The 225089-nt window shown below is 66.7% G+C and carries 219 protein-coding genes, 8 tRNA genes, 2 pseudogenes and 2 riboswitches (2 of these 231 running past the window's edge); of the genes and pseudogenes, 112 read left to right on the top strand and 117 right to left on the bottom strand.

The window, feature by feature from the left end; genetic code table 11:
• From BAMB_RS04500 to BAMB_RS04485, 4 genes are all read left to right on the top strand, one after another.
• A protein-coding gene (locus tag BAMB_RS04500; RefSeq protein WP_011656243.1) for an adenosine deaminase crosses the window boundary here: on the top strand, nt 1-645 show its 3' portion. 381 nt of this gene lie to the left of the window's left edge; 645 of the gene's 1026 nt are visible here — the last part of the coding sequence; its start codon lies off the left edge, out of view; the stop codon is at nt 643-645.
• Between the two features lie 27 nt (nt 646-672).
• Nucleotides 673-1056: a hypothetical protein gene (locus BAMB_RS04495; RefSeq protein WP_041491110.1), complete on the top strand. Its 384-nt coding sequence runs from the start codon at nt 673-675 to the stop codon at nt 1054-1056.
• Complete coding sequence (gene guaD / locus BAMB_RS04490) at nt 1053-2369, top strand: guanine deaminase (protein ID WP_011656241.1); 1317 nt, start codon at nt 1053-1055, stop codon at nt 2367-2369. The genes BAMB_RS04495 and guaD overlap by 4 nt, the downstream gene beginning before the upstream one ends.
• A gap of 102 nt (nt 2370-2471) precedes the next feature.
• A riboswitch (yybP-ykoY riboswitch) is annotated at nt 2472-2651 on the top strand.
• A gap of 40 nt (nt 2652-2691) precedes the next feature.
• Nucleotides 2692-3264, top strand: coding sequence for a TMEM165/GDT1 family protein (locus BAMB_RS04485; protein WP_041489770.1), 573 nt, complete (start codon nt 2692-2694; stop codon nt 3262-3264).
• A gap of 72 nt (nt 3265-3336) precedes the next feature.
• Here the strand turns inward: BAMB_RS04485 and BAMB_RS04480 are convergent, their stop codons facing one another.
• Complete coding sequence (locus BAMB_RS04480; protein WP_011656239.1) at nt 3337-4038, bottom strand: DUF4136 domain-containing protein; 702 nt, start codon at nt 4036-4038, stop codon at nt 3337-3339.
• A 187-nt stretch (nt 4039-4225) separates the two neighbouring features.
• On the opposite strand from BAMB_RS04480, the gene pepN reads away from it, so the two are divergent.
• From pepN to BAMB_RS04445, 7 genes are all read left to right on the top strand, one after another.
• Entirely contained in the window at nt 4226-6919 is a 2694-nt protein-coding gene (pepN, locus tag BAMB_RS04475) for an aminopeptidase N (protein WP_011656238.1), read from the top strand.
• 288 nt (nt 6920-7207) lie between these two features.
• Nucleotides 7208-8227, top strand: coding sequence for a class 1 fructose-bisphosphatase (locus BAMB_RS04470; RefSeq protein ID WP_006753216.1), 1020 nt, complete (start codon nt 7208-7210; stop codon nt 8225-8227).
• 208 nt (nt 8228-8435) lie between these two features.
• Nucleotides 8436-8511, top strand: a tRNA-Thr gene (locus BAMB_RS04465).
• A gap of 188 nt (nt 8512-8699) precedes the next feature.
• Nucleotides 8700-9509, top strand: a complete 810-nt coding sequence (locus BAMB_RS04460) for a helix-turn-helix transcriptional regulator (protein ID WP_011656237.1) — start codon at nt 8700-8702, stop codon at nt 9507-9509.
• A gap of 174 nt (nt 9510-9683) precedes the next feature.
• Nucleotides 9684-11429: an FAD-dependent oxidoreductase gene (locus BAMB_RS04455; protein WP_011656236.1), complete on the top strand. Its 1746-nt coding sequence runs from the start codon at nt 9684-9686 to the stop codon at nt 11427-11429.
• Nucleotides 11426-11638 (top strand): hypothetical protein, encoded by a 213-nt coding sequence (locus BAMB_RS04450; protein WP_011656235.1) that lies wholly within the window; start codon nt 11426-11428, stop codon nt 11636-11638. The genes BAMB_RS04455 and BAMB_RS04450 overlap by 4 nt, the downstream gene beginning before the upstream one ends.
• Before the next feature lie 261 nt (nt 11639-11899).
• Nucleotides 11900-12154 (top strand): GlsB/YeaQ/YmgE family stress response membrane protein, encoded by a 255-nt coding sequence (locus BAMB_RS04445; RefSeq protein WP_011656234.1) that lies wholly within the window; start codon nt 11900-11902, stop codon nt 12152-12154.
• 82 nt (nt 12155-12236) lie between these two features.
• On the opposite strand, the gene BAMB_RS04440 is transcribed toward BAMB_RS04445, so the two are convergent.
• The 4 genes from BAMB_RS04440 to BAMB_RS04425 all read right to left on the bottom strand — a co-directional run bounded on the left by BAMB_RS04440 (nt 12237) and on the right by BAMB_RS04425 (nt 16834).
• Nucleotides 12237-12719 (bottom strand): TlpA disulfide reductase family protein, encoded by a 483-nt coding sequence (locus BAMB_RS04440; RefSeq protein WP_011656233.1) that lies wholly within the window; start codon nt 12717-12719, stop codon nt 12237-12239.
• On the bottom strand, nt 12716-13975 hold the full coding sequence (locus BAMB_RS04435) for a sialidase family protein (RefSeq protein ID WP_011656232.1): 1260 nt from the start codon (nt 13973-13975) through the stop codon (nt 12716-12718). Before BAMB_RS04435 ends, BAMB_RS04440 begins: the two co-directional genes overlap by 4 nt.
• Nucleotides 13963-16317, bottom strand: coding sequence for a TonB-dependent receptor (locus tag BAMB_RS04430; RefSeq protein ID WP_011656231.1), 2355 nt, complete (start codon nt 16315-16317; stop codon nt 13963-13965). Before BAMB_RS04430 ends, BAMB_RS04435 begins: the two co-directional genes overlap by 13 nt.
• Before the next feature lie 127 nt (nt 16318-16444).
• Entirely contained in the window at nt 16445-16834 is a 390-nt protein-coding gene (locus tag BAMB_RS04425) for a DUF2946 domain-containing protein (RefSeq protein WP_041491109.1), read from the bottom strand.
• 197 nt (nt 16835-17031) lie between these two features.
• Between BAMB_RS04425 and BAMB_RS35155 the strand changes: the two genes are divergently transcribed.
• Nucleotides 17032-17178 (top strand): hypothetical protein, encoded by a 147-nt coding sequence (locus BAMB_RS35155; protein ID WP_011656229.1) that lies wholly within the window; start codon nt 17032-17034, stop codon nt 17176-17178.
• Between the two features lie 220 nt (nt 17179-17398).
• Nucleotides 17399-17992, top strand: coding sequence for a chorismate mutase (locus BAMB_RS04415; RefSeq protein ID WP_011656228.1), 594 nt, complete (start codon nt 17399-17401; stop codon nt 17990-17992).
• Nucleotides 17993-18028: 36 nt separating this feature from the next.
• On the opposite strand, the gene BAMB_RS04410 is transcribed toward BAMB_RS04415, so the two are convergent.
• Nucleotides 18029-19156, bottom strand: a complete 1128-nt coding sequence (locus BAMB_RS04410) for an exonuclease domain-containing protein (protein ID WP_011656227.1) — start codon at nt 19154-19156, stop codon at nt 18029-18031.
• 162 nt (nt 19157-19318) lie between these two features.
• Nucleotides 19319-19522 carry a cold-shock protein gene (locus BAMB_RS04405; RefSeq protein ID WP_006750857.1) on the bottom strand — a complete coding sequence of 68 codons (204 nt, stop codon included), beginning with the start codon at nt 19520-19522 and terminating at the stop codon, nt 19319-19321.
• 390 nt (nt 19523-19912) lie between these two features.
• Here BAMB_RS04405 and BAMB_RS04400 point away from each other — a divergent pair, with 390 nt between their 5' ends.
• Nucleotides 19913-20176 carry a hypothetical protein gene (locus tag BAMB_RS04400; RefSeq protein WP_011656226.1) on the top strand — a complete coding sequence of 88 codons (264 nt, stop codon included), beginning with the start codon at nt 19913-19915 and terminating at the stop codon, nt 20174-20176.
• Between the two features lie 507 nt (nt 20177-20683).
• On the top strand, nt 20684-21826 hold the full coding sequence (locus tag BAMB_RS04395; protein WP_011656225.1) for a porin: 1143 nt from the start codon (nt 20684-20686) through the stop codon (nt 21824-21826).
• 102 nt (nt 21827-21928) lie between these two features.
• Here BAMB_RS04395 and greB read toward each other — a convergent pair whose 3' ends face one another.
• Nucleotides 21929-22492, bottom strand: a complete 564-nt coding sequence (gene greB, locus BAMB_RS04390) for a transcription elongation factor GreB (RefSeq protein ID WP_006750853.1) — start codon at nt 22490-22492, stop codon at nt 21929-21931.
• 130 nt (nt 22493-22622) lie between these two features.
• Here greB and BAMB_RS04385 point away from each other — a divergent pair.
• From BAMB_RS04385 to BAMB_RS04375, 3 genes are all read left to right on the top strand, one after another.
• Nucleotides 22623-22699: transfer RNA gene (locus tag BAMB_RS04385), tRNA-Arg, on the top strand.
• Nucleotides 22700-22765: 66 nt separating this feature from the next.
• A tRNA-Arg gene (locus BAMB_RS04380) sits at nt 22766-22842 on the top strand.
• A 61-nt stretch (nt 22843-22903) separates the two neighbouring features.
• Nucleotides 22904-22980: transfer RNA gene (locus BAMB_RS04375), tRNA-Arg, on the top strand.
• A gap of 196 nt (nt 22981-23176) precedes the next feature.
• On the opposite strand, the gene BAMB_RS04370 is transcribed toward BAMB_RS04375, so the two are convergent.
• From BAMB_RS04370 to BAMB_RS04355, 4 genes are all read right to left on the bottom strand, one after another.
• Nucleotides 23177-25543 (bottom strand): RelA/SpoT family protein, encoded by a 2367-nt coding sequence (locus BAMB_RS04370; RefSeq protein ID WP_011656224.1) that lies wholly within the window; start codon nt 25541-25543, stop codon nt 23177-23179.
• Nucleotides 25544-25606: 63 nt separating this feature from the next.
• The gene (gene rpoZ, locus BAMB_RS04365) at nt 25607-25810 is read right to left on the bottom strand and encodes a DNA-directed RNA polymerase subunit omega (protein WP_006750851.1); all 204 of its coding nucleotides are present in this window, start codon (nt 25808-25810) and stop codon (nt 25607-25609) included.
• A gap of 58 nt (nt 25811-25868) precedes the next feature.
• Entirely contained in the window at nt 25869-26552 is a 684-nt protein-coding gene (gene gmk / locus BAMB_RS04360) for a guanylate kinase (protein ID WP_006750850.1), read from the bottom strand.
• Nucleotides 26553-26633: 81 nt separating this feature from the next.
• On the bottom strand, nt 26634-27557 hold the full coding sequence (locus BAMB_RS04355; protein ID WP_011656223.1) for a YicC/YloC family endoribonuclease: 924 nt from the start codon (nt 27555-27557) through the stop codon (nt 26634-26636).
• Between the two features lie 174 nt (nt 27558-27731).
• Here BAMB_RS04355 and rph point away from each other — a divergent pair, with 174 nt between their 5' ends.
• The 9 genes from rph to BAMB_RS04310 all read left to right on the top strand — a co-directional run bounded on the left by rph (nt 27732) and on the right by BAMB_RS04310 (nt 34125).
• Nucleotides 27732-28472 carry a ribonuclease PH gene (gene rph / locus BAMB_RS04350; RefSeq protein WP_011656222.1) on the top strand — a complete coding sequence of 247 codons (741 nt, stop codon included), beginning with the start codon at nt 27732-27734 and terminating at the stop codon, nt 28470-28472.
• On the top strand, nt 28465-29094 hold the full coding sequence (gene rdgB / locus BAMB_RS04345) for an RdgB/HAM1 family non-canonical purine NTP pyrophosphatase (RefSeq protein ID WP_011656221.1): 630 nt from the start codon (nt 28465-28467) through the stop codon (nt 29092-29094). The genes rph and rdgB overlap by 8 nt, the downstream gene beginning before the upstream one ends.
• Nucleotides 29095-29128: 34 nt before the next feature.
• On the top strand, nt 29129-30343 hold the full coding sequence (gene hemW / locus BAMB_RS04340; RefSeq protein WP_011656220.1) for a radical SAM family heme chaperone HemW: 1215 nt from the start codon (nt 29129-29131) through the stop codon (nt 30341-30343).
• A 42-nt stretch (nt 30344-30385) separates the two neighbouring features.
• A tRNA-Ser gene (locus BAMB_RS04335) sits at nt 30386-30473 on the top strand.
• A 158-nt stretch (nt 30474-30631) separates the two neighbouring features.
• Nucleotides 30632-31033 carry a hypothetical protein gene (locus BAMB_RS04330; protein ID WP_011656219.1) on the top strand — a complete coding sequence of 134 codons (402 nt, stop codon included), beginning with the start codon at nt 30632-30634 and terminating at the stop codon, nt 31031-31033.
• Nucleotides 31034-31190: 157 nt separating this feature from the next.
• On the top strand, nt 31191-31484 hold the full coding sequence (locus tag BAMB_RS04325) for a hypothetical protein (RefSeq protein WP_011656218.1): 294 nt from the start codon (nt 31191-31193) through the stop codon (nt 31482-31484).
• Between the two features lie 243 nt (nt 31485-31727).
• The gene (locus BAMB_RS04320) at nt 31728-32216 is read left to right on the top strand and encodes a TonB family protein (RefSeq protein WP_041491108.1); all 489 of its coding nucleotides are present in this window, start codon (nt 31728-31730) and stop codon (nt 32214-32216) included.
• A gap of 311 nt (nt 32217-32527) precedes the next feature.
• The gene (locus BAMB_RS04315) at nt 32528-33841 is read left to right on the top strand and encodes an MFS transporter (RefSeq protein WP_011656216.1); all 1314 of its coding nucleotides are present in this window, start codon (nt 32528-32530) and stop codon (nt 33839-33841) included.
• Between the two features lie 104 nt (nt 33842-33945).
• Nucleotides 33946-34125: a hypothetical protein gene (locus tag BAMB_RS04310; RefSeq protein ID WP_006750841.1), complete on the top strand. Its 180-nt coding sequence runs from the start codon at nt 33946-33948 to the stop codon at nt 34123-34125.
• Nucleotides 34126-34173: 48 nt separating this feature from the next.
• Here the strand turns inward: BAMB_RS04310 and waaC (BAMB_RS04305) are convergent, their stop codons facing one another.
• Nucleotides 34174-35172: a lipopolysaccharide heptosyltransferase I gene (gene waaC, locus BAMB_RS04305; RefSeq protein ID WP_011656215.1), complete on the bottom strand. Its 999-nt coding sequence runs from the start codon at nt 35170-35172 to the stop codon at nt 34174-34176.
• Nucleotides 35173-35342: 170 nt separating this feature from the next.
• On the opposite strand from waaC (BAMB_RS04305), the gene BAMB_RS04300 reads away from it, so the two are divergent.
• On the top strand, nt 35343-36908 hold the full coding sequence (locus BAMB_RS04300) for a chloride channel protein (protein ID WP_011656214.1): 1566 nt from the start codon (nt 35343-35345) through the stop codon (nt 36906-36908).
• 116 nt (nt 36909-37024) lie between these two features.
• Here the strand turns inward: BAMB_RS04300 and BAMB_RS04290 are convergent, their stop codons facing one another.
• The 5 genes from BAMB_RS04290 to BAMB_RS04270 form a co-directional block, all read right to left on the bottom strand.
• Nucleotides 37025-37426: a YXWGXW repeat-containing protein gene (locus tag BAMB_RS04290; RefSeq protein WP_011656213.1), complete on the bottom strand. Its 402-nt coding sequence runs from the start codon at nt 37424-37426 to the stop codon at nt 37025-37027.
• Nucleotides 37427-37594: 168 nt separating this feature from the next.
• Nucleotides 37595-37849 (bottom strand): cell division topological specificity factor MinE, encoded by a 255-nt coding sequence (minE, locus tag BAMB_RS04285; RefSeq protein ID WP_006750836.1) that lies wholly within the window; start codon nt 37847-37849, stop codon nt 37595-37597.
• A 12-nt stretch (nt 37850-37861) separates the two neighbouring features.
• The gene (gene minD, locus BAMB_RS04280) at nt 37862-38677 is read right to left on the bottom strand and encodes a septum site-determining protein MinD (protein ID WP_011656212.1); all 816 of its coding nucleotides are present in this window, start codon (nt 38675-38677) and stop codon (nt 37862-37864) included.
• Nucleotides 38678-38736: 59 nt separating this feature from the next.
• Nucleotides 38737-39501, bottom strand: a complete 765-nt coding sequence (gene minC / locus BAMB_RS04275) for a septum site-determining protein MinC (RefSeq protein WP_011656211.1) — start codon at nt 39499-39501, stop codon at nt 38737-38739.
• A 156-nt stretch (nt 39502-39657) separates the two neighbouring features.
• On the bottom strand, nt 39658-40173 hold the full coding sequence (locus BAMB_RS04270) for a GNAT family N-acetyltransferase (RefSeq protein ID WP_011656210.1): 516 nt from the start codon (nt 40171-40173) through the stop codon (nt 39658-39660).
• Nucleotides 40174-40847: 674 nt separating this feature from the next.
• Between BAMB_RS04270 and BAMB_RS04265 the strand changes: the two genes are divergently transcribed.
• A complete protein-coding gene (locus BAMB_RS04265) occupies nt 40848-42008 on the top strand; it encodes an alkane 1-monooxygenase (RefSeq protein WP_011656209.1) in 1161 nt (386 codons plus the stop codon).
• Between the two features lie 36 nt (nt 42009-42044).
• On the opposite strand, the pseudogene BAMB_RS04260 reads toward BAMB_RS04265, so the two are convergent.
• The 3 genes and pseudogenes from BAMB_RS04260 to serS form a co-directional block, all read right to left on the bottom strand.
• Nucleotides 42045-42269, bottom strand: a pseudogene (locus BAMB_RS04260) (methyl-accepting chemotaxis sensory transducer); the annotation flags it as partial.
• Nucleotides 42270-42353: 84 nt separating this feature from the next.
• Nucleotides 42354-42444, bottom strand: a tRNA-Ser gene (locus BAMB_RS04255).
• Nucleotides 42445-42558: 114 nt separating this feature from the next.
• Nucleotides 42559-43860 carry a serine--tRNA ligase gene (gene serS / locus BAMB_RS04250; RefSeq protein ID WP_011656207.1) on the bottom strand — a complete coding sequence of 434 codons (1302 nt, stop codon included), beginning with the start codon at nt 43858-43860 and terminating at the stop codon, nt 42559-42561.
• Nucleotides 43861-44121: 261 nt separating this feature from the next.
• Here serS and BAMB_RS04245 point away from each other — a divergent pair, with 261 nt between their 5' ends.
• Nucleotides 44122-44388: a DUF2164 domain-containing protein gene (locus BAMB_RS04245; RefSeq protein ID WP_006750829.1), complete on the top strand. Its 267-nt coding sequence runs from the start codon at nt 44122-44124 to the stop codon at nt 44386-44388.
• 37 nt (nt 44389-44425) lie between these two features.
• Here the strand turns inward: BAMB_RS04245 and BAMB_RS04240 are convergent, their stop codons facing one another.
• The 3 genes from BAMB_RS04240 to BAMB_RS04230 form a co-directional block, all read right to left on the bottom strand.
• On the bottom strand, nt 44426-45736 hold the full coding sequence (locus BAMB_RS04240; protein WP_011656205.1) for a replication-associated recombination protein A: 1311 nt from the start codon (nt 45734-45736) through the stop codon (nt 44426-44428).
• A 266-nt stretch (nt 45737-46002) separates the two neighbouring features.
• Nucleotides 46003-46692: an outer membrane lipoprotein chaperone LolA gene (lolA, locus tag BAMB_RS04235; protein ID WP_011656204.1), complete on the bottom strand. Its 690-nt coding sequence runs from the start codon at nt 46690-46692 to the stop codon at nt 46003-46005.
• Nucleotides 46693-46738: 46 nt separating this feature from the next.
• Nucleotides 46739-49048, bottom strand: a complete 2310-nt coding sequence (locus BAMB_RS04230) for a DNA translocase FtsK (protein ID WP_011656203.1) — start codon at nt 49046-49048, stop codon at nt 46739-46741.
• A 301-nt stretch (nt 49049-49349) separates the two neighbouring features.
• Between BAMB_RS04230 and trxB the strand changes: the two genes are divergently transcribed.
• From trxB to BAMB_RS04215, 3 genes are all read left to right on the top strand, one after another.
• Entirely contained in the window at nt 49350-50312 is a 963-nt protein-coding gene (gene trxB, locus BAMB_RS04225; protein WP_041491107.1) for a thioredoxin-disulfide reductase, read from the top strand.
• A 136-nt stretch (nt 50313-50448) separates the two neighbouring features.
• Nucleotides 50449-51228 carry a Smr/MutS family protein gene (locus BAMB_RS04220; protein WP_011656201.1) on the top strand — a complete coding sequence of 260 codons (780 nt, stop codon included), beginning with the start codon at nt 50449-50451 and terminating at the stop codon, nt 51226-51228.
• Nucleotides 51215-51838 (top strand): trimeric intracellular cation channel family protein, encoded by a 624-nt coding sequence (locus tag BAMB_RS04215; protein WP_006750823.1) that lies wholly within the window; start codon nt 51215-51217, stop codon nt 51836-51838. The genes BAMB_RS04220 and BAMB_RS04215 overlap by 14 nt, the downstream gene beginning before the upstream one ends.
• Nucleotides 51839-51928: 90 nt before the next feature.
• Here the strand turns inward: BAMB_RS04215 and BAMB_RS04210 are convergent, their stop codons facing one another.
• The 4 genes from BAMB_RS04210 to BAMB_RS04195 form a co-directional block, all read right to left on the bottom strand.
• On the bottom strand, nt 51929-53044 hold the full coding sequence (locus BAMB_RS04210) for an ABC transporter ATP-binding protein (protein WP_006750822.1): 1116 nt from the start codon (nt 53042-53044) through the stop codon (nt 51929-51931).
• Nucleotides 53045-53156: 112 nt separating this feature from the next.
• Entirely contained in the window at nt 53157-54014 is an 858-nt protein-coding gene (locus tag BAMB_RS04205) for a carbohydrate ABC transporter permease (protein WP_006750821.1), read from the bottom strand.
• Nucleotides 54004-54942, bottom strand: coding sequence for a carbohydrate ABC transporter permease (locus tag BAMB_RS04200; protein ID WP_011656200.1), 939 nt, complete (start codon nt 54940-54942; stop codon nt 54004-54006). The genes BAMB_RS04205 and BAMB_RS04200 overlap by 11 nt, the downstream gene beginning before the upstream one ends.
• Nucleotides 54943-55080: 138 nt before the next feature.
• Nucleotides 55081-56328, bottom strand: a complete 1248-nt coding sequence (locus tag BAMB_RS04195; RefSeq protein ID WP_011656199.1) for an ABC transporter substrate-binding protein — start codon at nt 56326-56328, stop codon at nt 55081-55083.
• A 429-nt stretch (nt 56329-56757) separates the two neighbouring features.
• Between BAMB_RS04195 and zwf the strand changes: the two genes are divergently transcribed.
• The 3 genes from zwf to BAMB_RS04180 all read left to right on the top strand — a co-directional run bounded on the left by zwf (nt 56758) and on the right by BAMB_RS04180 (nt 60901).
• On the top strand, nt 56758-58227 hold the full coding sequence (zwf, locus tag BAMB_RS04190; RefSeq protein WP_011656198.1) for a glucose-6-phosphate dehydrogenase: 1470 nt from the start codon (nt 56758-56760) through the stop codon (nt 58225-58227).
• An 87-nt stretch (nt 58228-58314) separates the two neighbouring features.
• Nucleotides 58315-58995 carry a 6-phosphogluconolactonase gene (pgl, locus tag BAMB_RS04185; RefSeq protein WP_011656197.1) on the top strand — a complete coding sequence of 227 codons (681 nt, stop codon included), beginning with the start codon at nt 58315-58317 and terminating at the stop codon, nt 58993-58995.
• A complete protein-coding gene (locus tag BAMB_RS04180; protein ID WP_011656196.1) occupies nt 58973-60901 on the top strand; it encodes a bifunctional transcriptional regulator/glucokinase in 1929 nt (642 codons plus the stop codon). Before pgl ends, BAMB_RS04180 begins: the two co-directional genes overlap by 23 nt.
• Before the next feature lie 107 nt (nt 60902-61008).
• Here the strand turns inward: BAMB_RS04180 and BAMB_RS04175 are convergent, their stop codons facing one another.
• Complete coding sequence (locus BAMB_RS04175) at nt 61009-62226, bottom strand: Bcr/CflA family multidrug efflux MFS transporter (RefSeq protein WP_041491106.1); 1218 nt, start codon at nt 62224-62226, stop codon at nt 61009-61011.
• Between the two features lie 247 nt (nt 62227-62473).
• On the opposite strand from BAMB_RS04175, the gene BAMB_RS04170 reads away from it, so the two are divergent.
• From BAMB_RS04170 to BAMB_RS04130, 9 genes are all read left to right on the top strand, one after another.
• Nucleotides 62474-62926, top strand: coding sequence for a hypothetical protein (locus BAMB_RS04170; RefSeq protein WP_011656194.1), 453 nt, complete (start codon nt 62474-62476; stop codon nt 62924-62926).
• 190 nt (nt 62927-63116) lie between these two features.
• Complete coding sequence (gene hemL / locus BAMB_RS04165) at nt 63117-64400, top strand: glutamate-1-semialdehyde 2,1-aminomutase (RefSeq protein ID WP_011656193.1); 1284 nt, start codon at nt 63117-63119, stop codon at nt 64398-64400.
• A gap of 12 nt (nt 64401-64412) precedes the next feature.
• Nucleotides 64413-65534 carry a bifunctional diaminohydroxyphosphoribosylaminopyrimidine deaminase/5-amino-6-(5-phosphoribosylamino)uracil reductase RibD gene (ribD, locus tag BAMB_RS04160; protein ID WP_011656192.1) on the top strand — a complete coding sequence of 374 codons (1122 nt, stop codon included), beginning with the start codon at nt 64413-64415 and terminating at the stop codon, nt 65532-65534.
• A gap of 14 nt (nt 65535-65548) precedes the next feature.
• The gene (locus BAMB_RS04155; RefSeq protein WP_011656191.1) at nt 65549-66178 is read left to right on the top strand and encodes a riboflavin synthase; all 630 of its coding nucleotides are present in this window, start codon (nt 65549-65551) and stop codon (nt 66176-66178) included.
• A gap of 182 nt (nt 66179-66360) precedes the next feature.
• Complete coding sequence (locus BAMB_RS04150; RefSeq protein ID WP_011656190.1) at nt 66361-66879, top strand: DUF1993 domain-containing protein; 519 nt, start codon at nt 66361-66363, stop codon at nt 66877-66879.
• 187 nt (nt 66880-67066) lie between these two features.
• Entirely contained in the window at nt 67067-68209 is a 1143-nt protein-coding gene (ribBA, locus tag BAMB_RS04145) for a bifunctional 3,4-dihydroxy-2-butanone-4-phosphate synthase/GTP cyclohydrolase II (RefSeq protein WP_011656189.1), read from the top strand.
• A gap of 52 nt (nt 68210-68261) precedes the next feature.
• Entirely contained in the window at nt 68262-68777 is a 516-nt protein-coding gene (ribH, locus tag BAMB_RS04140; protein WP_006754953.1) for a 6,7-dimethyl-8-ribityllumazine synthase, read from the top strand.
• A complete protein-coding gene (gene nusB / locus BAMB_RS04135; RefSeq protein WP_006754954.1) occupies nt 68774-69211 on the top strand; it encodes a transcription antitermination factor NusB in 438 nt (145 codons plus the stop codon). The genes ribH and nusB overlap by 4 nt, the downstream gene beginning before the upstream one ends.
• A gap of 70 nt (nt 69212-69281) precedes the next feature.
• Complete coding sequence (locus BAMB_RS04130; RefSeq protein ID WP_011656188.1) at nt 69282-70478, top strand: pyridoxal phosphate-dependent aminotransferase; 1197 nt, start codon at nt 69282-69284, stop codon at nt 70476-70478.
• 101 nt (nt 70479-70579) lie between these two features.
• Here BAMB_RS04130 and BAMB_RS34835 read toward each other — a convergent pair.
• Nucleotides 70580-71940, bottom strand: a protein-coding gene (locus BAMB_RS34835; protein ID WP_085963142.1) for an IS3 family transposase whose coding sequence is annotated in 2 segments (ribosomal slippage) — nt 70580-71478 and nt 71478-71940 — 1362 coding nt in all. Because the reading frame shifts where the segments join, the coding sequence is not laid out codon by codon here.
• Between the two features lie 94 nt (nt 71941-72034).
• Entirely contained in the window at nt 72035-73153 is a 1119-nt protein-coding gene (locus tag BAMB_RS04115) for a transglycosylase SLT domain-containing protein (RefSeq protein ID WP_011656185.1), read from the bottom strand.
• A gap of 596 nt (nt 73154-73749) precedes the next feature.
• Here BAMB_RS04115 and BAMB_RS04110 point away from each other — a divergent pair.
• Nucleotides 73750-75306: a UbiD family decarboxylase gene (locus tag BAMB_RS04110; RefSeq protein ID WP_011656184.1), complete on the top strand. Its 1557-nt coding sequence runs from the start codon at nt 73750-73752 to the stop codon at nt 75304-75306.
• A 34-nt stretch (nt 75307-75340) separates the two neighbouring features.
• Nucleotides 75341-76012: a LysE family translocator gene (locus BAMB_RS04105; RefSeq protein ID WP_011656183.1), complete on the top strand. Its 672-nt coding sequence runs from the start codon at nt 75341-75343 to the stop codon at nt 76010-76012.
• Nucleotides 76013-76115: 103 nt separating this feature from the next.
• Here the strand turns inward: BAMB_RS04105 and BAMB_RS04100 are convergent, their stop codons facing one another.
• The gene (locus tag BAMB_RS04100; RefSeq protein ID WP_041491105.1) at nt 76116-76406 is read right to left on the bottom strand and encodes a hypothetical protein; all 291 of its coding nucleotides are present in this window, start codon (nt 76404-76406) and stop codon (nt 76116-76118) included.
• 511 nt (nt 76407-76917) lie between these two features.
• Between BAMB_RS04100 and BAMB_RS04095 the strand changes: the two genes are divergently transcribed.
• Nucleotides 76918-77847 carry a Rossmann-like and DUF2520 domain-containing protein gene (locus BAMB_RS04095; RefSeq protein ID WP_011656181.1) on the top strand — a complete coding sequence of 310 codons (930 nt, stop codon included), beginning with the start codon at nt 76918-76920 and terminating at the stop codon, nt 77845-77847.
• Between the two features lie 76 nt (nt 77848-77923).
• A complete protein-coding gene (locus tag BAMB_RS04090) occupies nt 77924-78487 on the top strand; it encodes a YggT family protein (RefSeq protein ID WP_011656180.1) in 564 nt (187 codons plus the stop codon).
• Nucleotides 78488-78497: 10 nt separating this feature from the next.
• Here BAMB_RS04090 and BAMB_RS04085 read toward each other — a convergent pair whose 3' ends face one another.
• Together BAMB_RS04085 and crcB are read right to left on the bottom strand one after the other, a co-directional pair.
• Nucleotides 78498-78848 carry a DUF190 domain-containing protein gene (locus BAMB_RS04085; protein ID WP_011656179.1) on the bottom strand — a complete coding sequence of 117 codons (351 nt, stop codon included), beginning with the start codon at nt 78846-78848 and terminating at the stop codon, nt 78498-78500.
• A 24-nt stretch (nt 78849-78872) separates the two neighbouring features.
• Nucleotides 78873-79259: a fluoride efflux transporter CrcB gene (gene crcB, locus BAMB_RS04080; protein ID WP_041491104.1), complete on the bottom strand. Its 387-nt coding sequence runs from the start codon at nt 79257-79259 to the stop codon at nt 78873-78875.
• Between the two features lie 25 nt (nt 79260-79284).
• On the opposite strand from crcB, the gene BAMB_RS04075 reads away from it, so the two are divergent.
• Both BAMB_RS04075 and BAMB_RS04070 read left to right on the top strand, forming a co-directional pair.
• A complete protein-coding gene (locus BAMB_RS04075) occupies nt 79285-79509 on the top strand; it encodes a hypothetical protein (RefSeq protein WP_041491103.1) in 225 nt (74 codons plus the stop codon).
• Nucleotides 79510-79669: 160 nt separating this feature from the next.
• Entirely contained in the window at nt 79670-80881 is a 1212-nt protein-coding gene (locus BAMB_RS04070) for a S53 family peptidase (RefSeq protein ID WP_011656177.1), read from the top strand.
• 34 nt (nt 80882-80915) lie between these two features.
• Here BAMB_RS04070 and BAMB_RS04065 read toward each other — a convergent pair whose 3' ends face one another.
• Both BAMB_RS04065 and BAMB_RS04060 read right to left on the bottom strand, forming a co-directional pair.
• Entirely contained in the window at nt 80916-81809 is an 894-nt protein-coding gene (locus BAMB_RS04065) for an SIR2 family NAD-dependent protein deacylase (protein WP_041491102.1), read from the bottom strand.
• A gap of 79 nt (nt 81810-81888) precedes the next feature.
• Nucleotides 81889-82494 (bottom strand): NUDIX domain-containing protein, encoded by a 606-nt coding sequence (locus BAMB_RS04060; RefSeq protein ID WP_011656175.1) that lies wholly within the window; start codon nt 82492-82494, stop codon nt 81889-81891.
• An 81-nt stretch (nt 82495-82575) separates the two neighbouring features.
• On the opposite strand from BAMB_RS04060, the gene BAMB_RS04055 reads away from it, so the two are divergent.
• Nucleotides 82576-83331 carry a DeoR/GlpR family DNA-binding transcription regulator gene (locus tag BAMB_RS04055; RefSeq protein WP_011656174.1) on the top strand — a complete coding sequence of 252 codons (756 nt, stop codon included), beginning with the start codon at nt 82576-82578 and terminating at the stop codon, nt 83329-83331.
• A gap of 4 nt (nt 83332-83335) precedes the next feature.
• Here BAMB_RS04055 and BAMB_RS04050 read toward each other — a convergent pair whose 3' ends face one another.
• Nucleotides 83336-84496, bottom strand: a complete 1161-nt coding sequence (locus tag BAMB_RS04050) for an enolase C-terminal domain-like protein (RefSeq protein WP_011656173.1) — start codon at nt 84494-84496, stop codon at nt 83336-83338.
• A 476-nt stretch (nt 84497-84972) separates the two neighbouring features.
• Between BAMB_RS04050 and BAMB_RS36155 the strand changes: the two genes are divergently transcribed.
• From BAMB_RS36155 to BAMB_RS35795, 4 genes are all read left to right on the top strand, one after another.
• On the top strand, nt 84973-85257 hold the full coding sequence (locus BAMB_RS36155) for a hypothetical protein (protein ID WP_011656171.1): 285 nt from the start codon (nt 84973-84975) through the stop codon (nt 85255-85257).
• A 291-nt stretch (nt 85258-85548) separates the two neighbouring features.
• Nucleotides 85549-85761, top strand: a complete 213-nt coding sequence (gene rpsU, locus BAMB_RS04040) for a 30S ribosomal protein S21 (RefSeq protein ID WP_011656170.1) — start codon at nt 85549-85551, stop codon at nt 85759-85761.
• A gap of 9 nt (nt 85762-85770) precedes the next feature.
• Entirely contained in the window at nt 85771-85977 is a 207-nt protein-coding gene (locus tag BAMB_RS04035; RefSeq protein ID WP_041491101.1) for a hypothetical protein, read from the top strand.
• Nucleotides 85978-86051: 74 nt separating this feature from the next.
• Complete coding sequence (locus BAMB_RS35795; RefSeq protein WP_338084269.1) at nt 86052-86216, top strand: helix-turn-helix domain-containing protein; 165 nt, start codon at nt 86052-86054, stop codon at nt 86214-86216.
• Between the two features lie 129 nt (nt 86217-86345).
• On the opposite strand, the gene BAMB_RS04025 is transcribed toward BAMB_RS35795, so the two are convergent.
• On the bottom strand, nt 86346-86690 hold the full coding sequence (locus BAMB_RS04025; RefSeq protein ID WP_011656169.1) for a cupin domain-containing protein: 345 nt from the start codon (nt 86688-86690) through the stop codon (nt 86346-86348).
• 291 nt (nt 86691-86981) lie between these two features.
• Here BAMB_RS04025 and BAMB_RS04020 point away from each other — a divergent pair.
• Both BAMB_RS04020 and trmB read left to right on the top strand, forming a co-directional pair.
• Nucleotides 86982-87056: transfer RNA gene (locus tag BAMB_RS04020), tRNA-Gly, on the top strand.
• Nucleotides 87057-87189: 133 nt separating this feature from the next.
• A complete protein-coding gene (gene trmB, locus BAMB_RS04015) occupies nt 87190-87957 on the top strand; it encodes a tRNA (guanosine(46)-N7)-methyltransferase TrmB (RefSeq protein WP_011656168.1) in 768 nt (255 codons plus the stop codon).
• A gap of 115 nt (nt 87958-88072) precedes the next feature.
• Here the strand turns inward: trmB and BAMB_RS04010 are convergent, their stop codons facing one another.
• The 3 genes from BAMB_RS04010 to BAMB_RS04000 form a co-directional block, all read right to left on the bottom strand.
• The gene (locus BAMB_RS04010; RefSeq protein WP_011656167.1) at nt 88073-88903 is read right to left on the bottom strand and encodes an undecaprenyl-diphosphate phosphatase; all 831 of its coding nucleotides are present in this window, start codon (nt 88901-88903) and stop codon (nt 88073-88075) included.
• 80 nt (nt 88904-88983) lie between these two features.
• Entirely contained in the window at nt 88984-89577 is a 594-nt protein-coding gene (locus BAMB_RS04005; protein WP_011656166.1) for a DUF1439 domain-containing protein, read from the bottom strand.
• Between the two features lie 134 nt (nt 89578-89711).
• Entirely contained in the window at nt 89712-90029 is a 318-nt protein-coding gene (locus tag BAMB_RS04000) for a YkgJ family cysteine cluster protein (RefSeq protein WP_011656165.1), read from the bottom strand.
• Between the two features lie 171 nt (nt 90030-90200).
• Between BAMB_RS04000 and hemN the strand changes: the two genes are divergently transcribed.
• The 16 genes from hemN to ureG all read left to right on the top strand — a co-directional run bounded on the left by hemN (nt 90201) and on the right by ureG (nt 104872).
• Nucleotides 90201-91592, top strand: a complete 1392-nt coding sequence (gene hemN, locus BAMB_RS03995) for an oxygen-independent coproporphyrinogen III oxidase (RefSeq protein ID WP_011656164.1) — start codon at nt 90201-90203, stop codon at nt 91590-91592.
• Nucleotides 91593-91664: 72 nt separating this feature from the next.
• Nucleotides 91665-91922: a hypothetical protein gene (locus BAMB_RS03990; RefSeq protein ID WP_006752100.1), complete on the top strand. Its 258-nt coding sequence runs from the start codon at nt 91665-91667 to the stop codon at nt 91920-91922.
• Nucleotides 91923-92026: 104 nt separating this feature from the next.
• A complete protein-coding gene (locus BAMB_RS03985; RefSeq protein ID WP_011656163.1) occupies nt 92027-92683 on the top strand; it encodes a protein-L-isoaspartate O-methyltransferase family protein in 657 nt (218 codons plus the stop codon).
• Nucleotides 92684-92694: 11 nt separating this feature from the next.
• The gene (locus tag BAMB_RS03980; protein WP_006752102.1) at nt 92695-93018 is read left to right on the top strand and encodes a rhodanese-like domain-containing protein; all 324 of its coding nucleotides are present in this window, start codon (nt 92695-92697) and stop codon (nt 93016-93018) included.
• Nucleotides 93019-93408: 390 nt separating this feature from the next.
• Nucleotides 93409-94716: an urea ABC transporter substrate-binding protein gene (gene urtA / locus BAMB_RS03975; protein ID WP_011656162.1), complete on the top strand. Its 1308-nt coding sequence runs from the start codon at nt 93409-93411 to the stop codon at nt 94714-94716.
• Between the two features lie 141 nt (nt 94717-94857).
• The gene (gene urtB, locus BAMB_RS03970) at nt 94858-96477 is read left to right on the top strand and encodes an urea ABC transporter permease subunit UrtB (protein WP_011656161.1); all 1620 of its coding nucleotides are present in this window, start codon (nt 94858-94860) and stop codon (nt 96475-96477) included.
• 1 nt (nt 96478) lies between these two features.
• Nucleotides 96479-97663 (top strand): urea ABC transporter permease subunit UrtC, encoded by a 1185-nt coding sequence (gene urtC, locus BAMB_RS03965; protein ID WP_011656160.1) that lies wholly within the window; start codon nt 96479-96481, stop codon nt 97661-97663.
• On the top strand, nt 97660-98517 hold the full coding sequence (gene urtD, locus BAMB_RS03960) for an urea ABC transporter ATP-binding protein UrtD (RefSeq protein WP_006752106.1): 858 nt from the start codon (nt 97660-97662) through the stop codon (nt 98515-98517). The genes urtC and urtD overlap by 4 nt, the downstream gene beginning before the upstream one ends.
• A gap of 4 nt (nt 98518-98521) precedes the next feature.
• Entirely contained in the window at nt 98522-99214 is a 693-nt protein-coding gene (gene urtE, locus BAMB_RS03955; RefSeq protein ID WP_011656159.1) for an urea ABC transporter ATP-binding subunit UrtE, read from the top strand.
• A gap of 228 nt (nt 99215-99442) precedes the next feature.
• The gene (locus BAMB_RS03950) at nt 99443-100318 is read left to right on the top strand and encodes an urease accessory protein UreD (protein WP_011656158.1); all 876 of its coding nucleotides are present in this window, start codon (nt 99443-99445) and stop codon (nt 100316-100318) included.
• 240 nt (nt 100319-100558) lie between these two features.
• Complete coding sequence (ureA, locus tag BAMB_RS03945; RefSeq protein ID WP_006406310.1) at nt 100559-100861, top strand: urease subunit gamma; 303 nt, start codon at nt 100559-100561, stop codon at nt 100859-100861.
• A gap of 14 nt (nt 100862-100875) precedes the next feature.
• Nucleotides 100876-101181 (top strand): urease subunit beta, encoded by a 306-nt coding sequence (locus tag BAMB_RS03940; RefSeq protein ID WP_006752109.1) that lies wholly within the window; start codon nt 100876-100878, stop codon nt 101179-101181.
• 29 nt (nt 101182-101210) lie between these two features.
• Nucleotides 101211-102917 carry an urease subunit alpha gene (gene ureC, locus BAMB_RS03935; protein ID WP_011656157.1) on the top strand — a complete coding sequence of 569 codons (1707 nt, stop codon included), beginning with the start codon at nt 101211-101213 and terminating at the stop codon, nt 102915-102917.
• A 17-nt stretch (nt 102918-102934) separates the two neighbouring features.
• Entirely contained in the window at nt 102935-103543 is a 609-nt protein-coding gene (ureE, locus tag BAMB_RS03930) for an urease accessory protein UreE (protein ID WP_011656156.1), read from the top strand.
• Nucleotides 103530-104210 (top strand): urease accessory protein UreF, encoded by a 681-nt coding sequence (locus BAMB_RS03925; RefSeq protein ID WP_011656155.1) that lies wholly within the window; start codon nt 103530-103532, stop codon nt 104208-104210. The genes ureE and BAMB_RS03925 overlap by 14 nt, the downstream gene beginning before the upstream one ends.
• 14 nt (nt 104211-104224) lie before the next feature.
• On the top strand, nt 104225-104872 hold the full coding sequence (gene ureG, locus BAMB_RS03920) for an urease accessory protein UreG (protein WP_011656154.1): 648 nt from the start codon (nt 104225-104227) through the stop codon (nt 104870-104872).
• Nucleotides 104873-104932: 60 nt separating this feature from the next.
• Here the strand turns inward: ureG and waaA are convergent, their stop codons facing one another.
• The 4 genes from waaA to BAMB_RS03900 all read right to left on the bottom strand — a co-directional run bounded on the left by waaA (nt 104933) and on the right by BAMB_RS03900 (nt 109848).
• A complete protein-coding gene (gene waaA, locus BAMB_RS03915; protein ID WP_011656153.1) occupies nt 104933-106300 on the bottom strand; it encodes a lipid IV(A) 3-deoxy-D-manno-octulosonic acid transferase in 1368 nt (455 codons plus the stop codon).
• A gap of 37 nt (nt 106301-106337) precedes the next feature.
• On the bottom strand, nt 106338-107222 hold the full coding sequence (gene kdoO, locus BAMB_RS03910; RefSeq protein ID WP_011656152.1) for a Kdo hydroxylase KdoO: 885 nt from the start codon (nt 107220-107222) through the stop codon (nt 106338-106340).
• Between the two features lie 61 nt (nt 107223-107283).
• Complete coding sequence (gene waaC, locus BAMB_RS03905) at nt 107284-108279, bottom strand: lipopolysaccharide heptosyltransferase I (RefSeq protein WP_011656151.1); 996 nt, start codon at nt 108277-108279, stop codon at nt 107284-107286.
• Nucleotides 108280-108453: 174 nt separating this feature from the next.
• The gene (locus BAMB_RS03900; protein ID WP_012363244.1) at nt 108454-109848 is read right to left on the bottom strand and encodes a phosphomannomutase/phosphoglucomutase; all 1395 of its coding nucleotides are present in this window, start codon (nt 109846-109848) and stop codon (nt 108454-108456) included.
• Nucleotides 109849-110090: 242 nt separating this feature from the next.
• Between BAMB_RS03900 and BAMB_RS03895 the strand changes: the two genes are divergently transcribed.
• The 5 genes from BAMB_RS03895 (at nt 110091) to BAMB_RS03875 (ending at nt 115537) form a co-directional block, all read left to right on the top strand.
• Nucleotides 110091-111347: a lipopolysaccharide biosynthesis protein gene (locus BAMB_RS03895; RefSeq protein ID WP_011656149.1), complete on the top strand. Its 1257-nt coding sequence runs from the start codon at nt 110091-110093 to the stop codon at nt 111345-111347.
• A complete protein-coding gene (locus BAMB_RS03890) occupies nt 111344-112168 on the top strand; it encodes a glycosyltransferase (protein WP_006751077.1) in 825 nt (274 codons plus the stop codon). The genes BAMB_RS03895 and BAMB_RS03890 overlap by 4 nt, the downstream gene beginning before the upstream one ends.
• A 61-nt stretch (nt 112169-112229) precedes the next feature.
• Complete coding sequence (locus BAMB_RS03885) at nt 112230-113366, top strand: glycosyltransferase family 4 protein (RefSeq protein WP_011656148.1); 1137 nt, start codon at nt 112230-112232, stop codon at nt 113364-113366.
• Nucleotides 113367-113380: 14 nt separating this feature from the next.
• Entirely contained in the window at nt 113381-114403 is a 1023-nt protein-coding gene (galE, locus tag BAMB_RS03880; RefSeq protein ID WP_011656147.1) for a UDP-glucose 4-epimerase GalE, read from the top strand.
• A 27-nt stretch (nt 114404-114430) separates the two neighbouring features.
• Nucleotides 114431-115537 (top strand): MraY family glycosyltransferase, encoded by a 1107-nt coding sequence (locus tag BAMB_RS03875; RefSeq protein WP_011656146.1) that lies wholly within the window; start codon nt 114431-114433, stop codon nt 115535-115537.
• A 64-nt stretch (nt 115538-115601) separates the two neighbouring features.
• Here BAMB_RS03875 and BAMB_RS03870 read toward each other — a convergent pair whose 3' ends face one another.
• From BAMB_RS03870 to BAMB_RS03765, 22 genes are all read right to left on the bottom strand, one after another.
• A complete protein-coding gene (locus BAMB_RS03870; RefSeq protein WP_041491327.1) occupies nt 115602-117926 on the bottom strand; it encodes a protease pro-enzyme activation domain-containing protein in 2325 nt (774 codons plus the stop codon).
• Nucleotides 117927-118533: 607 nt separating this feature from the next.
• Complete coding sequence (locus tag BAMB_RS03865; protein ID WP_011656144.1) at nt 118534-120426, bottom strand: polysaccharide biosynthesis protein; 1893 nt, start codon at nt 120424-120426, stop codon at nt 118534-118536.
• A gap of 12 nt (nt 120427-120438) precedes the next feature.
• Nucleotides 120439-121455, bottom strand: coding sequence for an MraY family glycosyltransferase (locus BAMB_RS03860; protein WP_011656143.1), 1017 nt, complete (start codon nt 121453-121455; stop codon nt 120439-120441).
• Between the two features lie 5 nt (nt 121456-121460).
• Nucleotides 121461-122426: a UDP-glucose 4-epimerase family protein gene (locus BAMB_RS03855; protein WP_041491100.1), complete on the bottom strand. Its 966-nt coding sequence runs from the start codon at nt 122424-122426 to the stop codon at nt 121461-121463.
• Entirely contained in the window at nt 122423-123679 is a 1257-nt protein-coding gene (locus BAMB_RS03850; protein ID WP_227739455.1) for a glycosyltransferase, read from the bottom strand. The genes BAMB_RS03855 and BAMB_RS03850 overlap by 4 nt, the downstream gene beginning before the upstream one ends.
• 8 nt (nt 123680-123687) lie before the next feature.
• The gene (locus BAMB_RS03845; protein ID WP_041491099.1) at nt 123688-124764 is read right to left on the bottom strand and encodes a glycosyltransferase family 4 protein; all 1077 of its coding nucleotides are present in this window, start codon (nt 124762-124764) and stop codon (nt 123688-123690) included.
• A 246-nt stretch (nt 124765-125010) separates the two neighbouring features.
• Nucleotides 125011-125928, bottom strand: coding sequence for an NAD-dependent epimerase/dehydratase family protein (locus BAMB_RS03840; RefSeq protein ID WP_011656139.1), 918 nt, complete (start codon nt 125926-125928; stop codon nt 125011-125013).
• Nucleotides 125906-126946 (bottom strand): GDP-mannose 4,6-dehydratase, encoded by a 1041-nt coding sequence (gmd, locus tag BAMB_RS03835; RefSeq protein WP_011656138.1) that lies wholly within the window; start codon nt 126944-126946, stop codon nt 125906-125908. The genes BAMB_RS03840 and gmd overlap by 23 nt, the downstream gene beginning before the upstream one ends.
• A gap of 12 nt (nt 126947-126958) precedes the next feature.
• The gene (locus BAMB_RS03830) at nt 126959-130684 is read right to left on the bottom strand and encodes a glycosyltransferase (RefSeq protein ID WP_011656137.1); all 3726 of its coding nucleotides are present in this window, start codon (nt 130682-130684) and stop codon (nt 126959-126961) included.
• Entirely contained in the window at nt 130684-132012 is a 1329-nt protein-coding gene (locus tag BAMB_RS33355; protein ID WP_011656136.1) for a methyltransferase domain-containing protein, read from the bottom strand. Before BAMB_RS33355 ends, BAMB_RS03830 begins: the two co-directional genes overlap by 1 nt.
• On the bottom strand, nt 132012-132260 hold the full coding sequence (locus BAMB_RS03815; protein ID WP_011656135.1) for a hypothetical protein: 249 nt from the start codon (nt 132258-132260) through the stop codon (nt 132012-132014). Before BAMB_RS03815 ends, BAMB_RS33355 begins: the two co-directional genes overlap by 1 nt.
• A gap of 69 nt (nt 132261-132329) precedes the next feature.
• Nucleotides 132330-133775 carry a mannose-1-phosphate guanylyltransferase/mannose-6-phosphate isomerase gene (locus tag BAMB_RS03810; protein ID WP_011656134.1) on the bottom strand — a complete coding sequence of 482 codons (1446 nt, stop codon included), beginning with the start codon at nt 133773-133775 and terminating at the stop codon, nt 132330-132332.
• A gap of 217 nt (nt 133776-133992) precedes the next feature.
• Nucleotides 133993-134889: a dTDP-4-dehydrorhamnose reductase gene (rfbD, locus tag BAMB_RS03805; protein ID WP_011656133.1), complete on the bottom strand. Its 897-nt coding sequence runs from the start codon at nt 134887-134889 to the stop codon at nt 133993-133995.
• Nucleotides 134886-135437 (bottom strand): dTDP-4-dehydrorhamnose 3,5-epimerase, encoded by a 552-nt coding sequence (gene rfbC / locus BAMB_RS03800; RefSeq protein WP_011656132.1) that lies wholly within the window; start codon nt 135435-135437, stop codon nt 134886-134888. Before rfbC ends, rfbD begins: the two co-directional genes overlap by 4 nt.
• Nucleotides 135422-136315 (bottom strand): glucose-1-phosphate thymidylyltransferase RfbA, encoded by an 894-nt coding sequence (gene rfbA / locus BAMB_RS03795; protein WP_011656131.1) that lies wholly within the window; start codon nt 136313-136315, stop codon nt 135422-135424. The genes rfbC and rfbA overlap by 16 nt, the downstream gene beginning before the upstream one ends.
• 11 nt (nt 136316-136326) lie before the next feature.
• Nucleotides 136327-137388: a dTDP-glucose 4,6-dehydratase gene (rfbB, locus tag BAMB_RS03790; RefSeq protein ID WP_011656130.1), complete on the bottom strand. Its 1062-nt coding sequence runs from the start codon at nt 137386-137388 to the stop codon at nt 136327-136329.
• 815 nt (nt 137389-138203) lie between these two features.
• Nucleotides 138204-138977 (bottom strand): sulfotransferase domain-containing protein, encoded by a 774-nt coding sequence (locus BAMB_RS35150; RefSeq protein WP_158380523.1) that lies wholly within the window; start codon nt 138975-138977, stop codon nt 138204-138206.
• A 469-nt stretch (nt 138978-139446) separates the two neighbouring features.
• On the bottom strand, nt 139447-141702 hold the full coding sequence (locus BAMB_RS03785) for a glycosyltransferase (RefSeq protein WP_227739456.1): 2256 nt from the start codon (nt 141700-141702) through the stop codon (nt 139447-139449).
• Nucleotides 141645-142988: an FkbM family methyltransferase gene (locus BAMB_RS03780; protein WP_011656127.1), complete on the bottom strand. Its 1344-nt coding sequence runs from the start codon at nt 142986-142988 to the stop codon at nt 141645-141647. Before BAMB_RS03780 ends, BAMB_RS03785 begins: the two co-directional genes overlap by 58 nt.
• A gap of 86 nt (nt 142989-143074) precedes the next feature.
• The gene (locus BAMB_RS03775; protein ID WP_198488753.1) at nt 143075-144103 is read right to left on the bottom strand and encodes a GDP-L-fucose synthase family protein; all 1029 of its coding nucleotides are present in this window, start codon (nt 144101-144103) and stop codon (nt 143075-143077) included.
• A gap of 1073 nt (nt 144104-145176) precedes the next feature.
• Nucleotides 145177-145926 carry an ABC transporter ATP-binding protein gene (locus tag BAMB_RS03770; protein ID WP_011656124.1) on the bottom strand — a complete coding sequence of 250 codons (750 nt, stop codon included), beginning with the start codon at nt 145924-145926 and terminating at the stop codon, nt 145177-145179.
• A 10-nt stretch (nt 145927-145936) separates the two neighbouring features.
• Nucleotides 145937-146719 (bottom strand): ABC transporter permease, encoded by a 783-nt coding sequence (locus tag BAMB_RS03765; protein ID WP_011656123.1) that lies wholly within the window; start codon nt 146717-146719, stop codon nt 145937-145939.
• A gap of 460 nt (nt 146720-147179) precedes the next feature.
• Here BAMB_RS03765 and BAMB_RS03760 point away from each other — a divergent pair, with 460 nt between their 5' ends.
• Nucleotides 147180-148019 carry a symmetrical bis(5'-nucleosyl)-tetraphosphatase gene (locus BAMB_RS03760; protein WP_011656122.1) on the top strand — a complete coding sequence of 280 codons (840 nt, stop codon included), beginning with the start codon at nt 147180-147182 and terminating at the stop codon, nt 148017-148019.
• Between the two features lie 31 nt (nt 148020-148050).
• Here the strand turns inward: BAMB_RS03760 and BAMB_RS03755 are convergent, their stop codons facing one another.
• The 8 genes from BAMB_RS03755 to BAMB_RS03720 all read right to left on the bottom strand — a co-directional run bounded on the left by BAMB_RS03755 (nt 148051) and on the right by BAMB_RS03720 (nt 154704).
• Nucleotides 148051-148908 (bottom strand): lysophospholipid acyltransferase family protein, encoded by an 858-nt coding sequence (locus BAMB_RS03755; protein WP_011656121.1) that lies wholly within the window; start codon nt 148906-148908, stop codon nt 148051-148053.
• A gap of 19 nt (nt 148909-148927) precedes the next feature.
• The gene (locus BAMB_RS03750) at nt 148928-150214 is read right to left on the bottom strand and encodes a dihydroorotase (RefSeq protein WP_011656120.1); all 1287 of its coding nucleotides are present in this window, start codon (nt 150212-150214) and stop codon (nt 148928-148930) included.
• Between the two features lie 61 nt (nt 150215-150275).
• Nucleotides 150276-151307: an aspartate carbamoyltransferase catalytic subunit gene (locus tag BAMB_RS03745; protein WP_006751103.1), complete on the bottom strand. Its 1032-nt coding sequence runs from the start codon at nt 151305-151307 to the stop codon at nt 150276-150278.
• 74 nt (nt 151308-151381) lie between these two features.
• Nucleotides 151382-151897: a bifunctional pyr operon transcriptional regulator/uracil phosphoribosyltransferase PyrR gene (gene pyrR, locus BAMB_RS03740; protein WP_011656119.1), complete on the bottom strand. Its 516-nt coding sequence runs from the start codon at nt 151895-151897 to the stop codon at nt 151382-151384.
• Nucleotides 151884-152333, bottom strand: coding sequence for a Holliday junction resolvase RuvX (gene ruvX / locus BAMB_RS03735; RefSeq protein ID WP_011656118.1), 450 nt, complete (start codon nt 152331-152333; stop codon nt 151884-151886). Before ruvX ends, pyrR begins: the two co-directional genes overlap by 14 nt.
• Entirely contained in the window at nt 152330-152908 is a 579-nt protein-coding gene (locus tag BAMB_RS03730; protein ID WP_006751106.1) for a YqgE/AlgH family protein, read from the bottom strand. Before BAMB_RS03730 ends, ruvX begins: the two co-directional genes overlap by 4 nt.
• Nucleotides 152909-153090: 182 nt before the next feature.
• On the bottom strand, nt 153091-154428 hold the full coding sequence (locus BAMB_RS03725) for a FimL-related protein (RefSeq protein WP_011656117.1): 1338 nt from the start codon (nt 154426-154428) through the stop codon (nt 153091-153093).
• 105 nt (nt 154429-154533) lie between these two features.
• Nucleotides 154534-154704 (bottom strand): rubredoxin, encoded by a 171-nt coding sequence (locus BAMB_RS03720; RefSeq protein WP_004186709.1) that lies wholly within the window; start codon nt 154702-154704, stop codon nt 154534-154536.
• A gap of 256 nt (nt 154705-154960) precedes the next feature.
• Between BAMB_RS03720 and BAMB_RS03715 the strand changes: the two genes are divergently transcribed.
• Entirely contained in the window at nt 154961-155827 is an 867-nt protein-coding gene (locus BAMB_RS03715; RefSeq protein ID WP_011656116.1) for a hydroxymethylpyrimidine/phosphomethylpyrimidine kinase, read from the top strand.
• Nucleotides 155828-155997: 170 nt separating this feature from the next.
• Here the strand turns inward: BAMB_RS03715 and groL are convergent, their stop codons facing one another.
• From groL to BAMB_RS03665, 10 genes are all read right to left on the bottom strand, one after another.
• Nucleotides 155998-157638, bottom strand: coding sequence for a chaperonin GroEL (groL, locus tag BAMB_RS03710; RefSeq protein ID WP_006759587.1), 1641 nt, complete (start codon nt 157636-157638; stop codon nt 155998-156000).
• 46 nt (nt 157639-157684) lie between these two features.
• Nucleotides 157685-157978, bottom strand: coding sequence for a co-chaperone GroES (gene groES, locus BAMB_RS03705; protein ID WP_004186661.1), 294 nt, complete (start codon nt 157976-157978; stop codon nt 157685-157687).
• Between the two features lie 372 nt (nt 157979-158350).
• On the bottom strand, nt 158351-158860 hold the full coding sequence (locus BAMB_RS03700) for an SRPBCC family protein (protein ID WP_011656115.1): 510 nt from the start codon (nt 158858-158860) through the stop codon (nt 158351-158353).
• A 44-nt stretch (nt 158861-158904) separates the two neighbouring features.
• Complete coding sequence (locus BAMB_RS03695; RefSeq protein ID WP_011656114.1) at nt 158905-159537, bottom strand: LolA family protein; 633 nt, start codon at nt 159535-159537, stop codon at nt 158905-158907.
• Nucleotides 159534-159956 (bottom strand): quinol oxidase, encoded by a 423-nt coding sequence (locus tag BAMB_RS03690; protein WP_011656113.1) that lies wholly within the window; start codon nt 159954-159956, stop codon nt 159534-159536. The genes BAMB_RS03695 and BAMB_RS03690 overlap by 4 nt, the downstream gene beginning before the upstream one ends.
• A gap of 28 nt (nt 159957-159984) precedes the next feature.
• A complete protein-coding gene (locus BAMB_RS03685; RefSeq protein WP_041491096.1) occupies nt 159985-160767 on the bottom strand; it encodes an anti-sigma factor family protein in 783 nt (260 codons plus the stop codon).
• Entirely contained in the window at nt 160767-161282 is a 516-nt protein-coding gene (locus BAMB_RS03680; protein ID WP_011656111.1) for a sigma-70 family RNA polymerase sigma factor, read from the bottom strand. Before BAMB_RS03680 ends, BAMB_RS03685 begins: the two co-directional genes overlap by 1 nt.
• A 43-nt stretch (nt 161283-161325) precedes the next feature.
• Complete coding sequence (locus BAMB_RS03675; protein ID WP_041491095.1) at nt 161326-161685, bottom strand: COG4315 family predicted lipoprotein; 360 nt, start codon at nt 161683-161685, stop codon at nt 161326-161328.
• Between the two features lie 271 nt (nt 161686-161956).
• Complete coding sequence (locus BAMB_RS03670; RefSeq protein WP_011656109.1) at nt 161957-163201, bottom strand: NAD(P)/FAD-dependent oxidoreductase; 1245 nt, start codon at nt 163199-163201, stop codon at nt 161957-161959.
• 67 nt (nt 163202-163268) lie between these two features.
• Nucleotides 163269-164048 (bottom strand): ABC transporter substrate-binding protein, encoded by a 780-nt coding sequence (locus BAMB_RS03665; RefSeq protein ID WP_011656108.1) that lies wholly within the window; start codon nt 164046-164048, stop codon nt 163269-163271.
• 380 nt (nt 164049-164428) lie between these two features.
• On the opposite strand from BAMB_RS03665, the gene BAMB_RS03660 reads away from it, so the two are divergent.
• The 4 genes from BAMB_RS03660 (at nt 164429) to BAMB_RS03645 (ending at nt 168145) form a co-directional block, all read left to right on the top strand.
• Nucleotides 164429-165391, top strand: coding sequence for an ornithine cyclodeaminase family protein (locus tag BAMB_RS03660; RefSeq protein WP_011656107.1), 963 nt, complete (start codon nt 164429-164431; stop codon nt 165389-165391).
• Nucleotides 165388-166182 carry a helix-turn-helix transcriptional regulator gene (locus tag BAMB_RS03655; protein WP_011656106.1) on the top strand — a complete coding sequence of 265 codons (795 nt, stop codon included), beginning with the start codon at nt 165388-165390 and terminating at the stop codon, nt 166180-166182. The genes BAMB_RS03660 and BAMB_RS03655 overlap by 4 nt, the downstream gene beginning before the upstream one ends.
• Nucleotides 166183-166275: 93 nt before the next feature.
• Nucleotides 166276-167010 carry a DsbA family oxidoreductase gene (locus BAMB_RS03650; protein ID WP_011656105.1) on the top strand — a complete coding sequence of 245 codons (735 nt, stop codon included), beginning with the start codon at nt 166276-166278 and terminating at the stop codon, nt 167008-167010.
• A gap of 346 nt (nt 167011-167356) precedes the next feature.
• The gene (locus BAMB_RS03645) at nt 167357-168145 is read left to right on the top strand and encodes a sulfite exporter TauE/SafE family protein (protein WP_011656104.1); all 789 of its coding nucleotides are present in this window, start codon (nt 167357-167359) and stop codon (nt 168143-168145) included.
• 217 nt (nt 168146-168362) lie between these two features.
• Here the strand turns inward: BAMB_RS03645 and BAMB_RS03640 are convergent, their stop codons facing one another.
• Nucleotides 168363-170450, bottom strand: coding sequence for a D-(-)-3-hydroxybutyrate oligomer hydrolase (locus BAMB_RS03640; protein WP_011656103.1), 2088 nt, complete (start codon nt 170448-170450; stop codon nt 168363-168365).
• A gap of 248 nt (nt 170451-170698) precedes the next feature.
• Nucleotides 170699-171064 (bottom strand): BON domain-containing protein, encoded by a 366-nt coding sequence (locus BAMB_RS03635; protein ID WP_006759602.1) that lies wholly within the window; start codon nt 171062-171064, stop codon nt 170699-170701.
• A gap of 464 nt (nt 171065-171528) precedes the next feature.
• Here BAMB_RS03635 and BAMB_RS03630 point away from each other — a divergent pair, with 464 nt between their 5' ends.
• The 3 genes from BAMB_RS03630 to BAMB_RS03620 all read left to right on the top strand — a co-directional run bounded on the left by BAMB_RS03630 (nt 171529) and on the right by BAMB_RS03620 (nt 174747).
• Nucleotides 171529-173001 carry a TAXI family TRAP transporter solute-binding subunit gene (locus tag BAMB_RS03630; RefSeq protein ID WP_011656102.1) on the top strand — a complete coding sequence of 491 codons (1473 nt, stop codon included), beginning with the start codon at nt 171529-171531 and terminating at the stop codon, nt 172999-173001.
• Between the two features lie 91 nt (nt 173002-173092).
• On the top strand, nt 173093-173731 hold the full coding sequence (locus BAMB_RS03625; protein WP_006752404.1) for a 2-hydroxychromene-2-carboxylate isomerase: 639 nt from the start codon (nt 173093-173095) through the stop codon (nt 173729-173731).
• Nucleotides 173732-173799: 68 nt separating this feature from the next.
• Nucleotides 173800-174747, top strand: a complete 948-nt coding sequence (locus tag BAMB_RS03620; RefSeq protein WP_011656101.1) for a LysR family transcriptional regulator — start codon at nt 173800-173802, stop codon at nt 174745-174747.
• A 42-nt stretch (nt 174748-174789) separates the two neighbouring features.
• Here BAMB_RS03620 and BAMB_RS03615 read toward each other — a convergent pair whose 3' ends face one another.
• The 4 genes from BAMB_RS03615 to xdhA all read right to left on the bottom strand — a co-directional run bounded on the left by BAMB_RS03615 (nt 174790) and on the right by xdhA (nt 179979).
• Nucleotides 174790-175191 (bottom strand): polyketide cyclase, encoded by a 402-nt coding sequence (locus BAMB_RS03615; RefSeq protein WP_011656100.1) that lies wholly within the window; start codon nt 175189-175191, stop codon nt 174790-174792.
• Nucleotides 175192-175287: 96 nt separating this feature from the next.
• Nucleotides 175288-175950: a xanthine dehydrogenase accessory protein XdhC gene (gene xdhC / locus BAMB_RS03610; protein ID WP_011656099.1), complete on the bottom strand. Its 663-nt coding sequence runs from the start codon at nt 175948-175950 to the stop codon at nt 175288-175290.
• A gap of 84 nt (nt 175951-176034) precedes the next feature.
• Entirely contained in the window at nt 176035-178398 is a 2364-nt protein-coding gene (xdhB, locus tag BAMB_RS03605; RefSeq protein ID WP_011656098.1) for a xanthine dehydrogenase molybdopterin binding subunit, read from the bottom strand.
• Between the two features lie 18 nt (nt 178399-178416).
• Nucleotides 178417-179979 (bottom strand): xanthine dehydrogenase small subunit, encoded by a 1563-nt coding sequence (xdhA, locus tag BAMB_RS03600; protein ID WP_011656097.1) that lies wholly within the window; start codon nt 179977-179979, stop codon nt 178417-178419.
• A gap of 348 nt (nt 179980-180327) precedes the next feature.
• On the opposite strand from xdhA, the gene BAMB_RS03595 reads away from it, so the two are divergent.
• Nucleotides 180328-181542, top strand: coding sequence for an MFS transporter (locus BAMB_RS03595; protein ID WP_011656096.1), 1215 nt, complete (start codon nt 180328-180330; stop codon nt 181540-181542).
• Between the two features lie 333 nt (nt 181543-181875).
• Here BAMB_RS03595 and BAMB_RS03590 read toward each other — a convergent pair whose 3' ends face one another.
• Entirely contained in the window at nt 181876-182772 is an 897-nt protein-coding gene (locus tag BAMB_RS03590) for a DMT family transporter (protein ID WP_011656095.1), read from the bottom strand.
• A 133-nt stretch (nt 182773-182905) separates the two neighbouring features.
• Between BAMB_RS03590 and BAMB_RS03585 the strand changes: the two genes are divergently transcribed.
• Complete coding sequence (locus tag BAMB_RS03585) at nt 182906-183841, top strand: helix-turn-helix domain-containing protein (RefSeq protein ID WP_011656094.1); 936 nt, start codon at nt 182906-182908, stop codon at nt 183839-183841.
• Nucleotides 183842-183899: 58 nt separating this feature from the next.
• Here the strand turns inward: BAMB_RS03585 and BAMB_RS03580 are convergent, their stop codons facing one another.
• Entirely contained in the window at nt 183900-185111 is a 1212-nt protein-coding gene (locus tag BAMB_RS03580) for a pyridoxal-phosphate-dependent aminotransferase family protein (protein ID WP_011656093.1), read from the bottom strand.
• A 164-nt stretch (nt 185112-185275) separates the two neighbouring features.
• On the opposite strand from BAMB_RS03580, the gene BAMB_RS35145 reads away from it, so the two are divergent.
• From BAMB_RS35145 to BAMB_RS03560, 5 genes are all read left to right on the top strand, one after another.
• Nucleotides 185276-185572: a hypothetical protein gene (locus tag BAMB_RS35145; RefSeq protein WP_158380524.1), complete on the top strand. Its 297-nt coding sequence runs from the start codon at nt 185276-185278 to the stop codon at nt 185570-185572.
• A gap of 294 nt (nt 185573-185866) precedes the next feature.
• A complete protein-coding gene (locus BAMB_RS03575) occupies nt 185867-186853 on the top strand; it encodes a LysR family transcriptional regulator (protein WP_011656092.1) in 987 nt (328 codons plus the stop codon).
• A 30-nt stretch (nt 186854-186883) separates the two neighbouring features.
• On the top strand, nt 186884-187882 hold the full coding sequence (locus tag BAMB_RS03570) for a 2-hydroxyacid dehydrogenase (protein WP_011656091.1): 999 nt from the start codon (nt 186884-186886) through the stop codon (nt 187880-187882).
• Between the two features lie 124 nt (nt 187883-188006).
• Nucleotides 188007-188756 carry a 5,6-dimethylbenzimidazole synthase gene (gene bluB, locus BAMB_RS03565; protein WP_011656090.1) on the top strand — a complete coding sequence of 250 codons (750 nt, stop codon included), beginning with the start codon at nt 188007-188009 and terminating at the stop codon, nt 188754-188756.
• 219 nt (nt 188757-188975) lie between these two features.
• A complete protein-coding gene (locus tag BAMB_RS03560; protein WP_011656089.1) occupies nt 188976-190136 on the top strand; it encodes an MFS transporter in 1161 nt (386 codons plus the stop codon).
• Nucleotides 190137-190275: 139 nt separating this feature from the next.
• Here the strand turns inward: BAMB_RS03560 and fahA are convergent, their stop codons facing one another.
• Genes fahA through BAMB_RS03535 form a run of 5 tightly spaced genes read right to left on the bottom strand, consistent with a single transcriptional unit; the run spans nt 190276 to nt 196238 of the window.
• Nucleotides 190276-191580: a fumarylacetoacetase gene (fahA, locus tag BAMB_RS03555; RefSeq protein WP_011656088.1), complete on the bottom strand. Its 1305-nt coding sequence runs from the start codon at nt 191578-191580 to the stop codon at nt 190276-190278.
• Nucleotides 191577-192911, bottom strand: a complete 1335-nt coding sequence (gene hmgA, locus BAMB_RS03550) for a homogentisate 1,2-dioxygenase (protein ID WP_011656087.1) — start codon at nt 192909-192911, stop codon at nt 191577-191579. The genes fahA and hmgA overlap by 4 nt, the downstream gene beginning before the upstream one ends.
• A 15-nt stretch (nt 192912-192926) precedes the next feature.
• Complete coding sequence (locus tag BAMB_RS03545) at nt 192927-194288, bottom strand: MFS transporter (RefSeq protein ID WP_011656086.1); 1362 nt, start codon at nt 194286-194288, stop codon at nt 192927-192929.
• On the bottom strand, nt 194285-194515 hold the full coding sequence (locus BAMB_RS03540; RefSeq protein WP_006760629.1) for a DUF2783 domain-containing protein: 231 nt from the start codon (nt 194513-194515) through the stop codon (nt 194285-194287). Before BAMB_RS03540 ends, BAMB_RS03545 begins: the two co-directional genes overlap by 4 nt.
• 46 nt (nt 194516-194561) lie before the next feature.
• Nucleotides 194562-196238, bottom strand: coding sequence for an FAD-dependent oxidoreductase (locus tag BAMB_RS03535; protein WP_041491094.1), 1677 nt, complete (start codon nt 196236-196238; stop codon nt 194562-194564).
• 385 nt (nt 196239-196623) lie between these two features.
• Between BAMB_RS03535 and BAMB_RS03530 the strand changes: the two genes are divergently transcribed.
• Nucleotides 196624-197427: an EAL domain-containing protein gene (locus BAMB_RS03530; protein WP_012363186.1), complete on the top strand. Its 804-nt coding sequence runs from the start codon at nt 196624-196626 to the stop codon at nt 197425-197427.
• Between the two features lie 176 nt (nt 197428-197603).
• Here the strand turns inward: BAMB_RS03530 and BAMB_RS03525 are convergent, their stop codons facing one another.
• The gene (locus BAMB_RS03525; RefSeq protein ID WP_011656083.1) at nt 197604-198014 is read right to left on the bottom strand and encodes a GFA family protein; all 411 of its coding nucleotides are present in this window, start codon (nt 198012-198014) and stop codon (nt 197604-197606) included.
• Between the two features lie 125 nt (nt 198015-198139).
• Nucleotides 198140-198931, bottom strand: coding sequence for an IclR family transcriptional regulator (locus BAMB_RS03520; protein WP_011656082.1), 792 nt, complete (start codon nt 198929-198931; stop codon nt 198140-198142).
• A 212-nt stretch (nt 198932-199143) separates the two neighbouring features.
• Here BAMB_RS03520 and BAMB_RS03515 point away from each other — a divergent pair, with 212 nt between their 5' ends.
• A complete protein-coding gene (locus tag BAMB_RS03515) occupies nt 199144-200331 on the top strand; it encodes an acyl-CoA dehydrogenase (RefSeq protein ID WP_011656081.1) in 1188 nt (395 codons plus the stop codon).
• A 122-nt stretch (nt 200332-200453) separates the two neighbouring features.
• Here the strand turns inward: BAMB_RS03515 and BAMB_RS03510 are convergent, their stop codons facing one another.
• On the bottom strand, nt 200454-201092 hold the full coding sequence (locus BAMB_RS03510) for a peroxiredoxin (protein ID WP_011656080.1): 639 nt from the start codon (nt 201090-201092) through the stop codon (nt 200454-200456).
• Between the two features lie 315 nt (nt 201093-201407).
• Between BAMB_RS03510 and BAMB_RS03505 the strand changes: the two genes are divergently transcribed.
• The 3 genes from BAMB_RS03505 (at nt 201408) to BAMB_RS03495 (ending at nt 202710) form a co-directional block, all read left to right on the top strand.
• Nucleotides 201408-201710, top strand: a complete 303-nt coding sequence (locus BAMB_RS03505; RefSeq protein ID WP_006754606.1) for an ElaB/YgaM/YqjD family protein — start codon at nt 201408-201410, stop codon at nt 201708-201710.
• A gap of 123 nt (nt 201711-201833) precedes the next feature.
• Nucleotides 201834-202223, top strand: a complete 390-nt coding sequence (locus tag BAMB_RS03500) for a phage holin family protein (RefSeq protein ID WP_011656079.1) — start codon at nt 201834-201836, stop codon at nt 202221-202223.
• 43 nt (nt 202224-202266) lie between these two features.
• Nucleotides 202267-202710, top strand: a complete 444-nt coding sequence (locus tag BAMB_RS03495) for a DUF3318 domain-containing protein (protein ID WP_011656078.1) — start codon at nt 202267-202269, stop codon at nt 202708-202710.
• Nucleotides 202711-202812: 102 nt separating this feature from the next.
• Here BAMB_RS03495 and BAMB_RS03490 read toward each other — a convergent pair whose 3' ends face one another.
• The 7 genes from BAMB_RS03490 to glyA all read right to left on the bottom strand — a co-directional run bounded on the left by BAMB_RS03490 (nt 202813) and on the right by glyA (nt 207603).
• On the bottom strand, nt 202813-203268 hold the full coding sequence (locus BAMB_RS03490; protein ID WP_011656077.1) for a type IV pilin protein: 456 nt from the start codon (nt 203266-203268) through the stop codon (nt 202813-202815).
• A complete protein-coding gene (locus tag BAMB_RS03485; RefSeq protein ID WP_011656076.1) occupies nt 203265-203813 on the bottom strand; it encodes a pilus assembly protein in 549 nt (182 codons plus the stop codon). The genes BAMB_RS03490 and BAMB_RS03485 overlap by 4 nt, the downstream gene beginning before the upstream one ends.
• 106 nt (nt 203814-203919) lie before the next feature.
• On the bottom strand, nt 203920-204759 hold the full coding sequence (locus BAMB_RS03480; protein ID WP_011656075.1) for a type IV pillus assembly protein: 840 nt from the start codon (nt 204757-204759) through the stop codon (nt 203920-203922).
• Nucleotides 204743-205159 (bottom strand): hypothetical protein, encoded by a 417-nt coding sequence (locus BAMB_RS03475; protein ID WP_011656074.1) that lies wholly within the window; start codon nt 205157-205159, stop codon nt 204743-204745. The genes BAMB_RS03480 and BAMB_RS03475 overlap by 17 nt, the downstream gene beginning before the upstream one ends.
• Nucleotides 205156-205716, bottom strand: coding sequence for a GspH/FimT family pseudopilin (locus BAMB_RS03470; RefSeq protein ID WP_011656073.1), 561 nt, complete (start codon nt 205714-205716; stop codon nt 205156-205158). Before BAMB_RS03470 ends, BAMB_RS03475 begins: the two co-directional genes overlap by 4 nt.
• A gap of 153 nt (nt 205717-205869) precedes the next feature.
• A complete protein-coding gene (gene nrdR, locus BAMB_RS03465; protein WP_006754597.1) occupies nt 205870-206349 on the bottom strand; it encodes a transcriptional regulator NrdR in 480 nt (159 codons plus the stop codon).
• Nucleotides 206350-206355: 6 nt separating this feature from the next.
• Complete coding sequence (gene glyA / locus BAMB_RS03460; protein ID WP_041491093.1) at nt 206356-207603, bottom strand: serine hydroxymethyltransferase; 1248 nt, start codon at nt 207601-207603, stop codon at nt 206356-206358.
• A gap of 137 nt (nt 207604-207740) precedes the next feature.
• A riboswitch (ZMP/ZTP riboswitch) is annotated at nt 207741-207841 on the bottom strand.
• A 180-nt stretch (nt 207842-208021) separates the two neighbouring features.
• Between glyA and BAMB_RS03455 the strand changes: the two genes are divergently transcribed.
• The 9 genes from BAMB_RS03455 to BAMB_RS03415 all read left to right on the top strand — a co-directional run bounded on the left by BAMB_RS03455 (nt 208022) and on the right by BAMB_RS03415 (nt 214594).
• On the top strand, nt 208022-208768 hold the full coding sequence (locus BAMB_RS03455; protein ID WP_011656071.1) for an SDR family NAD(P)-dependent oxidoreductase: 747 nt from the start codon (nt 208022-208024) through the stop codon (nt 208766-208768).
• A gap of 108 nt (nt 208769-208876) precedes the next feature.
• On the top strand, nt 208877-209362 hold the full coding sequence (ybgC, locus tag BAMB_RS03450; RefSeq protein ID WP_011656070.1) for a tol-pal system-associated acyl-CoA thioesterase: 486 nt from the start codon (nt 208877-208879) through the stop codon (nt 209360-209362).
• 144 nt (nt 209363-209506) lie between these two features.
• Entirely contained in the window at nt 209507-210184 is a 678-nt protein-coding gene (tolQ, locus tag BAMB_RS03445) for a protein TolQ (RefSeq protein WP_006753266.1), read from the top strand.
• A 10-nt stretch (nt 210185-210194) separates the two neighbouring features.
• Complete coding sequence (gene tolR / locus BAMB_RS03440) at nt 210195-210644, top strand: protein TolR (RefSeq protein ID WP_006753267.1); 450 nt, start codon at nt 210195-210197, stop codon at nt 210642-210644.
• Nucleotides 210641-211708, top strand: coding sequence for a cell envelope integrity protein TolA (tolA, locus tag BAMB_RS03435; protein ID WP_011656068.1), 1068 nt, complete (start codon nt 210641-210643; stop codon nt 211706-211708). The genes tolR and tolA overlap by 4 nt, the downstream gene beginning before the upstream one ends.
• A gap of 108 nt (nt 211709-211816) precedes the next feature.
• Nucleotides 211817-213112, top strand: coding sequence for a Tol-Pal system beta propeller repeat protein TolB (gene tolB / locus BAMB_RS03430; protein WP_011656067.1), 1296 nt, complete (start codon nt 211817-211819; stop codon nt 213110-213112).
• 17 nt (nt 213113-213129) lie between these two features.
• A complete protein-coding gene (gene pal, locus BAMB_RS03425) occupies nt 213130-213639 on the top strand; it encodes a peptidoglycan-associated lipoprotein Pal (RefSeq protein ID WP_011656066.1) in 510 nt (169 codons plus the stop codon).
• A gap of 19 nt (nt 213640-213658) precedes the next feature.
• Nucleotides 213659-214408: a tol-pal system protein YbgF gene (ybgF, locus tag BAMB_RS03420; RefSeq protein WP_011656065.1), complete on the top strand. Its 750-nt coding sequence runs from the start codon at nt 213659-213661 to the stop codon at nt 214406-214408.
• A 109-nt stretch (nt 214409-214517) separates the two neighbouring features.
• Nucleotides 214518-214594 (top strand) — tRNA-Lys (locus BAMB_RS03415).
• Nucleotides 214595-214754: 160 nt separating this feature from the next.
• Here BAMB_RS03415 and BAMB_RS03410 read toward each other — a convergent pair.
• From BAMB_RS03410 to BAMB_RS03375, 8 genes are all read right to left on the bottom strand, one after another.
• The gene (locus tag BAMB_RS03410; RefSeq protein WP_011656064.1) at nt 214755-215702 is read right to left on the bottom strand and encodes a fatty acid desaturase family protein; all 948 of its coding nucleotides are present in this window, start codon (nt 215700-215702) and stop codon (nt 214755-214757) included.
• A complete protein-coding gene (locus tag BAMB_RS03405; RefSeq protein WP_011656063.1) occupies nt 215699-216316 on the bottom strand; it encodes a phosphatase PAP2 family protein in 618 nt (205 codons plus the stop codon). The genes BAMB_RS03410 and BAMB_RS03405 overlap by 4 nt, the downstream gene beginning before the upstream one ends.
• The gene (locus BAMB_RS03400) at nt 216313-217470 is read right to left on the bottom strand and encodes a glycosyltransferase family protein (protein WP_011656062.1); all 1158 of its coding nucleotides are present in this window, start codon (nt 217468-217470) and stop codon (nt 216313-216315) included. Before BAMB_RS03400 ends, BAMB_RS03405 begins: the two co-directional genes overlap by 4 nt.
• On the bottom strand, nt 217467-218216 hold the full coding sequence (locus BAMB_RS03395) for a ferritin family protein (RefSeq protein WP_011656061.1): 750 nt from the start codon (nt 218214-218216) through the stop codon (nt 217467-217469). Before BAMB_RS03395 ends, BAMB_RS03400 begins: the two co-directional genes overlap by 4 nt.
• On the bottom strand, nt 218213-219229 hold the full coding sequence (locus tag BAMB_RS03390) for a hypothetical protein (RefSeq protein WP_041491092.1): 1017 nt from the start codon (nt 219227-219229) through the stop codon (nt 218213-218215). The genes BAMB_RS03395 and BAMB_RS03390 overlap by 4 nt, the downstream gene beginning before the upstream one ends.
• Nucleotides 219230-219292: 63 nt before the next feature.
• The gene (locus BAMB_RS03385) at nt 219293-220357 is read right to left on the bottom strand and encodes a glycosyltransferase family 2 protein (protein ID WP_045554944.1); all 1065 of its coding nucleotides are present in this window, start codon (nt 220355-220357) and stop codon (nt 219293-219295) included.
• Between the two features lie 139 nt (nt 220358-220496).
• A complete protein-coding gene (gene yiaA / locus BAMB_RS03380) occupies nt 220497-220940 on the bottom strand; it encodes an inner membrane protein YiaA (protein ID WP_011656058.1) in 444 nt (147 codons plus the stop codon).
• 104 nt (nt 220941-221044) lie between these two features.
• Nucleotides 221045-221995 carry a cupin domain-containing protein gene (locus BAMB_RS03375; protein WP_011656057.1) on the bottom strand — a complete coding sequence of 317 codons (951 nt, stop codon included), beginning with the start codon at nt 221993-221995 and terminating at the stop codon, nt 221045-221047.
• 130 nt (nt 221996-222125) lie between these two features.
• Between BAMB_RS03375 and BAMB_RS03370 the strand changes: the two genes are divergently transcribed.
• The 3 genes from BAMB_RS03370 (at nt 222126) to cysC (ending at nt 224760) form a co-directional block, all read left to right on the top strand.
• Nucleotides 222126-222455 carry a carboxymuconolactone decarboxylase family protein gene (locus tag BAMB_RS03370; RefSeq protein WP_006484989.1) on the top strand — a complete coding sequence of 110 codons (330 nt, stop codon included), beginning with the start codon at nt 222126-222128 and terminating at the stop codon, nt 222453-222455.
• A 157-nt stretch (nt 222456-222612) separates the two neighbouring features.
• Nucleotides 222613-223446 carry a class II glutamine amidotransferase gene (locus BAMB_RS03365; RefSeq protein WP_011656056.1) on the top strand — a complete coding sequence of 278 codons (834 nt, stop codon included), beginning with the start codon at nt 222613-222615 and terminating at the stop codon, nt 223444-223446.
• A gap of 738 nt (nt 223447-224184) precedes the next feature.
• The gene (cysC, locus tag BAMB_RS03360) at nt 224185-224760 is read left to right on the top strand and encodes an adenylyl-sulfate kinase (RefSeq protein ID WP_265332657.1); all 576 of its coding nucleotides are present in this window, start codon (nt 224185-224187) and stop codon (nt 224758-224760) included.
• Nucleotides 224761-224835: 75 nt separating this feature from the next.
• Here cysC and BAMB_RS03355 read toward each other — a convergent pair.
• Nucleotides 224836-225089: pseudogene (locus BAMB_RS03355) on the bottom strand (N-acetyltransferase) (its annotated part continues 127 nt past the right edge of the window); the annotation flags it as partial.

Genomic DNA, 225089 nt, shown 5'->3' with positions numbered 1-225089 from the left:
GAGCCACGCGGGCTGTCGAGCAAGCTGATCCTGTGTTTCCTGCGCCACCTGTCCGAAGACGACGCGCTCGCGACGTTCGAATCCGCGCGGCCGCTGTTCGAACGCTATCGCCGCCGGCTGATCGGCGTCGGCCTCGACTCGTCCGAGCTCGGCCATCCGCCGGCGAAGTTCGCGCGCGTGTTCGAGAAGGCGCGTGCGCTCGGGCTGAAGCTCGTCGCGCATGCGGGCGAGGAAGGCCCGCCCGCCTACATCCACGAAGCGCTCGACGTGCTGAAGGTCGACCGGATCGACCACGGCGTGCGCAGCATCGAGGATGCGGCGCTCGTCGAACGCCTCGCGCGCACGCGCGTGGCGCTGACCGTGTGCCCGCTGTCGAACCTGAAGCTGTGCGTGTTCGACGACATGGCGAAGCACACGCTGAAGTCGCTCCTCGATCGCGGCGTCGCGGTGACGATCAACTCCGACGATCCGGCCTACTTCGGCGGCTACGTCAACGACAACTACTTCGCGACGGTCGACGGGCTGCAGCTGACGGACGCCGAAGTGCATACCGTGATCCGCAACGGCTTCGAGGCATCGTTCGTCGACGCGGCAGCGCGCGACGCGCTGATCGCGCGTCTCGATTCGTACTGGCAGGCTGCGTGACGGCCGGCATCGAGGTTCGCTAGACAGATGAAACAGCGCGACGACATCCGCTTCGCGACGACTGGTTCGGCCCAGCGCCGCGCCGGCCGCATGCGTGCGCGGCACCTGCACACCGGCATCGCGCCCGTCGCGCGCGCGGCGACGGCGTTGCGCATCGTCGTGCACCGAAGCCTGTCGTTGCGGCGCGTCATGCCGCTCGCCGCTGCGCCCATCGCGATCGTGGCGCCGTCCGCCGGCAACCGCGTGATGGCGGCCGCGACGCTCGCGTGCGCACGCGCAGTCCGCGGTGCGCCCGCGTTCTCGCGCCGCCGCATCGCGCATGCACGGGCCGCGCCCTTCAAGCCGTCGCCCGCGCGGCACCGACCGTTTTCTTCTGTTCGCCTTACCTTGATGCAGGACCATTCGTCATGACGCAAACCGCTTTCCGTTCCCAGCTGCTGACCTTCAACGGCGACCCGGCGCAGTCGAGCCAGGCCGCGAACCACGAGACCGACGGCCTGCTGATCGTCGACGACGGCAAGGTCGTCGCGGCCGGCCCGTATGCGCGGCTCGCCCCGACGCTCGCGCGCGATGCGGTCGTCCACGACCTGCGCGACAAGCTGATCGTGCCCGGCTTCATCGACACGCACATCCACTATCCGCAGACGGACATGATCGCGTCACCGGCACCCGGCCTGCTGCCGTGGCTCGACAAGTACACGTTCCCGACCGAGCGCAAGTTCGGCGATCCTGAGCATGCGCGCGAGGTCGCCGACTTCTTCGTCGACGAACTGCTCGCGTGCGGCACGACGAGCGCGCTCGTCTACTGCACCGTGCACAAGCAGTCGGCCGACGCGCTGTTCGCGGCGAGCGCTGCCCGCGACGTGCGGATGATCGCGGGCAAGGTGCTGATGGACCGCAACTGCCCCGAGTTCCTGCGCGACACCGCGCAATCGGGCTATGACGACAGCGCCGAGCTGATCGGCCGCTGGCACGGCAACGGCCGCCAGCTGTACGCGCTCACGCCGCGCTTCGCGCCGACGTCCACCGAGGCGCAGCTCGAGGCGTGCAGCGAACTGGCGCGCCGCCATCCGGACGTGTTCGTGCAGAGCCATGTCGCAGAAAACGTCGATGAAGTGAAATGGGTCGCGGAGCTGTTCCCCGGCCACCGCAGCTATCTCGACATCTACGATCGCTACGGGCTGCTGCGTCCGCGCGCGGTGTACGGCCACTGCATCCACCTCGACGACGAGGACCGCCGCCGGATGGCCCAGACGCGCACCGTCGTCGCGCACTGCCCGACGTCGAACTTCTTTCTCGGCAGCGGACTGTTCGACTTCGACAAGGCCGGCGAATACGGCGTGCCGGTCACGCTCGCGACCGACGTCGGCGGCGGTACGTCGTTCTCGATGCTGCAGACCATGAACGAGGCGCACAAGGTCGCGCGGCTGTCGGGCCACCACCTGAGCGCGACGCGGATGTTCTGGCTCGCGACGGCCGGCGCCGCGCACGCGCTCGATCTCGCCGACACGGTCGGCACGCTCGCGCCGCGCACCGAAGCCGACTTCATCGTGCTCGACCCGCAGGCCACGCCGCTGCTCGCGCGCCGCACGAAGCGCGCGGATTCGCTCGAGGAACTGCTGTTCGCGTTCGCGCTGCTCGGCGACGATCGCGCCGTGTACCGCACGTACGCGGCCGGCCGGCTCGTGCACGAGCGCGGTGCCGCACGCCGCGCCGCCGCTTGACGCGCGCGCGTTTGCCCGCTTCCTCCCCCGCTCCGGCGTGCGTCACGGCGCATCCCGGAGCCGCCGGATTCGCTCCGCCCGCCGCACGCGCCGTGCTAGAATCCGGCCCTCATTGGGGAGTAGCCGCTCCGCTCGATGTCCCGCGCTTCCGGCGCGCATCGTGACGGAGGCGTCCGTCAACAGACTTGGCCATTCATTCGGCCATGGCGGACGCAGCCACCGAGGCCTGGCGAGACCGATGGTTCACTGCGCGCCGCATCAGGGCCCGGCGCGCGGTGGATCGTCGCTCGCACGCACAACATCGGCCCGTGGAACCCCATACGTGTCTCAAGCCTTCCTGATCTCCACCGGCGCCGTCGCCCTCGCTGAAATCGGCGACAAGACCCAACTGCTGTCCCTCGTGCTGGCCGCGCGTTATCGCAAGCCGGTGCCGATCATTCTCGGCGTGCTCGTCGCGACGCTCGTGAACCATGGCTTTGCCGGTGCGTTCGGCGAGTGGCTCGGCATACTCGTCACGCCGTCGATCATGCGCTGGGCGCTCGCGTTCTCGTTCATCGCGATGGGGTTGTGGATCCTGGTGCCGGACAAGCTCGATGCCGACGAAGCCAATGCGACCCGCTCGCGGCTCGGCGTGTTCGGCGCGACGCTCGTCGCGTTCTTCCTCGCGGAAATGGGTGACAAGACGCAGATCGCGACGGTCGCGCTCGCCGCGCGCTTCCAGGATTACATCGGCGTGGTGGCCGGCACGACCTTCGGGATGATGCTGGCGAACGTGCCCGCGATCCTGCTGGGCGACCGTTTCGCGCACCGGCTGCCGACGAAGCTGGTGCACGGCATCGCGGCCGTGCTGTTCGTCGTGCTGGGCGTGCTGGCGTTGCTGGGCGTCGGGTTCTGACGCATACGACGCACACCACGCACGCAGGTAGGCGGCGCGACCGGGCGGCCGCGCCGGTGTCGAGATTGCGCGTTACTTCGCGACCGCCGCACCCGAGGCCGGCACGGCCGGCACCGCACGCTCGTTGGCGGCTGGCGCCGCGGGCCCGCCGCGCTTGTCGACCGGCAGCCGCACCGTGCGGATCGCGCCGTTCGCCAACGGGAAATCGGCGAGCGCGCTGCGCGCGAGGAACGGCATCGCATACAGCAGCGCACCGTTGTCGCCGGTGGTGCGCGCGGTCACGTTGTAGACCTCCTTGCCGGTCGCGCGCTCGGTGATCCGGATGCCGAGCGTGTAGTCGAACACCTGATAGGTCTGCGCGACATAACCGGCCGGCATCGGCCCCCAGGGCCCCCACGGGCCCCACGGCCCGCCCCGCCAGTACGGCCCCGGCCCCATGAACCACGGGTCGTAGTAGACCGGCTGCGGCACCGTCACCAGATCGCTGCCGACCCCGTAGGTCAGCCCGACCAGATAGCGCGCCTGCGCGGCCGGCACCGGCCGGAATGCGTACGCGGACAACTCGTTCGCGACGATCGGCTCGTAGGTCGACTGCTCGATGCTGTGCTTCTGCGCATCGGTGCGCGTGAAGGCGTAAGTGCGTGTCGCGTCGCTGCCGCTCCAGTCGGAGAAGGCCGTGACCTGCGTCGTCACGTAGCTGGTGCAGCCCGTCAGCAGCGCCACGCACAGCACCGCCGCCCACCCCGCACCGCGTTGAATCCATTCGCGTTTCATGTCGATCCTCGTCGATCCGTCATCCGTCCGTCGCACCGCGCGAACCGCACGGGATGCCGATAATACGCGGACTCCCCGAACCGGTAAAAAGTTCGCTGCGGCGCGCGGCCGCAAGCCTTTGTACAATGGCCCGATTCGCCCGGTCCGCGCTGCGGGTCCGATCCCCACCCCTCCGATCTCGACGACCATGTCCGACAACGCCTCCTCCACCGTGATCCGCCGCGCCGACTACACGCCGCCGGCCTTCCTCATCGATTCCGTCGCACTCGAGTTCGATCTCGCGCCGGCCCGCACGATCGTCAGGAATACGATGCGCGTGCGCCGCAATCCGGACGCGGCGCCCACCCCGCATCTGGAGCTGATGGGCGAAGCGCTCGAATTCCTCGGCGCGCGGCTCGGCGGCGCGCCGTACGGTGCGGTGCGTGCGCACGACCACGGGCTGACCGTCGAAAACGTGCCCGACGCGTTCGAGCTCACGCTCGAGAGCGCGTGCGCGCCGGACCAGAACACGACGCTGTCCGGCCTGTACGTATCGAGCGGCAACTTCTTCACGCAGTGCGAGGCCGAAGGCTTTCGCCGCATCACCTACTTCCTCGACCGCCCCGACGTGATGGCGTCGTACACCGTCACGCTGCGCGCCGACAAGGCCGCCTATCCGGTGCTGCTGTCGAACGGCAACCTGGTCGATTCGGGCGAGCTGCCCGACGGCCGCCACTTCGCGAAATGGGAAGATCCGTTCCGCAAGCCGAGCTACCTGTTCGCGCTCGTCGCGGGCAAGCTCGTCGCGATCGAGGAGAAGATCACGTCCGGCTCCGGCAAGGAAAAGCTGCTGCAGGTGTGGGTCGAACCGGCCGATCTCGACAAGACCCGTCACGCGATGGATTCGCTGATCCATTCGATCCGCTGGGACGAGAAGCGCTTCGGTCTCGAGCTCGATCTCGACCGCTTCATGATCGTCGCGGTCGGCGACTTCAACATGGGCGCGATGGAGAACAAGGGGCTCAACATCTTCAACACGAAGTACGTGCTGGCGAACCCCGAGACCGCGACCGACACCGACTTCGCGAACATCGAGTCGGTGGTCGGCCACGAGTACTTCCACAACTGGACCGGCAACCGCGTGACCTGCCGCGACTGGTTCCAGCTGAGCCTGAAGGAAGGCCTGACGGTGTTCCGCGATCAGGAATTCTCGGCCGACATGGCAGCGGGCGACGACGTCGCATCGGCGGCCCGCGCGGTCAAGCGCATCGAGGACGTGCGCGTGCTGCGCCAGTTGCAGTTCGCCGAGGACGCGGGCCCGATGGCGCATCCGGTGCGTCCGGAAAGCTACGTCGAGATCAACAACTTCTACACGATGACCGTCTACGAGAAAGGCTCGGAAGTCGTGCGGATGTACCAGACGCTGTTCGGCCGCGACGGGTTCCGCAAGGGGATGGACCTGTACTTCCAGCGCCACGACGGTCACGCGGTGACGTGCGACGATTTCCGTCACGCGATGGCCGACGCGAACGGGCGCGATCTCGCGCAGTTCGAGCGCTGGTACAGCCAGGCCGGCACGCCGCGCGTGTCGGTGCGTACCGCGTACGACGCGGCCGCACGCCGCTACACGGTCACGCTTTCGCAGGGCTACGGCGACGCGTCGCCGGCGGCGCGCGACACGCAACAGGGGCCGCTGCTGATCCCGTTCGCGATCGGCCTGATCGGCCGCGACGGCCGCGACCTGCCGCTGCGCGTCGACGGCGAAGCCGCCGCGTCGGGCACGACGCGCGTGCTCGAGTTCACCGACACCGAACAGACCTTCACGTTCGTCGACGTGCCGGAACAGCCGCTGCCGTCGCTGCTGCGCAATTTCTCCGCGCCGGTGATCGTCGAGTACGACTACAGCGACGACGATCTCGCGTTCCTGCTCGCGCACGACAGCGACCCGTTCAACCGCTGGGAAGCCGGCCAGCGCCTCGCGACGCGCGCGCTGCTGACGCTCGCCGCGCGCGCCGCCGCGAACCAGCCGCTCACGCTCGGCGAGAACTTCGTCGCCGCGTTCCGCCGCGTGCTGACCGATGAAAACCTGTCGCCCGCGTTCCGCGAACTCGCACTGACGCTGCCGTCGGAAACCTATCTCGCCGACCAGATGGCGGAATCCGATCCGGCCGCCGTGCATCGCGCCCGCCAGTTCGTGCGCCGCCAGCTCGCGACCGCGCTGCGCGCCGAGTGGCTCGCCGCGTACGAGCAGCACCAGACGCCCGGCGCGTACGAGCCGACGCCCGAAGCGTCCGGCCGCCGGGCGCTGAAGAACCTCGCGCTCGCGTATCTCGCCGAACTCGAGGATCCGGCCGACGCCGTGCGCATCGCGACCGCGCAGTACGACGCCGCGAACAACATGACCGATCGCGCGGCCGCGCTCGGCGCGCTGCTGTCCGCCGCGGCCTCGGGCGCGAACGACGCGGCCACGCATGCGCTCGACGACTTCTACCGTCGCTTCGAGAAGGAAGCGCTCGTGATCGACAAGTGGTTCGCGATGCAGGCCGCGCAACGCGGCACGTCCGCCCAGCCGACGCTCGCGAAAGTCCGCAAGCTGATGGCCCACCCCGCGTTCAACCTGAAGAATCCGAACCGCGCACGCTCGCTGATCTTCAGCTTCTGCGCGGCGAACCCGGCGCAATTCCACGCGGCGGACGGTTCGGGCTACGCGTTCTGGGCCGAACAGGTGCTCGCGCTGGACGCGATCAATCCGCAAGTCGCCGCGCGCCTCGCCCGCTCGCTCGAACTGTGGCGCCGCTTCACGCCGGCGCTGCGCGACCGGATGCGCGAAGCGCTCGAGCAGGTCGCGGCCGGCGCCAAATCGCGCGACGTGCGCGAGATCGTCGAGAAGGCGCTCGCGTAACGGCACGTACGCGATTCGCGTCGCGCTCCCGCGCGCAGAAGCCGGCGCCGCTCCGTTGCGGCGCCGGCTTTTTTATCGGCTGAAGGTTCGCGGGGTCGGAGCCGGAGAGCACGTTCGACCGGCCGGCAGTGGCGCCGCCGCAGGGCCGATCCGCCGCGCCGCACACGCGGGAACCCGCCCGAATCGCCCATCCGGCCATGTAACCGGACGAAAAAAGCCGGCGGCGCGGGAGGCGCGGCGGGTAAAATTGCGGGCATTCAAGGATTCTTTGGCCTTTCGGAGTCAGTCATGTCCATTGCCCGCCGCACCACGCTGTCGAAGTTCCTGATCGAACAGCAACGCGAGACCAACAACCTCCCCGCCGACCTGCGTCTGCTGATCGAAGTCGTCGCACGCGCGTGCAAGGCGATCAGCTACAACGTGTCGAAGGGCGCGCTCGGCGAAGCGCTCGGCACCGCCGGCAGCGAGAACGTGCAGGGCGAAGTGCAGAAGAAGCTCGACATCCTGTCGAACGAGATCCTGCTCGACGCGAACGAATGGGGCGGCAACCTCGCCGCGATGGCGTCGGAGGAGATGGAAACGTTCTTCCCGATCCCCGCGAACTACCCGCGCGGCGAATACCTGCTCGTGTTCGATCCGCTCGACGGCTCGTCGAACATCGACGTGAACGTGTCGATCGGCACGATCTTCTCGGTGCTGCGCTGCCCGGACGGCAAGCAGGCCACCGAGGAATCGTTCCTGCAGCCGGGCACGGAGCAGGTCGCGGCCGGCTACGCGGTGTACGGCCCGCAAACGGTGTTCGTGCTGACGACCGGCAACGGCGTGAACTGCTTCACGCTCGACCGCGAAGTCGGTTCGTGGGTGCTCACGCAAAGCAACATGCAGATCCCGGCCGATACGCGCGAATACGCGATCAACGCGTCGAACGCGCGCCACTGGTACGAACCGGTCCAGCGCTATGTCGACGAACTGAACGCCGGCAAGGACGGCCCGCGCGGCGACAACTTCAACATGCGCTGGATCGCATCGATGGTGGCCGACGTGCACCGGATCCTGAACCGCGGCGGCATCTTCATGTACCCGGCCGACAAGCGCACGCCCGATCGCCCGGGCAAGCTGCGCCTGATGTATGAAGCGAACCCGATGTCGTTCATCGTCGAACAGGCGGGCGGCGCCGCGACGACGGGCACGCAGCGCATCATGGAAGTGCAGCCGACCGGCCTGCACCAGCGCGTGCCGGTCTTCCTCGGTTCGAAGAACGAAGTCGAGCGCGTAACCGGCTATCACGCCGAAGGCGAAGGCAAATAAATTTGCATCGCAGCTCTGGACGAAGGGGCGAGACGTCAGTACAATCGCGCCTTCGCGATGTGGCCCTGACAGGCTGCGTCGCAGTGAAGTGAAAGCGGGAAGTCCGCCGGATCGATGGTTTCGCGAAGCAGCGGCAGCAAGCTGAAAAAAATTCGCAAAACCTATTGCCAAGATCTCGGATTTGACCATATAATTTCATTTCTCTGCTGCCGGTGTAGCTCAGTTGGTAGAGCAGCGCATTCGTAATGCGAAGGTCGTAGGTTCGACTCCTATCTCCGGCACCAAGACATAAAGGCCTGACAAGCATCGCTTGTCAGGCCTTTTCTCTTTTTCAGCCGCGTTTTTTCGGGCCGCGTTTCCGATACACGAAATCGTGCGCCCGCCCCGTCTTTCCGCTTGCGGGCATCCCCCGACTCCCACCCCGCGCACCGCCGATTACAATCGCCGGATCACCCCGCCCTCCCCCTGCATCATGCGCACCTGGCGTCTCGAGCGACCGAACCTCAGCGGGCAACTGGACGTGTCCCGCGCGACCGGTCTCGTCGCCGCGATCGGCGGCAGCGAGCCGAACGCGTTCGCCGCGGAAATCCTGAAGCTGTTCGACGATGCGCTGTCCGTCACGCAGTGCACGATCTTCGCGTACGAGTTCGGCAACCGGCCGCGCACCGTGTCGGTCGCCGATCATCGCGGCCGCCGCTACCTGCGCGATGTCGCCGACACCTACGCGCGACATTTCTATGCGCTCGACGGCAACCAGACGATCGTCTCGGCCGCCGGTCGCGGCCCGCACCGCCGCGACGTGCTGCTGCATCAGCAGGCCGGCGACGAGATCGGTCACGACGCGTATCGCGCGGCCTGCTACCGCGGCCCCGACGTATCCGATCGCCTCGCGCTGCTGATGCAGCCGAACGACTCGACCTGGTTGTCGATCAACCTGTATCGCGCGCATCGCAGCGGCGCATTCCAGCCGCGCGAGATCGCGGCCATCGAAACGCTCGCACCGCTGATCGCGCAGGCGGCGCAACATCATTACGCGCTCGCGGGCTCGACGCAGATCGGCATCCCGCAACTGATGCTCGCGCGGCTGCGCGGCGCCTGTCCGGCGTTGTCCAAGCGCGAACTCGACGTGCTGCGCGGTGTGCTCGAAGGCCTGAGCGCGCGGGAAATCGGCGACACGATCGGCGTGAAGGCGTCGAGCGTCGTCACCTACCAGAAGCGCGCGTACCGGCGTCTCGGCATCTCGAGCCAGCGCCAGCTGTTTGCGCTGTGCCTGCAACCGTGAACGGCGCGCGCCGATCCTGAACGCGTCGGGGTAAATCCCGACCCACCGCCAGCCGTTCGCCGTACCCGGAATGGGGACAACGGTGGCCGGCGCGGCTTCCATACTGCATCGACCCGCCGCACGCGTCTCGTCATCGCGCGTGGGTGGCCGATCACTGCAACCTGGAAGCCAACGATGGGCATCGAACTCAAGCCATATCCGTTCGTCGCCGCGCGTCATCCGGCGCACCTGCCGACCTGCCGCGACGGTGTCGATACGCAGCGGCACCGCGTCGCGATCGTCGGCGGCGGGCCGGTGGGCCTCGCCGTCGCACTCGGCCTCGCCAATCACGGCATCCGCAGCGTGCTGCTCGAAGCCGACGACTCGGTCTGTCACGGCAGCCGCGCGATCTGCATCTCGCGACGCAGCCTCGAGATCATCGAGCGGCTCGGCGCGCTCGACGACTTCCTGCGCGTCGGACTGCCGTGGAGCGGCGGGCGCAGTTTCCATCGTCGCGACGAAGTGCTGCATTTCACGATGCCGCAGGACGAGAACCAGAAGCTGCCGCCGATGGTGAACCTCGCGCAGTATCACATCGAACAGTTTCTGCTCGATGCCGCGCTGCGCCGCCCCGAGCTCATCGAGATCCGCTGGCAGGCGAAGGTCGCGGGCGTCACACGGCACCCGGACGGCGTGCGTGTCGACATCGACACGCCGCTCGGCGGCTACGCGCTCGATGCCGACTGGATCGTCGCGAGCGACGGCGGGCGCAGCACGATGCGCGATGCGCTCGGCCTGTCGCTTCAGGGCACAAGCTACGAAGGCCGCTACGTGATCGTCGACATCGCGCTCGACAGCGACCGGCCGACCGAACGGCTCGCGTATTTCGACCCGCCGTCGAACCCCGGCTCGACGGTGCTCGTCCACAAGCAGCCCGACAACGTGTGGCGCATCGACTACCAGCTGCGCGACGATGAGGATCCCGAATCGGCCGTGAAGCCCGAGAACGTGATCCCGCGCGTGCAGAACCTGCTGGACATGATGGGTGAACGCGGCGCGTGGTCGCCGATCTGGATCACGATCTACAAGGCGAACGCGCTGACGCTCGAACGCTACCGGCACGGCCGCGTGCTGTTCTGCGGCGACGCCGCCCACCTCGTGCCGATCTTCGGCGTGCGCGGCGCGAATTCGGGCATCGACGACGCCGACAATGTCGCGTGGAAACTGGCGTACGTGATTCGCGGTCTCGCGTCGGACGCACTGCTCGACAGCTATTCGGACGAGCGGGTGTTCGCGACGCACGAGAACCTGCGCTACGGCACCAAGAGCACCGAGTTCATGGCGCCGCCGTCGTTCGCATTCGACCTGATGCGCAAGGCCGTGCTGACACTGGCTGTGCGGCATCCGGCGTTGCGTTCGCTGATCAATCCGCGCCAGACGACGGCCATCGCCTACACGGCGTCGCCGCTCAACGCGGACGAGCGTGATGCGTTTGCGGCCGGGCCGGCGCCCGGCACGGTGCTCGCGGAATGTCCGCTGATGCTGCCGGCGTCCCGCGACATCGGCAATGCCGGTGGCGCACGCCGCGGCCATCTGACCGATCTCGTCGGCCCATGCTTCACGGCGTTGCGCTTCACGCGCGACGGTGCTCTCGATCCGTCGTTCACCGAACTCGAGCGGCGCCTGCACGACGCCCAAATACCGTTCGCGCTGATGACGCTCGCGCGGCACGCGGCACCGCAACATCCGGGATGCGGCGGCTACGATGCGGACGACCGGTTGTTCGAGCTGTACGGTGCGCGCGACGGCACCGTCTACCTCGTGCGTCCGGACGGACACGTGCTCGGCCGCTGGCACGACGCACGCCCCGCCGACCTGAGCGCAGCACTCGAGCGTGCGCTTCATCCGCGCACGTCGGCCGATCTTCAGGAGAACGCATGATGACCGACACCGAACGCGACATCCTCTACACCGACCTGTGCCGCGCGATGACTCGCATCGGCGAAACCGAGGCCCCGCTCTTCCTCGCCCGCTTCGCGCTGCTGGCAATCGAGACGATCGGCGATACGGCGACCGTCACCCGCCTGATTGCAGATGCCGGCGACGGCCTGCCCGATACGGGCGTACCGGCGCCATTGCACACGCCATGACGCAAGACACGCCGCCGGGCAGACATCGCCACTCCTTACGAATTCATTTCGCCGCGCATCGTTTGCGCACCCGTCGCGCCGTAGGCAGACGAATCCCCTGGAAAAACCCGTTAAGGGTGCATAACATTACTTAACGATTCCGACCCGTCTATCGCGTTACATTGCGTGGGCGGCGCGGCGGGTCGCATGCCGCCTTCCTGCAGCTTGCGGCGAAACAGCCGACGTCCGGTCATTTCGACTCAATACAAGGAGAGGATCACCATGACTCATGGCTTGATTATGTGGCTCATCATCGGCGCGATCGCCGGCTGGCTGGCAGGCCTGCTCGTCAAGGGCGGCGGGTTCGGCCTGATCGTCGACATCATCGTCGGTATCGTCGGCGCGGTGATCGGCGGCTGGCTGGCCACGATGCTCGGTATCGGCATCGGCAGCGGATTCATCGGCTCGGTGATCGTCGCTGTCATCGGCGCCGTGATCCTGCTGTTCGTGATCCGGCTATTCAGGCGCGCGGCCTGACGATCTTCTCGCGCGCCTTGGGGGGCGCGCGTTCGTTTTCGCATCGAAGCGGCGCGCGACATCCCGCGCGCCGCCTGCCGTTTCAGCGGCGCTTGCCGCGCTGCGACCAGCCGTCGAGCACGTCGGTCGTCAGCAATCCGCTGCGCGCTTCGCGTGCGCCATCGCGACCGATCCACACGGTACGCGGCATTTCTCCCCGCCATCCCGCATCGAGCGCCGCCCGCAGACGCTCGGGCATCGGCTCCGCGTTCGCATACTGCGCGACCTGCGGCGGCAGGTTCATTTGCGCGAGCGCCTGGGCGATCGCGGCGCCGTTGTCGTCATAAGCGTCCATCGCGACCATCGCGAGCTGCACGTCCGGATGCCGGCGCTGCCACGCGACGAGATGCGCGGCGTTCTCGCGGCAGTATCCGCAATCGAGCGACCAGATCTCGACCGCGAGCGGCCGTTCGTGCGCCGTCGCATACAACTTCGCGACCTCGGCCGCGCGCAGCGGCTGAAGCTCGCCGGCCCACGCCGGCAGGCTCGCGAGCACGGCGCCGATCAATACCATCAGCCGTTTCATTGCGCGCCCTCCACGGGAATCAGCCGGTAGCCGTCGTTACGCGTACGCCACGACAGGTAGATGCGCCCCGTGTCGTCGAGCAGTTGCGGATTGTCGCTCGCGCCCGACGTCGACGCGATCACGCGCGGCGCCGACCAGTGCTCGCCGCGATCGTCGGAGCGACGCAGCTTGATCTGCATCGTGTCGCCGTCGAACGCCTTCCATGCGAGCCAGACGACGTCGCCGTGCGCGACGAGCGCCGCATGCGATGCCTGCTCGGCCGGCACCGCCGGATTCGCGCCGAATGCCCACGGCGTGCCGCGCGGCTGGCCGTCGGCGCCGATGCGCGAGTAGAACACGTCGGCGCGGCCCTCGACGACGCCGAACCACGCGATATGACGCGTCCCATCGGGCGTGATCGCAAGTGCCGGCCCGTGCTCCGGGCAGGCCGCGACATGCCAGTTCGAGAACGTCGCGCGCACCGGCACGACGGGCTCCGACGCCGACACGGGCAGCACCGCGAGCGCATGATCGCGGATCTGTCCGGGGAATACGTTGCGCCACACGCCTTCGATGTGTCCGGCCGGATCGATCGCCATCGCGATGCGGCAGCATTCGCACGTATGGTCGGTCACCTTGCGCTCGGGCTCGAACGACGCGCCGCCGTCGCGCGACACCGCGTAGTACACGGCCGCGCCTTCGTACGCCTGCCCCGCCGCCTTCGCCGCGACGAGATCGCGCTTGTCGATCCACGCGATCGCGATGTTGCCGGCCGGATCGACGGCCATCATGTCGAAGCGGTGCGTGATCGCCTGCCGGTCGCGATGCACGGTGACGGGCACGCTCCAGGTCGCCCCGCCGTCGAGCGAGCGCGAGAAGCGCACCATGCCGGTGTACGGCGCATCGAGCGGCATCGACCACGACACGTACACCGCGCGGCCGTCGGGGCTCGTTGCGATCTTCGGTCGATTCTCCGCGCTCGTGTAGATCGGCTCGGGCATCGCGTTGACGGTCACGGGCGTGGACAGCGTGCGGCCCGCGTCGTCCGAATGCGCGACGACGACGTGCGCGCCTTCGACCCATGCGACCCACAGGCGGTGCCGCGCGTCGAACGCGGCGCCGGTCGCGAGCGGCTGCTTCTGTTGCGCCGGCGCGGCCTGCATGCTCATGTGCGCGGCATGCGGATCGGCAGCTTTCGGGGCGTCGTGCGCGCCGGCGGGCGACAGCGCCGCAAGCCACAGCGCGCAGCCTACCGCGAACGATTTCACAGTGACCATTTCAGTTCTCCAAAGAAAGTGCGACCCGGATACGGGTGGAACACGTAGTAGCGGCGGTCCGTCAGGTTGTCGATGCCGACCGATGCGGTCCAGTGACGGTCGAACCGGTAGCGCGCCTTCAGGTCGACGACCGTGAAACTGCTCGTGCCGCCGTACACGTCCGGATTCACGTCGCTGTTGTCCAGCGTGTTGAACTGGCGACCGGAGTACCGGACGCCGACGCTCGCGAGCCAGTGCTCGTCGAAGCGGTACGACGCGAGCAGGTTCGCGCGCATGCGCGGGATGCGCGGAAAGCGCGAGCCGACGTACGCGGGATTCGCGGTGTCGGCCAAGATCTGCGCATTGCTGGCCGACACATTCGCGTCGATGTCGAGCCCGCGCAGCCCGACGTTGCGGCCGCTGAATCCGAGTTCGACGCCGCGCACGCGCACGCGATCGACGTTCGAGATGTTGGTGACGGTCGACGCGCCCGACACCGTCGTCTGGCTGTAGATCGAATCGCGCAGGTCGCTCTGGAACACGCTCGCGCGCACGACGCCGACGCCCACGTCGCGCTCGGCCGTGAAGTCCCAGTCGATCGCCTTTTCCGGCCGCAGGCCCGGGTTGTTGTTGACGATCGCGTTGTTCGAGATCGTGCCCTGGAACAGCTCGCCGACCGTCGGGAAGCGCGTGCCCGTCGCGAACGACACCCGGAAGCGCCACACGTCCGTCGCGTCCCACTGCAGCGCGACTTTCGGCGACAGCGCATTCGCGCCGCGGTCCGCGTAACCGACCGTGCCGCCCGCGTTGCCGAGCGCGCCGCCGTATGCATCCCAGCGCTCGTAGCGCAGGCCGAGGGTCGCGAGCCAACCGGGCGCGAAACGCCACGCGTCCTGCGCGAACAGCGCCTGCGTGCGCGTATCGCCCTGGTAGACGCTCGCGAGCGAGGTGGTCGGCCCGGCCAGCCAGTCGGCCGTGTTGTACGTGACGTTGCGCAGGAAATAGTTGTCGTAGTGATAGCCGAACGTGAACGTGTGGCCCTTCACTTCCGGCGCCTCGGCCTTCAGGTCGAGCGTGCGCCAGCCCGTGCCGTCGCCCTGGAACAGCGTGCCCGCCCCGCCCTGCGCGGTCGATGCCGCGCGCAGCACGTCGCGCGACACGTCGTAGGCGGACACCACGCCCGACAGCCGCCAGCCCGAATCGAGCCGGCCGTTCAGGCCGAGCGCGTACAGCCAGTTCTCCTGGTCGCCGCGCTGCGGCGCGAACGCGCTCGGCGCGACGGTCATGTTCCGGCCGCCGATCGATACGTTGCCGCCGTAGACGGGATTGCCGGCCGCGTCGCGCAGGAAGGTTTCGCCGTGCTGCCGGTAATGGTTCTCCCAGTGCCCGAGCGTGAGCGTCGCGTCGACGTGGTCCGTAAACGCATAGCCCATGCGGACCGTCTCGTTGAGCTGCTCGGTCCGCTCGATGTTCTGCGCGCCGACGATCGTGCGCGGCTTGCCGTTGGGTCCGATGTCGGTGGCCGCGCCTGTGACGGGCACCGCGGCGCCGAGCTTCGGGTTGTACGCGGAATTGGGGCTTGCATACTGCATCGGCTGACCGTCGTTCTCCAGCCGGTCGAGCGACAGCGAGAACCAGAATTTGCCGATCCGGTTCGCGATCCGCGCGGTCTGGTGGTTGCCGCCGAAGCTGTCCGCCAGCCCGTAGCCGTCGTGATAGCGCTGCGTGAAGAACTGCGTCGACAGCGACGCCTCGAGTTTGTCGGGCCGCCGCGTGGTCAGCAGCACGGTCGAGCCGATCGCGTTGCCGGGGTACAGCGCGGAAAAGGGGCCATACAGCACGTCGACGCGCTCGACATCGTCGGGCGCGATCAGCGACCAGCGCGGCGGGTACGCATAGCTCGAGCCGAGCAGGTTCGACAGCAGCAGGCCATCGGCATACACGAGCCCGCGCGCACTCTGCAGTTCGTTGAAGTCGCGGCCGGCGAACACGCTGTTGCGGTCGCCGATGTAGCGCTTGCGAACCATCAGGTTCGGCGCGTACTTCAGCGCGTCCTCGGTCGTGACGTTGGTGTGCGCATCGATCTGCTCGCGCGTGATCGACTCGACGACGGCCGGCGTATCCGGATCGACGGGTTGCCGCCGGGCGGTGACGCTGACCTCGGTCAGCGTGTCGCCCGGCGGCGCGGGCACGACCGCGGCAACCGGTGCGGCACGGCCGGCCGGGTTGCCCGCGCCGCCGGGCACCGGCTCGGCGGATGCGCGATCGATCGCAGCCGCCTGTGCGGCAGGCCACGCAAAAGCGGCCGCGCACGCGAGCGCGAGCCGACCGCGCGACGGCCGCGCGGCGAAGGTGAACGACATGGATGAATTCCTGAAAACGTGACCGGGAGCCGCCGGACGCGCGCCGACGCGCCGCGCGCCTACGGCGCGGCGCGCGGACCGGGCCGCGGGCGGCACGCGCGCCACCGGGGCGCGCGAACGATGTCAATCAGATCGGGACGTTTTCAGGCGGACCGCGCGGCTGCGCGAGGCGGATGCCCTTGCGGGGAAAATCGGGAACGGCCGGGGCGGCCGCCCGGTACGCGAACGCGCGTACGAAACCCGGCAACGCGGGCAGGCTCGCGCCGAGCGCGACGTTCGCCGCGAAGCCGGGACAGTACACGCAGTGCGGCACGCCGGCATGGTCGAACGACGCTGCGCCGAGATCGTCGCCGGACTGCGCGAGGATGACCTGGCGAGCGCCTGCCGCGCTGCACAGCTCGAGCGTGAGTTCGCCGGAACCGCTCGACGCGACGCGCGCGTAGCCGATAACGGGCGACAGTACGTTCAGTACTAGCGCCAGCCATACGAGGCCGATCCATCGCGTCGTCCGTTTCATCGCGGTCCAGGAAAAAGTGCGCGCAAGTATAGCAAGCACCCGCCGGTTGCCGATTGAGCCGGATGCAATAGTCGGCATCGCACGGCGCGCCGCAGCGCATGTGCCGTTAATACAACAGAGACAAAATCTAACGATTCGCCGCTGGCACAAATCCAAGCGCGAGGTTGATAATTATTGGACCTGCTGGAGAAACGACCATGGACGAAAGACCAACTCGCACGCCCCCGCCCGAGCAAGTGATGAGCCCGGATCCGGAACCCGTCGGCGTGGAATTCCTCGCCGAATTGCCCGATCACGTCCGGGCATTCTTCGACGAGCAGCACAAGCTGTACTCGCCGAAGTGAACCTGCGTCCGGTTCTGTAACCGCCGCGTGTCGATCGAGACCATGCGGTTCATCGCTGCGTTTTCGGCGCAGATCGCTTCGCACCCGGGCTGCAACGGCCTGACGGTGCCGGGTCAGCGCTTCCGCTGATTCTTCTGTCGCGTCGTTTCGCCGCGCGACTGTCTTCGTCTATCCTTCTGGTTTTCCACCTCCGGCCCGCCCGGCTCTCCGGATCGTTCCGATGAAACAAGCCATTCGTGCCAGCGTCGCTGTCGCCGCGCTCGGCGTCGCCCTTCTTTCGTCACCGCCCGTCGCGTTCGCCGACGGCGACGACACCGCGCTCACCAACCTCGTCGCGCTCGCGTCGCAGCGGATCGCGCTTGCCGAACCCGTCGCACGCTGGAAATGGGCGAACCACAAGGCGATCGAGGACCAGCCGCGCGAAGCCGCACTGCTCGCATCGGTGGAGAAGCGCGCCGCACAGTCGGGCGTGGATCCGGCGTTCGCCCGGACGTTCTTCGAGGATCAGATCGCCGCGAGCAAGGACGTGCAGAACGCGCTCTTTGCCACCTGGCGCGCGACGCGGCCGCCCGAAGGCACGCCGCCCGACCTCGCGACCAGCACGCGGCCGGCGCTCGACCAGCTCACGCAAAAGATGCTGGCCGGCCTCGGACGAATCGCGCCGCTGCGCGACGCGCCCGATTGCCAGGCGCGGCTTGCCCGCAGCATCGCGAACTGGAAGACGCTCACCCGCTACGACGCGAGCCGCTCGCAGGCGCTCGACACCGCGCTGTCGCACGTGTGCTCGGCCGGCGGCGCCAGCGCGATCGGCTGACGACGCGCGGCCACCGCGCGCGGCGGCACGCGGCGCTCAGTCGGCTGGCGTGAGCGCCGCGAGCGGAATCAGTTGCAGGCCGCGCGCGAGATGAGTCTGCAGCAGGCGATGGGTATGGGGTTCGTACGCACCGTCCAGGCCGTCGGCCGCGAGCCGCATGGCCGCGTCGAGTGATTCGGCCGCCCCGAGATAGCGCCACCCGTCGATCACGTGAAACAGGCGGCGCTCGTCGCCGGCTTCGAATGCGACCGCGCCGTCGAACGGCCAGCCCGCGTTGCCCGCACGGGCTTTGTCGGCCGCGGGACGCCGGTTGTGCGACGGACGCAGGCGGGCGATCCACTGCGCTTCGGCGAGCATCGCGCCCAGCTCGTTGCCGGTTTCCCGCCATTCGACCCGCCGCACCTGCTGCGCGAGCCGCATCTCCTTCGACGAGCGCCGCTCGCCGGTCAGCAACGCGCGCAAGCGCTGCCGCACCCGCACACTGCGCCCGACGTAAAGGGCTTCGTCGCCCTCCCCGAATAGCGCGTACACGCCGCATCCGGCGGGCGCGGTATCAAGCCACGCTTCGGTCATGCCGCCCGCGAGACGGAAATGGCGCGTCGTACGCGCAATCTGGTCGCGCAGACGCTCGAGCGGCACGATCTCGTGCAACTGCCGCCAGAACTGCCAAAGGAGATCGGCATCCGCGAGCGCCCGGTGGCGGGCCGCGGGGACGAGGCCATGCCGCTCGATCAAAGCGTCGAGTCCGTGGCGCGCCTCGCGCGGAAACAGCGCGCGCGACAGCCGCACCGTACACAGCACGTCCGGATTGAACGCGATGCCGGCACGTTCGAATTCGGCGCGGAGGAAGCCGCGGTCGAAGCTCGCGTTGTGCGCGACGAACAGCTTGCCGTCGAGCCGCTCGAACAGCGTGGGCGCGAGCGACGCGAACGACGGCGCGTCGCGCACCATGTCGTCCGAAATGCCGGTCAGTTGCTGGATGAACGGCGGAATCGACTGTCCCGGGTTGACCAGCGTCGTCCACGTCGACACACCGAGCGGGCCGATTTCGACCACGCCGATTTCGGTGATGCGGTGCTCGGCGGACGAGCCGCCGGTGGTTTCAAGGTCGACGAAGACGAGCGGCTGCTCGCAGGCGGGATCGGACGGACAGGAATCGGACATGAAAAATGCAGGGAAACGGTGCTTTCGTGAGTATGCACCGGCATGCACGTTCAGGACCAGTCCGAACCGGAAACGATTCGCCGGCGGCCGGTTTTCATGCCCCAAAAAAACAAAAAGCCCCCGCGATGCGGGGGCCGGACGTGATCGGCAGTGCGTGGCGCGTCAGACCGCCTGGATATTCGCTGCCTGCTTGCCTTTCGGCCCGAGTTTCACCTCAAAGGAAACGCGCTGGTTTTCCTTCAGCGTTTTGAAGCCGTCCATCCGGATTTCGGAAAAGTGCGCAAACAAATCTTCGCCGCCATTGTCTGACGTAATAAAGCCGAAACCTTTAGCATCGTTAAACCATTTTACGATACCGGTATCCATACTTTCTTCCCCACTCGTTTAGATCAAAAAAGCTACTGATATAGCCGCCTCCCGAAATCCCGCAACGGCGCGCCGATACCCACCCCCAGCGCTCCGCCCGGGGACGGAGTGCTCACTTTATAAATTGGACAATCCGGGTGCGTCAAGAAAATTTTTGAGGCGTTCTTTATCAAAAAGACGTCAATACCACTGGAATCGGTACACCATCCTCTTTTATTAATTGATTTGCATCAAAAACCTGTCAATATTACCGGGATCTGATCCCCAATAATCAATACAGTGAAAAACCTACCGAGAAAAAACGGGTCGGTAAAATCCTCGGGTTTTTTCGGGTTGCGAAAAGCGGGGGACGTTGCGATGCTGGTGCCAAGCAATGGAAGGAGAAGGGTCATGTGGCTGGATGGAATCAAGCGCTTCGCGAGCCGGCTCGCACGCGCACGCCGCAAGTCCCGCGCGCTGGCCGAGCCTCGTGAAGCGCCGTGCGATACCGAGTTCGATCCGAACTGGCACGGCGATCATTGGCAGAACCTGCTGGCGTCGCCGCTGGACGCTCGTCACTACGTGATGGAAGACTGGACTTATACGCCGCCGCAGGGCGAAGCCGAGGATCCGCCGCCGGCTGCCAAGCGCAAGCGACGCTCGTACATGCAGTAAGGCCAGCAGGGATCGGGAAGACCGGGCAAAAAAAAGCGCGACTGGGAAGTCGCGCCGACAAAGGTTTGGAGATCTTTTCCGTCAACGAAAAAGTCTGCTTCGGAAAGCAGAGATCGCAGTATAGCGAGAGAACATCCTTTCATTATCCATGCTCCACACAAACCTCTATTGCCGATGTGTCAATAATCGCGCTAGGCCTACCCTCGTCTGCCACTGAAGGCCTGTCGCGACCGCGCAACGCCTGGTACGCAGTCCTGAGTAGTATTTCCGCCCGCTGCGCCGCAGCAAGGTCTTGCTGGACGCGGCTCTCCGCGCATGCACCCATTTTTGCGCGATTCAAAATACAGTATTGCAGGAAGCGGTTTTCCTCCGCAGCGAGGCCGCTCCGTACACTGCAAATGGTTTTCCGACGAGGGTGCCGCGCCCACGCGCACGGCGTCGCCGACCGGTGACGCCGCCGATGCCCACAGCAGGTTCGATCGACATCATCCTGTTTGGAGACAGATCATGAAAAAGACCCTGATCGTCGCCGCATTGGCGGGCGTGGCTGCCAGCGCCGCCCATGCGCAAAGCAGCGTCACGTTGTACGGCCTGATCGATGCAGGCATCACCTACACGAACAACCAGCACGGTCACAGCGCGTGGCAGGAAACGAGCGGCTCGATCAACGGCAGTCGCTGGGGCCTGCGCGGCACCGAGGATCTCGGCGGCGGCCTGAAGGCGATCTTCACGCTGGAAAACGGCTTCGGCATCAACAACGGCTCACTGAAGCAGAACGGCCGCGAGTTCGGTCGACAGGCGTTCGTCGGGCTCGCGCACAACAGCTTCGGCTCGCTCACGCTCGGCCGCCAGTACGACAGCGTCGTCGACTACCTCGGCCCGCTGTCGCTAACCGGCACCCAGTACGGCGGCACGCAGTTCGCGCATCCGTTCGACAACGACAACCTGAACAACTCGTTCCGGATCAACAACTCGGTCAAGTACCAGAGCGCGAACTACGGCGGCCTGAAGTTCGGCGGGCTGTACGGCTTTTCGAATTCCACCGGTTTCGCGAACAATCGCGCGTACAGCGTCGGCGCGTCGTACAGCTACATGGGTTTCAACGTCGCGGCCGCGTACCTGCAGCTCAACAACAACATCAACGCGCTGGCGCTCGCGGCGAGCGACCCCGGCGCGGTGGCCGGCGACTGGACCTTCGCGGCCAGCCGGCAGCGCACCTGGGGCGCAGGCCTGAACTACACGTTCGGTCCCGCGACGGCCGGCTTCGTGTTCACGCAGACGCGCCTGACCAATTCGGCCGGGATCAGCGCCGGGCAGTCCGGCGTGTCGACCGGCATCCCGCTCACCGGCGGCACACGCTTCAACAATTACGAGGTGAATGGCCGTTACGCGCTGACGCCGGCGTTCTCGCTCGCCGGCTCGTACACGTACACCGACAGCCGTCTCGACGGCCAGACGCCGAGCTGGCATCAGTTCAACCTGCAGGCCGACTATGCGTTGTCGAAGCGCACGGACCTGTACCTGCAGAGCGAATATCAGCGGGTCAATACCAATGGGCTGGCGATCGGCGCGAACATCAACGGACTCGGCGCCGCGTCGTCGACGAACAAGCAGATCGCCGTCACGGCCGGCATGCGCCACCGCTTCTGAGCGATACGATCGGCGTAGGCCGTGCGGCCAAGACCGTCATGACGAAGCGCCCCACCCGGGGCGCTTGTTCGTTTCAGCGCGGCGTTTCGCGGATGCGTCGCTTCACGCGTTGCCCGGTGCCGGATAGCGAACGTCGAGCACGTCGATCGGCTGCGGACCGGCCGGGGTCATCAGCGTGACGGTATCGCCGATCTTCGCCTTGATGAGCGCCCGCGCGACCGGCGAGATCCAGCTGACGCAACCGTGATCGAGATCGACCTCGTCGATCCCGACGATCGTGATGGTGTGGTCCTCGCCGTCCGGCGTCGCGTAGTCGACGGTCGCGCCGAAGAACACCTGGTCGACGTTCTCCTGCCGGCTCGCATCGACGACTTCGGCGAGATCGAGCCGCTTCGTCAGGAAGCGAATCCGGCGGTCGATCTCGCGCAACCGCCGCTTGCCGTAGATGTAGTCGCCGTTCTCCGAGCGGTCGCCGTTCGACGCGGCCCACGACACGAGGCGCACGACCTCGGGACGCTCGACGTCGATCAGGTTCAGGAGTTCGTCCCTGAGCCGCTTGTGGCCGGCCGGCGTGATGTAGTTCTTGGTGCCCGCCGGGATCGCGGGCTGACTCGGGTCGAGATCGTCGTCGTCACCGTCCGACTCTTTGACAAACGCCTTGTTCATGATGCGGATTCAAAACCTGGATGATCGATGCTTCAAGGGTACACGAACGCGGCCGCGCAAGATCGTGCGACATATTTTGCGAAGAAGGCTTCCCTTTTTATACGACTCTGCTATACTTCCGCTTCTGCGTGCGGCTGTAGCTCAGTTGGATAGAGTACTTGGCTACGAACCAAGGGGTCGTGGGTTCGAATCCTGCCAGCCGCGCCACCTTTTCGAGGGCCTTCCGAACCGAAGGCCCTTTCAGTTCAAAGTAGTAGTATTTTGTTTTTGCGTGCGGCTGTAGCTCAGTTGGATAGAGTACTTGGCTACGAACCAAGGGGTCGTGGGTTCGAATCCTGCCAGCCGCGCCACCTTTTTGGGGGCCTTCCCATCGCAGAAGGTTCCGACAGTTGAAGTAGTACCGCTTTGCGTGCGGCTGTAGCTCAGTTGGATAGAGTACTTGGCTACGAACCAAGGGGTCGTGGGTTCGAATCCTGCCAGCCGCGCCATCTTAGAAGGGCCTTCCTCCGGGAAGGCCCTTTTTCTTTGCCCCCCTCCCCTCTCGGCTTCTTCCCGGCGATCGCCGCTCCCTCTCGACACTTGAGCCGGGCCACCACCGCACCACGCCACGCCACCTCGCCCGCGTCACCAATGAAAACGGCGGCCCGTGGCCGCCGTCATATCCTGCTCAGGCAACGCGTCGCGTCAGTAATCCTGCCGTTCGCGCTCGATGCGCATGCCGCCGTCGTGACGCGCATGCACGCTGTCGTCGGTCGAGCGCTCGCGCATGATCCGCATCACGTCCGGATTGGTCCGCACGCGCCGCATCACGTTCGCCAGGTGCACGCGATCGCTGACCTGGATCACGAAGCGCAGCACCGTCGATTCGTGCGTCAGATCCTCGTCCATGGCGATATGGACGATGTTCGCGTCGGCCGACGTGATGTCCGCCGCCACGCGCGCGAAGATGCCCTTCGTGTTCTTCACGAGCGCCTTCACTGCCACGTCGAACAGGCGGCCCGGCTGCGGTGCCCACTCGACGTCGATCCAGCGGCCCGGATCGCGGCGATGGATGCGCTGCGCGACACGGCAATCGGTCGTATGAATCGCCATCCCGAGGCCGATGCCGATATAGCCCATGATCGCATCGCCCGGGATCGGCCGGCAGCATGCCGACAGCTGCACGGACATCCCTTCGGTGCCGGTAATGACGACCGGCGGCGCATTGTGCGCGGGATGCCGCTCGGACTTCGGCAGATCGTCGTCCGCATCGCGGCCGCTCGTCAGCACCTCGATGCGCTTGGCCATCACCGCGGCGACGCGGCGGCCGAGGCCGATGTCCGCGAAGATTTCCTGGCGGCTCTTGTTGCCCGTCCACTGCACGAGCTTCTCCCACACTTCCGGCGCCACGTCGGCCAGCGCAAGCCCGTAACCCTTCAGGCTTTGATCGACGAGCCGCTCGCCGAGCTGCACCGACTCGTTCAGGCGCATCGTCTTCAGATAGTGACGAATCGCCGAGCGCGCCTTGCCGGTGCGCACGAAACCGAGCCACGCGGGGTTCGGCTTCGAATACGGCGCGGTGATCACCTCGACGATGTCGCCGCTCTTCAGCTCGGTACGCAGCGGCAGCAGCTCGTTGTTGATCTTCACGGCCACGCACTGGTTGCCGAGATCGCTGTGGATCGAATACGCGAAATCGAGCGCCGTCGCGCCGCGCGGCAGCGCCATGATCTTCGACTTCGGCGTGAACACGTAGACCGCATCCGGGAACAGGTCGATCTTCACGTGCTCGAGGAATTCGCTCGAATCACCGGCTTCGCTCTGAATGTCGAGCAGCGACTTCAGCCACTGGTGCGCGCGCTTCTGCACGTCGTTCAGATCGGCGCCACCGTTCTTGTACAGCCAGTGCGCGGCCACGCCAGCCTCGGCGATCTCGTGCATCTTGCGCGTGCGCACCTGGAACTCGATCGGCGCGCCGAACGGGCCGACGAGCGTCGTGTGCAGCGACTGATAGCCGTTGATCTTCGGGATCGCGATGTAGTCCTTGAACTTGCCGGGCACGGGCTTGTACAGCGCGTGCAGCGCGCCGATGCACGTGTAGCAGTCGAGCGGGCTATCGACGACGACGCGAAAGCCGTACACGTCGAGCACCTGCGAGAACGACAGCTGCTTGTCGCGCATCTTGCGGTAGATGCTGTAGATCGTCTTTTCGCGGCCGGTGATCTCGGCGTCGATCTTCGCGTCGGTCATCGCGCGCTGCGCGGACTCGAGGATCTTGCTGATCACTTCGCGGCGGTTGCCGCGCGCGGCCTTCACGGCCTTCTCGAGCGTCGCGTAGCGATGCGGGTTGAAATTCGCGAAGCTCATGTCCTGCAGCTCGCGATACGTGTTGTTCAACCCGAGGCGGTGCGCGATCGGCGCATAGATGTCGAGCGTCTCGCGGGCGACGCGGCGGCGCTTTTCCATCGGCACCGCGCCGAGCGTGCGCATGTTGTGCAGACGGTCGGCGAGCTTGACGAGGATGACGCGCACGTCGCGTGCCATCGCGAGCAGCATCTTGCGGAAGTTTTCCGCCTGCGCTTCCTCGCGGCTGCGGAACTCCATCTTGTCGAGCTTCGACAGGCCGTCGACCAGTTCGGCGACCTTCGGGCCGAAACGTTCGGCCAGCTCGCTCTTGGTCACGCCCTGGTCTTCCATCACGTCGTGCAGCAGCGCGGCCATCACGGCTTGCGCGTCGAGCTTCCAGCCGGCGCAGATTTCCGCGACGGCGACAGGATGGGTGATGTAGGGTTCGCCGCTCTGGCGATATTGACCGAGGTGGGCTTCGTCGCTGAAGTGGAACGCCGCCTTGACCTCTTTGATTTCGTCCGGAGGGAGATACTCGGCAAGCGCGGCCGTCAGTTTCGCGATCGAAACGACGCCGTGCTTGCGCGGCTGCTCCGGCGTGGCGGTCGGCCCGAACAGATGCCGGAAGGACTGTTCGAGGACCGCGTCGATGTACTGGCGCGCAGGCGACCGGGCCGTGGCTTCGGTGGTCGAATCCGCGGAGGCGGACGATGGGGTGGTGCTCATATTCGCCTCCAGGTCGAGTCGTTGCGCGCGTGGATTACATGGCTGGAACGGGCCGGATGCGCGTTACACCGGCACCTTCTTCAACATCTCGACGCCGACGAGACCGGAAGCGATCTCGCGCAGCGCGACGACGGTCGGCTTGTCGCGGCTTTCGATCTTCGGCGTATGGCCTTGCGCGAGCTGCCGCGCGCGGTAGGTGGCGGCGAGCGCCAGTTCGAAGCGGTTGGGGATTTGCTTCAGGCAGTCTTCGACAGTAATGCGAGCCATGTTGGTAATTCCTTCTGAATATAGTCCTTATTCTACCTTATGTCCCTCTACCCTCGCGTCATTCCGCGTGGGGCAGATGGATGCCGAGCTCGATGAACAGCTCCGTGTGTCGCGCGTACTGCGAAGCAAAGCGCAGGCGCGTTGCCGTGACGATGCATTCGAGCTCGGCCAGCGCACGATCGAAATTCTCGTTGATCACGACGTATTCCGCCTCGGATGCGTGCGCCATCTCGCTGCCCGCGGCGAGCAGGCGTCGCGTGATCACGTTCGGCTCGTCCTGCCCGCGCTTCTTCAGGCGCTCCTCGAGCGCATCGAGCGACGGCGGCAGAATGAAGATGCCGACCGCGTTGCGGAACTGCTTCTTCACCTGCTGCGCGCCCTGCCAGTCGATCTCGAGCAGCACGTCGTGGCCGTTCATCATCTGCTCTTCGATCCAGACGCGCGACGTGCCGTAGTAGTTGCCGTGCACTTCCGCGCTCTCGAGGAATTCGTGCGCGGCGTGGCGCGCGCGGAAATCCTCGACGGTCGTGAAGTGGTAGTGCTGGCCGTCCTGCTCGCCCGGGCGCGGCTTGCGGGTCGTGTACGAAATCGACAGACAGATGTCGCTGTCCTTCGACAGCAGCGCGTTCACGAGCGTCGACTTGCCGGCGCCCGACGGTGCGATGACCATGAACAGGTTGCCGGGATAGACGCCGCCGTGCAGCGCATGCGACGCGTGGCCGTCGCGGGTGAATTCGGTCATGTCAGCCTCCGCCGTGCCGCCCCGATAACACTCGCCGCCCCGTCGAGGGACAGCAAACGTAGTGACGGTTGTTTCATCTCTTTACTCCAGGTTTTGCACTTGCTCGCGCATCTGCTCGATCAACAGCTTGAGCGCCATCGATGCGTCGGCCAGTTCCTTCGCCGCCGCCTTCGAGCCGAGCGTGTTTGCTTCGCGATTCAGTTCCTGCATCATGAAGTCGAGACGCTTGCCGACGCGGCCGCCCTTCTCGATCACGTGACGCGTTTCGTTCAGGTGCGCGGTAAGTCGCGACAGCTCTTCCGCGATGTCGATCCGGATGCCGTACATCGTCACTTCCTGACGAATGCGTTCCGCGGCTTCCTCGCGCGTGACGATCGCTGCGCTGCCTTCGGGTGCCGCGAGGCCGAGCGCTTCCTGCAGCCGCTCGACGATCTTCTGCTGATGCTTCGCGATCAGCTCCGGCACCAGCGGCGTGATGCGCGCGACGATCGCTTCCATTTCGGTGACGTTCGACAGCAGCATCGTCGCCAGCTGCGCGCCTTCGCGCGAACGCACGACGACGAGCTCGCCGATCGCTTCCTTGCCGCACGCGAGCACGGCCTCGCGGATCGCATCCGCCGACACGCCGCTCTCGGCGAGCACGCCGGGCCAGCGCAGGATCTCGCCCGCGCGCAGGCGGCCGACACCCGGGAACGCGTCGAGCACCGAGCGTTCGAGCTCGGCGAGCTGGCCGAGCGCCGACTGGTTCAGCGCGCCCGCGCCGATGCTCTGCTCGCCGCGCTGCAGGTTGATGCGCACGTCGACCTTGCCGCGCGACAGCTTGTTCATCAGCATTTCGCGCAGCGCGGATTCGCACGCGCGCACGTCGTCCGGCATGCGGAAATTCAGGTCGAGGAAGCGCGAGTTCACGGTGCGCAGTTCGACCGACACGCTGGTGCCGCCGTTGCCGGTGGCCGTCGCCAGTTCGCGCGTCGCGCTCGCATAGCCCGTCATGCTGTAGATCATGGTTCGTCTCGCCGTCTGGGTGCCCTTGCGGGCGGGAATAAGTCGAGGCGCCCGGCGCATTGCAAGGCGCGGGGCGGGAAGCGCGCATTATCCCATTTTTGCACCCTACCCCGCCGGGCAACGCTGCCGTTCGGCGCTAAAATCGGGGTTTCCTCTCCCGTCCACGATTCCCCCATGACGTCTTCCCTGTCCCGCCCGAGCGGCCGTCGCGCCGACGAACTGCGCAAGGTCGCCCTCACGCGCCACTACACGAAACACGCCGAAGGCTCGGTCCTGGTCGAATTCGGCGACACCAAGGTGATCTGCACCGCGAGCGTCGCCGAACGCGTGCCCGAATTCCTGCGCGATCGCGGCCAGGGCTGGCTGACGGCCGAATACGGGATGCTGCCGCGTGCGACGCACACGCGCAGCGACCGTGAAGCCGCACGCGGCAAGCAGACCGGCCGTACGCAGGAAATTCAGCGCCTGATCGGCCGCGCGCTGCGCGCGGTGTTCGATCTCGAGGCGCTGGGCCCGCGCACGATCCACATCGACTGCGACGTGATCCAGGCCGACGGCGGCACGCGCACGGCGAGCATCACCGGTGCGTTCGTCGCCGCGCACGACGCCGTGTCGAAGCTGATCGCGGCCGGCAAGCTCGCACGCTCGCCGATCACCGATCATGTCGCCGCGATCTCGGTCGGCGTGTACGAAGGCGTGCCGTTGCTCGACCTCGACTACGCGGAAGACTCGCGCTGCGACACCGACATGAACGTCGTGATGACGGGCGCCGGCGGCTTCGTCGAAGTCCAGGGCACCGCCGAAGGCGTACCGTTCTCGCGCGCCGAGATGAATGCGCTGCTCGACCTCGCGCAAAGCGGGATCGGCCAGCTCGTGCAGTTGCAGAAGGACGTGCTGGGCGCCGGCAATGTCTGACGATCGCACCCTCGCGCCGTTCTCGCGCATCGTGCTCGCGTCGAACAACGCCGGCAAGCTGCGCGAATTCACCGCGCTGTTCTCCACGGTCGGCATCGAGATCGTGCCGCAGGGCGAGCTGGCCGTGCCCGAGGCGGAAGAGCCGTTCGGCACGTTCATCGAGAATGCGCTGACGAAAGCGCGGCATGCGTCGCGGCTCACCGGCCTGCCGGCGATCGCCGACGATTCCGGTCTGTGCGTGCGCGCGCTGCGCGGCGCACCGGGCGTCTATTCGGCGCGCTACGCGCAGCGCGCGGGTCGCGCCCCGGGCGACGCGGCGAACAATGCGTACCTCGTCGAGCAGCTGCGCGGCGTCGACGACCGGCGCGCATACTATTGCTGCGTGCTCGCGCTGGTGCGCCACGCGGACGATCCCGAACCGCTGTTCGCCGAAGGTCGCTGGACAGGCGAGATCGTCGACACGCCGCGCGGTGAGCACGGATTCGGCTACGACCCGTATTTCTACCTGCCGTCGCTCGGCGCGACGGCGGCCGAACTCGAGCCGGCCGTGAAGAACACGCACAGCCATCGCGCGCTCGCGCTGAAGGCGCTGCTCGCGCGGCTCGCAGAGGAACCCGCATGATCGTCTTCGTCACGCATTCGCAGCGGGAGGCCGCATGAGCCAGGCGGCGGAAACCGGCGCGCGCGTCGTCGCGACGTTCACGTCGCCCGGGCAGGTGCGGCTCACGTCGCTGCCGCCGCTCGCGCTGTACGTGCATTTTCCGTGGTGCGTGCGCAAGTGCCCGTACTGCGATTTCAACTCGCACGAGTGGAAAGGCGAGCGCTTTCCGGAAACCGAATACCTCGACGCGCTGCGTGCCGATCTCGAGCAGGCGCTGCCGCTCGTCTGGGGCCGGCAGGTGCATACGGTGTTCATCGGCGGCGGCACGCCGAGCCTGCTGTCCGCGGGCGGGCTCGACCGGCTGCTGTCCGACGTGCGCGCGCTGCTGCCGCTCGATGCGGACGCCGAGATCACGCTCGAGGCGAACCCGGGCACGTTCGAGGCCGCGAAGTTCGCGCAGTTTCGCGCGAGCGGCGTGAACCGCCTGTCGGTCGGCATCCAGAGCTTCAACGAAGGCCATCTGAAAGCGCTCGGCCGCATTCACGACACCGCGCAGGCGCGCGCGGCCGTCGAGATCGCCGCGAAGACGTTCGACAACTTCAACCTCGACCTGATGTTCGCGCTGCCGAACCAGACGCTCGACGAATGCCGGACCGACATCGAGACCGCGCTGTCGTTCGCGCCGCCGCATCTGTCGCTGTATCACCTGACGCTCGAGCCGAACACGATGTTCGCGAAGTTTCCGCCCGCGGTGCCCGACGACGACGCATCGGCCGACATGCAGGAATGGATTCACGAACGCACGGCCGAGGCCGGTTACGGACGCTACGAAGTGTCCGCGTACGCGAAGCCGAATCATCAGTGCAAGCACAACCTGAACTACTGGCGCTTCGGCGACTATCTCGGGATCGGCGCGGGCGCGCACACGAAGCTGTCGTTCCCGAACCGGATCCTGCGGCAGGCGCGCTACAAGCATCCGGCGACCTTCATCGAACAGGCGATGGCCGGCACGCCGGTGCAGGAAGAACGTGAAGTCGGCCCGCGCGACCTGCCGTTCGAGTTCATGCTGAACACGCTGCGGCTCGTCGAGGGTTTCCCCGTGCACAGCTTCGTCGAACGCACCGGCCTGCCGATCAGCACCATCGAGCCGGCACTCAAGGAAGCGGAGCGGCGCGGGCTGATCACGCGCGATTTCGCGCAGATCGCGCCGACGCCGCTCGGCCAGCGCTTCCTCAACGACCTGCAGGAATTGTTCCTGCGCGACGACTGAAGCGGAACGACGCGGCATTTCGGTTACAATGCCGCCTCGTGTGGAAGCGTGGCCGAGCGGTTTAAGGCACCGGTCTTGAAAACCGGCGACGGGAAACTGTCCGTGAGTTCGAATCTCACCGCTTCCGCCAAGCGTTCGCCAAACCCCGTCCATTCTTCGAATGACGGGGTTTTTGTTTGTGCGCCGCGCGAAGCACGCCGCGCGCGGCGCACGCCCCGCCGGCCGACGCGTGCCGCCGGATGCCGTTACAATCCGGCGCTCCGATTCGCGAAACGGGAAACCCACGTCATGAAGCCCTTCATCGCCTCGTCGCTCGTCGCCCTGCTGGCCACCGTCGGCACGCACGCGGCGGCCGCCGATTCCGCCTCCGGCGCCGACGCGCAAACGCCGTCGTGCGCGATCGCATACGTGAAGGGCGTCGGCGGCTCGCCGCGCGGCCTGCGCGAATATCTCGCGAGCCCGACGCCGTACAACTACCTGAAGGAAAACGAGCTCCAGTGCAAGGTGTCGGATGACGGGCGCGCGTCGAACTGCACCGGCGTGACGTATATCCGCAACGAGCAGGTCAGCGTGTACGACGATTCCGACCCAACGACGCTGACGGTCGTCGCGCCGGTGGAACTCGATCATGGTCAGAAGTATCCGGTGATCCTCGTCGTGCAGCGCAAGGACGCGCGCTGCGCGCGGTAACGCGCGAGCCGGCACGCTCGACGTCGCCGCCGGCCATGCGCGCAGGCCTCACGGGCCGCGCCGCCATCGCCTAGAATTCGATCAGCACGGCGACACGACCGCCGCCGCGACTCGAGGCCGCCCGCGCCACCCGTGCGAGCGGCACACGGAGACCGCCATGACCGAACTGTCGACAGCGACGGATCACGTCGATTACGAAGGCTTCGAGATCCACGTCGTGCCGGGCCTCGCCCCCGGCAGCGACTCGCGTTACACCTACACCGGCTATGTCTGCCATCCTGGCGCGAATCCCGCGCTGCCCGATCACGCGGTGCCGTTCCACGCGGACGGCGAGGAAAGCTACGCGAGCGTCGACGAAGCGGTTCAGGAAGCCGTGCACATCGGCAAGAGCATCATCGACGGCACGCATCCGGACCTGTCCGTTCTGTCGCTCGTGACGCACGGCTACTGAGCGGGGCCGCCGCCGCATTCATCGCTGCCGCCGCGCGCGACGCGCGGGCACGCGCAACGCACGCGCCGCAGCGTCACATGTCACGTCACATCGCGGCATGCGGCGGGCCGCCGCGCGCCGTCATCCGCGAATCGCTACGTCGCGGCGCGCGCCTTATGCGTTTCTCCCGATATCAGGTCGTGCACGGGCGTCTATCATTTTTTTATCGTCACCCTCCGGCGCTTCCCCATGCCGGCACCTCCCATGTGCTCTCTTCCCCGCCCTCGCGTCGACCGGCCGCGCGTTGTCGCGCTGGTCGCCGCCATGATGCTTGCCGCCTGTACGATCACGCCACCGCCGTCGGTGCACTCGGTCGTGACCATCCCGTCGATCACGCGCAGCGGGAATCTCGCGCAGTACCGCGTGGAAGTCGCGCGGTGCGTCGCCGAGCACAATCCGTCCGCCGTGTCGCGCGGGCCGCAGGCGATGCTGCGCTCGCTCGTCGTCGTCTCGTTCACCGTCGATCGCGGCGGCCGCCTCGTCAACGCATCCGTCTATCGCAGCAACGGCGACAGTGAAGCGGAAGCGCTCGCGCTCGCGTCGCTGCGCCGCTCGGCGCCGCTGCCGGTGCCGCCGTCGAAACTGCTGGACGGCAACGGCCGGATCGAGATGATGGAAGGCTGGCTGTTCAACGACGACGGCCGCTTCCAGTTGCAGAGCACCGCATCGGCGCAGGCGCAAACGCTCGACTGAGCCCGCGCCCCGCCGTGATTGCCGCTCCTTGATTGCCGCTATGTCGCGGCGCTGGCTATAATTTTCCGCAATCGCGCGGCCATCCTCCCGCGCGCGCGTTCGTACGCCGCACCCGGCATGCGAGCCGACCATGCCGGCACCGGGCGGCGGCGACCTATCCGTCTCCATCGTCGACCGGCGGGCGACGTCCGCGCCACGGCGCGCGCGTCCACACCGCTACCGCATCATCCGCTCGGCGGCTCGCCCGGCAGGCGCCCGCCTGCCCGAGCGCACGCCCAGCCGACCGCCCCCACGACAAAACGGAGACATCCATGTCCGCATCTCCCCCGGCCGTTGCACACGCAACCGGTTCGGCCGGCGCCGCCGTCAGCCACCGGCGCATCGTGTTCGCGAGCTTCATCGGCACCGCGATCGAGTTCTACGACTTCTACGTGTACGCGACCGCCGCGGCGCTCGTCATCGGTCCGGTGTTCTTTCCGCATGGCTCCGCGACCGCGCAGGCGCTGTCTGCGTTCGTCACATTCGGCATCGCGTTCATCGCACGGCCGATCGGCTCGTTCCTGTTCGGCCACTTCGGCGACCGCATCGGCCGCAAATCGACGCTCGTCGCGTCGCTGCTCGTCATGGGCGTGTCCACCACCGCGATCGGCTTCGTGCCCGGCTACGACACGATCGGCGCGCTCGCGCCGGTGCTGCTGTGCGTGCTGCGCTTCGGCCAGGGGATCGGCCTCGGCGGCGAATGGGGCGGCGCGGCGCTGCTCGCGACCGAGCACGCGCCGCAAGGCAAGCGCGGCTGGTTCGGGATGTTCCCGCAGCTGGGCCCGTCGGTCGGCTTCCTGATGTCGAACGGGCTGTTCTTCGCGCTCGCGCTGTCGCTGTCCGATGAACAATTCCGCAGCTGGGGCTGGCGCATCCCGTTCCTCGTCAGCGCGGTGCTCGTCGCGGTGGGCCTCTACGTGCGGCTGAAGATCACCGAGACGCCGGCGTTCCAGGCCACGCTCGATCGCAACGAGCGCGTGCGCGTGCCGGTCGCGACGCTCGTGTCGCAACACTGGCGGCCGACGCTGCTCGGCGCGCTCGCGATGGTGGTCTGCTACACGCTGTTCTATATCTCGACGGTGTTCTCGCTCTCGTACGGCGTGGCGACGCTGCATATTCCGCGCCAGGGCTTCCTCGGCCTGCTGTGCTTCGCGGTGGTGTTCATGGGGCTCGCGACGCCGCTGTCGGCATGGGCGTCGGATCGCTTCGGGCGCAAGCCGGTGCTGATCGTCGGCGCGATCGCCGCGCTGCTGTCCGGCTTCGCGATGGAGCCGCTGCTCGGCAGCGGTTCGATGCCGCTCGTCGCGCTGTTCCTGACGCTCGAGCTGTTTCTGATGGGCGTGACGTTCGCGCCGATGGGCGCGCTGCTCCCCGAGCTGTTCCCGACCAACGTCCGCTATACGGGCGCGGGCGTCGCGTACAACCTCGGCGGGATCCTCGGCGCGTCGATCGCGCCGTACATCGCGCAACTGCTCGCCGCGCACGGCGGCCTGTCGTGGGTCGGCGGGTACGTGTCGGTTGCGGCGGCAATCAGCCTGATCGGCGTGCTGCTGATGCGCGAAACCCGCGACGCATCGCTCGTCTGAGCCTGCGGGGCGCACCGGGTTGTGCGGCGGGCGGCGCTGCCTATACTCGACCGTGGGGGCGCCGTTGCGCGCCCACGGGAACCCTCCCCGAAGGAGCCGCCGCGATGAACATCCGCCTCGACAACGCCGACCTCATCCTGATCCTGGCGCTCGCGCTGGGTGGCGCGCTGCTGCTCGCGGCACGCTTCCGGCCGAAAACCTGGCGTGGACTGCTGCTCGACGCGCTGCTCGCCAATCTGGCGGCGATCGCCGCGGTGGTCGCGTTCGAAGCGCTGCTCGCCTGAACCGGCCGGCTTCGCTTCCACGCGGCCGGGTCACGCGAATCGCCGGCGCTAGGCCGTCAGCTGCGCGGGCCGTGCGGCATAGGCCGGTGCGACCGCGTCGATCGCATCGAGTGCCTGCGCAACCGACGGCGGCGCGCCCGGCTCGCCGATCGACAGCGCATTCGGTGCCCCGCCGATCCCGCAATGGTGGCGCGACGTCGCGACGAAAATCATCACGGTCGGCCGCTGCAGCGCGTGCGCCATGTGCACGAAGCCGGTATCGACGCCCACCACGAGCGCGGCCCGGCCGAGGGCCGCGCCGAGTTCGCGCACCGACATCGCCGGCAGCACGATCGCGCCCGGCGCGCGCGCGGCGATATCCTTCGCGTCGTCATGTTCGGCGGGCGACCCCCACGGCAACAGCACGCGCACGCCGCGCGCCATCATCCGGGTGGCCAGCGCGGCCCAGTGGTCGGCCGGCCATTTCTTGTCCGGATTGGACGTCGCGTGAAACAGCAGCATGAACGGCGTGCCGTCGGTCACGGCGGGCGGCAGGCTCGCGTCCTGCGGCGGGACGATCCCGTACGTGGCGATGCCTTCGGGCACATAGCCCAGCGCCTCGCCGGCGCTCACGCGCATCCCGTGCCATGCGTCGCAGTCCGGCCGGGGGCCGAAGCGATGCGAATATGCAAAACGGGCGCCCGTCTCGCCGAGATCCTGCGTCTGGTAGCCGACGCGGCGCGCGGCGCGCGCGAGTACCGAAATGATCGCGCTCTTGTACACGCCGTGCAGATCGATGACCGCATCGTAGCGATGCGCGCGCAGCGCGCCGATCGACGCGGAGATCGCCTTCAGGTCGCCGCCGTTGCGCATCTTCTTGAACCGCCGCAGCGGCGCGCAAAGCACATTGGTCACGCCCGGGTGCCAGCGCACGACCTCCGCGCAGGATTCGTCGACGGCCCAGTCGACCGTCACACCCGGGAAGGCGCGATGGAGGTCCGCGACGACGGGCAGCGTCTGGACGACGTCGCCGAGCGACGTCACTTTCACGATGAGGATGCGTTTCACGTTCTTTGTGGGATATATCGGACCATTGCGCCATGCTAACGACGCTTGGCGGGCACAAACATTACACCGACATTACATTTGCAACAAAATGCATCGTTTTTGTGAAGTTTTGTCCAGACCGGCATCCGGTTCTTTTTATAATGTGTCCTTTGCCTCCCGGCCCCCCGCCGATGCAACGCCCCACCCTTCCCCCCCTGTTTCCCGCCCTCACCCGCCGCTCGCTGCGGATCTGGCGGCAGTACGGTGTGTTCTGGCTCGGCGCGATCGCCGTGGGCCTCGCGGCCGTGCTGTACGCGCGGCTGATCGACTGGGGCTACGACACATTCCGCACGCTGCGCGAGCACGCCGCATGGCTGCCGCTGCTGCTCACGCCGTCGATCGCCGCCGCATCCGTGTGGATGACGCGCCGCTTCTTTCGCGGCGCCGAGGGCAGCGGGATCCCGCAGGTCATCGCGACGCTGCATGCGAGCCCGAGCGCATTCGGCGCGCGGCTGCTCACGCTGCGGATCCTGTTCGGCAAGGTCCTGATCTCGTTCCTCGGCATCCTCGGCGGCTTCACGATCGGCCGCGAAGGCCCGACCGTGCAGGTCGGCGCGGCGCTGATGTTCAACCTGCGGCGCTTCTACCCGCGCTCGAACGCGCAGATCGAGCGGCAGCTCGTGCTCGCCGGCGCGGCGGCCGGCCTGTCGGCCGCGTTCAATACGCCGCTCGCCGGGATCGTGTTCGCGATCGAGGAACTGACGCGCAGCTTCTCCGCGCGCGCGAGCGGCGTGCTGATCACCGCGATCATCCTCGCCGGTGTCGTCGCCTTGGGCCTGAACGGCAATTACACGTACTTCGGCACGATCGACGCCGGCCAGCATTTCCCGAAAATGCTCGCCGTCGCCGTGCTCGTCACCGCGCTCGTGACCGGCGTCGCGGGCGGCCTCTTCAGCTGGCTGCTGCTCAATACCGGGCGCTGGCTGCCCGCGCGCCTGCTCAGCCTGTATCGCGAGCGCCCGATCACGTTCGCGGCGGTGTGCGGCTTCGTGATCGCCGTCGTCGGCATCGTGTCGGGCGGGACGACGTTCGGCAGCGGCTATGCAGAGGCACGCGGCCTGCTCGACGGCCATGAACAGCTGTCGGTGTTCTATCCGTTCCTGAAGATGGTGTCGATGGTCGCGTCGTACCTGCCGGGCATCCCGGGCGGGATCTTCGCGCCGTCGCTGTCGATCGGCGCCGGGTTCGGCAACGTGCTGCACATCGTGTTCAGCCACATGAGCCTGCCGATGCTGATCGCGCTGGCGATGGTCGGCTACCTCGCGGCCGTCACGCAGTCGCCGATCACGTCGTTCGTGATCGTGATGGAGATGATCAACGGCCACGCGCTCGTGATTTCGCTGATGGCGACCGCGCTGGTGTCGAGCCGCATGGCGCGCTTCTTCGCGCCGCCGCTCTACGAAACGCTCGCGCAGCGCTATCTGGCGCCGCCTGCGGCCGCGGCCGCGGTCGAACCCGCCCGCGCAGCGGCGCCGGCGGCGACAACCGGCGTCACCGAGCCGCAGGATGCGGCCGCAGCGCCCGCCGATCCGCTCGACACGCTGCGTGAAGGGGATGGTCGCGAGCCGCGCGCCGCGGGGGCCGATACCAACACGGACACCGGCGCCGCGCAAACGCCGGCGACGCCGCATGACGGCGGCCGGCCGGCATCCGGCGCGAACGGACCGGCGCAACCGGGCCCGACCGACACTCAGTAGATCACCACCGGCGCCGGCCGATAGTAGACAGGCCGGGCCGGCACGACGATACAGCCGGCGAGCGTGATCGCGACGAGTGCGATCGCAATGGCGGTTCGTTTCATTGCACGCCTCCGTCAAGCCCAGTGGCCGCGGGTCCAGAACCAGTTCGGGCCGCGCTGATTCCAGTGGCCCGGCACCCAGTGCATGCCGACACGCTGGGCTTCCCAGTGGCCGCCGATCCACACGTAGCGACCATGATCCCAGTGCCAGTGGCCGCGCTCCCACACATAGCCGACGCGCGCGTCGGGCACGACCTCGTAGCGCACGGCCGGCGGCGCGTTCGGCGCGACGACGACGATTTCCTCGGCAGGCGCGGCCACCGGTTCGGCGACGACCATCCGGCCCGATTGCACCAACACCGGCGCGCCGACGAGAATCTCGTCCGCGCGTGCAGCGAGCGGCGCGGCGACGGCTGACAGGCCCGCGGCGAACAGCGCGAGCGAAACGATACGACGTTGAACAACAGAGACAGCCATCACAACCTCCTGATTGAGAAATGACGCGAGCGACGCGAGCGTATTCGTTCAATGCGGGAGGTCGACCAACGGCCGACAGACACCGTGTTACGGCGAGCCCGAAAGTGCAACAGGGCGTAAGACGCGCACGACGGCATGCGCCGCCGTGCGGAGAGAGGCCGACAAACGTCAGGCTTGCGGGATCTCGATCTTCACTTCGAGGACTTCGAGATCGTCCTGGCGCTCGAGGCTCACGCGGATGTCGTCGTTCGAAATACGGACGTACTTCGAGATGACCGCCACCAGCTCCTTCTGCAGCGCCGGCAGGTAATCGGCCGGTGGCCGGCCGCCGACCCGCTCGTGCGCGATGATGAGCTGCAGGCGCTCCTTCGCGACCGATGCGGACTTCTTCTTCTCACCGAGGAGAAACGAAAGGATGGACATGGGCGGCCTCCGTTACTTGCTGCCGAAGAGGCGCTGCAGCAGGCCCGGCTTCTGGTAATCGGTGAAGCGCAGCGGCTTGTCCTCGCCGAGGAAGCGAGCGACGACGTCCTTGTACGCTTCCGCCACGTCGGTGCCGTCGATATGCACGGCCGGCAGACCCTGGTTCGATGCGTGCAGCACGGCTTCCGATTCGGGCACCACGCCGATCAGCTTGATGCGCAGGATCTCGCTGATGTCCTCGAGCGACAGCATCTCGCCTTCGCTCACGCGCTTCGGGCTGTAACGCGTGATCAGCAGGTGCTCCTTGATCGGATCCTTGCCTTCGGTCGCGCGCTTCGTCTTCGACGACAGGATGCCGAGAATGCGGTCCGAGTCGCGCACCGACGACACTTCCGGGTTCGTGACGATCAGCGCTTCGTCGGCGAAGTACATCGCATGCAGCGCACCGGCTTCGATCCCGGCCGGCGAATCGCAGACGATGAAGTCGAAGTCCATCGCGACCAGATCGTTCAGCACCTTCTCGACGCCGTCGCGCGTGAGCGCATCCTTGTCGCGCGTCTGCGACGCCGGCAGGATGTGCAGGTTCTCGCACTTCTTGTCCTTGATCAGCGCCTGGTTCAGGTTCGCTTCGCCCTGGATCACGTTGACGAGGTCGTACACCACGCGCCGCTCGCAGCCCATGATGAGATCGAGGTTGCGCAGGCCAACGTCGAAGTCGATCACGGCCGTCTTGTGGCCCCGCAGCGCGAGGCCCGACGCGAAGCTCGCGCTGGTCGTCGTCTTGCCCACGCCGCCCTTGCCCGAAGTCACCACGATGATTTTTGCCATTTACCCAATACCCTGTGTTCGTCAATGAGAGCCGATCGATCCGGCGTGCGCCGCGTGAATCACGTCAGGCGCAGCGGTTCGATCATCAGTTTTTCCTCTTCGAGCCGGATCTGCACCGCTTTGCCCAGTATGTCGGCGGGCAACGGGTTCTCGGTCGTTCGATAGATACCCGCGATTGAAATCAGTTCCGGTTCGAGACACGTGCAGAAAATGCGCGCGTCGTGATTGCCGTGCACGCCCGCGAGTGCGCGGCCGCGCAACGGCGCGTAGATGTGGATGTTGCCTTCCGCGATGATCTCGGCGCCGTGACTGACCGGCGCAAGCACCACGAGGTCCCCTTTCGCGTAAATCTGCTGCCCCGAACGCAGCGGCCGATCGATCACCAGCGTCTGGCCGCTCGCCGAAATCTGCGTCGGTGCAGGCTCCGGCGCCGGTTCGGCTGCCGCAACGGCCTCGGCAACGACAGGCGCTGGCTCCGCTTCGTCGGCCGGCTTCGCGGCCGACACGCGGCGATCACGTGCCTCCAGCAACGGCAGACCGGCTTCCCCCGCCCAGCCCTGCGTGGCCAGCGCCACGACGCCCACCGGGCGCATCCGCACGTCGTTCAGCATCTGGCGGATGTCGGCGAGCGCGACGCGTTCGCCGTCCGCGAGGCGGCGGACGTCGATCGCGACGACGTCATCGGCAAAAAACTCGGGAGTCGCTTCGAAGCGCTTGACCAGTTCGGTACGCAACGCATCGAGATCGGTCGTCTTCACGGTGAACAGCAACGTATCGACCGATCCGCTGCGCAGCTCGAAGAATGGCGATTTTTTAAGCGACATGGACACTCTGCAAAAAATTTTTGCGTATTTTACAGGCGTCCACGCGTGCAGCCATCATTTTTGGGAAACCGGGTCGCGGCGAACGCGCGACCAGAAGGGGGCAGTGGGACGGGCGACGGGGCCTTCATTGCGCCGTGCGGCCCGCGCGTTCATGCGTCAGGGTGTGTTGAAGTGCGACACGAACAACGACTTCATCGCGCCGGGCATGCGCGCGATTGGTGCATGCTCGCCCGTGTTGCCGAAACCCGCGCGTTCGTAGAAACGGATGGCGTTGCGGTTTGCGTCGGCGATCCATGCATAGACGTCCTGCGCACCGCGTTCGGCCAGCCACGCGGTGGCCGTTTCCAGCAGCAGCACGCCGCCGCGCAGATGACGGACCGCGTGCGCGACCCACAGCTCGCTGACGAACGCGCGCCGCTCGGGCGTATTGTCGAAATACGCGCCGATCATGCCGGCCGGATGGCCTTCGGTGTACAGCAGGAAAGTCGTCGACTCGTCGGACGTGGCGCGCAGCGCGGCGATGGCCGCCGCCGCGTCGGCATCGACGTTAAGCAATTCGGCCTCCGGCGCTTCGCCGGGCGCGTAGGGCTCACGCAATGACGCGGCGCGGAGTTCGCGATACACGCGGCCCTGGTCGGCAGCGATACGACGAACGGTCAAGGTCGAACTCATGCAGGCACAGCCCCCTTCGGACAGCAAGCTACTAGCTTCAACCGAAAGCGGGGCATGAGTCAAATCGTTATTTTCAAATGACAGCGCGGATCGAAAGGCAATGGATGTCGCGCTCCGCGCGGGTGTGCAGATGCAGCATGGCGCGGCGATGCGCAGCGATGTATGGCGAGCGAGCCACAAGGTCGGACATGTCGCCCGCCGCGCCTTGTTATGTATGGAATTCATCTGGCGCGCGTCCGCTATTTGATCGCCGCGACCGTAATCGTTCGTAACATATGTACGGAAAAGGACCGGCGCGCCGCACGTCGTTGAGCCGCGCTTATTGCATTGCAACATTCGTTGCGAAGCTCACCGCTCGAGAGTCGCCAGCATCACAACACACATTCCTCTGACGACACCCCGGCCGCACGGGTGAGCGGGCCTGCGTTGGCCTGTTTCAATCACCCCCGTGCCGCCCTTCCCGACCCGCGTCATCCACGGCCCGCCGTTTGGAGTTTCATGCCTAGCGCCGGGGTTTGGAAAGCGTGCGCGGCGGTCGTATAACTGGCACAACCGGACACCGATCCGGTGCCGCGCGCCGTGTCGCGGGCCAACGACGATTCGAACGACGATAAACGTGCACGTGTGGCCGGCGCGCCCGCAAGCGCCGCGCCGGCCCCGAAAGGAGGGAGACAATGGCAATGACCGACGAATCGGCCTCGGGCTGGTCGGATGGCAAGCGTTATCTGTGGCTGCTCGGGGCGGTGACGATCACGCTGCCGATCTTCTCGGCCCAGCTTGCGTTGTCGACCGGCCTTCACGTGTTCTGGTGGTTCGGCCCGCTGTTCGCGTTCGGCGTGATTCCGATCCTTGACACGCTGATCGGCGACGATCGCGACAATCCGCCCGAAGCCTTCGTCCCGGACCTCGAACGGGCGCGCTACTACCGCTACATCGTCTATCTCGCGACGCTGGTCGAATACATCGCGTTCTTCATGTGCGTGTGGGTCGTCGGCACGCATGCGCTCGCGTGGTACGACTACGTCGGCTTCGCGCTGTCGCTCGGCGCGGCGACGGGCATCTCGATCAACACCGCGCACGAACTCGGGCACAAGACCAGCCGCTTCGAGCGCCGGCTCGCGAAAGTCACGCTCGCGCCGGTTGCATACGGCCACTTCTTCGTCGAGCACAACCGCGGCCATCACGTGCGCGTCGCGACGGCGGAGGACCCGGCGAGCGCGCGCTACGGCGAATCGTTCTGGGCCTTCCTGCCCCGCACGGTGACGGGCAGCATCCGCTCGGCCTGGCGGCTCGAAAAGACGCGCCTCGAGCGGCTCGGGCATTCGCCGTGGACCTGGCGCAACGAAGTCCTGCATGCGTGGGCGATGACCGTCGTCGTGTGGGGCATCGCGATCGCGATGGCCGGCAAGGTCGTGATCCCGTTCCTCGTGATCCAGGCCGTGTACGGTGCGTCGCTGCTCGAAGTCGTCAACTACGTCGAGCACTACGGGCTCGGCCGCCGCAAGCTGCCGAGCGGCCGCTACGAACGCTGCGCGCCGCAGCATTCGTGGAACAGCAATCACGTCGTCACCAACCTCTTCCTGTATCAGCTGCAGCGGCACGCCGACCATCACGCGAACCCGACGCGCTCGTACCAGGCGCTGCGCCACTTCGACGACTCGCCGCAACTGCCGGCCGGCTACGCGACGATGATCCTGTTCGCGTACGTGCCGCCGCTCTGGTATCGCGTGATGAATCCGCGTGTCGTCGCGCACTACGGCGGCAACATGGCGCAATCGAACATCAAGCCATCGATCCGCGCTCGCGTGCTCGCGCAGTATTCGGCCACGGCGTGATACCAGACGGCGCAGTCGCGGTCGTCGGCGAGATCGTCACGCGGCTTGCGGCAGCCTGAACACGGCGACCGCGTGCCGCAGCGCGCTCGCCTGCTCGGCCAGCGCCTGCGTCGCGGCCGACGCCTGTTCGACCAGCGCCGCGTTGCGCTGCGTCGCTTCATCCATCTGCGTGACCGCGACGTTCGCCTGCTGGATGCCACCGCTCTGCTCCTGCGATGCGGACGAGATCTTGCCGACGATCGTGCGGTCTCGGCCGTACGCCGGCATCGACACAGCCGCGCACATGAAAGCGGCGACCAAAACGAAAAACCCCGTGATCCTTTCGGATCACGGGGCTTCGTATTTTGGCGGAGAGGGTGGGATTCGAACCCACGGTACGGGGAAACCGTACGCCTGATTTCGAGTCAGGTACATTCGACCACTCTGCCACCTCTCCTTCCTTGCTGCATCTCACGGCTGGTCGTTTCCGCGAGAAAAAGATTATAAGACGATCGATTCCTCGCTGACAAGCCCTTTCTGCAAATTTTTTGCGAAGGGTTTGAAGCCCGCGTTACGACACCTGAGCAGGCGCGTCGATACGTTCCATGCCGCCCATGTACGGACGCAGTGCTTCCGGCACCGTGACCGAGCCATCCGCATTCTGGTAGTTCTCCAGCACCGCGACAAGCGTGCGGCCGACGGCCAGCCCCGAGCCGTTCAGCGTATGCACGAGTTCCGGCTTGCCCTGCGCATTGCGGAACCGCGCCTGCATCCGGCGCGCCTGGAACGCCTCGGTGTTCGAGCAGCTCGAGATCTCGCGATAGGTGTTCTGCGCGGGCAGCCACACTTCGAGGTCGAACGTCTTCGCGGCAGAGAAACCCATGTCGCCGGTGCACAGCGCCACGACGCGGTACGGCAGGCCGAGCTTCTGCAGGATCGCTTCCGCGTGGCCGACCATCTCGTCGAGCGCCGCGTACGATGCGTCGGGCGCGACGACCTGCACCATCTCGACCTTGTCGAACTGGTGCTGGCGGATCATCCCGCGCGTGTCGCGGCCGTACGAGCCGGCTTCCGAGCGGAAGCACGGCGAATGCGCGGTCAGCTTGATCGGCAGCGCGGAGCCTTCGACGATCGATTCGCGCACGGTGTTCGTCAGCGAAATCTCGGACGTCGAGATCAGGTATTGCGTGATCGTGTTCTCGCCGCCGCCCTTCTCGACGCGGAACATGTCGTCCGCGAACTTCGGCAGCTGGCCCGTGCCGTACAGGATCTCGGGATTGACGATGTACGGCGTGTACGTCTCGGTGTAGCCGTGCTGCAGCGTGTGCGTGTCGATCATGAACTGCGCGAGCGCGCGGTGCAGGCGTGCGATCGAGCCGCGCAGCATCGTGAAGCGTGCGCCGGCGAGCTTCGCGCCGGTTTCGAAATCGAGACCGAGCGGGGTGCCGACGTCGACGTGATCCTTCACCGCGAAGTCGAACTCGCGCGGCGTGCCCCAGCGGCGCACCTCGACGTTGTCGGCTTCGTCCTTGCCGACCGGCACGCTTTCGTGCGCGATGTTCGGCATGCCCAGCATCAGGTCGGACAGACGCGTCTGGATCTCGCCGAGCTTGGCCTCCGACGCCTTCATCTCGTCGCCAATGCCGCCGACTTCGGCCATCACGGCCGACGTGTCCTCGCCCTTCCCCTTCATCGCGCCGATCTGCTTCGACAGGCTGTTGCGGCGCGCCTGGAGCTCTTCGGTACGGGTCTGGATCGCGCGGCGTTCCGCTTCGAGGGCGGAAAACGCGGCGACGTCGAGGGTGTAGCCGCGATCGGCGAGGCGCTTCGCGACGCCGTCGAGGTCTTTGCGCAGCAACTGGATGTCGAGCATGGGAGGACTTGGGAAATCGTTGTGTAAGACGGGAATTCTAACGCACCGCGCGCTCGCCACGGCATTGGCCGAACGGACAGTGGCGCAAACGCGCGACTGACGTGGCAGTATCGCATTGCCGGCCTGCGCGTCGGCAGCCCTGCGCAGCCCGTCGTGCAGCGTTGCTGCGCAGCGCGCGACAGCCGCGCCGGCCGGGCCGGCCGAGCGCAAAGCGGCGGGCCACACACCCGCCTTCGCATCACCATCACCCGAGGGAACCCGATGGCCATCGAGCTGGACAAGGATGTCCGCGACCGCGCGATCGCGTCGCTGCAACGCTATTTCACAGAAAACATGGACGAGCCGATCGGCAACATCCAGGCCGGCGCACTGCTGCACTTCTTCGTCGAGGAAATCGCGCCGGCGATCTACAACCTCGCGATCGCCGATGCGCAGGAGCGCCTGCACGCACGCGTCGCCGAACTCGACATCGAATGCCACGCGGAGCCGTTCGAGTACTGGAAGAAGCAGCCGGGCCGCAAGCGCTGACGCACCGGGCGCAGCGCGCGCCACCGCGTGCGGCCGGTCAGTCCTTCTTGCCGGCCTCGCGGTCGAGCTCGCGCAGCCACGCGAGCTTGTCGGCGATCTTCGCTTCGAGCCCGCGCGGCACCGGCTTGTACCAGCGCGGCTCGCGCATGCCTTCCGGCAGATAGGTCTCGCCGGCCGCATAGGCGTTCGGCTCGTCGTGCGCGTAGCGATACGCATGACCGTAGCCGAGTTCCTTCATCAGCTTGGTCGGCGCATTGCGCAGATGCACGGGCACCTCGCGCGACTTGTCCTGCTTGACGAACGCCATCGCCTGGTTGAACGCGTTGTAGCCCGCGTTGCTCTTCGCCGCGCACGCGAGGTAGATCACCGCTTGCCCGAGCGCCAGCTCGCCTTCGGGGGAACCGAGCCGCTCGTAGGTCTCGGCCGCGTCGTTCGCCACCTGCAGCGCGCGCGGGTCGGCCAGACCGATGTCTTCCCACGCCATCCGCACGATGCGGCGCGCGAGATATTTCGGATCCGCGCCGCCGTCGATCATCCGGCAGAACCAGTACAGCGCGCCGTCCGGGCTCGAACCCCGCACCGACTTGTGCAGCGCCGAGATCTGATCGTAGAAATTGTCACCGCCCTTGTCGAAGCGCCGCGCGTTCAGCGTCATCGCGCTGCTGACGAAATCGGCATCGATGGTCGTGATTCGGGAGGAAGCAGCAGCCGTCTGCGCCTGCTCGAGCAGGTTCAGGAAGCGCCGCGCGTCGCCGTCCGCGTAACCGATGAGCGTATCGACCGCCTTGTCGTCGAACGCGAGGCCGTCGAGCGCGATTTCCTGCGCACGCTTGAGCAACTGACGCATCTCGTCGTCGCTCAGCGACTGCAGCACGTACACCTGCGCGCGCGACAGCAGCGCCGAGTTGACTTCGAAGCTCGGATTCTCGGTCGTCGCGCCGATGAACGTCACGAGCCCCGACTCGACGAACGGCAGCAGCGCATCCTGCTGCCCCTTGTTGAAGCGGTGGATTTCGTCGACGAACAGGATCGTGTGGCGGCCGGTGCGGTTCAGCGTGTCCTTCGCCTGCTCCATCGACTCGCGAATGTCCTTCACGCCGCCGAGCACCGCGGACAGCGCGATGAACTCGCAGTCGAACGCGAGCGCGGTGAGGCGCGCGAGCGTCGTCTTGCCGACGCCGGGCGGCCCCCACAGGATCATCGAATGCGGCTTGCCGGATTCGAACGCGAGCCGCAGCGGCTTGCCTTCGCCCAGCAGATGCGTCTGGCCGATCACCTCGGCGAGCGTCTTGGGCCGCAGCGCCTCGGCGAGCGGCCGGCGCGGCTCGACTTGAAACAGGTCGGACATGAACCCTCGCTCCAGATCAGACAATGGCGGCCGAACGGGCCGCCGGACCCAATATTATGACAGCCGCGCGACTGCGCCGCCGGGGGCGGGGGTCGGGCGCCCGCGCGCGGTGCCCGGCGCCGGTGCCCACGCCCGGTGCCCGCGCCCGGTGCCCGGCGCCGGTGCCCGCGCCCACGCCCAGTGCCTGGCGCCCAGTGCCCGCGCCCCCAAACAACACGGGCCTGCCGTCGCCGGCAGGCCCGTGTCCGAACACCGGTGCGACGCCGTCAGCCGTTGATCACGTCCGCGCCCTTCGGCACGACGAACTTGAACGTATCGCCCCTCAGCGGCGGATTCGTCTGGATGTTCGTGAACGTGAGCAGCGTGACGTTGCCGAACACGTCGTGCAGCTCCATCGCGGCGAGCGTGCCGTTGCGGAACCCGATGCCGATCCGCTGGAACTGCGTGTCCTGCGCCTTCGGCAGCATCTCGAGCCAGTCGATCCCGCCCTTCTCGCCCGCATCGCGCAGCGTGTAGTTCTTGTCGAGATCGTTGCTGCCGAACAGGATCGCGGCCGGGCTCGCGCCCAGCGCGCCGTTCAGCTTGCGCTCGGTGACCTGGTTCAGGTCGCGGTCGTACACGTACAGCTTGTCGCCGTCGGCCTGCAGCACCTGCTGGTACGGCTTCTGGTACGTCCAGATGAACTTGCCCGGACGCGAGAACACGAACGTGCCGCTCGAATTGTCGTTCGGCTTCGGCGCGGCCTGCGCGGCGCTCGCGCCCTTGCTCGGCGCCTTGACGATCTGCTGCGTGAATTCGCCCTTCGCCGAACGCACCTGCGACACGAAGGCCTTCAGTTGCTCGGTGCCGCTCGCGAACGCGTGCGTCGCCGCGAGCATCAGCGATGCGCCGGCGAGCGCCGCGCCGAGCCAGCGCCGCGTCGAACGAAGGGACAATGCAAACGAATGTTGCTGCATATTGCGGTTTTCTCCGTGGGTGGCCGGCGCCGCGGGCGCCGCGGACTCATTCCGCGTCGCGCGCCGGCACAAGAATTTCGCGGTTGCCGCTCGACGACATCGCCGACACGAGCCCCGACTGTTCCATCTGCTCGAGCAGCCGCGCCGCGCGGTTATAGCCGATCCGCAGATGGCGCTGCACGAGCGAAATCGACGCGCGGCGGTTCTTGATGACGATCTCGACCGCCTGGTCGTACAGCGGATCAGACTCGTTGCCGCCTTCACCGGTTCCCGCGCCGGCCGACCCCTCGTCGCCGTCGGCGGTGCCGCCCTCGAGCAGCCCTTCGACGTAGTTCGGCTCGCCGTGCTCCTTGAGCTTCTCGACGACGCGATGCACTTCATCGTCGGCGACGAACGCGCCGTGCACGCGCACCGGCAGCCCGCTGCCCGGCGGCAGGTACAGCATGTCGCCCATCCCGAGCAGCGATTCGGCGCCCATCTGGTCGAGAATCGTGCGCGAGTCGATCTTCGACGACACCTGGAACGCGATCCGCGTCGGCACGTTCGCCTTGATCAGGCCGGTGATCACGTCGACGGACGGACGCTGCGTCGCGAGGATCAGGTGAATGCCGGCCGCGCGCGCCTTCTGCGCGATCCGCGCGATCAGCTCCTCGACCTTCTTGCCGACGACCATCATCAGGTCGGCGAGCTCGTCGATCACGACGACGATGTTCGGCAGGCGGCCGAGCGGCTCGGGATCGTCCGGCGTCAGGCTGAACGGATTCGGAATCTTTTCCTCGCGCTTCGCCGCGTCGTCGATCTTGTTGTTGTAGCCGGCGAGGTTGCGCACGCCGAGCTTGCTCATCAGCTTGTAGCGGCGCTCCATCTCCGCGACCGTCCAGTTCAGCGCATGGCCGGCCTGGCGCATGTCGGTGACGACCGGGCACAGCAGGTGCGGAATGCCTTCGTAGACGCTCATTTCGAGCATCTTCGGATCGATCAGGATCAGGCGCACCTGCTCGGCGGTCGCCTTGTACAGCAGCGACAGGATCATTGCGTTGATCCCGACCGACTTGCCCGAACCGGTCGTGCCCGCAACCAGCAAGTGCGGCATCTTCGCGAGATCCGCGCACACCGGCTTGCCGCCGATGTCCTTGCCGAGGCTCAGGGTCAGCGCCGACGATGCGGCCGCATAGACTTCAGAACCGATGATCTCGGACAGGTGCACCGTCTGGCGGCGCTGGTTCGGCAGCTCGAGCGCCATGTAGTTCTTGCCGGGGATCGTCTCGACCACGCGGATCGACACGAGCGACAGCGAACGCGCGAGATCCTTCGCGAGGTTGACGATCTGGCTGCCCTTCACGCCGGTGGCCGGCTCGATCTCGTAGCGCGTGACGACCGGGCCCGGATACGCGGCCACGACGCTCGCCTCGACGCCGAAATCCTTCAGCTTCTTCTCGATCAGCCGCGACGTGAATTCGAGCGTATCGGCGGAAATCGCTTCCTGCGTCTTCGGCGCGGGATCGAGCAGCGACACCGGCGGCAGCGTCGAATCGCCCGGCAAGTCGGTGAAGAGCGGCACCTGACGCTCGCGCTCGACGCGCTCGGACTTCGCCGGCGTGACGACCGGCGGCACGATCGTCACGGGCTCGTGATCCTCGATGCGCACGCGCTCCTCCTCGACCTTGCCTTCGCGGCGCACGGCCGCGGCCTCGCCGAGCTTGCGGTCGCGCTCGGCCTCACGGCGCAGCTTCGCGACGTTCACGGCAGACAGGATCGCGCCGCCGACGCGCTCGGCGACCGACAGCCACGAGAAGCGGAAATACAGCGACAGGCCGATCGCGAGCGCGATCAGGAGCAGCAGCGTGCCGCCGGTGAAGCCGAACGCGTGCGACATCGCGCCGGCCACGGCCTCGCCGATCACGCCGCCCGGCGCGCGCGGCAACTGCACCTTCAGCGACCACATCCGCAGCGCCTCGATGCCGTCGCACGCGAGCACGACGAGCACGAACGCGAAGATCTCGGTGAGCCAGCCGATCGGCCGCTCCGGTTCGTCGACGACCGCCTCGTGACGCGTGATGCGCCGGTAGTTGACCGCGATGCGCCGTCCGAGCGGCACGATCAGCCAGTAGGCCGACAGGCCGAACAGCAGCAGGATGATGTCGGCCGTCCACGCGCCCACGCGGCCGGCCCAGTTCGAGATGTGGTCCACCTGCGCCGCGTGCGTCCAGCTCGGATCGCGCCGGCTGTAGCTCAACAGGGCCATCACCAGAAAAGCGCAGAGCGCGACCTGGAGAATCCAGCGGATCTCCGTGAGGAGCTTCGACATCCGGTGCGGCAACGCCTGTGCCTGGGCGGAATAAGGAGCTTTTGCCATGAATCCGTATAAAGAGGACGGGCCGCGGGCCCGCCTGTCGTTCGATCGCGCTCATTGTAAACGCTGCACCGGGCCGCCAAGTGTAAATGACGGTTACATAAGAGGGCCGGGTGCGTGAAGCCGCGCCGCGCGCCGCCTGCCGGCAAACGCTATCGCCACGATTGAAACTCTCGTTCGGCAGTGCAGCAACGGGGCCTTTATAATGCGCGTCTGATACCCATCTATGACGGCATCCCGGTCAACCCAGACCGTCCGGCGAGCCTTATCCCGCCCGCCGCGGCCGCCTTTTACGGATTCGCACATGTCCACGCCCAAACACGCCAAAGTCCTGATTCTCGGTTCCGGCCCCGCCGGCTACACGGCTGCCGTCTACGCGGCACGCGCCAACCTGTCCCCGGTGCTCGTCACCGGCATCGCGCAGGGCGGCCAGCTGATGACGACGACCGATGTCGAAAACTGGCCGGCGGACGCAAAGGGCGTGCAAGGCCCGGAACTGATGGCGCGCTTCCAGGAGCACGCCGAGCGCTTCAACACCGAAATCGTATTCGATCACATCCACACCGCGAAACTGCACGAACAGCCGATCCGGCTGATCGGCGATTCGGGCGAATACACGTGCGACTCGCTGATCATCGCGACCGGCGCGTCCGCGCAGTATCTCGGCCTGCCGTCCGAGGAAGCCTTCATGGGCAAGGGTGTGTCGGCCTGCGCGACGTGCGACGGCTTCTTCTATCGCAACCAGGAAGTCGCGGTGATCGGCGGCGGCAACACGGCCGTCGAGGAAGCGCTCTACCTGACGGGCATCGCGAAGAAGGTCACGGTGATTCACCGCCGCGACAAGTTCCGCGCCGAGCCGATCCTGATCGACCGCCTGCTGGAGAAGGAAAAGGAAGGCGTCGTCGACATCAAGTGGGATCACGTGCTCGACGAAGTGACGGGCGAGGAATCGGGCGTCACGGGGCTGCGCATCAAGAACGTGAAGACCGGCGCGACGCAGGACCTCAACGTGCAGGGCGTGTTCGTCGCGATCGGCCACAAGCCGAACACCGACCTGTTCCAGGGCCAGCTCGAGATGAAGGACGGTTACATCCTGACGAAGAGCGGCCTGCACGGCAACGCGACGTCGACCAGCGTGCCGGGCGTATTCGCCGCCGGCGACGTGCAGGACAACGTGTACCGCCAGGCAATCACCAGCGCCGGCACGGGCTGCATGGCCGCGCTCGACGCGCAGCGCTACCTCGAAGGCCTGCACGACAAGAAGTAAGCGTCAAGCGTTCGGCCGCCGGGCGCTACAATGGCGTCCGCTGCCGCGAAGCAGGCTTGACCGGAAAGCCGCTGCCGCCGTGCAGCGGCTTTTTTGTGCCCGCGCGTCCGAACGCGCCTGCCCCGGTTACCGAATCATGGCGAAGAACCAGCCCCATCCGAGCGATCCCGCGAAGCGGCAGATCGCCGCCCGTCCCGCGAACCCGGCGCCCGCCGCGCCCCCGCCCGCACCCGATGCCGCCGCGTTGCGCGGCCAGGGTCTGGCCGGCCTCGGCGCGCTGCGCAAGTCGCTGCAAGGCGAAGCCGACCGCCGCGAGCGCGCCCGCGTCGAAACCGCGAAGGTCGCGCGCCAGGCGGAAGCCGACGCGAACCTGTTCCGCAACGAAATCGGCGCGATCCAGCCGCTGAACGCACCGCCGCGCGCGAAGCCCGGCCGCACGCCGCCCGACCCGGTGCCGAAGCAGACGCAGCGCGACGAGGAAGACGTGCTGAACGCGACGCTGTCCGACGAATTCGATCCGGAAACGCTGCTCGACAGCGACGAATCGCTGTATTACCACCGCGCCGGCATCAGCCGCGAGGTCGTGCGCAAGCTGCGCAGCGGCGCGTGGATCGTACAGGCGCAGCTCGACCTGCACGGGATGCGGCGCGACGAGGCGCGCGACGCGCTCGCGGAATTCATCCGCGAAGCCGGCAAGAAGGGGCTGCGCTGCCTGCGCGTGATCCACGGCAAGGGGCTCGGCTCGATCGGCAAGGAGCCCGTGCTGAAAGGCAAGGTGCGCGCGTGGCTCGTGCAGAAGGAAGAAGTGATCGCGTTCTGCGAGGCGCGCAGCCACGACGGCGGCGCGGGCGCGGTGCTCCTGCTGCTGCAGCCGCTGCCGGCCCCCGCCGATCGGGGGCCGCGTGCCGCATCCTAGGCTGACGCTCGCGATCTCGATACTGGAAGCGATCGCGACGCTCGCCTTCGCGATCTCGGGCTTCATCGAGGCGCGCAAGAACCGTCTCGACTCGGTCGGCACGTTCGTCGTCGCGCTCGCTACCGCGTTCGGCGGCGGCACGCTGCGCGACATCCTGCTCGAACGCCGGCCGTTCTACTGGGTCATCCACGACGACTACGTGATCGCGATCTTCGTGCTCGCGCTGTTCGCGCCGATCGTGCTGCGGATGCTGTCGCGGCTGTCGGCGGAGCGGCTGCTGCTGGTGGCCGATGCGATCGGGCTCGGCATCTTCAGCATCTCGGGCACCGCGATCGCGCTCGATGCCGAGATGCCGCGCTTCATCGCGGTGATGATGGGTGTGATCACCGGCGTGGTCGGCGGCATCATCCGCGACGTGCTGTGCAACGACATCCCGCTGATCCTGCGCGATTCGCGGCCGTACGCGACCTGCGCGTTCGTCGGTTGCTGGTTCTACCTGCTGCTCGCGTGGCTGCAGTTCGACTCGGTGTACAGCGTGCTGTTCGCGACCGGCTTCATCCTCGTCGCGCGGCTCGCGACGTTCAAGTTCGACGTGCGGTTGCCGCACTGACGCCGCCACGCCACGCGTCGCCACATGCAAAAATGAAAGGGGCCGTTCACACAGACGGCCCCTTCTCTTTCGTTCAGCGCAAATGCCGCCTCACGCGATCCGCTCTTCCGACGCCGGATCGAACAGCACCGCCTTCGACACGTCGAACAGCAGCGACAGCGTCTGATCGGGCTGCGGGTTCGCGGCCGGATGCACGCGGCTCACGATCCGCTTGCCGTTGACCTGCGCGAACACGTGCGTGTCGGGGCCGGTCGGCTCGGTCACGTCGACGCGCACGTCGAACGGCTGCAGGTGCGACGCGTCGCCGTTATGCGCGTGGCGAACGTCGGTGATGCGCTCCGGACGCAGGCCGAGGATCACCTCGCGGCCGACGTGCGACTTCAGCTGGCCATCGAACGGCAGGTTGAGCGCACCGCGCTTGACGCCCGTGTCGATCTCGAGCGCGATCCCGCTGCCCTGCTCGACCAGCTTGCCGTTGATGAAGTTCATCGGCGGCGCGCCGATGAAGCCCGCGACGAACAGGTTCGACGGCGAATCGTAGATGTCCTGCGGCGCGCCGAACTGCTGGACCACACCGTCCTTCATCACCGCGATCCGGTCGCCGAGCGTCATGGCCTCGATCTGGTCGTGCGTCACGTAGACGATCGTCGTGCCGAGACGCTGGTGCAGCAGCTTGATTTCGGCGCGCATCTCGATGCGCAGCTTCGCGTCGAGGTTCGACAGCGGCTCGTCGAACAGGAACAGCGACGGATCGCGCGCCAGTGCGCGGCCCATCGCGACGCGCTGGCGCTGGCCACCCGACAGCTGGCCCGGCTTGCGGTCGAGCAGGTGCTGGATCTGCAGCATCGCCGATACGCGCTCGACGATCTGCTGCTGCTCGCTCTTGGGCACCTTGCGGATGTTCAGGCCGAACGAGATGTTCTCGCGCACCGTCATCGACGGATACAGCGCATACGACTGGAACACCATCGCGATGTCGCGGTCCTTCGGCGACAGGTCGTTGACGACCTTGCCGTCGATGCAGATCTCGCCGCTCGTCACGGTCTCGAGGCCGGCGATCATGTTGAGCAGCGTCGACTTCCCGCAGCCCGACCCGCCGACCAGGATCAGGAACTGTCCGTCCTCGATCTCGATGTCGACACCCTTCAGGACCGGCACCCCGTTCGGGTAGGTCTTGTACACGTCACGGATGGAAAGGCTTGCCATGCTGTGAATCCTCTGTCTCGTCTCGCGCGGCGCCCTGCGGCGCCGCGTCGGGTTCGTTTCGATGCGCCGCGCGTCGCGCGCGGCCGGTTCGTCGTATCGGATGAAACCGCGCTTACCCCTTCACCGCGCCCGCCGTCAGCCCGCGCACGAAGTAGCGGCCGGCGACCACGTAGACGAGCAGCGTCGGCAGCGCGGCGATGATCGCGCCCGCCATGTCGACGTTGTACTCCTTCACGCCCGTCGACGTGTTGACGAGGTTGTTCAGCGCGACCGTGATCGGCATCGAGTCGACGCCGGAGAACACGATCCCGAACAGGAAGTCATTCCAGATCTGCGTGAATTGCCAGATCAGGCACACCATGAAGATCGGCAGCGACACGGGCAGCAGGATCTTCGTGAAGATCGTGAAGAAACCCGCGCCGTCGATGCGCGCGGCCTTCACGAGCTCGGCCGGCACGCTCACGTAGAAGTTGCGGAAGAACATCGTCGTGAACGCGATGCCGTACACGACGTGCACGAACACCAGGCCCGGAATCGTATTCGCGAGGCCGAGCATCCCCTGCAGGCGCGCCATCGGCAGCAGGATCACCTGGAACGGAATGAAGCAGCCGACCAGCATCATCGTGAACAGCGCATCCGCGCCGCGAAAGCGCCAGTGCGTGAGCACGTAGCCGTTGAACGCGCCGATCAGCGACGAGATCAGCACGGCCGGAATCACCATCTGCAGCGAATTCAGGAAGAACGGCTTCATCCCGTCGCAGCGCACGCCGGTACACGCGCCGCTCCACGCCTTCACCCACGGATCGAAAGTCCAGTGCGTCGGCGGCGTCAGCAGGTTGCCGGTGCGAAGCTGGTCGAGGTCCTTGAACGACGTCGACAGCATCACGTAGATCGGGAACAGGAAATACAGCGCGAACAGGATCAGCGCCGCATAGATCACTGCCCGGCTGATCGTCATCTTAGGCTGCATTGCGGGTGCTCCTCGATTCCATATACATCAGCGGCACCAGCACCGCGACCACGGTCGCGAGCATCATCACCGACGACGCCGCGCCGAGCCCGAGCTGGCCGCGGTTGAACGAAAACGTGTACATGAACATGGCCGGCAGCGACGACGACGTGCCGGGGCCGCCCGCCGTCAGCGCGACGACCAGGTCGAAGGTCTTGATCGTGATGTGGCAGAGGATCAGCAGCACCGAGAAGAACACCGGGCGCATGCTCGGGATCACGATCTTGCGGTAGATGGTCGGCAGCGTCGCGCCGTCGACCTGCGCGGCCTTGAAGATCTCGGCGTCGACGCCGCGCAACCCGGCGAGGAACAGCGCCATCACGAAGCCGGTCGACTGCCACACGGCGGCGATCACGATACAGAAGATCGCCTTGTCCGGATCGTCGAGCCAGCCGAACGAGAAGCTCGTCCAGCCCCAGTCGTGCATCACCTTCTCCAGGCCGAGGCCCGGGTTCAGGATCCACTGCCACGCGGTACCCGTGACGATGAACGACAGCGCCATCGGGTACAGGAAGATCGCGCGCAGCGCGCCTTCGTTGCGGATGCGCTGGTCGAGCAGGATCGCGAGGAACAGCCCGAGCGCGACGCAGATCGCGATGAACGGAATCCCGAACCAGCCGAGGTTCGCGGCGGAGGTCCACCACACGTCGTTCTGGAACAGGTCCGAGTAACGGCCGAAGCCGTCGAATTCGTAGTTCGGCAACAGCCGCGAGTTGGTCAGCGACAGATAGCCGGTAATCAGGATGAAACCGTAGATGAACACCACGGCGATCGCGAGGCTCGGCGCGAGCACGAGCTTCGGAATCCAGCGATCGGCGAAGGCCGACATCGGCGACGTGCGCCGCGCGACGGCAGCGCCGGATCCGTTTCCGCTAAGAGGGGCAGCCACTTGATTCGACTCCTGGAACGAGGGCGGCGCAGGCCAGGCCGGCGCCGGGTACGGCGCGGGCCCGCGGGCGAGCCCGTTTGCTGCACATGCAAAAACGCCCGGCCGACGATGCGTTTCCGGCCGGGCGCCCGTTGCGCCTTACTTCACCTTCGCGGCTTTCGCGAGCGCGGCGACCGCGCTCTTCGAATCCTGCTGCGAGTTCATGAACTTCGTCACGACGTCGGTGATCGCGCCGGCCGTCGCGTCGCCCTGCGCCATTCCGTGCGCGAGCGACGGCACGAAGCCGCCCGACTTGATCGCGGTCTGCTCGTCGGCGTACGACTTCTTCGCGCAGTCGTCGAACTTGTCCATCTTCACGCCGAGGCGTACCGGCACCGAACCCTTCAGCAGGCTGAACTGCTCCTGGAAGGCCGGCGTCATGATCGTCTTCGCGAGCGCGAGCTGGCCCGGCGTCGCGTCCTTCTGGCCCTTCTGCTGGAAGAACACGAACGAGTCGACGTTGAACGTGTACGAGTTCGCCGTGCCCGGCACCGCTGCGCAGATATAGTCCTTGCCGGCCTTCTTGCCCGCGTTCTCGAACTCGCCCTTCGCCCAGTCGCCCATGAACTGCATGCCGGCCTTGCCGTTGATCACCATCGCGGTCGCGAGGTTCCAGTCACGGCCGTTGCGGCCCGTGTCGAAGTAGCCCTGGATCTTGCGCACCGTGTCGAACACCGACACCATCTGCGGCGAATTCAGCGTGGCCTGGTCGAGATCGACGAGCGCCTTCTTGTAGAACGCCGGGCCCTGCGACAGCACGACGTCTTCCCACAGCGTCAGGTCCTGCCACGGCTGGCCGCCCATCGCGACCGGCTGGATGCCCGCGGCCTTCAGCTTGTCGGCCACCGCGAAGAACTCGGGCCAGGTCGTCGGCACCTTCGCGCCGATCTTGTCGAGCGCGGCCTTGTTGATATAGAGCCAGTTCACGCGGTGCACCGAGAACGGCGCGGCGACGGTATGGCCCTTGTACTTGATGATCTTGTCGATTTCCGGCGGCAGGTTCTGCTTCCAGTCGCCGGCAGCGGAATCGATGTTGACGAGCACGCCTTGATCGGCCCAGTCCTGGATCAGCGGGCCCTTGATCTGCGCGGCCGACGGGGAGTCGCCGCTGATCACCTTGGTCTTCAGCGCGGTCATGGCCGCCGCGCCCGCGCCGCCCGCGACCGCGAAGTCCTTCCACACGTAGCCCTGCTTCTGGAGGTCGTCCTTCAGCACGCCGACGGCCTTCGACTCGCCGCCCGAGGTCCACCAGTGCAGCACCGTTACGTTCTCGGCCGCCTGCGCCGCCACGGCGCCAGCCATCAGACCCGCGGCGCAGAGCGCGCCCATGATCGAGCGAACTTTCATTACTTATCTCCTCCAGACTGAATCAACTCGTGAGGTTCCCTGACCGGGAACCGGCTTCTTGATAAACGACGGGGAAATCGAGCCGCGGGACGCGTGCAGCGTACGGGGCCGATGACCGGCCGGGCTCTTACAGAAAGCGTGAATCGAGATTCAACGGCGTGTCTCCTCATTGTGTTTCTGGCCCGCCGCGATACCGCGGCGCGAGCCCGGGGCGACGGCGCGCGGACGATGCGCACCGTCAATGTCCGATAACATTCGGCACAAGGCGTTCCCGAAGGCGAAGCTCGCGCAGTTCATCGACCGCACTTCTTTTTTTCTTCACCCAGGTGCTACCCCTTGCGGCGGATTGTAGTTAAACTACAATTCAGTGTCAAAAATATTTTTATCGCACTACGGATCGCTTCCCAGCACCCCAACCGGCGGAGACACATGCATACCGATTCCAGCTTTACCTTCGTACTTTTCGGCGGCACCGGCGACCTGTCGATGCGCAAGATCCTGCCCGCGCTGTTCGAAGCGCACCGCGGCAACATGCTCGCGGAAGGCGGCCGGATCGTTGCCGTCGCGCGGCACGAATCGGATCGGGCGGGCTATCTCGAGTGGGTCGACACGCACGTGAAGCCGCATGCGGCGAAGGCGGCCGGCAAGGCGTTCGACGACAGCGCGTGGCAAGCCTTCCTCGAGCGCATCGAATACGTGAAGCTCGACCTCGGCCGCGCGGAGGACTACACCGTGCTGCGCGACGCGGTCGCACAATTGCCCGGCATCCGCGTGTTCTATCTCGCGACGGGGCCGTCGCTGTTCGTGCCGATCTGCAAGGCGCTCGCGTCGGTCGGCCTGAACGAAGGCGCGCGCATCGTGCTCGAGAAGCCGCTCGGCTACGACCTGCGCTCGTCGAACGCGATCAACGACGCGGTCGGCGAGATCTTCGCGGAAGACCAGATCTACCGGATCGACCACTATCTCGGGAAAGAGCCGGTACAGAACCTGCTCGCGCTGCGCTTCGGCAATGCGCTGTTCGAGCCGCTGTGGCGCCGCGAATGGGTCGAGAGCATCCAGATCACGATCGCCGAGGAGCTCGGCGTCGAGGCGCGCGGCGATTTCTACGACAATACGGGCGCGCTGCGCGACATGGTGCAGAACCACCTGCTGCAACTGCTGTCGATCGTCGCGATGGAGCCGCCGCACTCGATGGATTCCGACTCGGTGCGCGACGAGAAGCTGCGCGTGCTGCGTGCGCTGAAAGCGGTCGATCCGCGCGACATCGGCAAGGTCGCGGTGCGCGGCCAGTATCATGCGGGCGTGATCAAGGGCGCGCAGGTGCCGGCCTACGCGACCGAGCCGGGCGTGAAGCCCGACAGCCAGACCGAAACCTTCGTCGCGCTGAAGGTCGAGATCGAGAACTGGCGCTGGGCCGGCGTGCCGTTCTTCCTGCGCACCGGCAAGCGTCTCGCCGACCGCGTCGCGGAGATCGTCGTCAATTTCCGGCCGGTGCCGCACTCGGCGCTCGGGCCCACCGCGCTGCGCGCCGGCGCGAACCGCCTCGTGATCCGGTTGCAGCCGAACGAGACGATTCGCCTGTACTGCCTCGCGAAGCAGCCCGGCGAAGGGATGAACCTCGCGAGCGTGCACCTCGACCTCGCGTTCGACCAGTTCTTCAAGGAAGGGCAGATGGAGGCCTACCAGCGCCTGCTGCTCGACGTGATCAACGGCCGCCTCGCGCTGTTCGTGCGCCGCGACGAGCAGGAAGCCGCGTGGCGCTGGGTCGAGCCGATCCTGAACGAATGGGCGCGCTCGCTGAAGCCGCCGAAGCCGTACGCGGCGGGCACGTGGGGGCCGGCCGCGGCGAGCGCGATGCTCGCGCAGCACGGCACCTGCTGGCTCGAAGAAGAAAATTGATGCAAACCGTTGCCGTGCACGCTTGGCGCGCGGCAACGTGCCCCACGATTCATACGAATTGAACAGACAAAGCAGTCCGGAGGAGATGTGATCGAGATTCACGCTTTCGACACCCAGGAAGCGCAAAGCGAAGCGCTCGCGCGCGCCGTGGGCGAGGCGCTGCGCGCCGCGCTCGGCGGCCCCGCGCGCCCGACGCTCGCGGTGTCCGGCGGCACGAGCCCGCGCCCGTTCCTGCAAACGCTGTCGCACGCGGCGCTCGACTGGGCCGGCGTCGACGTCACGCTGGTCGACGACCGCTGGGTGCCGGAGGACGACGCGGCCAGCAACGCGCACCTCGTGCGCGACACGCTGCTGCAGCACGCGGCGGCCCCTGCCCGCTTCCTGCCGCTCGTCGACACCAGCACGGCGCTCGATGCGCACGTCGCCGCGCTGAACGCGAACGCCGACTACCGCGTGCCGACCGTCGCCGTGCTCGGCATGGGCGAAGACGGCCACACCGCGTCGATCTTCGCGGACGCGCCCGAATGGGACCACGCGATCACGACGCCCGAGCGCTTCGTCGCCGTGCATCCCGGCGCCGCGCCGCATGCGCGCGTGAGCTTTTCGCTCGATGCGCTGAAGCGCGTCGACCGGCTCTTCCTGTTGATCGCGGGCAGCCGCAAACGCGACGTGCTCGACGCCGCGGCCGCCACGCTGCAGAAGAACGCGATTTCCCACCTGGCCAACGACAAGGGGACCCAGCTCGATGTCTACTGGTGCGCAAAGTAAGGCTGTCGTCGCGGTCCAGCATGCCGACGGCCCGCGCCTGCTCGCGGACGTCGGCGGCACCAACGCGCGTTTCGCGCTGGAAACCGGCCCGGGCGAGATCACGCAGATCCGCGTCTATCCCGGCGCCGACTATCCGACGATCACCGACGCGATCCGCAAGTATCTGAAGGACGTGAAGATCAGCCGCGTGAACCACGCGGCGATCGCGATCGCGAACCCGGTCGACGGCGACCAGGTCACGATGACCAATCACGACTGGAGCTTCTCGATCGAGGCGACGCGCCGCGCGCTCGGCTTCGACACGCTGCTCGTCGTCAACGACTTCACCGCGCTCGCGATGGCGCTGCCCGGCCTCACCGATGCGCAGCGCGTGCAGATCGGCGGCGGCACGCGCCGCCAGAACAGCGTGATCGGGCTGCTCGGGCCCGGCACCGGGCTCGGCGTGTCCGGCCTGATTCCGGCCGACGATCGCTGGATCGCGCTCGGCAGCGAAGGCGGCCATGCATCGTTCGCGCCGCAGGACGAGCGCGAGGATCTGGTGCTGCAGTACGCGCGCAAGAAGTTTCCGCACGTGTCGTTCGAACGCGTGTGCGCGGGCCCCGGCATGGAGATCATCTATCGTGCGCTCGCCGCGCGCGACAAGAAGCGCCTCGCCGCGAACGTCGACACGGTCGAGATCGTCGAGCGCGCGCATGCAGGCGAAGCGCTCGCGCTCGAGGCGGTCGAATGCTTCTGCGGGATTCTCGGCGCGTTCGCGGGCAGCGTCGCGCTGACGCTCGGCGCGCTCGGCGGCGTCTATATCGGCGGCGGCGTCGCGCTGAAGCTCGGCGAACTGTTCACGCGCTCGTCGTTCCGCGCGCGCTTCGAGGCGAAGGGCCGTTTCACGCACTATCTGCAGAACATCCCGACCTACCTGATCACCGCCGAATATCCGGCGTTCCTCGGCGTATCGGCGATTCTCGCGGAGCAGTTGTCGAACCGTTCGGGCGGCGCGTCGTCGGCGGTGTTCGAGCGGATCCGCCAGATGCGCGACGCGCTGACGCCGGCGGAGCGCCGCGTCGCCGATCTCGCGCTGAACCATCCGCGCTCGATCATCAACGATCCGATCGTCGACATCGCGCGCAAGGCGGACGTGAGCCAGCCGACGGTGATCCGCTTCTGCCGCTCGCTCGGCTGCCAGGGCTTGTCGGACTTCAAGCTGAAGCTCGCGACCGGCCTCACCGGCACGATTCCGATGAGCCATAGCCAGGTGCATCTCGGCGACACGGCCACCGACTTCGGCGCGAAGGTGCTCGACAACACGGTGTCCGCGATCCTGCAACTGCGCGAACACCTGAACTTCGAGCACGTCGAGAATGCGATCGAGATCCTGAACGGCGCGCGCCGCATCGAGTTCTACGGGCTCGGCAATTCGAACATCGTCGCGCAGGACGCGCACTACAAGTTCTTCCGCTTCGGGATTCCGACGATCGCGTACGGCGACCTGTACATGCAGGCCGCGTCGGCCGCGCTGCTCGGCAAGGGCGACGTGATCGTCGCGGTGTCGAAGTCGGGGCGCGCGCCCGAGCTGCTGCGCGTGCTCGAGGTCGCGATGCAGGCCGGTGCGAAGGTGATCGCGATCACGTCGAGCAACACGCCGCTCGCGAAGCGCGCGACCGTCGCGCTCGAGACCGACCACATCGAGATGCGCGAGTCGCAGCTGTCGATGATCTCGCGGATCCTGCATCTGCTGATGATCGACGTCCTCGCGGTCGGCGTCGCGATCCGTCGCGCGTCGACCAACGGCGAATTGCCGGAGGCCGTCGCGCAGGCGCGCGCACGGGCGAGCGACGACGAAACGGCCGACGTGCTCGACTGGCTGAGCCACGGCGCATCGCCGGCGGCGAAGGACGTGGCGCGCGACTGACGGTCGACACGGTCAGGCGCTCGCCACTTTCCGACCGCCCGAAAAAAAACGCCACCGACGCATCGCGCGGTGGCGTTTTTTCATGCCGCGGTCATTGCGGCCTCCGCTCACGCCCCCGCTTTCACCGGCCGGCCATGCCAGCGCAGCACAAGGTAGCGCCCGGCGAAACACAGCACGCCCGACACACCGATCGTCACGCCCATCGCGAACGGCGTGCCATCCGCGAGTGCGCCGATCGCCACGCTCGCGAGCGCGCCGAGCGCGAGCTGCATCGCACCGAACACGGCCGCCGACGCGCCCGCGTTGTGCGGGTAGCGATGCATCAGGTCGGTCGTGCAGTTCGCGGACAGGATCCCGACCACGCCGACCACGAAGAACAGGCACACGACGATCGACCACAGCCCGCCCCACCCCGTCAGCGCGACGAGCGCGACCGCGAGCGACGCGATGCAGCTCACCAGCGACGCGGCGGCAATGAGGCGCAGCGAGCCAATGCGGCCGACGAGCCGCGTGTTCGCGAAGTTGCCGATCATGATCCCGACGACGTTCAGCCCGAACAGCAGCCCGTAGTGCTGCGGTGACACGTGGAAATACTCGATGTACACGAACGGCGTCGCGGTGATGTACGAGAACATCGCCGCGAACGCCATCCCGCCGCACAGCATGTGCCCCCACGCGACCGGATCGGACAGGATGCGCCCGTACGACGCGAACGATGCAAGCACGGCCGCGCTCTTGCGCCGCTCCTTCGGCCAGGTTTCGGGCACGCGCAGGTACGCGGTCGCCGCGCACAGTGCGCCGAACGCGGCCAGCACGACGAACACGCCGCGCCAGCCGGCGAAGCGCAGGATCTGCCCGCCGATCAGCGGCGCGAGCAGCGGCCCGACCGCGGTGACGATCGCGACCATCGACAGCACCTTCGCCGCGTCGGTCGGCTCGTGCGCGTCGCGCGCGATCGCGCGGGCGAGCACCGACGCGGCGCCCGCGCCGAGCGCCTGCAGGAAGCGCACGATGATCAGCATGTCGATCGAGCCCGACACGAAGCAGCCGATGCTCGCGAGCGTGAACAGTGCGATGCCGCCGAGCAGCACCGGGCGGCGGCCCCACGTATCGGACAGCGGACCGTACAGCAGCATGCCGATCGAGAAGCCGGCCATGAAGCTCGTCAGCGTGCGCTGCGCGGCGCCGGGGCTCACGGAGAAGCCGTCGGCGATCGACGGCAGGCTCGGCAGGTACATGTCGGTGGCAATCGGCCCGCAGGCGGCGAGCGCGCCGAGCAACAGGATCAGCCGGGCATCGGGCCGGCGCCGGACGACGTGGGACATGGGTATCCGGAATGGAGGCCCGCGCGCATCGGGGCGCGCGTGGCGGTGAAGACGGGAGGCCGCGCCGCGGACGGCGCTCAGGCCCATGATTGTACGCGCAACTTTTTTGCGTGCCGGCGGCGCGTGTGACGCGCATGGCCGGAAAGCGCCCGCACGATCGGTGTCGCACGAGTTCGCGTGTGGATTCGATTAAGCTTGCTGCTCGCCGTTTTTCTCGTCTGACCAAATCGACCCGACGACCGAACCGATGACCGCTTTCCTGCTGATCTGGAGCCCCAAGAAATGGCCGTGGCCCGAGCTGCCCGACGTCGCCGCGCGCGTGAAGGCAGGCGAGGCCGTGCACGACGTGTGGGGCTGCGGCTTCGCCCGCGGCATCCTGCCGGGCGACCGCGTGTTCCTGCATCGCGTCGCGAAGGAGCCGAAGGGCGTGTTCGGCTCCGGCTACGTGACGCGCGCGCCTTACGAGGTGCCCGATCCGGCGACCCGGCGCGGCTACCGGCTGTGCATCGACTTCGTCTACGACTGGCTGGTCGACGCGCACCAGGACGTCGTGATCCCGCGCGACGCGCTGCGCGTGCATCCGTACTCGGTGCAGACCTGGGATGCGCAGAGCTCCGGCACGTCGATCAAGCCGATGGTCGAAGGCCCGCTGGAGAAACGCTGGGCCGAGCTGACCGGCAAGCGGAAGTCGCCGCGATAAGCGGATCGGCACCGGCCCGCCGTCGCCGTTCCCGCGCGCCCACCTCGCGCCTGCCCCCCAACGCGCCGAAAGGCCGCAGACCGCCCGACGGGCCCGCCCCGCGCGTCTCCGGTACAATCGGACGGATAGTTCCGCCCAGGCGCCGCGGCCCGTGCACAGGCCCCGCACCCTTCTCTCGCAGGTTTCGCTCATGTCCAACAATCAGATCCTCTTCGAACGCGCCCAGAAGACCATTCCGGGCGGCGTCAACTCGCCGGTGCGCGCCTTCCGTTCGGTCGGCGGCACGCCGCGCTTCGTGTCGCGCGCGCAGGGCCCGTACTTCTGGGATGCCGACGGCAAGCAGTACATCGACTACATCGGCTCGTGGGGCCCGATGATCGTCGGCCACGTCCACCCGGAAGTGCTGTCGGCCGTGCAGAACGTGCTCGCCGACGGCTTCTCGTTCGGCGCGCCGACCGAGGCGGAAATCGAGATCGCCGAGGAAATCTGCAAGCTCGTGCCGTCGATCGAACAGGTGCGGATGGTGTCGAGCGGCACCGAGGCCACGATGAGCGCGCTGCGTCTCGCGCGCGGCTTCACGGGCCGCAGCCGCATCGTCAAGTTCGAGGGCTGCTACCACGGCCACGCGGACAGCCTGCTGGTCAAGGCCGGCTCGGGCCTGCTGACGTTCGGCAACCCGACGTCGGCCGGCGTGCCTGCCGACATCGCGAAGCACACCACCGTCCTCGAATACAACAACGTCGCCGCGCTGGAAGAAGCGTTCGGCGCGTTCGGCGATGAAATCGCCGCGGTGATCGTCGAGCCCGTCGCGGGCAACATGAACCTCGTGCGCGGCACGCCCGAATTCCTGAACGCGCTGCGCGCGCTGTGCACGAAGCACGGCGCCGTGCTGATCTTCGACGAGGTGATGTGCGGTTTCCGCGTCGCGCTCGGCGGCGCGCAGCAACACTACGGGATCACGGCCGACCTCACCTGCCTCGGCAAGGTGATCGGCGGCGGGATGCCGGCCGCCGCGTTCGGCGGCCGCCGCGACATCATGGCCCATCTCGCGCCGCTCGGCGGCGTGTACCAGGCCGGCACGCTGTCGGGCAACCCGATCGCGGTCGCGGCCGGCCTGAAGACGCTGCAGCTGATCCAGGCGCCGGGCTTCTACGACGCGCTCACCGCGCAGACGAAGCGCCTCGCCGATGGCCTCGCGGCCGAAGCGCGCGCGGCCGGCGTGCCGTTCGCGGCCGACTCGATCGGCGCGATGTTCGGCCTGTACTTCGCCGAGCGCGTGCCGACCAGCTTCGCGGAAGTCACGAAGAGCGACACCGAACGCTTCAATCGCTTCTTCCACCTGATGCTCGACGAAGGCGTGTACTTCGCGCCGTCCGCGTACGAGGCCGGCTTCGTATCGAGCACGCACGACGACGCGGTGATCGACGCGACGCTCGCGGCCGCGCGCCGCGCATTCGCGGCCCTCGCCGCCTGACCGGAACCACGCATGTTCTCGGATACCGATTTCGCCCACATGCAGCGCGCGCTGACGCTCGCCGCGCGCGGCATGTATACGACCGCGCCGAACCCGCGCGTCGGCTGCGTGATCGTCAAGGACGGCAACGTCATCGGCGAAGGCTTCACGCAGCCGGCCGGCCAGGACCACGCGGAGGTGCAGGCGCTGAAGGACGCGCGTGCGCGCGGCCATGACGTCGCCGGCTCCACCGTCTACGTGACGCTCGAGCCGTGCAGCCACTTCGGCCGCACGCCGCCGTGCGCGAACGCGCTGATCGACGCGCGCGTCGCGAAGGTCGTCGCGGCGATGGAAGACCCGAACCCGCAGGTATCGGGGCGCGGCCTCGGGATGCTGCGCGACGCGGGCATCGACGTGCGCTGCGGGCTGCTCGCGAACGAAGCGGGCGAACTGAACATCGGCTTCGTGTCGCGGATGACGCGCGGCCGCCCGTGGGTGCGGATGAAGACGGCCGCGTCGCTCGACGCACGCACCGCGCTGCCGTCCGGCGAAAGCCAGTGGATCACCGGCGAGGCCGCGCGCCTCGACGGCCACGCATGGCGCGCGCGTGCATGCGCGATCCTCACCGGGATCGGCACGGTGCGGGAGGACAACCCGCTCCTGACGGTGCGCGGCATCGACACGCCGCGCCAGCCGCAGCGCGTGCTGGTCGACAGCCGCCTCGACCTGCCGCTCGATGCGCGCCTGCTCGAGGGTGCGCCGCTGCTGATCTTCTGCGGCCGGCTCGATGCGGCCGGCGAAGTGCGCGCGAAGGTGCTGAAGTCGCGCGGCGCGGAAATCGTGCCGCTCGCGAATGCGCACGGCAAGGTCGACCTGCCCGCGATGCTCGCGGCGCTCGGCGCGCGCGGCGTCAACGAACTGCACGTCGAGGCCGGCCACAAGCTGAACGGTTCGCTGCTGCGCGAGCAGTGCGTCGACGAGCTGCTCGTCTATCTCGCGCCGAGCCTGCTCGGCAGCGACGCGGCCGGCATGTTCGACCTCGCCGCGCCGGCGAGCCTCGACGCGCGCACGCGGCTCGCGTTCCACAGCGTCGAGCGGATCGGCGACGATCTACGGATTCTCGCGCGCGTCGCGCCGCCGGCCGCCACCCACTGAACGGAGCCGTCACGATGTTTACCGGAATTGTCGCGGCCGTCGGCCGCATCGAATCGATCAACCCGCTCGGCGCGTCGCCCGACGCGGGCGTGCGGCTGACGGTGCATGCCGGTGGGCTCGATCTGGCCGATGTCGCGCTCGGCGACAGCATCGCGATCCAGGGCGCGTGCATGACCGTCATCGAAAAGACCGAAACCGGCTTCGACGTCGACGTGTCGCGCGAAAGCCTGAACCGCACGGTCGGCCTCGCGCAACCCGGCGAAGTGAACCTCGAGAAGGCGCTGCGCGCGCACGATCGCCTCGGCGGGCACATCGTGTCGGGCCACGTCGACGGCCTCGGCACCGTGACGCGCTTCGCGCCGGTCGGCGAATCGCACGAGCTGCGGATCGTCGCGCCGCGCGAACTCGGCCGCTATCTCGCATACAAGGGCTCGATCACGGTCAACGGCGTGAGCCTGACCGTCAACGCGGTCGACGATCGCGCGGACGGCTGCGAATTCTCGATCAACCTGATCCCGCATACGGTCGAGGTCACGACACTGCGTCACGTGAAAGCCGGCGACAAGGTCAATCTCGAAATCGACATGATCGCGCGGTATGTCGAGCGGATGCTGTCGGCATCGCACGGCGTGCCGCAGGACTGATTGCGGGGGGCGCTGCCCCGGGACATGAAATGGCGGCCGGCGGTTCGGCCCGACACCTGGCCGGACGGCTAACGACGCGCACGGGTCATCGCGTCGCGCTAAGATGCAACGGCAGCGGTTTCGGCGCCGCGACACACGGTGCGCCGCATACCGGCTGTCCCTTTTCCTCCAGGAGTCGTCCCATGTCCATCTCGATGTACCAGGCTTCGCTGCCCGTCCTCATCCGCGGGCTCACCAACCTGCAGCACATCCTCGGCAAGGCGCAGGCGCATGCGGCCGAGAAGCAGATCGACCCGTCGGTGTTCATCGGCGCGCGCCTCTATCCGGACATGCTGCCGCTCGTCCGCCAGGTGTACATCGCCACCGACACGGCCAAGGGCTGCGCCGCGCGGCTCGCCGGCGTCGACATCCCGAGCTATCCCGACGTCGAGCAGACCTTCGACGAGCTGCATGCGCGCATCCAGAAGACGATCGACTATCTGACGAGCATCGAGCCCGCGCAGATCGACGGCAGCGAATCGCGCCAGGTCGTGCTCAAGATGCGCACCGGCCCGATCGAGTTCACCGGCCAGTCGTACCTGCTGAACTTCGTGCTGCCCAACTTCTTCTTCCACGTGACGACCGCCTACGACATCCTGCGCCACGGCGGCGTCGAACTCGGCAAGCTCGACTACCTCGGCGGTCGCAACGAGCACGCGTGACGCCCGGCCGCGCCCCGGCCGAGCTGCGGCCGCCTGTCCTCCGGCGGGCCGCGGCGGCCCCGGCAGGCGCGCCTCGCCGGGTGGTCGCGCGGCTTTCCGGCGTGATCGCCGGCCGCGCGCGGCCGGTGCCAGCCGAAACGCGGTCCGGCTGGCGTAAAATACGCACTTTCCTCTTTCTCGCCCCCTTATGACGCTCGCCTCCACGCTCGACATCATCGCGGAGTTGAAAGCCGGCCGGATGGTGATCCTGGTCGACGAAGAAGACCGCGAAAACGAAGGCGACCTCGTGATCGCCGCCGAATTCGTCACGCCGGAAGCGATCAACTTCATGGCCAAGTACGGCCGTGGCCTGATTTGTCTGACGTTGACGCAGGAACGCTGCAAGCAGCTGCACCTGCCGCTGATGACCTACCGCAACGGCACCCAGTACGGCACCGCGTTCACGGTCAGCATCGAAGCGGCCGAAGGCGTGACGACCGGCATCTCGGCCGCCGACCGCGCGCACACGATCGCCACGGCGGTCGCGCACGACGTGCGTCCCGAGCACATCGTGCAGCCGGGCCACGTGTTCCCGATCATGGCGCAGCCGGGCGGCGTGCTCGTGCGCGCCGGCCACACCGAGGCCGGCTGCGACTTCACCGCACTCGCCGGGCTCACGCCGGCCGCGGTGATCTGCGAGGTCATCAAGGACGACGGCACGATGGCGCGCCTGCCCGACCTGCTCGAGTTCGCGAAGGAGCACAACCTGAAGATCGGCACGATCGCCGACCTGATCCACTACCGCAGCCGCACCGAATCGATCATCGAGCGGATCGCCGAGCGCACGATGCAGACCGCGCACGGCACGTTCCGCGCGGTGCTGTACCGCGACCAGCCGACCGGCTCGCCGCACATCGCGCTGGTGCGCGGCACGCCGTCGCCCGACGTCGATACGCCCGTGCGCGTGCACGAGCCGCTGTCGGTCCTCGACCTGCTCGAGACGAGCATCTCGACGCACTCGTGGACGCTCGACGCCGCGATGCGCGACATCGCGGAACGCGACCTCGGCGTGATCGTGCTACTCAACTGCGGCGACACGAAGGAACATCTGATCGACGTCTTCAAGGCGTTCGACGAGGAAGAAAAGGCCGCTGCGCTGAAGCGCCGGCCGGTCGATTTCAAGACGTTCGGCATCGGCGCGCAGATCCTGCGCGACGTCGGCGTCGGCAAGATGCAGGTGCTGTCGAATCCGCGCAAGCTGGGCAGCATGTCCGGCTACGGCCTCGAAGTCACGGGCTTCATTCCGATGCCCGGCGGCGAAGCCAAGTCCTGCCCGGCGTCCCACGCGTAACCCGCCACGGCGCTTTCGCCCTATAACCGTTCATCCACACCACGGACAGATCATGGAAATCGGACAATACCAACCGAATCTCGAAGGCGACGGCCTGCGTATCGGCATCGTGCAATCCCGCTTCAACGAACCCGTCTGCAACGGCCTGGCCGATGCATGCGTCGAGGAACTCGAGCGCCTCGGCGTCTCCGGTGAAGACGTGCTGCTCGTGTCGGTGCCCGGCGCGCTGGAAATCCCGCTCGCGCTGCAAAAGCTCGCGGAAAGCGGCCAGTTCGACGCACTGATCGCGCTCGGCGCGGTGATCCGCGGCGAGACGTACCACTTCGAACTCGTGTCGAACGAAAGCGGCGCGGGCATCACCCGCATCGGCCTCGACTTCAACCTGCCGATCGCGAACGCGGTCCTGACGACCGAAAACGACGAGCAGGCCGTCGCGCGCATGACCGAAAAGGGTCGTGACGCCGCACGTGTCGCGGTCGAGATGGCGAACCTGACGATGGCGCTCGACCAGCTCGGCGACGACGAGGACGAAGAAGAAGACGAAGAAGACGAAGAGGAGCGCGCATGAAGAAGAGCGCCCGCCGACAATCGCGCGAGCTGGCGACGCAGGGCCTGTATCAGTGGCTGCTGTCGAACGCGGCCCCCGGCGAGATCGACGCGCAACTGCGCGGCGCGCTCGGTTACGACAAGGCCGACAAGGAGCTGCTCGACGCCATCCTGCACGGCGTGATTCGCGAGCATGCGACGCTCATCGAAGCCCTCACACCGTCGCTCGACCGCCCGGTCGACCAGCTGTCGCCGGTCGAGCGCGCCGTGCTGCTGATCGCGACGTTCGAGCTCACGCATCATGTCGAAACGCCGTACCGCGTGATCATCAACGAAGCGGTCGAACTCGCGAAGACGTTCGGCGGTTCAGACGGCTACAAGTACGTCAACGGCGTGCTCGACAAGCTCGCCGCGAAGCTGCGCCCCGCCGAAACGCAGGCGCGCCGCAACGGCTGATTCCGTTGGTACACGGGCGCGCAAGCGCCCGTTTTTCATTCTTCCTCCCCTTCCTCGCCCCGCCCGACCGATGAATACCACCGCCGATTCGCTCGTCACGCTCGCCGCACGCGTCGACGCGATCCAGCCCTTCTACGTGATGGAACTGATGAAGGAGGCACAGCGGCTCGAGTCCTCCGGGCGCGATGTTATCCACATGGGCATCGGCGAACCGGATTTCACCGCGCCGGAGCCCGTCGTCGAGGCGGCCGCGGCCGCGCTGCGCCGCGGCGTCACGCAGTACACGAGCGCGCTCGGCATCGCGCCGCTGCGCGAAGCGATCGCCGCGCACTATGCACGCGCGTACGGCCTCACGATCAGCCCCGAGCGGATCGTCGTGACGGCCGGCGCGTCGGCCGCGCTGCTGCTCGCCTGCCTCGCGCTCGTCGGCCGCGACGACGAGGTATTGATGCCCGACCCGTCGTACCCATGCAACCGGCACTTCGTCGCGGCGGCCGAAGGCCGCCCGGTGCTCGTGCCGAGCGGCCCGGAAGCCCGCTTCCAGCTCACCGCGGACGACGTCCGCACGCGCTGGGGCAGCCGCACGCGCGGCGTGCTGCTCGCGTCGCCGTCGAACCCGACCGGCACGTCGCTCGAGCCGGACGAGCTGATGCGGATCGTCGAGGCCGTGCGTGCCCGCGGCGGCTTCACGATCGTCGACGAGATCTACCAGGGGCTCAGCTACGACGCGGCGCCCGTGTCGGCGCTGTCGTTCGGCGACGATGTCGTCACCGTGAACAGCTTCTCGAAGTACTTCAGCATGACCGGCTGGCGACTCGGCTGGCTGGTCGTGCCGCCGTCGCTCGTCGGCACCTTCGAAAAGCTGTCGCAGAACCTGTTCATCTGCCCGTCCGCGCTCGCGCAGCATGCGGCGCTCGCATGCTTCGAACCGGCCGCGCTCGACATCTACGAAGCGCGCCGCGTCGAATTCAAGCGTCGCCGCGACTTCATCGCGCCGGCGCTCGAACGGCTCGGTTTCACGGTACCCGTGATGCCGGACGGCGCGTTCTACGTGTATGCGCACTGTGGCGGCGTCGCCCATCCGGCGGCCGGCGACAGCGCGGCGCTCACGCACGCGATGCTGCACGACGCGGGCGTCGTGCTGGTGCCGGGCATGGACTTCGGCGTTCATGCGCCGCGCGACTATATCCGGCTGTCCTATGCGACCGCGTACACGCGCCTCGAAGAGGCCGTCGAGCGGCTGGCGGCGCTGTTCGGCCAGCACTGACGGCCGGCCGGCCGTCCCGGCGCGCGGCGCCCTTGCGGCCGCGCCAAAAGAAAAAAGGCACCCGGATCTGAACTGACCCCGCAAAGTTGGACAGTTGAAGGCTAGGCGCTCAAGGGCTGAGTTCTGTATTGCACGGGACTCAGCCCTTTCAATTTGAGCTTGATGCGTTCGTGGTTGTAGTAGTGGATGTAGTGATTGAGCGTGTCGCGCAAATGCTCCACGCAAGTGAAGCGATGTCCCTTGTAGCACTCGGACTTGAGCGTGCCGAAGAAGCTTTCCATCGCAGCATTATCGAGGCAGTTCCCCTTGCGGGACATGCTTTGAGTCAGTTTGCGCCGCTTCAGTTGCCGGCGAAACGCCGGCATTCGGTATTGCCAGCCTTGGTCCGAATGCAATAGCGGTCTGTCCGTGCGTTTGAGTTTGGTCAGCGCCTTCTTGAGCATGCCGCTGACCAACTCGAAGCTTGGGCGTCGATCCATCTGGTAAGCCACGATCTCGCCGTTGTACAGATCCATCACCGGCGACAGGTACAGCTTCTGACCGCCGACGTTGAATTCCGTCACATCCGTCACCCACTTCTGATTGGCCTGTGCGGCACTAAACTGACGTTGCAGCAGGTTGGGTGCGGCTTTGCCGACTTCGCCTCGCCAGGAGCGGTATTTCTTCGGGCGCAGCAGGGATTTCAACTGCAATTGCTGCATCAGCCTCTGCACGGCCTTGTGGTTGACGAGATGCCCGGTTTGCCGAATCGCAGCCGTGACGCGTCGATAGCCGTAGCGGCCCTTGTGATGGTCGAACACCGCCCGGATCTTCGCCTTGAGATCGGCACGGCGATCGTCGACGCTCAGCGTCCCAAGCTGGTAATAGAACGTGCTACGCGCCAAGCCGGCCGCCTTCAGAAGTGCCGCTACCGGATGGTGCTGCCTAAGCTCGTGCACTATTTGCGCTTTTTCTTTTGCGCTGCCTGCTTCTTCGCCAGCAGCGCATCGAGCTTTTTTAGGTAGGCCACCTCCGCACGCAAATACTCGTTTTCCTTGAGCAATTCTTCGCGCGAGCGTTCATCCGGTGTGCCGGGTTCGGTGGGTTTGGGCGGAAGTGAAGTGGCCATCTTTCGGGGGCGCCCTCGTCGGCGAGGGGACAGTGCATCGATACCGCCCTCATGATACAGGCGCTCCCAGCCGGCTACGCAGCCCGCGCCGCGAATATCGAACAAGGCCGATACCTGGCCGTATGACAACTCGTCTCGCCACATGCGCTGCAGTACCGATAGCTTGAACTCAGCGTCGTAGCAAACGTGTTTCTTGCGTAACCCCGCGCTGCCATGCTCCCGATAGCTCGCCACCCAGCGCCCCACGACCGAGCGGCCCACTCTGTACCGATGCGCCAGCGATTCGATGCCGATTCCGCCGGCCAGATACTCGTCAACGATGCGTTGCTTGAACTGCTCGTTGTACTTCGTCATGAAAAACACCCCAAAGGTTGGACGGGTGTCCAACTTTTGGGGTGCAGTTCAATCGGGTGCCTTTTTTCTTGGGTCCGGCTGGAACCGCGTGGCGTTACGCGCCGAGTTCCGGGTGGTCGCCGTGCGACTGCTTCGCGGTGTCGACGCTGGCGGCGTCCTGCTGCGGCGCGCCCTTCGGCACGGCGGCAGCCTTCGCGGCGATCGGCTGCGCGGCGTCGAGCGTCGCGTGCACGCGCTTCGCGCCGCCGGCCGCTGCCGTCGCGGACGCGGTCACGATCGGCTTCGACGGCTGGGCCGGCGCATTGAGCGGCACGCTGCGGCCATGCGCGACGTCGCGCAGGCGGGCACGCTCGGCCATGACCTTCGAGCCGTAGGCGGTGTCGTCCGGGTTGGTCGAGCCGTTGTACATGCGCAGGCCGTTCGCGAGCGAGCCGCCGCGGGCGATGCAGTCCTTCAGCACGAGCGCGCCGACCTGCAGGTTCGCGAGCGGTTGCAGCGCGGTGTCGGTACCGCCGAAATATTCGAACTTGTCGGAATGGACCTTCGACATGACCTGCATCAGGCCCTGCGCGCCGACGCCGCTTTCCGCGTACGGGTTGAAGCCCGATTCGATCGCCATCACGGACAGCAGCAGCAGCGGATCGAGGCCGACGTCGCGACCGGTCTGGAACGCAGCCTTGACGAGCTGGCCGAGCGGCTCCTGCGCGACCCGGTAACGGCGCGACAGGTAAGTGGCGACGAGCGCCTGTTCACGGTTCGACGCGAGCGCACGATCGTCGCGCGCATCGGCCGGAACCCGCTGGGTCGGGATCAGTTTCGCGAGCGCGACGGGCGACGGGCCGTTGCGGGCCGGATCGGACGCATCGTTCTGCGCGGCGGTTTCCGGTGCGACGTCGAGACCGACGGCGAGCGCATCCGGTTCGGGGGTGTCTTCCTGCTGCGGCTGCGCGCCGGCAGGCGCGAAGTTCGGCAGCGGATGACCGGTCAGCAGACGGGCCGGACCGGCCTGCACGGCCGCGGACACGACCGGCATCAGCTTCGCGGCGATGTTCCCGCGCACGGTCGGCAGCAGCCACAGGGCCAGTGCGATCGCGACGGCAAAACAGCCGACAACGCTGAATAAATGGTGACTGACACGCGTCCCGCGACGCAGCATGTCGCGCACGATCTGCGCATGCTGCTCATTGGGACGCCACGATAACCAAGCGTTCATTCAGATCATCTCCCATGAACATGACTCGTGCGGCTCGCTCAGCTCGATGGCGAGACAGAATACGTGCCGCGGAATCACGATGCCGCCCGCCTTGGTTGGGACGCGCAAGCATCGGGGAAACGGTATAAGTACCGTTCGAGGCCACGGTGTAAGAGGGCCGGCACCTTCGCACATTGGGCGAGGCGGGCATACGCGGTGGCACCCACGCAAAAAACCAGCGTGTGGTAGCGCTGGCTGGGACTACTACAAAAGCCGTCGAATACGCCGTGCAGGTATCGGCGGACGGTGACGCGCTGCGTCAAAGATCGGTGATTGGCGGCTCGAAGCCTTTTACCCTGCAGCCAATGTGAGCGGATTCTAGCAGGGTTTTATAGATCGTCAACACTATGAAATCTCAAAATCATAACAAAAAGTAATTTTGAATCGCCCTTCAGATCGCGAGCCCCCTGCCGTAGGGGCTCCGCGCGCGATCGACTTTTTTCACCGCCGGGCGTGCGCGCGGCCGCCCGGGTAAAATCGGCGATCGATTCGGGGCCGCAGCCGGCCGCTGCGCCCGCCCACCGCTGCCCGCTTTGCGGGTGGCCCGGACCTTCTTCATGAAATACAAAGACTTACGCGATTTCATCCAGCGCCTCGAGGCGCTCGGCGAACTGCGGCGCGTCACGCAGCCCGTGTCGCCCGTGCTCGAAATGACCGAGCTGTGCGACCGCGTGCTGCGCGCCGGCGGCCCGGCGCTGCTGTTCAACGCCCCGCCCGGCAATGCGTTTCCTGTGCTCGGCAACCTGTTCGGCACGCCGCGCCGTGTCGCGCTCGGGATGGGCGTCGATGCGGGCGACGACGCCGCGCTCGGCTCGCTGCGCGACCTCGGGCGGCTGCTGTCCGCGCTGAAGGAGCCGGATCCGCCGAAGAGCCTGAAGGACGCCGGCAAGCTGCTGTCGCTCGCGAAGGCCGTGTGGGACATGGCGCCGAAATCGGTGTCGTCGCCGCCGTGCCAGGAGATCGTCTGGGAAGGCGCCGACGTCGATCTGCACAAGCTGCCGATCCAGACCTGCTGGCCCGGCGACGCGGGGCCGCTCGTCACGTGGGGCCTTACCGTCACGCGCGGGCCGAACAAACCGCGCCAGAACCTCGGCATCTACCGTCAGCAGCTGATCGGCCGCAACAAGCTGATCATGCGCTGGCTCGCGCATCGCGGCGGCGCGCTGGACTTCCGCGAATTCGCGCTGCAGAACCCGGGCAAGCCGTATCCGGTCGCGGTCGTGCTGGGCGCGGATCCGGCCACGACGCTCGGCGCGGTGACGCCCGTGCCCGATTCGCTGTCCGAGTACCAGTTCGCCGGCCTGCTGCGCGGCAGCCGCACCGAACTCGCGAAATGCCTGACGCCCGGCGTCGACACGCTGCAGGTGCCCGCCCGCGCGGAGATCGTCCTCGAAGGCTTCATTCACCCGCAGGAAGGCACGCCCGCCGCTGCTCCAGCCGGCGCACCGCCGCGTCCGGCCGGCAACGCGTCCGCCGCGTACGAGCACGCGCTCGAAGGCCCGTACGGCGACCACACCGGCTACTACAACGAGCAGGAGTGGTTTCCGGTGTTCACCGTCGAGCGCATCACGATGCGCCGCGACGCGATCTATCACTCGACCTACACGGGCAAGCCGCCCGACGAGCCGGCCGTGCTCGGCGTCGCGCTCAACGAGGTGTTCGTGCCGCTGCTGCAGAAGCAGTTCACGGAAATCACCGACTTCTACCTGCCGCCGGAAGGCTGCAGCTACCGGATGGCCATCGTCCAGATGAAGAAGAGCTACGCGGGCCATGCGAAGCGCGTGATGTTCGGCGTGTGGAGCTTCCTGCGGCAGTTCATGTATACGAAGTTCATCGTGGTCGTCGACGAGGACGTGAACATCCGCGACTGGAACGAGGTGATCTGGGCGATCACGACGCGCGTCGACCCCGTGCGCGACACCGTGATGGTCGACAGCACGCCGATCGACTATCTCGATTTCGCGTCGCCCGTCGCGGGCCTCGGCTCGAAGATGGGGCTCGACGCGACCAACAAGTGGCCCGGCGAGACGAACCGCGAATGGGGCCGCCCGATCGAGATGGACGCGGCCGTGAAGGCGCGCGTCGATCGCCTCTGGCAAGAGATCGGACTCTGAGTCCGCGCGTTGAACGTATCCGGCAAGAACGACGATGAGCTTCGCCCCCGCCTCGATGATGTCCGACGGATTCTTCCTGTCGCTGTCGCTGTGTCTCGACATCGGCCTCGTCAACGTCGCGATGCTGTCGCTGACGCTGTCGCACGGCTTCCGGCCGGGCTTCTGGCTCGGCGTCGGCTCGTGCGTCGGCGATCTCGTCTACGCGGCGCTCGCGCTCGCGGGCATGGCCGTGCTGCTGCAGTTCGAGGCCGTGCGCTGGATCGTCTGGATCGGCGGCGGCGCGGTGCTGCTGTTCCTCACGTGGAAGATGGCGCGTGAAGCGCTCGCGCCGGCCGGCGGCGCCGACGCGGGCGATGCCGACGACACGCCGCAGCCGCGGGCCAGCGCGCGGCGCAGCTTCGTGCGCGGGATGCTGCTCGCGATGTCGTCGCCGAGCGCGATCCTGTGGTTCGCGGCGGTCGGCGGCGCGCTGATCGCGAAAGCCGGCGCGACCACGCCGGCAACGGCGTCGGTGTTCCTGTCCGGCTTTTTCCTCGGCGGCCTCGCGTGGACGCTCTTCATGTGCACGCTCGCGAGCCAGGGCCGCAAGCGCGCGGGCGCCGGGCTGATGCGCGCGTGCCATGTCGCGTCGGCACTGCTGTTCGCGTATTTCTCGTACAGCGTGATCGTCGGCGGCTATCGCGACCTGATCGTTCACGCGGTGTGAGCGGGGCGCGCCTAGCCGCGCCGAAATAAAAAACGGCGCAACGCCCCGCGAGGGACGTTGCGCCGTTTTGCCGCGTGCTCAGACGGCCGCGCGGACTATTGCATCAACGACGCCAGCCGTGATGACCCCAGCCACCATAACCGTGACGCCAGTACGGACGGCCGTAGTAGCCACCGACGACCACGGGAGGCGGTGCATAGTATGCGGGTGCCGGTGCGTAATACACCGGCGGGGGCGGCGGCGCGTAATACACCGGCGGCGGCGCTGCGTACACGGGATATGCCGGTGCAACCGGGACGCCAATGCCGACCCCGATCGACACGTGGGCCTGTGCGGCGCCTGCGGCACCCAGACCCAACGCGGCGGCGGCGATGAACGGAATGAGCTTTTTCACTTCGATTCTCCTGCTGGAGCGGTAATTTGTGCGCCCCTGACGGCAACGGCGGGCATGCACGTCGCATGCAAGCAATGTAGCGAAAACCCGTCTCTCGTGTATTGCGCATTTGTTGCAAATTGCAATTCAACGCGGGCGGGGCCAGCGTGCGGCCGGGCTGTGCGAACCCGCTACTCCCCATGCCGGTCGCGCGATTCCGTCCGACCAGAGAAATCGCGGCACGCTGGCCGGTCAGTCTTACCGGCTGCGGTAAGCGCGGGCGGCATGCTTCCGTAATGAACGATTACAAATTCGAGACAAGACGCCGACAATTCAAGAGGGACGCGGCGCACAGTCGATTCGGGGCCGGATGCGACGGTCGTCATCGAGCAGCGAAAGCGCGGCATCCGGTGATCGACTGCTCGCCTGGAACATCGCCGCCCAGATCGTCCCGCCGGGCGCCCGCCATCCGCGCCCGCCCTGTCATTCCTGCGATACTGGCGGCTGCTCCGTTTTCGCTTCGTGGCCCGTCATGTCCCTCCCCGACACTCCCCGCCTCGGCTTCATCGGCGCCGGCCGCCTTGCACGCTGCGTCGCCCGGCGTTTCGCGGCGGCCGGCTTTCCGGTCGTCGCGATCGCGAGCCGCACGGCGGAATCGGCCGCGGCACTTGCCGCGCACATAGATGGCTGCCGGGCGGTCGACACGCCGCAGCAGGTGGTCGATGCGGCCGACCTGATCTTCCTGACCGTGCCCGACGACCATCTCGCGTCGACCGCCGCGGCGCTGCGGTTCGACGCCGCGCGCGCGGCGGGCCAGGCGCTCGTCCACTGCAGCGGCGCGTCGGCGGTCGAGTTGCTCGATCCGGCAAGACGGCAAGGCGCGGCCACCGGCGGCTTCCATCCGCTCTATCTGTTCGGCGGCACGGACGCCGATCTCGCCCGTATCGACGGCTGCTCGGTCACGCTCGAAGCCGACGGCGCGCTGCACGCGACGCTGCTGCGGCTTGCTGCCGCACTCGGCTGCCATCCGCTGTCGATTCCGGCCGGCGGCCGGATGCTCTATCACGCGGCCGCGCATTACGCGGCGAGCTTCGCGCTGTGCGGGCTGTCGGAAGCGGTCGAGCTATGGCGCGGCCTCGGCTTCGACGAGGCCGCCGCGCTGCGCGCGCTGCTGCCGATGCTCGCCGGCACGATCGAGACCGCACGCGACAAGGGCCTCGCGAACGCCCTCGCGGGCCCGGTGTCGCGCGGCGACACCGGCATCGTCGAGCGCCAGCTCGCGCTGCTCGAGGCGCGCGGCGGCGATCACGCCACGCTGTATGCGCTGATGACCCGCCGCGCGGTCGCGCTTGCGGCGAAGCGCGCCGCGCCGCCGGCCGCGCTGCCGGCGCTCGCGCAGGCCGTCGAAACGTCGCTCGCGCGCACGACCGGGCACCCCTCCCCGCCGCACGACGAGGCGTGATAAGGTGTCGGCCGATGCGCCGCCATCCGGCGTTGGCGGCCGCACGCTACTCGACTGTAAAAAAAGGATGCCAACGATGTTCGGCGAGATCGCCCGTTTTCTGCTCAATACCCTCTTCACGCTGTTCGGCGCCGCGCTGATCCTGCGCGTCTGGATGCAGGCCGTCCGCGTGCCGCCGTACAACCCCGTCACGCAGGCCGTGCTGCAGGCGACCAACTGGCTCGTGCTGCCGCTGCGCCACGTGATCGCGGGCGTGCGCGGCATCGACTGGGCGAGCGTCGTCGCCGCGCTGCTCACCGCGCTCGTCTATGTGGTGCTGATGGTCGTGATGGCCGGCTTCGATCCGGCCTCGGTGATCCCGACGCTCGTCGCGGTGGCGCTGCTCACCGTCGTGAAGTGGGCGCTCAATCTCGTGATCTGGATGACGATCCTGATGGCGCTGCTGTCGTGGCTCAATCCGCGCTCGCCGGCCATGCCGATTCTCTACCAGCTCACCGCGCCGTTCCTGAACCCGCTGCGCCGCGTGATCCCGAACCTCGGCGGCATCGACCTGTCGCCGATCCTGCTGTTCGTGATCGTGCAGGTGCTGCTGATGGTCGTCACGCGCGCCGCCGTGTCGCTGACGATGTTCGGCATCTGACGGAGCGACGCTACGCTGCCGGCCCCTGCGCCGGCGGCGCCGAGAGCGTGTCGATCACGCCGAAGCGCGCCGGAATCATCGCGTAGCACACGCGCACCTTCTCGCGCGACAGCCGCTCGAGCAACTGCTGCGCCTCGTCCTCGGTGGCGATGAATTCGACCTCGATCGCAAGCGACCCCTGCAGCTCGAAAAAGCGGTCCTCGTGCAGCACCCGATGCCGGCCGAAGCCGGCCATCGCACGGAACGCGGAACCGCCCGCGATGCCCATCCGGTTGCCTTCCTCCAGCAACCACTCCCATAGCGGCTTCCAGTGCAGCCGGTGCTGCTCGTGCACATAAAAGCGCAAGAAGACCCTGTCCATCGCACCCTCCCGGTGCCGGCGCGCTCAGGCCGCCGCGAACCACGCGCGCGCGGTCCACATGCCGAGCGCCGTCAGCGTGAACGATCCAGTCAAGTGTAGGGCAGCCACCGCGATCGCCCATCCGAATTCGCCCTGCACCGCGTGCGTCATCACTTCGACCGAATAGGTCGAGAACGTCGTGAGACCGCCGAGAAAGCCCGTGATCACGAACAGCCGCCACTCGGGCGGCAGCCCGACGCGTGCGGTAAATACGACGACGGCCACGCCGATCACGTAGCCGCCGATCAGGTTCGCGGCAAGCGTGCCGAGCGGCACGGCGGGAAAGAATTCGTTGAGCGCAAGGGCCAGGAACCAGCGCAGCACTGCGCCGAACCCGGCGCCGACGAAGATCGCGACGATCGAATAGAACAAGGGAGCTCCTCGCTGACGGGGCCGCATGGCGGACGCGGCCCACGCCGAACTGTATGCGGAATCGCGCCGCGGCGGCAATGCCGCCGGCCGGTCGGCATGCGCGGAGTCGGGCCGCACCGTATCCGCGCATTTCCTGATTTCCACGCGGCTGCCGCAATCGATATTTCCGGCGCATTACGCAGACCATTACAAACCAAATCAAACGCCGATTGATTATTTATTCGCCTTTGAAAATCGAAATGCGAATTGATCCCGCCACGCGCTCGCGCTCAAAACCCACGTCTTACGGGCGATCCGCGTACTTTCCCTCATCAGATATTCCCGCATCCGCTCGATATTCGATGCAATCGGCTTCACCGATTTCGTAAAATCATTTCGCCCCCCACTCCATCGACATGGAGATTCGAAAAATGAACAATATCCGCGTGTCATCCATGTTGATTCCGGCACTGTGCGCGTCGCTGCTCGCCTCGACGGTTGCGCTCGCCGAAGGTAACGGCATCCCGTCCTTCGTCGAAGGCAACCGCGCACCGAAGGGGTATGCGCGGCCGCCGTTCCATACCAAGCCGCGCGCCAGTACCGCCGCGGTAGCCGGGCTCACGCCCTCGCTCGCACGGCATGCCTACGGATTCGACGCGCTCGCGAACCAGGGCGACGGGATGGTCGTCGCGATCGTCGACGCGTACGACGACCCGAAGATCGAAGCCGATCTCGGCGTGTTCAGCAACACGTTCTCGCTGCCGGCCTGCACCACGGCGAACGGCTGCTTCACGAAGGTGTACGCGCGCGGCCCGCGGCCCAGGACGGACGCGGGCTGGTCGCTCGAGATATCGCTCGACGTCGAATGGGTGCACGCGATCGCGCCGAAGGCGCGGATCCTGCTGGTCGAGGCGGCGTCCGCGAGCTTCAACGACCTGCTGGCCGCGGTCGACATCGCGGTCAAGCGCGGCGCGTCGGTCGTGTCGATGAGCTTCGGCGGCAACGAGTTCAACACCGAGACCGGCTTCGACAGGCACTTCAACGTGCCGGGCGTCACGTTCGTCGCGTCGTCGGGCGACAGCGGCACCGGCACCGAGTACCCGGCGTCATCGCCGTACGTGGTCGCGGTGGGCGGCACGACATTGTCCACCGACACATCCGGCAACTACATCGGCGAAGCCGCGTGGAGCGGCAGCGGCGGCGGCGTGAGCACGATCGAGGCCGAGCCGGCCGGACAAACGGGCTGGCCGGTGCCGGTGGCCGGCAAGCGCGGCGTGCCCGACGTCAGCTACGACGCGAATCCGTCCAGCGGGTTCGCCGTGTACGACTCGGTCAGCTATCAGGGTCAGGCGGGCTGGTTCCAGGTCGGCGGCACGAGCGCCGGCGCGCCGCAATGGTCGGCGCTCGTCGCGATCGCGAATTCGCTGCGCGCGGCCGCCGGCAAACATGCGCTGAGCGGCACCTACGACACGCTCTATACGGTCGGGAAAAACGCGTACGGCAGCGACTATCACGACGTGACGACCGGATCCAACGGCAATTGCGGCAGCGTCTGCAATGCGGCCGGCGGCTACGACTATGTGACGGGCCTCGGCTCGCCGATCGCGCCGGCGCTCGTCCAGGCGCTCGTCGGACAGCCGTAACCGCGCGGCAACCGGCCGGTTCGTCGCGCGGCGCTCAGCCGCCCCGCCACGCGCGATCGAGCGCGGTCAGCGTCGCGAGCGCGCCGCCCTGCAGCCCGATCACGTCCGTGCGGCGCGCATGGGCTTCGCGTGCGTTGATGCGGATCACGTCGGCGCCGAGGCGTTCGCTCAGCAGCCGCACGGTCGGAATCGCGGTGCCCGCGCCGATCTCGACGACGCTCACCCGTCCTGCCCGTGCGATCCAGTCCTGCAGCGCCCGCTCCTGCGCGTCGTAGCGTTCGCCGAGCCAGCCATCGTCGCCGAACATCAGGATGTTCGGCCGCGCCAGACCGCCGCAACGCGAGCAGCGCGGCAGCTCGCCGACCAGCCGGCACGCGGCTGCGTCGACGTCGGGCGTGAACGGCGCGGCGTCCCAGGTGTCGTCCGAGCACGGTCGCAGGCACTGCATCGAATGAATCGAACCGTGGATCTCGACGACGTGCGCCGGATCGAAACCCGCCTTCTGGAACTGACCGTCGACATTGCTCGTCAGCACGAAGCCGCCGTTCGGCATCGCGTCCATCCAGCGCCGCAGGATCGCGAAGCCCGCGTGCGGCACCGTCTCCCGATAGAGCGCGAGACGATGCCCATAGAATCCCCACGCAAGCTGCGGATGCGCGCGGAACGCGTGCGGCGACGCGATTTCGTGGAACGCGAAACGTTCGTGGCGCAGCGCCGGATACGCGCGCCAGAAGCCGTCCGTGCCGCGAAAATCGGGCAGCCCCGAATCGACGCCGATGCCGGCGCCGGCCGTCACCAGCAGCGCATCGGCGCGCGCGAGCGCGTCGACGGCGGACGCGACCAGATGCGCCGGCAATTGCGCGCCAGCAGCGCTGGAATCGGTGGGGCCGTGGGAATCGGGTAAATCGGCTGAATCGGAAAACGGCATGATGGAGCGGTGGTGGCGTCGAACGGTGCCGGACGGGCATCGCGCGATCTTACGCCCGTTCCAGCACCGTGACGCGGCATCACGCAGTCGCAGTGCGCATGCCCTCGGGTTCCCGCAACGCGACGTACTGCAGCAGCATGATCGTCTTCGCGTCGACAATTTCACCGCGCTCGACGGCATCCAGCGCCGCGTGCAGCGGCATCTCGACGACCTCGAGATCCTCGCCTTCTTCCGCGATGCCGCCGCCGTCGCCCGTGCGCAACGACGCATCGTATTCGCCGACGAAGAAATGCAGCTTCTCCGTCACCGAGCCTGGGCTCATGAACGCCTCGAACACCTTGCGCACGCCGCGCACGCGATAGCCGGTTTCCTCTTCGGCTTCCGCGCGAATGCGCGCGTCGGGCGTCGCGTCGTCGAGCAGGCCGGCGGCCGCTTCGAGCAGCATCCCGTCGTGTCCGTTGACGAACGCCGGCATCCGGAACTGCCGCGTGAGCAGCACGTCGCCCGTCGCCGCGTTGCGCAGCAGGATGGTCGCGCCGTTGCCGCGGTCATAGGTTTCGCGGCTCAGCCGCTGCCACGTGCCATCGCGGCGCAGAAAATCGAACGTCACCTTCTTCAGCACATACCAGTCATCGGATAGCACCGTCGTATCGACGATGCGCACGCGGTCCTGCGTTGCGGCCATGGCGGCCTCCCATTCGACATATGACGGCGCCCATGGTAACGTGCATATTCGTGCAATTTCAAGAAAATTCGTGCATACCCGATGCTGACGACCCAACGCAAGAAAGCGATCCTCGATGCCCTCGCCCGCGACGGCCAAGTGCTGGCCACCGAACTGAGCGTGCAATTCGGCGTGTCCGAGGACACGATCCGCCGCGACCTGCGCGAACTGGCGGCCGAAGGCCTGCTGCAACGCGTGCACGGCGGCGCGCTGCCGGCGTCACCCGCCGTCGCGCCGTTCGCGCAGCGCGAGACGCTCGAAACCGCGGAAAAACGGCGCATCGCCCGTCGGGCCGCGCAGATGATCGCGCCCGGTCAGGTCGCGATCGTCGATGGCGGCACGACGTCGGCGCTGCTCGTCAGCCAGTTGCCGCCCGACCTGCGCGCGACGATCGTCACGCACAGCCCGAGCGTCGCCGTCGCGCTGGCCGCGCATCCGTCGATCGACGTGATCCTGATCGGCGGACGCTTGTACAAGCATTCGATCGTCGCGGTGGGCGCCGCGGCGATGGAAGGCATCTCGCGTATCCATGCCGACCTGTACTTCATGGGCGTGACCGGCGTCCATCCGGTCGCGGGGCTGAGCACCGGCGATTTCGAGGAAGCGGCGATCAAGCGTGCACTCGCCGGACGTGCCGGCGAGACGGTCGTCCTTGCTTCGCAATCCAAATTGCGTGCGGCATCGCAGTTCGTGATCGGCGAGCTTGCGCTCGCGCAGACCATCGTGGTCGAGCAGGAAACCGACTCGGCGCTGACCGAGCCGATCGAAGCGGCCGGCGTGACCGTCGTGCGGGCCTAGCCGCTCAGCGGCCCGCTACCGAGCGAAACGCGCGATAGGCATCGGCGTGAAGCTCGAAGCCGATGCCCGGCGCCTGCGGCACGGCCGCGTAGCCGGCGTCGAGCGTTTCGCCGTCCGGCAGCCCGCTGAACGGATGGAACGCAAACGGATTGACTTCCGCGCCACCGAGCCCGAGCGCGGCCACGACGTGCAGCGAGAACAGGTGACCGCCGTGCGGCCAGAACGCATCGCGCCGCCAGCCGTTCGACACGAAATGATCGACGATCTGCAGATAGCCCGGCAGGCCGTAGCAATGCACCGGATCGAACACGAGGAAGTCGCGGTCTGCTCGCAGGCCGCCGTAGCGTTCGAGCAGCTTCGCTTCCGCGAGCGAGAACAGCGCCTCGCCGGCCGCGACCGGCGGCGTGTATTGCGCAGTGAGGTCCGCATGCAGCGGCAGGTCGAGCGGATCGCAGAGGTCCTCGAACCACCAGAGCCCGAACGGTGCCAGCATCGCGGCGGCGGCGCGCCCGCTCGCCGCGTCGTACGTGTTCATCGCGTCGACCGCGAGGTGCGAGCTGTCGGCAAGGCAGGCAGCGGCGGCTTCGATGCGTCTTTTGTCATCGTCGAGATCCGGGCCGCCGATCTTGATCTTCGCATGCGTGTAGCCGAGATCGGCGATGCGACGCATCTCGTCCGACAGGCGTGCGAGATCGTCGTGCGGATAACGGTAGCCGCCGCCGGCGTACACGCGCACGCGACGCGCTGCGTGGCGCGCGAGCCGGTTGGCAAGAAAGCGATGGAGCGGCAGGCCGGCGATTTTCGCGGCGGCATCCCAGATCGCCATGTCGAGCACGCCGACTGCAACGCAGCGTTCGCCGTGACCGCCCGGCTTCTCGCCGGCCATCATCGCGCGCCATGCGCGAAACGGATCGAGGTTCGTACCGGCGTCGTCGGCGATGGTGTCCGCGGCGGCCAGCAGCCGCGGCCCGAACCGTTCGCGAATCAGCCCGCCCTGCGCATAGCGGCCGACCGACGCGTAACCGTAGCCCGTCACCGGGCGGCCGTCGCGCACGACATCCGTGACGATCGCGACGACGCTCGTCGTCAGGCCGCCCGACGAAATCGCCGGGTCGGCATAACGGGAAACCGGAATTGTTTGCTCGCGAATGTCGATGATGCGCATGGTCGGGTTCCGGAGGAAACGTTCTGCGTTCGCGGGCCATGCACGCGATGCGGCCGGCGCGCTGGCGGATCGCTGCATCATAGGTGCTCGCGCGATGTCTTGCAGGCTCGCGATCATCACGACGACGCGGCGTCACGCGGCTCCATCGGCATCACCCGAATCGCGCTGCACGGCATCGGAATACCGAGGAATGCTCTGTCACGCTCGATGCGCGTTGCGTGCGTCGAATCCGCGCATCGCATTGCGCCGGCAGTGAATGAGATGGACAACCAACACCAAGCGCGTATGATGAATTTGTCCGAGCACGGGTGGTCGAGTTGCTGGCCGCTCGCCCCGCCATCTTCCTCATTGCTGCGTCGTGCGTTCATCAGCACGCGTCGCTGCCTTTTTCACCCTACCCGTCGCGCCGCGCAGCGGTGATACCGGTCGGATGTGTTCGTCCACGCGATTTGTCGCGACCGAACCAGGAGTTCATCATGAGCATGCATCTCTATCGTGGTTTCGAAATCTATCCGCTGATTTATCCGCACGTGCCTTCCCAGAACGGCAACCCGCACAACTACGACGGCGGCTTCGACGCAGCCGTGAAGATTTGCCAGCGCGGCACTGCCGACACGGTGACCCGCAGCGAAACGTTCCGGCTGCTCGGCAACGCGCCGTTCGAATCGGCGGGCGAAGCGCGCCGGGCGTCCCTTCGCTACGCGGAGGAGATCATCGACGGCAATCGCGGCGAGCAGCCGCTCTTCGCCAACTCCCACTGACGTATCTTGCGGCGGTAGCGCGGTCGTATATCACTTCGGATCACGAAGCGATCATCGGCGCAGGCGATCATCCGATTGCATTGCACGAGATCGCCTAATCCGGTGCAGCTCCGCATAACGGCCTCGCCAGTTCGGCGTTGCGTCATCACCCGGCGTCGCAGATGCTGTCTGCCGCGCGCACACCGTCGATCCGCGTCGGCTATTTCGAATGCGATCCGACGAGATGGCGAGTGCCGTCACAACTTCGCTCGACCAGCGTTCCTTCATGCATTGTTTGAAAACGGGATCTGCATGACGACGATCGTCCTCAAGCCCAACGAACCGGTCGATGTCGCGCTTCGGCGCTTTCGGCGAGACATCGAGAAGACAGGCCTGATCCGCGAGTTGCGCAGTCGCACCGGTTATGAAAAGCGGACGACGCAGCGCGAGCGCGAGAAGGCCAGCGCCGTCGCGCGACAGCGCCTGCGCGCCAAGCGCATGTTGCCGCCTCGCAAGTTGCACTAGGAGAACGCCATGTACCAGCCGCCCGCCGAAGCCCCTCCGTTCTTTCCGTTGACGAAATGCGAAGTCGATTTCGATCGACAGAACGATGCGATCACGCTTTTGCCAAGCTTCTACGCGTTTGGCTGCGAGTACACGAGTCGCGGCCTGCGGATCGGCCGCGATGATGCGTTCAAATTGATTGCCGCGATCGAAAAGGCGCTGAGCGTCGAGAAGTAAGCTTCAGTTGGGAGTGGTCGAATCGCATCGGGAGGCGCGGGCCGGCCGCCTGCTTCCGGGCAATACGGATTTGCATGGCCGCATGGATGCTGATGCATCCGCGAAAGAACATTTCCGAAATCGCGGCGGGCTGCGGATTTGCCGACGCGTCGCGTCTCGGGCCCAAGTTTCGGCGCACGTACGGGATGTGGCCGCGCGCGTATCGGAGCATCAGGCGCCCCGCGCGCTCGGCGGGATAGCGGGACCGGCCGAGCGTGCGACCACGCTCGGCGAGCTGTTCCCGAACCGGAACGAGTTTACTGAACCGGAATCCGCGAGACCGCCATTCCTGCCGAAATCCCGGAGGAATGACGCGTCATGCGGGCGCGTCAGGCGAAGACGAAATACTTGCGCACCGTCTCCACCACTTCCCAAGTCCCTTTCATGCCGGGCTCGATGACGAACACGTCGCCGGCTTTCAGGTGCACCGCCTCTTCGCCTTCCGGCGTGATGATGCAGTAGCCGTCGAGGAAGTGGCAGTACTCCCACTTCTCGTAGTTCACCTCGAACTTGCCCGGCGTGCAGATCCACGTGCCCATGATCTTGCTGCCGTCCTCGGACAGGTAGGCGTTGAGGTTCACGGTGTGCGGATCGCCGCCGATGCGCTTCCATTTGGTGGCATCAAGGACCGGGGTCGGGCAGGTTTCGCGCAGAACGGTGATGAAATCGGACATGTCGGCTCCAGACTTACGATCGGATGAGAGGTCTGTCACGTTAGTTCGAAAGCCGCATCGGGGCTTGTATGGTTCCGACACTGACTCGTCTAATTTCGACACCGGCTTGCGTGGTGGGGCGCTGCGGGGGTTCCATTTCGCGTTGCATCGATGGACCGCTTTCGACGGATCGTCCTTCACCTTTCCCACTGGTGTCATCGCCTCCACGCCAAGCGATGCCGGCATCGAGGCCAGCGGCCACCACGCCTCGCTTGCAACATCTCGGCCAAACCCTGTACAATCACCCGTTCTGCGGGCGTCGTATAATGGCCATTACCTCAGCTTCCCAAGCTGATGACGTGGGTTCGATTCCCATCGCCCGCTCCACTTTCGGCTGCACGGCAGCCAGCGCAAGAGCCGCCTCGTCGAAGGCGGCTTTTTTGTACCATGTGCCCGTTCATCCGGCGCACCGCTGCGCGTAACGGGCCCGCGCCCCGAACCGAGCCTTTCTCTGTCACCGATGATGCACGACGATCCGAACGAAGCCGGCCTGCCGCCGGACGACGCCGCCCTCCCCGACGAAGCCGCCGACGGCGCCGACGAAGTCAATCCGCTGCACCACCGCCGCATCCGCAGCTTCGTGACGCGCGCCGGCCGCGTGTCGACCGGCCAGCGCCGCGCGCTCGACGAGTTCGGCCCGCGCTTCGTCGTCCCGTACGCAGCTGAAATTCCCGACTGGGACGCCGTGTTCGGCCGCAGCGCACCGCGCATCCTCGAGATCGGCTTCGGGATGGGCGCGTCGACCGCGGAAATCGCCGCGCACCGTCCGGGCGACGACTTCCTCGGCGTCGAAGTGCACGAGCCGGGCGTCGGCGCGCTGCTGAAGCTGATCGGCGAGCAGGACCTGCCGAACATCCGCATCATCCAGCACGACGCGGTCGAAGTGCTCGAGCACATGCTCGCGCCGGAAAGCCTCGACGGCGTGCACATCTTCTTCCCGGATCCGTGGCACAAGGCGCGCCACCACAAGCGCCGGCTGATCCAGCCGCCGCTCGTCGCGCACCTCGCATCGCGCCTGAAGCCCGGCGCGTACCTGCATTGCGCGACCGACTGGCAGAACTACGCGGAACAGATGCTGGAAGTGCTCGGCGCCGAACCGTCGCTCGAAAACACGGCCGCCGACTACGCGCCGCGTCCCGACTACCGCCCCATCACGAAGTTCGAGCGGCGCGGGTTGCGGCTCGGCCACGGCGTGTGGGACCTGGTGTTCCGCAAGCGCGCCGGCTGAATCCCCGCCGCGACGGCGCACCGCACGCTGCGCGCCGCGCAATGAAGAACGGCCCGACCGGCATCTGCCGATCGGGCCGTTCTTCATTGGAAGCGCCGTCGCCTGCGCACCGGCATCACGCCCAGTTCAACCACCCGCTGTAACCGACGAGCAGCACGAACAGGCCGAACGCGATCCGGTACCACGCGAACACGGTGAAGTCGTGCGTCGCGACGAAGCGCAACAGCCAGCGCACGCACACGAACGCGCTGACGAACGCGGCAACGAGCCCGAGCGCGAACAGGCCGAGCGAGTCGACCGTGAAGGCCTGCCAGTCCTTGACCGTTTCATAGAGCGTCGCGCCGAAGATGATCGGAATCGCGAGGAAGAACGAGAATTCGGTCGCGACGCGCCGGTCGAGGCCGAACAGCATCCCGCCGATGATCGTCGAGCCCGAGCGCGACATGCCCGGCACCAGCGCGAAACATTGCGCGAGGCCGACCTTCAGCGCGTCGAGCGGCGTGAGCGCATCGATCGACTGCACGCGCGGTGGCTCCCTGCGTTCGCGCTGCCGCGCCTCGGCCCACAGGATGATCGCGCCGCCGACCACGAGCGCGAATGCGACAGGCACCGGCGAGAACAGCACGGCCTTGATCTTCTTCTCGAACAGCAGGCCGAGCGCGATCGCGGGAATCGTCGCGATCACGACGTTCAGCGTGAAGCGCTGCGCGTCGGGCCGGCTCGGCAGACCGGTCACGATGGACACGATCCGTTGCCGGTATTCCCAGCAAACCGCGAGGATCGCGCCGAACTGGATCACGACGTCGAAGGTCTTCGCGTGCGCATCGTTGAAATTCAGGAAGCTGCCCGCGACGATCAGGTGGCCGGTGCTCGACACCGGGAGGAATTCCGTCAGCCCCTCGACGACGCCGAGGATCAATGCCTTGCAGATCAGGATCCAGTCCATCCGTGGCCCAACTCCGAAGTAGTCGAAAGAGAATGGGCCCCGTCACCGCCGCGGCCCGCCCGGCCGCGCGCGGTACGTCGTCACTTTTCGACGATCGCCACGCGTATGCCGTTTGTAAGAATCGTAATTGTACCGGGTTCGTAGTTCACTCCGGCAAATTGCAGTTGCTCGGGCTTGAACGTGTAGATCGGATAGTTGGTCAGCACCTGCGTCGCGAGCAGGCCGGCGGCCGCGCCGACCTGTTGTGCGTACATCTGCGCGTTGCCGTCGAGCACGAGGCTGTCGACGGCCGGCGCCCGCAACACGACGGAGCGGCTCGGCGCGTCGTACGCCAGCTGGCCCGACACGGTGAACTTGCCGCTCACCGGCTCGCTCAGGAACGGACTCGCGAAATGCGCGTCGAGCTGCACGGCGACGCGGTTCTGGTCGGGCAGCAGGTTGACGGCCGGATTCGCAAGCGACACGTCGACGACCTGCGCGACCGTCTTCTGGTACGGGAACTTGCGCGCGACGGCTTTCTGCACGTCGCCGCGCGAGAACGTGTAGTGATCGGGGATGAACGGGAACGTCGACGCGCAGGCGGCGAGCGATACCGCGAGCGATACCGACACGCCGATGGCGCCGGCGCACACGGCGAGGAAACGGCGCCGGCCGGGCGTGCAAGATGCGGTCATGCTGGACAATCTCCTGTATCGGGCGAAGCGGCAGTGGGGCCATCGGCTCGGCCGCCGCTTCGGGGCCGTGGACCGAAGTTAGTGCTTGCGCACACGCCGCCGGTTCCGTGCGCGAGCCGGTGCACGACCATGCGTCAACGGGAAGCGCCGGTGCCGGGCGCGGGCTGGGTCGCGACCTCGAGGCGCGTCAGCCACGCGAGCGCGTCGTCGCGCGACGCACCGCACATCTCGGCGGACGGCTGCAGCCCGGAACAGCACGCGGGACGCTCCGGACGGCCGAAGATCCGGCAGCGCAGGTCGTCGCCGAGCTGCACGCAGCGCACGCCGGCCGGCTTGCCGTCGGGCATCCCCGGAATCGGGGACGAAATCGACGGCGCGATGCAGCACGCGCCGCACCCCTCGCGGCACGCATGCGGCGGCGGGGCATCGGCGGGTGCCGGACGGACAGGCATTTCGACGGACACTCGACTCTCTCAAGAACGACAAAAAAACGGTGCGGCAACCGGACGCGGCGTGCGGCGGTCCACCGCGCATTGTGCCATCGCCGGCTGCGACGTTATTACACAATGCAGCCGAAACGCGCGTTTATATACTCGAACGCATCTGAAAAGCGCGAGGCCAGCATGAGTTCCGGTTCTGCCGACACGATGTTCCGTCCCGATTTGCTCGCGAAGTACGGCGCGAACGGGCCGCGCTATACGTCCTACCCTACCGCGCTGCAGTTCCGCGACGATTTCGACCCGGCCGACTACCTGCGTGCCGCGCGCGATCCCGGCGCGTCGTCCAGCGATCTGTCGCTGTACTTCCATATCCCGTTCTGCAACACGGCCTGCTTCTATTGCGGCTGCAACAAGATCGCGACCAACAACCATCGCCGCGCGCGCCCGTATCTCGAGCAACTGAAACGGGAGCTGGCGCTGCAGGCCGCGCTGTTCGATCCCGCGCGCCCGGTCACGCAGCTGCACTGGGGCGGCGGCACGCCGACCTTCCTGTCCGACGCCGAAATGGCCGAACTGATGGCGACCACCCGCGATTATTTCGTGCTCGCGCCGGACGCCGAGGCCGAGTTCTCGATCGAGATCGACCCGCGCACGGTCACGCCCGCGCGGCTCGTCCACCTGCGCAACATCGGCTTCAACCGGCTGAGCCTCGGCGTGCAGGATTTCGATCCGGTCGTGCAGCAGGCGATCAACCGGATCCAGCCGCTCGCGATGACGGCCGATTTGATGTCCGCCGCGCGCGCGACGGGCTTCCATTCGGTCAGCGTCGACCTGATCTACGGGCTGCCGCACCAGACGGTCGCCGTGTTCGCGCGCACGCTCGAGACGATCATCGAACTCGCGCCGGACCGCCTGTCCGTATTCGGCTACGCGCACATGCCGCACCTGTTCAAGATGCAGCGGCAGATCGACGACGCGACGCTGCCGCCGCCCGAAACGCGCATCGCGCTGCTCGGCCTGGCGATCGACATGCTGACGTCAGCCGGCTACGTGTACATCGGGATGGATCACTTCGCGCGGCCAACCGACGAACTCGTGCGCGCGCAGCGCAACGGCACGCTGCAGCGCAATTTCCAGGGCTACAGCACGCGCGCGGATACCGACCTGATCGGTTTCGGCGTGTCGTCGATCGGCAAGGTCGGCGACGTCTACGCGCAGAACGCGAAGGATCTGCCGGCCTACGGCGCCGCGCTCGACGCGGGCCGGCTGCCGATCGCGCGCGGCGTGCGGCTCACGGCCGACGACCGGCTGCGCCGCGACGTGATCACGCAGCTGATGTGCAACCTCGAATTGCCGTTCTCGCATATCGAGGCGGCGCACGGGATCCGCTTCGCCGATCACTTCGCGCGCGAGCTCGACGCGCTGCGCGGGTTCGAGCAGGACGGGCTGCTGACGATCGCCGGCGACCGCCTGACGATTCTCCCGGCCGGCCGGATGGTCGTGCGCAACATCGCGATGGCGTTCGACGCCTACCTCGGCCGGACGCCGCGCCAGCGCTATTCGCGCACCGTCTGACGCCGCGCGGCCGCATGCGGGCGGCCGGTTTGCTAAAGTAACGGGCTCAACGCCCCTGCAAGAACCCGCACGATGCGCACCACCAAAGCGACCCACGCGGTCGAACGCCTGAAGACCCGGTCCGGCAACCCGCAGTTCGCGGCCGTCGCGATGGCGGGCGGCCTGTTCTATCTGGTCGACCGCTCGGGCGGCACCGCCGAGAAGCGCAGCGAGCCGCTGCCGCTCGACGAATTCGTCAAGTTCGTCGACCAGTTCGGCCCCCAAAAACCGCGCAAGGCGAGCAAGCTCGACCTCGCGTTCGAAGCGCAGATCAAGAAGAGCAAGGGGTAAAGGTCTGTTGCAGGCCGTCTGAAGGCTTCGCCGGCGCCCCGTTTGGTACAATCACGAAGTTTCTCTATCCCCGCTGATGGCCGACCTGGCTGCGTGACCACACCATGAATATCGAAAACGCGCGTTTCAACATGATCGAACAACAGATCCGGCCGTGGGACGTGCTGGATCTCGACGTCCTGGGCCTGCTGTCGATCGTCAAGCGTGAAAACTACGTGTCGCCCGAACATCGCGATCTCGCGTTCGCCGACCTCGAGCTGCCGCTGCCCGGCGGCCGCGGCAAGATGCTGTTCCCGCGCGTCGAAGCGCGCATGCTGCAGGAACTGGCGGTGAAGAAGCACGAGAACGTGCTCGTGATCGGCGCGGGCTCCGGCTATCTGGCCGCGCTGTTCGCGCATCGCACGCTGCACGTGACGGCCGTCGAGATCGATCCGGCCATCGCGAAGTTCGCGGCCGACAACCTGCGCAACGACGGCGTGACGAACGCGGAAGTCGTGCTCGGCGACGGTTCGCTCGGCTGGCCCGACAAGGCGCCGTACGACGTGATCTGCGTCGCGGGCGGCCTGCCGGTCGTGCCGCAGCAGATGCTCGAACAGCTGAAGATCGGCGGCCGCCTGTCGGCGTTCGTCGGTGGCCGTCCGGTGATGAAGGCGCAGATCATCACGCGCATCGACGACAAGCAGTACCGTGTCGCCGACGTGTTCGAGACCTACGTCGACCACCTCGTGAACGCGATCGAACCGTCGCGTTTCAAGTTCTGAGCGGCGGCCCCATGCAGATCCTGACTGCCGCGATGCTCGCGGAATGGCTTCGCGATCCGGCGCGTCCCGCGCCGGTCGTGCTCGACGTGCGCGAACCGTGGGAAATCTCGACCGCTCAGATCGCCGGCAGCGTGTCGATCCCGATGCAGCAGATCCCCGCGCGCAGCGAAGAGCTCGACGACGAAGCCGAAATCGTCTGCGTGTGCCATCACGGCATGCGCAGCGCGCAGGTCGCGATGTTCCTCGAATCGCGCGGCTTCACGAAGCTGTACAACCTGCAGGGCGGCATCGACGCGTGGTCGCGTGACGTCGATCCGTCCGTGCCGCGTTACTGAGTTACCGGCGAGTTACCGCCGAGTTACCGACCTACCCCGGCGGCGCATCGCGCGCCGCCACGCCGACCGGCCCATTGCCGCCGGTCGCACCGGTCCCCGCCGAACGGGCGCGCTTTGCGCGCCCGTTTGCGTTTCTGCTTCCATGTTTCCCCCTCGTTCCGTTGACGTCGGTGCGCCGGCGAGCGCGCCGTGCACCATTTGCGCCCGCGCGACTGCACCGCAACGGATCGCGCATGCTGCACGACGCGTCATGTGCACCGCCTGCGCACCTTGAGCCACCCCTCGCCAGGCACGCCCAGCGTGCATCCGCGCGACTGGCACATGCCTTGCGTTACTACGATGCCGGCGCCGCCACGGCGCACGCACATCCAACACGTCAAGGGGAACCCGATGAAACGTCGCAGTCTGCTGAAGTTCGGTTCGATGGCCGGTGCACTCGCGCTGGCGGGCAAGAGTCCGTTCGCGCAAGCGGCCGATACGGGCACGGGCCCGATCAAGGTCGGCATCCTGCATTCGCTGTCGGGCACGATGGCGATCTCCGAAACGTCGCTGAAGGACACGGCGCTGATGACGATCGCCGACATCAACAAGAGCGGCGGCGTGATGGGCCGCAAGCTCGAGCCGGTGGTCGTCGATCCCGCATCGAACTGGCCGCTGTTCGCGGAGAAGGCGCGCCAGCTGCTCACGCAGGACAAGGTCGCGTGCGTGTTCGGCTGCTGGACGTCGGTGTCGCGCAAGTCGGTGCTGCCGGTGTTCGAGGAACTGAATGGCCTGCTCTACTACCCGGTGCAGTACGAAGGCGAGGAAATGTCGCGCAACGTGTTCTACACGGGCGCCGCGCCGAACCAGCAGGCGATCCCGGCCGTCGAGTACCTGATGGGCGCGGAAGGCGGCGGCGCGAAGCGCTTCTTCCTGCTCGGTACCGACTACGTGTATCCGCGCACGACCAACAAGATCCTGCGTGCGTTCCTGAAATCGAAGGGCGTGAAGGACGCCGACATTCAGGAGGTCTACACGCCGTTCGGCCACAGCGATTACCAGACGATCGTCGCGAACATCAAGACCTTCGCGCAAGGCGGCAAGACGACCGTGATCTCGACGATCAACGGCGATTCGAACGTGCCGTTCTACAAGGAGCTCGGCAACCAGGGGATCAAGGCGACCGACGTGCCGGTGGTCGCGTTCTCGGTCGGCGAGGAAGAACTGCGCGGGATCGACACGAAGCCGCTCGTCGGCCACCTCGCCGCGTGGAACTACTTCATGTCGGTGAAGAACCCGACGAACACGAAGTTCAAGGATCAGTTCGCCGCGTGGGTGAAGGCGAACAACCTGCCGGGCGGTGCGAAGCGCGTGACCAACGACCCGATGGAGGCGACCTATGTGGGCATCCACATGTGGAAGCAGGCCGTCGAGAAGGCGAAGAGCACGGACGTCGACAAGGTGCGCGTCGCGATGATCGGCCAGAGCGTCGTCGCGCCGTCGGGCTTCACGCTGTCGATGGACGGCAACCACCACCTGCACAAGCCGGTGATGATCGGCGAGATTCGCGGCGACGGGCAATTCAACGTCGTGTGGAAGACGAAGACGGCCGTGCGCGCGCAGCCGTGGAGCCCGTTCATCGCGGGCAACCAGGGCAAGCCGGACATCGTCAGCTCGATCCCGGCATTCCTGCGGCGGCAGCGCGCGGCGCTCGTCTGATGCGATGCGGAGCGCCGCGCACCGGCGTGGCGCTCCGCTCGCAGGCTGCCGCGGGCATGCCGCCGCGCGTGCGGTGACGAACCGCACGCGCCCGCGCACCGCCGCACGCATTCGCTTTTCCACGCCCCACAGGATCTCCCGATGCCTACCCGCTTTCGCCGCGCCGCCGTCGCGGTCGTCGCCTGTGCCGCGCTGGCCTGCGCGCTGCCGCGCGCCGCGTTCGCCCTGACGGCCGCCGATACCGCCGCGCTCGCCGGCGACGACTTCGACGCGAAAACGACCGCGATCGAACGGATCGCCGCCGATGCCGATCCGCGCGCCGTCGCGCTGCTCAATGCGCTGTCGACCGGCGACGCGCTCGCGACCGGCGACGGCCGCCTGCTGATCCAGACCGGCGACACCGCGCACGATGCGCTGACGCAGGCCGCGACGCCGGCCGGCGACGCGCAGCCCGTGATGCTGAACAACCTGCTGCGCACGAAGATCGCCGCCGCGCTGTCGGGCCTCGCGCTCGCATCGCCCGACGTCGCCGCGCGCCGCGACGCGATCGACGCGCTGCTGAAGTCGCCCGACCCGGCACTCAAGCCGATGATCGAGCGCGCACGCGCGAAGGAAACCGACCCGGCATTGAAGCGCCGCCTCGACGCACTGTGGGCCATCGCCGCGCTGCACGATGCCGATCCGGCGAAGCGTCTCGACGCCGTGCAGGTGGTGGCCGCGCGCAGCGATCTCGACATGATCGAGCAGTTGCGCCCGCTCGTCGCGAAGAACGCCGACGGCAGCTACACGGAACCCGACGCACGCGTACGCGCAGCCGCGCAGCAAGGGCTCGACACGTTGCACGCGCTGCAGCGCCGCGGCGAGATCGTGGGCACCGTGTTCGCGGGCCTGTCGCTCGGCAGCGTGCTGCTGCTCGCGGCGCTCGGCCTCGCGATCACGTACGGGCTGATCGGCGTGATCAACATGGCGCACGGCGAATTCCTGATGATCGGTGCGTACGCAACCTATGTCGTGCAGACGCTGATCCAGCGCCATGCGCCGACCGCGTTCGACTGGTATCCGCTCGTCGCGGTGCCCGTGTCGTTCGCGGCGGCCGCGCTGGTCGGCATCGTGCTTGAACGGCTCGTGCTGCGGCACCTGTACGGCCGCCCGCTCGAGACGCTGCTCGCGACGTTCGGCGTGAGCCTGATCCTGATCCAGGCGACGCGCATGCTGTTCGGCGCGCAGAACGTGCAGGTCGTGAACCCGTCGTGGATGAGCGGCGGCGTGACCGTGATGCAGAACCTGATCCTGCCGTACAACCGGCTCGCGATCCTCGCGTTCGCGCTCGCGGTCGTGTTCGTCGCGTGGGCGGTACTGACAAAGACGCGGCTCGGCCTGTTCGTGCGCGCGGTCACGCAGAACCGCCGGATGGCCGCGTGCGTCGGCGTGAAGACCGCGCGTGTCGATGCGTATGCGTTCGCGTTCGGCGCGGGCATCGCGGGCCTCGGCGGCTGCGCGCTGTCGCAGATCGGCAACGTGGGCCCCGATCTCGGGCAGAACTACATCATCGATTCGTTCATGGCGGTGGTGCTCGGCGGCGTCGGCCAGATCGCCGGCACCGTGCTCGGCGGCTTCGGGCTCGGTCTCGTCAGCAAGGCGATCGAACCGTTCTGGGGCGCCGTGCTCGCGAAGATCGCGGTGCTCGTGATGATCGTGCTGTTCATCCAGAAACGTCCGCAGGGCATGTTCGCCCCGAAGGGCCGCAGCGCGGAGGCGTGACATGACTTCAATCACCGATTCGTTGTCGAACCCGGTCGCCGACGCGCCGAAGCCCGCCGCCGTGCCCGCGAAGGAAGGCTTCGCGCTCGGCCTGCCGCCGCGCCCCGCGCTGCTGTCGCGCCGCGCGTGGCTCGCGCTCGTCGCGCTGTGCATCGCGATCGGCGTCGGCGTGCCGCTGGCCGCGCTGGTCGCGCCCGAGTCGAGCGCGTTCCATCTGTCCGCGTACGCGATGACGCTGGGCGGCAAGCTGATGTGCTACGCGATCGCCGCGCTCGCGCTCGATCTCGTGTGGGGCTACTGCGGCATCCTCAGTCTCGGCCACGGGCTGTTCTTCGCGCTCGGCGGCTATGCGATCGGCATGTACCTGATGCGCGAGATCGGCCACGAGGGCAAGTACGGCAGCGACCTGCCAGACTTCATGGTGTTCCTCGACTGGCATCAGCTGCCCTGGTACTGGAGCGGCACGCAGCATCTCGCGTGGGCGCTCGCGCTGGTCGTGCTCGTGCCGGCCGTGCTCGCGTGGGTGTTCGGCTTCTTCACGTTCCGCTCGCGCGTGAAGGGCGTGTACCTGTCGATCATCACGCAGGCGCTGACGTTCGCCGCGATGCTGCTGTTCTTTCGCAACGAGACGGGCTTCGGCGGCAACAACGGCTTCACCGACTTCAAGCGCATCGCCGGGTTTGCGATCACGTCGCCCGGCACGCGCACGGTGCTGTTGCTGCTGACCTTCGCGACGCTCGTGCTCGCGTTCATCGTTGCGCGCGCGATCGTCACGAGCAAGCTCGGGCGCGTGGTCACCGCGGTGCGCGACGGCGAGACGCGGCTGATGTTCCTCGGCTACAGCCCGCTCGCGTACAAGCTGTTCGTGTGGACGCTGTCGGCCGTGCTGTGCGGCATCGCGGGCGCGCTGTACGTGCCGCAGGTCGGCATCATCAATCCCGGCGAGATGTCGCCCGGCAACTCGATCGAAATGGCGATCTGGGTCGCGGTGGGCGGGCGCGGCACGCTGATCGGGCCGATCGTCGGCGCGTTCGCGGTGAACGGCGCGAAGAGTTTCTTTACCGCGTACTTCGCCGAATACTGGCTGTTCTTTCTCGGCCTGATCTTCGTGCTGGTGCCGCTGTTGCTGCCGCGCGGGATCATGGGCCTCGTCGACACGCTGCTTGCGAAGGGGAAACGCGGATGAACGGCACGGCCCTCTACCAGTTCACGCCACCGGCCGAAGACGAGCTGCTGACCGTCAGCGGCACCGCATCGATGGGCCGCGTGGTGCCGCCCGGCATCGACACGTCGCACGGCACGATCCTCTACCTCGAGGACATCGAGGTCAGCTTCGACGGCTTTCGCGCGCTGAACAAGCTGTCGCTCGCGATCGACGCCGGTGAGCTGCGCTGCGTGATCGGCCCGAACGGCGCGGGCAAGACCACGATGATGGACGTGATCACCGGCAAGACGCGCGCGGATGCGGGCAAGGTGTTTCTCGGCCAGACGATTGATCTCGCGCGGATGAACGAGCCGGAAATCGCGCGTGCGGGCATCGGCCGCAAGTTCCAGAAGCCGACCGTGTTCGAACAGCATCCGGTGTGGGAAAACCTCGAGCTCGCGATGCAGACCGACAAGGGCTGGCTCGCGTCGCTGCGCGCGCGGCTCGATCGCACCGCGCAGGCGAAGATCGAGGAAACGCTCGCGCTGATCGGCCTGGAAAGCGATGCGTATCGCGCGGCCGGCGAGCTGTCGCACGGGCAGAAGCAGCGGCTCGAGATCGGCATGCTGCTGATGCAGCGCCCCGCCCTCCTGCTGCTCGACGAACCGGCGGCCGGGATGACCGATCACGAGACGATGGAACTCGCCGCGCTGCTGAACACGCTGCGCGGCACCTGCTCGATGATGGTCGTCGAGCATGACATGGACTTCGTCGCGGCGCTCGCGGGCGACACGGGCCGCGTGACGGTGATGGCCAACGGCGCGGTGCTCGCGCACGGCACGCTCGACCAGGTCAAGCGCGACGACGCGGTGATCGAGTCCTACCTCGGAAGATGATGCGATGCTGAAGATCGACGCACTGAACCAGTACTACGGCGGCAGCCATATCCTGCGCAACGTGAACCTCGCCGCCGAAGACGGCAAGCTCACCGTGCTGCTCGGCCGCAACGGCGTCGGCAAGAGCACGCTGCTGCGCTGCCTGATGGGCGTCGTCGCCGCGAAGAGCGGCAGCGTGTCGTGGCGCGGCACGCCGCTCGGCGCGTTGCCGCCGTATGCACGCGTCGCGGCCGGGCTTGCGTACGTGCCGCAGGGCCGCGACATCTTTCCGCGGCTGACCGTCGAGGAAAACCTGCTCGTCGGCGCGGCAAGCCGCAAGGCGCGCTCGTCGGTGCCCGACCGCATCTACGAACTATTCCCGGTGCTGAAGGACATGCGCGCACGGCGCGGCGGCGACCTGTCGGGCGGCCAGCAGCAGCAGCTCGCGATCGGCCGCGCGCTGATGAGCGAGCCGCAGCTGCTGATCCTCGACGAGCCGACCGAGGGCATCCAGCCGTCGATCATCCAGGACATCGGGCGCACGCTGCGCCAGCTCGTCGACGAATCGAAGATGACCGTGCTGCTCGTCGAGCAGTACTACGACTTCGCGCGCTCGATCGCGGACCACTACTGGGTGATGAGCCGCGGCGAGGTCGTCGCGGGCGGCGATGCGCGGGACATGGAGGCGAACGGTGTGCGCGAGCTGATCGCGGTGTAGCAGGCCGGCCGGGGCGGCGGCGCTTGCGGTTACCGATTCGACGCTTCGGCCGGCGCTTCGATCCGGCGCTTCGATCCGGCGCGTCGCCGGGCAACGCATGTCGGGCCCACGCCGGCGAAACAGCACGGCCTGCGAGCGACGTTGCGTCATCCTGCAACGCGACCGCCGAAGCGTATATTGTTGCAGTAGCATCCTCGTTCACCGCGCCCCGTCCCCTGCTTTGCACCGATGTCCGCCCCTGATTCTCACGCCTCGCTGTCCCGCCCCTCCGTCGCCAAATCGTGGCGCGGTCGCCTCGAACTCGGCTTCGAACGGCACGGCGCGCGCACGACGCTCGTCCATCGGCTGCACGACGGCCCGCTGCGCGTGCAGCGGCCGCTGTATCCGGAAGGCGACGCGATCTGCCACGCGGTCATCGTTCACCCGCCGGGCGGCGTCGCGGGCGGCGACCAGCTCGACATCGGCATCGCGCTCGGCGACGGCACGCATGCGGTGCTGACGACGCCCGGCGCGACCAAGTGGTACAAGTCGAACGGTCTCGACGCGACGCAACGCATCGGCATCACGGTCGGCGCGCACGCGAAGCTCGACTGGCTGCCGCAGAACAACCTGTTCTTCGACGCGGCCCACGCCGCGCTCGACTTCACGGTGACGCTCGGCGCGGGCGCGAGCGCGATCGGCTGGGACGCGACGCAACTCGGCAGGCAGGCGGCCGGCGAAACGTGGTCGGCCGGCCGCATCGCGTCGCGCTCGGCACTCGTCGATGCCGACGGACGGCCGCTGTGGACCGAGCGCGCGCTGCTCGACGCGCACGATCCGCTGCGCGGCGCGTTGCAGGGTCTCGCCGGCTTTCCGGTGTACGGCACGCTGTGGGCCGCCGGCGCCGCGTGCGATGCGGCACTGGCCGAAGCGCTCGCCGCGCGGATGCCGTTCGACGACACGCTGCGCGCGGGCGCGACCTGCGTGACGCCCGGCGTCGTGCTGGTGCGCGCGCTGTCGACCTCGATGGAAGCGCTTCAGCGTCACTTCGCCGACTGCTGGCTTTACCTGCGTCCGATCGTGCACGGCGTCGACGCGCGGCCGCTGCGCCTCTGGCAAACCTGAGCGCGCGCCGCCTGGCGCGCACCGTTTCGGCGCAGCGCCGTCGCCCGCGCTGCCCGCCATTCATGCATTGCGCACCACGAACGCGCATCGCCGCACGTTTTATCGGCATGGCACGCACCTTGCTGCTTACATAACGGATACACGACGCACGGAAAAAACGCGCGGTGCTACGATGGCCCGCGCCTGTGCCGAAACCCCGCGCCCCGATAAAAAATTACGTTTTCCTGAACGATTGCCTTCATGAAACTGACTCCCCGAGAAAAGGACAAGCTGCTGATCTTCACGGCGGCGCTGCTGGCCGAGCGCCGTCGCGCGCGCGGGCTCAAGCTGAACTATCCGGAGGCGGTCGCATTCATCACCGCCGCGCTGATGGAAGCCGCGCGCGACGGCAAGACCGTCGCCGAGGTGATGCACTACGGCACGACGCTGCTCACGCGCGACGACGTGATGGATGGCGTGCCGGAGATGATCCCCGACATCCAGGTCGAGGCGACCTTTCCGGACGGCACCAAGCTCGTGACCGTCCACCACCCGATTCCGTGAGCGAGGCCCCCCGCATGATCCCCGGCGAAATCCTCACCGACGACGGCGAGCACGAACTGAACGCAGGCCGCCCGACGCTGACGGTCGTCGTCGCGAACACCGGCGACCGCCCGGTGCAGGTCGGCTCGCACTACCACTTCTTCGAAGCCAACGACGCGCTGTCGTTCGACCGCGCGGCCGCGCGCGGCTTCCGGCTCAACATCGCGGCCGGCACCGCCGTGCGCTTCGAGCCGGGCCAGACGCGCACCGTCGAGCTCGTCGAGCTGGCCGGCGATCGCGCCGTCTACGGTTTTCAAGGCAAGGTGATGGGGCCGCTGTAAGCCGCGCCCCACTCTTCAGGAACAGCACCATGACATTACGCTTGAGCCGCCGCGCGTACGCGGAAATGTTCGGGCCGACGACGGGCGACCGCGTGCGGCTCGCCGATACCGAACTCTTGATCGAGATCGAACGCGACTACACGATCTACGGCGAGGAAGTGAAATTCGGCGGCGGGAAGGTGATCCGCGACGGGATGGGCCAGTCGCAGCGCGTGGCCGCCGACGTGCCCGACACGATCATCACGAACGCGGTGATCCTCGATCACTGGGGCATCGTGAAGGCCGACATCGCGATCAAGCACGGCCGCATCGCCGCGATCGGCAAGGCCGGCAACCCGGACATCCAGCCCGGCGTGACGATCGCGATCGGCGCCGCGACCGAAGTGATCGCCGGCGAAGGGCTGATCGTCACCGCGGGCGGCATCGACACGCACATCCATTTCATCAGCCCGCAGCAGATCGACGAGGCGCTCGCGTCGGGCGTCACGACGATGCTCGGCGGCGGCACGGGGCCGGCCACCGGCACCAACGCGACGACCTGCACGCCGGGCCCGTGGCACATGGAGCGGATGCTGCAGGCGGCCGACGGCTGGCCGATCAACCTCGGCTTCCTCGGCAAGGGCAACGCGAGCCTGCCGCAGCCGCTCGTCGAGCAGATCGCGGCCGGTGCGATCGGCCTGAAGCTGCATGAAGACTGGGGCACGACGCCTGCCGCGATCGACAACTGCCTGTCGGTGGCCGACGACACCGACACGCAGGTCGCGATCCACACCGACACGCTGAACGAAGCCGGCTTCGTCGAATCGACGGTCGCCGCGTTCAAGGGCCGCACGATCCACACGTACCACACCGAAGGCGCGGGCGGCGGCCATGCGCCCGACATCCTGAAGGTGTGCGGCGAGGCGAACGTGCTGCCGTCGTCGACCAACCCGACGCGCCCGTACACGATCAACACGCTCGACGAGCATCTCGACATGCTGATGGTGTGCCATCACCTCGATCCGTCGATCGCCGAGGATCTCGCGTTCGCCGAATCGCGGATCCGCCGCGAGACGATCGCGGCCGAGGACATCCTGCACGATCTCGGCGCCCTGTCGATGCTGTCGTCCGACTCGCAGGCGATGGGCCGCGTCGGCGAAGTGATCATCCGCACCTGGCAGACCGCGCACAAGATGAAGGTGCAGCGCGGCGCGCTGCCGGAAGACGGCGCCCGCAACGACAACTTCCGCGCGAAACGCTACGTCGCGAAGTACACGATCAACCCGGCGATCACGCACGGGATCGCGCACGAAGTCGGGTCGATCGAACCCGGCAAGTGGGCCGACCTCGTCCTGTGGGAACCGGCGTTCTTCGGGATCAAGCCGTCGATGATCCTGAAGGGCGGGATGATCGCGGTCGCGCAGATGGGCGACCCGAACGCGTCGATCCCGACACCGCAGCCGGTCCACTACCGCGAGATGTTCGCGACACGCGGCGGCGCGCTCGCGCGCACGTCGCTCACCTTCGTGTCGCAGATGGCCGCCGACGCGGGCATCGCCGAACGCTACGGGCTCGCGAAGCGCATCGTGCCGGTGCGCAACTGCCGCAACGTGACGAAGGCCGACATGATCCACAACGCATGGCGCCCGTCGATCAGCGTCGACCCCGAAACCTACGACGTGATCGCCGACGGCCAGTTGCTCACCTGCGAGCCGGCGTCGGTGCTGCCGATGGCGCAACGCTATTTCCTGTTCTGATTTACGGTTTTCGTTCCATGCGCACCCTCGACAAACGCATTGCCCCGAACGTGAAGCTCGCCGCGTCGCTCGTCGCGCGCGCGCCGACGCTCACGCTCGCCTATGACGCCCGCTGCAAGAGCCGCCTCGCGGCCACGCTGGATACCGGCGAGGACGTCGCGGTCGTGCTGCCGCGCGGCACCGTGCTGCGCGACGGCGACGTGCTCGTCGCCGACGACGGCGCGCTCGTGCGCATCGCCGCGGCGCCCGAGACCGTGCTGCTCGTGCGCGCGGGCGATCCGCTCACGCTGATGCGCGCCGCGTATCACCTCGGCAACCGTCACACGCCGGTCGAGATCGGCGACGGCTACCTGAAGCTCGAAGCCGATCCGGTACTCGCGGACATGCTGCGCCGGCTCGGCACGCAGGTCGAACCCACGAGCGCACCGTTCCAGCCGGAAGCCGGTGCGTACGGCGGCGGCCACAAGCACGGACATGATGCGACGTTCGCCGAGGATTACGCGCTCGCGCAGCAGGTATTCGGCGAGCACCACGGCCACTCGCACTCGCACGATCACGATCACGATCACGATCACCAGCATGGTCCGGGCTGCACGCACGGCCACCGCGGCCATGACCACCACTGAGCTCGTCGCGCTGCTGCATCTCGCGTCGCCCGCGCTGCCGATCGGCGCATTCAGCTATTCGCAGGGATTCGAAGCCGCGCTCGACGCGAACCTGATCCGCGACGCCGACACCGCGCGCGACTGGATCGCGGGCGGGCTGACCGACGTGCTCGCGCACGGCGAACTGCCGTTCCTCGCGCACCAGCTCGCACGCTGGCACGCGCACGACGCCGATGCGCTCGCGCGCGAGAACGCGTGGTTCGTCGCGAGCCGCGAATCGGCAGAACTGCGCCGCGAGACCGAGCAAATGGGCTGGTCACTCGCGCAGCTCTGCACATCGCTCGAATGGGGCGATACCGCGCGCCGCGCGACGCTCGCGACGATTTCGCCGATCGCGCTGCCGACCGCGTTCGCCTATGCGGCCGCCGCGCACGACGCGAGCGCCGACGCCGTGCTCGCCGCGTACGCGTTCGGCTGGGTCGAGAACCAGACGTCGGCCGCGCTGAAAGCGGTGCCGCTCGGCCAGCTTGCCGGGCAACGCATCATCGTCGCGCTGCGCGGCGCGATCGACGCGGCCGTGCGCCGCGCGCTCGCCACGCCGCCCGACGCCGTCAACACGTTCGCGCCGCAGCTCGGCATCCTGTCCGCGCGGCACGAAACCCAGTATTCGCGATTGTTCCGCTCCTGAACCCGACCCACGCCATGAACGCACCCGCTCTCTCCCCCGCCCGCCGCACCAAGAAACTGCCGCCGCTGCGCGTCGGCATCGGCGGCCCGGTCGGCTCCGGCAAGACCACGCTGCTCGAAATGCTGTGCAAGGCGATGCGCGAGCGCTACGACCTCGTCGCGATCACGAACGACATCTATACGAAGGAAGACCAGCGTTTGTTGACCGTCGCGGGCGCGCTGCCCGAGGAGCGAATCATGGGCGTCGAGACGGGCGGCTGCCCGCACACGGCGATCCGCGAGGATGCGTCGATCAATCTCGAGGCCGTCGACCGGATGCTGTCGCGCTTTCCCGATGCCGACATCGTGTTCATCGAATCGGGCGGCGACAATCTCGCGGCGACGTTCAGCCCCGAGCTGTCGGACCTGACGATCTACGTGATCGACGTCGCCGGCGGCGAGAAGATTCCGCGCAAGGGCGGCCCCGGGATCACGAAGTCCGACCTGCTGGTGATCAACAAGACCGATCTCGCGCCGCTCGTCGGCGCGAACCTCGACGTGATGGCGTCCGACACGAAGAAGATGCGCGGCGAGCGGCCTTACGTGATGACGAACCTGAAGGCGCTCGATGGCGTCGCGGACGTCGTCGCATTCATCGAGAAGAAAGGATTGCTGACGGTGTGAGCGGCGGCGCGGCGGCCCGCTGCCGCCTCGCCTGCCCAGGGGCGGCTTCGCGCCGCCCGCTCAGTCGTCGGATGGTTCCGACGCGTCGGTTGTGCCGCGCATCGCGCCGCCGCCGCGCTCGACCGGCGGCAGCAACGCCGCGAGCACGTCGACCGAGCGCGCGGTCGCGCCGCGATGGCGCGCCGCGAACGCGGCCCCCGCCGCGCCCATCGCGATGCGCCGCGCGTTGTCGGCGAACAGCGCGTCGAGCACGTGCGCGAGATCGAGCGGATCCGCGACCTGCATCGCCGCGCCGGCCGCGACCGCATCGGCGGTCGCCTGCGTGAAGTTGAACACGTGCGGGCCGATCAGCACCGGCACGCCCACCGCGCATGCCTCGATCAGGTTCTGCCCGCCGAGCGGCAGCAGGCTGCCGCCGATGAACGCGACGTCGGCGGCCGCGTAGTACGCGCCGAGCTCACCCATCGAATCGCCGAGCAACACCGTCACGTCGGCCGGCAACGGTTCTGCCGCAGCGGGCCGGCCGGCCGCCAGGGCCGCCGCGTCCGCACCCCACACCGAACGCCGCACGCACTGGAGCCCGTTGCGCTCGACGAGCGCCTCGACTTCGCCGAAACGCTGCGGATGGCGCGGCACGAGGATCAGCAGCGCGCCCGGCGTGCGCATTGCGGCGAACGCCTGCAGCACCAGCGCCTCCTCGTTCTCGCGCGTGCTGGCGGCGACCCACACGGGCCGCGTGCCGATCGCGTCGCGCCATGCATGACCGCGCGCGGCCAGCTCCGGCGGCGTGGTCATGTCGAATTTCAGGTTGCCCAGCACCGTCACGTTGCGCGCGCCGAGCGACGTCAGCCGCTCCGCATCGGCCGGGCTCTGCGCGAGCACGCGCGAGAAACCGCCGAACACGTCGCGCGTGGCCGCGCCGAACTTCGCCGCGCGCCGATGCGAGCGCGCGGACATCCGCGCGTTGGTCAGCACGAGCGGCACGTCCGCGCGGCGGCACTCGTCGATCAGCGTCGGCCACACCTCGGTTTCCATCACGAGGCCGAGCGTCGGCCGCCACGCGCGCAGGAAGCGCCGCACCGCGCCCGGCATGTCGTACGGCAGGTAGCAGCGCAGCACGCGATCGCCGAAGATCTGCTCGCCGGTCGCGCGGCCGCTCGGCGTCATGTGCGTGAGCAGGATGCGCGCGTCGGGACGCGTACGCATCAGCGCGTCGATCAGCGGCTGCGCGGCGCGCGTCTCGCCGACCGACACCGCATGCACCCAGATCAGCGGCGCGCGATCGTCCGGCGAACGGCCCGCGACCTGGCCGAAGCGCTCGGCGACGTGCTCGCGGTAGCCGCGCTCCTTGCGCGAGCGCACAAAGAGGCGGATGACGGCGATCGGCGCGACGAGCCACCACAGCGCGCGATAGATCGCCCTCAGCATGAACGGGCTCCGTCACCGCGAAGGATGCGGGGCGCGGTCAAACCAGCGCCCGGCCGGTCAGGCGCTCGAGAATTCCCAGCGGCGCGCATTCGCGCCGCACCATCGCGTCGACCGGCAGGAAGAAGGTCTGCTCGAGCATGAACTGGCCGGACATCACAGCGTGCGAAGTCTGATCCGAGAAACATATCCACACGCTGCCGGGCGGAAACGGCATCGTCTGCTGCGGACAGGTCTTCTGGTAGTCGAGATCAGCCTTCATCCCGTCGTGCAGGTTCAGCATCAGGTGGTCGTACGCGCTGCGCGGCGACTTCGTCACGTGCAGCAGGTTCAGCAGCCACGCCGAGCCCGGCAACTGCGGCCGGATCTTCGGCAGGAAGCGCTTCGCGACGTCCTCGAACGGCTCGCCGACGCGCCACACGCGCGGCTGGCCGGCCGGGTTCACGTTCGTGAACACACGCAGGATCCGCTCGCCGTAGTTCGGCCGCGACGGGAACGCGTCGACGTGCAGCCGGCTGTCGTCCTTGCGCCAGGACGTCTGGCGCGTCTCGACCTGCATCAGCCGCAGGCTCGTCGGCGCGACGCGCAGCTTGCCGCGGTATTCGGGAAAGAGACCGTCGACGAGCGTGCCGGCCTGCTGCTGGAAGCGCGCGACGAGCGCGCGCACGGCCGACTGCGTGACGCTGTCGCCGAGCACGCCGGCGAGCACGCCGCCGTTCGGCGCGAGGCTGATGTTCTTGCGTTTCGGATCGGCGAGCGACGGATCGAGCAGCGCTTCCTCGCCGCCTTCGATCGCGAAGCGCAGGTGCGGGAAATACAGCACCTTGCCTTCCTCGACCGCGGCCAGCAGCTGCTCGCGCGGCGCCGACAGGTTGTGTCCGCTCCAGTCGGCGGACGGGACTTCGATGATCTGGGATTCGCTCATGATCGGTTCGCGTGCGTGACGTGCAGGAGGGGCAGGAGAGACAGGACAGGCGTGACGTGCATCACAGCAGACCGAAGCCCGCGAGCGCCGCCTTCACCTGCGCGATCGACGGCGGCTGCCCCGCCGTGCCGAGATTGACGACGTTCGGCGACCAGTAGCCGCCGGTGCGCCAGGCCGTAGCGAAATTGTACAGTTCGACCGTCGGACGCTTGAGCGCGGCCGCGATGTGAACCAGACCTGTATCAACCCCGACGGTCGCGGCCGCGCCGTCGATCAGGCCGACGACGGCCGGCAGCGACAGCTTCGGCGGCACGATCGCCGCCGCGCCGAACTCCTTCGCGAGCCGCTCGCTGGTCGCGCGCTCCGCGTCGTTGCCCCACGGCAGCACGAGCGACGCGCCGCGCCGCACGAGCGCCTGGCCGAGCTCGATCCATGCGGCGTCCGGCCACTGCTTGTCGGCACGCGAGGTCGCGTGCACGAACACCACGTACGGCACCGGCAGGTTCAGGCCCAGCGCCGCGACCGCGAGCGCCGCTGCGCGCGTATCGAGACCGAAATCGACCGGATCGGCCGGCGTCGGCGCCGGGTCGCCCAGCGCGGCCGCGACCAGCTGGCGCGAGCGCTCGACCACGTGCGTGCGCGGCGCGATCGGCACGCGCTGGCGATAGAAGAAGCGCACCGGCCATTCGTAGCCGGCGCCGTCCGTGCGGTTGCCGAGACCGGCGAGCGGGCCGCGCGCCCAGCTCGCGACCCAGGCCGTCTTGATCAGACCCTGGCAGTCGATCACGAGGTCGTACTGTTCGGCCACGAGCCGCTTGCGGAACGCGCGGATCTCGCGCCACGTCGCGCCCGAGAGCGGCTTCTTGCGCCAGCGGCGCAGCGAGAACGGCAGCACGTTGCGCACGCCGTCGACGAGCCGCACGAGGTCGACGAAGCTCTCCTCGACGAGCCAGTCGATCTGCGCATCGGGGTGGCGGCGCCGGATATCGGCGATCACCGGCATGTTGTGCACGACGTCGCCCAGCGACGACACGCGCACGATCAGGATCTTTTGCACGCTGAAAAAACGCCGGCGGATAGCCGGCGACAGGCATAAAGACGCGATTTTATCGCGCCCGGGACGTCAGACAGACAAAAAGCGGCCGCACGCGTGAGCGTGCGCCGCTTTTCGGGGATGGCGCGACGGCTCGTGCGAGCGTCGCGCCGGCGGCGGCCCGCAGGCCGCCGGAGTTCAGAACGGCAGCTTGACGTCCGGCTTCGCGGCCGTCAGCACGCGGCGGAAGTCCTCCTGAATGCGCTTGAGCCCTTCCTTGGTCTCCGATTCGAACCGCATCACGACGACCGGCGTCGTGTTCGACGAACGCGCGAGGCCGAAACCGTCCGGGTACTCGACGCGCAGGCCGTCGATCGTCACGACTTCCTCGGCACCGTCGAACTTCGCCTCTTTCTGCAGCTTGTCGATCAGGCGGAAGTTCTCGCCTTCGTCGAGCCAGAGCTGCAGCTCGGGCGTGCTCATCGCGTCCGGCAAGCCGTTCAGCAGCGCGCTCGGATCGGCCGTCTTCGCGAGGATCTCCAGCAGGCGCGCGCCCGTGTAGAGGCCGTCGTCGAAGCCGTACCAGCGGTCCTTGAAGAACACGTGGCCGCTCATCTCGCCGGCGAGCGGCGCACCCGTCTCGCGCAGCTTCGCCTTCACGAGCGAATGGCCCGTCTTCCACATCAGCGGCTCGCCGCCCTTCGCCTTCACCCACTGCGCGAGATGGCGCGTGCACTTCACGTCGTAGATGATCTGCGCGCCCGGATTGCGCGACAGCACTTCCTCCGCGAACAGCATCAGCTGGCGGTCCGGGTAGATGATCTGGCCGTCCTTCGTGACGACGCCCAGGCGGTCGCCGTCGCCGTCGAACGCGAAGCCGAGTTCGGCGTCGGTGTCCTTCAGCGCCTGGATCACGTCCTGCAGGTTTTCCGGGTGCGCGGGATCGGGGTGGTGGTTCGGGAACGTGCCGTCGATGTCGGTGAAGCGCTCGACGAGTTCGCAGCCGAGCGCCTTGAACAGGCGCGTCGCGAGCGGGCCCGCGACGCCGTTGCCGGCATCGACGACGAGCTTCAGCGGGCGCGCGAGCTTCACGTCGCCGACGATGCGCGCGATGTACTGATCCGCGACGTCGAACTCCTCGAACGTGCCGCTGCCCGTTTCGAAACGCTCGTCGACGATGCGGCGGTACAGCGCCTGGATCTGCTCGCCGTAGATCGCGGCGCCGCGCAGCACCATCTTGAAGCCGTTGTAGTCGGGCGGATTGTGGCTGCCCGTGACGACGATGCACGAATCGACGCGGCGTTCGCCGCCCTTCAGTGCAAGCGGCACGCTCGCCGCGAAATAGCCGACCGGCGTGGGCACCATGCCGACGTCGACGACGTCGACACCGGCCGCACGCAGGCCATCGGCGAGTGCGCCGACGAGCTCGGGCCCCGATAGGCGGCCGTCGCGCGCGACGACGACCGCGTCGCCGCCCTGGGCGCGCACTTCGCTGCCGAATGCCCGGCCGATCCCGCGCGCCGTGTCGGCGTCGAGCGTCTTGCCGACCACACCGCGAATGTCATATGCCTTGAAGATGGATTGGGAGATCATCGATTCTCTCTCGGTTGCGTGCATGGAAAATAATCTGGCCGCCTTTCGCGCGTGCCCGGCATCATACATGCGGGCCTTGCGCGACAAGGAACCGGGCGGCTGGTGCGGCCGCGATCCAACTTATAATCGCGGGTTTTGATGACGCGCATTCTGCCCATTTTAATGCCTAGCCGTTCCGCCGCCGCCAACCTCCCGCCTCCCGGCGTCCTGCCGGCCGCTCCAAGCGCGTGGGGCCGCCCCGCATGCTGAAGCGATTCGGCAATCCGGACGTCGCGAAGGCCGTCGCGAATCTCGTCTGGCTCGGGCTCGAGCGGCTCACGCAGATCGGCGTCGCGATCGCGATCAGCGGTCTTCTGGCCCGTTATTTCGGGCCGGACGTGTTCGGCAAATGGCAGTATGCGAATACGCTTCTCCTCGTACTGGCGCCGCTCACCTGGGTGTGCGGCGCCGAAATCCTGGTTCCGACCATCGTCCAGCGCCCGCCCGCGCAACTCGGCGCGGTGCTCGGCAGCGCGTTCGCGCTGCGCATCGGCGTGTCGGCCGTCGCGCTCGTCGCGACCTGGATCGCGATCGGCGCCGGCGCGTTCGACCCGCTCGTCGGCGCGATGCTCGCGGGCCTCGCGGTCACGATGGTGTTCCGCGAGCCGTTCGTCGGCGTGATCAACGCATGGCTGCAGAGCATGACCTACAGCAAGCCGCAGCTCATGACCAGCATGGTCACCGCGCTGGCGAAGGCGCTGCTCGTCTGGCTGCTGGTGCGCGCGGCCGCCGGCCCTGCCCGCTTCGCGTGGCTGTGGGCGCTGGAGGCCGCCGCGATCGGCTTCGCGCTCGTGCTGTACTACCGCCATCGTAACGGCGGCACGCTCGGCTGGACGTTCGACCAACCGCTGTTCAGGCACTTCGCCACCGCCGGCACCGTGTTCTGGCTCGGCCTGATCTGCATGTACCTGTTCCTGAAGCTCGACCGCCTGATGCTCGAGCGTCACGTGTCGTTCGCCGACCTCGGCCGCTACGCGGCGGCCCAGCAGCTCAACGAGAACTGGATCACGCTCGCGCTGATGCTCGCGCAGACCATCGCGCCCGCGTTCGTGTACCGCGTGCAGGACGTCGCGCGGCTGCGCCGCAACATCGTCCGGCTGACCGCGATGACCGCCGGCCTGATGACGGCCGGCGCGCTGGTGCTGGACGCGGCCGCACCGCTCATCGTCGGCAAGGTGTTCGGCCACGGCTACGAGGCGTCGGTCGACATCTTCCGCTGGGCCGTCTGGCTGTCCGTGCCGGCCGGCGTCGAGGCGATAGGCAATCTTATCGTTCTCAAATATCAAGCAAAATTCGTGTTGCTGGCGAAATGGGTGCTCGCGCTCGCGATCGCCGCGCTCGTCAACGTGTTCGCCATCCCCCGGCTCGGCCTGTACGGGGCGCTCGTCGGGCTCGCGGCCGGCTATGTCGCCGCCATCGCCGTTAATTTTTATTACATTCGTTTCAGGCTGCGCCCATGACGTCTCCCGATTGCCCGCTCCCGCTCGACGACGTGGCCGTGCTCATGCCGGCCTACAACGGACACGACGACGTCGCCCGCACCCTCGCGTCGTTCAGCGAGGACGCGCCGGTGCACGTGCTGATCGTCGACGACGGCAGCACGCCGCCGATCGTCGCGCCCGAGCTGCCCGGCCTCGCGGTCGACGTGCTGCGCATGCCGCAAAACGGCGGCATCGAGCGCGCGCTCGAGGCCGGCATCGACGCGCTCGCGGCACGCGGCTTCCGCTATGCGGCCCGCATCGACGCCGGCGACCTCGCCGCCCCGCGGCGGCTCGCGAAGCAGCGCGCGTATCTCGACGCGCATCCGCGCGTGGCCTGCGTCGGCATGTGGACCCAGGTCGTGTCGCGCGCCGGCGAGCCGCGCTTCATGCTGACCCCGCCGGCCGATCCGCGCATGCTGCGCCGCACGCGTTTCCTGCGCTCGCCGCTCGTGCATCCGTCGGTCATGCTGCGCATCGACGCGGTGCGCGAAGTCGGCAACTACCGCGCGAAGTACCGTGCGGCCGAGGATCTCGATCTTTTTTTACGGTTAATGCAACGCTACGATTGCGCGAACCTGCCCGAGCTCGGCCTCTACTACGAGCTCAACGAGGGCGGGATCAGCGCGACCCGGCGCCGCCGCCAGCTGATTTCGACGCTGTCGCTGCTGCTGCGTCACTTCAACGCGCTGAACCCGTACGACTGGGCCGGCCTCGCCAAGAACCTGCTGCATTTCGTGACGCCGTACCGTACGCTGCAGCGAATCAAGCAGACGCTGTTCGCGGCGCGGCCGTCCGCTTAGGGTCTGTTCACGCGGTCTGTTCACGCCCGGCATTTTCGACGCTTTATTTTTTCTTATTTTCATGTCCGCTACCTCCTCGCTGCGCATCGCGCTCGTCTGCAACACGGCCTGGGCGATCTATACGTACCGCCACGGGCTGATCCGTGCGCTCGTCGCGCGCGGCGCCGAGGTCATCGTGATCGCGCCGCACGACCGCACGGTGCCGCTGCTCGAGCAGATGGGCTGCCGCTACGTCGCGCTCGCCGTCGCGTCGAAAGGCACGAGCCCACGCGAGGATCTCGGCACGCTCGCCGCGCTGGTGCGCCATTACCGCGCACTGCGGCCCGCGCTCGTGTTTCATTACACGATCAAGCCGAACATCTACGGATCGGTCGCCGCGTGGCTCGCGCGCGTGCCGTCGATCGCGGTCACCACGGGCCTCGGCTACGTGTTCATCCAGAAAAGCCGCGCGGCGAGCGTCGCGAAACGCCTGTACCGGTTCGCGTTCCGCTTCCCGCGCGAAGTCTGGTTCCTGAACCGCGACGATCTCGCGACCTTCACCGACGAGCAATTGCTCGCGCATCCGGATCGCGCGCGGCTGCTGCACGGCGAAGGCGTCGATCTCGACCAGTTCGCGCCGGTGCCGCTGCCCGGCGGCCACGGCCCGGTGTTCATCCTGATCGGCCGGCTGCTGTGGGACAAGGGCGTGCGCGAGTACGTCGAGGCCGCGCGCGCGGTGCGTGCCCGCTACCCGGACGCGCGCTTCCAGCTACTCGGTCCGCTCGGGGTCGACAACCCCAGCGCGATCAGCCGCGCGGACGTCGACGCGTGGGTTAGCGAAGGCGTGGTCGAGTATCTCGGCGAGGCGCACGACGTGCGCCCGCACATCGCGGCGGCCGACTGCGTCGTGCTGCCGTCGTACCGCGAAGGCGTGCCGCGCACGCTGATGGAAGCGTCCGCGATGGGCCGCCCGATCGTCGCGACCGACGTGCCGGGCTGCCGCGACGTCGTCGCCGACGGCGAAACCGGCTTTCTGTGCCGCGTGCGCGACAGCGCGAGCCTCGCGGAGCAGTTGGTCCGCATGATCGAACTCGGGAGCGCCGGCCGCGACGCGATGGGCGCGCGTGGCCGTCGCAAGGTGGCCGAGGAATTCGACGAGCAGCAGGTCGTCGAACGTTACCGGCAGACCATTCATACATTGACCGGCATCACACTCTGAAGGAGCGCATCAGCATGACCGCTAAAGGCACCATCCTCGTTACCGGCGGTGCGGGCTACATCGGCTCGCACACGGCCGTCGAGCTGCTCGACAACGGCTACGATGTCGTGATCGTCGACAACCTCGTCAACAGCAAGGCCGAGTCCGTGCGGCGCATCGAGAAGATCACGGGCAGGACGCCCGCGTTCCACCAGGTCGACGTGTGCGACGAAGCCGCGCTCGCGAAGGTGTTCGACGCGCATCCGATCACCGGCACGATCCATTTCGCGGCGCTCAAGGCGGTCGGCGAATCGGTCGCGAAGCCGCTCGAGTACTACCAGAACAACATCGGCGGCTTGCTGACCGTGCTCAAGGTGATGCGCGAGCGCAACGTCAGGCAGTTCGTGTTCAGCTCGTCGGCGACCGTGTACGGCGTGCCCGAGCGCTCGCCGATCGACGAATCGTTCCCGCTGTCCGCGACCAACCCGTACGGCCAGTCGAAGCTGATGGCCGAGCAGGTCCTGCGCGATCTCGAGGTCTCGGACCCGTCGTGGCGCGTTGCGACGCTGCGCTACTTCAACCCCGTCGGCGCGCATGCGAGCGGGCTGATCGGCGAGGATCCGGCCGGCATCCCGAACAACCTGATGCCGTACGTCGCGCAGGTCGCGGTCGGCAAGCTCGAGAAGCTGCGCGTGTTCGGCTCCGACTACCCGACGCCGGACGGCACCGGCGTGCGCGACTACATCCACGTCGTCGATCTCGCGAAGGGGCACATCGCCGCGCTCGACGCGCTCGCGACGCGCGACGCGAGCTTCGTCGTGAACCTCGGGACCGGCCAGGGCTACAGCGTGCTGGAAGTCGTGCGCGCGTTCGAGAAGGCGTCGGGCCGCCCGGTGCCGTACGAACTCGTCGCGCGCCGCCCGGGCGACATCGCCGAGTGCTACGCGAATCCGCAGGCCGCCGCCGACCTCATCGGCTGGCGCGCGACCCTCGGCATCGACGAGATGTGCGCCGACCACTGGAAATGGCAGGAGGCGAACCCGCGCGGTTTTGTATAATCCGCTGTCCATTTTTCGAGCGATCCCATGCTCAGCTTCGCGTCCGGCTTCATCGTCTCCCTGCTCGTCACGTTGTTCATCGTGCGTTATGCGCATCTGCACGAGAAATTCTCGATCGACAGCGACCTGGCCGGCGTGCAGAAATTCCACGTGCGGCCGGTGCCGCGCGTCGGGGGCATCGGGATCCTCGCCGGCGTCGTCGTTGCCGCGCTGGTGCTGTCCCGGCGCTACCCGACGATCTCCGGCAGCATTCTCGGGATCGTCGCGTGCGGGCTGCCGGCGTTCCTGTCAGGCCTCGTCGAGGACCTGACCAAGCGCGTGTCGCCGCGCGCGCGGCTGCTGTGCACGATGGGCGCCGCCGCGCTGGCGTTCTGGCTGCTGAACATCGCGGTCACGCGCATCAGCGTGCCGCCGCTCGACTTCCTGCTCCACTACGTCGCCATTTCGGCGTTCATCACCGTGCTCGCGGTCGCGGCGCTGGCGAACGCGATCAACATCATCGACGGCTTCAACGGCCTCGCGTCGATGGTCAGCTTCATGATGTTCGCGTCGCTTGCGTACGTCGCGTTTCATGTCAACGACCCGGTCGTGATGTCCGCGTCGATCATCATGATGGGCGCCGTGCTCGGCTTCTTCCTGTGGAATTTCCCCGCCGGCCTGATCTTCCTTGGTGACGGCGGCGCGTATTTCATCGGCTTCATGCTCGCCGAACTCGCGATCATGCTGGTGATGCGCAACCGCGAAGTGTCCGCGTGGTATCCGGTGCTGCTGTTCATGTATCCGATCTTCGAGACCTGCTTCTCGATCTATCGGAAGAAGTTCATCCGCGGGATGTCGCCGGGGATTCCGGATGGCGTGCACCTTCATATGCTGGTGTACAAGCGGCTGATGCGCTGGGCCGTCGGCACCAAGCATGCGCATGATTTGACGCGGCGGAATTCGCTGACGTCACCCTATCTCTGGCTGCTGTGCCTCGTCGCGGTGATTCCGGCGACGCTGTTCTGGCGGCACACCGTGCACCTGTTCGTTTTTGTCGTGCTGTTCGCGCTCACTTATGTGTGGCTTTATCTCAGCATCGTGCGGTTCAAGGTGCCTAGGTGGATGGTCGTGAGGAAGGAAAGGCGCGGGCAGTGAGGGGGCACGGCCCGCCGTCGCCGACGAGCCGTGACCACGCAACCGCGATTCGACGAGCGGGATACTAGACCCCTGCTGTATTCGAGCTCCAACTCGGCCGTTGCGTATAGATCACCACGTTGCCGTCGTCCTGAATGTAAGCAGTCGCGCCCGAATTGCCACCGGTACCGGAGTTCCAGAGCGGCGCACCCGCCGGGCTGTAGACGACCAGATTGCCATCCCCTTGCATTACACCAAACGCGCCCGAATGACCGTAGGTGCCCGAGTTCCAAATCGGAACACCTTGGCGAAGCAGCACCAAATTCCCGTCGCCTTGCATGATGAGCACGTTCGCCCCATTGCCGGATGTAAAACTCTGGCCACTACTCAGGACGACGCCCCCGTTCCAGACAGCCGAACCGCTCGCCGAGATCGCGTAGCTCGACGTGCCGGTCGCGGTCGCGAATACTGGCACGAATGATTGATAGATCACCATGTTGCCGTCGTCCTGCACGGAAAGATGTTGACTGCCTGACTGTCCGTAGGTCGCCGAGTACCACAGCACCGCGCCATTCGCACTGTAGACCACGAAGTTGCCATCGTTCTGAAAGACGGCGTACGCTCCGGCATTTCCATACGTCCGGGTATTCCACACCGCGGCGCCATTCGTCGTGTTGTAAAGGACGAGATTACCGTCGCCCTGCATCAGAAGTTGATGATTCCTGGACGCGGAATAGACGGCTTGCCCGGGCTTCAGTGTCGTACCTTCGTTGATTCCGCCGCTGTAGGAGACAGACGTCGAACCGCATAGCGACGAATAGAGCAGACTGACGTTCGGGGTGCCCCAACCGGTCACGAAGTCCCATCCCGAACCGGCACTGTATGCGCCATTGCTGCCGTTGGTGATATCGTGAAAAATCGAAGCGGTCGTCGATTGCACGCTGTAGATTCTCGGCGCCGCGAATCCGAGGCTCGTCGTGCAACTGCCGGATAGCAAGCGCGCCCAGGTAGCGCTAAAGAGCGGCGCGGAAAGGCTCGTGCCGCCCACCGTCTCGAGTTGTCCGCCGACGATGATTTGTGCGCCGCTGTTGGGATCGGCATCGAATGCAAGGTCCGGCATGCCTCGGGACGCCCGGCCTTTGAGTGCGGGTACGTTCGACTGCCACGAAGGAATCGGCTCAAACCCACTAATGCCGCCACCGCTGGCTTCCCAGGCCGTCTCGCCCGCGTAGTTTCCATTCCCGTTCGTATAGAGCGTCGTGCCGCCAACGGCCACGACATACGGGGATGTCGCCGGGTATTGCACCGACGTACCATTGCAGCCATATGCCACGCTGCCTGAATCGCCGGAACTGACCGAGAAAGTTTGTCCTTGCGCAACGGCGAGCTGGAACAGCGTGTCGATGGCCGCCGTCGGCGCCCAGTTCTCGCAACCGCCGATCGACATGTTGATGACACGGGCGGTGTTGTCGCTCACGGCGCGATTGATTGCAAGCGCGATATCGCTCCACGCAAACGACCGCGCAACGTAGAAATTGAGCTGCTTGAGGCCCCCGGACATCCCCACGATGGTCTGGCTATCGAGCGACCATTCGATGTTCGCGCTTGTGTCCGCGCTTGCCAGCCCGGCATGGATCACTGAAACGGGTACGGCAGGCAACTGGTTGTGGCTTTCGAACGTTGCCAGGTCGATGACGGATTGCGTCACGTCCCCTTCGGCAATAATGCCGATCGTGGTGTTGGCAGCGGTCGGGGTGCTACCGACGGAATAAATGCCGGGAAATTGCGTCGGATTGTGGCCGACCGTGACCGCGGATATCGTTGGCGACGCATTTGCAGTCGGAGCCGCAGCGGCGTTGGAGGCGCGTACGAAATTCGGACGCAGGCGAGTCGCGGTATCGAGTCCGAGAACCCCTCGAACGACCCCGCTGATCGCATCGGGCACCGTCTCCGGGGCGGTATTGATATGCGTGCCGGTGCCGTCCGCCATCGCGACCGGAACGAGCGTCGTCCGGAACACACCGGATATCACCCCGGCCGGCGCATCGGCTTCCACGATCATGTTGTTGTCGGCCACCTTGATGTTCGTGAAGCCCTTACTTGCCAAATAGGCCTTCACGGTGGCCACCTGGGCGGTGGTGGGTGCGTACTGCGCGGCAATCTGCGCGGAGGTCAGCACGGCCCCGAAGCCGGCGCTGCCAGGTGTTCGCGCGTGCTCGATAAAGCGGTTCAATCCAGCTTCGTCGTTCAGCTTGAGTACCAGCGCAACATGCACCGGCGCCGTTGCGCTCATCGGGGCCGCGCTCACCGCGTTGCCCGCGGCGCGCAGCGCCGACAGTTTGCCGGACTGCGCCGTAGCCACCGCCGGACTGGCGTCGTCGCCGCCGCAGCCGGCCAGCGCGAGCACCATGAGTGCCGCGCTCATTCCCCTGGCAAGATATGCAATTTTCATCGGATTGGTATGGACCGTAGAGCTCGTATTTGGCTTTTCACCTTTGTTCTTTACGGCAATCGCACGGCTACCTTGAGGGAAAGGTAGGAAGGAATCGGCCGCTAGTCAAATGAATACGGCCGGTCCGACGCGACGGACGATAACGCCGCGCAAAGGCTACGGTCGATAGTCGATACCGAGTGCCGGACGCACGTCCGGCAACATAGACAGTACGGGGGCGCATGCCCATGAATTCGAGTTCGATTCGGCCGGTCTGTCCGGGGGAAACTGGCAAGGTCGCTCGGCCACGCGCATGTTGTGGCCCGGCCAGCGTATCGGCAATGATGCGTTTATCGCTCCAGACCAAGACGCCTGCTTACTCAGAGGCGCACGGCGGCGATTCGACTCAGTGGCCAATAGCGACAAATCCGACTGCTCACGTGGAAAAGCGATACACCCGACTCGACAACGAGAGCGATCAGGAGACGCTGTCATTGCTTGATGAGGAATGCAGATTCGATGCGAAGCCGTGGTGACCGTGGCGACCTGCCATGACTGACGGTCGCGCACCGGCATGGGGCGGCCGCTAATCTCGCGCCGCCGACTTCGAGGGGAACAACGTGGGTACGGTTTGAAGGGCGGGACTCGCAGCCGTCTGGTATTCGGGCACCCAGCGCCGCAGATCCCGACGCACTTCGTCGTCGCTCAATACACGACGCTGCATCAGCCACGGCAGCAGTTCGTCAAGGAGGTGGTCCGGCACTTCGCGCGCGCGTGCGATCCGCAGCTTCGGATGCGGTGTGCGCGTGGTCGTCTCGTCGTCCGCGAGGAGTTCCTCGTAGAGCTTCTCGCCGGGCCTCAGCCCCGTAAAGTCGATCCGGATCTGCCCTTCCGAGAAGCCGTACAGGCGGATCAGATCGCGAGCGAGATCAACGATCCTGACCGGCTGCCCCATCTCGAGAATAAAGATTTCGCCCCCATGCCCCATGCTCGACGCCTGCAGCACGAGCTGCGACGCTTCCGGAATCGTCATGAAGAACCGCGTGATTTCCGGGTGCGTGACCGTCACCGGGCCACCCTTGGCGATCTGCTGCTGGAACTTCGGAATCACGCTACCGGCGCTGCCGAGCACGTTGCCGAAGCGCACGGTCTCGAACTGCGTACCGCCGCTCGTCTGCTGCAGCGCCTGGCAGACCATCTCAGCCAAACGCTTGCTCGCGCCCATCACGTTGGTCGGGTTGACGGCCTTGTCGGTAGAGATGAGCACGAAATGGCGCACGTCGTGGCGGATCGCGGCGCATGCAACGCGGTACGTGCCGAGTACATTGTTGCGTAGCGCCTGCCACGCGTTGTGTTCCTCCATCAGCGGCACGTGTTTGTACGCGGCCGCATGGAACACGATGTGCGGCGCATGACGCGACATCACCTGATCGAGCAGCAGCGAATCCTTGGCATCGCCAATGATCGGCACCACCGGCTGATCCGGAAAGCGTTCGCGCAACTCTTCGGCAAGCCGGTACATCGCGTATTCGGACAGGTCGAACGCAACGAGCTGCGCCGGCGCGAAACGAAGGATCTGCCGGCACAGCTCCGAACCGATTGAACCGCCAGCGCCCGTCACCATCACGACGCGACCGCGCAGCAACGCCTCGACGTGCGGCGTGTCGATCGTCACCGCGTCGCGGCCAAGCAGATCCTCGAGGTCGATATTGCGCACTTGCGACAGGAACCCCTGCCCCGGCATCAACGCGGTCAGCGACGGCAGTACCATCGCCTTCACGCCCGCCCGCACGCACAGCGTCGCGACGCGCCGCTGCGTTTCGACCGACGCCGACGGAATCGCGATGATCGCGTATTCGATCTTCATCGCGTCGGTCCAGTGCTTCAGGTCGTTGAACGAACCGAGCACCTTGTAGCCATAGATCTCGCGTCCTTGCTTTGTGACATCGTCGTCGAGCAGGCCAACCAGACGCCACTCACCCGAACGCGACAGCTCACGCGCGAGGCTCGCGCCTGCCGTGCCGGCCCCGAGCACCAGCACCGGCTTGCCCTGCCCGACCAGCCCGCCATACAGGTAGAACTCCTTTGTCGCGCGGTAAAGCGCGCGAGCGCCGCCCATCGCGAGGAACAACATCAGCGGCGACACGATCAGCACCGAGCGCGGAATGATCGGGGACGGCTGGAACATCACCGCACCGATCATCACGATCACACCGCCGCCTCCGACCGCCTTCGAAATGCGCATCAGGTCCGGCAGGCTCGCGAACACCCACAGGCCGCGGTACAGGCCGAACAGATGGAACATCAGCGCGTAGACCGGCAACGCCCAGACGAGTGCCTGCAGTGCGCCGCCGAGAAAATCAGCCGGAATACTGCCGTTGAAACGAACGAGGTAAGCAAACAACCACGACGCGACAACCGCTGTCAGGTCGAACAGGAAAGCACTCAGTGAAAGCCACGATGCTTTGGATCGGAACATCGGCGGGAAACCTCAGGAGTTGTTTTCGGCTGCCGACTGGAACCGGCGCCAGCGCATGTCAATCACCAATCCGAGACATGCCAGGACGCCGTACCACGCGAAGAACGACAACCATTGCTGCCATTCCGGGCGGCCCTTTGCCCACACGGCCACGATTATGCCTGCGAGCATGATGAGGTACCAATAAACAGCAGTCCGGCGGTGACCTACGCCCGCTCGGACCATCCTCTGATAATAGTGCTCCCGGTGGGCTTGCCAGAACTTTTCGCCTCGTAACAGACGTCTCAAAAGTGTTACAGATGCGTCAGCGATAAAGGGCGCGAACACGAGTGCCGGGAACCAAATGGGCCAGACACCGGTACGCCAGCCCCAGTAGCCCAGTGCGCCGGCCAGAAAACCGAGGGGAATCGAACCCGCGTCACCGAGAAACAGCCGCGCCGGATGAAAATTGAGCAGCAGAAAGCCGAGGGCGGCGCCGGCCACCGCCGCGCCAGCCACAGCGAGATCGGGCAATGGATTCGCGCCCATCATCGCCGCGACAGCGTATGCGACGAAGCCGAATAGCGCCATGCCGCCCGCGAGGCCATCGGCACCGTCCATGAAGTTGTACAGGTTCGTCAGCCAGACCATCACGAAACCGACGCCTGCGAGCAGCCACCACGGCGCGTCGGCAGGAAAAACGACGATCAGCGCGACGACCGCCGCAAGATGCGCCGAGAACCGCACGCGGGCAGGCAAGCCGCGCCGGTCGTCGACCTGAGACAACGCGGCGAGCCCCGCGGCAGCGGCGGCAATCAGCCACAGGTGCGGCGTCAGAACCAGCAGCGCGACGACGCAGACCGGCACGATGCCCCAACCTCCGACGCGCGGCGTCGGAAGCGTGTGGAGCGAACGATCGTTTGGAATGTCGGTGGCGAGGCGCCACGCGAGGCCGGTCGCGAGCAGCATGCGCAGGATGGCCGTCGATGCGACGGCAGCGACCAGCGCCACCGCGATCACGGCGGGCCACGTGGATATCGGGAGAGGCATGTCGGCTACTGTTGTATATCGCGCGAACGATACCATGCCGCGGTCGCTTCGAGGCCCTGACGAGTCGTATACGGCGGTTGCCAGCCCAGTACGCGCTTGATGCGGCCCGTGTCGAGTTGCAGGCTGCCTGTCAGGCGGTCGATCGTCGCGCTGCGGCCGGTCAGCTTGCCGAGCGCGCGTAGTGCCGCCGTGGGGACCGGCAGCAGCCGCGCCGGTTTGCCGAGGGCATCGCCCACCAGACGCAGCAGGCCGGTAACCGACGGCGCATCGTCGTCGGCAACGTGGAAGCACTCGCCGGCCGCCCGCGGGTCGGTCGCGCACTGTAGCAGCGCGTCGGCCAGGTTGTCGACGTAGACGATGCTGCGGCGAGCGGAGATGGAACCGAGCGGTAGCGGCATCCCGCGTGCAACCGCGTCCATCATCCGCAGGAAATTGGCGGTGACATGCGGGCCATAGACCAGCGGCGGACGCACGATGACGACGTCGAGCCCGGCCGACGTGCCGAACCGCGCGAGTTGCTGCTCGGCACGCAGCTTCGAGCGGCCGTATGCGTCTTGCGGGTCGGCGGGCCAGCTTTCCGACAGCGGCGCCCCGCTGTCGCTCTCGCCGACCGCCTTGATGCTGCTCGCATATACGATTCGGCGCACGCCGTACTTGCGCGCGGCTTCGGCGAGACGCAGCGTGCCCGCGACATTGGTCGCATCAAATGCGGCGTCGGGATCGGGCGAATCGTCGCGCATCACATGTACGCGTGCGGCGAGATGGATCACGCAATCGGCGACGAGGTCGGCGGGCCAGGCCGCGTCGAGCCCCTCCCAATCGGCGCTGCCGTGCACCCATTCGCGCACGCCGTCGATGCATGCGCCAGGGCGTCGCACCAGCGCGGTAACGGTATGCCCGGCGTCCAGCGCGCGACGGCAGACGGCCCGGCCGACGAAGCCGTTCGCGCCAGTGATGACCAGGCGCATCATCGCAGCCTCCCGTCGGACCGGCTGGCGTCGTCGCAAGAAGACGCGAGATCGCCGCGAGCCCCGGTTGGCGCCGGCATGGCCAGCAACGCGTCGACCTTCTCGACGAGGGGCGCGACCATCCGCTCCCATCCATGCTCTCGCTCGACGAATGCCCGCGCACGCCGCGCCATCTCGACCGCGGAAGCCTCGTCGGCAACGACCTGCTCGATGCGCTCGACAAATTCTTCCGGCGTATCCGCGATCAGCAGCTCCTCGCCGCACTTCGCGCGCAGGCCCTCGTGTCCCAGCGACGTGGTGACGACTGGCAAACCAAGCGCCATGTATTCGAGGATCTTGTTTTGCACGCCCGCACCGATACGCATCGGGCATACACCGACGGCCCCGTCGGACGCTGCCTCCGCGACCGACGCGACCCGCCCCGTCACCTCCACACCATCGTACGCACGAAACCGCTCGGCCAGCGCGGGCGCGATGGAGCCTACGAGCCGGAAGCGATAATCGCCACGCTTGCGCAGCAGCGGCAGCACGGTCTCCGCAAAGAAATGGCACATGTCCTGGTTCTGTACCGTGCGCATGTCGCCGATGAAGATCAGGACCCGGCTCGACATATTCCGCACCGTATACGGCAGTCCCGACAGATCCACGCCATTGGAGCAAACCATCACATTCGTCGCGGATGCACCGGGAAACAGATAGTCGCGGTCGGTCTTCGAAACCAGCACCGACAGGTCGAAATCGTCGACGATGGCACGCTCGTAGTCGAGCAGACGCTTCGCCTCGATACCGAACACACGCGACTTGAGCCCGCGCGCATTCCGGAGCTGCTTGACACGACTGTAATTGAGCGAGATCGCGTCAGTCATCTCGAGGATGCGCGGCTTGTCCGACCTGCGCACGTACTCGGCGCAACGCACGAGATGAACCAATGCGCCGTCGTGCGACGGCAGCAGCCGGGAGACGGCCGCCGCAAACGCCCTGCTCCGGTAGTACGCCACCTGCAACGGTGTGCGCGTAGGCAACGCGAACAACGTATTGACGTAGGAGCGCCAGCGCGGCAGATAGACCCGTTCGACCCGATCGAAAACGCCGTCGTCAGGCAGTTCGGCGTGCAGCTCTTCTTCGGCCTCGCACAGGCTCAGCAACGTCAGCGAGTAGTGACGAGACAGCACCCGACACAGGTGATAGATCCGCAACTTGTCTCCGCCGATTACCGGGTAGGGAAACCGGGGAGCCAGCACCAGCAGTTTCTTCATGTCCCGACTCATGCGAGACCCGCCCAAAAATCCTCGATCGACGGACGCACCGCGGACTCCGAGTACGTGCGAGCCCGATTCACGCCATCGCCGAGCGCGACCTCGAATCGCGCACTGTCGTCCCATATCGCGCGGATCTGCTCCGCCATGTCTTCAACCGAACGCGGATCAAACTGCAACGCGCAGTTGCCCGCTATCTCGGGCATCGACGTGGTATTGCTGCATGCGACCGGCGTGCCGGACGCCATCGCCTCCAGCAGCGGAATCCCGAAGCCTTCGAACAACGATGCAAAGACGAACGCGCGAGCCTGCCGGTACTGCTCGCGCAGTTCTTCGCGCGACACGTAACCGAGCAACTCGACGGCATTCGTCAGCCCGAGCGAATCCGCAAGCCCGAGAAAATGCGCATGATGTTCGGCCTTGATACCGGCGATCCTGAGCCGCGCGTCGTCGCCCAGCGCCGGGCGGGCGATCGCAAACGCCTGTAGCAGGCGACCGACGTTCTTGCTCGGCACCTCGCCAGCCACAGTGAACAAGTACGGTTGGCGCGCCGTGCGACTCACCGGCGGCTCAAACCAGTCGTCGGAAATCGTGCACGGAACAACGCGTACGTCCCCCTCGCGCAACTCGAACTTCTTGACCAGCTCCCGCTGAGTGAATCGCGAGACGGTCAGCACGACGTCGGCCCGACGCACAAGCCGCGGCACCACATGGCGACGATAGACGCGTCCGACGGTCTGATAAACCGATCGCGCCGGCGGCAGCACGTGCCAAGGCTCCATATAGATCAGATCATGGATGACCGCGACCACCCGCGTGTTACCGGTGGACCGCAGCGGCCCGGTGTTATACGGACACAGCAGATAGTCGAGTCGCTGCTCGCGGCACAAACGCGGCAACTCGACCTGCTCCCACCACGGAAAGAAACCGTGCCCTTGACTCACGCACGGCCATTCGTCGGCATGCACGCCGCTCGGAGCCAGACCCAGTACCGACGCGCCGACGGGCTCCACCAGTTGCCGAGCGAATCGACCCATGCCGCGGTAGTTGCCTACCATCCAGGTGATATCCACCCCCAACTTCACGCGATACTCCTCATGCGAACCGACTCATAAGCGACAGGGTCCGCCCGGTACGGCGCCGGAGACGATGAGCGTGTTCTCCGTACACCCCGGCGATACGAAGCCTACCGCCGCGCGCCAAGAATCGCGCATCCGCGCCGCGCGACCTCGACACCTCGCCGTGCCCTGCATGTTCGACAAACCGCAAACACTGCCCCGGCGAAACTGACGCACTGCGCGGTGCCAATGCCCCCGGACCGAGACTGACTGTCACCCACGCCCCTCTTCGAACATCCAGCGCAATGTGTTCTCCAGCGGAATGTCCTCAAGCGGCCCGATGGCAGCCTGCAACCGCGCATCGTTGCCCTGCAGTCGACGCACGTCGTTCGCGCGTACGAATGCGGGATTGACGCGTACCTCGATCGCATAGCCGGCAATCCGTTCCATCATCGAGATCACCGCTTTCAGCGACACCGCGCGCCCCGAACAGACGTTGAACACACCGCCGGCCGGCGACAACTCCAGTAGTCGCCGATAGGCGTCCGCCACGCGACGTACGTCGGAAAAATCTCGCTCGACGTCGATATTGCCAAGTTCGATCACACGCTCGCCCCGCTGGAAGTGACCGACGATCTTCGGCAGCAAAAACTGCGGCGACTGCCCGACGCCCGTGTAGTTGAACGGCCGCGCGATGACAATCGGCAGCTTATCGCGCCACAGGCGCGCCATGTATTCCATCGCCAGCTTGCTGACGGCGTAATCGTTGGCGGGATTCGGCTCGATCGATTCGTCGATGATCTCGACCGCCGCGTTGCCATAGATGTTCGCACTGCTCGCCAGCAAAACCGCGCGTGGACGATTCTCCAGATTCGCGAGCGCTTCCAACAGGTTCCGTGTACCGACCACGTTGGTACGATAGATCGCGTCCGCGTCGCCGTGGGCGACGAACGACACCGCCGCAAGATGCGCGACGATGTCGGGCTGCACTTCCGCGACGACGTCCGCGAGCGTCGGCCGGTCGCACAGATCGACCCGATACGTATCGGGTTCGATCGTGTCGGCCGCGTGTGTCGTGCCGAACACGCGATACCCGGCCGCCCGCAGCGACTCCGCGAGATAGTCGCCGGTAAAGCCGCCGAGGCCCGTTACCAGCGCGCGCGGGACATCAGAACGAGAAGCCGCGCTCATTTCGTCGCAAGTCCGCTTCAACCATCATCGCACACAGCTCCTCGAGCGTCGTCTTCGGCTCCCAGCCCAGCTTCTGCTTCGCCTTCTCGGGATTCCCGATCAGCAGATCGACTTCGGCCGGCCGATGGAACTTCGGATTCACGCGGACCAGCGTCTTGCCGGTGGCGACATCGACGGCAATTTCCTGCTCGTCACTGCCCTTGAACTCGAGGTCGACACCAGCCGCCTTGAACGCCATGCGCACGAAATCGCGCACGGTCTCGGTACGGTTCGTGGCCAGCACGAACGTGTCCGGTTCGTCTGCCTGCAGCATGCGCCACATGCCTTCGACATATTCCTTCGCGAAGCCCCAGTCGCGCTTGGCATCCATGTTGCCCAGTTCGAGGACGTCGAGTTGCCCGAGCTTGATCTTGGCAACGGAGTCGGTGATCTTGCGTGTGACGAATTCGCGGCCGCGCAGCGGCGACTCGTGGTTGAACAAGATCCCGCTGCAGCCGAAGATGTCGTAGCTCTCGCGATAGTTCACCGTGATCCAGTGCGCATACAGCTTGGCCACGCCGTACGGGCTGCGCGGGTAGAACGGCGTCGATTCGATCTGCGGGATCGCCTGGACCTTGCCGAACATTTCGGAAGTGCTTGCCTGATAGAAGCGGATCTTCGGATTGACGATGCGAATCGCCTCGAGCAGGTTCAACGGACCGACGCCGGTGATCTCCGCGGTCGTGACCGGCTGGTCGAACGACACGCCGACGAAACTCTGCGCCGCGAGGTTGTAAACCTCCGTGGCCCCGGTCGTCTGAAGCAAGCGAATGCTCGCCGACAGATCGGTCAGGTCGTATTCGACAAGATGGAGGTTCGGGTGCTTGGCAATGCCCAGTTCCTCGATGCGCCAGAAGTTCACCGAGCTGGTGCGGCGGTAGGTACCGTAAACCGTGTAACCCTTGTCGAGCAGCAACTCGGCCAGATAAGCACCGTCTTGTCCGGTGATGCCAGTGATGATGGAGGTTTTCTTAGACATAATGGTCCTACTTTAAGAATACGCTTCGTCGCGCGTGAGAATTTTTACCAACTGGCGAGCACTCTGCGCCCAAGTCATGAACGGCATACCGCGAGACGCCGGCTCTTGTTGCTTCGCCCGAAGCTCCAGCCATGCCTTGATCTCCGTCGCCAGATCATGCCCTTCCTGCGCGGAAAAATAAAACGCATGCTCGCCCGCCACTTCACGAAACACCGGCAGATCGCGCGCAATGATCGCCAATCCGTGCTGAGCGGCTTCGATCAGCGGCAAACCAAAGCCTTCACCATAGGAGGCCGCAATCAGGCACGAGCTTGCACCATAGATTTTCTCCAAATATACGTCCGATGCATTCTCCAGCCAGAACAGATGGCGCCCCTGTTCCGTGTGCGATCGCAACCGCGCGACCAGATCCTCGACCATCCACCCCTGTCGCCCCACGACGACCAGGTTGACGTTCTCGTTGTCGCGCCACAGCTGCTCGAACGCATCCAGAACCTGGGCATGCCCCTTGCGAGGTTCCAGCGTCCCGACCATCAGGAACGTCGGGCAATTACGCAGGTGTTGAAGTACCTTGCCGCCGTCGCGCGGGATTTCCGAAGACGTCGTGAAATTCTCGATGTCTGCGCCCAAATGGAACCAGTCGATCTCGAAAGACCGTGCCCGCTGCGGTGCATGCGCCGCCAGCCATGACGACAAGTCCGCGGCCACGGCCTGCGAAATGCACAATGCTCCGTCGCTTTCCGCCACGACATCCAGCCAGCCCGTAAAACCATCGGCAGCGCCGGGAACGAAGTACTGAGGGAGCAGCACGCATAGCAAATCGTAGACGACAAACTTGACCTGCACCCCTTGCAATCGCATGTTTTGATAGAACGCCCGCTGTGCCGGAACGACGCGCGGTTGCAGATCCAGGCCGACGAACACGTCTCCCGCCGCATAGTCGATCGGTTCGTCCTGCAGCCAGCCGTCCTCGAATCCCATCAGCCTCGCCGTGAAGTCGCGCGCATAGCGATAGGAGTCCTTGGTGGTGGCATAAACGGGCTCAACCCTGAATCCGTCGGGCGGAGAATCCAGCCATTCCTTCAGCAGATTGCGCACCACCCGCTGGATCCCGCTTCTGGCATCCACCTGCACGAGCTCGGAGATGTCTACCAACAATTGCCGTTTTTCGTTACGGGGAACGAAGCTCCTCGCCACGGTCAGCGCCCACGTGCGCAACTGGTCGTCGCTCGCTTGACCGGCTCGACGCGCGATTGCGCGAGAGAGTACGAGCGGATTCGCATTGGCCCGGAGATAGAAGCGCTCGATGGCATCGCGATACTGTCGCGCACAGACGTCGGGCGCATGAGCGGTCACGATGATTTCCCGGGCGCGCGCGCCCATCCGTTGGCGGCGCGCCGGATCCGACCGCAGCGTCTCCAGCGCGTCGATCAGTTGCTCGTCGGAAAACTCGTCCGGCAGCATCCACACAGCGTCGCGATCCAGGTCTGCCATGCTTCCATTGGCGTTGACGATCGTCGCCTTGCCGTAGTTCATGCAATCCAGCACCGTTCCCGACGTCTCACCGCGCGACAGCGTCCGTAACTGGACGCCGACATCGACCGCCGCCAGATACCGGCGGAACATTTGCGCATCGGCCCAACCGGTAATGCGGACGCGATCCTTCGCGGCCATTTGTCGAATGGTGCGCGCGAGTTTCTCGCCATATTCGGTCGGCTGATTTTCTCCGACGAAGATCAGATGACAAGCCCGATCGCGCGCCAGGGACGAGCGGCTCCACGCATCGAGCAGCCGATGATTCAGCTTGGACGGCCCGAGCCCGCCGAACGCGCATACCACGAAGTCGTCCTTGCCGATTCCCAGTGCGTCGCGCGCTTCCTCGCCGCTCGACGCGGTAGTCGCGTCGCGCATGTGCGGAATCACGGTCCATTCGGCCGCATCGCCGCCGTACCAGTGGCGCGCCAGTCGCAGTGAATTGGGCGAGTGAACAATCACACCCAGCCCCTTCTGGATCACGCCCAGGCTGCACGGATACTCCCAGACGGGGTCCGCGATGTCCGCGCTCAGATGGCGCGCTCTCAGGCCGCCATATCCGTGTGCATCGTACAGCGCCTTGGACCACAAGTCGGAACGATTCCCGTGAATGGCCATGTGCGCGAGTACGCCCGATAGAAAGAAATCGTGCAGCACAACCACACCCGGCACGGCTTCCAGTAGTGGAAACATGTACTCGTGGAACGACGAGTTCCCGAAATGATAGAGCACCCGATCGTACGAATCCGCATGCTTGCGCAGCCAGGCCGGCGTTTTCACCGAGACGTGCGCGAACGGACCGGACTGGATTTCCGTCGCTGCATCCCGATCGACGATCACGTCGATATCGTAAAAGCGCGACAACTCCGGCAGCAATTCCGAGCTGTAATCCGCAATCCCCGTGCGGGCCGGGGGCAATGGCGACACGTAAGCCAGTTTGGGACGTCGCGACTGGCCTTCCGGCTCGCGCGCTTCGGCGAGCCACGCCTCACGCCGCCGCTCCATTGCATCGAGCGCGCACCGTCCGCTGCGATCCCACGAGAATTTGCCGGCCTGGCGCTTTCCGTGTTCGATCAATGCCTGACGATAGCTGTCATCCGTCAGGCCACGTTGCATCTGGTTCGCAATCGCATCGTCGGATTTGGGATCGAACAACGCATCGTCCCAGCCAATGACCTCGGGAACGCTCGACGTATTCGCGCCGATTACAGGTGCGCCGCAACGCATCGCCTCCAGCACCGGCAAGCCAAACCCTTCATGCCATGAAGGAAAGACGAACAAGCGGCACAAGTTGTAAAGGGCCAACAGATCCTCGTCGGGCACGAAACCCGTGCACACGACATCGGCCGCGTCCAAGCCTACTTGCTTGGCCAGGCGCATCAATGCATCGCGGCTCGCCGGCTGAATCGAGCATACGATCGCCAACTGGTGCGACTGCCGCAACTCGGGCGGTAACAAGGCGAACGCGCGGATCATGCCCTCGACGTTCTTGCGATGATCGATACCACCCGTATAGAGCACGAACGGTTTCGTCAGACCATACTTGCTGCGCAACGCCGTTTCGCGCTGGGAAGGAACCTGCTCGGGACGGAACCACGCGTCGACATCGGCGGACATGTTGACCGACCATTCGGGGGAGAGATCGAGATGCTCGATCCCTTCCGAGCGCGACGATTCGGAGATGGCCAGCCACAAATCCGCGCGACGCAGATGTTCGATTTTCTCCAGGTACCAATCCTTGAAAAGAGGATTCTCCAGATAAGGCTTGGCATACAGATACGGAATCAGGTCGTACAGCGTGACCGCGACCGGAACATTCGTCTGAAGCGCGTGGATACTCGTAATCGAATCGTCGCCGAAGCCTTCGAAGTAGCTGGCGATATAAATGAAATCCGGCCGCAGGCTCGTCAGAAACGCTTCATAGGTCAATTCGCTGGACTCTCGGCGCCAGCGATTGGCTTTATCTGCATGGGCGACGGGGGCTGCCGCATACCAGACGTGGATGTTTTGCTTCGGCAGCAACGCTTCGAACTGCTCACGCAGGATGCGGGCGGACTCATCGAACGCGCCGTTGAGCGCCAGTACGATTTCGTGATCGCCGCGATTCCGGATCATCGCCTTGACGATGGACTCGGTGTAACGGCCCACGCCGCGATTGCGCGAATTGAGGCTCTGCGCCCCTTGCATGTCAACAACGATACGCATTATTCAATATCCCCATTGTCGGGCGCGAAGGCTGACTTCAGTGCCATGTACGCTTCGCGCGCGCGGGGTGTCAAACCATCATCGTCTATCGGTTTTCTATACGCAGGCTGCATAGGAGCCCCAACGATGATCCGAACGAGTCGCTGCTTCACGCCGGGCATCGCGCCCAACGCTCGCACCGCCAATCGCCGCAGGCGGGGATTGCGGTTAACGTATGCGACGCTTTTGAACAGCACGCGCCGCACTCCGGCTTTGCACGTCCCTTTCGCGCTACGCGCGAACGTGACGGCGTTTCGCATGGGCGCAGTGATACGCCATGACGTGCTGCCATAGACCGCGTGCAATTGCCCGGCGGTGTGCTGTGCTTCGTCGTGGACCCGCTTCAGTTCGCCGTTCACTTGCCCCAGGTCGCTCCGGACTCGGCCGAGGTCGCGCCGGACCTGCCCCAGTTCATCGACAGCTTGCGTCAGTTCGCTGCGGGTGCGGGTCAGTTCTTCGTGGATCACGCCCAGCTCGCCATGAAGGCGCCGCACTTCGGCCTGGGTCCGCTGGATCTGTTCGGCGGCGTGCTCGTGCTGCCGGGCGGCTCCTGCGTCGAAACGCGCGGCAAGCTCGGCTAACGACAGCCCATAATCCTCATGGAACGCTTCGTCGAACAATCCGGCCTCTGCTTCGCTGCAGGATTTCTGGGCAACGATCGCGTAATCGGGACTTACGCCGCCGAGTACATCGAGAAGACGAATCCGCGCGCCAGCCTCGTGCAGCGCAGGGGGTTCCTGCAGTCGAAGCTGCTTGACTCTGGCAAATCCGGCATGCTTGCCGAGGAAACTCAGGAGTTCAGAAGGAATCGGCCGATTGTGGCTGGGGTCCAGATAGAAATTGCAGCCCGCAACGACGACATTTTCCGGATTCGGCGTCTCGAGGATCAACAGCCCGCCGGGCTTCAGTACACGCAACGCTTCGCTAACGACTCTCTGAACTTGCTCGAACGGCACATGCTCGACGACGTGAAACGCCGACACGAGCGCATGGCTATTCGAATCGAGCGCCGCAAGATACTCGATCGCGTCGCCCTGCAATACGGGCAGACCGCGCTCCCGACACGCTTGCAGCATATCGGCATCGAGGTCCACGCCCAGCGCGCTGAACCCCGATTCGACCATCAGCTCCAACCATTCACCGCGGCCGCAACCCAGATCGAACGCCTTCCCGCCCGGATGGAGCGTCGCAAGGGGCGCAATGAACGGCTGGTATTTCGCCAGCCGACTTTTGATCAGTTCCCTTGAGCCTCGATGCTGATCTTCAAACGCGCGATAAAAGCTATCCACTACGGCAAACTCCTCACCATCGTCTGCAGCCAGGCCACACTGACGAAATTATCCATCACCGGCAAGCGGGGCCGGGTGAATCTCAGCTTCTTGATCAGATCGACGTTGTCGAAAAACGCGCTTCGGGCGCGGCCGGCAATTTTGATGCGCTTCGTCCGCGGCAACATGCCTGCATACAGGTGGATGCTGTATGCGGAGCCGTTGTCGGCATCACACCACCGGGCACGCCCGCCCCGCGAGCTGATCATCGTCGGTCAAAAACACCCCCAGCCGCGCCATGAAGCCCGGCAACGCACCGGGCTGTCATCATTCCCGGCTCAAGCCCGTCCGTACACGTCCTGGAAGCGAACGATGTCGTCTTCTCCCAGATATTCGCCGCTCTGCACCTCGATCATCACGAGGTCCAGCACGCCGGGATTCTCCAGGCGGTGCTTGTGACCGGCGGGAATGTAGGTGGATTCGTTGGTTCGAACGAAGATTTCCTGATCGCCGTTGACGACCTTGGCCATCCCGCACACGACGATCCAGTGCTCGCTGCGATGGTGGTGCATCTGTAAACTGAGGCTCGCGCCGGGCTTGACTTCGATGCGCTTGATCTTGAAGCGCGGGCCTTCCTCAAGCACCGTGTAGGTACCCCACGGGCGGCTCACGGTGCGATGCAATTTGTACGCGTCGTGATTCTGCTTCTTCAAGCGAGCGACAACCTGCTTCACGTCCTGCGCGCGATCCGGATGCGCAACCAGCAGCGCGTCCGGCGTATCGACGATCATCAGGTCGGCGACGCCAACCGCAGCCACGACGCGATCCTGACTTTGCACGTATGTGTTCCGGCTATCGACGAAGATCGCTTCGCCGACGGCCCGGTTGCTGTCCTGATCCGGCGCGACCAGCTCGCGTACGGCGTTCCACGAGCCGATATCGCTCCAGCCGAAACTGGACGGCACCACCACCACTTGGGACGAACGCTCCATCACTGCATAGTCGATCGAGATGTCGGGCATCTTCTCGAACGACTCGGCGGGAATCTCGAGCATCTGTGCAGAGCCTTTGTCCGCTTGCAGCGACGCCCAACACGCATCGGCGGCCGTGGCAACGTCGGGAGCGTGACGCGCCATCTCGTCGAGAATGACGCCGGCCTTGAAGCAGAACATGCCCGAGTTCCACAAGTAGTTGCCCGCCGCAACGTATTCGGCGGCCTTCACCGCGTCGGGTTTTTCGACGAAGCGCACCGCGGCGCGGCCGCCACCGACGCTTTCACCGGCTTCGATGTAGCCGAAGCCGGTGTCCGGGCTCGTCGGCACGATTCCGAACGTGACCAGCTTGTCCTGCTTCGCCAGTTCGACCGCGCTTGACACGGCGGCTGCGAAACCTTGCTGGTCCTGCACCAGATGATCGGCTGCGAGCACCAGCATCAGCGCATCCCGGCCGTATTTGTCCGCTACATGATGCGCCGCCATCGCCACCGCAGGGGCAGTGTTGCGGCCGGCGGGCTCGAGCATGAATACACCGGACTGCTGATTGCCGAGCGCGGCATAGCCGAACTCGTCCTTGCTCATGAAGTAGTAGTCGCGGTTCGTGACCGTCAGGAGTTCTCCGCGCTGCGATTCCGCATCGCCGCCAACCACCGCTGCCGCCCGCCGGTAAGTTTTCACGAGCAAGCTCTCGCCATCGGCGAGCTTCATGAAAGGTTTGGGATGCCCTTCGCGGGAAACGGGCCACAGTCGCGTGCCAGCACCACCGGACAGGATGACGGGGATTAACATCACATACACTCCAGAGATTTAGTATCCGTTGGCAAGGTCAACGCCTTCGCCATTTGCCTCAATACGCCACGGCCTCGGTGTAGTCCGGCCAAACCGGACCAAAATGCGAATTATAGCCGGCGAACTCCTTTCCCCGGAAACTGCCGGGCGCGCCGGACAACCGCCGGGAACGGGCCTGGCCCTCATGCGGGCCGCCGGCGGACGTCACCATGACCGCTCATTCGCTCAGGCACAACTGCAATGCATCGCGCCAATCCGGCATCTGCATGCCGAAGACTTCCGCCAGCTTCCCCAGCGCCATTTTCGAGTTGGCCGGCCGCTTCGCGGGCGTCGGGTAATCGTCCGAGGAAATCGGTACAACCCTCGGCGCATGAGAAGCCATGGCGATACCGAATATCGCCTCGGCAAAACCACACCAGGAAGTCGCTCCGGCAGATGTAAGGTGATAGACGCCGGCCCGGCGCGCCCACCAGTCGGTGTCGGCCGACGCCGCGGCCTGGGCGATGATGTGCGACGTCGCGGCGGCGATGGTTGCGGCCCAGGTCGGCGCGCCGACCTGATCCGCGACGATTCTCAATTCGGGGCGCTCGGCCCCGAGCTTCAGCATCGTCCGCAGGAAGTTTCTGCCGCGCCGGCCATATACCCAGCTCGTGCGCAGGATCACGTGCGCACATCCGGTCGCGGCGATCGCCTGCTCACCCTCCAGCTTCGTCGCACCATATGCATTCAAGGGATTCGGCGCGTCGGTTTCCACATACGCGCCCACTTTCGTGCCGTCGAACACATAATCGGTCGAGTAATGGATCAGCGTGCCACCGCTACGCGCCGCTTCTTCAGCGAACACGCGCGGCACATCGACATTCAGCCGCCGCGCGAGCTCGACTTCGCTCTCCGCCGTGTCCACCGCCGTATAAGCGGCCGGATTCACGATCAGTGCCGGCTTCAGATCTCTCGCGAAAGCACGCACCCGATCGAGATCGGCGAGATCGAGCACCGAACGGTCGCACGGCACCACTCGGCCGAGCCCTTGGAGCGCCCGCAACAATTCGAATCCGATCTGACCGGTTACCCCGGTCACGAGAATCGTGGGCGTGTGCCTTGTGTCCTGTTTCAAGCGTAGACCTCGGCTTCGCTGAGTCGCGCCCCCGCGGCGTCCTTGGCCGCCAGCAACGGGTCCACATCGACCGGCCATTCGATTCCGATTGCCGGATCGTTCCACACGATACAGCGCTCGTGCTCGGGATACCAGTAGTCGGTCGTCTTATACAGGAACTGCGCAGCGTCGGACAGTACGACGAAACCATGCGCGAAACCAGGTGGAATCCAGACTTGCCGATGATTCTCGGCCGACAGGACGACGCCAACCCACTTGCCGAAATCCGGTGAGCTCCTGCGGATGTCGACCGCAACGTCGAATACCTCGCCCTCCACGACGCGCACGAGCTTTCCCTGTGCATGCCGAATCTGGTAGTGCAAACCGCGCAGCACTCCCTTCGCGGAGCGCGAATGATTGTCCTGAACGAATTCAACGTCAGCCGCCACGTGCTCCGCGAACTCGCGCGCATTGAAGCTTTCATAAAAATAGCCGCGCGCGTCGCCGAACACCTTCGGCTCGACGATTTTGACTTCCGGCAGCGAGGTTGCCGTTATTTGAATTGCCATGCGACCTGATCCGAAAGAAGGTGTTCGAGATAACGCCCGTAGCTGTTCTTTGCCAGCGGCACGGCCAGCCTGCGCAATTGATCTGCGTCGATCCACTGCCTGCGATAGGCAATCTCTTCCGGGCAGGCCACGACGAGCCCTTGCCGCTTCTGCAACGTTGCGATGAACGTCGCCGCTTCGATCAGCGAATCGTGCGTGCCGGTATCGAGCCATGCGTAGCCGCGGCCCATGATCTCGACGTCGAGTTCGCCCGCAGCGAGATAGCGGGAATTCACGTCGGTGATCTCGAGCTCCCCGCGCGCGGACGGCTTGATGTCGGCGGCGATGTCGCACACCTGGTTGTCGTAGAAGTACAGGCCCGTCACCGCATAGTTCGAGCGCGGCACCGCCGGCTTCTCCTCGATCGACAGCGCGCGAAAGTCCCTGTCGAATTCGACGACACCGTAACGCTCGGGATCCTGTACGTGATACGCGAACACGGTCGCGCCCGACTGCTTCGCGTCCGCACGCTCGAGCTGTTTCGCCAGATCGTGCCCGTAGAAGATGTTGTCACCCAGAATCAGCGCCGACGGATCGTTGCCGATGAAATCCCGTCCGATGATGAACGCCTGCGCGAGCCCGTCCGGCGACGGCTGCACCGAATATTGGATATTCATTCCCCACTGGCTGCCGTCGCCGAGCATTGCCTCGAAGCGCGGCGTATCCTGCGGTGTCGAAATGATCAGAATGTCGCGAATTCCGGCCACCATCAGCGTGGACAACGGATAGTAGATCATCGGCTTGTCGTAGACCGGCAGCAGCTGTTTCGACACGACGTGCGTGATCGGATACAGCCGCGTGCCGGAGCCGCCCGCGAGAATGATGCCTTTACGTGCCATCGACCATGCCCTCAAGTGCGTTGCGCGTAATTCGTCTCGACCCAGTTGCGATATTCGCCCGACACGACGTCGTCAACCCACGCCTGATTATCGAGATACCAGCGGACAGTCTTCGCCAGGCCCGTCTCGAACGTCTCTGCCGGCTTCCACCCCAGTTCGCGCTCGAGCTTGCGCGCGTCGATCGCGTAGCGGCGGTCGTGACCGGGACGATCCGTCACATAGGTAATCTGGTCGCGGTACGAACCCGCCGCCTTCGGACTCGCGCTGTCGAGCAGGTCGCATAGCGTATGCACGACGTCGAGATTCTTTTTCTCGTTCCAGCCGCCGACGTTGTATGTCTCGCCGGGCACGCCGCGCGCAAGCACCTCGCGGATCGCACTGCAATGATCACCGACGTACAGCCAGTCGCGCACGTTCTGGCCGTCGCCGTAGATCGGCAGAGGCTTGCCCGCAAGTGCGTTCGCAATCATGAGCGGAATCAGCTTCTCGGGAAACTGATATGGGCCGTAGTTGTTCGAGCAATTCGTCGTCAGCGTCGGCAAGCCGTAGGTATGGTGATAGGCGCGCACGAGATGATCGGAGCCGGCCTTCGTTGCCGAGTACGGGCTGTTCGGCGCGTACGGCGTCGTTTCGGAGAATTGCGGATCGGTCGGGGACAGCGAGCCGAATACCTCGTCGGTCGACACGTGCAGGAAGCGAAATCCGGCCTTGTCGGCATCGTTCAACCCGCTCCAGTACGAGCGCGCCGCCTCGAGCAACGTAAACGTGCCGACGACGTTGGTCTGCACGAAATCGGCAGGACCATGAATCGAACGATCAACGTGACTCTCGGCTGCGAAGTGCGCGACGGCGCGCGGCTTGTGCTCGGCAAACAGTGCGTCGAGCGCGGCCCGATCGCAAATATCGACACGCGCAAACACGTGCTTCGGATTGCCGCTGAGCGACTGCAGCGTGCGCAGATTGCCCGCATAGGTCAGCTTGTCGACATTGAGCACGGGCTCGACGTCGTGGCGCAGCCAATCGAGAACAAAGTTGGCGCCGATGAAACCCGCCCCCCCCGTCACCAGGATCATGAGACTTCCTTTAGAAATGTGCGGCCCCGCCCGGGCGGGCGCTCATCGCATGACATATCACGGGCGGCAACGCCCGAGCCACGTCAGGCCCCGGATTTTAACCGGTCGCCATGATCGTCAATGTCACGAAGTGCCAATTTTGTGCGAGAAACAGGCAATTATAGGAAATTGCGGCAAGCAAGGCTCATGCCGGTAACAAATTGATACAGGCCGGCCTTGGGCATCAGCGAAAAATCGACCGGTTGAAGTGACATCAAGATCGCACCCGATATAGCGTTCTCGGTTCTACCAACCCGCCGGCTTTGCAACGTGGCCCATCCCGTTCACTCGGCGTAGGCGGCGATGGCCTGGCGACTGCGGTCGTTCAGCCACTGAGCGAACAAGCCGGAGTCATGCCCGACACACCGGCCCCTACTATCGTCGCGCCTAACTTTGACCCCAACAACTTGAGCCGTGCGTAAGCGATCCGGTGAGTTCACTGCCGAAGTAGAACGGCAGCCGTCCGGGCGCGACAACAAGGTGCTCAAGCGCCTTGCTCCTGTCCGCCTTCCCTGCATTCCGAGACCCCGTCTTGGGGGCTTACGACGCCCGCAAGTTCCGAGAGGGCAAGCGTCACAATCAAGCGCGCGTTGCGCTCTCACGGCGACGCTGCGATGTTCTGTCCACCATGCTGGGAACGGCACCATTTACCAACCCAAGTCGACCCCGAGCGCTTGACGAAACATATAGCCCCCGCCTTATTGGACGAACGGGAATTCGCTAGGCATACACCAGCCGTGACGTGATGAAATACGACCATTCAGTAAGCATCGCCACTAAAGTCGCTCCATCCAGTTACGATAGGCCGACGCACGCGTCAGAAAGTACGGCCGAATCGTATAGCCCAAGGTATCAAAAATTCTTCGGTGCCTTCTGTAGATGCGAATGGCGTCTTGAGGGACAATCAAGCGGCGCCAAAGCCCGGGGCTTCCTTGCCATCCGTGACGGTTCGGCGTCGCACGCATTTTGTCGATACTGAGGCGCGCCAGCCAGGGAACAACGTCCTGGGCACTGCCCCCTAATGCAGCGATTTGATTGCCAAGCACTACTTCAGGGTTCGCAACGGCATCTTCGTATCGAAGGCGAAGCACCTCGGGATCGTTCCACCATTGATAGGTGATCGAAAGCAGATCTTCGGCGCCCATGCCAAGAGCGTATTCAAGAAATTCGGGGGAGGACGGGCTGGCGTTCGCCAATTCCCCGGGCAATTTTACATTCCCCTCAAGCCATCGGCTCGTTCCCGGTTCGTATCGAATGTAGTGCAGCGCCGACACAAGAACGTCGAGCGGATGTCTTGCTACCGTCAATACCCGAAATTGATTTTCGCGAAGCCACGCTTGAAAGTTCGGCTCGCGATACCAATGGATCTGAAGAAAACACCTCTGCGGTAAAACGGCCGGAGCATCGAGATAATTGTGAATCGCGATCTCCTGCATGGACAATGCGCCAGCGAGCGTTGATCTGATCCATGAATTCCCGCTCCGCGGGGAACTCACCACCGCGATACGCAAAATTTCACTAGATGGGCAATCCTGAGCGTTGGTGGACAAACTATCTCCTGTAACTCGCATATATATTCTAGATAACGAAAGGTCTCGCACAGTCGCTTCAATCGGCGACGCACCTCCCCACCTCATCCTGTACCACGACAGTGCACTGACAGCGGAAGTCTTGGCCGTGGCCCCGCCAGTTGCGTCGCTGCTTCCCCACGCTCGTATCGCCGGCCTGTGTCGGAATCAAACGTCCCGCGGCAACCGACAATCTGCCGATAGGCCGTACCGATTCGACTGACCGGCGGCGCATCCTGCCGTGCGACACAGTAAGCGCTGATACAGCATCACGCTTAAGACACAAGTCGCCAGATAGGTCTGGTGCACTTGTCACGCAGACCCACTAGCTTTGTCATGCACACCGGCACTTGCTTGTCGACTCCACTTGTTTTCCATCAGGCGCAGCGACTAAGCCCGGCGAGCGCTCCACGCTCCGCATGCCGCTCGGCGCCAAACGCAAAGCTAGCATTCAGTGACGTGCGGACTCACCCTCTTCGGCGGAACAAAAAACCAGTTCGATGTCCGGATTCATGTACGACACTGCTGTCGAAACGTTGCTGACAATGTGGAGAAGCACATTGCAATGCGCCATAGTCATCGCATCGCGAATCACTTCCCAAGCCATCCTAATGTTCCAGTTATCCGGATTTGCAGCGACCAAGTGTTGCACCTGAAAACCTTCTGCACGGCGCTCCTCTGGCCCCAACTGGTCGTAGCGCGCATCTTCAGCCTCGGTCGTTCGGCGGACATCCTCGTAGCAAAAGATCTTGTCGCCAAATTCTTCCCTGAAGACATTGATTACTCGATCCTGATCCGTCGCAAGAAATACCGCCCAGTCCGGCGAATCCCTTTTTAATCCGCGAACCTCGAGCTGGCGCTTAATCCCGTCTATATACGATTGGATGTGTGCGATTTTTCCGTTCGGCTGCTCGATCACGTGACTCGGATGCTTGACGTGCGCCGCAATCATAAACTTCCCGGCGAAGTTCGCCCGGAATTCATCCAATTCGCGCTGGTATCGAGGGCGCAAGCGCACATGATCCCTGAACACCTTGTTGTATTGCGAGCGAATGCGAGAAAATTGACCGCTCTTATACAATTTATACGCGTGGACATAAGTAAGTTGCGGCTCACGTTCATGATTGAACACCGCGACAGGAGGACGCCCCTTTGCGTACAGGAAGCCCTCGTCGTCCATATCTGCGTCGCTGAGGCCGTAGAGCGGCTCGAACAGCTTGGACCAGACATTTCCCTCGTTCGGGCGCCCATAGCAAAAGCTCATGAATTGAGCCGTACCTAGGCGCTTGATCATGCGATCCACGTTCCAGTCTGGCAAGACCATGTGACACCGCTTGTCACGCTGGTCCCACACCAAATGACTCATGAATGAGTTGAATACCGAGAAGAAGCCCCCGTCATGAGACTGCACAACGGTACGATCAACACCAGGCAGTGATGCAGAACGATGTCCCAGAAGCCGCTCTACGGTCGCTGGCAACTCGGCCGGCAATCTGGTAAAGCGTGAACCGCATTGCCGGGGCCGAAATGACCGAAGCTTGGTATCGATCAACTCACCGTAATTCAGCTCGAGTCCAGTAAAACTGAACTCGGCGGCGAGTTGGCGCCGCGCACGTACCGTCGTCGCGCTTATGCCGGACGAAATGTATTCAAACGCGTCCGTGAGTGCCTTGCTGACGTCGTCGATGTCCGCGGCAAATTGCCGGCCGACGACGAGATTATCGATTTCGGGGTAGCGTGCCGGCATCGCAATAGTAGCCGGTATAGCAAAAACGCCGGGCGTCGAAATCAGATCGTTATGACCACCAACAGCTGTTATTGCAAGTACTTTCCCCAATGCCAGGGCTTCTCGCGGCCCGATAGAATATCCTTCACCGCGGGAGCAATTCACGAAAACATCACATTCCTCGATCAGCGAATTTTTCTCTTGATCAGTCAGGGCGGCACAACTGATGACAATATTCGTTGCCTTTCTAGAGTCGACCAGTTTCTTGACGCGCTCAAAACTTGAGCCGATCGCCAGATTTGAATGTATCGTGAGCTCCACGTCCTGTCGATCACCGAAAGCACGAATGAACCCCTCGACAAGCGCCTCAACACCTTTACGTGCATGAAATGCTGCAATCGAACAGAATCTAACCTTACCATCCGACGAAGCCCTATAGGGGCGGCTCAACAGTCCTTCAATATCCAAGGCGAGTGGCAGTGTACCCACGCCTATCTCGACGCCCGATTTCCGAGCCACGTCTTCCAAGTGCCGGCTCATGAAGAGCGCAAAATCGAAGTTCTCGTTAAGCACTTTGACCCATTGAGACGGTAGCTCATCGGAGTCGTAAGCGATATGAGCAAATCGCAATGCACCAGGCGGAACCAGGGTGTAATTCAAGTCATATGCACCGTTCCACAGCACGTCCGCATAGAAGACAACCTTCGCCTGCGAAAGATCGGTGCAAACGGGGACCACCGTTCCATTCGGCAGTACGATTTCCCGCTCAGTACGGAAATGCGGCTCGGTCGGAAAAATGGAAACAGAATAAAATCGGCTCAACATCTCACACGCCGCATACGTCACAGCGCCGATTCCAGTCCCGAAAGTACAGCGACCAATGACGCAAATCGAATTCGATACCAAAATTTGCTCCATTAATACTAGGATCGGCGTTGCATCATGCGCTTTATGCATCGCAGCGGGCCGGTCAATTTCCACGATGTACTCCGAAGCACCGCATGCAGCGCGGCCGACACACGCTCCTCTTGTAAGCGGAGCGGACCGATCATGTGCTCAAGTTCGTCGATCTTCCCCTGCAAGCGTCCCCTTTCCTGGTTCGACCACGCAACATGTCTGGATGACTCGTCGATCCTTTCCTGCAAGCGCACCCTTTCCTGGCTCAGCCAAGCAGCATGTCTGGATGACTCGAACAGCTCCTGGTAGGCCGTGTCGCGCTCGGTGCTCAGCACTTGTGCGGACTTTTCACTCTCGGTCAATCGCGTGCGCAATTCGGCCAATTGGGCGCGATGACTCTCGAGATCTCCCTCGCTTGCCGCAACCCGCGCCTTGAGTTGCTCGATCTCGTTTTGCGATATCTTTGAATTCTGCACGACACAATCTTGGCTTGAGTCTTTCAAAACAACTTGCGACGCCTGCTCGTCATGCGCACGATCGGTCATGCTGTTCAATCGCACCTCTAATTCTTCTCGTGCGCCCTTTTCCAAAGACCATCCCTCATGAGCCTCTTGCAGCTGTTTCCGCGATTCAATGAGCTGCTGCTCCAAATCCATCGCACGCCGAATCATGTCGGACTCCGATGCCCGAATAAATCCGTCAAACCAGTTTGGCGGAACCATAAAGGCGTGTTTCAATTCATCCATCTTTTCTGCCGACACGTAGAAGCGATTCAGACCATCGAAATAGACGAAATGATATTTCGCTTCCAGCAAAAGGGCTTCCCAGTCATCATGCGACGGTATCTGGGAATTCGGCTCCGTGGCCTCGACCAGGATGATCCAAGGGCGAAAGGTATTGAAATCAGCACTCGCCAGCACCTCTCTTTCGTTACCTTCAACATCAATCTTGAGGAAATGGACCGGCCTCTCGCCGACATACGTCGCGCATATATCGCGCAATGTCGTGACCGCAACGGTTACCTGACTGATGTCCCAGTTCGCGCTCCTATACCCTTCGGCGAGCCTTTGAATGCCCGTCGAAATGCCGTTACCGCCATCCACTGCGAAATACTGGGCGACCGTCTGCTTGTTCTCCACGGCAACTTGCAGATTGACGTCTTCCGGTCTCGCCTGAGCCAGTCGATCGAACGGCCCGGGCATCGGCTCGATGTTTATGCCACGCCAGCCACGCTCGTAGAATGCCGCGGTTACCGAATCTGCATATGGCTCGGCAGCGCCGACATCTATGTAGAATCCGCGATCGACTTTAGCGAGCGCGCGCCGGAGCATCACATCTTCATAGTTCTGCGCGTACGATACAAATTTCATCGATCAAACAACTCGAATGACCACACGTTAGAGAGATGGTGTGCGGCCCATTTACGCGCAAGCACACCGGGAGCAATGCCATGCAATCACTTTCTGGCAGACGCGACGTTCTTGCAATACCAGTCGTAAGTAATCGCCAACGCTTCGTCGAACGAGAATCGTGGCTTGAAGCCCAAAGCCGTCAGACGCGAGATATCGTATGCACGCAATTTTTGGCCATCCGGCTTTGTCGCATCCCATTCCACGCTGCCGCTGAAGCCCGAAATCTGGCAAAGCGTGTCGACGGTATGCCGGATCGTGTGCGATTGACCGGTCGCCAGATTGATTGCGCCCGTGTGATTTTCGGCGATAAGACGAAGCGCGTACGCAGCGTCGCCACTGAAGAGAAAATCCCGTTCAGCCTTCCCAGACCCCCAGACGGAAATGGGCTGCCCTAGAACAGATGCACGATAGAACTTCGACACAAGCGACGGAATGACATGGCCGAATTTCTCGTCGAACTTGTCGTGCGGACCAAAGAGATTGGTGGATACGCAAAATGCGTAGTCCATTCCGTATTGATCTTTGTAGGCCTCGAGCTGCGCAAGCATACCGCGCTTGCTGTGGGCGTACGGAGCCTCGGAATGATGCGGCGCCCCAACCCAGATTTGCTCCTCCGACATCGGGAGACGGACCTGATCAGAGTAAATGGCTGTCGAGCCCATGGCGACAAACTTCTTGCACCCTGTCTGACGTGCAGCCTCGACTACATTGGTGTTGATTCGAACGTTGTCGAGATACGCGATGCCACGATTGGACATATTCCCCATGATGCCGTACACCCGCGCCGCCATATGGAAAACGATAGTCGGGCGCAATTCATCGAACATTTTTTCAGTCGCGCTCTGATCTCTAAGATCGATATCACTGCTCGTGATTGCGACGACGTTCGAGTAGCCCGAGTCCGCCAATTCCTGCTTTAATGCGTGGCCGATCACTCCACCGGCGCCCGTGATCAATACGCTTTCTTCAGATCCCGCCATTCCTAAATTCTCCAAATTTTTACCATTTGCTTCCCCGTCAAACACTTCGCGACCGCAATCGAGTTCAACGATGGATCGAACGTGATGCTGCAAACGTCAGTGCCTCAATAATTATACAGACACTACGCTACCGACGGCTCCGACTGCCCCAAGGAGACGACCGCAAGGGCGAGGCGTCGTGGATTCCTCAACACAATGGCTCGACGCGCGGCGGCGGGGCGAGGAAGGCGGAAGCCGTCAAGCTCCAAAGACTGTTGATGGATGCCGGCGGCATCGAGTTGCTCGATGCCGCGCAATGCAAAGTCGCAAACCAGCGAACCTTCGAAGCCGACATGAAATCCGCCCCTTCTCCGCGAACCGTTTGTGGAGCGCGCCCAGGCGGCAAAACATGCTCTGCGAATGGAAGAGACGCGAGTCCCACGCACATTCGAAATACGGGTCGTGACGAACGCCAGACGCATCTATCTTGTCTTCGTCAAAATATGTAAAGAATCTACGTCTTCGCCGCAATCGCGTGGACCATGATCACGCGACAACATCATCCCGCACTGCCATCCTGCGGAGTACGTACATCGAATGGATGAACTGGACCGGATGAATAGAGCCACGCATGCTACCTGGCAAACCGTGATCGATCGCGACGCCGGCACCACTCTATGATTCAGCGGCACGCGCGCCGATCGCGTGCTCTCAGCAGAATCGGCAACTGTCCGGGAAACGCGAACCGTGCGCCGCCGACATCAAGCTGTCCGGTGACGCAGAGGCCTTATCCGCAATGCGGGGGAAATGATGCAGAAAGGACTGGATGAGGGAGCCGGGCACTGCAGACCATCAAGGATCACCGGGTCGAAACATGCTGCGTGCGCAACGATCACGCACTCGGCCTCGGCACATCGCGCGGCGGCGACGACTCGAAAACCGCCGTGTGGGCGGCTTGGGCACGTCGGGCGCGGCCGCAACCTGTAATCTTGCGCGCACGCGTGAAGTACATGGCTCAGATATCGAGCAATTCGCTGTTCCGAACGCAGATGTCGGGGAGTATGGCCGGCCCAACACGATAAGACGTAGGGAGCCGATCGCACTCCGCCAGGAGCGGCTCGTCACCGGACATCGTGCCGTCGTATGCCGCCGCGATCACGCACGCACGGCCTGGCCGGTCGACGCGCTCAGCCTGTTGTCGCCTCATAAGCCGACACGACCTCTTCCGTCGGCCCGAAAGCGCGCACACGGCCACGCTCCATCCAAAGGACCTTGTTGCACACCTTTCGGATTTCGGAGTTCGAGTGCATCGCCAGCACGACGATTTCCGCACGGCTGTGCAGGTCCGCCAATCGCGCTTCGGCCTTGTGCATGAACGATGCGTCGCCGACTCCCATTACCTCGTCGAGCAACAGGATTTCGGCATCGACCGCCGTCGATACTGCAAACGCGAGCCGCACCTTCATCCCGCTGGAGTACGTGCGGATCGGAAGGTCCAGATAATCGCCGAGTTCGCAGAATTCCGCGATGTCGCGCTGTTTCGAACGAATCTCCGCATCGGACATGCCGAGCAGCAGGCCTCTGAGCCGGATGTTCTGCATGCCGGTCGAGTTCTCGTCCATACCGAGGCCGATATCGAGGAGCGGCACCACTTTTCCTTCACGCGACAACTGGCCCGCCGACGGCGGATAGATGCCCGCCATCGCACGAAGCAATGTCGATTTCCCCGCCCCGTTGTGCCCGATCAGGCCCACGCGATCGCCACGCTCGAAGCGAAAACTCACGTCGTCGAGCGCGCGCACGACGATCACGCCGTCGTTGCCCTCGGCGATCCTGTTGCGACGCCCCATGTTGAGCACCTGCTTCTTGAGCGAGCGCCCCTGCACATCGAAAATCGGCAAATCGAGCGTTACGCTCTGCAATTCGATAAACGCCATATCGTCTCTCTCAGACCCAGTACGGAATGCGCTTCAGATAACGCCCGGTCATCAACATGGCGACAGGCCAACCGATCGCCGCCATGCCAATCGTCACGCCCCAGGTCAATTCACTGGGCATTTGCCCGATCAGCGGGCCGCGCACGAGGTCGATCAAATACGCGAGCGGATTCCACTCGACAATGAACGAGAAGCGATTCAGCGCATCTGGGCGGAAAATGATCGGTGTGACGTAGAACGCAACCTGAAGCAATGCGCTGACGATCTGCGGCAGGTCGCGAAAGCGTGCCGACAGAAGGCCCACCACCATTGCGATCCACGTGGCGTTCAGGACATACACCAGCAGTGCCGGAATGAACACCGGCAACGTCGCCCAACTCTTCACACCGAAGATTGCCAGCAGCGCGACAACGATCACGAAGTTGTGAGCGAGGACGATGATGTTTCGCCACACGACCTGCAGGATGTAGATCAGTTTCGGCGTGGACATTTGCCGAATATAGGGCGCGCTGCTGATATACGCGGTGCTGCCTTCCACGATGGTCGTCGAAAACAAACCCCACAGCACGATGCTCGCGGCAAGAAACGGCAGATATTCGTTGATTTTTTGCCCGAACAACGTACCGTAGACCACGCCCAACGACGTGATCATCACGCCCATACTGATCGTGAGCCAGAACGGCCCCAAGCGCGAGCGCGCATAGCGTTGCCGGATTTCGAGCCAGCCAAGCAGGGTCCATAACCGCCACGCCGTGATGCTTTTCTTTAGGTCAGCAAGTGAAAGGGTCAGCATGCAAGCATTCAAAAATGAAAGAATAGGGGGCACCCCGGCCCATCAATGAGCCCACGCCCGCCGCAGTAACCAGCGCCGCAAATGGGAGCACAGGGCCGCGTGCATCGGCTTGTTGGCGCGTGCCCCGGGAGTGCACAGCGAGCGCCGCCCGGACGCGGCCAACGCCCCATAGTGAAGGCGGGCAATCTATCCGAGGCGCCTCAGCGCCCGGCATTTTACCCGGTCGCCATGCCCGCCAGCGTCATCTGATGGTAATTTTCGGAAGGAAGCCAAGAATTATAAGAAGTCTGCGGGCGCAAAAGCCATGCTGCTAACAACTTGAAACAGCGTGCCAAACCCGCGTCGACCGAGCGGAAATACGCGTGTGAGCATTCCTTCGGCTCGGACGGTAGCTCGCGGACGGCCCATTTTTGTGCGACTTTTTGCTAACGTACGCCTAGATCTGCACGTTCACGACTCCATGCTCCCTCGTCCCATCGCCATCGGCGACATCCAAGGCTGTCATTCCGCTTTCCACTCTCTACTGGAAAAGCTTTCACCCCCCGCCGACACCCCGCTCTGGGTTGCCGGTGACGTCGTCAACCGCGGCCCGGAGTCCCTCGCCGCGCTGCGTGCGCTCGTCGAGCTTGGCCCGCGCGCGACCGTCGTGCTCGGCAACCACGACCTCCATCTGCTCGCGGTTTCCGCAGGCATCCGCACCGAACGCCCGGGCGACACCATCGGCGAAATCCTCGACGCGCCCGACGCCGACGCCCTCCTCGAATGGGTCCGTCACCGCCCGTTCGCACATTTCGAACACGGGATGCTGCTCGTGCACGCGGGCGTGCTGCCGCAATGGGACACGTCGCTCGCGCTCGAACTTGCGGACGAATTGCAGCGCGCGCTGCGCGCGCCGGACTGGCGCGAAACGCTACAAAGCCTGTACGGCAACGAGCCGAACCAGTGGAGTCCGAACCTGAAGAAACGCGACCGGATGCGCGTCGCGTTCAACGCGTTTACGCGCCTGCGCTTCTGCACGCCCGACGGCGCGATGGACTTCAAGGCCAACGGCGGCCCCGACAGCGCGCCGCCCGGCTACCTGCCGTGGTTCGACGCGCCGGGCCGCCGCACCGAAGACGTGACGCTCGTATTCGGCCACTGGGCCGCGCTCGGCCTGATGCTGCGCGACAACGTCGTCGCGCTCGACTCGGGATGCGTGTGGGGAAACCAGCTGTCGGCCGTGCGACTGACGGCCGACCCGGCACAGCGTACGGTCACGCAGGTGCAGTGCGAAGCGTGCCGCACGCAGGGCGGCGAATAGCCCGCACGCGACACGCGCGGGCGAAAGAACATCACCCCTCGCGCCCCGGCACCGGCTCCTCGGCCGTCGCCTCACCCGCCGCCCCCGCGCCGACTTCGGTCGCCGGATACGCATGCCGCTCGAGTTCCGCCAGCGACTCGGGCGACGGCTTGCCGACCTTCGCCTGCAGCGTCTCGAGCGCGACCGCGATCGCGTCGCGCGCCGCCGTGGAGGTCGCGCGGCGGTCGCCGCCCGGCGGGATCGGCTCGCACACGTACAGGTGCGCGACGAGCGGGCCGCCGCGCAACACCATGTCGAGCGACTTCCCGAGCGACAAATCGCCCGTGTAGGCCGGCGCGACCGACTGCCGCCGCTGCGCGTCCTCGTACATCAGGCAAACCGGCTGCACCGCGCAGCCGGCCGACACCGCGGCCTGAAACAGATTCGCATGGAACGGCAGCAGCGCCTGCCCGTCCGACGTGGTGCCCTCCGGAAACACACACATCAGGCCGCCATTGCGCAGGCGCTCGGCCATCTCGTGCATGATCCGCATCGCCTCGGTACGCTTCTCGCGCTGCAGGAACACGGTATCGAGCTTCTCCGCGAGCCAGCCGACGACCGGCCACTGCCGCACCTCGGCCTTCGACACGAACGGCGTCGGCCGCCACGCGTTGATCGCATAGATGTCGATCCACGACACGTGATTGCCGACCACGAGCGCGCTCGCGTCGAGCCGCGCGCCGTCGTTGTGGACGACGAGACGCATCCCGCAGATGCGCAGCATCTTGATGGACCAGCGGCGCGTCATCTCGGCGCGGCGGGCGGGCGTGACATGCGAAAAGCGCAGCGCGACGATCGTCATGCCGCGCAGTAGGTGAAAGACGAGACGCAGCTTGCGAAGAGCGGTCATGGCGAGGATCCGGCGTGGTTCAGTGGCGCTCGAACGCGACCTGCCCCGCCACGAGCGTCGCGCGTACGCAGGCCGGCAGTTCGTAGCCGAGGAACGGCGAGTTGTGCCCCTGGCTCTTCAGCGCACGCGGTTCGACGCGCCAGTGCGCGCGCGGGTCGAATACGCACAGGTCGGCCGCGGCGCCTTCGGCCACGCGGCCGGCCGGCAGCTGCAGCACGTCGGCCGGCGCGGCCGTGATGCGGCGCAGCGCCTGCGCAAGCGGCGTGTTCGTTTCATCGGCCCACTTCACCGTGAGCGACAGCAGCAGTTCAAGCCCCGTCGCACCGGGCGTCGCTTCGGCGAACGGCAGCAGCTTCTCGTCGTCGTCGACCGGCGTGTGATCGGAGCAGATCGCGTCGATCGTGCCGTCGGCGAGGGCTGCGCGGATCGCTTCGCGGTCGCGCTCGCCGCGCAGCGGCGGGTCGAGCCGGAACTGCGAATCGAAGTAGCCGATGTCGATGTCGATCAGGTGCAGATGATTCACGCCGACGTCGCACGTCACGGGCAGCCCCTCGGCCTTCGCCTCGCGCACGAGCGCAAGGCCGGCCGCCGACGACAGGCGCGCGAGGTGCACGCGCGCCCCGGTCACGCGCATCAGTTCGAAGATCGTGTGCAGTGCGATCGTCTCGGCCGCGACCGGCACGCCGGACAGCCCGAGCCGCGACGCGAGCGCGCCGCTCGCGGCGACGCCGCCACGGCCGATGAACGCGTCGAGCGGACGCAGCCACGTCGTGTAGCCGTAGGTGCTCGCGTACTGCAGCGCGCGCAGCAGCACCTGCGTGTCGCGCACCGGCACGTTCGCGTGCGTGAAGCCGACGCAGCCCGATTCGGTCAGCGCGACCATCTCGGTGATCACCTCGCCCTTCAGGCCGACGGTGAGCGCGCCGAGCGGATGGACGTTCGCCTGGTGCAGGTTGCGCGCGCGGAACTTGAGCATCTCGACGAGGCCCGGCTCGTCGAGCACGGGGTCGGTGTCCGGCGGGCACACGAGGGTCGTGACGCCGCCCGCGACGGCCGCGGCCATCTCGGACGCGAGCGTCGCCTTGTGCTCGTAGCCGGGCTCGCGCAGCCGCGCGCACAGGTCGACGAGGCCGGGGGCGACGATCAGGCCCGACGCGTCGATCGTCTTCTCCGCGTTGAAACCGGCCGGCGCTGTACCGGCCGGCGCGAGCGCGGCGATCTTGCCGTCCGCGACGAATACGTCGGCCTGCCGCTCGGTGCCGGCGACCGGATCGATCAGCGTGCCGCCTTGGATATGAATCTTCATGCGCTGTCTGTGAATGCGTTGATTGCGTTGAATGCCTGGATCAGGATGCGCGAAAGCGGGCTCAGTCGCTGTTGCCGGCGACGATGCCCATCACCGCCATCCGCACGGCGATGCCGAACGTGACCTGGTTGAGGATCACCGACTGCGGGCCGTCGGCGACCTGCGAGTCGATCTCGACGCCGCGGTTCATCGGGCCCGGGTGCATCACGATCGCGTCGGGCGCGGCAAGCGCGAGGCGCTCGGGCGTCAGGCCCCAGGTCTTGAAGTACTCCTGCGCGGACGGCAGCAGCGCGCCGCTCATCCGCTCGTTCTGCAGGCGCAGCATGATGATCACGTCGACGCCCTTCAACCCTTCGTCGAGGTTGTTGAACACCTTCACGCCCATCTGCTCGAGACCGCCCGGCAGCAGCGTGCGCGGGCCGATCGCGCGCACTTCCGGCACGCCGAGCGTGGTGAGCGCGTGGATGTCCGAGCGCGCGACGCGCGAATGCAGGATGTCGCCGACGATCGCCACGCGCAGCTTCGTGAAGTCGCGCTTGTAGTGGCGGATCGTGTACATGTCGAGCAGGCCCTGCGTCGGGTGCGCATGGCGGCCGTCGCCGGCGTTGATCACGTGCACGTGCGGCGCGCAGTGCTCGGCGATCAGGTACGGCGCGCCGCTCGATGCGTGACGCACGACGAACAGGTCGGCATGCATCGCCGACAGGTTGTTGATCGTGTCGAGCAGCGACTCGCCCTTGCTCGTCGACGACGCGTTGATGTTCAGGTTCAGCACGTCGGCCGACAGGCGCGTCGCGGCGATCTCGAAGGTCGTGCGCGTGCGCGTCGAATTCTCGAAGAACAGGTTGAACACCGACTTGCCGCGCAGCAGCGGCACCTTCTTCACCTCGCGGTCCGTCACGCTGACGAACTGCTCGGCCGTATCGAGAATGTGATTGACGATCGAGCGCGGCAGGCCCTCGATCGACAGCAGGTGTTTCAGCTCGCCGTTTTTCGTGAGCTGCGGGTTGCCCTTCAGGAAACCGTAGCGGAACCGCTCGGGGCTCGCGGCCGCGGCGGGATTGCCGGTGCGGCCAGTGGTGTCGGTGGTCATGGTGTGCGTGATTCCAACTATGCAAACGGGCCGCGGCGCGAACCGGCGGCCCGGGATACGGTTTCGCGGTTCGCTCAGGCGCCGTGCGGTTCGATGCGCAGCGTGAGCTGGGCGGCTTCGTCGCGCGCGAGCACGAGCGTCGCGTCGGCCGGCACGTCGAGCGTGCCGCCCGCGAAGCGCGCGGCGACCGGCAGCTCACGGCCGCCGCGATCGGCGAGCACCGCGAGCTCGACCGCGGCCGGACGGCCGTAGTCGAACAGTTCGTTGAGCGCGGCGCGCACGGTGCGGCCGGTGTACAGCACGTCGTCGACGAGCACGATGCGCGCGCCGCCGACCTCGAACGGCAGCGACGTCGGGCTGGCCTGGCTGTGCAGCCCCTTCTTCGCGTAGTCGTCGCGATGCAGCGCGACGTTCACGACGCCGAACGCCGGCGCGCCGAGATCGCGCGCGAGGCGCTCGGCGAGCCACACGCCGCCGCTGTAGATGCCGGCGAGCCGCGGGCCGCCCGGCTCGGCGAAGGCCGTGCCGTATGCGTCGCGAATCTGCTCGAGCAGGACGCGGTAGAGCGCGTCGGCGTCAATGGTGCTCATGGTCGGACAATTGATCGAGATACTGTTGAAGGATCACGCGCGCGGCCTCGGCATCGAGCATCTCGGCGCGGGCGCGCCCGCGCACGTTGCGCTCGCGCAGCCCGGCCTCGGCCTCGACCGACGAATAGCGTTCGTCGACCCACGTGACAGGCAGCCCGAAGCGGCCGTTCAGCTGGTTGCCGAAGCGCTTCGCCTGCTGCGTCATCTCGTGCGGCGTGCCGTCCGGATGCATCGGCAGGCCGACGACGAGCGCGTCCGGCCGCCATTCGGCCAGCAGGTCGCCGACCGCCTTGAAGCGGTGTTCGCGGTTCAGGTTGGGAATCACGACGAGCGCGCGGGCCGAGCGCGTCAGCGCATTGCCGATTGCGACTCCGATCCGCTTCTCGCCGTAGTCGAACCCCAGCAGCGTCGCATCGCGCGCACTCGCGCCACTCATGCGTGCCCTGCTTCGCCGGACAGCATCGACGAGCTGACACCGAGCAGGCCGAGCGCGGCTTCGAAACGCTCCTCGGCCGGTGTGTCGAACACGATGCGCGGATCGGCGGCGACCGTCAGCCAGCCGTTGCGGGAAATTTCTTCCTCGAGCTGCCCCGCGCCCCAGCCTGCATGGCCGAGCGTCAGCAGGAAGCGCTTCGGGCCGGTGCCCGTCGCGACCGCCTCGAGCACGTCCTTCGACGTCGTCATCTCGAGCCCGCCCTCGACCGACATGGACGAGTTGTAGTTCGCGCCCTCGACCGGCTCGTGCAGCACGAAGCCGCGCTCGGTCTGCACCGGGCCGCCGAAGTACACGGGAATGTGCAGCAGCGGCTCGATGTCGAGCTTCAGGTCGATGCGGTTGAACAGCGATTCGAGGTCGATGTCGGTGGGACGATTGATGACGAGGCCGAGCGCTCCGCGCTCGCTGTGATCGCAAAGATAGACCACCGTTCCTGAAAACGTGGGATCGGCCATGTTGGGCATGGCAATCAGGAACTGGTTGGTGAGATTGATGCGATCGGAAGGCTTTGACATGGTTTGAATTTTAGCAAAGACGCCGCGACCTGACCGGGCCGCGATCAACAAGCAACGCCGCGCGACGCTGGCAACGACGCACGCGGATCACACGGCACTCTAACACGCGCGCGGGCGCTGTCGGCAGCGTGTTGCCGGCCCGCGCGACAAGGGCTGCCGGCGTGTACGCGCCCCGTGGCGCATCAGGTCCGGCCGAGCGCCTCGCCGAGCGCGCCGGACGCCGCGGTCAGGTCCGGTGGCGCCACCCCCGCGGCGATCTTCAGCAGCGCGCCGCGCAGCAGGTCGGACGCGCGGCGGTGCGCACCGAGCCCGTCGCCCGCGAGCGGCAAGCCGTGCGCGGCACGGCGCCACGCCAGCCCAAGCGTATCGGCCAGCAGCGCCGCGTGGCCGAGCCCGAGCGCGCACGCGGCCGTACCGACCCGATAGGCGGCCGCGGATGCGCGCCATGCGGCCCCCGCATCGGCCGTGCCCGGATCGAGCGCGAGTTCGGCCATCGACGCATCGGCGGTCTGCAGGAAATCCTCGTACGCATGCGCGTTGACGGTCACGACCCCGAGCATGCGGGTGGGCGCCACCGCGACCGCGTCATGCTCGGCCTGAGCGGCGCCGGCTTCCCACAGCGCCTCGGACGCCGGCGTGCCGGCGACGTGCCAGTCCACGGTCAGTCCATAGTCGTGCAGCACGTCGACGAGCACGACATCCTCGGCCGCCGCGCCGAACAGCGCGAAATCGCGCCATAGCAAGGCGACCGACTCGCGCACGAGCGCCGGCGGCGCATGACGCCTGCCCTGCGCATGCTCGCCGAGCAGCAGGTTGGTCCGCGCGAGGAAACGTTTCAGTTCGGGCGCATTGGTGGCGCGCAGCGCGCGCAGGCACGCGGCGGCGAGCCGCCAGAAGTCGTACGGGCCGTCGCCGGCTAGTGCCGCCACGATCGCATCGAGTTCGTCGAGCGCGGCGTCCGGCGATCCGTTCGGCGTGCCATTCGGCGAGCCGTTCGACGTGCCGTTCGCAGTGCGCAGCACGCCGAGCAGCGCCTGCTCGTAGCGGGCCCGCGCCCGGCTCGCGAACGCGTCGGACATCGGCCGCAGCGTCGCCAGCGGCATCGCGCGCCCGACGAGGGCCAGCACGTCGAGCGGCACGCTCGCGTGCAGGTCGGCCGCGCCTTGGGCACGCAGCGCACGGAAATGGTCGAACAGGAGCGGCGAGCAGGCCAGCTCGCGCAGATTATGGCGCCCGACCGCCGCGCGGAAATCGCGCAGCGCGATGCGCCAGCCAGCGGAAGTCGGTTCGGCGGCGGCGAGCGGCGCCGCGGCGGCGAGTTGCCCCGCGAAACGGGCGGCCGGCAGCCAGCCGGCCTCCGCCAGCACGGCGGCGGCGGCCGACAGCGGCGCGGCCGCGTCGTCGCGACGCTCGAAGGCGTCGGCGGCCGCCGCGAGCCATGCGTCGGCCGCGCGCACGGCCCCGCCACGCGGGTTGGGCAGTGCGTCAGGGAGGGGAATGTTCGCCGGATCGGACGTCATGGACACGCGCGCCTGTCATCGTCTAGTCGCTCGCGCCGGCCGCGGCGCGCAAGCGCCGGGCAACCGCGAGGCCGCGAGCGGTGTGTCCGTGGGCCGAGGGTCCGATCAGATCTGGACCATCTCGAAGTCTTCCTTGCGGGCACCGCATTCGGGGCACGTCCAGTTGATGGGGACGTCTTCCCAGCGCGTGCCCGGGGCGATGCCCTCTTCGGGCAGTCCGGCTTCTTCGTCATAAATCCAGCCACAAATCAGGCACATCCAGCTCTTGTATTCCATCTTAAGCCGCGTCGGGGAAAAGTCGGTAAATTCGGGAGCCATGATGGTACCGTGTCGGGGCCGGACTGCCTAGCAATCGCACTGGAGTACAGCGACTACGTTGCGTTGGGCTAAAAAATCCGTCGTGCGGGCCGGATTTCCGCCGCATAATGCCTAAAAAGTGCGGCCTGCCGGGGCAACACCGGGCCAAACCGCCCCCTTCGCCTCGCCGTCCGCAATTCCGTCGCTTCCCCGTTTTTTCTTGCCCTTTTTTTACATGTCCAGCAACGCCCCTCCGATCGTCCTCACCTTTGGCCTGTCCGATCCCACCGGCGGCTCCGGCATCCAAGCCGATCTGATGACTCTGGCGAGCATGGGCTGTCACGGCGTGTCCGTCCTGACGGGCTATACCGTGCGCGACTCGGCCGCCTGCGACGAAGTCACCGGCCTCGATCCCGATGTCGTCGCCGCCCAGGCGCGCATGTTGCTCGAGGACATGCCGATCGCCGCGTTCAAGATCGGCGCGGCGACGCGCGCGGAAGTCGTGAGCGCGATCGCCGAAGTGGTCGCCGACTACGACGGCGTGCCGCTCGTGCTCGCCCCGGACTTCACGCTCGACGACGAGCACGTGCTCGCCGCCGACGACCTGCGCGAATCGATCGCCGACCTGCTCGCGCCGCAGACGACGCTGCTGGTCGCCGATCACGCGACGCTGCTCGCGCTCGCGCAGCCGGACGGCGACGCCGAGGCGCCGAATCTCGACGCGGCCGTGTCGCACCTGCTGTCGCAGGGCTGCGAGTACATCCTGTCATCGGAAACAGGCTCGCACCGGCTCGTCAACACGCTGTACGGCGAGGAAGGCCAGCTCCGCGAAGACATGTGGGATCGTTCGCCGCACCGGCTGATGGGCATCACCGACACGCTCGGCGCGGCGATCGCGGCACTGCTCGCGAACGGCCAGGAGCCGCCCGAAGCGGTGCGCGAAGCGCAGGAATACCTGTACCAGGCCGTGCGCGACGCGTTCCGGCCCGGCATGGGCGCGTACCTGCCCGACCGGTTCTTCTGGGCCCGCAGCAACGACGATGCGGACACGCCGCCGGCCGTGAAGGCCGATCCGGTGCCGAGGACGTCGCACCGCCATTGACGCCCGCACGGCGGCCCCGCGCCGCCGTCGCGCGCGGCTCGCCATCGCTTCGGGGCGGCAGGTCCGCCCCTTTCGTTCGCGCATAAAAAAAGACCCGCATCGCTGCGGGTCTTTTCTTTTGGCTGGAGCGCGCATCGCTGCGCGCTCAGGACACCATCGACCGAAGTCGATTACATGTCCATGCCCATGCCGCCCATGCCGCCCGGCATGCCGCCCGGCATCGGTGCATCTTCCTTCGGCAGTTCTGCGACAGCTGCGTCCGTCGTCAGCAGCAGGCCAGCAACCGAAGCTGCGTTCTGCAGTGCGGTGCGCGTGACCTTGGTCGGGTCGACGACGCCGGCTTCAACCATGTCGACGTACTCGCCCGTTGCTGCGTTGTAGCCGTAGTTGCCCTGGCCTGCAGCAACTGCCGCCACCACGACGCTGGCTTCTTCGCCGCCGTTCGTGACGATCTGACGCAGCGGCTCTTCCATCGCGCGCAGCACGATCTTGATGCCGGCGTTCTGGTCGGCGTTCGCGCCGGTCAGGCTGGCGATTGCCGTGCGAGCGCGGATCAGCGCAACGCCGCCGCCTGCCACGATGCCTTCTTCGACAGCTGCGCGCGTTGCGTGCAGTGCGTCTTCGACACGTGCCTTCTTTTCCTTCATTTCGACTTCGGTCGCAGCGCCGACCTTGATCACTGCCACGCCGCCGGCCAGCTTGGCCACGCGCTCTTGCAGCTTTTCACGGTCGTAGTCCGACGTCGCTTCTTCGATTTGCGCGCGCACTTGCTTCACGCGTGCTTCGATGCTCGCGGCTTCGCCTGCGCCGTCGATGATCGTCGTGTTTTCCTTGCCCACTTCGATGCGCTTCGCCTGGCCCAGTTCTGCCAGCGTTGCCTTCTCGAGCGTCAGGCCGGTTTCTTCCGCGATCACCTGGCCGCCGGTCAGGATCGCGATGTCTTCCAGCATCGCCTTGCGACGATCGCCGAAGCCCGGTGCCTTGACCGCAACCGTCTTCAGGATGCCGCGGATGTTGTTGACGACCAGCGTTGCGAGCGCTTCGCCTTCGATGTCTTCAGCGATGATCAGCAGCGGACGGCCAGCCTTCGCGACTTGCTCGAGCACCGGCAGCAGATCACGGATGTTCGACACCTTCTTGTCGTGCAGCAGCACGAACGGGTTGTCGAGGACGGCGACTTGCTTTTCCGGGTTGTTGATGAAGTACGGCGACAGGTAGCCGCGGTCGAACTGCATGCCTTCGACGACGTCGAGTTCGTCGGCGAGCGACTTGCCGTCTTCGACGGTGATCACGCCTTCCTTGCCGACCTTGTCCATCGCTTCAGCGATACGATCGCCGATCGACGTGTCGCTGTTCGCCGAGATCGAGCCGACTTGCGCGATTTCCTTGTTCGTCGTGCACGGCTTGCTGATCTTCTTCAGCTCTTCGACAGCCGCTGCGACTGCCTTGTCGATGCCGCGCTTCAGGTCCATCGGGTTCATGCCCGACGCGACGTACTTCATGCCTTCGCGAACGATCGATTGCGCGAGGACGGTTGCCGTCGTCGTGCCGTCGCCTGCGTTGTCGCTGGTCTTGGAAGCGACTTCCTTGACCATTTGCGCGCCCATGTTCTGGAGCTTGTCCTTCAGCTCGATTTCCTTCGCGACCGACACACCGTCCTTGGTGACCGTCGGGCCGCCGAAGCTGCGCTCGAGCACCACGTTGCGGCCCTTCGGACCCAGCGTGACCTTGACCGCGTTGGCGAGAATGTTCACGCCTTCGACCATCTTCGAACGGGCGGAATCGCCGAATACGACGTCTTTAGCTGCCATCTTCTAACTCCTTGAATTCTTGGGAATATGTACCGTCAGTGGACGCTTACTTCGCGTTGACCACGGCCATGATGTCTTCTTCGCGCATGACCAGCAGTTCCTGGCCGTCGACCTTGACGGTCTGACCAGCGTACTTGCCGAACAGGACGCGATCGCCGACCTTCACGTCGAGTGCGATCGGTGCGCCCTTGTCGTCGCGCTTGCCCGGGCCGATGGCCAGGACTTCGCCTTGATCCGGCTTTTCAGCTGCTGCGTCGGGGATCACGATGCCCGAGGCGGTCTTGGTTTCCTGATCCAGGCGCTTGACGATCACGCGATCGTGCAAAGGACGAAGGTTCATATTCACTCCTCTCTTGACTGAGATTGAAGAACGCTTAGGGAATCTGCCCGGCGGGTCGCCCGGCAGAGAATTGTTAGCACTCTCGTGCAGCGAGTGCTAATTATATGGACGGGTTTTGACAAATTCAAGAAGGGAAACCGGAGGTTTTTTCGCGGGGGCCGAAACGACGGAAAAACGGGGATCGAATTGAAAAATCCTTTTGAAACAATCAAGTAGGCATCAACACTGCCCGCCGGGGGCCGGCAGATGCGGGATTTCCCGACCCGCGCACCGCTTTGACACGGGGTAAGCACCGAGTTCCCGCGATCGTCTGGCACCACATAAAAAGACCCGCTTGGGCGGCGCCGGGGCCCCCTGTCCGGGGCCGGATCGTCACATGTCGGGACAGCCCGCGACCGGCTGGTACGTCCGGCCGTCGGTCTGGACCGTCGCGCCGAGCAGGCGCGCGAGCCCTTTCGCCCCTTCGCGCATCACGACGTCGTGATTCCAGATGAACAGCGGGCGGGCGAGCGGCTCCAGCCAGTTCATCCAGCGCTCGCGCGTGCGGATGTGCCAGTCGTAGCGCACGACGGTGCGCGTGCCGTCGCCGCTGAACGACCAGCGGCCGTCGCCGTCGATCGCGCCGCTCGCGCGGCCTTCGAGCACATGCGGGCGCTCGACGCGCAGCACGCGCATGTCGAAGGTCAGCCGGTACGGCAGCGCGCCTTTCCACGTGTATCGCTGCAGCGCGCCGACGCCGCGCGCGTCGCCGCGCTCGATCTCGACGGTCCGTACCGCGCTCTTCCACCAGTCGGGCCAGCGGTCGACCTGGTAGATCGCGTCCCAGACCGCCGTGAGCGGCGCGTCCACGCGCCACGTCGTCGAAAACCGGTATTCCGCCATGCAGCCTCCGGCATGAGTCGGGATCAGGAATCAGGGATGAGGGATCAGGGCGCGAAGAAGCGGGCGGGAAACGCGACGTCGATCTCGACGTCGTCGAGCGTCACCGTTTCGAGCGGGTCGCCGTCACCGTCCGCGAAGCTGACGACCTTCAGCGGAAAACCGTCCTCGGTGTCCAGCCACAGCCGGTAGCGATGCACGCCGTCGACCGCGTGCGCGGGCGCGCCCGTCACCGACACGCGCAGCGTGGTCCGCCCGTTGATGGTCTCCTCGCCCTCCGTGACCGTCGCGCCGCCCTGCTGCAGCGCATGCACGTTGCGCAGCAGCTCGCCGACGTCCGAGCGGTCGACGCGATGACCGCTGCGGTCGCGCACGAGCGGATTGGTCGGCGATAGCCTCAGCGCGGGCGGCGCATGCTCGCCGAACGGGCGCAGCCGGACCTTGCCGTCGCCGGGATCGTACGCGAGCACCGCGCCACGATGGGGCGACACGAAGTCCATCCGGACGAAACCGGGTTTCAGGTACGCATAGTGGAATTCGGTGCGCTCGCCGCTTCGCGCCGACGAGCGGATCGTCGCGCGGTACGAGCGGACCTGGTCGAAATGTGCCTGCGCAACGGTCACCGGGTCGGCTGTCATGCTCGCTCCTATCAGGCTCGCGGCCAGCAATGCGGCAATCATGGCGCCGCCTCGACGTCGAGCACGCCCTCCATGCCGCGTTCGCGATGGCTGCGCAAGAACAGCAGCCGATGCGTGCAATAGTAGGCGAAGCGACCGGGCTGCGTCGGCGTGAAGCGGAACGTGCGCGGGGTCGTGGCCAGGTCGGTGTGCACCGCGATGCCGGCCTGCGGCGCGTCGATTTCGAAACTGTGCGGCACGCGGCCCGGTTCGGCCGATACGGTCAGTTCGACCGGCACATGCGCGCGGACGATCACGTGGTTCGGCCGAAAGAAATAGCTGCCGCCGACGATCGTCACCCGCTGCACGCCGTCGGCGTCGACCGGCACGCGCACCGGGGCGTCGCCTTGCGCCCGCGCGAGCCCGGCGCCCGCGAGCACCGCTACCACCGTCGCCATCATCGCCGTCTTCTTCGCGTTCATCTTCTGCTCCTTGCCGATGCCGCGCGCGTCACCCCTTCCATGCGTCGGTCGGCCCGCCGAGCGCGCCGCATGCGTCGATCGCGAGCTCGCGCAGGCGCCGTTCGTCGCCGCGGCCGGACAGCGCGTAGCCCATGCCGCGATCCGACCAGAAATACGTGTAGCGTCCGTCCGCCGACATCGCCTGCGGCGCGAGGCGCCGCGCATCGTAGGCCGTCATGTACAGCGTCACGCGCGCGCCGTCCGCGCGCTGGTACATCAACTGCGCGGCCGGCCCCGCGTCGCCCGGCAGCAGCCGCCCGCCCAGCAGCGCGTAGCCGTATTCGTCGAGCGACGGCGCGCGCACGGGCCGACCGAGACGCGCGGACAGCCATCCGGCCAGACGCGCCGGATCGCGGGCGTCGATTTCGACCGGGTGTTCACGATCGGCCGCGTACACGGCATACGCGACATCCGCGCGCGCGGCGAATGCCGGTTCGACGCCGAACGCCGTCCAGCCCGCGTGCAGCGCGATGCCGAGCACCAGCCCGGCCGCCAGCCCCGCGAACGCATAGGCAACCACGCGCCGACGCGACGCGCGCCGCTGCACGAACAATGCCGATGCGGCGCCCGGCAGCGGGAACAGCGCGCGCAACGCGTCGCGCTGCGCGCCGTAATGCGCGAACCGGTCGGCTTCCCGCGGATCGGACTCCAGCCGCTCGAGCACCTCGCGGCGCTCCTGCCCGGACAGCTCGCCGTCGAGCAGCGCCGACAGCAGCTGGGCCGATGCAGCATCGTCCCGATCGTTCGAAGGTTTGCGCGGATCGTCGTCCATCATGTCTTCCCGATCACCCGTAACGTGGCCGTGCCGTGCGCCGGCGGCTCGCCGGACAGCAACGCACGCATCTGTTCACGCGCCCGCGACAGCCGCGACATCACCGTCCCCACCGGCACGCCGAGCACCTGTGCGGCGTCGCGATAGCTCAACTCCTCCAGTGCGACCAGCAGCAGCACCTCGCGCTGTTCGACCGGCAGCCGGTACAGCGCGCGCTGCACGTCGCGCAGCATCAGGCCGCTGATCTCGTCGGCGGGCGCGGCCATCGTCTGCCATGGCGCGGTCGCGTCGTCGACCGCGATCTCGTGCCGCGCGCGCAACTGGTCGATGAAACGGTGGCGCAGCAGCGTCAGCAGCCACGCGCGCAGGTTGCCGCCGTCGCGCGGCGGCCGGTTCAGCGCGCGCTCGAGCGTGTCCTGCACGAGATCGTCCGCCCAGGCGCGGTCGCCCGTCAGCGCACGCGCATAGCGCGTGAGATGCGGCAGCCACACCAGCAGGTCCGATTCGTAGCTCATCCGGATGCCTCGCGCGTCGCCGCGCCGTCAGTCAGTCCGTTTTTCAGGGACGTGCGACGTGCCACATGCCGCCGATCCCGTCGCCGCCCGCGTCACCGGCCTTGTGGTCCATTTTCCAGCGATACAGCGGGCGACCGTTGTACGCCCATTGCTTCTTGCCGTCGTCGCGCGTGACGAGGCTCAGCGCACCCGACGCCTTGTCGTATGCGTCGGCGAGCGCCGGCGGCCAGTTGGCCGCGCAGGTGCCGGTGCAGGTGCTCTTGCCCGGCGCGTCGTGATCGAACACGTACAGCGTCATGTGATCTTCGTCGACCAGTTTCCCGTTGCCGGCCTGCGGCGGCTCGGCGGCCGCGGGCCGCGCGATCGCGGCCGTCAGCGCGACGGCGAACAGCATCGTCTTCATTCCCGTTCTCCTTGGCATGGCATTACGGCACGGCACCGCCGGACGGGCGTCGAAAAACTTCGTCATGTTCATTATCCCGCTGCCCGATTGCGCCGCGACTCGGTATATAAACGGACGGCCGCGGGCGGTTATTCCATGCAGCGCGCCGATCGCCCGCCATTCGTCCAACAAGCCCATCGGGAATCCAAAGAAAAACGCGGCATGACCTTGCCGTCATGCCGCGTTGTGCGCTGCAACGCCCCACGCGCGGCGCCGTCACCCGGCTACTGGCTCAGCCGAAACGCGCGGGCCGGTACGGATGGGGATCGATGTAGGTCGGCGCGCCGGTGATCATTTCGGCGAGCAGCCGTCCGCTCGCGGGGCCGAGCGTGAGGCCGTGGTGGCAATGGCCGAACGCGAACCACAGATGACGATGGCGCGGCGCCGGTCCGATCACCGGTCGCATGTCGGGCGTGCACGGCCGCATCCCGAGCCACGGCGCCGAATCGAGCCGCTCGCCGATGCCGAACGCGTCGCGCGCGAGCGGCTCGGCACGCGCGAGCTGCACGCCGGTCGGCGGCGCGTCGCGCAACGCGATCTCGACGCCGGTCGTGAGCCGCAGGCGGCCGCCCTCCATCGGCGCGACGACGAAACCCGCCTCGGTATCGCACACCGGCACGTTCAGCGGCGCGCGGGTCGGCAAGTAATGCATGTGATAGCCGCGCTTCGCGCGCAGCGGAATCCGGTAGCCGAGCGGCGCGAACACGTGATCGGACCACGGCCCGAGCGCGACCACGGCCAACCGGGCCGAGATCAGCCCATGGTCGGTATCGACCTGCCAGCCGTCGCGCACCTGCGCGAGCGTCGTCGCGTCGCCGTGCACGAATGTGCCGCCGTCGCGCTCGAACAGCCGCGCGTACGCCTTCGTGAGGCCGCCGGGGCTCGATACCGTCTTCGGATCCTGCCAGTGGAACGCGCCGCAGAACGCGTCGCCGATGCCGGGCTCGCGCTCGCGCAGCGCGCGCGCGTCGAGCACGCTCATCCGCAACCCGTGCGCGTCGGCCACCCGCTGCTGCGCGCGCGTTTCCGCATCGAACAGCGCGGGCGACCGGAACGCCTCGAGCCACCCGCCGTCATGCACGAGCGGCTGTGCGTCGGTGCGCGCGAGCAGCGCGTCGTGCTCGACGACGCTCGCCGCGACAAGCGGCAGCATGTCGCGCGCGGCAGCCGCGAGCCGCTGCGGCGACGATTCGCGCCAGAAGCGCGCGAGCCAGCCCGCGTACGCAGGCAGCGCCTTGTAGTCCCAATAGAGATCGACCGAGCGGTTGCGTGCGTAGCGCAGCAGCGTGCCGAGCCGGCGCGGGAACGCGTACGGCACGACCGACGAGCGCTCGATCAGCCCGGCATTGCCGTGGCTCGTTTCCTCGCCGGGCGCGCGCCGGTCGACGAGCGCGACCCGCAGCCCGCGATCCTGCAGATGCAGCGCCGACGACACGCCGACGATGCCGGCCCCCAGAACGATGACGTCGAAATCCATGCTTCCCCGTACTGCGTCGAGATTCGGTGCGACGCGCGCCGGCACGGCGGCCGGCGCGCGGCCAGGCTTACTTCGCGACGATGTCGCGCTTGAAGTACTTCTGCGACAGCGCGCTCAGCGTGCCGTCCTTCTTCAGTGCGTCGAGCGCGCCGGCGATCTTAGTCTGCAGCGCCTTGTCGCCCTTGCGCATCCCGAAGCCGGTGCCTTCGCCGAGCGTCGCGGGATCCTTCAGCGGCTCGCCGACGATCTGGTAGTCGCGGCCGGCCGGCTTGTCGAGGAAGCCGTCCTGCGCGGTCTGCGCTTCCTGCACGGCCGCGTCGAGACGCCCGGCGACGAGATCGGCGTAGATCTGGTCCTGGTCCGGATAGGACACGACGGCCACGCCCGCATTCGCCCAGTGTGCCTTCAGGAAATCCTCCTGCGACGAGCCCTGCAGCACGCCGACGTGCTTGCCGCGCAGGCTCGCGGCATCGGGCCGCAGCGGCGAGCCGCGGTGCGCGACCATCACGATCGGCACGACGTAGATCGCCGGCGTGAAGTCGATGCTCTGCTTGCGCTTCGCGGTGATGTTCATCGCCGAATTGATCGCGTCGAACTTGCGCGCCTGCAGCGCCGGGATCAACCCGTCGAACGCATTCTCGACCCACACGCACTTCATGTTCAGCTTCGCGCACACCGCGTTGCCGATGTCGACGTCGAAGCCCTGCAGCTGGCCGGCCGGCGACTTGCTCTCGAACGGCGGGTAGGCGGCTTCGATCCCGAAGCGCAGCGTGGTCTGTTCCGCGTGGGCCGTGACGGCCGCGCACGCGAGCGCCGCGACGGCGCAGAGGGAAAGCTTCCAGTTCATGACGGATGTCCTTCGATTCCGGATTGAGGCGATGAAGACCGGTCGCGCGACGCCGTTGCCGGGCGCTGCGCCCGCGCCGGATCGGCTTGCGATGCAGCCGGCCGCCGTGCGGCGACACGCTGGTCCGCACGCAAAATATAGACTCTTAGTCTACTATAGACTATAGGGGATACGATAATCGCGGTGCTGACGCTGTCCGTCGCCATACCGTCGCTGGCGCAAAACCCCTTTGATTTATCTATGTTTTTCCTTGCGCACGCGTCCTACAAAGAAAAACTCACCCGACCACCTTCGTCTATATTAGACTTTTAATCCATCACGAACACTGCCGGACGCGCTCGATCGAGACAGTCCTGTCCGGCCCCGACCGGAGAAGTCCCATGACGCAACCCGCCCCGACCCTGCCGCTCACCGTCGACGAAGCCGCGGTGCGCGCGGCGCTGCCGTCGCTCGACGTGCTCGGCACGCTGCGCCGCATGTTCGCGTCGCTCGCGTCGGCTCGCGCGGTGCAGCCGCCGCAAACCCTCACGCTGTTCCCCGAACAGGCCGGCGATTTCATCACGTATCTCGGCGCGCTCGCCGACGAGCAGGTGTTCGGCGCGAAGCTGTCGCCGTACGTCGTGACGGGCGACAAACCGATCGTGACCGCGTGGACCGCGCTGATGTCGATGCGCACCGGCCAGCCGCTGATGTGGTGCGACGCGGGGCTGCTGACGGTCGAGCGCACGGCCGGCACGACGGCGCTCGCGGTCGACTGCCTCGCGCCGCGCGACGCGCGCCGGCTCGCCGTGATCGGCACGGGCGCGGTCGGCCTCGCGCATCTGCGCCTCGCCGCGGCACTGCGCGACTGGGCCTCGATCAGCGTGCATTCGCCCGCGCTCGGCGGCGACCCGGCGCTGCAGGCGACGCTCGCGCGGATCGATCCGCGCGCCCGCCCGGCCGCCAGCGTCGAAGCATGCGTGCGCGACGCCGATGTCGTGATGCTGTGCACGTCGTCGGGCACGCCGGTGCTCGCGGACGGCGTGCTCACGCGCCCCGCGCTCGTCACGTCGATCAGCACCAACGTCGCGCGCGCGCACGAGATCCCGCCCGCGTGGCTGCCCGACATGGACGTGTATTGCGACTACCGCGACACGACGCCCGCGAGCGCGGGCGAGATGCAGATCGCGGCGGCCGCGCACGGCTGGACGCACGAGCGGATCGTCGGCGACCTGCCCGCGCTCGTCGCCGGCACCTGCGCGGCACCGTCGCGCACGCGTCATGCGTTCTTCCGCTCGATCGGCCTCGGCCTCGAGGACATCGCGATCGCGCACGCGCTGTACACGCATCTGACGCGCGCATGAGCAGCACGCGCACGCGGGGCCGATACAATGGCGCAACCACCGCGGCGGCAGCGCGCGGGCGCACGGACATGCCGGTCGACGGTACGCCGGCGCGCCGCGCCCACGCACCGCTCGGCCCCCGCTCACCCGAGATGGCGATTCCGATGCGCAAGAAGCAATCCCCCGTCAAAGACCTGCTGCTCACCCGCTATGCGCCGATCGCCGATGGCATCGCGGCGCTGTTCTTCCCGTACGCGGAAGTCGTGATCCACGACCTGCACGACCAGACCGTGCTGTACCTCGCGAACAACCTGTCGAAGCGCGAAGTTGGCGACGACTCGGCGCTCGAGGAAATCGATCATTCGGCGCGCGAGCGCGTGATCGGCCCGTACGAGAAGCTGAACTGGGACGGCCGGCGGATGCGTTGCGTGAGCAACGTGCTGTTCGACGACGAAGGCCGCCCGGCCGGGATGATGTGCATCAACTTCAACATCGCGGTGTTCGACGATGTCCGCGCGACGCTCGATGTGTTCATCAAGGGCGCGGGCATCGTCGCGCAGCCCGACGAGCTGTTCCGCGACGACTGGCAGGAGCGCATCAACACGTTCCTGCACGGCTGGCTGCGCGAACGGCAGGTCGGCCTGAACGGCCTCACGCGCGAGCACCGGCGCGAACTCGTCGAGGCACTGCATGCGGAAGGCGCGTTCCGCGGCAAGAGCGCCGCGAACTACGTCGCGAACGTGCTCGGGATGGGGCGCGCGACCGTCTACAAGCACCTGAAGCATCTGAAGGAAACGCAGGGCGACGCGTAAGGGGCCCGTTCCGCCCGTGCCAGGCCCTCACGAAGCGCTGCGGCATAAAGTGATATAGTCGCAGTTACATTTATTTGCCACCGCGACTTCCCCATGACGACCACCCCCGCCCCGACCGCCCGCCCCACCCTGACCGTCGAAATCTGGTCCGACCTGATCTGCCCGTGGTGCTGGATCGGCAAGCGCCGCTTCGACGAGGCGCTCGCCGCGTTCGCGCACGCCGGGCACGTCGACGTCGTGCTGCGCGCGTACCGGCTGATGCCGGGCCAGCCGGTCGAACCGGTCGAGGCGATGCTGGCGGGCAAATACCAAATGTCGCCCGCGCAGGTCGACCAGATGCTGCACCAGGTGACCGACGCGGCCGCGAGCGTCGGGCTGCGCTACGACCTTCCGGGCACGTCCGTCGGCGACACGCTCGACGCTCACCGGCTCGTGAAGCTCGCGGAAGCGACCGGCCGCGCGCATGCGCTGACCGAACGCCTGTACCGCGCGTATTTCTGCGAACACGGCTCGCTGTTCGACCACGCGGCGCTGATCGACTTCGCGGTCGAAGCGGGGCTCGAGCGCTCGGCCGTCGAAGCCGTGCTGCGCAGCGACGCATACCGTGACGAAGTCGAGGCCGACATCGCGCGGGCCGCGCAGATCGGCGGACGCGGCGTGCCGCTGTTCGTGTTCGGCGGCCGCTACGCGGTGTCGGGCGCGCAGCCGGCCGACGTGTTCGCGCAGGCGCTCGAGCAGGCGTGGCGCGACGGCGCGATCGTCGAATTGGCCGGCGACGACGCGGCCGCGTGCGGCCCCGACGGCTGCGAACTGCCGCCGCGCGGCTGACATCCGGGCGTCGGGCGCCGCGCGACACGCGCAGCCGCTACGCGTCGCTCCTGCCATGAACCGGCAGGAAGCGCGCGCGAATGACGTCTGCCATTCAGCCTCTCAAAGCACTATCAGAAGGCTGCCGGGCCACCCGCTCGCGGATACCGGCGCGCGGCCCTGTCGGGCCCGGCGCCCGTTCAAACGCACGTTTCATCCACCGCGAACGGGCCGCCCGGCGGCCCTTCCCGGCCGATTTTTAACGTAGTCGTACACCAACGCGCCACTTTTGCGACAATGGCGGACTTTGAATGCGCGCGCCGCAGCCGCGCGCCACCGCCGAACGCCGCATAACCGCCTGCTTCCGATGTCGCTCCCCCATATCGATCTGCTGTACTCCCTGTCCGGCCTGTTCGTCGGCATTCTCGTCGGCCTGACGGGCGTCGGCGGCGGTTCGCTGATGACGCCGATCCTCGTGCTGCTGTTCGGCGTCCACCCCGCGACGGCGGTGGGCACCGACCTACTGTACGCGGCCGCGACCAAGGCGACCGGCACGCTCGTCCACGGGCTGAAGGGGTCGATCGACTGGCGCATCACCGGCCGGCTCGCGGCCGGCAGCGTCCCGGCCGCGGCCGTCACGCTGTGGGTGCTGCACACGCACGGCGTGAATTCGCCCGGCACCGCGCGGATGATCCAGCTGGTGCTCGGCATCGCGCTGCTGCTCACGTCGCTCGCGCTGATCTTCCGCCCGCAACTCACCGCGCTCGCCGCGCGCAATCCGCTCGCGCCGAGCCCGGCGCGCACGCTGTGGTCGACCGTGCTGACGGGCGCCGTGCTCGGCGTGCTCGTGTCGATGACGTCGGTCGGCGCCGGCGCGATCGGCGTCACCGTGCTGCTGCTGCTGTACCCGGCGCTCGCGACCACCCGCATCGTCGGGTCAGACATCGCGCACGCGGTGCCGCTCACGCTCGTCGCGGGCATGGGCCACTGGCTGCTCGGCTCGGTCGACTGGTCGATGCTGCTGTCGCTGCTGCTCGGCTCGCTGCCCGGCATCGTGCTCGGCAGCCTGCTGTCCGCGCGCGCGCCCGAGCGGCTGCTGCGCAACCTGCTCGCCGCGACGCTCGTCGCGGTCGGCATACGGCTCGTGCTCGCGTAACGACGCGGCCGGCGGTTCCCGCGGCGCGGGACGCGCTGCTTGCGGCGCCTCGCGCGCCGGCACCCTTTCCATAAAAACACGGCCCGACCGGCCTGCAAGCTTCAGCACGCGCTGCAGCACGGTACGGTTCGCGACGATGCCGTCGTCGATTCCCGACGCGGAAAAAGAAAAAGCCGGACGACCGTCCGGCTTCATGACTGCGGCGCGGCGAATGCCCTCAGAGCGGCACGTCGATCGCGCCGGCGCCGGCCGTGATCGCGTTCGCGCCGGGCGACGTCGCGATCGGCGGCAGGTTCGCGCTCGTCAGCGCCGGTGCGGCGCCCGGCGTGCCGCCGCGCGGCACCGTGCGGATCACCTGCGACGGCGGCAGCGCGGCGCCGTTCTTCAGATGGCGCCACATCAGGTTCAGCGCCTGCACGTTGTAGTAGTGGACCGGCACGAAGCGCGTATCGAAGCCCGCGACGGGCAGGAACGCGTCGAAGTGCTGCCCGTTCGTCACCTCGTAGAACACGAGCTGGCTGCGGGCGCCTTCGCTGATGCTGTTCTGCGCGACATACGCGCGCGACGCGTGGTTCACCGGCACGAGCGCGTCGCTGCGGCCCTGCACGATGATCGCGGGCTTGCCCTGCAGGTTCGCGTTCACGCGCACGGCGTCGACGTTCGCCGGCATGTCGAGCATCCCGTTGGTCCACAGCTGGCGCAGGCACAGCGCGCCCGCGAAGCTCGCGTCGGGGGTCGCGAGCCGGTGATCGACGCCCGCGCCCGTGTTGAACACGAGGTCGATGCCGCCCGTCGGCGGCACGCCGTTGCCGACGCCGAAGATGGCCGGCATCGGCGACGCGGCGGGCGAGGCGACCGTGCCGGTCGGCGCGCTGGTGGTCGCGAAGCTGAAATTGCACAGATTGTCGGTCACGCGCGAGCGCGTGTACGCGTTCGCATAGGTGACCGCGATCGCCGGAATCGCCTGCGAATCCCACATCGACGCCTGCAGCAGGTCGGAATCGGCGAGATAGCCGGCCGCATGCAGCTGCGCGAGCGCGTCGGCGGCCTGGCTCTGCGTGTCGGCGCCCGACACGAGCCCCGCCGCGGCGAGCGTCGCGCAGCGCTGCGTGCGGATCGACTGCGTGGTGGCGGCCGGCAGCCCGCTCAGGTACGGCTCGCCCGCGAGCGACGCGGACGCGGCCGCGCACGGCTGCAGCAGGTTCGCGAGCGTCGCGTAGTCGGCCAGCGGCCGGCCGAACGACGGTGCCGGCTGGCCGCCCTCGCGCACGATCGCGTTCGGCGACATCCGCACGTTGACCTGCGGCTCGCCGACCACGACCGCGGTGATCCAGCGGCGCGTGTCCTGCTCGGCCGCCGCGAGCGCCGCACCGCCGCCGTTGCTGACGGACGCGGCGATCGTCGTGATGTCGCCCGGGTGGTAGCGCACGCCGTGATGCGAGCTGTCGAGTACCGGCCCGAACTGCTCGTTGAGCGCCCAGTACGCGAATTCGACCGCCTGCAGCGTCGCGTGCCCCCAGTCCTGCTCGGGATTCTGCTGCGAATGCGCGTGCTTGAACGCGTAGCGGTTCGGGAAGCGGCCGTTGAACGCGGCCAGGTCGCCGCTCGTCACGTTCGCGGTAAAGAGGCTGGCATTGCCGGCGAGCACCGCGTTGGCGAGCGTGCCGTCGATCAGCGTGATCGTGTCGGAGCCGAGCTCGTGCGCGCCGTTGCCGCCGCCCTTGTCGTTGTATGCGACCGCGCAGCCGCGCTTGAGGCCCCACTCGCCGGCCGCCGAAATCGCGCCGTACACGCCGCGCGACCCCGACGACGTCGCGGTGACGATGCACGGCTGCTTCGGATCGAAGCTGGCGGGCACCTGCACGAGCAGCGTCACGTTCTTGCGGCCGCTGCCGTCGTCGGAGTACGCGAGATATTCGGTGCCGGGGATCTTGCCTTCGCCGAGCGTGGCGTTGCCGTCGAGGTCGACGTTCGGCCCCCAGAAGCGGCCGTAGCCGCCGTTCGCGCTCATGTCGACGAGCGCGCGGTAGTTCGACCAGATCGCGAGCCGGCGCAGCTCGGCGCTCGTCGGCCGGGACGGATTCGCGAACGCGGGCGCCGTGGAGGCGAGGCCCGTCTTGCCGAGGCCAGCCGTCAGCAGGTCGTCGCTCGTGCCGTCATAGGCGGTCGTGCGCACGCTGCCGGACACGAAACCGGGCAACCGGTTGCGCTCGCCCGAATCGGCGTCGTTGCAGCCGCCGAGCAATGTGAGCGCGGCCAGCGCCGCGCCGAGAAGAATCCGAGTGCCCCACCCGTGCGTCGTCATTGCCGCCCCCTATCAGTATGGATATCGCTATCGCTGCGCCGCTGCGTCGTGCGCGGCTCGCGGCCTGTCGGGAAAACACCGGGCCGCTCCTGATATTCCGCCCCGAAGGCAGTCCCCCTGGGAAATGCTCTCCCTGAGGGCTGGCGCGCAGCGACAGCTGGGGCACGCTGCGGCGCAAACGGGCCCCGGCATGCCGGAGCCCGTCTGAAAGCAGGCGCGGGCGGCGCTCGCGCGCCGCCCGCCCGGCATTATTGCTGCTGAACCGTCAGCTTGTTCGAGACCGACGTCACGCCGCTCACGCCCTTCGCTGCCTCTTCCGCCTTGTCGATCTGTGCCTGGTCGGGCACCGTGCCCTCCAGCGTGATCGCGCCGCCCTTCGAGCGCACGACGAGGTTCGCCACGTCGATGCCGCCTGCCTTCGTGATTGCCTTGCGCACCGCGTAGCCGAGCTTGCGGTTCGCCTTCTTCGCGGTCTTGGCCGCCGCCTTCGGCGAGCTCGCTGCCGCGGCCGGCGCTTCGGTGGCCGCCGTATCGCTGGACTGCGCGTATACGCTGCCCGTCAGACAGGCCGCCACGGCCGCAACACCCAACGCTCTCAACACGATCGACTTCATGCTATCTCCTTATAACTCCTGAACGGCCGTGCACAGTACGGCCGGATACCCCCAATGGCAGCCGGCCCGCGCGCGAACGGGCGGGACGGCCGATGATTTCCACGGCGATGCGAGAGAGGCGACACGGGCCGGCAACCGGCGCGCGCGAGTGCGGGCCGGCCGGGCCGGGCAGCCGCCGGCCGGACGCGCCCGGTCTCATTGCGTGCCGGGTCGCGCGCGAATCGGGCGCGGCTGCGTCGCACAATGTAATCCAGCGCCCGCCGAAGCGCAAAGCTTTTGACGCGCGGGCGAGCGCCGCCGCACACCGCCGGCCGTCGTGGCCGGCCGGGCAAGCCCGCGCGACACGGCGGCGGATTCGCGCACGTCAGGGGAAACCGGGTACCATCGCCGCCAGAACATGCATCGCGTGCAGCGCCCGAGCCCGCCGTCAGCGATGCGTCACGCCCGTGTCATCCGCCGCCGCCATGAAGCCAGCCAGCCCTCGCCCGCCCCGCCGCATCCTCGCCCGCTTCGTCGCGGTGTCGTGGCGCGACCTCGCGCTGTCGATCGGCCCCACCGTGCTGCTCGCGGGCACGGCGGTCTGGCTCGCAGTCAAGCTGATCCAGCCGGCGCCGCCGTCCACGCTCGTGATTTCGTCCGGGCCGCCCGGCAGCACCTACTGGAACGCCGCGCAGAAATACAAGGCGATCCTCGCGAAGAACGGCGTCACGCTCGACGTCGAGTCGTCCGAAGGATCGGCGCAGAACCTCGAGCGGCTGTCGAACCCGAACGCGCCGGTCGACGTCGGCTTCGTGCAGAGCGGCATCGGCCCGAAGGAGCGCGACGAGCACCTGGTCTCGCTCGGCAGCATCGGCTACGTGCCGCTCGCGATCATGTACCGCGGCCCGATCGTCGCCCGCCTGTCCGACTTCAAGGGCAAGCGGCTCGCGCTCGGCGCGGAGGGCAGCGGCGCGCGCGAACTGAGCCTCGCGCTGCTGAAGATGAACGGCATCGTGCCGGGCGGCGCGACCGAGCTGCTGCCGACCGCCGGCGAGGACGCCGCGACCGCGCTGCTCGACGGCAAGATCGACGCCGCGTTCCTGTCCGGCGACTCGACCCAGATCCCGGTGATGGCGAAGCTGTTCCGCGCGCCGGGCGTGCACGTGTACTCGTTCACGCAGGCCGAGGCGTACGCGCGGCGCTTTCCGTACCTGACCGCGATCACGCTGCCGATGGGCGTCTACGATCTCGGCCGCAACCTGCCGCCCGCCGACATCCACACCGTCGCGCCAACGATCGAGCTGGTCGCGCGCGACACGCTGCATCCCGCGCTGTCCGACCTGCTGATCGAGGCCGCGCGCGAGGTGCACGGCCACGCGACGATCCTGCAGCACGCGGGCGAATTCCCGTCGGCCGTCACGCGCGGCTTCCCGCTGTCGGACGACGCGGCGCGCTACTACAAGTCGGGCAAGACCTTCCTGTACCGGCGGCTGCCGTTCTGGGTCGCGAGTCTGGTCGACCGGATGCTCGTCGTGCTGGTGCCGCTGATCGTCGTGCTGATTCCCGGGTTGCGGCTGGTGCCGTCGCTGTACGGCTGGCGCGTGCGTTCGCGCATCTACCGCTGGTACGGCGCGCTGATCGCGCTCGAACGCCGCGCGCTCGGCGAGCACACGGCCGAGGAGCGCGTCCAGCTGCTCGACGAGCTCGACGACATTGAAGAAGCCGTGAACCGGATGAAGATGCCGCTCGCGTACGCGGGGCAGTTCTACGTGCTGCGCGAGCACATCGGCTTCGTGCGCGAGCGCCTCACCGCGCACGAGCACGACGCCGCGTCGGGCGCATCCGGCACGTCAGGCACGTCGGGCACGCCCGGCGCCGGCCCGCCCACGACGGCGCGAACCGCGGAGGCGTCGCCGCCGGCCGGCGCGCCCCCCCGGGCGACTCCCGGTTCCGCGTAAGCGGCCGATCCGCGATCATTGCTGCATCCGCGCCACCGCGCAACATGAAGGCCGCCGCCAGGCGCGCACGCCCCACCCTCTGGAGATCGCCATGACAACCGGCCTCGATACTGCCCAACCCGCGTGGTTCTACGACTTCGTGTCGCCGTTCTCCTATCTGCTGCTCGAACAGCTCGACAAATGGCCCGACGTGCCGTTCGAACCCGTCGCCGTGTCGCTGCTCGACCTGCAGCGTCACTGGGGACAACGCCCGAGCGCCGAAGTACCGGCCAAGCGCGTGTTCACGTACCGCCACGCGCTGTTTCGCGCCGAACAGCTCGGCATCCGCTTCAAGATGCCGCCCGCCCATCCGTTCGATTCCGACAAGGTGCTGCGCCTCGCGCTCGCGCTGCGCGCCGATATCGCGACCGTGCTGGAAATGTTCCGCTTCATCTGGCACGACGGCAACGATCCGTCGACGCCGGACGGCTTCGCCGCGCTGTGCGAACGCGTCGGCGTGAGCCACGGCGACGAGCTGATCGAATTCGAGGAAACGAGCGCGCAGTTGCGCCGCAACACCGACGACGCGATCGCGCTCGGCGTGTTCGGCGTCCCGACCTTCTGGATGAACCAGCAGCTGTTCTGGGGCGAGGACGCGCTGCCGATGGTGCTGTACTGCGCGCGCACGCCGAACTGGCTCGAGTCGCGCGAGGTCAAGCGGATCAGCACGCTGCCGAAGGGCCGCGTGTGATGGCCGGTATCACGCACGGCGACGCGCGGCTGCGGTAAGGTTACGCTTCCCCGAATCAGCCCGCCCCGATGGAAGACGACGACCGTACCGCCTCGCTCGATATCTGGCTCGTGCGCGTATTGCGCACGCTGCTGATCGAGCGCAGCGTCACGCAGGCCGCGCTGCGGCTGAACCAGACGCAGCCCGCGATCAGTACCGCGCTGCGCAAGCTGCGCGAGACGCTGAACGACCCGATACTCGTGCGCGGCAAGTCGGGGATGGTGCCGACCGAATACGGCGCGTCGCTGCTCGGTGCGGCGTCGCGCGCGCTGCGCGAAGTCGACTTCATCGCGACGCCGCATGGCGACTTCGATCCGTCGTCCGCGCGGCGCACGTTTCGCGTCGCCGCGCCCGACTACCTGAACGATTTCTTCATGCCGACGCTGATCGAGCGCTTTCGCGACGCGGCGCCGCACGCGCATCTGGAAATCGATTCGCTGAATCCCGCGCTCGACCACGCGGGGGCGCTCGAATCGGGCGCGCTCGACCTCGTGATCGGCAACTGGCCGAAGCCCGACCCGCACTTCGCGCGCCAGGACCTGTTCTCCGACACGATCGTGTGCCTGATGCGCGACGCGCATCCGCTCGCACGCGAGCCGCTCACGCGGGAAGCGTACGCATCGGCCGCGCACGTCGCGCCGACGCCGTACACCGGCGACAAGCGCAACGCGATCGAGATCGGCCTCGCACGCGCGCGCCTCACGCGACGGATCGTGACGACGCTGCCGTACTTCGGGATCGTGCCGCAGGTGCTGCTGCAGTCGGACCTGATCTTCACGACGACGCGCCGCTTCGCGACGCACTATGCGCAGCTGCTGCCGCTCGTCGTCGTCGCGCCGCCCGTGCCGTTCCCGCGCATCAAGAGCTACCTGCTCACACACCCGCAGCCCGATCGGCCGACCGACATCGCGTGGCTGTGCGCGCTGATGCAGAGCGTATCCGACGAGCTGACGGCCGCGCGCGGCCGCAAGCGCTGACTCGCGCGGGACGGCCCGCGCGCGCGCATGCGACGCGGCCGCTCAGGCCGTGCAGAAGGTTTCCTGCAGATGGGTCCAGCGCACGACGCCTGCCGCGTCGCGTTCGAACACGGCGGTCGCGCGACGCGCGGGCAGCTCGCCCGACGCCGCCTGCTGCGCTTCGAGATAGGTAAGCACCGCATGCGACGCGTCGGCCGCGAGCACGCGGATATCCGACAGCGCGATGCGCAGCCCCGGCTTCGCGCCGCCCAGCTTCGCGAACAGCGCGCGCGTGCCGTCATGGTCGAGCACGCGACCGTCGGTCATGGTCATCGTGAAATCGGCGGAGAAAGGCGCGAGCAGCGCATCGAGCGCCGCGGGCGCGGTATCGGCGCCGGACAGCCAGCGCTCGATGGCGACGAGGCTCGAATGGAGCGCGTCGAGATAGACCTGATGATCGGACATGGTACCTGCACGAAAGACGCGCGGCCCGATGCCGCGCGATCCGTGCAGTGTAGGCAAAAATGCGCGAGCGCGCGTCGGGTGCAGCGGCCCTCGTCGTTACCGCGCGCAGCTTACGTCGTCGCGCACGCGGCCGGCCGCGGTCGCCTTCACATCGGCCACCGGCGTGCCCGAGCGCGCCTGCAGCAGTTCCGCGCAGACGGCCACCGCGATCGCGCCGGGCGCCTTGTCGACGATGCCCGCGATGCCGATCGGGCACACCATCTCCGTGAGCCGCGCCGGATCGACGCCGCGCGCGGCGAGCCGGCGCTCGAACTTCACGCGCTTGGTGCGCGAGCCGATCATCCCGAAGTACGCGAAGTCGCGCCGCCGCATGATCTGCGAGGCGAGCGAGAAGTCGAGCGCGTGGTTGTGCGTCATCACGAGGAAGTACGCGCCAGGCGGCGCCGCGTCGACGACGGCCTCGGGCGTGTCGGTCGGCTCCGGCTGCACGTTCGGCGGACATTCGTCCGGGAACAGCTCGTCGCGCGTGTCGACCCACTGCACGACGCACGGCAACGCGCCGAGCAGCGTGACGAGCGCGTGGCCGACATGCCCCGCGCCGAACAGCACGATGTGCATCGGCGGCGGCGCGGCGCTCGCGCGGTTGCGCCGGCCGGTGCCTTGCGCGAACGTCTGCGCGGGTGATGCGCCGCACGCGCCGTCGCACCCGGCGACGGGTGCATGCGACGCGGCATTCGGCGAGGGAACAGGTGCGTTCATGTCAGCCTCCGCCGAGCCGGCCCAAGGTGGCTGACCGCCTCCTCGGGAAGCAGCGAATGAAGTGAGCATGGGCGTCGTTTCATCTCAACCTGCCCGCGCGGCGCTTGCCGCACGCACCGCGTTCACCGCACGCAGGATCGACTCGCCGGTGGCCGGCGCGTCGAGCGGCGGATTCACCTGATAGTCGCCGACCGCGGCAATGGCGTCGCGCACCGCGAAGAACACCGAGAACGGCAGCAGCAGCGGCGGCTCGCCGACGGCCTTCGAACGATGGATGCTGTCCTCCACGTTGCGGTTCTGGAACAGCCGCACGTTGAACTCGGGCGGCGTGTCGTTGACCGTCGGGATCTTGTACGTGGACGGCGCGTGCGTCATCAGCTTGCCGCCCGCGTTCCACCACAGCTCCTCGGTCGTGAGCCAGCCCATCCCCTGGATGAACGCGCCTTCGACCTGGCCGATGTCGAGCGCCGGGTTCAGCGACGCGCCGACGTCGTGCAGCGCATCGACGCGCAGCGTGCGCATCTCGCCCGTCAGCGTATCGATCACGACTTCCGACACGGCCGCGCCGTACGAGTAGTAGTAGAACGGCCGGCCCTGCAGCTTCGACTGATCCCAGTACAGCTTCGGCGTCGCATAGAAGCCGTCGGACCACAGCTGCACGCGCGCCAGATACGCCTTCGCGATCACCTCGCCGAACGGCACGCTCGCGCCGCCGACCCACACGAAGTCGTTGCCGAACTTCACGTCGGCCGCATCGACCTTGCCGTCGCCGAACTGCTTCGCCGCGAACACCGCGAGCCGCTCGCGCAGCTGGCGCGCCGCATCCTGCGCGGCCTTGCCGTTCAGGTCGGAGCCCGTCGACGCGGCCGTCGCGGACGTGTTCGCGACCTTGCTCGTGTCGGTCGCCGTCACGCGGATCCGGCCGAAGCGGATGCCGAGCTCGTGCGCGACGACCTGCGCGACCTTCGTGTTGAGCCCCTGCCCCATCTCCGTGCCGCCGTGGTTCACGAGCACCGAGCCGTCGGTATAGATGTGCACCAGCGCGCCGGCCTGGTTGAAGTGCGTGACGTTGAACGCGATGCCGAACTTCACCGGCGTGAGCGCGATGCCCTTCTTCAGCACCGTGTTGCGGGCGTTGAAGTCGCGCACGCCCGCGCGCCGCGCGCGGTAGTCGCTCGTCGTCTCGAGTTCGCCGAGCAGCTCCTGCAGCACGTTGTCCTCGACCGTCTGCCCGTAAGGCGTCACGTTGCGTTCGGTCTTGCCGTACAGGTTCGCGTAGCGCACGTCGAGCGGATCGCGGCCGAGCGCGCGCGCGATGTCGTCGAGGATGTACTCGATCGCGAACGCGCCCTGCGGGCCGCCGAAGCCGCGGAACGCGGTGTTCGACTGCGTGTTGGTCTTGCCGCAGTAGCCGGCGATGTCGACGTCGCCGAGCCAGTACGCGTTGTCGAAGTGGCACACCGCGCGCGTCATCACCGGGCCCGACAGGTCGGCCGAGAAGCCGCAGCGCGACGTCATCTCGAGCGCGACGCCGTCGAGGCGGCCGTCGTCGTCGTAACCGACGTCGAAGCGGTAATGGAAGTCGTGCCGCTTGCCGGTGATCAGCATGTCGTCGTCGCGGTCCGGGCGCAGCTTCACCGGGCACAGCAGCTTCCACGCGGCGAGCGCCGCGCAGCATGCGAACAGGCCCGACTGCGATTCCTTGCCGCCGAAGCCGCCGCCCATCCGGCGACATTCGACCAGCACGTTGTGCGACGCGACGCCGAGCACGTGCGCGACGAGGTGCTGCATTTCGCTCGGGTGCTGCGTCGAGCAGTACACGTGCATCCCGTCGTCGTCCTTCGGCACCGCGTAGGCAATCTGCCCTTCCAGATAGAACTGCTCCTGGCCGCCGAGCAGCATCTCGCCCGACTCGCGATGCGGCGCGGCAGCCAGGCGCGCGGCCGCGTCGCCGCGCGCGAGCTTCAGCGGCGGGATCACGTAGGTTTCGGCCTGGCGCGCTTCCTGCGCGGTCAGGATCGCGGGCAGCTCCTCGTAGTCGACCTGCGCGCGGCGCGCGGCGAGCCGCGCGATGTCATGCGACGTCGCGACGACGATGAACATCGGCTGGCCGACGAACTGCACGATGCCTTTCGCGAGCACCGGGTCGTCGTGGATGATCGGGCCGCAGTCGTTGACGCCCGGGATGTCGTCGGCCGTGAACACGGCGACCACGCCCGGCGTCGCGCGCACCGCATCGAAGTTCATCGACACGATCTTCGCGTGCGGTTTGGCCGACAACCCGAGCGCCGCGTGCAGCGTGCCGGCGACGATCGGGATGTCGTCGGTGTAGGTCGCGCGCCCGCTCACGTGCAGATGGGCGGATTCGTGCGGACGCGAGATGTGCACCTGCGCGGCGTCGGCTTGCTGGTCGAGGGTGTTCAGGAACGGTTCTGCTTGCTGGTTCATGTTCGGTGTTCTCCGTCTTCAGACGCGCGCGTCGGCGTCGGCGCCGGCTTCGGCGGCCACTTCGCGCACATTCACGGCTTGCGGCGGCAGCGGGTCGTGCGGGCGCGTCTCCAGCCAGAATCGATACGCCAGGTTCTTTGCGGCATCGAGGCGATACGTGCTCGTCGCGCGCATGTCAGAGAGCGGCTGATAGTCGCGCTCGAGCGCCTGCATCGCGGCCTGCGCGGTGGCTTCGTGCCACTGCGCGCCGTCGAGCACGGCTTCCGTGTGCGTCGCGCGCTTCGGCGTCGCGGCCATCCCGCCGAACGCGATGCGCGGCTCGCGGATCGTGTCGCCGTCCGCGATGAACGCGAACGCCGCGCACACAGCCGAGATGTCGGAGTCGAACCGTTTCGACACCTTGTAGGTGCGGAACTGCAGCTTCGCGCGCGCGCCGGTGCGAGTCGGCACCTTCAGGCTGACGACGAATTCGTGCGGCGCCATGTCCTTCTGCTGATAGCCGGTGTAGAGCGCCTCGAGCGGCAGCTCGCGCACCGTGTCGCCGCCGCGCAGCACGACGCGCGCACCGAGCGCGATCAGGCCCGGCATCGAGTCGCCGATCGGCGAGCCGTTCGCGACGTTGCCGCCCATCGTCCCCGCGTTGCGGATCGGCAGCGACGCGAAGCGCTTCCACATCTCGGTCAGCTCCGGATACGTGCCGGCGAGTGCCGCATACGCGTTCTCGAGCGTCACGCCCGCGCCGATCTCGATCCAGTCGTCGCCGTGCGCGATGGTCTGCAGTTCGGCGATCTGGCCGACGTAGATCAGATCGTCGAGCCGGCGCAACTGCTTGGTGACCCACAGGCCGATGTCGGTGCTGCCCGCGAGAATGCGCGCGTCGGGCCGCTCGATCTTCAGCGCGGCCAGTGCGTCGAGCGTGCGCGGCGCCGCGAAGCGCGCGCCGTCGCTCGTCGTGTAGTCGAACGTGTCGTCACGCTTGAGCGACGCGAGCGTGCGGGCAAGCGCGGCCGTGTCGACCGGGGCTACCGGCTGCGACGCACCTTCGCCGGTCGCATTGAACATCTGGACGGCCGCGTCGACGATCGGGCGATAGCCGGTGCAGCGGCACAGGTTGCCCGTCAACGCATCGGCGATCTCGGTGCGCGTCGGCACGTCCTTCGCCTTCGCGCACGCGCTGCCGCAACCCTCGTGGCCGTGCTTCTCATACAACGCCCACATCGACATCACGAAGCCGGGCGTGCAGAACCCGCATTGCGACCCGTGGCAATCGACCATCGCCTGCTGCACCGGGTGCAGCGAACCGTCCGGCTGGCGCAGGTCTTCAACCGTCAGCAGCGCGCGGCCGTCGAGCGTCGGCAGGAACTGGATGCAGGCGTTGACGGCCTTGAACGCGACCGTGCCCGCGTCGGTCAGCTCGCCGACGACGACCGTGCACGCGCCGCAGTCGCCTTCCGCGCAGCCTTCCTTCGTGCCGGTGCAGTGCGCATCCTCGCGCAGGTACTGCAGCACGGTGCGGGTGACGTCCGCGCCGCTGACTTCGCGGACCGCGTGACGATGGTAGAAGCGGATCGGCTCACTCATGTCTCTGTCGTTCTTCAAGGGGGGCAAGGCGGCCTGCGCAGGGCGCTCGACCGACGTTTATCTGACAGTTTGCACGCTATCACCATCAAATTTCCCAACCCATAGCCCATCACGCATGCGGCCCATATAACTGCCGCGATATGAGCGACAAAGCCGCCCGGCCGCCCCGCTCCGGCGTTGCCCCGCTTGCGTTTCGGGTCGGCCCGCGCCTATCCGCCGGCGCTCCGTCGGCGACGAAACGGGGCGCGCTGAACTAAGCGGTACCTGCGTGAAAACCGGTTCCATGGGAAAATCCCGATTCCGTTTTACGCCAACTTCCGCTCCGCTTCGCTCATTCGTTCCGACCCCATGTCAACCGATTCCGCCACACCGCCGCGCAGCGGGTTCGCGGTCACGCTGCAAATCGTGTCCGTCGTCAGCTTCACGTTCATCTGCTACCTGACCATCGGCCTGCCGCTCGCCGTGCTGCCGGGCTTCGTCCACGACGATCTCGGCTTTTCCGCGATCGTCGCGGGCGGTGCGATCAGCGTCCAGTATTTCGCGACGCTCGCCTCGCGCCCGCTCGCGGGGCGCTTCGCCGATACGCTCGGGCCGAAGCAGACGGTGCTGCGTGGGCTGATCGGCTGCGGCGTGTCGGGCGTGCTGCTGCTCGTCGCGCTGCTGCTGGCCCACTGGCCAGTCGCGAGCCTCGTGCTGCTGGTCGCGAGCCGGCTCGTGCTGGGTGTCGGCGAAAGCCTGTGCGGCACGGGGGCGATCCTGTGGGGCATTGGCCGGGTCGGCGTCGCGCACAACGCGAAGGTGATCTCGTGGAACGGCATCGCGACCTACGGCGCACTCGCGCTCGGCGCACCGGTCGGCGTGGCGATCGCGCATACGCTGAACCCGGCGCTGATCGGCGTGATCGTGATCGCGCTCGCCGCGATCGGCTTCTACCTCGCACGCCTGATCGATGCCGTGCCGCTCGTGCATGGCGAGCGGATGTCGTATGCGAGCGTGTTCACCCGCGTGCTGCCGCACGGCCTCGGCCTCGCGCTCGGCTCGGCCGGTTTCGGCTCGATCGCGACCTTCGTCACGCTGTACTACGCGGCGCGCCACTGGCCGAACGCCGCACTGTCGCTGACCGTGTTCGGCACGCTGTTCATCGGCGCGCGCCTGCTGTTCGCGAACACGATCAAGACCTACGGCGGCTTCCGCGTCGCGATCGTGTCGTTCGCGTTCGAATGCTCGGGCCTCCTGCTGCTGTGGCTCGCGCCCGTGCCGCACGTCGCGCTCGCCGGCGCCGCGCTGACCGGCTTCGGCTTCGCGCTGATCTTCCCGGCGCTCGGCGTCGAGGCCGTCGCGCTCGTGCCGCCCGCGAGCCGCGGCGCGGCGCTGTCCGCGTACTCGGTGTTCCTTGACTTGTCGCTCGGCATTACCGGGCCGCTCGCCGGCTATATCGCGGGCGCGTTCGGCTATCCGCAGGTGTTCCTGTTCGCGGCCGTGGCCGCGGCGGCGGGTGTCGCGCTGTCGATGGTGCTGTATCAGCGGCAGGCGCGGGTCGCGGGGAGCGGCGCGGCGGCGTGAGCCGTGTCGCGACACCGGCAGTGCCGTTCAACGCGGCAATAGATTGAAGTCCCGCCATACGCGGGTAGCTTGGGGATGACGCCGGCACGCGGCGGCGCCCCTGAGCGAGCGGTTCGGTTCGGCACGATCGGGGCCAGGCATGGTCGCCGCGCCGGGAGCACTGCGCCTCCGGCCGTTTCGACATCGAGAATCGCAGCCGCGCCTTCCCGCGCATGCGCATGCGCCTGCGTGCCCCTCATCGCCTCCTGACCCAACCGGAGGATCAAGCGCCACCCTGAAGCGAAACCAGGTCGGCCGCGCCAACCCAATCCCGCCGGCGCCTCGGTCACGCGCTCAGGCTCGCGCCGTCCTCGGAAACAACCGCCGCGTCAAATCGAACGCGACCAGATTGCCGGCCAGCACGAGCAGCAGCCCGATCACCGCGAGCGGCGACCATTGATAGCCCTCGAAGACCGTCGACACGGCCAGCGCGACGATCGGGAACAGCACCGTGCAGTACGCGGCGCGCTCCGGCCCGATCCGCCCGACCAGCGTCAGGTAGGCAGTGAACCCGATCACCGAGCCCGGCACGGCCAGGTAGACGAGCGCGCCGAGATAGCGCGGGCTCGGGTCGATCGTGAACGGCAACCCGGCCGCCGCGCTGCCGACCGTGAGGATCGCCGCGCCGATCAGCATCGCCCAGCCGTTGGTCGCGAGCGGATGCAGGCCCATCGATTGCATCCGGCTCGACAGCAGGTTGCCGGCCGAGAAGCACATCGTGCCGGCGAATGCGATCGCGAGGCCCGTCCAGGTCGCGTGATCGTCCAGGTGGCCGGCCATCTGCTGCCAGAACAGGCACGCGATGCCTGTCAGCCCGAGCAGCGCGCCGGCGATCGCCGACGGCCGCAGCGGCCGGCCCATGAAAAGCCGGCCGTTGATCGAATTCAGCAGCGGCGCGGTCGAGAAGATCACGGCGACGAGGCCGCTCGGCACGACCTGCTCCGAATAGTAGAAGCACAGGAAATTGACGCAGAACAGCGCGACGCCCTGGGCGACGAGGTAGCGCCACGCTTCTCGGGGCGGACGCACCGGCCGGCGCATCACGCGCAGCAGCGCGAACAGCACGGCGGCGGCAAGCCAGAAGCGCCACGCGATCGACACGGGCGGCGGCACGGCGCCGAGCTGCCACTTGATCGCGATCCAGGTGGTGCCCCAAATCAGCACGGTGACGAAATAAAGCGACAGGTTCATGGCGGCAACGACGCGAAACGAGTGGAACGGGCTCCGACTATGCCGCCGCCCCGCCCGTGCGGATTGTCCGGAATTGCGGTCTTTTGGGCGGCGCCGCACGGCGCGCGGCGCGCCCGCTTATACTCGTCGCATCATGAGTTCGCCCCTGTACGCCCCACCCGTCGACCATTCGACCGCCCCTGCCGGCGGCGCGATGCCGTTCGGCCTGCAGTCGGTGTGCCGCACGCTGGCCGAGGCGAACGCGACGCTCGAGCGCTTCACGTGGCTCGGCGACCACCTCGCGATCGCCGAATGGACGCGCATCACTGACGAAAGCGAGACGATCTACGAACAGCCCGGCCACCACACGTTGTCGTGCTATCTCGACGGCGGTTACCGGACGGAGCGCGAACGCGTGCCGCGCTACGGCGCGCCGAGCCTGCTGTGCGCGCTGCCGGGCGACCATGAATCGCGCTGGTGGGTGCGCGGCGAGATGCACTTCATCCACCTGTACTTCCTGCCCGAGCACTTCACGCAGCGCGCGATCCGCGAGCTCGATCGCGAGCCGCGCGAGCTGAAGCTCGCCGACCGCACCTATTTCGAGGATGCGCGCGTGGCGGCGCAGTTTCGTTCGCTCGCGCTGGAGCGCTGGGACGATGCCGACGGCCGGCTGCGCGCGAACGAGGCCGCGCACGACGTGCTGAGCCTGCTGCTGCGCGGCCAGAGCACGACGCGCACCGACGTGCCGTTCCGCGGCGGGCTCGCGCCGGCCGTGCGCCGCCGCGTGCGCGACTATATCGACAGCTATCTGTCGCAGCCGCTGACGCTCGGCGAACTGGCGAACGTCGCCGCGCTGTCCGAATACCACTTCTCGCGGATGTTCCGGCTGTCGTTCGGCCGTGCGCCGCACGCTTGGGTGGCCGAGCAGCGGCTCGCGCGGGCGCGCCTGCTGCTGCGCACGACGGCCCTGCCGCTCGCGCAGGTCGCGGCCGAATGCGGCTACGCGAACGCCGGCCACTTCAGCCATCGCTTTCGCGACGCGCACGGCACGACGCCGAACGCGTACCGGCGCGCGATGCAGGGCGGCTGAGGCCCGCGCGTTTCGACGGCCGGCGCCGCCGCGCGCATCCGGCCCCTTCGCCTCCCGCTTACGCGCCCCGCCGCGACAGCTCCTGCTCGAGCGCGGCCACGCCGGCCGGCAGGTCGACCGGCACCTTCAGATCGTCCATCGTGCGGCCGAACGCATGCAGCGTGCGGAACAGGTTGTGTTCGCGGCACTGTTCGCCCATCTGCCCGATCCGCACGATCGGCAGCCCGAACGAGCCCGAGATCTCGACCTGGTACTGCTTCGAGATATGGCCGCACACCATCCCGGGCGTGAGCCCCTCGGGCGTCTCGATCCCGACCACCGAATTGAGCCGGCACTCTTTCGGCGCGTAGAGCGTGAGCCCCATCGCCTCGACGCCCGCCTGCAGCGCGAGCGAGCAGCGCAGGTGGCGCGCGAAGCGGCTTTCGAGCGTCTCCGCGCAGACGAGGCGCAGCGCCTCGTGCAGCGCGAGCACGCCCGACACCGGCGCCGTGTAGTGATAGCCCGCGTTGTGCCAGAAGTTCTCCGCGAGCGCCATGTCGAGGCACCAGTGCGCGTTCGGTTCCGGACGCTGCTTCATCCGGTTCCACGCGGCGTCGGAGAATGCGATCAGCGACACGCCGGGGATCGACGACAACCCCTTCTGGCCGCCGGTGATCACCGCGTCGATGCCCCACGCGTCCATTTCGAGCGGCATCGTCGACAGCGTGCACACCGCATCGACGACGACCAGCGCGCCGGCCGCCTTCGCGAGTGCCGCGATCTCGCGCAGTTCGCGGTTCCATACAGTGTTCGACGTTTCGCCCTGCACGATCGTGACGATCTCGGGCCGCTCGCGCGCGATGGCGTCCGCGATCTCGTCGAGGCTCGCGACCGCGCGGTCGGCCACTTCGAGCGTCGCGACGTCGGCGCCGACGCGCGTCGCCATCTCGGCCATCCGCGCGCTGAAGAAGCCGTTGCGGATCGACAGCACGCGCGTGCCGCGCCACGCGAGGTTCGAGATCGCCATTTCCATCGCGGCCGAGCCGGGGCCGGCCACGCCGAGCACCCATTTCGTGCGGGTCTGGAACACGTAGCGCGCCATCTCCTTCACCTGCTCGATGATCTTCGCCATCGTCGCGCCGAGGTGGTTGATCACGATCGTGTTCGCCTTCGCGACGGCGGCCGGGATCGGGACCGGGCCGGCCCCCATCATCAGCAGCGGTTCTTCGGGCAGGATCGCGTCGAGCGGCACGACGACGGGACAGGGAATCGGCGAGTAATCGATGGACATGGCAGGCAAAAGTGGAGGGGAGAAAACGCACGGAGGTCGCCCGCCGCACGGCATGGCGAACTGATCGATCATTCCGTGTTCCGCGGCCGCGCGCAAGAGGCACCGGCGGCCGGACAGCGTGCCGGTGGCCCGGTGGACGGACCGGGCCACCGGCTGCGCACCCTTTGGACGAGCGGATTCCATATTGCCGCGGCATTGCCGTGCGGATGCGAAACGGTTCCATCGGGGGTTCGATCGCCGCGATTTTCCCCGGCAATATCGAGACGAGTGCCGGATTCCCGGCTTCAGCATGGTGCATGTATCGGCCCGAATACCGGCCATCACGCCAAAAAATCGCGCAGGTAGAATCGACCCACCAAAACCGCGATCTGCGCAAAAACATCCATTATCGCGGCATCTATTGGGGAGCGATTTCACCCATTACCGGATCCGGTTGCCACGCTTCACGCATAACGCCCTGATTTAAATGACAAATATTTCAAATCACCGGCACCCGGATTCAATACGCCACCGACTATCCCGGCCGCACCCCCGCGACCCCGATTCGTTAAAGCGATACCCGTGATTTCGATTTTACGCAAGCCGACCTTTCTCGCAGGTTGACGGATAACGCTTCCATAATGAACAATCGTCTGCAGAATGGAAAACCGATTTTTCGATACGAAGGAGAACCGGGTGTCGCGCGACGGTTTTCCAGGTCGTGCAACGAAAAATCACAATCGATATCAATCAACCGGGCCAGAAATTCGCGAGCCATGAACCAGATTCAGACCATGCGTGTGTTCGTCTGCGTCGCCGAGCAGCAGAGCTTCCGCCGCGCGGCGCACCATCTAGGCGTGTCCAATGCGCTCGTCACGCGTTCAATAGCGATGCTCGAGTCTCACCTGAACACGCGGTTGATCCACCGCACCACGCGCAACCTGTCGCTGACCGAGGCCGGGCTGCGCTACCTCGACGGCTACCGCGCGCTGCTCGAGGAATTCGATCATCTCGAGGCATCCGTCGCGCACGCGGTGCGCGAACCGGCCGGCACGCTGCGGGTCGTCGCGTCGGGCCTGCTGTCGCCGCTCGCGCTGACGCCGCTCGTCAGCAGCTTCCGGCACCGCTACCCCGAGCTGCGCGTGCAGCTCACCGTCGCCGAAGGGCCGCTCGACGTGCTCGATTCGGGCTACGACGTCGGCATCGTGACCGGCAACCGGCTCGACGGCAACCCGACGCTGATCGGCCACGCACTCCCGTCGGCCCCGTTCGTCGCCTGCGCGGCGCCCGCGTATCTCGAACGGCGCGGCGAGCCGCGCGCGCCCGACGACCTGCCCGGCCACGACTGGGTCGCACTCGCGCCGCACCAGCATCCGCCCGCCTGGCGGCTGGTCGGCCACGACGGCGCAACGCATTCGATCACGGTACGCCCGACCTGCACGGTCAACCAGCTGGGGCTCGTGCACGCGGCGGCCGTCGCCGGGTCCGGCATCGTGGTGCTGCCCGAGCCGTGCGTCGCCGGCGCGCTCGCCACCGGCGCGCTCGTGCGGCTGTTGCCCACCTACCAGATCGACGACCCGGACGCGCAGCTGTCGCTCGTCTACCCGAACCGGCAGTACGTGCCGGCCCGCACGCGCAGCTTCATCGAGCACGCGCTCGAGCATTTCGGCGTGCAGGCGGCCCGCGAGGCGACCGGCTACAGCTTCCTGCGCACGCCCGATCGCGTCGATCTCGTCACGGGCCGGCAGACGGGCCTGCAGTAAACTGCACGCGTCAGCCCTTGGAGGTGCAGCGTGCGCGTGATCCTGTTCAGCAGCCGGCAGTACGACGACGAATCGTTTACCGCCGCCAACCGGCAGTTCGGCTATCGGCTGCACTTCCAGCCATCCCATCTCGACGCGGAAACCGCGATCCTCGCGCACGGCTATGAAGTCGTGTGTCCGTTCGTCAACGACACCGTCGACGCGGCCGTGCTCGAACGGCTCGCCGACGGCGGCACGCGCCTGATCGCGCTGCGCTCGGCCGGCTTCAACCACGTCGACCTGGCCACCGCCGAGCGGCTTGGCATCGCGGTCGTACGGGTGCCCGCCTATTCGCCGCATGCGGTGGCCGAACACGCGGTCGCGCTGATCCTCGCGCTCAACCGCCGGCTGCCGCGCGCGGTCGCGCGCACGCGCGAAGGCGACTTCTCGCTGAACGGCCTGCTCGGCTTCGACCTGCACGGCAAGACCGTCGGCGTGATCGGCACCGGCCTGATCGGCAGCGTGTTCGCGAAGATCATGATGGGTTTCGGAATGCACGTGCTCGCGCACTCGATGCCGCCGTACGACGACGAGCTGATCGCGTTCGGCGCGCGCTACGTCGAGCTCGACGAGCTGCTGCACCACGCCGACATCGTCAGCCTGCACTGCCCGCTGCTGCCGTCGACGCACCATCTGATCAACGCGCAGACGCTCGCGCGGATGAAGCACGGCGCGATGCTGATCAATACCGGCCGCGGCGGCCTCGTCGACGCGCAGGCGTTGGTCGACGCGCTCAAGAGCGGCCAGCTCGGCCATCTCGGGCTCGACGTGTACGAGGAGGAAAGCGGGCTCTTCTTCGAGGATCACTCCGACCTGCCGCTGCAGGACGACGTGCTCGCGCGCCTGCTGACGTTCCCGAACGTAATCGTCACGTCGCACCAGGCGTTCTTCACGCGCGAGGCGCTCGCCGAGATCGCGCACACGACGCTGCTGAACATCGAGGCATGGCACGCCGGCACGCCGACCAACGTCGTCACGGCCGGGCGCTGACCCACGGCATCGCGCGTTCGGTGCGCGCGATCGTCAACGATTCGCCATTTTGTTTCGATTGATGTAACGCCGCACGCGCCGCGTCTGCTATCGTTGCGCCGACCTCCCCTGCTTTCTGCCGCCCATGCGTTTCGACGACTCCGCCATTGCCGCGGTCTACCGCGCGATCTTCGAACGGCGCGACATGCGCCACTTCACGCCGGCGCCCGTCGATCCGGCCACGCTCGCGCGATTGCTGCGCGCCGCGCACCACGCGCCGAGCGTCGGCTTCATGCAGCCGTGGCGCTTCATCCGCATCACTGACACCGCGCTGCGCACCGCGATCCATGCGCTGGTCGAGGCCGAGCGCCGCGCGACGGCCGACGCGCTCGGCGAGCGGCAGGACGAATTCATGCGGCTGAAAGTCGAAGGCGTGCGCGAATGCGGCGAATTGCTGGTCGTCGCGCTCACCGACGATCGCGAGCGCCACGTGTTCGGCCGCCGCACGCTGCCGGAGATGGACCTGGCGTCCGCCGCGTGCGCGATCCAGAACATGTGGCTCGCCGCACGCGCCGAAGGGCTCGGGATGGGCTGGGTGTCGCTGTTCGACGTCGACGCGCTGCGCACGCTGCTCGGGATGCCGGCCGGCGCGAAGCCGATTGCCGTGCTGTGCATCGGGCATGTCGATGCGTTCTATGCGAAGCCGATGCTCGAGGAGGAGCGCTGGGCCGCGCGGATGCCGATCGACGCGTGCCTGTTCGAAAACGGCTGGGACGCGCCGGCCACGCAGGCCGCCGATTGTGAGGCGAGCCCCGGATTGGCGCCGGCGCCCGGGGTTTCCGCCGCGGACGACCTCTCCGACTTGACACCCGCAGCGACGCCTCCCGGCCGCTGACCGAGCGCACGACGCGTGGAACGGCCGCGACACGGCGTCGCTCCGGCCCGATAGTCGGCCATGCCGCCGCGGCTGTCGAACCCGCCGCTGAATCCAGCCGCACGCGCATGACGCGCGCCAGCCCGACCTCGCGCCGCAGCATTCGTTGCGCACGCAACCCCACCCGATCCTGACGGCCTTCATGGACCTTTCAAGGACCGCGGTGTAGCATCGCGCCCGATGAAAGCCATTCTCAATCGTGATTTCCTCGCGCTGATCCTGAGCGTCGCGGTGGTCGGTCTCGGCACCGGCGCCACGCTGCCGCTCACCGCACTCGCGCTGACCGAAGCCGGACACGGCACCAACGTCGTCGGCATGCTGACGGCCGCGCAGGCGCTCGGCGGCCTCGCGGTCGTCCCGTTCGTCACCGCGCTCGCGCGGCGCATCGGCGCGCGCCGCGCCATCGTCGTGTCGGTCGTGCTGCTCGCCGCGGCCACCGTGCTGATGCAGTTCACGTCGAACCTGATCCTGTGGGGCGTGCTGCGCGTGCTGTGCGGCGCGGCGCTGATGCTGCTGTTCACGATCGGCGAAGCGTGGGTCAACCAGCTCGCCGACGATTCGACGCGCGGCCGCGTGGTCGCGATCTATGCGACCAACTTCACGCTGTTCCAGATGGCGGGCCCCGTGCTCGTCAGCCAGATCGCCGGCGCGACCGGCATCCGCTTCGCGCTGTGCGGCGCGCTGTTCCTGCTCGCGCTGCCGACGCTCGCGACCATCCGGCGCGCGCCGCTCGCCGGCGACGACGCGCATCACGCAGCGCACGACAGCTGGCTCGCCGTGCTGCCGCGCATGCCCGCGCTGATCATCGGCACCGGCTTCTTCGCGCTGTTCGATACGCTCGCGCTGTCGCTGCTGCCGCTCTACGCGATGGATCACGGCGTCGCGAGCGCGACCGCCGTGCTGCTCGCGTCGATCATGCTGTTCGGCGACACCGCGATGCAATTCCCGATCGGCTGGCTCGCGGACAAGCTCGGCCGCGAACGCGTGCACCTCGGCGCCGGCTGGATCGTGCTCGCGGGCCTGCCGCTGCTGCCGTTCGTGATCGCGAATCCGTGGCTGTGCTGGCCGCTGCTGTTCGTGCTCGGCGCGGCGGCCGGCAGCATCTACACGCTGTCGCTCGTCGCGTGCGGCGAACGCTTCCGCGGCGCGGCGCTCGTCACCGCGAGCTCGCTCGTGTCGGCGTCGTGGAGCGCCGCGAGCTTCGGCGGCCCGCTGGTTGCGGGCGCATTGATGGAGCAACTCGGCAGCAACGCGCTGGTCGGCGTGCTGGTCGCGTGCGTCGCCGCGTTCGTCGCGGCCGCGCTGTGGGAACGACGCGCCGCGTTGCCGCGCGCGGTCTGACGCCGACACGGACGCTGTCGCCGTCGCACGGCGTTCACATCGGTACATGCGAGCGCATCCGCACCGCCACTCGCTGCCCCCAACGAAAACGGCCCGCGCGATGCGGGCCGCCCTGTCCTTCCGAATCCCGCGGGACCTGTCACGCGCTCCGCGCGGGCAGAATCTTGCCCGCACACACGCCGAACCCGACGCGATAGCCGTCGCCCTGGCACCAGCCCGTGAGCGTGAGCTCGTCGCCGTCCTCGATGAACGTGCGGCTGCCGCCGCCGTTCAGCGCGAGCGGCTCCTTGCCGTTCCACGTCAGTTCGAGCAGGCTGCCGAACGAGTCCTTGGTGGGCCCGCTGATCGTCCCCGAGCCCATCAGGTCGCCGACGCGCGTGTTGCAGCCCGCGACCGTGTGATGCGCGAGCTGCTGCGCCATCGTCCAGTACATGTACTTGAAGTTGGTGCGGCAGATCGACGTCGCTTCGGCCGCCCCTCGCGCGCGCAGCGTCACTTCGAGCGCGATGTCGAACGCATGCTTGCCCGCGTGGCGCAGATACGCGAGCGGCTGCGGCGACTGCTCGGGCTGCGCGACGCGGAACGGTTCGAGCGCGTCGAGCGTGACGATCCACGGCGAGATCGTCGTCGCGAAGCCCTTCGAATTGAACGGGCCGAGCGGCACGTATTCCCACTGCTGGATGTCGCGCGCGCTCCAGTCGTTGAGCAGCACCATCCCGAAGATATGCGCTTCGGCGTCCTCGCACGCGATCGGTTCGCCGAGCGCGTTACCGCGGCCGACGATGAAGCCCGTCTCGAGTTCGAGGTCGAGCTTGCGGCACGCGCCGAACACCGGACGCTCCGCGTCGGGCAGCTTCAGTTGCCCGCTCGGGCGCCGCACCGGCGTGCCGCTCACGACCACCGACGACGCGCGGCCGTTGTAACCGATCGGCATCTCCGACCAGTTCGGCATCAGCGCATTCTTCGGATCACGGAACATCGAGCCGACGTTGGTCGCATGCTCCTTCGACGAATAGAAATCGGTGTAGCCGGGAATGTCGACCGGCAGATGCAGCGTCGCGTCGCGCTGCGCGACGAGCACCTGCGCGCGCAGCGCGGCGTCATCGCGCAGCCGCGCGTCGTCGCGCGAGAACAGCTGCGACAGCTGCACGCGCACGCTGCGCCATGCATCGCGGCCGAGCGCGATGAACGGGTTGAGCGTCGGCGCGCCGAACACGTCGGCGCCGGCCGGAAGCGTCACGAGGCCCGTACGCGCGAGCGCGGCGAGGTCGACGATCTGGTCGCCGAGCGCGACGCCCGCGCGGCGCGCCGCCTGCTTCGCATCGCTGAAGATCCCGAACGGCAGGTTCTGGATCGGGAAATCGCAGGCGGGATCGTTCGCCGTCTCGACCCAGCTCTTGCGAGCCGGATCGAGTGTCGCGCGCCAGTCTTGGGGTTCGCTCATGGTTGCTCCGGATTGAAATGTTTCCTGATGCCTTGCCAGCATTCGAAGTAGTCGGGCTGCAGCTGCGCGGTGTCGAGCGCGTAGCGCGTCGGACGGATCAGCGTGCGGGTTTCGAACATGAACGCCATCGTCGCGTCGACCTTGTGCGGCTTCGTCGTGTCGCTCGCCGACGCCTTCTCGAACGTGTCCGCGTCGGGCCCGTGACCCGACATGCAGTTGTGCAGGCTCGCGCCGCCCGGCACGAAGCCCTCGGCCTTCGCGTCGTACGCGCCGTGCACGAGCCCCATGAACTCGCTCGCGACATTGCGATGGAACCACGGCGGGCGGAACGTATCCTCGGCCGCGAGCCAGCGCGGCGGGAAGATCACGAAGTCGATCGCGTCGACGCCCGGCGTGTCGCTCTGCGACTGCAGCACCAGGAAGATCGACGGGTCCGGATGGTCGAAGCTGATCGAGCCGATCGTGTTGAACAGGCGCAGGTCGTATTTGTACGGCGCGTAGTTGCCGTGCCACGCGACGACGTCGAACGGCGAATGGCCGATGTCCGCGCGCCAGAGGCGTCCGTTCAGCTTCGCGACCAGCTCGAACGCGCCTTCGCGATCCTCGTATGCGGCCTGCGGCGTCAGGAAATCGCGCGGGTTCGCGAGCCCGTTCGAGCCGATCGGGCCGAGGTCCGGCAGGCGCAGCAGCGCGCCGAAGTTCTCGCAGATGTAGCCGCGCGCGTCGCCGTCCGGCAGCGCGACGGAAAAACGCACGCCGCGCGGGATCACCGCGATCTCGAACGGCTCGACGTCGAGCCGGCCGAATTCGGTCGCGATGAAGAGCCGCCCCTGCTGCGGCACGATCAGCAGTTCGCCGTCGGCGCTGTAGAAGAAACGGTCCTGCATCGAGCGGTTCGCCGCATACAGGTGGATCGCGCAGCCGTTCATCGCGGCCGCCGAGCCGTTGCCGGCCATCGTCACGAGCCCTTCGACGAAATCGGTCGGCTCGACCGGCATCGGCAGCGGATCCCAGCGCAGCTGGTTCGGCGGCGTCGGCGGCACGTCGGCGGAGTCGCCGAATTCCGACACGAGCCGCTGCGGGCCCGTGAACGGCTCGAACGGCCGGTGCACGGCCGCCGGCCGGATCCGGTACAGCCACGAGCGGCGGTTGTGGCCGCGCGGCGCGGTAAACGCGGTGCCCGACAGTTGCTCCGCATACAAGCCGTACGGCGCGCGCTGCGGCGAATTGCGGCCGTGCGGCAGCGCGCCGGGCAGCGCCTCGGTCGCGAATTCGTTCGCGAATCCGCTCAGGTAGCCGGCGGTTGCCGGTTTCGACAGGTCAAGCGTCATCGTTTCCTTTCTCCATCAATTCATGGCCGCGTTCGGCGCCTGCGCACCGCCGCGCCGCGTTACGCCGGCCAGCCCGAGCACGAACAGCGCCGAGCACAGCACGGGCACCGCGGCCGCGTGGAACAGCGCGCCGTGCGTCCAGTTGAGCGCAATCAGTTGTCCGCCGACGAGCGGCCCGAGCACCGAGCCGATCCGGCCGATGCCGAGGCTCCAGCCGATGCCGGTCGAGCGCAGCGACGTCGGGTAATACTGGCCCGCGAGCGCGTTGACGGCCGGCTGCCCGCCGACCACGCAGAAGCCGCCCGCGAACACGACGATCAGCAGCCACGGCAACGCATGCGCGACCGAGCCGATCAGGCCGACCGACACCGCCGCGCACGCGAAGCACGCAAACAGCACGCGCACGAAGCCGTGGCGTTCGATGAACCAGCCGAGCGACAGCGTGCCGATCACGCCGCCCGTCTGCAGCACCGTGCCGACGATCACCGCCGTGCCCGGCGAATAGCCCGCGTCGCGCATGACGGTCGGCAGCCAGTTCGACAGGAAGTACAGGTCGATCAGGTTCATGAAGCTGATGGCCCACAGCAGCAGCGTGACCGGCAGGCGGCCATGACGGAACAGCTCGGCAACCGGCGCGCCGCTCGCCGCACGCTCGCGCACGACCAGACGCGTGTTCGCGTCGATGCCGGCCTGCGGCGCGAAGCGCGCGAGCCAGTCGCGCGCCTGCGCGTCGCGCCCTTTCAGCACCAGGAACTGCAGCGACTCGGGCAGCCGCGCGAGCATCGCGGTCGTCAGCACCAGCGGCACCGCGCCGCCGACGAAGAACACCGAGCGCCAGCCGAGCGCCGGAATCAGCGCGGCGCTGATGAAGCCGCCGATCGCGGCGCCGAGCGTGAAGCCGCACGACACGATCATCATCCGCTTCACGCGATGCGCGGCCGGGCTGAACTCGCCGACCAGCGCCATCGCGTTCGGCATGATGCAGCCGAGGCCGAGGCCCGTGACGAAGCGCAGCGCCATCAGCACCGGGATCGAGCCCGCGAACGGCGTCGCGAGCATCGTCACCGCGAAGAACAGCGTCGAGCCGATCAGCACCGGGCGCCGCCCGATCCGGTCGGCGAGCACCGACAGCCCGAGCGCGCCGAGCAGCATCCCGAACAGGCTCGCGCTGAACACCGGACCGAGCGCCTGCTTCGGCACGCCCCATTCGGCGATCACGCTGGGCGCGACATACCCCATCGCCTGCGCATCGAAGCCGTCGATCACGAGGCACAGCCCGCACAGCGCGAGCAGCATCCAGTGAAAGCCCGGGCGATGGGTCTCGTCGATCACGCGCTCGACTTCGAGCACGCGCGCGTCGGCCGGCGCCGCGCTCATTGCGCGACCTCGGCGGCCGGATGCACGGCGGGCGTCACGCCCTGGCGCGCGAGCGCCATCGCTTCGCGCAGCACGTCGGCGTCGCCGATGTGGTTCGCGAGCAGCAGGATCAGCTTCGCGTTGACGAGCTGGCTGTCGGCGTCCGACAGGTCGCGATGCATGTCGATCAGCGCTTCGTAGAACGCGTCCGGATCGGCCAGGCGCGGGCGGGTGTCGAGTCGGGGCATGACGGGTGTCTCCGGTGTCGGTGTCGTTGTCGTGTCGATACGGGGTTCAGCGTGCGCAGGTCGCGCGCGCCAGTGCGTCGGCGATCGCCTGGCGCTCCAGCGTGCGCATCCGCGCGCAGACGTGCTGGTCGGGGCGCAGCAGGTAGAACGTGCCGGGCTGCGCGTCGTAGCGTTGCGCGGCGAAGCCGTCGACGTCCTCCACGACGTCGACCCCGGCCAACGGTTGCGCATGCCCGGCCGGCACGATGAGCACCGGCCGCACCGGCAAGGCGAGGCCGTCGAGCGCCTGCACGAGCGCGGGTGCGTCGGCCGGCAGCCCGAACAGCACGCCCGCGAAGCCATCGCCCAGATGCTGCAGCAGCCAGCCCGACGCCCCTCGCGCGCGCACCGGCGCGTCGGCCGCCGCGGCACCCGGGCGCATCGCGCACGCGAACGCGTCGCCGTTGCGGTCCGGCGTGTTCAGCGGCGAATCGGCCAGCACGGCCGGCACCGACAGGCGGCCGCTGTTCACGAGCTTGCGCGCGAATTCGCAGTCGCGTGCGAGCTTCAGCGTCGCGTCGCGGAACACGCGCGACACCGCGCTCTTCGGCGTGATGAAGTCGGTCGAGCGCGTCGAATTGCGGATGTTCTCGTCGGCCGCGAACTCGCGCTCGCTCGCATAGGTGTCGAGCAGGCGATCGTCCGCGCGGCCGTCGAGCACGAGCTTCAGCTTCCACGCGAGATTGTCCGCATCCTGCACGCCGCTGTTCGCGCCGCGCGCGCCGAACGGCGACACGCCGTGCGCGGAATCGCCCGCGAACAGCACGCGGCCGTGCCTGAACGTATCCATCCGCTGGCAGCGGAACGTATAGACGCTCACCCATTCCAGCTCGAACTCGACGTCCGCCCCGAGCAGCGCACGCACGCGCGGAATCACGCGCTCCGGCTGCTTCTCGGCGACCGGATCGGCGTCCCAGCCGAGCTGGAAGTCGATGCGCCACACGTTGTCGGGCTGGCGGTGCAGCAGCACCGACTGGTTGCGGTGAAACGGCGGATCGAACCAGAACCAGCGCTCGGTCGGGAATTCCGCCTTCATCTTCACGTCGGCGATCAGGAAGCGGTCCTTGAACGTGCGGCCGCGGCTTTCGAGGCCCATCGCCGCGCGCATCGGGCTGCGCGAGCCGTCGGCCGCGATTACGTACCGCGCATGCAGCGTCTCGATGCCTTCCGGCGTCTCGACGGTCAGCGCCGCGTGCTCCGCCGACTGCGCGACGCCCGTCACCTTGTGCTTCCAGCGAATCTCCAGGTTCGGCAGTTCGAACGCGCGCTTGGCCAGATAGCCTTCCACGTAGTACTGCTGCAGGTTGATGAACGCGGGGCGCGCATGCCCTTCCTCGGGCAGCAGGTCGAATGCGTACAGCTGCTCGTCCTGCAGGAACACCTTGCCGACGTGCCAGCTCACGCCCTTCTCGACGAAGCGCTCGCCGCAGCCGAGCCGGTCGAAGATCTCGAGCGTGCGCTTCGCGAAGCAGATCGCGCGCGAGCCCGTCGACAGCGTGTCGTCGTCGTCGAGCAGCACGACCGGCACGCCCTGCTGCGCCAGGTCGATCGCGGCCGCCAAGCCCACCGGGCCCGCGCCGACGACGATCACCGGGTGGATGACCGCGTCATCGCCGGCGGCCCGCGCCGCGCGCGGCCGGTACTCGAATTTCAGCGTCTGGTAATCGATGCTCATGGTCGCCATCCGCTCGTCAACCTTGCCGCGCGCACGCCCGCGCGTGCCGCGTCGTTGCGCCCATGTCCTTTGCCTGTCGCCGCCGCTGCCGCGGCCCGCGCTGCTGCGCCCACTTGCTGTCAACCGCCACGTCTCGCTCCTTGCTGCCTGTTGATTCGATTCGGGAAACGGCGCCGTTGCGGGCGCCCGAACGCCGCTTTTCTTGATCGGCGACAAATCCTTGGATTTACGAATAGTAAAACCAATTACGAATAGTGAAATCAACGTAAACCCTAGCCATCGACGGAGGGACGGGATAACGATATGAGCGAAACGCCAAGCCGAGCCGGGCGCGCACTGCTAATATCAAGACATGAGGCGGCCCGTTCGGCCGCCATTTTTCCTTCCTACGCCGATGATTCCGCCCAACATTCCCGAGCTGGTCGTCCGTGCCGGGCAACTACCGTATCTGCGGGAACACCTTGCGCTCGCCGAGGGCGGCACCGCGTGCGCGAATCTGCCGGAGCGCACGCTCGCGAGCGCCTACGAACCCATCTACGACGTGACGATGCCTGGCGCACCGCAGTCGACGTCGTTCACGGATGCGATCGAGCGCTACGGCGACGAGCTCGGCTTCCAGGCCGTCACGCTGGTCACGGGCGCCCCGCACGACCCGGTCGACTCGGCCGTCGACGACCAGGCGCTCGTCGCGATCGACCGGCTGTCGCGCGCGCTGCACGCAATCAATTTCTTCGGCGCGCAACGCCACGGGCTGCTGTTCCTGCGCGTGCACGAGCGGCTGCTCAAGAGCGTGAAGTACGACCACGGCAAGCATTTCTCGTCGGTGCTGCAGCGCTTCGGGCTACCGACGGAGCGGATCGTGATCGAGCTGCCGGCGGTCGCGGTCGCGCACAAGACCTTCCTCGGCTACCTGACGCGCAGCTACCAGCATCACGGCTTCAAGGTCGCGGACAAGCTGCCCGACCCGGGCCGGATCCTCGCGGTCGAATCGGACATGGCGCGGCCCGACTACATCAAGATGGATGCGGGCATCGCGCTGCGCGACGGGATGGTGAAGGCGCTGGTCGCGTATGCGCAGCGCGTGCGGATTCCGCTGATTTTCGATGGTGTCGTCGACGAGACGCAGTGCGAGCTGCTGCGCCAGCACGACGTGCGGTTCATGCAGGGGCCGGTGTTCGCGAAGGTCGTCACGGCCTGAAGCGGGCGGGCGACGGGGCCGCGCCGGATGGCGGATCTCGATGACGTATTGCTGGGGGAATCGCGGGCAGCGGGCATCGTCGCTCGCTGGCTGACGGTTTCGCGTTCGTTCAGGCAGAAAGGTCGGACGCGCTTGCGCGCGGGATGCGATGCCGGCGCATCGACGCCGATGGCTGCCTACGCCCTTCCACCCTCATCGTATTTGGGCAGATCGTCGCCGATTTCGACGCCCGGGAATCGATCCCTGTACCACACGTGCCACGCGGGCCGCAGCCGCGACGGCTCGTCGAGCGTCGCACTGTTGATTTCCACGGTCGTCGGTGCATCGGCCAGCCGGTATTCGAGCTGCGCGCCGCAGCGGCCGCAAAAGCGCCGCTCGCCCCACGCGCTCGACGCATAGACCGTCGGCTCGCCCTGCAGGTATTCGAATGCGTCGATCGGCACCGATGCCGACGCGACGACCGCCGCGCCCGTCGTGCGCTGGCAGAGCCGGCAATGGCAGAAACCGGCGTCGGCCGGAATCCCGGCGATCCGGTAGCGGATCGCCCCGCACGCGCAACCGCCTTCCATCGTTTCGGGGTGTGGCATCGCGAACCTCGTCGTAGGGAAGCTGGCGAACGATGATGAGCGCGGTTCGCACGCGGTGCAACCGGCGGCTGCGCGCTTCCCCGTTCCGCAGAACCCGGGTGACGCGCGGGCTCGCGGCACCCCACTCAGACCGTTTGCCCGAGCCGCTGCGCGAGCGCCTTAAGCTTTGGGCCGACCTGCGTACGGAACACGTGCTCGTCCATCGACGATGCGGGCCCGCTGCAACTCAAAATCAGCCAGCGCCCCTCGCGCGGCTCGCGAAACGGCACGGCCGCCGCGTTCACGTCCATGTGCCACGCGCGAAACGAATAGCAGCATCCGCCCTCGGAGAACTCGGCCACCGCAAGCTGCGCGGCCGCGACGAGCGCATCCGCGTCGGCCGCGCCGCCGGCCGCCCGGTGCAGCTCCGCATAAAGCGCGCGGCGCACGTCCTCCGGCTGCACGGCGAGGTACGCGCGGCCCATCGAGCTCGTCAGCATCGACAGTCGCGAGCCGGGCGCAAGCCCGAGCGTCAGCGCGGTTTCGCTGCGGATCGTCTCCAGGTAGATCATGTCGAGCCCGTCGCGGCAGCCGAGCGACACGGCCGCGCCGATTTCACGCGCGAGCGCCTGCATGTGCGGCCGCGCGAGATCGATCGTCCCCGAGCCGGACAGCAGCGCGTAGCCGAGCGACAGCACGCCGGCGTCGAGCGCATACTTTCCGAGCGTTTCGTCATAGCGCAGGTAGCCGAGCACGGTCAGCGTGTACGCGAGCCGGTTCACCGTCGCCTTCGGCAGCCCGGTGCGCTCCGCGAAGTCGCGATTGCCGAGCATCGTCTCGCCGGGCCGGAACGCGCGCAGCAGGTCGAGCCCGCGCGCGAGCGCAACGACGAACTTGCGTTCGTCGATCGTGGTTTCGTCGATGGTTGAAAGTGTCATCTGATGCTACACTGGGTTCGTTTTGCAAAACATTGTTCCGCACAGCGGAACTATAGTCAAGCGAACTTTAGACATCGGGCAAGGCGTCGAAGCGCCAACCCGGGACGACCGCAAAGCATGGAATCAGGCAAAGCGCTGGATCCGCCGACTCTGACCGACCGCGAAGCACGGAGCAGAGCAAGCGGCGAAGCGCCCCGACAGGAGATGACACGATGAGCGCTGCAACTTTTCATTGGGACGATCCGCTGCTGCTCGACCAGCAACTGACCGAAGAGGAGCGGATGGTGCGCGATGCCGCGCACGCGTACGCGCAGGACAAGCTCGCGCCGCGCGTCACCGAGGCGTTCCGGCATGAGCGCACCGACATCGAGATCTTCCGCGAAATGGGTGAAGTCGGCCTGCTGGGCCCGACGATTCCGGAAGAATACGGCGGCCCGGGCCTCAATTACGTCAGCTACGGCCTGATCGCGCGCGAAGTCGAGCGCGTCGACTCCGGCTACCGCTCGATGATGTCCGTGCAGTCGTCGCTCGTGATGGTGCCGATCTTCGAATTCGGCTCGGACGCGCAGAAGCAGAAATACCTGCCGAAGCTCGCGACCGGCGAATGGATCGGCTGCTTCGGGCTGACCGAGCCGAACCACGGCTCCGATCCGGGCGGCATGGTCACGCGCGCGAAGAAGGTACCCGGCGGCTATTCGGTGTCCGGCGCGAAGATGTGGATCACCAACTCCCCGATCGCCGACGTGTTCGTCGTGTGGGCGAAGCTGGAAGAAAACGGCAAGGACGCGATTCGCGGCTTCATCCTCGAGAAGGGCTGGAAGGGTTTGTCGGCGCCCGCGATCCACGGCAAGGTCGGGCTGCGCGCGTCGATCACCGGCGAGATCGTGCTCGACGAAGTGTTCGTTCCCGAAGAGAACCTGCTGCCGAACGTGAGCGGCCTGCGCGGGCCGTTCACGTGCCTGAACTCGGCACGCTACGGGATCGCCTGGGGCGCGCTCGGCGCGGCCGAATCCTGCTGGCACACCGCGCGCCAGTACGTGCTCGACCGCCAGCAGTTCGGCCGGCCGCTCGCCGCGAACCAGCTGATCCAGAAGAAGCTCGCCGACATGCAGACCGAGATCACGCTCGGCCTGCAGGGCGTGCTGCGTCTCGGCCGGATGAAGGACGAAGGCACGGCGGCCGTCGAGATCACGTCGATCATGAAACGCAACTCGTGCGGCAAGTCGCTCGACATCGCGCGGCTCGCGCGCGACATGCTCGGCGGCAACGGCATCTCGGACGAATTCGGCGTCGCGCGCCACCTCGTGAACCTCGAAGTGGTCAACACGTACGAAGGCACGCACGACATCCACGCGCTGATCCTCGGCCGCGCGCAGACGGGCATCCAGGCATTCTTCTGATCAATCTCGCGTAGCTCGCGGCGCCCGCGCGCCGCATGCGCTGAAACGACACGGCCCGCCCGGCATCGCTGCCGGGCGGGCCGTTTTCATCGGGGCGCGCGTGCGTCACGCGCGGCCGATGCTTACTTGTTCGGCTGCGGCGTGAGGCGCAGGTACGGACGCACTGCGTTGAAGCCCTTCGGGAAGCGTTTCTTCAGTTCTTCCGGATCCTGCAGCGACGGCACGATCACGACGTCGTCGCCGTCCTTCCAGTTGCCAGGCGTCGCGACTTTGTAATTATCGGTCAGTTGCAGCGAGTCGATCACGCGCAGCACTTCGTCGAAGTTGCGCCCGGTGCTGGCCGGATAGGTGATGAAGAGCCGCACCTTCTTGTTCGGGTCGATCACGAACAGCGAGCGTACCGTCAGCGTTTCGTTCGCGTTCGGATGGATCATGTCGTACAGTTGCGAGACCTTGCGGTCCGAGTCGGCGATGATCGGGAAACCGACGACCGTCGACTGCGTTTCGTTGATGTCGTTGATCCAGCCTTTGTGCGATTCGACGTCGTCGACCGACAGCGCGATCACCTTCACGTTGCGTTTCTCGAATTCGCCCTTCAGCTTCGAGGTCAACCCGAGTTCAGTCGTGCACACCGGCGTGTAGTCGGCCGGGTGCGAGAACAGGACGCCCCAGCTGTTGCCCAGCCACTCATGAAACTTGATCGGGCCCAGGCTCGTTTCCTGCTCGAAATCCGGTGCGATGTCACCAAGACGCAGACTCATGATGTTGCCTCCTCGAACGATGCTGGTTGAAACCGCGCGCTGGATGGCGCGGGACAGTCCATCAGCTTACGGGAAGCAATGGGCGGTGCGAACGATTATTCCGTTTGATATTCATACTTTTTTGTCATTTTTACCCTGCGTCGAAGCAGGCCTGACGGCGGCGATAGAACTTTTTGCACGGTTTGCGGCTCTGTTGAAGATTACGAGTCGTTTAACATGCGGTATCGCACCACCGCCGTGTGTTCCCGGCTCGCCAGCAGGCAGGGGTTTCGTTACGATGTGAACCTGCAGCATGACAGCATGAAGGGAGTTGCAATGTCGGAAATCAACAAGGAGAAACTGATGTCGGATATCAAAACCGTTCTCGCGGACGCCGAGGATCTGCTCAAGCAAGCTGCGAGCAGCACGGGCGACCGTGCGGCCGAACTGCGCGAGAAAGCCATGTCGCGTCTGAAGCAGGCCAAGGAAAAGGCAACCGACGTTCAGGTCGTGGTGGTCGAGAAGGGCAAGAAGGCGGCCCGCGCGACCGACGATTACGTGCATGAGCATCCGTGGACGTCGATCGGCGTCGCCGCCGGCGTGGGCGTGCTGATCGGTCTGCTGATCAACCGCAAGTAACGCGCTCAGCGCCGTTCCGACCCATGTGCCGCACGGTGCGGCGCATGGGTGCCGAAGCTGCCGGTGGTTCGCCACCGGCCGGCTTTGACCTAGCCGCTTACTGCGCGCGCAAGCGCCTTATCCATGACGACAGACACTCACCCGCAGCCGCCCGGCCAGGGGCCGCTGCGCCGCCTCGTCGGCTCAGCGATCGGCCTGCTGCAAACGCGCCTCGAACTGGTCGGCATCGAACTCGCCGAGGAGAAGGAACGCCTGATGGGCGTGCTGTTCCTCGGGCTCGCGGCCATGATGCTCGCGACGATGGCGCTGATCAGCCTGACCGTGCTCGTCGCGATCGCGTTCTGGGACACCTATCGCTGGCAGTCGCTCGCGGGCATTACCGCGCTGTACACGATCGCCGCCCTCGCGTGTGGGCTGAAGGCGCGTTCGGGCCTGCGCGAAGCGCCGACCGTGTTCGAATCCACGCTCGCCGAGCTCGAGAAAGACCGCGAAATTTTCCGCGGCAAGTCGTGAACGCAGTCGTGTTCGCCCCTCTCACCTACTTCGCCGACGCGCCATGAGCCAGAACGTCACGGGCCATTCCCCCCGCCCCCATTCGTCGCGATCGCACTGGAGCGCGTCGCAGCATCGCGCGCTGCGCAAGGAACTGCTGATCCTGCGCTCCGAGGTCGAGCGGCTCGAGCTTGCCGAAGCCGCCGCCGACGTGCGCCACGCCGTCACGCGCTTCAGCTGGCTCAAGATGTTCATTCCCGGCCTGTCGGGCGGCACGTTCGGCCAGTCCGCCAAGAACCTGAACGCGAGCCTCGGTCACCTCGTGAACCAGTATCCGATGCTGAGTTCGCTCGCATCGCTCGTGCTGGCCAAGCCCATCCGCTCGCTTCTGCGCGCGAGCGCGGGCCCCGCGCTGAAGTGGGGCACCGTCGGCTTCGCCGCGTGGGAGGTTTATCGGATCTGGAAGCAGTCGCGCGATGAACGCGGAACGGCTGTCAACGACGACTAATTCGTAACGACAAACGCGCACGGCTCTGGGCCGTTGCGCGTTTTCCGCGCGCCTTCCAGCGGTTGCCGCGGCGGCAGCAGACGGCGACGGCGGCGGCGGTGATCAACGCACGCCCCAGCATGTGCGCTCCCGCGCATCGGCCTCGCCGCCGTCAATCGATCCCGCATTGCCTTTCGTCCCGTCCGAACGCAGCGTGAATGCGCCGCATGCGTCGTCGCGCATCGGGCCCGCATCGAGCGGGCTCGCAACGAGTTCATATACGACCGCTGCATCATCGCCGACCGCTCGCCGCAGCGCGACGCGATAGACCGCCGCCCCGTCCGGCGGCGCCTGCGCATAGGTGTCCGGCAAGCTCTGCGGCGGCGGGCCGTCGAGCATTTCGAGATATTGAGCCGCACGGTACAGCGCGGCCACCGCGGATGCGCGATGCATGCGCGCGACATGCTCGCGATACGACGGGATCCCCCACCCGGCCAGCACGGCGACGATCGCGAGCACGATCATCAGTTCGAGCAACGTGAACGCCGCTGTTCGGCGCATTCGCGCAGGCCGTCTCATCGATGCACCGCCGCGACGCGACGCCAGCGCTGCGCAACGATGCGTCCGTCGCGCAGCGCGACCTGACTCTGCAGCCAGACCACGCTCGACGCATGGCCGCCGACGCCGCGCGCGGTGACGAGGTACGCACGACTATGTTGCGGACCGACGCCTCGCCAGGCTTCGATCAGGCAACGCGGCGGCTGCGCGGCCATCGGCCAGGACGCGAACGGGGCGAACGCTTCGGCGGCACCCAGCGCAGGCGTGCGTCGCCATGCATCCGGCTCGGCGGATGATGCGGATTCGTCCAGGTACGGCGCCCCGCCGCGCAGCAATCGCGCGGTGCAGGCCGCCAGTGCCGCATCGGCCGCGTGGAATGCAATCAGCCGGTCGGACAACGCACGCGTGCGGCGCGATTCCGTGAGTGCGGATTCAAACCACGTGCCGGTCAGCGCGGCGACCGCCGCACCGACCGAGATCACGGCAGGCAGCGCAAGGCCCGCGTCGCGACGCCAGCTTCGAGTAGCGGACGGAACGCGGGCTCGCGTCGCTCCGCCGCTCAACATGGTGCCTCCGGCGCGCGCTGCATGTCGCAGGGCGCCACGGCGCGCCTTCTCGCACCTCCGGCCGCTATTCGCATCGCAAGGTCGCCGACGAACCCGTTTGCGTGAATCATCGCAACGCCTCGTGGGCCGTTGCCGCGTCACGAACAGGATCGGCGAATGCGATCGCGGAATTCCGCATCGCGACGATTCGATGCAGCACCAGATGCGCCCGACCCTCCGGCGCAATGGTCGTGCGGCCGTCGCAATCGACATGACGCGCGGCCTCGGGCATCGGTTCGCCACGCGCCCGCACGCACACATGCACGGCGACGACATCGCGCCAGTCATCGGCACCCATCGCCTGTGCATCGACGAACTGGGCGCCGTCGCGACGCAGGTAACGCACGCGCAGCTGGTCGATTCCGGACACGACCGGTTGCGGCGTGCCCGGACGCCCGCTTCCCTCGCAGTACAGTTCGGGCTCGCCCGTCGACGGGCTGACATGCGCGTCGAAACGGTTTTCCACGAGTGGCCGCTCACCCGGGGCGCCGACACCCTGCCCGAGACAATCCGACACCTGTGCGCTGCTGGTCGGCCACGTCGATACGGGATCGCCGACATACCGGACCAGTACCGCATCCGACGCCGCGCGCACGGGTTCGCAGCGCACCTGCGCGCCATCGCCTCGCACGCGGCCCGCTGAACAGCCGAACACCGGCGGCAACGACGACGCGCCTTCGACATCGAGCGGCCGAAACCCGGCCATCTGGATCTGCTGGCCGATCAGCATCAGTGCGATCGCGGCCGCATCGCGCATCCGGAATCCGTCTTCCGCCCGCCGCTGCGCGACGCGCTGCGCGTGATACAGCGCACCGGCCGCGGCAAGCACGAGCAGACCGACGATCATCGCGATCAGTACTTCGAGCAGCGTATGCGCGCGGCTGCGGCGATCAGCGTTCAACGGCATCGACCTCGACCTCCCGAAACGGAATCCGTACGCACGACGGCGGCGTCACCGTCGCCCCCGCGCCTTCGCATCGCGTCGATACCGCCGCGCCCGCACCGCGCCAGCCGACAATCATGTAGCGGACACCGCCCGGCCCATGGTCGAGCGTCATCGCACCTCCTGGCAACGATGCGGCCACGAGCGCCGCGATGCCGTCGTCGGCGCCCGCCGCTGCGCGCCGGCGCTCGATGCGTGCATCGGCCAGCCACAGCGCGCGTTCACGCCAGATCGTCGCCCGCTGCGCGCGCGTCATCGCAAGCTGGGTGCCGGCCACGGCCAGCATCACGACCGCGAGCAGCGCGACGGCCAGCACCGCTTCGAGCAGCGACGTGCCGCGCATCGATCGGCGCACGCGCTTCATGCCGCCTCGCAACGCCCGGCGGCGACGCGCGCCCGGCCGCCCGCCGCGATCCGGATACAACGCGACACGCGTGCGTCGTCGCCGGACAGCATGCGCTGCGGACGCAATTCGAAGCGCCGGATCCCGCCGATCACCTGCCCCGCCGGCGGCGCGAACGCCAGATCGTGCGCCACGCCCGCGACGGCAATGTCGGCATCGCGCGGATAACGCCGCAGCACGCGCGACTGTCCGTCGAACTGCCCGCTGACAATCCAGCCGCACGACCATTCCGCCGGATCGCAGCGCTCGCCGGAACGCATGCAGTCGCCGTCGCGCCCGGCTCGGCACAGCGTGACGCGCACGCCGAGACGCGTCGCCTCAGTGCGTGCAAACGACAACGCACCGAGGAGCGCGCGCGAGCGCGCATCCACGCGTTCGCGCATGTGCCATTGATTGAATGCGGGTGCTGCGAAAAGTCCGATCGACGCGGCCAGCGCGATCGCGACCATCAGCTCGACGAGCGTGAAGCCGCCGCAGCTGCGCATGCCTTTTTTGACGACCTGCCGGTGCAGTTCCATCGCCATCGTCCTCCGTCAACGTGATGCGACGACTGTAGCGACGCGAGCGAACGCGCGCCATTGGCCGAACGGCCGACTGGCGACATGCGATCGCGACCGACACAATCGGCACGAATCGAACCCACGGAGAAGACGATGAACGGACGCAGCGCGTCAGCGCTTACGCGAAGGCTTGGAGGGGGACGCGCGACGGAACTCTTCGATCACGTCGGCAAATTCGGAAACGTCCTCGAACCGGCGGTAAACCGATGCGAAACGGACATAGGCGATCGTATCGAGGCCACGCAACTCGTTCATCACGAGTTCGCCGAGCTTCTCGCTACGCACTTCCCGCTCGCCGGTAGCGAGCAGTTGATATTCGATGCGGGCGACCGCCGCGTCGATCGCGTCAGCCGCAACCGGCCGCTTGCGCAGCGCGAGTTGCATGCTTGCGACGATCTTGCGACGGTCGAATTCCGTGCGGCTGCCGTCCTTCTTCACGACGGCCGGCAGGTTCAGCTCGACCCGCTCGTACGTCGTGAAGCGCTTGTCGCAAGCCGAGCAGCGACGGCGCCGGCGAATGGCGGCGCCATCTTCGGACACGCGCGAGTCGACGACCTGCGTGTCTTCATGCCGGCAGAACGGGCAGCGCATGCGGGATCAGCGATAGACCGGGAAACGCTTGGTCAGCTCGGCCACTTGCGTGCGCACGCGCTCGATCGTCGCTGCATCTTCCGGATTCTCGAGCACGTCGGCGATCAGGTTGCCGACCAGTTCCGCTTCCGCCGGGCCAAAGCCGCGCGTCGTCATCGCCGGCGAACCCAGACGGATGCCGCTCGTCACGAACGGCTTCTCCGGATCGTTCGGGATCGCGTTCTTGTTCACCGTGATGTGCGCGGCACCGAGCGCTGCTTCCGCTGCCTTGCCCGTGATGTTCTTCGCGCGCAGGTCCACCAGCATCACGTGGCTTTCGGTGCGGCCCGACACGATCCGCAGGCCGCGCTTGACCAGCGTTTCAGCCAGCACGCGCGCGTTCTCGACCACCTTTTCCTGGTACGCCTTGAATTCCGGCGACAGCGCTTCCTTGAACGCCACGGCCTTCGCCGCGATCACGTGCATCAGCGGGCCACCCTGGATGCCCGGGAAGATCGCCGAGTTGATCGGCTTCTCGTATTCCGACTTCATCAGGATCACGCCACCGCGCGGGCCGCGCAGGCTCTTGTGCGTCGTCGTCGTCACGAAGTCGGCGTGCGGCACCGGGTTCGGATACACGCCCGCCGCGATCAGGCCCGCGTAGTGCGCCATGTCGACCATCAGGTATGCACCGACCGACTTCGCGATCTTCGCCAGACGCTCGAAGTCGATCTTCAGCGCGAACGCCGATGCACCCGCGACGATCAGCTTCGGCTTGTGTTCCTGCGCGAGCTGCTCGGCCGCGTCGTAGTCGATGTCTTCCTGCTCGTTCAGACCGTAGCTCACCACGTTGAACCACTTGCCCGACATGTTCACCGGCGAGCCGTGCGTCAGGTGACCACCGTGCGCGAGGCTCATGCCCATGATCGTGTCGCCCGGCTTGAGCATCGCGAAGAACACGCCCTGGTTCGCCTGCGAACCCGAGTTCGGCTGCACGTTCGCGGCTTCCGCGCCGAACAGCTGCTTCACACGGTCGATCGCCAGCTGCTCGACCACATCGACGTATTCACAGCCGCCGTAGTAGCGCTTGCCCGGATAACCTTCCGCGTACTTGTTCGTGAGCTGCGAGCCCTGGGCGGCCATCACGGCCGGGCTCGTGTAGTTTTCCGACGCGATCAGCTCGATGTGATCTTCCTGGCGGCGGTTTTCCTGCTCGATCGCAGCAAAGAGTTCGGGATCGACGTTCGCGATGGTGCTTTGGGCTCTGTCAAACATACGGTTTCCGTTAAGTGTGTACAGGTTGACCGGTGCGGCCGAGTACATTGCGCTGCTGGCGGGACCAGCTCGACGTGGCGGAAGAATCCGTATGACGCGAGGCAGGACAGCCACCGGCGATGCACGCAACGGCGCACAACGGCTGCCCAGGCGAACGGCAAAAACGGCGCCCCGCGCTTCACGGTGGGATGCTCCACCTTGAACCCGAAGGGTTCTATCGCCAGTCACGCAGGGGTGATGAGCGCGTTAGTGTATTGGATGCGTCATGAATAGGCAACCGCACGCCAGCAGCCCCGAAATAATAAGGGCCGGACTCCGCGCACCCGTGCCGCCATGCGTTGGCGCCTTGCCGCGGTGCGGCAATCTCAGTACGCTTGCGCGATACTATCCGCTACTTTGTTACCGACCAGGAGCAGCAATGATCGTGTTCGTCACAGGCGCGTCCGCCGGCTTCGGCGCCGCCATCGCCCGAGCCTTCGTCAAGGGCGGCCACCGCGTCGTCGCAACCGCGCGCCGCAAGGATCGCCTCGATGCGCTCGCGGCCGAACTCGGCGACGCGCTGCTGCCGTTCGAGCTCGACGTGCGCGACCGCGCAGCCGTCGAAGCCGTGCCGGCCGCGCTTCCCGCCGAATTCGCCGCGCTCGACGTGCTCGTCAACAACGCCGGCCTCGCGCTCGGCGTCGAGCCGGCGCACAAGGCGAGCCTCGACGAGTGGCAGACCATGATCGACACGAACTGCTCGGGCCTCGTGACCGTCACGCACGCGTTGCTGCCCGGAATGATCGCGCGAGGCCGCGGCCACATCTTCAATCTCGGCTCGGTGGCCGGCACCTATCCGTATCCGGGCGGGAACGTATACGGCGCAACCAAGGCTTTCGTCAGACAATTCAGCCTGAACCTGCGCGCCGACCTGATCGGCACGCCGTTGCGCGTGACGGACATCGAGCCGGGCCTGTGCGGCGGCACGGAGTTTTCGAACGTCCGCTTCCGTGGGGACGACGCGAAGGCGGCCAACGTCTACCAGAACGTTCAGCCGCTCACGGCCGAGGACATCGCCGACACGATCTACTGGATCGCGACGCGCCCCGCGCACGTCAACATCAACACGATCGAGATGATGCCGGTCGCCCAGGCGCCGGCCGGCCTCGCGATCCATCGCGGCTGACCTGTCCGAGCGCCGCCGCGGGCATGGCTCAAGCGGCCCGCGGCGTGCAGCGACGTACTACATTCCGTTACGAATCGGTTACGAATCGGTCCCTGCCCTTCCGGTAGAATGCGCGCCATGACTCAGCCTACCCGCTCCCCGGACGCGCCCTCCGGCTTTACCTGGCCGGTACGCGTGTACTACGAGGATACCGACGCAGGCGGCATCGTCTTCTATGCCAACTACCTGAAATTCTTCGAACGCGCCCGCACCGAATGGCTGCGCGCGTGCGGCATCGACCAGCGTCGGCTCGCCGACGACACGGGCGCGATCTTTATCGTCCGCAGCACGTCGCTCGACTACCGCGCGCCGGCGCGACTCGACGACGCGCTGACGGTCACGAGCCGGCCCGGCCGCATCGGCCGCGCATCGGTGGAATTCACGCAGGAAGCCTGGCGTGGCGACACGCTGCTCGTCACCGGACACATTCGCCTCGGCTGCGTTGACCGCACCGGCATCCGGCCCGCGGCGATCCCGCCGGTCGTGCTCGACGCGCTGCAACGCGGGCCCGTCACCGACGCCGGGCAAACTGTACTGTCAACGAAGCTCGCATGAGCCCCGTTTAGACAAAGCCTATGAACTTGCCTTCCTGAATCGATACTAAGCAAGGTTCGGCGCCAGGGCTGGCCGGCGCGCCGCGCCGCACGCATGCCGTGCGCCCTCGCCGGGCACCCCCGATGGGACGTTACTCAAACCTCTATGAACACTTCTCAAGACCTGTCGATCATTTCCCTCGTGCTCAACGCGAGCGTGCTGGCCCAGGCCGTGATGGGGCTGCTGTTGCTGCTGTCGCTGATGTCGTGGACCTTCATTTTCCGCAAGTGGTTCGCGATTCGCCGCGCACGCGCGCAGACCGAACGCTTCGAACGGGATTTCTGGTCGGGCGGCGACCTGCAGGCGCTGTATCAGAGCGCGGCCAACAACCGCCATACGATCGGCGCGCTCGAGCGGATCTTCGAATCGGGGATGCGTGAATTCCTGAAGGCGAAGGAAAAGCGCCTCACCGACCCGGGCCTCGTGCTCGACGGCGCACGCCGCGCGATGCGCGCGTCGTTCCAGCGCGAAATGGACGTGCTCGAAGCGAACCTCGCGTTCCTCGCGTCGGTCGGCTCGGTCAGCCCGTACATCGGTCTGTTCGGCACCGTGTGGGGGATCATGAATTCGTTCCGCGGCCTCGCGAACGTGCAGCAGGCCACGCTCGCGAACGTCGCGCCGGGCATCGCCGAGGCGCTCGTCGCCACCGCGATCGGCCTGTTCGCCGCGATTCCGGCGGTGGTCGCGTACAACCGCTACGCGCACGACATCGACCGCCTCGCGATCCGCTTCGAGACCTTCATCGAAGAGTTCTCGAACATCCTGCAGCGTCAGGCCCAGTAAGGAGCACGCCATGGCAGGAAGTCCCATTCGATCCAGCATGCGCGGCGGCCGCTCGCGCCGCGCGATGGCCGACATCAACGTCGTGCCGTACATCGACGTGATGCTGGTGCTGCTCGTGATCTTCATGGTCACGGCACCCCTCGTGGCCCCGTCGATCATCAATCTGCCGACCGTCGGCAATGCGGCGCCGCAGGAACAGACGCCGCCCGTCGTCGTCAACATCAAGGCCGACCGCACGATGAGCGTCAAGTACAAGGGCGACTCCGGCGCGACGCAGGAAGACACGATGACCAAGGCCGAGCTCGACAGCTTCATGTCGGCCCGGCAGGCCGATCATCCCGACCAGCCGGTCGTGATCGCGGCCGACAAGACCGTGCAGTACGATGCGGTCATGACCGTGATGTCGGATCTGAAGGCGCGCGGCGTCAAGCGCGTCGGCCTCCTCGTCAAATCGCAATGAACCGGCAGCAATCCCCGCGCAGCAACGCGTACCCGTATCGGCCGCCTCGCGAGCGAGGCACCTGGCGCGCGTTCGCGCTTGCCGCGCTGATACACGTGCTGCTCGCGCTGTTCCTCTATCACGGCGTGCAGTGGCAGAACAGCACGCCGGCCGGCGCCGAGGCCGAGCTGTGGACCGAGGTGCCGGACGTCCCCGCGCCGCGGCCCGTCGTCACGCCCACGCCGCCCGCGAAGCTCGCACCGCCCCCTCCCCCGGTCCGGGACGAGCAGGCGGACATCGCGCTGCAGCAGAAGAAACGACAGCAGGAAGCGGCCGCGCGCGAAGCGCTGCTCGAGCAGCAGCGCCGCGCGCAGCAGTTGAAGGCCCAGCAGGAAGAAGCCCGGCGCGAGCAGCTCGCGGCCCAGCAGGCCGCCGCACTCGCCGCGCAGAAGGCCGCCGAACGCGAAAAGCAGAAGCAGGCGGACAAGCTCAAGCAACAACAGCTCGTGGAGCAGCAGAAGCTCGAACAGCAGAAGGCCCAGCAGCAGAAACAGCAGCAACAGAAGCAGGCGCAGCTGGAAGCCCAGGAGGCGGCGAAGGCCAAGGCCGACGCGGCCGCGAAGGCGAAGGCGGAAGCCCAGGCGAAGGCGAAGGCCGAAGCGGCTGCGCACGCGAAGGCCGATGCGGCGGCGAAGGCGAAGCTCGACCGGGAACGGAATGCGCGACTCGCGCAGATGCAGGGCCTGGCGGGTGCCGGCGAAGGCGGCGGCCAAGGGCTCGCGAAAAGCGGCACCGGCACGGGTTCCGGCGGCAATGCCGCGTCGCCCGGCTATGCCGACAAGGTGCGCCGCCGCGTGAAGCCGAACATCGTCTGGGGCGGCGAGCGTGCGGGGCTCACGACGATCGTCAAGATCCGCTGTACGCCTTCGGGCGACCTGCTGAGCGTCTCGGTCTCGCGGCCGAGCGGCAATTCGGGGTGGGATCAGGCGGTCGTCAATGCGATCCAGGCGTCGGTTCCGTTACCGCCCGATACTGACGGTCATACGCCGTCCAGCATTACGATTACCTTCAAGGCGGCGGAGTGAGCGCAAATGCGCTTACACTCCGTGCGTCGCTACCGGACGGGAACGAATCGGGTATTTTTACTGTCTCTGCGGTTGCGCAGCGATCCAAGTCACATGGGAAGCAGAAGCATGAGATTGATGACGAAACTAGGTTTCAGGGCACTCGTGGCCTCGTGTCTGATTGCGGCCGGCGCCGCCGCTAACGCGCAGGTCAACGTGTTGATCACCGGCGTCGGTTCGACCCAGTTCCCCATCGCCACCGCGAACTTCGCGAACGAGGCGGGCCTGCCGCAGCAGGTCACGTCGATCGTCCGCGCGGATCTCGCGCGCAGCGGCAAATTCACCAACATCGATGCGGGCAGCACGCCCGTGCCCGAGACCGCCTCGGTGGATCTCGGCGCATGGAAGGCCAAGGGCGCGAACGCGTTCGTCGCCGGCAGCGTGAACCGCGAGGCGAACGGCCAGTACAAGGTGAACTTCATCCTGTACGACACCGTGAAGCAGCAAAGCCTCGGCGGCCTGTCGCTGACGGCCACCGACACGACGCTGCGCACGGCCGGCCACAAGATCGCCGACTACATCTACCAGAAACTGCTCGGCGTGCGCGGCGTGTTCGCCACCCGCCTGTCGTATGTGATCAAGACGGGCAACCGCTACCAATTGCAGATCTCGGATTCGGACGGCCAGAACGCGCGCATCGCGCTGTCGAGCACCGAGCCGATCATCTCGCCGGCGTGGTCGCCGAGCGGCACGAAGGTCGCGTACGTGTCGTTCGAGCGCAAGAAGCCAATCGTCTACATCCACGACCTGCCGACCGGCCGCCGCTACATGGTCTCCGACCAGAAGGGCAACAACAGCGCGCCGGCGTGGTCGCCGGACAGCAACACGCTCGCCGTCGCGCTGTCGCTGACGGGCAATACGCAAATCTATACGGTCAATGCGAACGGCGGCGGCCTGCGCCGTCTCACGCAGAGCAGCTCGATCGACACCGAGCCGTACTACTCGCCGGACGGCCGCTGGATCTACTTCACGAGCGATCGCGGCGGTGCGCCGCAGATCTACCGGATGCCCGCGCAGGGCGAAAGCGCCGGCGCGGCGCAACGCGTGACCTTCACCGGCAGCTACAATACGAGCCCGCGCATCAGCCCGGACGGCAAGCTGCTCGCTTACATCTCCCGCACGGGTGGGGGCTTCAAGCTGTACGTTCAGGATCTGCAAACCGGCGCGGCGAACGCGATCACGAATACCAATCGTGACGAATCGCCGAGCTTCGCGGCAAACGGCCAGTACCTTCTCTACGCTACCCAGTCGGGTGGTCGCAACGTGCTGGCAGCTGTGCCCTCCGACGGCAGCGCGCCGCCTCAGATCCTGTCCGTCCAGGGCGGCTCCGTTCGCGAGCCGTCGTGGGGGCCCTTCATGCAATGACCACAAGGAGAGTAACCATGATGTCGAATAAAGCTCGTCTGGCCCTGGCCGTGATGATGATCAGCGCGCTCGCAGCGTGTAAGTCGGGCGTGAAGCTCGACGACAAGACCAACGCTGGTGCGGTGAGCACGCAGCCGAGCGCCGACAACGTCGCGCAAGTGAACGTCGATCCGCTGAACGATCCGAACAGCCCGCTCGCGAAGCGCAGCATCTACTTCGACTTCGACAGCTATTCGGTGAAGGACGAGTATCAGCCGCTGATGCAGCAGCACGCTCAGTACCTGAAGAGCCACCCGCAGCGTCACGTGCTGATCCAGGGCAACACCGACGAACGCGGCACGAGCGAGTACAACCTCGCGCTGGGCCAGAAGCGTGCGGAAGCTGTCCGCCGCGCGATGGCACTGCTCGGCGTGAACGACTCGCAGATGGAAGCCGTGAGCCTCGGCAAGGAAAAGCCGCAAGCATCGGGCCACGACGAAGCATCGTGGGCGCAGAACCGTCGCGCCGACCTCGTCTACCAGCAGTAAGTAACGGAAGAGTTGCCGTATGACGCACTGTGTAACCTGGCTGCGCGTTGCCGCAGCATTCTGCGTCGTCGGCGCGGCGTGGTCGGCCGCGCCGGCGCACGCCGGCGTGTTCGACGACAACGAGGCGCGCCGCGCCGTGCTCGATCTGCGCAGCAAAACCGACAACCTGGCGAGCCAGTTGTCCGCCGCCCAGCGTACGATCCTCGACCAATCCGGCCGTCTCGACCAGCTGAACCAGCAGGTCGCGACGCTGCGCGGCGAGAATGAGGACCTGACGAACCGGCTGACGACGCTCGAACGGCAGCAGAAGGAGTACTACCAGGATCTCGACACGCGACTCAAGAAGTTCGAGCCGCAGCAGGCGACGATCGATGGTGTCGAAGGCACCGTGCAGCCGGGTGAAACGGATGCGCTCAATGCGGCGCAGCAGCAGTTCCGCAACGGCAACTTCAAGGCGGCCGCGGCATCGTTCCGCAGCTTCATCGCGAAGTATCCGCAGAGCCCGTACCAGCCGACCGCGCAGTACTGGCTCGGCAATGCGCAATACGCGCTGCGCGACTATCGCGGCTCGACCGCGACGTGGCAAACGGTCGTGAGCAAGTATCCGCAGCATCCGCGCGCGGCCGACGCGCTCGTCGCAATCGGTACGAACCAGCTCGAGCAAGGCCAGAAGGCGGCCGCGAAGAAGACGTTCGAGCAGGTCGTGTCGCAGTACGCCGGATCGAACGCTGCGCAGACCGCGCAGGGCAAGATCGAGAGCATCAAATAAATTAGCGTGCCAGGTTGTTGACTGACCTGAAATTCGCCGCTATAATTTTTTGCTCTTTAGGTCGTTGGGCGAGTTGTTAGCGCAACGGGCTGGCAAGTTTCAAGAACGTGGGGTGGTAACTCAGTTGGTTAGAGTATCTGACTTTTAATCAGAGAGTCGAGGGTTCGAGTCCCTCCCACCCTACCAACTATCTTTGATAGTGCAAATTAAAGCCTCCCAAGTGGAGGCTTTTTTGCGTCTGTCGCATCCGTATCGCCGCGGCATCCCGGTGATGTCTGCAACACACTCAGCCGCACCCTCCCGACTCCGCGACCGGACAGGGCACGCACCGTGCCCCGCCCGTGCATCAGCGCACGCTCACGTTGCGCAGTACGTCACCATATCCCGTGTACAGATTGCCGTCGGGCAGCAACTGCCGCTGCGCAAGCTGCCGATGCACGACAGGCAGGTGATGGAACGGCATCCGCGCGAACAGGTGATGTTCGATATGAAAATGAATCGCGTGCGGGCCGAACAGGAACGTCTGCCACGAACGCCGGACGATCGTGCGCGCGTTGCGGCTCTGGTCGGCACAGGCCGGCAGCCCCGCATGCTCGAAGATCGCGCGCACCTGCCCGGCGAGCGGCAGCAGCGTGACGGACGGCACGATCCACAACGTAACGTACAGCAGCGGATGCCCAGCCCATGCGAGCGCGCCGAACAGCACACCGTTGCCGGCCAGCATCGACGCGACTTCCCACGCGGCGTACGCACGCGACTTCCCGACCTTCGGCATTGCATGCGCAAACTCGCCGCGGGCGAGCTTCACGACGCTCGTCACGTAGCCGATCCCGCATGCATACGCGAGCAGGCGGCCGATCAGCCGCCCGCGCGTCACCGGATAGTCGTGCACGCCGAACAGCAGCGCTACAGGATCGTCCGGCTCCATCGGTGCGCGATGGTGTTTCAGATGGCCGGCACGATACGTCCGCAGCGACAACCACAGCGGGCCGGCCGCGAACAGTTGGCCCAGCGCGTCGTTGACGCGCCGGTTCCGCGCCAGCAAACCGTGCGCACCTTCGTGCATCATGACCGCGAGCGCAAGCTGGCTGCGCGCGATCACGATCGCTGCCAACGCGTACACGAGCGGATGCGCAAACGCGATCGCAACCGCGAACGCGGCGGCAATCATCAGCCAGTCACCTGCCAGCGCTGCGCCGACGCGCGATGCGCTCACGCGAAACAACGCCGGATCGGGCACGAACCGGGCAAGCCCGGCATTCGGCCCGGCTTGGTGAACACGGGTATCCGTCACGCGAGCCTCCCGCGCAGCGATCGCCGCTCGACCCAAAGCGCACTGACCATCGCGAGTGCCACGCCGCCCAGCACATCGGCCACCGTATGCTGCTTGAGCGTCAGCGTCGACGTGCAGATCAGCAGGCCGACCGCCACGGTCACGAGCCGTCGCCGGTCCACCAGCATCCGGCAGGCAAGGCACGTCACCGCGACATGCAGGCTCGGAAAACCATTGGCCGCGAGATCGAGCTGCCACATGCGCGCGAGACGGTGACGCACGAACGTGTTGCCGATCTCCGCGACGTCGGGCCGCGGCACGGCCTCCGGAAACAGCAGGAAACACACGACACCGAGCACGAACGCGATCAGCACGGCCTCCTTGAACGGGGCGAACGCGGGCGGCCGCGCATACGCAGCAAGCGCAATCACGAACGGGAAGAAGCCGACATAGACGAACCACGACCACGCGATGAACGGAATCCGCGCATCGATCGACGTGGCAAACACGTAGCGCGGCGTGACGCTACGCTCCAGCAGAAAGAAGATCGCGAGGCCGGCTGCCATGCCGAACGTCGCGGCCAGCATCTGCCGGATGTCGGGCCGGCGATCGTCACGAAGCGACAGCGAATTCATCGTGGTGCCGGCGCCTCGCATCGCGTCTCCCCATCGGCCACCTTCGCATGCGGACGCAACGCGAGGAGGCGTGACGTCCATGCGTCGACGCGCGCACGTGCATGCTCGCGGCCGGCGATCGTCCCTGCCCGCGTACCGGGATGGCGCATCAGTTCGCCTGCAGCCTGCCCGACTTCCCGCCGGAACGCGGCCGCGTCGCCGCGCCACGTGACGACGCGATGCACGAGTTGCAGTTGCGCGGCGCGCGCAGCGTTGCTCGCCTGCTCGGGCTGATCGGACTGCACGAGTAGGATCGGGCGGCGATACACATGTGCGATCGACAGCGCGGCCATGCCGGGTGCCGACACGATCAGCGGAGCATGGGCGGCGCGCGTCACCCAGTCGGCGTCGACGCCGGTCCAGCCGTCGTGCCCGGCATAGCCTTCGCCCACGCGATGGGTGGCGAGCCCCGCGTCGCGCATGCCGGCGGACAACGCATCGGCGAGCGCGATATCGCGAAAGTGCGGGTTCAGATAAATGGCGGCTGCAGCCGGCTCCGAAGCCGGCCGCTCGGCGACGATCGGCACCGGCGTCGGCAGCCGGCAATGCGTGCGCGATCGCCGGACGTCATCGGCGGCATCGTATGCAAAATCGTGTTCGATGCAGCATCGCGCCGAATCGATCTGCCAGTCGACGATCCGTGCAAATGCACGCGCCAGTGCGCGCGGCAGACGTGCGTCGAAATTCGCGGTCAACGCGCGGCGCAGGCTGCCGCCGTATACGTGGACGATGCGGCGTCGCCAGCCCGGCATCGCGCCCATGAACAACAGCGCCGGATGAAACGAGTCGTTGATCACGAGATCGGCATCGCGGACGAGCGCACGCAGCCGCGCGATGTCACGCGGCATGCGCGTCGGCCTGAACACGTAGTGCGCGACATTGCGATCGGTCGCGTCGCGCAGCATGTTCTGCCGTTCATCGAACTGCACCGCGTAGTGACGGGACAGCACGGCCGCGTCGATGTCGAACGCAGCCAGGAACGCCTGCCCCGCATCGGACGTCGTCAGCACGGCGACCTGCGCGCCGGCCGCACGCAGCGCATGCACGAGCAGTTGCGCGCGCATCAGGTGGCCGCGTGCGTCGGCCGTCGCGAGATAGACGATCCGCGGCATCATGCGCGCGGACGAAGCGACTGGAACCAGCCGGCCGCGACCATCGCCAGCGCGCCCGTCACGCCGAAACCGGCTTCGATCGCGCGGATCTCGTTCAGCAACGCGGCGAGATGCGCTGCCTCGGACGGCGCAACCAGACGGCGCAGCGTGTCCGAGCAGAGCCGGACATGCCGCGTCTCGTCGGCGAGCACGCGCGAGAGCAGCGGGTACAACGGATGTGCATCGCCGATCGTCGCGCAGTGACGCGCGAGCACACGCATCGCCATCTGTTCCGCACACAGGCCCGTCGCATAGGCCGGCACGAGCACGCCTTGCGAGAAATGCGGTGCATGGCGCTGCGCGAGCCGGCGCCATCGCATGATCTTGCGCCGGCTCAACCAGTCGGGCTCATGCGGTGCAGTCGACGGCGCGACACCGCGCTCGCGCAGCGCATCGGCGAACGCCGCGGCGTGGCGACGCTCGTCCGCGAGGTGCTGCTCGATCCGCGGCGCAAGCCAGTCCGGTGGCCGTCCGGTCCAGTCCTCGTGCAACGCGCACTCAGTCGCTTCCTCGCCGATCAGGTACATGCGCAGCACCCAGCGCTCGCCATGCACGCTGCGATGCAACTGCCGAATCGCGGCCCGCTTGAGGCGATCGACGAGGTACGCGCGCACCCGCGCCGCCCCGCGCGGCACGGGCGCATCGAGACAGTCGAAGCGTGCATCGTGCGCTGCCTGCGGCGACGCCGGCAGTTCGCCTGCCGCGCTCATGCCGGCTCGCCTCGTACAGACGCAGATTTCGTCGCAGCCGCCGCAGCGCCGGCAGGATCGCGACGCCATCCGAGGATCAGGCCGATGAAGCTTTCCTGCATGAACGCGTGCGCGGATGCGGTCGCCCCCGCAAATGCTTCCTCGCGGCCGTTGACGCGCAGATAGCCGCTTCCGTCACGCGCGCCGAATTCGATCCGGTCGTTCTTCCTGAAGCCGCGCGTGCGCATGTCCTTCACCAGCGCGCTGCCGTCCAGGCCGAACAGGAACAGCTCGCGCCGGGCGACCCACACCGGAATGTGATTGCTCAGCGCATCGAAACGAATCGTCCACGTGCCGGCTGCGAGTGCGCGATCGACGTCGGCATCGTGCGGCGCATTCGACGTAAAGCTCGCACGCGCGACCGACTTCGTCAGGCCGCCGACGCCAAGCCCAATCGTGATGTCATCTGCGGACGGCTGCTTCGGATCGGTCGCGCTCACCTTCACGAGATGCCGCGCGAGCCGCGATGCAAGCGACGGATGCGCGAACAGTGCCAGCGTTTCGTCCGGCGTGAGCACGTCGCGCTCGCCGTCGCCCTCCTTCACCCGCACGCGATACGGATCGATCCGGACATCGGTGAACGTGCCGTGCACGGGCGCATGGACGTACACGTCGCGGTCCCATTTCGCGCCGTCGCGACGCAGCAGCACATGCACGCCCAGCGGCACGCGCCGGCCGTCGCCGTCGACGCCCGTGCCCTGCAGCAGCACGTCGCCGAGTACGTCCTTCGTGCGGCGGGTCTCGTCGCTTGAGAAGACGATCGCGTGCGCATCGGTATCGATGCTCGCGTGAACGTCCGGCGCATCGAGCGCGACGCGATTGCAGTCCGCGGCGGCCGCGTTCGCGAACGGGCAGCCGCTTTGCGATGCGAAGTGGTAGATCCCGCGCCCCGCATGGTCGACCGGCGCGGCATGGGCGCCGACGCTGGCGGCAAACAGGGCGAGGCAGGCAACACGGGTGGCGAGAGAGGACATGGTCGTTGTCGGGAGGGGTGCAGGATGTGGGCGTGCCATGGCCGCGCGATGCGCGGCACCGGCTCAATGACGGTGATAGGAGAGCGCTTCGAGATCGCGCCGCGCCGATGCACGCCCGGCGAGACCGAAACCGCGCGCGAGCGCGCCGAGCGTATCGATGGCAGACGCGGCGATCGTGACGCCCACGGCCGCGAGATAGCGGGCAGCGCCCAGTCGCGGCAACTGCTGGCGATTCAGCGCGCGCAGACTGTAGCCGAGCCGCATGGCCATCACGCAGAACGGGCCGAGCGGGCCGCTGCGGCCGAGCCACTGCCACCCGCGCGGCAGGTACGCGTTCACGAGATACGGCGTCAGCCCGACGCTGTCCTCCCCGCGCATCCAGCGCAGCTTCAGCGATTCGCGATGCGTGTCCGGCAGCCGATGCTCGGTGTGCGCGGCCGGCGCGAACTCGACGGCCACGCCGGCCGCCTGCATCCGCAGCCCCATCACCTGGCAATGCGCGCGATAGACGCCGTCGAGCGGCTCGTAGCGGAATCGTGCGAATACGTCGCGCCGGAACGCGACGTTGTTCGCGTAGAAATTGCGTGTCGCACCGTCACGCAGCGGGCTCGGGAAATACATGAAATCGATCGACGTCAGCGCGATGCCGAGCACGTTCGGCGCATAGCTGGTGCGCCCCGCCACCGCGGCGGGCGCATCGCCCGCTTCGCGCGCGAACGGTGCGAGCAGGTGCTCGAGCCAGTCGTCGGCCGGCCGGCAATCGGCATCGCCGAACACGACGATGTCGCAGCGGGCCGCGTCGACGTGGTCGAACCCGTCGTTCTTCGCATCGTAGTAGCCGGTGCTCGCGCCGATCTCGACGAAGTCGATCGGGCGGCCGGCCAGCGCGGCGATCTCCGCGCACGCATCGGCCGGCAGGCCGTCGTGCGTGATGATCCATTGCGCGAGTGCCGCGGGCGGTACGGTCTGCTTCGACAGCGCCGATACGAGGCGCTTCAGGCTGTCGACGGCCTGCACGAGCCCCGCGCCGCCGCGCAGGTTGTTCGTCTCCAGCACGAGCGCGGCCTGCGCCGCCACGGCGCGGGCCGCCGCGCGGGCGTGTCGCGTGGCTTCTGTGAAGTCTGGCATCCGGAATATCTCCATCGTCATGCGCACCGGCATGGATGAAACGAATGGGCGGGGAGCCCGCCGCGCATCGGCGAATGCGGGTCGCCCGCGACCGTCGTCGCAAAGCGGGCGGCCTGGAAGGCGCCCGCTTCGCATGCCGTCACTCCTGGACGGACGGCGCCGATTCGGCGTCGGGATAGCGCGGCTTCGCGTTCTGCAGGTCGCGCGTGTTCTTCTGCACGGCCACCGCACCGAACAACGCGAGCACGAACGACATCGCGTAGAAGCCCTTCTCGCTCAATTGCAGCGTCGCGTTGAAGAGGCCGACGACCAGCAGCGCGATCGCGAGCAACAGCGCAACCCAGCTCAGCCCGTAGTAAATGCCGGTGACGGGAATGCCTTCCGCGCGGTCACGCACGCTCTTCTGTAGCGAGATCGCCGCATAGAGGCCGAACACGAGCACGGTGAAGTAGTAGCCCTTCTCGTTGAGCTGCATGCCGGCATTCCACAGGCCGATCAGAAATGCCGCGAAACCGGCGATCAACGCGGCCCACGACGCCGCGACGAATGCGAACGACGGCTGCTGGATGGTGGTCTGGTTCATTGCTTTGCCCTCTCTTTCTTCTTGTTCGAAATCGTTTTTCGTTGAACTGCGTTTCGCGCATGGTAGCAGCTTTGGCGCGTGCCACGACAGCCTCGCTTGCAGTCTTACATGCCGCGCTGCGCGCGCCGCCAGCGCCCCGGCGTCGTGCCGAGCACCGCGCGAAACGCCTTGCCGAACGCCGCCTCCGACTGATAGCCGACCGCCTGCCCGATCTCCGCCTGCCCGCGCTGCGTGTCCTGCAGCAGCGCGCACGCATGCATCATCCGGATCTGCGCGACGAACGCGCCGACGCTCATCCCGGCCTTCTCGCGGAAATGCCGCGCATAGGTCGCGCGCGACATCGCCGACGCCGCGCCGAGCGATTCGACCGTCCACGGTTTCGCCGGCGCCTGCAGCACAGCCTGGACCGACGAACCGAGCCGCATATCGGCAGCCAGCGCGAGCCAGCCGGCCGGCACGCGCGCATCGCGACCGTACGCGCGCAACGCATAGGCGAGCAGCGCCTGTCCGAGCGCGTTCACGATCGCACGCGCACCGGGCTGCGCATTCGATGCCTCCGCGCGCAGCACGCTCGTCAGCAGTTGCAGCGACGCCAGCCCCGACGACGCCTCTCGCAGCCCGACGTGCAGCACGCGCGGCAGCGTGCGCATCAGCAATTCACCGGCCCCGCGTGCGTAGACGAAGCGTCCGCAAAGCAGATCGACGCCCGCCTCGCCCTCATCCGCGGGATCGCGGTTCGACTTGACCGGCAGCACCGCGCCGCCCGCCGCGCGCGGTTCGCGCAGTAACGCGACCGACCTGGCGCCGCCCGCGCCTCCATCCGACAAATCGTGCGCGTCGCCCGCGGGCAGCAGCACGAAGTCGCCGTCGACGAGCCGCAGCGTGCGCCCGTCGGCCGTGCGCAACCGGCACGTTCCGGACAGCAGCAGGTGAAACGCCGCCTCGCCGGGCGGCAACGGGTCGTGCGGCATCGCGAACGGGCCGTCGAGCAGGCAGCGCACGTCGAGCTCGACATGGCTGCGGCCCAGCGACAGCAGTTGACTCAACGCGTCCATGAGACGTTTGCGCTAAAAATTGACACTCTAGCGTATCGAAACCCTCAGTGCGAGCGATCAGAATAGGCCCTGCATCGCCCGAGATCGCGGCATCCGCCGACCGACCCACAACTTCTCGAAAGGACGCATCATGCTGAACTGGAACGAATACCGGAAGGAACTCTCGACGCGCATCGGCGACATCGCCAAGCTCTCGCCCGACACGCTGGCCGGCTACAAGGCGCTGTCCGGCGCGGGCGCCAAGACGGGCCATCTCGACGCGAAGACGCGCGAACTGATCGCGCTCGCGGTGGCCGTCACGACGCGCTGCGACGGCTGTATCGCGGTGCATACGGCCGAAGCCGCGAAGCATGGCGCGACCAAGGAGGAAGTGGCCGAAGCGCTCGGCGTCGCGATCGCGCTGAACGCGGGTGCGGCGCTCGTCTACTCGGCCCGCGTGATGGACGCGCTCGGCGACTGACGCGCAGCGCGCATGAAGGGTGCGGCGCCCGCCGCATCCTTCATGGCTGATCGGCCGATCGACCGGCGCTGCCGGCCGGCGGGTGCGCGGCGCTCGCGCATAACGGCGCCACGAACTCGGCTACCATGCGCGAAGACGCATCGCGAAGGAGCGCTCCATGTGCCGCTGGCTCGCCTATACGGGCAATCCGATCCATCTCGAGACCGTACTGTTTCGCGCGAAGCATTCGCTGATCGACCAGAGCCTGCATTCGGAGCTGGGCGCCACGACCACCAACGGCGACGGCTTCGGTATCGGCTGGTACGGCGACCCCGACGAACTGCCGTTTCGCTACCGCTCCGTGCATCCTGCGTGGAATGATCGCAACCTGCGCGAAGCCGCGCGTGCGATCCGCTCGCGGATGTTCGTCGCGCATATCCGCGCGGCGACCGATACACCTGTCCAGGAAACCAACTGCCATCCGTTTCGCCATGGCCGCTGGCTGTTCGCGCACAACGGGCTGATCCGTGATTTCCACAAGCTGCGCCGCGACCTGACGATGAAGGTCGACCCGGCGCTATTCCCGACGCTCGAAGGCTCGACCGACTCCGAGCTGATGTTTCGACTTGCGCTGACCTACGGCCTCGAACAGACGCCGCTGCCCGCGCTCGAGCGGATGGTCGGCATGGTCGAGGAAACCGCCGCACGGTATCGCGTCGACGAGCCGCTCAACATGACGATCTGCGCGACGGACGGCGACCGGATCATCGCGGTGCGCTACTCGAGCGAACGGCAATCGCGCTCGCTGTTCCACACGACGTCGTTCAAGCACCTGCACGAACTCTATCCGCACAATCCGCGCATCGCCGAAGCGGGCGACGACGCGTTCATGGTCGTGTCGGAGCCGCTCGTCGACCTGCGCGGGGCATGGGAGGAAGTGGCCGAAAGCACGGCGATCGTCGCGCAGGGCGCCGATGTGCAGCAGCGGCCGTTCAATCCGCGGCACACATGATGCGCCATTGGATCCGGTAGCTCGAGCACGTCAAGATGCGCGGCGAACATCGAACTGAAAAATAACCAGCGAGTCGCGTTGACCGGGTGTCGATTGCGGACCCGCGGCTTTTCACCAAGTGTGCGCGATTTTCTTTATGATCAACCTCGCGTCAATATTACCGAACGACTTCGCATTTTCAAAGCGTTCCGAAGTAAGTCCGTGCCGGATGTGGAAGCGGAGGAAATTCGGAATAACGCCCGCAGCAACTCGTCCCAGTTCCTCAGACGTACCGAAATACAAACTTAATAGTCTTTCCCTCTCGCACCCCTCGCGTGGTGAGATTTCACAATTGATATAGCGCGGCCGTGCACCCCCGTGAAAGGCGCCGCCATTCATCTGATAAATAAGATGCGGACCAATAACCCGGCTCGCTCCCCACGCAACGCGAATGGCGACCAGGCTGGAGGGCAATCAAGGGGGGAGGCCTTACTCGGCTTCGTTTCAATCTAGCTCGCGTTTTATTTCAAATTATTACCAGCATCCGAGTCGTTTTCAACAGCGCTATCCGACGCCGACACCCATATGCGCGCTGCATTCATTCCCACATAAAGGAAGCAAGTTACAAATCCTAAAAAAGACGTTATAATCGCCCAACAAAACGAGCCGGATATCGACTCAAAATAAAGCAACCCCTCGATTTCCGGCACAATCGGCACCGAGACGACTCACGCTCTTAAGCACCCTCTTCCCATCAAACTGTCGGGCAGTCAATCCGTGCGTTCCGGTATGAAACAGAAGAAAGTTTTTGTGGTATGGCTGACTGGAGTCTCCGGTGCCGGTAAATCCACGCTCGCGAATCTGCTGAAGCAGCAACTCGATGCGCGCGGGCTCCGCACGTATCTGCTGGATGGCGATACGCTCCGTAACGGGCTGAATCAGGATCTCGGATTTAGCGATGCCGATCGTCGCGAAAATATCCGGCGGACGGCCGAAGTTGCCCGGTTGATGATGGATGCCGGCTTCATCGTGATCGCTGCCCTGATCTCGCCTTTCCGGGACGCGCGCAGTAGAGCTCGCGCGCGCTTTGCGCCCGGCACGTTTATCGAGGTCTTCGTCGACGTTGCGTTGGAGGTAGCGGAGGCGCGCGATCCCAAGGGGCTGTATGTGCTGGCGAGGCAGGGAGCCATCCCGCAATTCACCGGCATCGGCTCCGCCTATGAAAACCCGTTGTCCCCTGAAGTGCACGTGCGGACAGCGGAAACGAGCCCATCGGAATGCATCGCTACGATCATGCAGAAATTGCCCCTGGATACCGACGTCGGCGCGCCGTAAGCCGCCCTCGTTCAACAATCGTCAGCCCAGCATTCCCGCGAGCCGTAATGAGGCGATCGGCCTGCGCAAGTGCGGTCAACTACGGTGCTCGAATCGCATCCTGATCGAATCGAGCCCCGCCCGGCAACCGGGGCGATCGAGCGCGATGCCTCGGTACCGCGGTAAAACCAAGTCGTTCGTAAAGGCTGCGCGCTCGTTGCGGGTCAGCACGTCGAGCACGATGTCGCGACTGCCGTCGTCCGGCAGCGCGCCGGTATCGAGCGCATCGCGAAACAATGCGGTGAAGACGCCCGTGCCCCGCTGGCGCTCGTCGGACGCGCAATGCGCGA

It is taken from the genome of Burkholderia ambifaria AMMD (genome assembly GCF_000203915.1).
Lineage (GTDB): Bacteria > Pseudomonadota > Gammaproteobacteria > Burkholderiales > Burkholderiaceae > Burkholderia > Burkholderia ambifaria.
Note: the sequence above shows the minus strand (reverse complement) of the source record. Positions and strands in the feature narration are given on the sequence as shown.

Coding starts and splice junctions, on each gene's coding strand:
- BAMB_RS04495 (WP_041491110.1), top strand. CDS start 673: ATGAAACAGCGCGACGACATCCGCTTCGCGACGACTGGTTCGGCCCAG.
- guaD (WP_011656241.1), top strand. CDS start 1,053: ATGACGCAAACCGCTTTCCGTTCCCAGCTGCTGACCTTCAACGGCGAC.
- BAMB_RS04480 (WP_011656239.1), bottom strand. CDS start 4,038: ATGAAACGCGAATGGATTCAACGCGGTGCGGGGTGGGCGGCGGTGCTG.
- pepN (WP_011656238.1), top strand. CDS start 4,226: ATGTCCGACAACGCCTCCTCCACCGTGATCCGCCGCGCCGACTACACG.
- BAMB_RS04470 (WP_006753216.1), top strand. CDS start 7,208: ATGTCCATTGCCCGCCGCACCACGCTGTCGAAGTTCCTGATCGAACAG.
- BAMB_RS04460 (WP_011656237.1), top strand. CDS start 8,700: ATGCGCACCTGGCGTCTCGAGCGACCGAACCTCAGCGGGCAACTGGAC.
- BAMB_RS04455 (WP_011656236.1), top strand. CDS start 9,684: ATGGGCATCGAACTCAAGCCATATCCGTTCGTCGCCGCGCGTCATCCG.
- BAMB_RS04450 (WP_011656235.1), top strand. CDS start 11,426: ATGATGACCGACACCGAACGCGACATCCTCTACACCGACCTGTGCCGC.
- BAMB_RS04445 (WP_011656234.1), top strand. CDS start 11,900: ATGACTCATGGCTTGATTATGTGGCTCATCATCGGCGCGATCGCCGGC.
- BAMB_RS04440 (WP_011656233.1), bottom strand. CDS start 12,719: ATGAAACGGCTGATGGTATTGATCGGCGCCGTGCTCGCGAGCCTGCCG.
- BAMB_RS04435 (WP_011656232.1), bottom strand. CDS start 13,975: ATGGTCACTGTGAAATCGTTCGCGGTAGGCTGCGCGCTGTGGCTTGCG.
- BAMB_RS04430 (WP_011656231.1), bottom strand. CDS start 16,317: ATGTCGTTCACCTTCGCCGCGCGGCCGTCGCGCGGTCGGCTCGCGCTC.
- BAMB_RS04425 (WP_041491109.1), bottom strand. CDS start 16,834: ATGAAACGGACGACGCGATGGATCGGCCTCGTATGGCTGGCGCTAGTA.
- BAMB_RS35155 (WP_011656229.1), top strand. CDS start 17,032: ATGGACGAAAGACCAACTCGCACGCCCCCGCCCGAGCAAGTGATGAGC.
- BAMB_RS04415 (WP_011656228.1), top strand. CDS start 17,399: ATGAAACAAGCCATTCGTGCCAGCGTCGCTGTCGCCGCGCTCGGCGTC.
- BAMB_RS04410 (WP_011656227.1), bottom strand. CDS start 19,156: ATGTCCGATTCCTGTCCGTCCGATCCCGCCTGCGAGCAGCCGCTCGTC.
- BAMB_RS04405 (WP_006750857.1), bottom strand. CDS start 19,522: ATGGATACCGGTATCGTAAAATGGTTTAACGATGCTAAAGGTTTCGGC.
- BAMB_RS04400 (WP_011656226.1), top strand. CDS start 19,913: ATGTGGCTGGATGGAATCAAGCGCTTCGCGAGCCGGCTCGCACGCGCA.
- BAMB_RS04395 (WP_011656225.1), top strand. CDS start 20,684: ATGAAAAAGACCCTGATCGTCGCCGCATTGGCGGGCGTGGCTGCCAGC.
- greB (WP_006750853.1), bottom strand. CDS start 22,492: ATGAACAAGGCGTTTGTCAAAGAGTCGGACGGTGACGACGACGATCTC.
- BAMB_RS04370 (WP_011656224.1), bottom strand. CDS start 25,543: ATGAGCACCACCCCATCGTCCGCCTCCGCGGATTCGACCACCGAAGCC.
- rpoZ (WP_006750851.1), bottom strand. CDS start 25,810: ATGGCTCGCATTACTGTCGAAGACTGCCTGAAGCAAATCCCCAACCGC.
- gmk (WP_006750850.1), bottom strand. CDS start 26,552: ATGACCGAATTCACCCGCGACGGCCACGCGTCGCATGCGCTGCACGGC.
- BAMB_RS04355 (WP_011656223.1), bottom strand. CDS start 27,557: ATGATCTACAGCATGACGGGCTATGCGAGCGCGACGCGCGAACTGGCG.
- rph (WP_011656222.1), top strand. CDS start 27,732: ATGACGTCTTCCCTGTCCCGCCCGAGCGGCCGTCGCGCCGACGAACTG.
- rdgB (WP_011656221.1), top strand. CDS start 28,465: ATGTCTGACGATCGCACCCTCGCGCCGTTCTCGCGCATCGTGCTCGCG.
- hemW (WP_011656220.1), top strand. CDS start 29,129: ATGAGCCAGGCGGCGGAAACCGGCGCGCGCGTCGTCGCGACGTTCACG.
- BAMB_RS04330 (WP_011656219.1), top strand. CDS start 30,632: ATGAAGCCCTTCATCGCCTCGTCGCTCGTCGCCCTGCTGGCCACCGTC.
- BAMB_RS04325 (WP_011656218.1), top strand. CDS start 31,191: ATGACCGAACTGTCGACAGCGACGGATCACGTCGATTACGAAGGCTTC.
- BAMB_RS04320 (WP_041491108.1), top strand. CDS start 31,728: ATGTGCTCTCTTCCCCGCCCTCGCGTCGACCGGCCGCGCGTTGTCGCG.
- BAMB_RS04315 (WP_011656216.1), top strand. CDS start 32,528: ATGTCCGCATCTCCCCCGGCCGTTGCACACGCAACCGGTTCGGCCGGC.
- BAMB_RS04310 (WP_006750841.1), top strand. CDS start 33,946: ATGAACATCCGCCTCGACAACGCCGACCTCATCCTGATCCTGGCGCTC.
- BAMB_RS04300 (WP_011656214.1), top strand. CDS start 35,343: ATGCAACGCCCCACCCTTCCCCCCCTGTTTCCCGCCCTCACCCGCCGC.
- BAMB_RS04290 (WP_011656213.1), bottom strand. CDS start 37,426: ATGGCTGTCTCTGTTGTTCAACGTCGTATCGTTTCGCTCGCGCTGTTC.
- minE (WP_006750836.1), bottom strand. CDS start 37,849: ATGTCCATCCTTTCGTTTCTCCTCGGTGAGAAGAAGAAGTCCGCATCG.
- minD (WP_011656212.1), bottom strand. CDS start 38,677: ATGGCAAAAATCATCGTGGTGACTTCGGGCAAGGGCGGCGTGGGCAAG.
- minC (WP_011656211.1), bottom strand. CDS start 39,501: ATGTCGCTTAAAAAATCGCCATTCTTCGAGCTGCGCAGCGGATCGGTC.
- BAMB_RS04270 (WP_011656210.1), bottom strand. CDS start 40,173: ATGAGTTCGACCTTGACCGTTCGTCGTATCGCTGCCGACCAGGGCCGC.
- BAMB_RS04265 (WP_011656209.1), top strand. CDS start 40,848: ATGGCAATGACCGACGAATCGGCCTCGGGCTGGTCGGATGGCAAGCGT.
- serS (WP_011656207.1), bottom strand. CDS start 43,860: ATGCTCGACATCCAGTTGCTGCGCAAAGACCTCGACGGCGTCGCGAAG.
- BAMB_RS04245 (WP_006750829.1), top strand. CDS start 44,122: ATGGCCATCGAGCTGGACAAGGATGTCCGCGACCGCGCGATCGCGTCG.
- BAMB_RS04240 (WP_011656205.1), bottom strand. CDS start 45,736: ATGTCCGACCTGTTTCAAGTCGAGCCGCGCCGGCCGCTCGCCGAGGCG.
- lolA (WP_011656204.1), bottom strand. CDS start 46,692: ATGCAGCAACATTCGTTTGCATTGTCCCTTCGTTCGACGCGGCGCTGG.
- BAMB_RS04230 (WP_011656203.1), bottom strand. CDS start 49,048: ATGGCAAAAGCTCCTTATTCCGCCCAGGCACAGGCGTTGCCGCACCGG.
- trxB (WP_041491107.1), top strand. CDS start 49,350: ATGTCCACGCCCAAACACGCCAAAGTCCTGATTCTCGGTTCCGGCCCC.
- BAMB_RS04220 (WP_011656201.1), top strand. CDS start 50,449: ATGGCGAAGAACCAGCCCCATCCGAGCGATCCCGCGAAGCGGCAGATC.
- BAMB_RS04210 (WP_006750822.1), bottom strand. CDS start 53,044: ATGGCAAGCCTTTCCATCCGTGACGTGTACAAGACCTACCCGAACGGG.
- BAMB_RS04205 (WP_006750821.1), bottom strand. CDS start 54,014: ATGCAGCCTAAGATGACGATCAGCCGGGCAGTGATCTATGCGGCGCTG.
- BAMB_RS04195 (WP_011656199.1), bottom strand. CDS start 56,328: ATGAAAGTTCGCTCGATCATGGGCGCGCTCTGCGCCGCGGGTCTGATG.
- zwf (WP_011656198.1), top strand. CDS start 56,758: ATGCATACCGATTCCAGCTTTACCTTCGTACTTTTCGGCGGCACCGGC.
- BAMB_RS04180 (WP_011656196.1), top strand. CDS start 58,973: ATGTCTACTGGTGCGCAAAGTAAGGCTGTCGTCGCGGTCCAGCATGCC.
- BAMB_RS04175 (WP_041491106.1), bottom strand. CDS start 62,226: ATGTCCCACGTCGTCCGGCGCCGGCCCGATGCCCGGCTGATCCTGTTG.
- BAMB_RS04170 (WP_011656194.1), top strand. CDS start 62,474: ATGACCGCTTTCCTGCTGATCTGGAGCCCCAAGAAATGGCCGTGGCCC.
- hemL (WP_011656193.1), top strand. CDS start 63,117: ATGTCCAACAATCAGATCCTCTTCGAACGCGCCCAGAAGACCATTCCG.
- ribD (WP_011656192.1), top strand. CDS start 64,413: ATGTTCTCGGATACCGATTTCGCCCACATGCAGCGCGCGCTGACGCTC.
- BAMB_RS04155 (WP_011656191.1), top strand. CDS start 65,549: ATGTTTACCGGAATTGTCGCGGCCGTCGGCCGCATCGAATCGATCAAC.
- BAMB_RS04150 (WP_011656190.1), top strand. CDS start 66,361: ATGTCCATCTCGATGTACCAGGCTTCGCTGCCCGTCCTCATCCGCGGG.
- ribBA (WP_011656189.1), top strand. CDS start 67,067: ATGACGCTCGCCTCCACGCTCGACATCATCGCGGAGTTGAAAGCCGGC.
- ribH (WP_006754953.1), top strand. CDS start 68,262: ATGGAAATCGGACAATACCAACCGAATCTCGAAGGCGACGGCCTGCGT.
- nusB (WP_006754954.1), top strand. CDS start 68,774: ATGAAGAAGAGCGCCCGCCGACAATCGCGCGAGCTGGCGACGCAGGGC.
- BAMB_RS04130 (WP_011656188.1), top strand. CDS start 69,282: ATGAATACCACCGCCGATTCGCTCGTCACGCTCGCCGCACGCGTCGAC.
- BAMB_RS04115 (WP_011656185.1), bottom strand. CDS start 73,153: ATGAACGCTTGGTTATCGTGGCGTCCCAATGAGCAGCATGCGCAGATC.
- BAMB_RS04110 (WP_011656184.1), top strand. CDS start 73,750: ATGAAATACAAAGACTTACGCGATTTCATCCAGCGCCTCGAGGCGCTC.
- BAMB_RS04105 (WP_011656183.1), top strand. CDS start 75,341: ATGAGCTTCGCCCCCGCCTCGATGATGTCCGACGGATTCTTCCTGTCG.
- BAMB_RS04095 (WP_011656181.1), top strand. CDS start 76,918: ATGTCCCTCCCCGACACTCCCCGCCTCGGCTTCATCGGCGCCGGCCGC.
- BAMB_RS04090 (WP_011656180.1), top strand. CDS start 77,924: ATGTTCGGCGAGATCGCCCGTTTTCTGCTCAATACCCTCTTCACGCTG.
- BAMB_RS04085 (WP_011656179.1), bottom strand. CDS start 78,848: ATGGACAGGGTCTTCTTGCGCTTTTATGTGCACGAGCAGCACCGGCTG.
- BAMB_RS04075 (WP_041491103.1), top strand. CDS start 79,285: ATGGCGGACGCGGCCCACGCCGAACTGTATGCGGAATCGCGCCGCGGC.
- BAMB_RS04070 (WP_011656177.1), top strand. CDS start 79,670: ATGAACAATATCCGCGTGTCATCCATGTTGATTCCGGCACTGTGCGCG.
- BAMB_RS04065 (WP_041491102.1), bottom strand. CDS start 81,809: ATGCCGTTTTCCGATTCAGCCGATTTACCCGATTCCCACGGCCCCACC.
- BAMB_RS04060 (WP_011656175.1), bottom strand. CDS start 82,494: ATGGCCGCAACGCAGGACCGCGTGCGCATCGTCGATACGACGGTGCTA.
- BAMB_RS04055 (WP_011656174.1), top strand. CDS start 82,576: ATGCTGACGACCCAACGCAAGAAAGCGATCCTCGATGCCCTCGCCCGC.
- BAMB_RS04050 (WP_011656173.1), bottom strand. CDS start 84,496: ATGCGCATCATCGACATTCGCGAGCAAACAATTCCGGTTTCCCGTTAT.
- BAMB_RS36155 (WP_011656171.1), top strand. CDS start 84,973: ATGAGCATGCATCTCTATCGTGGTTTCGAAATCTATCCGCTGATTTAT.
- rpsU (WP_011656170.1), top strand. CDS start 85,549: ATGACGACGATCGTCCTCAAGCCCAACGAACCGGTCGATGTCGCGCTT.
- BAMB_RS04035 (WP_041491101.1), top strand. CDS start 85,771: ATGTACCAGCCGCCCGCCGAAGCCCCTCCGTTCTTTCCGTTGACGAAA.
- BAMB_RS35795 (WP_338084269.1), top strand. CDS start 86,052: ATGGCCGCATGGATGCTGATGCATCCGCGAAAGAACATTTCCGAAATC.
- BAMB_RS04025 (WP_011656169.1), bottom strand. CDS start 86,690: ATGTCCGATTTCATCACCGTTCTGCGCGAAACCTGCCCGACCCCGGTC.
- trmB (WP_011656168.1), top strand. CDS start 87,190: ATGATGCACGACGATCCGAACGAAGCCGGCCTGCCGCCGGACGACGCC.
- BAMB_RS04010 (WP_011656167.1), bottom strand. CDS start 88,903: ATGGACTGGATCCTGATCTGCAAGGCATTGATCCTCGGCGTCGTCGAG.
- BAMB_RS04005 (WP_011656166.1), bottom strand. CDS start 89,577: ATGACCGCATCTTGCACGCCCGGCCGGCGCCGTTTCCTCGCCGTGTGC.
- BAMB_RS04000 (WP_011656165.1), bottom strand. CDS start 90,029: ATGCCTGTCCGTCCGGCACCCGCCGATGCCCCGCCGCCGCATGCGTGC.
- hemN (WP_011656164.1), top strand. CDS start 90,201: ATGAGTTCCGGTTCTGCCGACACGATGTTCCGTCCCGATTTGCTCGCG.
- BAMB_RS03990 (WP_006752100.1), top strand. CDS start 91,665: ATGCGCACCACCAAAGCGACCCACGCGGTCGAACGCCTGAAGACCCGG.
- BAMB_RS03985 (WP_011656163.1), top strand. CDS start 92,027: ATGAATATCGAAAACGCGCGTTTCAACATGATCGAACAACAGATCCGG.
- BAMB_RS03980 (WP_006752102.1), top strand. CDS start 92,695: ATGCAGATCCTGACTGCCGCGATGCTCGCGGAATGGCTTCGCGATCCG.
- urtA (WP_011656162.1), top strand. CDS start 93,409: ATGAAACGTCGCAGTCTGCTGAAGTTCGGTTCGATGGCCGGTGCACTC.
- urtB (WP_011656161.1), top strand. CDS start 94,858: ATGCCTACCCGCTTTCGCCGCGCCGCCGTCGCGGTCGTCGCCTGTGCC.
- urtC (WP_011656160.1), top strand. CDS start 96,479: ATGACTTCAATCACCGATTCGTTGTCGAACCCGGTCGCCGACGCGCCG.
- urtD (WP_006752106.1), top strand. CDS start 97,660: ATGAACGGCACGGCCCTCTACCAGTTCACGCCACCGGCCGAAGACGAG.
- urtE (WP_011656159.1), top strand. CDS start 98,522: ATGCTGAAGATCGACGCACTGAACCAGTACTACGGCGGCAGCCATATC.
- BAMB_RS03950 (WP_011656158.1), top strand. CDS start 99,443: ATGTCCGCCCCTGATTCTCACGCCTCGCTGTCCCGCCCCTCCGTCGCC.
- ureA (WP_006406310.1), top strand. CDS start 100,559: ATGAAACTGACTCCCCGAGAAAAGGACAAGCTGCTGATCTTCACGGCG.
- BAMB_RS03940 (WP_006752109.1), top strand. CDS start 100,876: ATGATCCCCGGCGAAATCCTCACCGACGACGGCGAGCACGAACTGAAC.
- ureC (WP_011656157.1), top strand. CDS start 101,211: ATGACATTACGCTTGAGCCGCCGCGCGTACGCGGAAATGTTCGGGCCG.
- ureE (WP_011656156.1), top strand. CDS start 102,935: ATGCGCACCCTCGACAAACGCATTGCCCCGAACGTGAAGCTCGCCGCG.
- BAMB_RS03925 (WP_011656155.1), top strand. CDS start 103,530: ATGACCACCACTGAGCTCGTCGCGCTGCTGCATCTCGCGTCGCCCGCG.
- ureG (WP_011656154.1), top strand. CDS start 104,225: ATGAACGCACCCGCTCTCTCCCCCGCCCGCCGCACCAAGAAACTGCCG.
- waaA (WP_011656153.1), bottom strand. CDS start 106,300: ATGCTGAGGGCGATCTATCGCGCGCTGTGGTGGCTCGTCGCGCCGATC.
- kdoO (WP_011656152.1), bottom strand. CDS start 107,222: ATGAGCGAATCCCAGATCATCGAAGTCCCGTCCGCCGACTGGAGCGGA.
- BAMB_RS03900 (WP_012363244.1), bottom strand. CDS start 109,848: ATGATCTCCCAATCCATCTTCAAGGCATATGACATTCGCGGTGTGGTC.
- BAMB_RS03895 (WP_011656149.1), top strand. CDS start 110,091: ATGCTGAAGCGATTCGGCAATCCGGACGTCGCGAAGGCCGTCGCGAAT.
- BAMB_RS03890 (WP_006751077.1), top strand. CDS start 111,344: ATGACGTCTCCCGATTGCCCGCTCCCGCTCGACGACGTGGCCGTGCTC.
- BAMB_RS03885 (WP_011656148.1), top strand. CDS start 112,230: ATGTCCGCTACCTCCTCGCTGCGCATCGCGCTCGTCTGCAACACGGCC.
- galE (WP_011656147.1), top strand. CDS start 113,381: ATGACCGCTAAAGGCACCATCCTCGTTACCGGCGGTGCGGGCTACATC.
- BAMB_RS03875 (WP_011656146.1), top strand. CDS start 114,431: ATGCTCAGCTTCGCGTCCGGCTTCATCGTCTCCCTGCTCGTCACGTTG.
- BAMB_RS03870 (WP_041491327.1), bottom strand. CDS start 117,926: ATGGTGCTCGCGCTGGCCGGCTGCGGCGGCGACGACGCCAGTCCGGCG.
- BAMB_RS03865 (WP_011656144.1), bottom strand. CDS start 120,426: ATGTTCCGATCCAAAGCATCGTGGCTTTCACTGAGTGCTTTCCTGTTC.
- BAMB_RS03860 (WP_011656143.1), bottom strand. CDS start 121,455: ATGCCTCTCCCGATATCCACGTGGCCCGCCGTGATCGCGGTGGCGCTG.
- BAMB_RS03855 (WP_041491100.1), bottom strand. CDS start 122,426: ATGATGCGCCTGGTCATCACTGGCGCGAACGGCTTCGTCGGCCGGGCC.
- BAMB_RS03850 (WP_227739455.1), bottom strand. CDS start 123,679: ATGAAGAAACTGCTGGTGCTGGCTCCCCGGTTTCCCTACCCGGTAATC.
- BAMB_RS03840 (WP_011656139.1), bottom strand. CDS start 125,928: ATGAGCGCGGCTTCTCGTTCTGATGTCCCGCGCGCGCTGGTAACGGGC.
- gmd (WP_011656138.1), bottom strand. CDS start 126,946: ATGTCTAAGAAAACCTCCATCATCACTGGCATCACCGGACAAGACGGT.
- BAMB_RS03830 (WP_011656137.1), bottom strand. CDS start 130,684: ATGCGTATCGTTGTTGACATGCAAGGGGCGCAGAGCCTCAATTCGCGC.
- BAMB_RS03815 (WP_011656135.1), bottom strand. CDS start 132,260: ATGATCAGCTCGCGGGGCGGGCGTGCCCGGTGGTGTGATGCCGACAAC.
- BAMB_RS03810 (WP_011656134.1), bottom strand. CDS start 133,775: ATGTTAATCCCCGTCATCCTGTCCGGTGGTGCTGGCACGCGACTGTGG.
- rfbC (WP_011656132.1), bottom strand. CDS start 135,437: ATGGCAATTCAAATAACGGCAACCTCGCTGCCGGAAGTCAAAATCGTC.
- rfbA (WP_011656131.1), bottom strand. CDS start 136,315: ATGGCACGTAAAGGCATCATTCTCGCGGGCGGCTCCGGCACGCGGCTG.
- rfbB (WP_011656130.1), bottom strand. CDS start 137,388: ATGATCCTGGTGACGGGGGGGGCGGGTTTCATCGGCGCCAACTTTGTT.
- BAMB_RS03780 (WP_011656127.1), bottom strand. CDS start 142,988: ATGAAATTTGTATCGTACGCGCAGAACTATGAAGATGTGATGCTCCGG.
- BAMB_RS03770 (WP_011656124.1), bottom strand. CDS start 145,926: ATGGCGTTTATCGAATTGCAGAGCGTAACGCTCGATTTGCCGATTTTC.
- BAMB_RS03765 (WP_011656123.1), bottom strand. CDS start 146,719: ATGCTGACCCTTTCACTTGCTGACCTAAAGAAAAGCATCACGGCGTGG.
- BAMB_RS03760 (WP_011656122.1), top strand. CDS start 147,180: ATGCTCCCTCGTCCCATCGCCATCGGCGACATCCAAGGCTGTCATTCC.
- BAMB_RS03755 (WP_011656121.1), bottom strand. CDS start 148,908: ATGACCGCTCTTCGCAAGCTGCGTCTCGTCTTTCACCTACTGCGCGGC.
- BAMB_RS03750 (WP_011656120.1), bottom strand. CDS start 150,214: ATGAAGATTCATATCCAAGGCGGCACGCTGATCGATCCGGTCGCCGGC.
- BAMB_RS03745 (WP_006751103.1), bottom strand. CDS start 151,307: ATGACCACCGACACCACTGGCCGCACCGGCAATCCCGCCGCGGCCGCG.
- pyrR (WP_011656119.1), bottom strand. CDS start 151,897: ATGAGCACCATTGACGCCGACGCGCTCTACCGCGTCCTGCTCGAGCAG.
- ruvX (WP_011656118.1), bottom strand. CDS start 152,333: ATGAGTGGCGCGAGTGCGCGCGATGCGACGCTGCTGGGGTTCGACTAC.
- BAMB_RS03730 (WP_006751106.1), bottom strand. CDS start 152,908: ATGTCAAAGCCTTCCGATCGCATCAATCTCACCAACCAGTTCCTGATT.
- BAMB_RS03725 (WP_011656117.1), bottom strand. CDS start 154,428: ATGACGTCCGATCCGGCGAACATTCCCCTCCCTGACGCACTGCCCAAC.
- BAMB_RS03720 (WP_004186709.1), bottom strand. CDS start 154,704: ATGGAATACAAGAGCTGGATGTGCCTGATTTGTGGCTGGATTTATGAC.
- BAMB_RS03715 (WP_011656116.1), top strand. CDS start 154,961: ATGTCCAGCAACGCCCCTCCGATCGTCCTCACCTTTGGCCTGTCCGAT.
- groL (WP_006759587.1), bottom strand. CDS start 157,638: ATGGCAGCTAAAGACGTCGTATTCGGCGATTCCGCCCGTTCGAAGATG.
- groES (WP_004186661.1), bottom strand. CDS start 157,978: ATGAACCTTCGTCCTTTGCACGATCGCGTGATCGTCAAGCGCCTGGAT.
- BAMB_RS03700 (WP_011656115.1), bottom strand. CDS start 158,860: ATGGCGGAATACCGGTTTTCGACGACGTGGCGCGTGGACGCGCCGCTC.
- BAMB_RS03695 (WP_011656114.1), bottom strand. CDS start 159,537: ATGATTGCCGCATTGCTGGCCGCGAGCCTGATAGGAGCGAGCATGACA.
- BAMB_RS03690 (WP_011656113.1), bottom strand. CDS start 159,956: ATGAACGCGAAGAAGACGGCGATGATGGCGACGGTGGTAGCGGTGCTC.
- BAMB_RS03685 (WP_041491096.1), bottom strand. CDS start 160,767: ATGGACGACGATCCGCGCAAACCTTCGAACGATCGGGACGATGCTGCA.
- BAMB_RS03680 (WP_011656111.1), bottom strand. CDS start 161,282: ATGAGCTACGAATCGGACCTGCTGGTGTGGCTGCCGCATCTCACGCGC.
- BAMB_RS03675 (WP_041491095.1), bottom strand. CDS start 161,685: ATGAAGACGATGCTGTTCGCCGTCGCGCTGACGGCCGCGATCGCGCGG.
- BAMB_RS03670 (WP_011656109.1), bottom strand. CDS start 163,201: ATGGATTTCGACGTCATCGTTCTGGGGGCCGGCATCGTCGGCGTGTCG.
- BAMB_RS03665 (WP_011656108.1), bottom strand. CDS start 164,048: ATGAACTGGAAGCTTTCCCTCTGCGCCGTCGCGGCGCTCGCGTGCGCG.
- BAMB_RS03660 (WP_011656107.1), top strand. CDS start 164,429: ATGACGCAACCCGCCCCGACCCTGCCGCTCACCGTCGACGAAGCCGCG.
- BAMB_RS03655 (WP_011656106.1), top strand. CDS start 165,388: ATGAGCAGCACGCGCACGCGGGGCCGATACAATGGCGCAACCACCGCG.
- BAMB_RS03650 (WP_011656105.1), top strand. CDS start 166,276: ATGACGACCACCCCCGCCCCGACCGCCCGCCCCACCCTGACCGTCGAA.
- BAMB_RS03645 (WP_011656104.1), top strand. CDS start 167,357: ATGTCGCTCCCCCATATCGATCTGCTGTACTCCCTGTCCGGCCTGTTC.
- BAMB_RS03640 (WP_011656103.1), bottom strand. CDS start 170,450: ATGACGACGCACGGGTGGGGCACTCGGATTCTTCTCGGCGCGGCGCTG.
- BAMB_RS03635 (WP_006759602.1), bottom strand. CDS start 171,064: ATGAAGTCGATCGTGTTGAGAGCGTTGGGTGTTGCGGCCGTGGCGGCC.
- BAMB_RS03630 (WP_011656102.1), top strand. CDS start 171,529: ATGAAGCCAGCCAGCCCTCGCCCGCCCCGCCGCATCCTCGCCCGCTTC.
- BAMB_RS03625 (WP_006752404.1), top strand. CDS start 173,093: ATGACAACCGGCCTCGATACTGCCCAACCCGCGTGGTTCTACGACTTC.
- BAMB_RS03620 (WP_011656101.1), top strand. CDS start 173,800: ATGGAAGACGACGACCGTACCGCCTCGCTCGATATCTGGCTCGTGCGC.
- BAMB_RS03615 (WP_011656100.1), bottom strand. CDS start 175,191: ATGTCCGATCATCAGGTCTATCTCGACGCGCTCCATTCGAGCCTCGTC.
- xdhC (WP_011656099.1), bottom strand. CDS start 175,950: ATGAACGCACCTGTTCCCTCGCCGAATGCCGCGTCGCATGCACCCGTC.
- xdhB (WP_011656098.1), bottom strand. CDS start 178,398: ATGAACCAGCAAGCAGAACCGTTCCTGAACACCCTCGACCAGCAAGCC.
- xdhA (WP_011656097.1), bottom strand. CDS start 179,979: ATGAGTGAGCCGATCCGCTTCTACCATCGTCACGCGGTCCGCGAAGTC.
- BAMB_RS03595 (WP_011656096.1), top strand. CDS start 180,328: ATGTCAACCGATTCCGCCACACCGCCGCGCAGCGGGTTCGCGGTCACG.
- BAMB_RS03590 (WP_011656095.1), bottom strand. CDS start 182,772: ATGAACCTGTCGCTTTATTTCGTCACCGTGCTGATTTGGGGCACCACC.
- BAMB_RS03585 (WP_011656094.1), top strand. CDS start 182,906: ATGAGTTCGCCCCTGTACGCCCCACCCGTCGACCATTCGACCGCCCCT.
- BAMB_RS03580 (WP_011656093.1), bottom strand. CDS start 185,111: ATGTCCATCGATTACTCGCCGATTCCCTGTCCCGTCGTCGTGCCGCTC.
- BAMB_RS03575 (WP_011656092.1), top strand. CDS start 185,867: ATGAACCAGATTCAGACCATGCGTGTGTTCGTCTGCGTCGCCGAGCAG.
- bluB (WP_011656090.1), top strand. CDS start 188,007: ATGCGTTTCGACGACTCCGCCATTGCCGCGGTCTACCGCGCGATCTTC.
- BAMB_RS03560 (WP_011656089.1), top strand. CDS start 188,976: ATGAAAGCCATTCTCAATCGTGATTTCCTCGCGCTGATCCTGAGCGTC.
- fahA (WP_011656088.1), bottom strand. CDS start 191,580: ATGAGCGAACCCCAAGACTGGCGCGCGACACTCGATCCGGCTCGCAAG.
- hmgA (WP_011656087.1), bottom strand. CDS start 192,911: ATGACGCTTGACCTGTCGAAACCGGCAACCGCCGGCTACCTGAGCGGA.
- BAMB_RS03545 (WP_011656086.1), bottom strand. CDS start 194,288: ATGAGCGCGGCGCCGGCCGACGCGCGCGTGCTCGAAGTCGAGCGCGTG.
- BAMB_RS03540 (WP_006760629.1), bottom strand. CDS start 194,515: ATGCCCCGACTCGACACCCGCCCGCGCCTGGCCGATCCGGACGCGTTC.
- BAMB_RS03535 (WP_041491094.1), bottom strand. CDS start 196,238: ATGGCGACCATGAGCATCGATTACCAGACGCTGAAATTCGAGTACCGG.
- BAMB_RS03530 (WP_012363186.1), top strand. CDS start 196,624: ATGATTCCGCCCAACATTCCCGAGCTGGTCGTCCGTGCCGGGCAACTA.
- BAMB_RS03525 (WP_011656083.1), bottom strand. CDS start 198,014: ATGCCACACCCCGAAACGATGGAAGGCGGTTGCGCGTGCGGGGCGATC.
- BAMB_RS03520 (WP_011656082.1), bottom strand. CDS start 198,931: ATGACACTTTCAACCATCGACGAAACCACGATCGACGAACGCAAGTTC.
- BAMB_RS03515 (WP_011656081.1), top strand. CDS start 199,144: ATGAGCGCTGCAACTTTTCATTGGGACGATCCGCTGCTGCTCGACCAG.
- BAMB_RS03510 (WP_011656080.1), bottom strand. CDS start 201,092: ATGAGTCTGCGTCTTGGTGACATCGCACCGGATTTCGAGCAGGAAACG.
- BAMB_RS03505 (WP_006754606.1), top strand. CDS start 201,408: ATGTCGGAAATCAACAAGGAGAAACTGATGTCGGATATCAAAACCGTT.
- BAMB_RS03500 (WP_011656079.1), top strand. CDS start 201,834: ATGACGACAGACACTCACCCGCAGCCGCCCGGCCAGGGGCCGCTGCGC.
- BAMB_RS03495 (WP_011656078.1), top strand. CDS start 202,267: ATGAGCCAGAACGTCACGGGCCATTCCCCCCGCCCCCATTCGTCGCGA.
- BAMB_RS03490 (WP_011656077.1), bottom strand. CDS start 203,268: ATGAGACGGCCTGCGCGAATGCGCCGAACAGCGGCGTTCACGTTGCTC.
- BAMB_RS03485 (WP_011656076.1), bottom strand. CDS start 203,813: ATGTTGAGCGGCGGAGCGACGCGAGCCCGCGTTCCGTCCGCTACTCGA.
- BAMB_RS03480 (WP_011656075.1), bottom strand. CDS start 204,759: ATGCCGTTGAACGCTGATCGCCGCAGCCGCGCGCATACGCTGCTCGAA.
- BAMB_RS03475 (WP_011656074.1), bottom strand. CDS start 205,159: ATGAAGCGCGTGCGCCGATCGATGCGCGGCACGTCGCTGCTCGAAGCG.
- BAMB_RS03470 (WP_011656073.1), bottom strand. CDS start 205,716: ATGGAACTGCACCGGCAGGTCGTCAAAAAAGGCATGCGCAGCTGCGGC.
- nrdR (WP_006754597.1), bottom strand. CDS start 206,349: ATGCGCTGCCCGTTCTGCCGGCATGAAGACACGCAGGTCGTCGACTCG.
- glyA (WP_041491093.1), bottom strand. CDS start 207,603: ATGTTTGACAGAGCCCAAAGCACCATCGCGAACGTCGATCCCGAACTC.
- BAMB_RS03455 (WP_011656071.1), top strand. CDS start 208,022: ATGATCGTGTTCGTCACAGGCGCGTCCGCCGGCTTCGGCGCCGCCATC.
- ybgC (WP_011656070.1), top strand. CDS start 208,877: ATGCGCGCCATGACTCAGCCTACCCGCTCCCCGGACGCGCCCTCCGGC.
- tolQ (WP_006753266.1), top strand. CDS start 209,507: ATGAACACTTCTCAAGACCTGTCGATCATTTCCCTCGTGCTCAACGCG.
- tolR (WP_006753267.1), top strand. CDS start 210,195: ATGGCAGGAAGTCCCATTCGATCCAGCATGCGCGGCGGCCGCTCGCGC.
- tolA (WP_011656068.1), top strand. CDS start 210,641: ATGAACCGGCAGCAATCCCCGCGCAGCAACGCGTACCCGTATCGGCCG.
- tolB (WP_011656067.1), top strand. CDS start 211,817: ATGAGATTGATGACGAAACTAGGTTTCAGGGCACTCGTGGCCTCGTGT.
- pal (WP_011656066.1), top strand. CDS start 213,130: ATGATGTCGAATAAAGCTCGTCTGGCCCTGGCCGTGATGATGATCAGC.
- ybgF (WP_011656065.1), top strand. CDS start 213,659: ATGACGCACTGTGTAACCTGGCTGCGCGTTGCCGCAGCATTCTGCGTC.
- BAMB_RS03405 (WP_011656063.1), bottom strand. CDS start 216,316: ATGAATTCGCTGTCGCTTCGTGACGATCGCCGGCCCGACATCCGGCAG.
- BAMB_RS03400 (WP_011656062.1), bottom strand. CDS start 217,470: ATGATGCCGCGGATCGTCTATCTCGCGACGGCCGACGCACGCGGCCAC.
- BAMB_RS03395 (WP_011656061.1), bottom strand. CDS start 218,216: ATGAGCGCGGCAGGCGAACTGCCGGCGTCGCCGCAGGCAGCGCACGAT.
- BAMB_RS03390 (WP_041491092.1), bottom strand. CDS start 219,229: ATGTCCTCTCTCGCCACCCGTGTTGCCTGCCTCGCCCTGTTTGCCGCC.
- BAMB_RS03385 (WP_045554944.1), bottom strand. CDS start 220,357: ATGCCAGACTTCACAGAAGCCACGCGACACGCCCGCGCGGCGGCCCGC.
- yiaA (WP_011656058.1), bottom strand. CDS start 220,940: ATGAACCAGACCACCATCCAGCAGCCGTCGTTCGCATTCGTCGCGGCG.
- BAMB_RS03375 (WP_011656057.1), bottom strand. CDS start 221,995: ATGGACGCGTTGAGTCAACTGCTGTCGCTGGGCCGCAGCCATGTCGAG.
- BAMB_RS03370 (WP_006484989.1), top strand. CDS start 222,126: ATGCTGAACTGGAACGAATACCGGAAGGAACTCTCGACGCGCATCGGC.
- BAMB_RS03365 (WP_011656056.1), top strand. CDS start 222,613: ATGTGCCGCTGGCTCGCCTATACGGGCAATCCGATCCATCTCGAGACC.